The organism is Methanothermobacter crinale (genome assembly GCF_055397825.1).
In genome coordinates, this window is sequence record NZ_AP042450.1 from 516,374 (window position 1) to 745,269 (window position 228,896).

251 protein-coding genes, 14 tRNA genes, 4 pseudogenes and 1 CRISPR repeat array (2 of these 270 running past the window's edge) are annotated in these 228,896 nt (G+C 40.5%); of the genes and pseudogenes, 142 read left to right on the plus strand and 127 right to left on the minus strand.

Annotated elements, in window-relative coordinates:
• Both gatB and ACZ5XX_RS03090 read right to left on the minus strand, forming a co-directional pair.
• Positions 1-500, minus strand: the beginning of a protein-coding gene (gene gatB / locus ACZ5XX_RS03085; protein WP_464585518.1) for an Asp-tRNA(Asn)/Glu-tRNA(Gln) amidotransferase subunit GatB. 850 nt of this gene lie to the left of the window's left edge; only the first 500 of its 1,350 coding nucleotides appear in the window; it begins with the start codon at positions 498-500; its stop codon lies beyond the left edge, outside the window.
• Positions 501-544: 44 nt separating this feature from the next.
• Entirely contained in the window at positions 545-1,549 is a 1,005-nt protein-coding gene (locus tag ACZ5XX_RS03090; protein ID WP_464585521.1) for a radical SAM protein, read from the minus strand.
• Positions 1,550-1,620: 71 nt separating this feature from the next.
• Here ACZ5XX_RS03090 and ACZ5XX_RS03095 point away from each other — a divergent pair, with 71 nt between their 5' ends.
• The 10 genes from ACZ5XX_RS03095 to ACZ5XX_RS03140 all read left to right on the plus strand — a co-directional run bounded on the left by ACZ5XX_RS03095 (position 1,621) and on the right by ACZ5XX_RS03140 (position 4,085).
• Positions 1,621-1,998, plus strand: coding sequence for a zinc ribbon domain-containing protein (locus ACZ5XX_RS03095; RefSeq protein ID WP_464585523.1), 378 nt, complete (start codon positions 1,621-1,623; stop codon positions 1,996-1,998).
• 162 nt (positions 1,999-2,160) lie between these two features.
• Positions 2,161-2,233, plus strand: a tRNA-Asn gene (locus ACZ5XX_RS03100).
• Positions 2,234-2,237: 4 nt separating this feature from the next.
• A tRNA-Ile gene (locus ACZ5XX_RS03105) sits at positions 2,238-2,311 on the plus strand.
• Between the two features lie 6 nt (positions 2,312-2,317).
• Positions 2,318-2,392, plus strand: a tRNA-Glu gene (locus tag ACZ5XX_RS03110).
• 39 nt (positions 2,393-2,431) lie between these two features.
• Positions 2,432-2,515, plus strand: a tRNA-Leu gene (locus ACZ5XX_RS03115).
• A gap of 22 nt (positions 2,516-2,537) precedes the next feature.
• Positions 2,538-2,613, plus strand: a tRNA-His gene (locus ACZ5XX_RS03120).
• Between the two features lie 46 nt (positions 2,614-2,659).
• Positions 2,660-3,070: a Holliday junction resolvase Hjc gene (gene hjc, locus ACZ5XX_RS03125; RefSeq protein ID WP_464585525.1), complete on the plus strand. Its 411-nt coding sequence runs from the start codon at positions 2,660-2,662 to the stop codon at positions 3,068-3,070.
• A gap of 124 nt (positions 3,071-3,194) precedes the next feature.
• Positions 3,195-3,268, plus strand: a tRNA-Cys gene (locus ACZ5XX_RS03130).
• A 23-nt stretch (positions 3,269-3,291) separates the two neighbouring features.
• Positions 3,292-3,433 (plus strand) — tRNA-Trp (locus ACZ5XX_RS03135).
• Positions 3,434-3,467: 34 nt separating this feature from the next.
• Entirely contained in the window at positions 3,468-4,085 is a 618-nt protein-coding gene (locus ACZ5XX_RS03140) for an MBL fold metallo-hydrolase (RefSeq protein WP_464586181.1), read from the plus strand.
• On the opposite strand, the gene ACZ5XX_RS03145 is transcribed toward ACZ5XX_RS03140, so the two are convergent.
• Together ACZ5XX_RS03145 and ACZ5XX_RS03150 are read right to left on the minus strand one after the other, a co-directional pair.
• Complete coding sequence (locus ACZ5XX_RS03145) at positions 4,082-4,732, minus strand: potassium channel family protein (protein WP_464585527.1); 651 nt, start codon at positions 4,730-4,732, stop codon at positions 4,082-4,084. The two genes, ACZ5XX_RS03140 and ACZ5XX_RS03145, sit on opposite strands and share 4 nt — an antisense overlap.
• 306 nt (positions 4,733-5,038) lie before the next feature.
• The gene (locus tag ACZ5XX_RS03150) at positions 5,039-5,257 is read right to left on the minus strand and encodes a TRAM domain-containing protein (protein WP_112093459.1); all 219 of its coding nucleotides are present in this window, start codon (positions 5,255-5,257) and stop codon (positions 5,039-5,041) included.
• A gap of 152 nt (positions 5,258-5,409) precedes the next feature.
• Between ACZ5XX_RS03150 and ACZ5XX_RS03155 the strand changes: the two genes are divergently transcribed.
• Genes ACZ5XX_RS03155 through fhcD form a run of 3 tightly spaced genes read left to right on the plus strand, consistent with a single transcriptional unit; the run spans position 5,410 to position 7,856 of the window.
• Positions 5,410-5,892, plus strand: coding sequence for a metallophosphoesterase (locus ACZ5XX_RS03155; protein ID WP_464585533.1), 483 nt, complete (start codon positions 5,410-5,412; stop codon positions 5,890-5,892).
• A 4-nt stretch (positions 5,893-5,896) separates the two neighbouring features.
• Positions 5,897-6,913, plus strand: a complete 1,017-nt coding sequence (locus ACZ5XX_RS03160) for a UPF0104 family protein (RefSeq protein ID WP_464585536.1) — start codon at positions 5,897-5,899, stop codon at positions 6,911-6,913.
• 49 nt (positions 6,914-6,962) lie between these two features.
• Positions 6,963-7,856 (plus strand): formylmethanofuran--tetrahydromethanopterin N-formyltransferase, encoded by an 894-nt coding sequence (fhcD, locus tag ACZ5XX_RS03165; RefSeq protein ID WP_464585538.1) that lies wholly within the window; start codon positions 6,963-6,965, stop codon positions 7,854-7,856.
• Here fhcD and ACZ5XX_RS03170 read toward each other — a convergent pair.
• Positions 7,853-9,802, minus strand: a complete 1,950-nt coding sequence (locus ACZ5XX_RS03170; protein WP_464585540.1) for a 3H domain-containing protein — start codon at positions 9,800-9,802, stop codon at positions 7,853-7,855. The genes fhcD and ACZ5XX_RS03170 overlap by 4 nt on opposite strands.
• 86 nt (positions 9,803-9,888) lie before the next feature.
• Here ACZ5XX_RS03170 and ACZ5XX_RS03175 point away from each other — a divergent pair, with 86 nt between their 5' ends.
• The gene (locus ACZ5XX_RS03175) at positions 9,889-11,403 is read left to right on the plus strand and encodes an NAD(P)H-hydrate dehydratase (protein WP_464585542.1); all 1,515 of its coding nucleotides are present in this window, start codon (positions 9,889-9,891) and stop codon (positions 11,401-11,403) included.
• On the opposite strand, the gene ACZ5XX_RS03180 is transcribed toward ACZ5XX_RS03175, so the two are convergent.
• Positions 11,372-12,550, minus strand: a complete 1,179-nt coding sequence (locus tag ACZ5XX_RS03180) for an argininosuccinate synthase (protein ID WP_464585544.1) — start codon at positions 12,548-12,550, stop codon at positions 11,372-11,374. The genes ACZ5XX_RS03175 and ACZ5XX_RS03180 overlap by 32 nt on opposite strands.
• Positions 12,551-12,641: 91 nt before the next feature.
• Between ACZ5XX_RS03180 and ACZ5XX_RS03185 the strand changes: the two genes are divergently transcribed.
• The 3 genes from ACZ5XX_RS03185 (at position 12,642) to ACZ5XX_RS03195 (ending at position 14,465) form a co-directional block, all read left to right on the plus strand.
• Complete coding sequence (locus tag ACZ5XX_RS03185) at positions 12,642-13,364, plus strand: succinylglutamate desuccinylase/aspartoacylase family protein (protein ID WP_464585546.1); 723 nt, start codon at positions 12,642-12,644, stop codon at positions 13,362-13,364.
• A gap of 8 nt (positions 13,365-13,372) precedes the next feature.
• On the plus strand, positions 13,373-14,047 hold the full coding sequence (locus tag ACZ5XX_RS03190) for a metal-dependent hydrolase (protein ID WP_464586183.1): 675 nt from the start codon (positions 13,373-13,375) through the stop codon (positions 14,045-14,047).
• Positions 14,048-14,150: 103 nt separating this feature from the next.
• Positions 14,151-14,465, plus strand: coding sequence for a hypothetical protein (locus ACZ5XX_RS03195; RefSeq protein ID WP_464585548.1), 315 nt, complete (start codon positions 14,151-14,153; stop codon positions 14,463-14,465).
• A 293-nt stretch (positions 14,466-14,758) separates the two neighbouring features.
• On the opposite strand, the gene ACZ5XX_RS03200 is transcribed toward ACZ5XX_RS03195, so the two are convergent.
• Complete coding sequence (locus ACZ5XX_RS03200) at positions 14,759-14,980, minus strand: hypothetical protein (protein WP_464585550.1); 222 nt, start codon at positions 14,978-14,980, stop codon at positions 14,759-14,761.
• Positions 14,981-15,228: 248 nt separating this feature from the next.
• Between ACZ5XX_RS03200 and ACZ5XX_RS03205 the strand changes: the two genes are divergently transcribed.
• From ACZ5XX_RS03205 to ACZ5XX_RS03285, 17 genes are read left to right on the plus strand one after another with little or no spacing between them, the layout of a single operon-like run.
• Positions 15,229-15,540: a Na+/H+ antiporter subunit E gene (locus ACZ5XX_RS03205; RefSeq protein ID WP_464585552.1), complete on the plus strand. Its 312-nt coding sequence runs from the start codon at positions 15,229-15,231 to the stop codon at positions 15,538-15,540.
• 11 nt (positions 15,541-15,551) lie between these two features.
• The gene (locus ACZ5XX_RS03210) at positions 15,552-15,809 is read left to right on the plus strand and encodes a monovalent cation/H+ antiporter complex subunit F (RefSeq protein WP_464585554.1); all 258 of its coding nucleotides are present in this window, start codon (positions 15,552-15,554) and stop codon (positions 15,807-15,809) included.
• A 5-nt stretch (positions 15,810-15,814) separates the two neighbouring features.
• Entirely contained in the window at positions 15,815-16,087 is a 273-nt protein-coding gene (locus ACZ5XX_RS03215; RefSeq protein ID WP_464585556.1) for a monovalent cation/H(+) antiporter subunit G, read from the plus strand.
• The gene (locus ACZ5XX_RS03220) at positions 16,080-16,313 is read left to right on the plus strand and encodes a DUF4040 domain-containing protein (protein WP_464585558.1); all 234 of its coding nucleotides are present in this window, start codon (positions 16,080-16,082) and stop codon (positions 16,311-16,313) included. The genes ACZ5XX_RS03215 and ACZ5XX_RS03220 overlap by 8 nt, the downstream gene beginning before the upstream one ends.
• Positions 16,310-16,666, plus strand: a complete 357-nt coding sequence (locus tag ACZ5XX_RS03225; protein ID WP_464585560.1) for a cation:proton antiporter subunit C — start codon at positions 16,310-16,312, stop codon at positions 16,664-16,666. Before ACZ5XX_RS03220 ends, ACZ5XX_RS03225 begins: the two co-directional genes overlap by 4 nt.
• A gap of 22 nt (positions 16,667-16,688) precedes the next feature.
• Positions 16,689-18,182: an energy conserving hydrogenase EhbF gene (ehbF, locus tag ACZ5XX_RS03230; protein WP_464585562.1), complete on the plus strand. Its 1,494-nt coding sequence runs from the start codon at positions 16,689-16,691 to the stop codon at positions 18,180-18,182.
• Between the two features lie 16 nt (positions 18,183-18,198).
• Positions 18,199-18,537, plus strand: a complete 339-nt coding sequence (locus ACZ5XX_RS03235) for an energy-converting hydrogenase B subunit G, EhbG (protein ID WP_464585564.1) — start codon at positions 18,199-18,201, stop codon at positions 18,535-18,537.
• On the plus strand, positions 18,530-18,808 hold the full coding sequence (locus ACZ5XX_RS03240) for an EhbH (protein ID WP_464585565.1): 279 nt from the start codon (positions 18,530-18,532) through the stop codon (positions 18,806-18,808). The genes ACZ5XX_RS03235 and ACZ5XX_RS03240 overlap by 8 nt, the downstream gene beginning before the upstream one ends.
• 3 nt (positions 18,809-18,811) lie before the next feature.
• Positions 18,812-19,261: an MnhB domain-containing protein gene (locus ACZ5XX_RS03245; RefSeq protein WP_464585568.1), complete on the plus strand. Its 450-nt coding sequence runs from the start codon at positions 18,812-18,814 to the stop codon at positions 19,259-19,261.
• Between the two features lie 13 nt (positions 19,262-19,274).
• Positions 19,275-19,511, plus strand: coding sequence for an energy-converting hydrogenase B subunit J (locus tag ACZ5XX_RS03250; RefSeq protein WP_464585570.1), 237 nt, complete (start codon positions 19,275-19,277; stop codon positions 19,509-19,511).
• A gap of 17 nt (positions 19,512-19,528) precedes the next feature.
• On the plus strand, positions 19,529-20,878 hold the full coding sequence (locus ACZ5XX_RS03255; RefSeq protein ID WP_464585572.1) for a 4Fe-4S binding protein: 1,350 nt from the start codon (positions 19,529-19,531) through the stop codon (positions 20,876-20,878).
• Between the two features lie 15 nt (positions 20,879-20,893).
• Positions 20,894-21,388, plus strand: a complete 495-nt coding sequence (locus tag ACZ5XX_RS03260) for a 4Fe-4S binding protein (protein ID WP_464585574.1) — start codon at positions 20,894-20,896, stop codon at positions 21,386-21,388.
• Positions 21,389-21,400: 12 nt separating this feature from the next.
• Positions 21,401-21,847: an NADH-quinone oxidoreductase subunit B family protein gene (locus ACZ5XX_RS03265; RefSeq protein WP_464585576.1), complete on the plus strand. Its 447-nt coding sequence runs from the start codon at positions 21,401-21,403 to the stop codon at positions 21,845-21,847.
• 51 nt (positions 21,848-21,898) lie between these two features.
• Positions 21,899-22,981: a hydrogenase large subunit gene (locus tag ACZ5XX_RS03270; protein WP_464586185.1), complete on the plus strand. Its 1,083-nt coding sequence runs from the start codon at positions 21,899-21,901 to the stop codon at positions 22,979-22,981.
• Positions 22,982-22,986: 5 nt separating this feature from the next.
• A complete protein-coding gene (locus ACZ5XX_RS03275; protein ID WP_464585578.1) occupies positions 22,987-23,967 on the plus strand; it encodes a respiratory chain complex I subunit 1 family protein in 981 nt (326 codons plus the stop codon).
• A 16-nt stretch (positions 23,968-23,983) separates the two neighbouring features.
• Positions 23,984-24,226, plus strand: a complete 243-nt coding sequence (locus ACZ5XX_RS03280; RefSeq protein ID WP_464585580.1) for an energy-converting hydrogenase B subunit P — start codon at positions 23,984-23,986, stop codon at positions 24,224-24,226.
• Positions 24,227-24,232: 6 nt separating this feature from the next.
• Positions 24,233-24,889 carry a DUF5612 domain-containing protein gene (locus ACZ5XX_RS03285; protein ID WP_464585582.1) on the plus strand — a complete coding sequence of 219 codons (657 nt, stop codon included), beginning with the start codon at positions 24,233-24,235 and terminating at the stop codon, positions 24,887-24,889.
• Between the two features lie 301 nt (positions 24,890-25,190).
• On the opposite strand, the gene ACZ5XX_RS03290 is transcribed toward ACZ5XX_RS03285, so the two are convergent.
• Both ACZ5XX_RS03290 and ACZ5XX_RS03295 read right to left on the minus strand, forming a co-directional pair.
• Positions 25,191-25,784, minus strand: coding sequence for a CRISPR-associated protein Cas4 (locus tag ACZ5XX_RS03290; RefSeq protein ID WP_464585584.1), 594 nt, complete (start codon positions 25,782-25,784; stop codon positions 25,191-25,193).
• Between the two features lie 320 nt (positions 25,785-26,104).
• Entirely contained in the window at positions 26,105-27,121 is a 1,017-nt protein-coding gene (locus ACZ5XX_RS03295) for a DNA polymerase subunit beta (RefSeq protein ID WP_464585586.1), read from the minus strand.
• A 66-nt stretch (positions 27,122-27,187) separates the two neighbouring features.
• On the opposite strand from ACZ5XX_RS03295, the gene ACZ5XX_RS03300 reads away from it, so the two are divergent.
• From ACZ5XX_RS03300 to ACZ5XX_RS03360, 13 genes are all read left to right on the plus strand, one after another.
• Complete coding sequence (locus tag ACZ5XX_RS03300) at positions 27,188-27,559, plus strand: PPC domain-containing DNA-binding protein (protein WP_464585588.1); 372 nt, start codon at positions 27,188-27,190, stop codon at positions 27,557-27,559.
• Positions 27,559-28,140: a DUF366 family protein gene (locus ACZ5XX_RS03305; RefSeq protein WP_464585590.1), complete on the plus strand. Its 582-nt coding sequence runs from the start codon at positions 27,559-27,561 to the stop codon at positions 28,138-28,140. The genes ACZ5XX_RS03300 and ACZ5XX_RS03305 overlap by 1 nt, the downstream gene beginning before the upstream one ends.
• Positions 28,124-28,606, plus strand: coding sequence for a 6-carboxytetrahydropterin synthase (locus tag ACZ5XX_RS03310; protein ID WP_464585593.1), 483 nt, complete (start codon positions 28,124-28,126; stop codon positions 28,604-28,606). Before ACZ5XX_RS03305 ends, ACZ5XX_RS03310 begins: the two co-directional genes overlap by 17 nt.
• Positions 28,607-28,611: 5 nt before the next feature.
• Positions 28,612-29,304: a 7-carboxy-7-deazaguanine synthase QueE gene (locus ACZ5XX_RS03315; protein WP_464585595.1), complete on the plus strand. Its 693-nt coding sequence runs from the start codon at positions 28,612-28,614 to the stop codon at positions 29,302-29,304.
• Positions 29,305-29,316: 12 nt separating this feature from the next.
• Positions 29,317-29,880: a CBS domain-containing protein gene (locus ACZ5XX_RS03320; protein WP_464585597.1), complete on the plus strand. Its 564-nt coding sequence runs from the start codon at positions 29,317-29,319 to the stop codon at positions 29,878-29,880.
• A 7-nt stretch (positions 29,881-29,887) separates the two neighbouring features.
• Positions 29,888-30,694, plus strand: coding sequence for a CBS domain-containing protein (locus tag ACZ5XX_RS03325; protein ID WP_464586187.1), 807 nt, complete (start codon positions 29,888-29,890; stop codon positions 30,692-30,694).
• 102 nt (positions 30,695-30,796) lie between these two features.
• Positions 30,797-31,738, plus strand: coding sequence for a CBS domain-containing protein (locus ACZ5XX_RS03330; protein WP_464585600.1), 942 nt, complete (start codon positions 30,797-30,799; stop codon positions 31,736-31,738).
• Positions 31,739-31,763: 25 nt separating this feature from the next.
• Positions 31,764-32,603, plus strand: coding sequence for a CBS domain-containing protein (locus ACZ5XX_RS03335; RefSeq protein ID WP_464585602.1), 840 nt, complete (start codon positions 31,764-31,766; stop codon positions 32,601-32,603).
• A gap of 15 nt (positions 32,604-32,618) precedes the next feature.
• The gene (locus ACZ5XX_RS03340) at positions 32,619-33,440 is read left to right on the plus strand and encodes a CBS domain-containing protein (RefSeq protein WP_464585604.1); all 822 of its coding nucleotides are present in this window, start codon (positions 32,619-32,621) and stop codon (positions 33,438-33,440) included.
• A 51-nt stretch (positions 33,441-33,491) separates the two neighbouring features.
• On the plus strand, positions 33,492-34,700 hold the full coding sequence (locus tag ACZ5XX_RS03345; RefSeq protein WP_464585606.1) for an RNA ligase: 1,209 nt from the start codon (positions 33,492-33,494) through the stop codon (positions 34,698-34,700).
• A 9-nt stretch (positions 34,701-34,709) separates the two neighbouring features.
• Positions 34,710-35,540 carry a prephenate dehydratase gene (gene pheA, locus ACZ5XX_RS03350; RefSeq protein WP_464586189.1) on the plus strand — a complete coding sequence of 277 codons (831 nt, stop codon included), beginning with the start codon at positions 34,710-34,712 and terminating at the stop codon, positions 35,538-35,540.
• 35 nt (positions 35,541-35,575) lie between these two features.
• Entirely contained in the window at positions 35,576-36,166 is a 591-nt protein-coding gene (locus ACZ5XX_RS03355; RefSeq protein WP_464585608.1) for a hypothetical protein, read from the plus strand.
• Positions 36,167-36,196: 30 nt separating this feature from the next.
• Positions 36,197-36,721 (plus strand): PsbP-related protein, encoded by a 525-nt coding sequence (locus ACZ5XX_RS03360; protein WP_464585610.1) that lies wholly within the window; start codon positions 36,197-36,199, stop codon positions 36,719-36,721.
• A gap of 6 nt (positions 36,722-36,727) precedes the next feature.
• On the opposite strand, the gene ACZ5XX_RS03365 is transcribed toward ACZ5XX_RS03360, so the two are convergent.
• Positions 36,728-37,846, minus strand: coding sequence for a radical SAM protein (locus ACZ5XX_RS03365; RefSeq protein WP_464585613.1), 1,119 nt, complete (start codon positions 37,844-37,846; stop codon positions 36,728-36,730).
• Between the two features lie 298 nt (positions 37,847-38,144).
• Here ACZ5XX_RS03365 and ACZ5XX_RS03370 point away from each other — a divergent pair, with 298 nt between their 5' ends.
• The 3 genes from ACZ5XX_RS03370 (at position 38,145) to ACZ5XX_RS03380 (ending at position 40,299) form a co-directional block, all read left to right on the plus strand.
• Positions 38,145-38,642: a KH domain-containing protein gene (locus ACZ5XX_RS03370; protein ID WP_464585616.1), complete on the plus strand. Its 498-nt coding sequence runs from the start codon at positions 38,145-38,147 to the stop codon at positions 38,640-38,642.
• 10 nt (positions 38,643-38,652) lie between these two features.
• Positions 38,653-39,789, plus strand: a complete 1,137-nt coding sequence (gene coaBC / locus ACZ5XX_RS03375) for a bifunctional phosphopantothenoylcysteine decarboxylase/phosphopantothenate--cysteine ligase CoaBC (RefSeq protein ID WP_464585618.1) — start codon at positions 38,653-38,655, stop codon at positions 39,787-39,789.
• 117 nt (positions 39,790-39,906) lie between these two features.
• Positions 39,907-40,299, plus strand: coding sequence for a helix-turn-helix domain-containing protein (locus ACZ5XX_RS03380; RefSeq protein ID WP_464585620.1), 393 nt, complete (start codon positions 39,907-39,909; stop codon positions 40,297-40,299).
• On the opposite strand, the gene ACZ5XX_RS03385 is transcribed toward ACZ5XX_RS03380, so the two are convergent.
• Together ACZ5XX_RS03385 and ACZ5XX_RS03390 are read right to left on the minus strand one after the other, a co-directional pair.
• The gene (locus tag ACZ5XX_RS03385) at positions 40,296-40,961 is read right to left on the minus strand and encodes a fibrillarin-like rRNA/tRNA 2'-O-methyltransferase (RefSeq protein ID WP_464585623.1); all 666 of its coding nucleotides are present in this window, start codon (positions 40,959-40,961) and stop codon (positions 40,296-40,298) included. The genes ACZ5XX_RS03380 and ACZ5XX_RS03385 overlap by 4 nt on opposite strands.
• A 23-nt stretch (positions 40,962-40,984) precedes the next feature.
• Positions 40,985-42,073 carry an NOP5/NOP56 family protein gene (locus ACZ5XX_RS03390; protein ID WP_464585626.1) on the minus strand — a complete coding sequence of 363 codons (1,089 nt, stop codon included), beginning with the start codon at positions 42,071-42,073 and terminating at the stop codon, positions 40,985-40,987.
• A 54-nt stretch (positions 42,074-42,127) separates the two neighbouring features.
• On the opposite strand from ACZ5XX_RS03390, the gene ACZ5XX_RS03395 reads away from it, so the two are divergent.
• From ACZ5XX_RS03395 to ACZ5XX_RS03405, 3 genes are read left to right on the plus strand one after another with little or no spacing between them, the layout of a single operon-like run.
• Entirely contained in the window at positions 42,128-43,030 is a 903-nt protein-coding gene (locus ACZ5XX_RS03395) for a dihydroorotate dehydrogenase (RefSeq protein ID WP_464585628.1), read from the plus strand.
• A gap of 18 nt (positions 43,031-43,048) precedes the next feature.
• Positions 43,049-43,837, plus strand: a complete 789-nt coding sequence (locus ACZ5XX_RS03400; RefSeq protein WP_464585630.1) for a dihydroorotate dehydrogenase electron transfer subunit — start codon at positions 43,049-43,051, stop codon at positions 43,835-43,837.
• Positions 43,838-43,851: 14 nt separating this feature from the next.
• Positions 43,852-44,871 carry an AI-2E family transporter gene (locus ACZ5XX_RS03405; protein WP_464585634.1) on the plus strand — a complete coding sequence of 340 codons (1,020 nt, stop codon included), beginning with the start codon at positions 43,852-43,854 and terminating at the stop codon, positions 44,869-44,871.
• A gap of 10 nt (positions 44,872-44,881) precedes the next feature.
• Here the strand turns inward: ACZ5XX_RS03405 and ACZ5XX_RS03410 are convergent, their stop codons facing one another.
• The gene (locus tag ACZ5XX_RS03410; protein WP_464585637.1) at positions 44,882-45,721 is read right to left on the minus strand and encodes an MBL fold metallo-hydrolase; all 840 of its coding nucleotides are present in this window, start codon (positions 45,719-45,721) and stop codon (positions 44,882-44,884) included.
• Positions 45,722-45,835: 114 nt separating this feature from the next.
• Between ACZ5XX_RS03410 and ACZ5XX_RS03415 the strand changes: the two genes are divergently transcribed.
• On the plus strand, positions 45,836-47,602 hold the full coding sequence (locus ACZ5XX_RS03415; RefSeq protein WP_464585640.1) for a DNA polymerase domain-containing protein: 1,767 nt from the start codon (positions 45,836-45,838) through the stop codon (positions 47,600-47,602).
• Here ACZ5XX_RS03415 and comE read toward each other — a convergent pair.
• The 8 genes from comE to ACZ5XX_RS03455 all read right to left on the minus strand — a co-directional run bounded on the left by comE (position 47,574) and on the right by ACZ5XX_RS03455 (position 54,986).
• A complete protein-coding gene (comE, locus tag ACZ5XX_RS03420) occupies positions 47,574-48,128 on the minus strand; it encodes a sulfopyruvate decarboxylase subunit beta (protein ID WP_464585642.1) in 555 nt (184 codons plus the stop codon). The two genes, ACZ5XX_RS03415 and comE, sit on opposite strands and share 29 nt — an antisense overlap.
• Before the next feature lie 6 nt (positions 48,129-48,134).
• Positions 48,135-48,635, minus strand: coding sequence for a sulfopyruvate decarboxylase subunit alpha (comD, locus tag ACZ5XX_RS03425; protein WP_464585644.1), 501 nt, complete (start codon positions 48,633-48,635; stop codon positions 48,135-48,137).
• Entirely contained in the window at positions 48,632-49,654 is a 1,023-nt protein-coding gene (comC, locus tag ACZ5XX_RS03430) for an L-sulfolactate dehydrogenase (RefSeq protein ID WP_464585647.1), read from the minus strand. Before comC ends, comD begins: the two co-directional genes overlap by 4 nt.
• A gap of 25 nt (positions 49,655-49,679) precedes the next feature.
• Positions 49,680-50,705, minus strand: coding sequence for a phosphoribosylformylglycinamidine cyclo-ligase (purM, locus tag ACZ5XX_RS03435; RefSeq protein WP_464585649.1), 1,026 nt, complete (start codon positions 50,703-50,705; stop codon positions 49,680-49,682).
• A 5-nt stretch (positions 50,706-50,710) separates the two neighbouring features.
• Complete coding sequence (locus ACZ5XX_RS03440) at positions 50,711-52,627, minus strand: beta-CASP ribonuclease aCPSF1 (protein ID WP_464585651.1); 1,917 nt, start codon at positions 52,625-52,627, stop codon at positions 50,711-50,713.
• A 278-nt stretch (positions 52,628-52,905) separates the two neighbouring features.
• Positions 52,906-53,535, minus strand: a complete 630-nt coding sequence (gene psmB, locus ACZ5XX_RS03445; protein WP_464585655.1) for an archaeal proteasome endopeptidase complex subunit beta — start codon at positions 53,533-53,535, stop codon at positions 52,906-52,908.
• A gap of 178 nt (positions 53,536-53,713) precedes the next feature.
• Positions 53,714-53,863 carry a hypothetical protein gene (locus ACZ5XX_RS03450; protein WP_464585657.1) on the minus strand — a complete coding sequence of 50 codons (150 nt, stop codon included), beginning with the start codon at positions 53,861-53,863 and terminating at the stop codon, positions 53,714-53,716.
• 31 nt (positions 53,864-53,894) lie between these two features.
• Positions 53,895-54,986 carry a formate--phosphoribosylaminoimidazolecarboxamide ligase gene (locus ACZ5XX_RS03455; RefSeq protein WP_464585659.1) on the minus strand — a complete coding sequence of 364 codons (1,092 nt, stop codon included), beginning with the start codon at positions 54,984-54,986 and terminating at the stop codon, positions 53,895-53,897.
• A gap of 115 nt (positions 54,987-55,101) precedes the next feature.
• Here ACZ5XX_RS03455 and ACZ5XX_RS03460 point away from each other — a divergent pair, with 115 nt between their 5' ends.
• Complete coding sequence (locus ACZ5XX_RS03460) at positions 55,102-55,827, plus strand: class I SAM-dependent methyltransferase (RefSeq protein WP_464585661.1); 726 nt, start codon at positions 55,102-55,104, stop codon at positions 55,825-55,827.
• A gap of 13 nt (positions 55,828-55,840) precedes the next feature.
• Positions 55,841-56,395 (plus strand): DUF429 domain-containing protein, encoded by a 555-nt coding sequence (locus ACZ5XX_RS03465; RefSeq protein ID WP_464585665.1) that lies wholly within the window; start codon positions 55,841-55,843, stop codon positions 56,393-56,395.
• Here the strand turns inward: ACZ5XX_RS03465 and cofG are convergent.
• From cofG to ACZ5XX_RS03495, 6 genes are all read right to left on the minus strand, one after another.
• Positions 56,390-57,469, minus strand: a complete 1,080-nt coding sequence (gene cofG, locus ACZ5XX_RS03470; protein WP_464585667.1) for a 7,8-didemethyl-8-hydroxy-5-deazariboflavin synthase subunit CofG — start codon at positions 57,467-57,469, stop codon at positions 56,390-56,392. The two genes, ACZ5XX_RS03465 and cofG, sit on opposite strands and share 6 nt — an antisense overlap.
• Positions 57,470-57,910 (minus strand): DUF2120 family protein, encoded by a 441-nt coding sequence (locus tag ACZ5XX_RS03475; protein ID WP_464585669.1) that lies wholly within the window; start codon positions 57,908-57,910, stop codon positions 57,470-57,472.
• Complete coding sequence (gene mptA, locus ACZ5XX_RS03480; RefSeq protein ID WP_464586192.1) at positions 57,894-58,865, minus strand: GTP cyclohydrolase MptA; 972 nt, start codon at positions 58,863-58,865, stop codon at positions 57,894-57,896. The genes ACZ5XX_RS03475 and mptA overlap by 17 nt, the downstream gene beginning before the upstream one ends.
• 63 nt (positions 58,866-58,928) lie before the next feature.
• A complete protein-coding gene (locus ACZ5XX_RS03485) occupies positions 58,929-59,603 on the minus strand; it encodes a SepCysE family protein (protein ID WP_464585672.1) in 675 nt (224 codons plus the stop codon).
• 15 nt (positions 59,604-59,618) lie between these two features.
• Positions 59,619-60,557, minus strand: coding sequence for a histone deacetylase family protein (locus ACZ5XX_RS03490; RefSeq protein WP_464585674.1), 939 nt, complete (start codon positions 60,555-60,557; stop codon positions 59,619-59,621).
• A 73-nt stretch (positions 60,558-60,630) separates the two neighbouring features.
• A complete protein-coding gene (locus ACZ5XX_RS03495) occupies positions 60,631-61,095 on the minus strand; it encodes an Lrp/AsnC family transcriptional regulator (protein WP_464585676.1) in 465 nt (154 codons plus the stop codon).
• A 583-nt stretch (positions 61,096-61,678) separates the two neighbouring features.
• On the opposite strand from ACZ5XX_RS03495, the gene ACZ5XX_RS03500 reads away from it, so the two are divergent.
• On the plus strand, positions 61,679-61,969 hold the full coding sequence (locus ACZ5XX_RS03500) for a hypothetical protein (RefSeq protein ID WP_464585679.1): 291 nt from the start codon (positions 61,679-61,681) through the stop codon (positions 61,967-61,969).
• Here ACZ5XX_RS03500 and ACZ5XX_RS03505 read toward each other — a convergent pair.
• Positions 61,920-62,624 (minus strand): DUF4013 domain-containing protein, encoded by a 705-nt coding sequence (locus tag ACZ5XX_RS03505; RefSeq protein WP_464585681.1) that lies wholly within the window; start codon positions 62,622-62,624, stop codon positions 61,920-61,922. The two genes, ACZ5XX_RS03500 and ACZ5XX_RS03505, sit on opposite strands and share 50 nt — an antisense overlap.
• Positions 62,625-62,833: 209 nt before the next feature.
• Between ACZ5XX_RS03505 and ACZ5XX_RS03510 the strand changes: the two genes are divergently transcribed.
• Entirely contained in the window at positions 62,834-63,520 is a 687-nt protein-coding gene (locus ACZ5XX_RS03510; protein WP_464585683.1) for a hypothetical protein, read from the plus strand.
• Here the strand turns inward: ACZ5XX_RS03510 and ACZ5XX_RS03515 are convergent.
• The gene (locus tag ACZ5XX_RS03515; RefSeq protein WP_464585685.1) at positions 63,511-64,653 is read right to left on the minus strand and encodes a tRNA (guanine(10)-N(2))-dimethyltransferase; all 1,143 of its coding nucleotides are present in this window, start codon (positions 64,651-64,653) and stop codon (positions 63,511-63,513) included. The two genes, ACZ5XX_RS03510 and ACZ5XX_RS03515, sit on opposite strands and share 10 nt — an antisense overlap.
• 68 nt (positions 64,654-64,721) lie before the next feature.
• On the opposite strand from ACZ5XX_RS03515, the gene ACZ5XX_RS03520 reads away from it, so the two are divergent.
• Positions 64,722-65,726, plus strand: coding sequence for a CPBP family glutamic-type intramembrane protease (locus ACZ5XX_RS03520; protein ID WP_464585688.1), 1,005 nt, complete (start codon positions 64,722-64,724; stop codon positions 65,724-65,726).
• A gap of 11 nt (positions 65,727-65,737) precedes the next feature.
• On the plus strand, positions 65,738-66,817 hold the full coding sequence (locus ACZ5XX_RS03525; RefSeq protein WP_464585690.1) for a DegT/DnrJ/EryC1/StrS family aminotransferase: 1,080 nt from the start codon (positions 65,738-65,740) through the stop codon (positions 66,815-66,817).
• On the opposite strand, the gene ACZ5XX_RS03530 is transcribed toward ACZ5XX_RS03525, so the two are convergent.
• The gene (locus ACZ5XX_RS03530; RefSeq protein WP_464585692.1) at positions 66,814-67,113 is read right to left on the minus strand and encodes an MTH1187 family thiamine-binding protein; all 300 of its coding nucleotides are present in this window, start codon (positions 67,111-67,113) and stop codon (positions 66,814-66,816) included. The two genes, ACZ5XX_RS03525 and ACZ5XX_RS03530, sit on opposite strands and share 4 nt — an antisense overlap.
• A 54-nt stretch (positions 67,114-67,167) precedes the next feature.
• Here ACZ5XX_RS03530 and ACZ5XX_RS03535 point away from each other — a divergent pair, with 54 nt between their 5' ends.
• Positions 67,168-68,010 (plus strand): TIGR00269 family protein, encoded by an 843-nt coding sequence (locus tag ACZ5XX_RS03535; protein WP_464585695.1) that lies wholly within the window; start codon positions 67,168-67,170, stop codon positions 68,008-68,010.
• Here the strand turns inward: ACZ5XX_RS03535 and ACZ5XX_RS03540 are convergent.
• From ACZ5XX_RS03540 to comB, 4 genes are read right to left on the minus strand one after another with little or no spacing between them, the layout of a single operon-like run.
• Complete coding sequence (locus ACZ5XX_RS03540) at positions 67,994-69,589, minus strand: GTPBP1 family GTP-binding protein (protein ID WP_464585697.1); 1,596 nt, start codon at positions 69,587-69,589, stop codon at positions 67,994-67,996. The genes ACZ5XX_RS03535 and ACZ5XX_RS03540 overlap by 17 nt on opposite strands.
• A 6-nt stretch (positions 69,590-69,595) precedes the next feature.
• Positions 69,596-69,808, minus strand: a complete 213-nt coding sequence (locus tag ACZ5XX_RS03545) for a DUF1922 domain-containing protein (protein WP_464585699.1) — start codon at positions 69,806-69,808, stop codon at positions 69,596-69,598.
• Between the two features lie 3 nt (positions 69,809-69,811).
• Positions 69,812-70,969, minus strand: a complete 1,158-nt coding sequence (locus ACZ5XX_RS03550) for a TraB/GumN family protein (protein WP_464585701.1) — start codon at positions 70,967-70,969, stop codon at positions 69,812-69,814.
• A 15-nt stretch (positions 70,970-70,984) separates the two neighbouring features.
• Positions 70,985-71,653 carry a 2-phosphosulfolactate phosphatase gene (comB, locus tag ACZ5XX_RS03555; RefSeq protein ID WP_464585703.1) on the minus strand — a complete coding sequence of 223 codons (669 nt, stop codon included), beginning with the start codon at positions 71,651-71,653 and terminating at the stop codon, positions 70,985-70,987.
• Positions 71,654-71,725: 72 nt separating this feature from the next.
• Here comB and ACZ5XX_RS03560 point away from each other — a divergent pair, with 72 nt between their 5' ends.
• The gene (locus ACZ5XX_RS03560) at positions 71,726-72,262 is read left to right on the plus strand and encodes a hypothetical protein (protein ID WP_464585705.1); all 537 of its coding nucleotides are present in this window, start codon (positions 71,726-71,728) and stop codon (positions 72,260-72,262) included.
• The gene (locus ACZ5XX_RS03565; protein ID WP_464585707.1) at positions 72,247-73,158 is read left to right on the plus strand and encodes a methanogenesis marker 7 protein; all 912 of its coding nucleotides are present in this window, start codon (positions 72,247-72,249) and stop codon (positions 73,156-73,158) included. Before ACZ5XX_RS03560 ends, ACZ5XX_RS03565 begins: the two co-directional genes overlap by 16 nt.
• A gap of 76 nt (positions 73,159-73,234) precedes the next feature.
• On the opposite strand, the gene ACZ5XX_RS03570 is transcribed toward ACZ5XX_RS03565, so the two are convergent.
• Positions 73,235-73,384, minus strand: coding sequence for a hypothetical protein (locus ACZ5XX_RS03570; protein ID WP_464585709.1), 150 nt, complete (start codon positions 73,382-73,384; stop codon positions 73,235-73,237).
• Positions 73,385-73,625: 241 nt separating this feature from the next.
• Here ACZ5XX_RS03570 and ACZ5XX_RS03575 point away from each other — a divergent pair, with 241 nt between their 5' ends.
• Genes ACZ5XX_RS03575 through ACZ5XX_RS03610 form a run of 8 tightly spaced genes read left to right on the plus strand, consistent with a single transcriptional unit; the run spans position 73,626 to position 79,308 of the window.
• Positions 73,626-74,207, plus strand: a complete 582-nt coding sequence (locus ACZ5XX_RS03575; protein ID WP_464585712.1) for a metallophosphoesterase — start codon at positions 73,626-73,628, stop codon at positions 74,205-74,207.
• A 35-nt stretch (positions 74,208-74,242) separates the two neighbouring features.
• Positions 74,243-74,809, plus strand: coding sequence for a DUF134 domain-containing protein (locus tag ACZ5XX_RS03580; protein WP_464585716.1), 567 nt, complete (start codon positions 74,243-74,245; stop codon positions 74,807-74,809).
• Between the two features lie 17 nt (positions 74,810-74,826).
• Positions 74,827-75,141 (plus strand): NifB/NifX family molybdenum-iron cluster-binding protein, encoded by a 315-nt coding sequence (locus tag ACZ5XX_RS03585; protein WP_464585718.1) that lies wholly within the window; start codon positions 74,827-74,829, stop codon positions 75,139-75,141.
• Between the two features lie 31 nt (positions 75,142-75,172).
• Complete coding sequence (locus tag ACZ5XX_RS03590; protein ID WP_464585720.1) at positions 75,173-75,973, plus strand: Mrp/NBP35 family ATP-binding protein; 801 nt, start codon at positions 75,173-75,175, stop codon at positions 75,971-75,973.
• Positions 75,970-76,119: a NifB/NifX family molybdenum-iron cluster-binding protein gene (locus ACZ5XX_RS03595; protein ID WP_464585722.1), complete on the plus strand. Its 150-nt coding sequence runs from the start codon at positions 75,970-75,972 to the stop codon at positions 76,117-76,119. Before ACZ5XX_RS03590 ends, ACZ5XX_RS03595 begins: the two co-directional genes overlap by 4 nt.
• A gap of 14 nt (positions 76,120-76,133) precedes the next feature.
• Positions 76,134-76,337: a NifB/NifX family molybdenum-iron cluster-binding protein gene (locus tag ACZ5XX_RS03600; protein ID WP_464586194.1), complete on the plus strand. Its 204-nt coding sequence runs from the start codon at positions 76,134-76,136 to the stop codon at positions 76,335-76,337.
• Positions 76,338-76,339: 2 nt separating this feature from the next.
• Complete coding sequence (locus ACZ5XX_RS03605; protein ID WP_464585725.1) at positions 76,340-77,224, plus strand: nucleotide-binding protein; 885 nt, start codon at positions 76,340-76,342, stop codon at positions 77,222-77,224.
• 2 nt (positions 77,225-77,226) lie between these two features.
• Positions 77,227-79,308 (plus strand): cation diffusion facilitator family transporter, encoded by a 2,082-nt coding sequence (locus ACZ5XX_RS03610; protein ID WP_464585727.1) that lies wholly within the window; start codon positions 77,227-77,229, stop codon positions 79,306-79,308.
• On the opposite strand, the gene ACZ5XX_RS03615 is transcribed toward ACZ5XX_RS03610, so the two are convergent.
• Together ACZ5XX_RS03615 and mmp10 are read right to left on the minus strand one after the other, a co-directional pair.
• Entirely contained in the window at positions 79,301-80,593 is a 1,293-nt protein-coding gene (locus ACZ5XX_RS03615; RefSeq protein WP_464585729.1) for a methyl-coenzyme M reductase glutamine C-methyltransferase, read from the minus strand. The genes ACZ5XX_RS03610 and ACZ5XX_RS03615 overlap by 8 nt on opposite strands.
• The gene (gene mmp10 / locus ACZ5XX_RS03620; RefSeq protein WP_464585731.1) at positions 80,590-81,837 is read right to left on the minus strand and encodes a methyl coenzyme M reductase-arginine methyltransferase Mmp10; all 1,248 of its coding nucleotides are present in this window, start codon (positions 81,835-81,837) and stop codon (positions 80,590-80,592) included. The genes ACZ5XX_RS03615 and mmp10 overlap by 4 nt, the downstream gene beginning before the upstream one ends.
• A 263-nt stretch (positions 81,838-82,100) precedes the next feature.
• Here mmp10 and mcrB point away from each other — a divergent pair, with 263 nt between their 5' ends.
• From mcrB to ACZ5XX_RS03710, 18 genes are all read left to right on the plus strand, one after another.
• The gene (gene mcrB / locus ACZ5XX_RS03625) at positions 82,101-83,432 is read left to right on the plus strand and encodes a coenzyme-B sulfoethylthiotransferase subunit beta (RefSeq protein ID WP_464585733.1); all 1,332 of its coding nucleotides are present in this window, start codon (positions 82,101-82,103) and stop codon (positions 83,430-83,432) included.
• Between the two features lie 34 nt (positions 83,433-83,466).
• Positions 83,467-83,916 (plus strand): methyl-coenzyme M reductase operon protein D, encoded by a 450-nt coding sequence (mcrD, locus tag ACZ5XX_RS03630; protein ID WP_464585736.1) that lies wholly within the window; start codon positions 83,467-83,469, stop codon positions 83,914-83,916.
• A complete protein-coding gene (gene mcrC / locus ACZ5XX_RS03635) occupies positions 83,917-84,513 on the plus strand; it encodes a methyl-coenzyme M reductase I operon protein C (protein WP_464585739.1) in 597 nt (198 codons plus the stop codon).
• 1 nt (position 84,514) lies between these two features.
• Positions 84,515-85,273, plus strand: coding sequence for a coenzyme-B sulfoethylthiotransferase subunit gamma (gene mcrG / locus ACZ5XX_RS03640; RefSeq protein ID WP_464585741.1), 759 nt, complete (start codon positions 84,515-84,517; stop codon positions 85,271-85,273).
• Positions 85,274-85,290: 17 nt separating this feature from the next.
• On the plus strand, positions 85,291-86,988 hold the full coding sequence (gene mcrA / locus ACZ5XX_RS03645) for a coenzyme-B sulfoethylthiotransferase subunit alpha (protein ID WP_464585744.1): 1,698 nt from the start codon (positions 85,291-85,293) through the stop codon (positions 86,986-86,988).
• A gap of 101 nt (positions 86,989-87,089) precedes the next feature.
• Positions 87,090-87,971, plus strand: a complete 882-nt coding sequence (gene mtrE / locus ACZ5XX_RS03650; RefSeq protein ID WP_464585746.1) for a tetrahydromethanopterin S-methyltransferase subunit E — start codon at positions 87,090-87,092, stop codon at positions 87,969-87,971.
• A 3-nt stretch (positions 87,972-87,974) separates the two neighbouring features.
• Complete coding sequence (gene mtrD / locus ACZ5XX_RS03655; protein WP_464585748.1) at positions 87,975-88,670, plus strand: tetrahydromethanopterin S-methyltransferase subunit D; 696 nt, start codon at positions 87,975-87,977, stop codon at positions 88,668-88,670.
• The gene (gene mtrC / locus ACZ5XX_RS03660) at positions 88,671-89,480 is read left to right on the plus strand and encodes a tetrahydromethanopterin S-methyltransferase subunit MtrC (RefSeq protein ID WP_464585750.1); all 810 of its coding nucleotides are present in this window, start codon (positions 88,671-88,673) and stop codon (positions 89,478-89,480) included. It begins immediately after the preceding gene.
• A 20-nt stretch (positions 89,481-89,500) separates the two neighbouring features.
• On the plus strand, positions 89,501-89,806 hold the full coding sequence (locus tag ACZ5XX_RS03665; protein WP_464586197.1) for a tetrahydromethanopterin S-methyltransferase subunit B: 306 nt from the start codon (positions 89,501-89,503) through the stop codon (positions 89,804-89,806).
• A gap of 12 nt (positions 89,807-89,818) precedes the next feature.
• A complete protein-coding gene (mtrA, locus tag ACZ5XX_RS03670) occupies positions 89,819-90,538 on the plus strand; it encodes a tetrahydromethanopterin S-methyltransferase subunit A (RefSeq protein ID WP_464585752.1) in 720 nt (239 codons plus the stop codon).
• A 16-nt stretch (positions 90,539-90,554) separates the two neighbouring features.
• Positions 90,555-90,761, plus strand: coding sequence for a tetrahydromethanopterin S-methyltransferase subunit F (gene mtrF / locus ACZ5XX_RS03675; protein WP_464586199.1), 207 nt, complete (start codon positions 90,555-90,557; stop codon positions 90,759-90,761).
• Between the two features lie 38 nt (positions 90,762-90,799).
• Positions 90,800-91,012, plus strand: coding sequence for a tetrahydromethanopterin S-methyltransferase subunit MtrG (gene mtrG / locus ACZ5XX_RS03680; protein ID WP_464586201.1), 213 nt, complete (start codon positions 90,800-90,802; stop codon positions 91,010-91,012).
• A gap of 24 nt (positions 91,013-91,036) precedes the next feature.
• Positions 91,037-91,972 carry a tetrahydromethanopterin S-methyltransferase subunit H gene (mtrH, locus tag ACZ5XX_RS03685; protein ID WP_464585754.1) on the plus strand — a complete coding sequence of 312 codons (936 nt, stop codon included), beginning with the start codon at positions 91,037-91,039 and terminating at the stop codon, positions 91,970-91,972.
• Between the two features lie 113 nt (positions 91,973-92,085).
• The gene (locus ACZ5XX_RS03690) at positions 92,086-93,027 is read left to right on the plus strand and encodes a calcium/sodium antiporter (RefSeq protein ID WP_464586203.1); all 942 of its coding nucleotides are present in this window, start codon (positions 92,086-92,088) and stop codon (positions 93,025-93,027) included.
• A 1-nt stretch (position 93,028) separates the two neighbouring features.
• A complete protein-coding gene (locus ACZ5XX_RS03695) occupies positions 93,029-93,460 on the plus strand; it encodes a universal stress protein (protein WP_464585756.1) in 432 nt (143 codons plus the stop codon).
• 106 nt (positions 93,461-93,566) lie between these two features.
• Positions 93,567-95,051, plus strand: coding sequence for a methanogenesis marker 14 protein (locus tag ACZ5XX_RS03700; protein WP_464585758.1), 1,485 nt, complete (start codon positions 93,567-93,569; stop codon positions 95,049-95,051).
• On the plus strand, positions 95,039-95,683 hold the full coding sequence (locus ACZ5XX_RS03705; protein ID WP_464585760.1) for an NTP transferase domain-containing protein: 645 nt from the start codon (positions 95,039-95,041) through the stop codon (positions 95,681-95,683). The genes ACZ5XX_RS03700 and ACZ5XX_RS03705 overlap by 13 nt, the downstream gene beginning before the upstream one ends.
• Positions 95,631-95,903 (plus strand): PRC-barrel domain-containing protein, encoded by a 273-nt coding sequence (locus ACZ5XX_RS03710; RefSeq protein WP_464585762.1) that lies wholly within the window; start codon positions 95,631-95,633, stop codon positions 95,901-95,903. Before ACZ5XX_RS03705 ends, ACZ5XX_RS03710 begins: the two co-directional genes overlap by 53 nt.
• Positions 95,904-95,911: 8 nt before the next feature.
• Here the strand turns inward: ACZ5XX_RS03710 and ACZ5XX_RS03715 are convergent, their stop codons facing one another.
• From ACZ5XX_RS03715 to hmd, 9 genes are all read right to left on the minus strand, one after another.
• Positions 95,912-97,144: a SufB/SufD family protein gene (locus tag ACZ5XX_RS03715; RefSeq protein WP_464585764.1), complete on the minus strand. Its 1,233-nt coding sequence runs from the start codon at positions 97,142-97,144 to the stop codon at positions 95,912-95,914.
• Positions 97,126-97,881, minus strand: a complete 756-nt coding sequence (gene sufC / locus ACZ5XX_RS03720) for a Fe-S cluster assembly ATPase SufC (protein WP_464585767.1) — start codon at positions 97,879-97,881, stop codon at positions 97,126-97,128. The genes ACZ5XX_RS03715 and sufC overlap by 19 nt, the downstream gene beginning before the upstream one ends.
• Positions 97,882-97,919: 38 nt before the next feature.
• On the minus strand, positions 97,920-98,408 hold the full coding sequence (locus ACZ5XX_RS03725) for a FeGP cofactor biosynthesis protein HcgF family protein (protein ID WP_464585769.1): 489 nt from the start codon (positions 98,406-98,408) through the stop codon (positions 97,920-97,922).
• Complete coding sequence (locus ACZ5XX_RS03730) at positions 98,405-99,049, minus strand: hypothetical protein (protein ID WP_464585772.1); 645 nt, start codon at positions 99,047-99,049, stop codon at positions 98,405-98,407. The genes ACZ5XX_RS03725 and ACZ5XX_RS03730 overlap by 4 nt, the downstream gene beginning before the upstream one ends.
• Positions 99,037-99,741, minus strand: coding sequence for a Nif3-like dinuclear metal center hexameric protein (locus ACZ5XX_RS03735; RefSeq protein ID WP_464585774.1), 705 nt, complete (start codon positions 99,739-99,741; stop codon positions 99,037-99,039). Before ACZ5XX_RS03735 ends, ACZ5XX_RS03730 begins: the two co-directional genes overlap by 13 nt.
• Positions 99,738-100,493 carry an SAM-dependent methyltransferase HcgC family protein gene (locus ACZ5XX_RS03740; protein WP_464585777.1) on the minus strand — a complete coding sequence of 252 codons (756 nt, stop codon included), beginning with the start codon at positions 100,491-100,493 and terminating at the stop codon, positions 99,738-99,740. The genes ACZ5XX_RS03735 and ACZ5XX_RS03740 overlap by 4 nt, the downstream gene beginning before the upstream one ends.
• On the minus strand, positions 100,490-100,954 hold the full coding sequence (locus tag ACZ5XX_RS03745; protein WP_464585779.1) for a DUF3236 domain-containing protein: 465 nt from the start codon (positions 100,952-100,954) through the stop codon (positions 100,490-100,492). The genes ACZ5XX_RS03740 and ACZ5XX_RS03745 overlap by 4 nt, the downstream gene beginning before the upstream one ends.
• Positions 100,955-100,960: 6 nt before the next feature.
• The gene (gene hmdB / locus ACZ5XX_RS03750) at positions 100,961-101,989 is read right to left on the minus strand and encodes a 5,10-methenyltetrahydromethanopterin hydrogenase cofactor biosynthesis protein HmdB (protein ID WP_464585781.1); all 1,029 of its coding nucleotides are present in this window, start codon (positions 101,987-101,989) and stop codon (positions 100,961-100,963) included.
• A gap of 98 nt (positions 101,990-102,087) precedes the next feature.
• Positions 102,088-103,122, minus strand: coding sequence for a 5,10-methenyltetrahydromethanopterin hydrogenase (hmd, locus tag ACZ5XX_RS03755; protein ID WP_464585783.1), 1,035 nt, complete (start codon positions 103,120-103,122; stop codon positions 102,088-102,090).
• Between the two features lie 345 nt (positions 103,123-103,467).
• Between hmd and ACZ5XX_RS03760 the strand changes: the two genes are divergently transcribed.
• The 7 genes and pseudogenes from ACZ5XX_RS03760 to ACZ5XX_RS03790 all read left to right on the plus strand — a co-directional run.
• Positions 103,468-103,722 (plus strand): hydrogenase iron-sulfur subunit, encoded by a 255-nt coding sequence (locus ACZ5XX_RS03760; protein ID WP_464586205.1) that lies wholly within the window; start codon positions 103,468-103,470, stop codon positions 103,720-103,722.
• Positions 103,723-103,800: 78 nt separating this feature from the next.
• Positions 103,801-105,318, plus strand: a complete 1,518-nt coding sequence (gene hmdC, locus ACZ5XX_RS03765) for a 5,10-methenyltetrahydromethanopterin hydrogenase cofactor biosynthesis protein HmdC (protein WP_464585785.1) — start codon at positions 103,801-103,803, stop codon at positions 105,316-105,318.
• Positions 105,319-105,458: 140 nt separating this feature from the next.
• Complete coding sequence (locus ACZ5XX_RS03770; RefSeq protein WP_464585788.1) at positions 105,459-105,887, plus strand: hydrogenase iron-sulfur subunit; 429 nt, start codon at positions 105,459-105,461, stop codon at positions 105,885-105,887.
• 23 nt (positions 105,888-105,910) lie between these two features.
• Positions 105,911-106,840 carry a F420-non-reducing hydrogenase subunit MvhG gene (gene mvhG, locus ACZ5XX_RS03775; protein WP_464585791.1) on the plus strand — a complete coding sequence of 310 codons (930 nt, stop codon included), beginning with the start codon at positions 105,911-105,913 and terminating at the stop codon, positions 106,838-106,840.
• The gene (mvhA, locus tag ACZ5XX_RS03780; protein ID WP_464585793.1) at positions 106,841-108,259 is read left to right on the plus strand and encodes a F420-non-reducing hydrogenase subunit MvhA; all 1,419 of its coding nucleotides are present in this window, start codon (positions 106,841-106,843) and stop codon (positions 108,257-108,259) included.
• A 32-nt stretch (positions 108,260-108,291) separates the two neighbouring features.
• On the plus strand, positions 108,292-109,533 hold the full coding sequence (locus ACZ5XX_RS03785) for a 4Fe-4S binding protein (protein WP_464585796.1): 1,242 nt from the start codon (positions 108,292-108,294) through the stop codon (positions 109,531-109,533).
• A 341-nt stretch (positions 109,534-109,874) separates the two neighbouring features.
• Positions 109,875-110,622, plus strand: a pseudogene (locus ACZ5XX_RS03790) (hypothetical protein); the annotation flags it as partial.
• Here ACZ5XX_RS03790 and ACZ5XX_RS03795 read toward each other — a convergent pair.
• On the minus strand, positions 110,589-111,866 hold the full coding sequence (locus ACZ5XX_RS03795) for a dihydroorotase (RefSeq protein ID WP_464585799.1): 1,278 nt from the start codon (positions 111,864-111,866) through the stop codon (positions 110,589-110,591). The pseudogene ACZ5XX_RS03790 and the gene ACZ5XX_RS03795 sit on opposite strands and share 34 nt — an antisense overlap.
• A 40-nt stretch (positions 111,867-111,906) precedes the next feature.
• On the opposite strand from ACZ5XX_RS03795, the gene ACZ5XX_RS03800 reads away from it, so the two are divergent.
• Both ACZ5XX_RS03800 and ACZ5XX_RS03805 read left to right on the plus strand, forming a co-directional pair.
• Positions 111,907-113,007, plus strand: a complete 1,101-nt coding sequence (locus tag ACZ5XX_RS03800; protein ID WP_464585801.1) for a nucleotidyltransferase family protein — start codon at positions 111,907-111,909, stop codon at positions 113,005-113,007.
• Positions 112,998-113,711, plus strand: coding sequence for an FKBP-type peptidyl-prolyl cis-trans isomerase (locus ACZ5XX_RS03805; RefSeq protein ID WP_464585803.1), 714 nt, complete (start codon positions 112,998-113,000; stop codon positions 113,709-113,711). The genes ACZ5XX_RS03800 and ACZ5XX_RS03805 overlap by 10 nt, the downstream gene beginning before the upstream one ends.
• On the opposite strand, the gene ACZ5XX_RS03810 is transcribed toward ACZ5XX_RS03805, so the two are convergent.
• The 5 genes from ACZ5XX_RS03810 to ACZ5XX_RS03830 form a co-directional block, all read right to left on the minus strand.
• Positions 113,708-116,239, minus strand: a complete 2,532-nt coding sequence (locus ACZ5XX_RS03810) for an alpha-mannosidase (protein ID WP_464585805.1) — start codon at positions 116,237-116,239, stop codon at positions 113,708-113,710. The two genes, ACZ5XX_RS03805 and ACZ5XX_RS03810, sit on opposite strands and share 4 nt — an antisense overlap.
• A complete protein-coding gene (locus tag ACZ5XX_RS03815; RefSeq protein WP_464585808.1) occupies positions 116,236-117,021 on the minus strand; it encodes an HAD-IIB family hydrolase in 786 nt (261 codons plus the stop codon). Before ACZ5XX_RS03815 ends, ACZ5XX_RS03810 begins: the two co-directional genes overlap by 4 nt.
• 7 nt (positions 117,022-117,028) lie before the next feature.
• Positions 117,029-118,162, minus strand: coding sequence for a mannosyl-3-phosphoglycerate synthase (gene mpgS / locus ACZ5XX_RS03820; RefSeq protein ID WP_464585810.1), 1,134 nt, complete (start codon positions 118,160-118,162; stop codon positions 117,029-117,031).
• Positions 118,163-118,310: 148 nt separating this feature from the next.
• On the minus strand, positions 118,311-119,846 hold the full coding sequence (gene serS / locus ACZ5XX_RS03825) for a serine--tRNA ligase (protein WP_464585812.1): 1,536 nt from the start codon (positions 119,844-119,846) through the stop codon (positions 118,311-118,313).
• On the minus strand, positions 119,843-120,064 hold the full coding sequence (locus ACZ5XX_RS03830; protein ID WP_464585814.1) for a KEOPS complex subunit Pcc1: 222 nt from the start codon (positions 120,062-120,064) through the stop codon (positions 119,843-119,845). The genes serS and ACZ5XX_RS03830 overlap by 4 nt, the downstream gene beginning before the upstream one ends.
• 162 nt (positions 120,065-120,226) lie before the next feature.
• Between ACZ5XX_RS03830 and rplJ the strand changes: the two genes are divergently transcribed.
• Genes rplJ through ACZ5XX_RS03850 form a run of 4 tightly spaced genes read left to right on the plus strand, consistent with a single transcriptional unit; the run spans position 120,227 to position 124,686 of the window.
• Positions 120,227-120,709 carry a 50S ribosomal protein L16 gene (gene rplJ / locus ACZ5XX_RS03835; protein WP_464585816.1) on the plus strand — a complete coding sequence of 161 codons (483 nt, stop codon included), beginning with the start codon at positions 120,227-120,229 and terminating at the stop codon, positions 120,707-120,709.
• Between the two features lie 27 nt (positions 120,710-120,736).
• Complete coding sequence (ppsA, locus tag ACZ5XX_RS03840) at positions 120,737-123,019, plus strand: phosphoenolpyruvate synthase (RefSeq protein WP_464585818.1); 2,283 nt, start codon at positions 120,737-120,739, stop codon at positions 123,017-123,019.
• A 33-nt stretch (positions 123,020-123,052) separates the two neighbouring features.
• Entirely contained in the window at positions 123,053-124,195 is a 1,143-nt protein-coding gene (gene mfnA / locus ACZ5XX_RS03845) for a tyrosine decarboxylase MfnA (protein ID WP_464586207.1), read from the plus strand.
• Complete coding sequence (locus ACZ5XX_RS03850) at positions 124,192-124,686, plus strand: fumarate hydratase C-terminal domain-containing protein (RefSeq protein ID WP_464585820.1); 495 nt, start codon at positions 124,192-124,194, stop codon at positions 124,684-124,686. Before mfnA ends, ACZ5XX_RS03850 begins: the two co-directional genes overlap by 4 nt.
• Here the strand turns inward: ACZ5XX_RS03850 and upp are convergent.
• The 4 genes from upp to ACZ5XX_RS03870 are packed head-to-tail and all read right to left on the minus strand — an operon-like array spanning position 124,679 to position 127,471.
• Positions 124,679-125,314 carry a uracil phosphoribosyltransferase gene (upp, locus tag ACZ5XX_RS03855; RefSeq protein ID WP_464585823.1) on the minus strand — a complete coding sequence of 212 codons (636 nt, stop codon included), beginning with the start codon at positions 125,312-125,314 and terminating at the stop codon, positions 124,679-124,681. The two genes, ACZ5XX_RS03850 and upp, sit on opposite strands and share 8 nt — an antisense overlap.
• Positions 125,311-125,835, minus strand: coding sequence for a tRNA (cytidine(56)-2'-O)-methyltransferase (locus tag ACZ5XX_RS03860; protein WP_464585825.1), 525 nt, complete (start codon positions 125,833-125,835; stop codon positions 125,311-125,313). Before ACZ5XX_RS03860 ends, upp begins: the two co-directional genes overlap by 4 nt.
• Before the next feature lie 5 nt (positions 125,836-125,840).
• Complete coding sequence (gene cobS, locus ACZ5XX_RS03865; protein ID WP_464585827.1) at positions 125,841-126,575, minus strand: adenosylcobinamide-GDP ribazoletransferase; 735 nt, start codon at positions 126,573-126,575, stop codon at positions 125,841-125,843.
• A 5-nt stretch (positions 126,576-126,580) separates the two neighbouring features.
• Positions 126,581-127,471 (minus strand): phosphatidylglycerophosphatase A, encoded by an 891-nt coding sequence (locus ACZ5XX_RS03870; protein WP_464585829.1) that lies wholly within the window; start codon positions 127,469-127,471, stop codon positions 126,581-126,583.
• Positions 127,472-127,529: 58 nt separating this feature from the next.
• Between ACZ5XX_RS03870 and ACZ5XX_RS03875 the strand changes: the two genes are divergently transcribed.
• Genes ACZ5XX_RS03875 through queC form a run of 3 tightly spaced genes read left to right on the plus strand, consistent with a single transcriptional unit; the run spans position 127,530 to position 129,745 of the window.
• Positions 127,530-127,859 (plus strand): MJ1244 family protein, encoded by a 330-nt coding sequence (locus ACZ5XX_RS03875; RefSeq protein ID WP_464585832.1) that lies wholly within the window; start codon positions 127,530-127,532, stop codon positions 127,857-127,859.
• A 10-nt stretch (positions 127,860-127,869) separates the two neighbouring features.
• Entirely contained in the window at positions 127,870-129,084 is a 1,215-nt protein-coding gene (gene larC / locus ACZ5XX_RS03880; protein WP_464585835.1) for a nickel pincer cofactor biosynthesis protein LarC, read from the plus strand.
• Positions 129,071-129,745, plus strand: coding sequence for a 7-cyano-7-deazaguanine synthase QueC (queC, locus tag ACZ5XX_RS03885; protein WP_464585839.1), 675 nt, complete (start codon positions 129,071-129,073; stop codon positions 129,743-129,745). The genes larC and queC overlap by 14 nt, the downstream gene beginning before the upstream one ends.
• Here queC and oadA read toward each other — a convergent pair whose 3' ends face one another.
• On the minus strand, positions 129,746-131,458 hold the full coding sequence (gene oadA, locus ACZ5XX_RS03890; RefSeq protein WP_464585841.1) for a sodium-extruding oxaloacetate decarboxylase subunit alpha: 1,713 nt from the start codon (positions 131,456-131,458) through the stop codon (positions 129,746-129,748).
• Positions 131,459-131,669: 211 nt separating this feature from the next.
• Here oadA and ACZ5XX_RS03895 point away from each other — a divergent pair, with 211 nt between their 5' ends.
• Entirely contained in the window at positions 131,670-131,855 is a 186-nt protein-coding gene (locus tag ACZ5XX_RS03895) for an ATP-binding protein (protein ID WP_464585843.1), read from the plus strand.
• A 55-nt stretch (positions 131,856-131,910) separates the two neighbouring features.
• A complete protein-coding gene (locus ACZ5XX_RS03900) occupies positions 131,911-132,327 on the plus strand; it encodes a V4R domain-containing protein (RefSeq protein ID WP_464585846.1) in 417 nt (138 codons plus the stop codon).
• On the opposite strand, the gene ACZ5XX_RS03905 is transcribed toward ACZ5XX_RS03900, so the two are convergent.
• The 6 genes from ACZ5XX_RS03905 to ACZ5XX_RS03930 all read right to left on the minus strand — a co-directional run bounded on the left by ACZ5XX_RS03905 (position 132,328) and on the right by ACZ5XX_RS03930 (position 136,716).
• Positions 132,328-133,425, minus strand: a complete 1,098-nt coding sequence (locus ACZ5XX_RS03905; protein ID WP_464585848.1) for an inositol-3-phosphate synthase — start codon at positions 133,423-133,425, stop codon at positions 132,328-132,330.
• 109 nt (positions 133,426-133,534) lie between these two features.
• Entirely contained in the window at positions 133,535-133,819 is a 285-nt protein-coding gene (locus ACZ5XX_RS03910; RefSeq protein WP_464585850.1) for a DUF2769 domain-containing protein, read from the minus strand.
• A 19-nt stretch (positions 133,820-133,838) separates the two neighbouring features.
• Complete coding sequence (locus ACZ5XX_RS03915) at positions 133,839-134,690, minus strand: hypothetical protein (protein ID WP_464585852.1); 852 nt, start codon at positions 134,688-134,690, stop codon at positions 133,839-133,841.
• Between the two features lie 27 nt (positions 134,691-134,717).
• Complete coding sequence (locus ACZ5XX_RS03920) at positions 134,718-135,494, minus strand: MBL fold metallo-hydrolase (protein ID WP_464585854.1); 777 nt, start codon at positions 135,492-135,494, stop codon at positions 134,718-134,720.
• Positions 135,491-136,075 carry a nucleoside/nucleotide kinase family protein gene (locus ACZ5XX_RS03925; protein WP_464586210.1) on the minus strand — a complete coding sequence of 195 codons (585 nt, stop codon included), beginning with the start codon at positions 136,073-136,075 and terminating at the stop codon, positions 135,491-135,493. Before ACZ5XX_RS03925 ends, ACZ5XX_RS03920 begins: the two co-directional genes overlap by 4 nt.
• The gene (locus ACZ5XX_RS03930) at positions 136,069-136,716 is read right to left on the minus strand and encodes a diacylglycerol/polyprenol kinase family protein (RefSeq protein ID WP_464585856.1); all 648 of its coding nucleotides are present in this window, start codon (positions 136,714-136,716) and stop codon (positions 136,069-136,071) included. The genes ACZ5XX_RS03925 and ACZ5XX_RS03930 overlap by 7 nt, the downstream gene beginning before the upstream one ends.
• Positions 136,717-136,773: 57 nt before the next feature.
• On the opposite strand from ACZ5XX_RS03930, the gene ACZ5XX_RS03935 reads away from it, so the two are divergent.
• On the plus strand, positions 136,774-137,619 hold the full coding sequence (locus ACZ5XX_RS03935; RefSeq protein WP_464585858.1) for a UbiA family prenyltransferase: 846 nt from the start codon (positions 136,774-136,776) through the stop codon (positions 137,617-137,619).
• A gap of 151 nt (positions 137,620-137,770) precedes the next feature.
• Here ACZ5XX_RS03935 and ACZ5XX_RS03940 read toward each other — a convergent pair whose 3' ends face one another.
• The 7 genes from ACZ5XX_RS03940 to kaiC all read right to left on the minus strand — a co-directional run bounded on the left by ACZ5XX_RS03940 (position 137,771) and on the right by kaiC (position 143,178).
• Positions 137,771-138,088 carry a pyridoxamine 5'-phosphate oxidase family protein gene (locus ACZ5XX_RS03940; RefSeq protein ID WP_464585862.1) on the minus strand — a complete coding sequence of 106 codons (318 nt, stop codon included), beginning with the start codon at positions 138,086-138,088 and terminating at the stop codon, positions 137,771-137,773.
• The gene (locus tag ACZ5XX_RS03945) at positions 138,063-138,206 is read right to left on the minus strand and encodes a pyridoxamine 5'-phosphate oxidase family protein (protein ID WP_464585864.1); all 144 of its coding nucleotides are present in this window, start codon (positions 138,204-138,206) and stop codon (positions 138,063-138,065) included. Before ACZ5XX_RS03945 ends, ACZ5XX_RS03940 begins: the two co-directional genes overlap by 26 nt.
• 18 nt (positions 138,207-138,224) lie before the next feature.
• On the minus strand, positions 138,225-138,878 hold the full coding sequence (locus ACZ5XX_RS03950) for a rhodanese-like domain-containing protein (protein WP_464585866.1): 654 nt from the start codon (positions 138,876-138,878) through the stop codon (positions 138,225-138,227).
• A 117-nt stretch (positions 138,879-138,995) separates the two neighbouring features.
• A complete protein-coding gene (locus ACZ5XX_RS03955) occupies positions 138,996-139,571 on the minus strand; it encodes an MBL fold metallo-hydrolase (RefSeq protein ID WP_464585868.1) in 576 nt (191 codons plus the stop codon).
• A 2-nt stretch (positions 139,572-139,573) separates the two neighbouring features.
• A complete protein-coding gene (locus tag ACZ5XX_RS03960) occupies positions 139,574-141,517 on the minus strand; it encodes an MEDS domain-containing protein (protein WP_464585870.1) in 1,944 nt (647 codons plus the stop codon).
• Between the two features lie 2 nt (positions 141,518-141,519).
• A complete protein-coding gene (locus ACZ5XX_RS03965; protein WP_464586213.1) occupies positions 141,520-141,780 on the minus strand; it encodes a circadian clock KaiB family protein in 261 nt (86 codons plus the stop codon).
• Between the two features lie 15 nt (positions 141,781-141,795).
• Positions 141,796-143,178, minus strand: a complete 1,383-nt coding sequence (gene kaiC, locus ACZ5XX_RS03970; protein WP_464585872.1) for a circadian clock protein KaiC — start codon at positions 143,176-143,178, stop codon at positions 141,796-141,798.
• Positions 143,179-143,358: 180 nt separating this feature from the next.
• On the opposite strand from kaiC, the gene ACZ5XX_RS03975 reads away from it, so the two are divergent.
• A tRNA-Ala gene (locus tag ACZ5XX_RS03975) sits at positions 143,359-143,432 on the plus strand.
• A gap of 328 nt (positions 143,433-143,760) precedes the next feature.
• Here the strand turns inward: ACZ5XX_RS03975 and ACZ5XX_RS03980 are convergent.
• On the minus strand, positions 143,761-143,889 hold the full coding sequence (locus tag ACZ5XX_RS03980; protein ID WP_464585874.1) for a hypothetical protein: 129 nt from the start codon (positions 143,887-143,889) through the stop codon (positions 143,761-143,763).
• An 88-nt stretch (positions 143,890-143,977) separates the two neighbouring features.
• A complete protein-coding gene (locus ACZ5XX_RS03985; protein WP_464585876.1) occupies positions 143,978-144,217 on the minus strand; it encodes a hypothetical protein in 240 nt (79 codons plus the stop codon).
• 704 nt (positions 144,218-144,921) lie between these two features.
• On the opposite strand from ACZ5XX_RS03985, the gene ACZ5XX_RS03990 reads away from it, so the two are divergent.
• The 3 genes from ACZ5XX_RS03990 (at position 144,922) to ACZ5XX_RS04000 (ending at position 145,932) form a co-directional block, all read left to right on the plus strand.
• Positions 144,922-145,308 carry a hypothetical protein gene (locus ACZ5XX_RS03990; RefSeq protein ID WP_464585878.1) on the plus strand — a complete coding sequence of 129 codons (387 nt, stop codon included), beginning with the start codon at positions 144,922-144,924 and terminating at the stop codon, positions 145,306-145,308.
• Between the two features lie 95 nt (positions 145,309-145,403).
• Positions 145,404-145,829: a hypothetical protein gene (locus tag ACZ5XX_RS03995; protein ID WP_464585880.1), complete on the plus strand. Its 426-nt coding sequence runs from the start codon at positions 145,404-145,406 to the stop codon at positions 145,827-145,829.
• Complete coding sequence (locus tag ACZ5XX_RS04000; RefSeq protein ID WP_464585883.1) at positions 145,795-145,932, plus strand: hypothetical protein; 138 nt, start codon at positions 145,795-145,797, stop codon at positions 145,930-145,932. Before ACZ5XX_RS03995 ends, ACZ5XX_RS04000 begins: the two co-directional genes overlap by 35 nt.
• A gap of 45 nt (positions 145,933-145,977) precedes the next feature.
• Here ACZ5XX_RS04000 and ACZ5XX_RS04005 read toward each other — a convergent pair whose 3' ends face one another.
• From ACZ5XX_RS04005 to ACZ5XX_RS04050, 10 genes are all read right to left on the minus strand, one after another.
• Complete coding sequence (locus ACZ5XX_RS04005; protein WP_464585885.1) at positions 145,978-146,442, minus strand: hypothetical protein; 465 nt, start codon at positions 146,440-146,442, stop codon at positions 145,978-145,980.
• Positions 146,443-146,757: 315 nt separating this feature from the next.
• Positions 146,758-147,009 carry a TcaA 3rd/4th domain-containing protein gene (locus tag ACZ5XX_RS04010; RefSeq protein WP_464585887.1) on the minus strand — a complete coding sequence of 84 codons (252 nt, stop codon included), beginning with the start codon at positions 147,007-147,009 and terminating at the stop codon, positions 146,758-146,760.
• Positions 147,010-147,102: 93 nt separating this feature from the next.
• Complete coding sequence (locus ACZ5XX_RS04015; RefSeq protein ID WP_464585889.1) at positions 147,103-147,240, minus strand: zinc-ribbon domain-containing protein; 138 nt, start codon at positions 147,238-147,240, stop codon at positions 147,103-147,105.
• A 302-nt stretch (positions 147,241-147,542) separates the two neighbouring features.
• On the minus strand, positions 147,543-147,854 hold the full coding sequence (locus ACZ5XX_RS04020; protein ID WP_464585891.1) for a HEAT repeat domain-containing protein: 312 nt from the start codon (positions 147,852-147,854) through the stop codon (positions 147,543-147,545).
• 241 nt (positions 147,855-148,095) lie between these two features.
• A complete protein-coding gene (locus ACZ5XX_RS04025) occupies positions 148,096-148,398 on the minus strand; it encodes a hypothetical protein (RefSeq protein WP_464585893.1) in 303 nt (100 codons plus the stop codon).
• Between the two features lie 212 nt (positions 148,399-148,610).
• Positions 148,611-149,795 (minus strand): hypothetical protein, encoded by a 1,185-nt coding sequence (locus ACZ5XX_RS04030; RefSeq protein ID WP_464585895.1) that lies wholly within the window; start codon positions 149,793-149,795, stop codon positions 148,611-148,613.
• 155 nt (positions 149,796-149,950) lie between these two features.
• Positions 149,951-150,280 (minus strand): hypothetical protein, encoded by a 330-nt coding sequence (locus tag ACZ5XX_RS04035; RefSeq protein ID WP_464585897.1) that lies wholly within the window; start codon positions 150,278-150,280, stop codon positions 149,951-149,953.
• Between the two features lie 46 nt (positions 150,281-150,326).
• Positions 150,327-150,578: a hypothetical protein gene (locus tag ACZ5XX_RS04040; RefSeq protein ID WP_464585899.1), complete on the minus strand. Its 252-nt coding sequence runs from the start codon at positions 150,576-150,578 to the stop codon at positions 150,327-150,329.
• Positions 150,559-151,263 carry a metal-dependent hydrolase gene (locus ACZ5XX_RS04045; protein ID WP_464585902.1) on the minus strand — a complete coding sequence of 235 codons (705 nt, stop codon included), beginning with the start codon at positions 151,261-151,263 and terminating at the stop codon, positions 150,559-150,561. The genes ACZ5XX_RS04040 and ACZ5XX_RS04045 overlap by 20 nt, the downstream gene beginning before the upstream one ends.
• 127 nt (positions 151,264-151,390) lie before the next feature.
• Entirely contained in the window at positions 151,391-151,972 is a 582-nt protein-coding gene (locus ACZ5XX_RS04050) for a hypothetical protein (RefSeq protein ID WP_464585904.1), read from the minus strand.
• 1,026 nt (positions 151,973-152,998) lie between these two features.
• Here ACZ5XX_RS04050 and ACZ5XX_RS04055 point away from each other — a divergent pair.
• Complete coding sequence (locus ACZ5XX_RS04055; RefSeq protein ID WP_464585906.1) at positions 152,999-153,628, plus strand: hypothetical protein; 630 nt, start codon at positions 152,999-153,001, stop codon at positions 153,626-153,628.
• A 2-nt stretch (positions 153,629-153,630) separates the two neighbouring features.
• On the opposite strand, the gene ACZ5XX_RS04060 is transcribed toward ACZ5XX_RS04055, so the two are convergent.
• Together ACZ5XX_RS04060 and ACZ5XX_RS04065 are read right to left on the minus strand one after the other, a co-directional pair.
• Entirely contained in the window at positions 153,631-155,823 is a 2,193-nt protein-coding gene (locus tag ACZ5XX_RS04060) for an Eco57I restriction-modification methylase domain-containing protein (protein WP_464585908.1), read from the minus strand.
• Entirely contained in the window at positions 155,774-157,216 is a 1,443-nt protein-coding gene (locus tag ACZ5XX_RS04065; RefSeq protein ID WP_464585910.1) for a type I restriction endonuclease, read from the minus strand. The genes ACZ5XX_RS04060 and ACZ5XX_RS04065 overlap by 50 nt, the downstream gene beginning before the upstream one ends.
• Before the next feature lie 217 nt (positions 157,217-157,433).
• Between ACZ5XX_RS04065 and ACZ5XX_RS04070 the strand changes: the two genes are divergently transcribed.
• A complete protein-coding gene (locus ACZ5XX_RS04070; protein WP_464585912.1) occupies positions 157,434-157,943 on the plus strand; it encodes an NERD domain-containing protein in 510 nt (169 codons plus the stop codon).
• Between the two features lie 30 nt (positions 157,944-157,973).
• A complete protein-coding gene (locus tag ACZ5XX_RS04075) occupies positions 157,974-158,303 on the plus strand; it encodes a hypothetical protein (RefSeq protein ID WP_464585914.1) in 330 nt (109 codons plus the stop codon).
• Between the two features lie 607 nt (positions 158,304-158,910).
• On the opposite strand, the gene ACZ5XX_RS04080 is transcribed toward ACZ5XX_RS04075, so the two are convergent.
• Positions 158,911-159,354: a hypothetical protein gene (locus ACZ5XX_RS04080; RefSeq protein WP_464585916.1), complete on the minus strand. Its 444-nt coding sequence runs from the start codon at positions 159,352-159,354 to the stop codon at positions 158,911-158,913.
• A 330-nt stretch (positions 159,355-159,684) separates the two neighbouring features.
• Positions 159,685-160,158, minus strand: a complete 474-nt coding sequence (locus tag ACZ5XX_RS04085) for a hypothetical protein (RefSeq protein ID WP_464585918.1) — start codon at positions 160,156-160,158, stop codon at positions 159,685-159,687.
• Between the two features lie 119 nt (positions 160,159-160,277).
• On the opposite strand from ACZ5XX_RS04085, the gene ACZ5XX_RS04090 reads away from it, so the two are divergent.
• The 3 genes from ACZ5XX_RS04090 (at position 160,278) to ACZ5XX_RS04100 (ending at position 162,867) form a co-directional block, all read left to right on the plus strand.
• Entirely contained in the window at positions 160,278-160,400 is a 123-nt protein-coding gene (locus ACZ5XX_RS04090; RefSeq protein ID WP_464585920.1) for a hypothetical protein, read from the plus strand.
• A 687-nt stretch (positions 160,401-161,087) separates the two neighbouring features.
• On the plus strand, positions 161,088-162,026 hold the full coding sequence (locus ACZ5XX_RS04095) for an ATP-binding cassette domain-containing protein (RefSeq protein WP_464585922.1): 939 nt from the start codon (positions 161,088-161,090) through the stop codon (positions 162,024-162,026).
• 76 nt (positions 162,027-162,102) lie between these two features.
• Positions 162,103-162,867 carry an ABC transporter permease gene (locus tag ACZ5XX_RS04100; protein ID WP_464585924.1) on the plus strand — a complete coding sequence of 255 codons (765 nt, stop codon included), beginning with the start codon at positions 162,103-162,105 and terminating at the stop codon, positions 162,865-162,867.
• Between the two features lie 131 nt (positions 162,868-162,998).
• Here the strand turns inward: ACZ5XX_RS04100 and ACZ5XX_RS04105 are convergent, their stop codons facing one another.
• On the minus strand, positions 162,999-163,991 hold the full coding sequence (locus tag ACZ5XX_RS04105; RefSeq protein ID WP_464585926.1) for a nicotinate phosphoribosyltransferase: 993 nt from the start codon (positions 163,989-163,991) through the stop codon (positions 162,999-163,001).
• Between the two features lie 339 nt (positions 163,992-164,330).
• On the opposite strand from ACZ5XX_RS04105, the gene cas6 reads away from it, so the two are divergent.
• The 9 genes and pseudogenes from cas6 to ACZ5XX_RS04150 all read left to right on the plus strand — a co-directional run bounded on the left by cas6 (position 164,331) and on the right by ACZ5XX_RS04150 (position 182,420).
• The gene (cas6, locus tag ACZ5XX_RS04110; RefSeq protein WP_464585929.1) at positions 164,331-165,032 is read left to right on the plus strand and encodes a CRISPR-associated endoribonuclease Cas6; all 702 of its coding nucleotides are present in this window, start codon (positions 164,331-164,333) and stop codon (positions 165,030-165,032) included.
• Positions 165,029-166,705, plus strand: coding sequence for a hypothetical protein (locus ACZ5XX_RS04115; protein ID WP_464585933.1), 1,677 nt, complete (start codon positions 165,029-165,031; stop codon positions 166,703-166,705). Before cas6 ends, ACZ5XX_RS04115 begins: the two co-directional genes overlap by 4 nt.
• A 1-nt stretch (position 166,706) precedes the next feature.
• Positions 166,707-167,621, plus strand: a complete 915-nt coding sequence (gene cas7i / locus ACZ5XX_RS04120) for a type I-B CRISPR-associated protein Cas7/Cst2/DevR (RefSeq protein ID WP_464585936.1) — start codon at positions 166,707-166,709, stop codon at positions 167,619-167,621.
• Positions 167,622-167,630: 9 nt separating this feature from the next.
• Positions 167,631-168,326, plus strand: a complete 696-nt coding sequence (cas5, locus tag ACZ5XX_RS04125; protein ID WP_464585939.1) for a CRISPR-associated protein Cas5 — start codon at positions 167,631-167,633, stop codon at positions 168,324-168,326.
• A 9-nt stretch (positions 168,327-168,335) separates the two neighbouring features.
• Entirely contained in the window at positions 168,336-170,738 is a 2,403-nt protein-coding gene (gene cas3 / locus ACZ5XX_RS04130; protein ID WP_464585942.1) for a CRISPR-associated helicase Cas3', read from the plus strand.
• A 29-nt stretch (positions 170,739-170,767) separates the two neighbouring features.
• Entirely contained in the window at positions 170,768-171,238 is a 471-nt protein-coding gene (gene cas4 / locus ACZ5XX_RS04135; protein ID WP_464586216.1) for a CRISPR-associated protein Cas4, read from the plus strand.
• 3 nt (positions 171,239-171,241) lie between these two features.
• Positions 171,242-172,215 (plus strand): annotated as a pseudogene (gene cas1b / locus ACZ5XX_RS04140) (type I-B CRISPR-associated endonuclease Cas1b).
• Positions 172,216-172,515: 300 nt separating this feature from the next.
• Positions 172,516-172,779, plus strand: a complete 264-nt coding sequence (gene cas2 / locus ACZ5XX_RS04145) for a CRISPR-associated endonuclease Cas2 (RefSeq protein ID WP_464585945.1) — start codon at positions 172,516-172,518, stop codon at positions 172,777-172,779.
• Positions 172,780-172,948: 169 nt separating this feature from the next.
• A CRISPR array of direct repeats spans positions 172,949-179,822; the repeat unit is 30 nt; unit sequence GATTTAAAACAGACTAAATAGTATGGAAAT.
• A 987-nt stretch (positions 179,823-180,809) separates the two neighbouring features.
• Positions 180,810-182,420, plus strand: coding sequence for a pseudomurein-binding repeat-containing protein (locus ACZ5XX_RS04150; RefSeq protein WP_464585948.1), 1,611 nt, complete (start codon positions 180,810-180,812; stop codon positions 182,418-182,420).
• Between the two features lie 35 nt (positions 182,421-182,455).
• Here ACZ5XX_RS04150 and ACZ5XX_RS04155 read toward each other — a convergent pair whose 3' ends face one another.
• From ACZ5XX_RS04155 to ACZ5XX_RS04170, 4 genes are all read right to left on the minus strand, one after another.
• Complete coding sequence (locus ACZ5XX_RS04155) at positions 182,456-182,731, minus strand: acylphosphatase (protein ID WP_464585950.1); 276 nt, start codon at positions 182,729-182,731, stop codon at positions 182,456-182,458.
• 131 nt (positions 182,732-182,862) lie between these two features.
• A complete protein-coding gene (locus tag ACZ5XX_RS04160; protein ID WP_464585953.1) occupies positions 182,863-182,994 on the minus strand; it encodes a hypothetical protein in 132 nt (43 codons plus the stop codon).
• A 233-nt stretch (positions 182,995-183,227) separates the two neighbouring features.
• Positions 183,228-183,455: a hypothetical protein gene (locus tag ACZ5XX_RS04165; RefSeq protein ID WP_464585955.1), complete on the minus strand. Its 228-nt coding sequence runs from the start codon at positions 183,453-183,455 to the stop codon at positions 183,228-183,230.
• A gap of 3 nt (positions 183,456-183,458) precedes the next feature.
• Positions 183,459-183,602: a hypothetical protein gene (locus ACZ5XX_RS04170; protein ID WP_464585957.1), complete on the minus strand. Its 144-nt coding sequence runs from the start codon at positions 183,600-183,602 to the stop codon at positions 183,459-183,461.
• A gap of 497 nt (positions 183,603-184,099) precedes the next feature.
• Between ACZ5XX_RS04170 and trmY the strand changes: the two genes are divergently transcribed.
• Positions 184,100-184,795 (plus strand): tRNA (pseudouridine(54)-N(1))-methyltransferase TrmY, encoded by a 696-nt coding sequence (gene trmY / locus ACZ5XX_RS04175; protein WP_464585959.1) that lies wholly within the window; start codon positions 184,100-184,102, stop codon positions 184,793-184,795.
• A 301-nt stretch (positions 184,796-185,096) separates the two neighbouring features.
• Here the strand turns inward: trmY and ACZ5XX_RS04180 are convergent, their stop codons facing one another.
• On the minus strand, positions 185,097-185,699 hold the full coding sequence (locus ACZ5XX_RS04180) for a translin family protein (RefSeq protein ID WP_464585961.1): 603 nt from the start codon (positions 185,697-185,699) through the stop codon (positions 185,097-185,099).
• Between the two features lie 684 nt (positions 185,700-186,383).
• Positions 186,384-187,391: a pseudomurein-binding repeat-containing protein gene (locus ACZ5XX_RS04185; RefSeq protein ID WP_464585963.1), complete on the minus strand. Its 1,008-nt coding sequence runs from the start codon at positions 187,389-187,391 to the stop codon at positions 186,384-186,386.
• Between the two features lie 597 nt (positions 187,392-187,988).
• Here ACZ5XX_RS04185 and ACZ5XX_RS04190 point away from each other — a divergent pair.
• Positions 187,989-188,468 (plus strand): hypothetical protein, encoded by a 480-nt coding sequence (locus tag ACZ5XX_RS04190; RefSeq protein WP_464585966.1) that lies wholly within the window; start codon positions 187,989-187,991, stop codon positions 188,466-188,468.
• 61 nt (positions 188,469-188,529) lie between these two features.
• Positions 188,530-188,905 (plus strand): annotated as a pseudogene (locus ACZ5XX_RS04195) (hypothetical protein).
• A 199-nt stretch (positions 188,906-189,104) separates the two neighbouring features.
• Here the strand turns inward: ACZ5XX_RS04195 and ACZ5XX_RS04200 are convergent.
• The 4 genes and pseudogenes from ACZ5XX_RS04200 to ACZ5XX_RS04215 all read right to left on the minus strand — a co-directional run bounded on the left by ACZ5XX_RS04200 (position 189,105) and on the right by ACZ5XX_RS04215 (position 190,120).
• The gene (locus tag ACZ5XX_RS04200) at positions 189,105-189,299 is read right to left on the minus strand and encodes a hypothetical protein (RefSeq protein ID WP_464585968.1); all 195 of its coding nucleotides are present in this window, start codon (positions 189,297-189,299) and stop codon (positions 189,105-189,107) included.
• Positions 189,300-189,356: 57 nt separating this feature from the next.
• Positions 189,357-189,479, minus strand: a pseudogene (locus tag ACZ5XX_RS04205) (DUF2207 family protein); the annotation flags it as partial.
• Positions 189,436-189,720: a DUF2207 family protein gene (locus ACZ5XX_RS04210; protein WP_464586218.1), complete on the minus strand. Its 285-nt coding sequence runs from the start codon at positions 189,718-189,720 to the stop codon at positions 189,436-189,438. The gene ACZ5XX_RS04210 and the pseudogene ACZ5XX_RS04205, both read right to left, overlap by 44 nt.
• 34 nt (positions 189,721-189,754) lie before the next feature.
• Positions 189,755-190,120, minus strand: coding sequence for a DUF2207 family protein (locus tag ACZ5XX_RS04215; RefSeq protein WP_464585970.1), 366 nt, complete (start codon positions 190,118-190,120; stop codon positions 189,755-189,757).
• On the opposite strand from ACZ5XX_RS04215, the gene ACZ5XX_RS04220 reads away from it, so the two are divergent.
• From ACZ5XX_RS04220 to pscS, 9 genes are all read left to right on the plus strand, one after another.
• Complete coding sequence (locus ACZ5XX_RS04220; RefSeq protein WP_464585972.1) at positions 190,098-190,631, plus strand: NAD(P)H-dependent oxidoreductase; 534 nt, start codon at positions 190,098-190,100, stop codon at positions 190,629-190,631. The two genes, ACZ5XX_RS04215 and ACZ5XX_RS04220, sit on opposite strands and share 23 nt — an antisense overlap.
• 387 nt (positions 190,632-191,018) lie before the next feature.
• Positions 191,019-191,528 (plus strand): hypothetical protein, encoded by a 510-nt coding sequence (locus ACZ5XX_RS04225; protein WP_464585974.1) that lies wholly within the window; start codon positions 191,019-191,021, stop codon positions 191,526-191,528.
• Positions 191,529-193,132: 1,604 nt separating this feature from the next.
• Entirely contained in the window at positions 193,133-196,903 is a 3,771-nt protein-coding gene (locus ACZ5XX_RS04230; protein WP_464585976.1) for a DUF11 domain-containing protein, read from the plus strand.
• A gap of 94 nt (positions 196,904-196,997) precedes the next feature.
• On the plus strand, positions 196,998-198,044 hold the full coding sequence (gene hypD / locus ACZ5XX_RS04235) for a hydrogenase formation protein HypD (RefSeq protein ID WP_464586220.1): 1,047 nt from the start codon (positions 196,998-197,000) through the stop codon (positions 198,042-198,044).
• A gap of 10 nt (positions 198,045-198,054) precedes the next feature.
• The gene (locus ACZ5XX_RS04240; RefSeq protein WP_464585978.1) at positions 198,055-198,738 is read left to right on the plus strand and encodes a phosphoglycolate phosphatase; all 684 of its coding nucleotides are present in this window, start codon (positions 198,055-198,057) and stop codon (positions 198,736-198,738) included.
• Positions 198,731-200,035, plus strand: coding sequence for a TldD/PmbA family protein (locus ACZ5XX_RS04245; RefSeq protein WP_464585981.1), 1,305 nt, complete (start codon positions 198,731-198,733; stop codon positions 200,033-200,035). The genes ACZ5XX_RS04240 and ACZ5XX_RS04245 overlap by 8 nt, the downstream gene beginning before the upstream one ends.
• Positions 200,036-200,066: 31 nt before the next feature.
• Entirely contained in the window at positions 200,067-201,059 is a 993-nt protein-coding gene (locus tag ACZ5XX_RS04250; protein WP_464585983.1) for a radical SAM protein, read from the plus strand.
• A 16-nt stretch (positions 201,060-201,075) separates the two neighbouring features.
• Entirely contained in the window at positions 201,076-201,588 is a 513-nt protein-coding gene (locus ACZ5XX_RS04255) for an NTPase (protein ID WP_464585985.1), read from the plus strand.
• On the plus strand, positions 201,588-202,724 hold the full coding sequence (pscS, locus tag ACZ5XX_RS04260; protein ID WP_464585987.1) for an O-phospho-L-seryl-tRNA:Cys-tRNA synthase: 1,137 nt from the start codon (positions 201,588-201,590) through the stop codon (positions 202,722-202,724). Before ACZ5XX_RS04255 ends, pscS begins: the two co-directional genes overlap by 1 nt.
• Here pscS and ACZ5XX_RS04265 read toward each other — a convergent pair.
• The 21 genes from ACZ5XX_RS04265 to tpiA all read right to left on the minus strand — a co-directional run bounded on the left by ACZ5XX_RS04265 (position 202,721) and on the right by tpiA (position 219,640).
• Positions 202,721-203,128, minus strand: a complete 408-nt coding sequence (locus tag ACZ5XX_RS04265) for a GyrI-like domain-containing protein (RefSeq protein WP_464585989.1) — start codon at positions 203,126-203,128, stop codon at positions 202,721-202,723. The genes pscS and ACZ5XX_RS04265 overlap by 4 nt on opposite strands.
• A gap of 36 nt (positions 203,129-203,164) precedes the next feature.
• Positions 203,165-203,249: transfer RNA gene (locus tag ACZ5XX_RS04270), tRNA-Ser, on the minus strand.
• 39 nt (positions 203,250-203,288) lie between these two features.
• Positions 203,289-203,597, minus strand: coding sequence for a 30S ribosomal protein S10 (rpsJ, locus tag ACZ5XX_RS04275; protein WP_112093549.1), 309 nt, complete (start codon positions 203,595-203,597; stop codon positions 203,289-203,291).
• A 33-nt stretch (positions 203,598-203,630) separates the two neighbouring features.
• Positions 203,631-204,872: a translation elongation factor EF-1 subunit alpha gene (gene tuf, locus ACZ5XX_RS04280; RefSeq protein WP_464585992.1), complete on the minus strand. Its 1,242-nt coding sequence runs from the start codon at positions 204,870-204,872 to the stop codon at positions 203,631-203,633.
• A gap of 107 nt (positions 204,873-204,979) precedes the next feature.
• A complete protein-coding gene (locus tag ACZ5XX_RS04285; protein ID WP_464585994.1) occupies positions 204,980-207,172 on the minus strand; it encodes an elongation factor EF-2 in 2,193 nt (730 codons plus the stop codon).
• A gap of 10 nt (positions 207,173-207,182) precedes the next feature.
• Positions 207,183-207,743: a 30S ribosomal protein S7 gene (gene rpsG, locus ACZ5XX_RS04290; RefSeq protein WP_464585996.1), complete on the minus strand. Its 561-nt coding sequence runs from the start codon at positions 207,741-207,743 to the stop codon at positions 207,183-207,185.
• Between the two features lie 5 nt (positions 207,744-207,748).
• Positions 207,749-208,174, minus strand: coding sequence for a 30S ribosomal protein S12 (locus ACZ5XX_RS04295; protein ID WP_464585998.1), 426 nt, complete (start codon positions 208,172-208,174; stop codon positions 207,749-207,751).
• A 16-nt stretch (positions 208,175-208,190) separates the two neighbouring features.
• On the minus strand, positions 208,191-208,622 hold the full coding sequence (locus tag ACZ5XX_RS04300; RefSeq protein ID WP_464586001.1) for a NusA-like transcription termination signal-binding factor: 432 nt from the start codon (positions 208,620-208,622) through the stop codon (positions 208,191-208,193).
• A gap of 5 nt (positions 208,623-208,627) precedes the next feature.
• Positions 208,628-208,924 (minus strand): 50S ribosomal protein L30e, encoded by a 297-nt coding sequence (locus ACZ5XX_RS04305; RefSeq protein ID WP_464586003.1) that lies wholly within the window; start codon positions 208,922-208,924, stop codon positions 208,628-208,630.
• Positions 208,925-210,085: a DNA-directed RNA polymerase subunit A'' gene (gene rpoA2 / locus ACZ5XX_RS04310; RefSeq protein WP_464586005.1), complete on the minus strand. Its 1,161-nt coding sequence runs from the start codon at positions 210,083-210,085 to the stop codon at positions 208,925-208,927.
• 20 nt (positions 210,086-210,105) lie between these two features.
• A complete protein-coding gene (locus ACZ5XX_RS04315; protein ID WP_464586007.1) occupies positions 210,106-213,246 on the minus strand; it encodes a DNA-directed RNA polymerase subunit A' in 3,141 nt (1,046 codons plus the stop codon).
• Between the two features lie 26 nt (positions 213,247-213,272).
• Entirely contained in the window at positions 213,273-215,078 is a 1,806-nt protein-coding gene (gene rpoB / locus ACZ5XX_RS04320; RefSeq protein WP_464586010.1) for a DNA-directed RNA polymerase subunit B, read from the minus strand.
• An 18-nt stretch (positions 215,079-215,096) separates the two neighbouring features.
• On the minus strand, positions 215,097-216,641 hold the full coding sequence (locus ACZ5XX_RS04325) for a DNA-directed RNA polymerase subunit B'' (protein WP_464586012.1): 1,545 nt from the start codon (positions 216,639-216,641) through the stop codon (positions 215,097-215,099).
• Positions 216,642-216,667: 26 nt separating this feature from the next.
• Positions 216,668-216,901, minus strand: a complete 234-nt coding sequence (locus ACZ5XX_RS04330) for a DNA-directed RNA polymerase subunit H (RefSeq protein WP_464586014.1) — start codon at positions 216,899-216,901, stop codon at positions 216,668-216,670.
• Positions 216,902-216,944: 43 nt separating this feature from the next.
• Positions 216,945-217,018 (minus strand) — tRNA-Lys (locus ACZ5XX_RS04335).
• 8 nt (positions 217,019-217,026) lie between these two features.
• Positions 217,027-217,098, minus strand: a tRNA-Asp gene (locus tag ACZ5XX_RS04340).
• Positions 217,099-217,320: 222 nt separating this feature from the next.
• Positions 217,321-217,394: transfer RNA gene (locus ACZ5XX_RS04345), tRNA-Tyr, on the minus strand.
• Between the two features lie 17 nt (positions 217,395-217,411).
• A tRNA-Pro gene (locus tag ACZ5XX_RS04350) sits at positions 217,412-217,486 on the minus strand.
• 15 nt (positions 217,487-217,501) lie between these two features.
• Positions 217,502-217,575 (minus strand) — tRNA-Thr (locus ACZ5XX_RS04355).
• Positions 217,576-217,726: 151 nt separating this feature from the next.
• The gene (locus tag ACZ5XX_RS04360; protein ID WP_464586016.1) at positions 217,727-218,941 is read right to left on the minus strand and encodes a phosphoglycerate kinase; all 1,215 of its coding nucleotides are present in this window, start codon (positions 218,939-218,941) and stop codon (positions 217,727-217,729) included.
• A 24-nt stretch (positions 218,942-218,965) separates the two neighbouring features.
• Positions 218,966-219,640 (minus strand): triose-phosphate isomerase, encoded by a 675-nt coding sequence (gene tpiA, locus ACZ5XX_RS04365; RefSeq protein WP_464586018.1) that lies wholly within the window; start codon positions 219,638-219,640, stop codon positions 218,966-218,968.
• A gap of 236 nt (positions 219,641-219,876) precedes the next feature.
• Here tpiA and twy1 point away from each other — a divergent pair, with 236 nt between their 5' ends.
• From twy1 to ACZ5XX_RS04380, 3 genes are read left to right on the plus strand one after another with little or no spacing between them, the layout of a single operon-like run.
• A complete protein-coding gene (twy1, locus tag ACZ5XX_RS04370; protein ID WP_464586222.1) occupies positions 219,877-220,794 on the plus strand; it encodes a 4-demethylwyosine synthase TYW1 in 918 nt (305 codons plus the stop codon).
• A 12-nt stretch (positions 220,795-220,806) separates the two neighbouring features.
• Positions 220,807-221,637, plus strand: a complete 831-nt coding sequence (locus ACZ5XX_RS04375) for a DUF1002 domain-containing protein (protein WP_464586020.1) — start codon at positions 220,807-220,809, stop codon at positions 221,635-221,637.
• A gap of 21 nt (positions 221,638-221,658) precedes the next feature.
• Positions 221,659-222,744 carry a hypothetical protein gene (locus tag ACZ5XX_RS04380; protein ID WP_464586023.1) on the plus strand — a complete coding sequence of 362 codons (1,086 nt, stop codon included), beginning with the start codon at positions 221,659-221,661 and terminating at the stop codon, positions 222,742-222,744.
• Position 222,745: 1 nt separating this feature from the next.
• On the opposite strand, the gene sucC is transcribed toward ACZ5XX_RS04380, so the two are convergent.
• The 9 genes in view from sucC to ACZ5XX_RS04425 are tightly spaced (at most 54 nt apart) and all read right to left on the minus strand, a layout consistent with a single transcriptional unit that may run on beyond the window.
• A complete protein-coding gene (gene sucC / locus ACZ5XX_RS04385) occupies positions 222,746-223,849 on the minus strand; it encodes an ADP-forming succinate--CoA ligase subunit beta (protein WP_464586025.1) in 1,104 nt (367 codons plus the stop codon).
• Positions 223,846-224,409: a 2-oxoacid:ferredoxin oxidoreductase subunit gamma gene (locus ACZ5XX_RS04390; RefSeq protein WP_464586027.1), complete on the minus strand. Its 564-nt coding sequence runs from the start codon at positions 224,407-224,409 to the stop codon at positions 223,846-223,848. Before ACZ5XX_RS04390 ends, sucC begins: the two co-directional genes overlap by 4 nt.
• A 5-nt stretch (positions 224,410-224,414) precedes the next feature.
• Positions 224,415-225,272, minus strand: coding sequence for a 2-oxoacid:ferredoxin oxidoreductase subunit beta (locus ACZ5XX_RS04395; RefSeq protein ID WP_464586224.1), 858 nt, complete (start codon positions 225,270-225,272; stop codon positions 224,415-224,417).
• Between the two features lie 9 nt (positions 225,273-225,281).
• Positions 225,282-226,409: a 2-oxoacid:acceptor oxidoreductase subunit alpha gene (locus ACZ5XX_RS04400; RefSeq protein WP_464586029.1), complete on the minus strand. Its 1,128-nt coding sequence runs from the start codon at positions 226,407-226,409 to the stop codon at positions 225,282-225,284.
• Positions 226,402-226,605, minus strand: coding sequence for a 4Fe-4S dicluster domain-containing protein (locus ACZ5XX_RS04405; RefSeq protein WP_464586031.1), 204 nt, complete (start codon positions 226,603-226,605; stop codon positions 226,402-226,404). The genes ACZ5XX_RS04400 and ACZ5XX_RS04405 overlap by 8 nt, the downstream gene beginning before the upstream one ends.
• A gap of 54 nt (positions 226,606-226,659) precedes the next feature.
• Positions 226,660-227,022, minus strand: coding sequence for a dihydroneopterin aldolase family protein (locus ACZ5XX_RS04410; RefSeq protein ID WP_464586226.1), 363 nt, complete (start codon positions 227,020-227,022; stop codon positions 226,660-226,662).
• Positions 227,019-227,756 (minus strand): class E sortase, encoded by a 738-nt coding sequence (locus ACZ5XX_RS04415; protein WP_464586033.1) that lies wholly within the window; start codon positions 227,754-227,756, stop codon positions 227,019-227,021. The genes ACZ5XX_RS04410 and ACZ5XX_RS04415 overlap by 4 nt, the downstream gene beginning before the upstream one ends.
• 36 nt (positions 227,757-227,792) lie before the next feature.
• Positions 227,793-228,752, minus strand: a complete 960-nt coding sequence (locus ACZ5XX_RS04420; protein WP_464586035.1) for a hypothetical protein — start codon at positions 228,750-228,752, stop codon at positions 227,793-227,795.
• A gap of 19 nt (positions 228,753-228,771) precedes the next feature.
• Positions 228,772-228,896, minus strand: partial view of a DUF515 domain-containing protein gene (locus tag ACZ5XX_RS04425; RefSeq protein WP_464586038.1) — the final stretch only. Its footprint extends 1,177 nt past the window's final position; 125 of the gene's 1,302 nt are visible here — the last part of the coding sequence; its start codon lies beyond the right edge, outside the window — the gene reads right to left on this strand; its stop codon occupies positions 228,772-228,774.

Consider the following 228,896-nt stretch of genomic DNA (forward strand, 5'->3'; position numbering starts at 1 on the left):
GCACATTTACTGTACTCTAGTACTCTTATTAGTTCCCTGAGGAAGTTTCTGGCTTCTTCTGGGGATTTTATGTCTGGTTCTGTTACTATTTCGATGAGTGGTATTCCTGAACGGTTGAAGTCCACTACTCCCAGGTCTGGTTTGTATTGTCCTGGGTCTTCTTCGAGATGCACTTCTCTTATCCTGACATTGTTTAATTCGCCATTGTAGCCTATGGGGACTGAAGTGCGCTGATATCCTGATGGGAGGTCTGGGTAATCATAGTGTTTACGTAGAAAATATGTTGTCTCTGGGTTTATTTTACAGTCTAGCATGAGGGCGATTTTAAGCGCCCCTTCAATAGCCTTTTCATTTGGTGGATATGGTTTAGCCCCTGGCTGATTTAAGCATATTGGGCAAATGTTTTCATTCGCTGATACTTCCTGGTAGTTTGTCGGACAATCACAGAAGAGCTTAGATTCTGTTTCGAGTTGAACGTGAATTTCGAGACCGCATTTCATCTTAATGGTTGTTCCCTCCCTTTTATCGGTGTGGGATCATTGAATTAGTGTGGTTGTTTATGATTTTTTAGGCACATATCAATATATCTTTTTATAAAAGGTTCTAGTTTTTCTTTTGATTCTCCTTTAAGGAGCTTTTGCGTGTCTGTGAATGTGCCTTTAAGTTTTCTTCCACTCCATTTAACTTCTTCTTCAACCCTTTTACCGTATCTTGTCCCGAACATTTTAAATAATGGGAATTTGGTAAGTCCATTGGCCCCTGCGAGTATTAATGGCCCTATGTTGGCTAGGTTGTCGATCCAGGTGCCTGTGATGATTTTAAGTTTGGGGAATTTTATTCTTGTGGCTGCAACTACACCAGCATAATATAATGATGGTGGTTGTGGTGCCTCCTCGAATATTGTGCCTTTGTGTGGGTTGAGTGAATAGAATATTATTCGATCCAATTTTAGGTCATCTATGAGCTTGAAAAGGTGCTCTAAATCTCTGATGGTCTCTCCAATGCCAAGTATTATTGTGATGGCCTTTTTAAATCCTATTTCTTCTGCTACTTCTAGCATTTCCACTATTTGGTTGATGGGTTTGCTTGGGCATAACTTTTCTTGTAATCTGGGGTTGGCTGTTTCTATAGCCCCTGTTATGCCTTCAACTTCGTCTCCATATTCTTCTAGGTCTTTTGTTATGCCTATGTTGAGCCAAACTGGGGATCCTGTTATATCTTTTATTGATTTGGCGATGTATTTTATTTCATTGGTGGTGAATGATTTGTAGCCTCCTGAAAGGAATTCGATGTTCCATCCTATGCGTTTGCATATTTCTGCTTCTGCGAGTATCGCATTAACATTTCTTCTTGCTTTCTTGGGATCTTTTATAAGGGGCTTTTGTGTGCTCATATAACAGAACGCACAGTCCCCCCTTTCACACCACCAAGAAAGGAATATAGCCCTTTCAAGGGTTATAGTATTGCCATGTTCCATTAGAGTGATCTTGTTGGCTTTTTCGAGCAAATTGAGTATTCTTTGATCTTTTAGGTACTTGATAACATTCATGTTAGACTTTCACCTCAAAAAAATATATTTTATTAGATTATAATTAATTATGTAGAGGAATCTTACCGAGGATGGTTCTTATGATCTATTGTCCATATTGTGGTGAAAAAAACAGAGATGAGGCTAGTTTTTGTAAAAAGTGTGGGAACAGGTTGCCAGAAATCAGAAAGAAGCCTAGCACTCATCATTTAACACGAGAACCTATCGGTCTTGTGGAGGAGAAAATTGAAACTTCCTTTGAATGGGACGTGGCTATAATAGCAGCCCTCATATTATTGATATCTTATGGGATTTTAAGGATAATAATATCCCCAATAGCCCTTTGGTTGGCAGCAGCATTCTCAATACTATACTTATTATCAGCCGCCAGGAAAAAAGTATCGATCCCTTTACTAATTATCATGACCTTGATCATAGCCGTTAATATAAAAACATTCTTAGGTTTATAGGGAACACCATTCTAACCTTGCCCTGTGAAGGTTACCGCCCCCTCCATGCTTTTACCAAAAATTTTATATATTATGATTATAAAATTAATCCTACGCCAGAATACTACTCTCGTTAGGTGAGGATATTTTTTAGTGGCCCGATAGATTAAAAGATTCTAATTTGCCGCCGTAGCTCAGTAGGTAGAGCGTTCGGCTGTTAACCGAATGGTCACAGGTTCGAGTCCTGTCGGCGGCGTCACGGGCCCATAGCTTAGCCAGGTAGAGCGCCCGGCTCATAACCGGGCGGTCATGGGTTCGAATCCCATTGGGCCCATCAGTTGCTCCGGTAGTGTAGTCCGGCCAATCATTTCGGCCTTTCGAGCCGAAGACTCGGGTTCAAATCCCGGCCGGAGCATCCAAAAAATCCACTATCCTTTTTCCTATTTTAGGGATTGCGGGGGTGCCCGAGCTGGCCAAAGGGGACAGGCTTAGGACCTGTTGGCGTAGGCCTACCAGGGTTCGAATCCCTGCCCCCGCACTGTCAAAAAAAGGTTAGTAGAGCCGGGGTGGGGTAGTTGGTTATCCTTCGGGACTGTGGATCCCGCGACTCGGGTTCAAATCTCGGCCCCGGCCCCATTCTTATCATATCATCCATACTTGTTGTGGTTTTTTGGGGTTTTAAATGGTGAGAAAAGGCTATAAAGAGGAAATAGACCTTGTTAAGATATTATGGGATAACAATTTCGCCGCTATAAGAGCACCAGCCTCTGGGGGGGCGACTAAAAAACCATTACCTGATGTGATAGCAGGTAATGGGAATAGATACTTGGCGATTGAAGTTAAAACAACATCCAAGGACAAAATTTATATCGATTCTGAGAAAGTCAAAGGTTTGCACAAATTCTCAAGAATATTCGGCGCCGAACCATACATTGGAGTCAAATTCAAATATAAAAAATGGTTTTTCTTGCCATTAGATGATCTCGAAATAACACCACAAAAAAATTACAAGATAGACCTCAAACTTGCACTCAGGAAGGGATTAGACATCTACGAGGTTATTGGTAAGGAAAAACAAGTCAAATTCAAATAGTATGCCCTAAGATTTTATTTGATTACGAGAACTCCTTCAGGGGTATGGGCGAAAAATATTTATAAGATTACAAGTGATAGTATGAATTGTCCCTAAGGTTGAAAGCAGCCACTTGGGGATCTTAGCCAAGGTAGCCTAGTCTGGTGAGGCGGTGGACTGCAGATCCACTATACGTGAGTTCAAATCTCACCCTTGGCTTCCAAAAATTTTATTATATTGTGGGGGTCATGGTGTAACCAGGCTATCATCTAGGACTCCAGTTGTCTTTGAAGAAAGCGCGCTCCTGACACTTTAGATGATGAACAACTGGAGTGCTGAGGCAAGAGAAATCCTAGGATCTGGGTTCAAATCCCAGTGACCCCATCATAATCCTATTCCTTTTTTAGGGTTGATAACTTTGATCCAGAGGATAAATGATGATATTATTTTTATAGAGGGTTCTGTCCATGATTGTAACAGTTACATCATTGATGATATCATAATCGACACAGGAACAGGAATCAATGATCATCTATTATCAGCTTTAAAAAAGGTTGATATTAGCCCAGCTGATATAAGACTCGTTATAAATACGCATTGCCATTTCGACCATACGGGAGGTAACAGACTATTCCCAAACGCGAATATAGCTATACATAGAATGGATGCGCCCCCACTCGAAAAGGGTGATAATATAGCCACAGCAGCATACCTATTCGGGGCCACAATAAAACCAATGAAAGTGGATTTAAAACTTGAGGAAGGGGATAATATAGGGGATTTTGAGGTTATACATACACCAGGTCATACCATGGGCAGCATATGCCTCTATAATGGGGAAACCCTACTCTCGGGTGACACCATTTTCGCATATGGCGGCTTCGGAAGGGTTGATATTGGCGGGAACATCCAGGAGATGAGAAAATCTTTCAAAAAACTCATAGGATTAGATGTTAGATATCTTCTCCCAGGACACGGACCCTGGGTGGAAGATGGGAACAGACACCTAGAATTAGCATATGACCTACTATTTTAGCCTGCGAATAGATTAGTAACCTTCTGGACCGCTTCCATCTTCACAAGGACAGATATCTTAGTATTCTCTTCTAGTATCATATCTGGTTGGGGTATTTTTATTTCACTGTTAGTATGAATTGCGATTATTATATACTCCTCTGTGGGTGAAATATCCCCTATCTTTTTACCTACCACTTCATGATTTTTCACGGTCATGTCAAGGATCTCAGCATCCCCATGGCCGAGAACTATAAGATCAGCCACCTTGGGCCTTGTTATGAGTTTTTCAAGGTATCCTGCTGCGGTCCTCTCAGGGCTTATAACATGTTGGATGCCCACCTTGTGGAATGCGTCCTCATGATCTGGGTTACTAACCCTTGCAATGATCTTGGGGACATGGTATTCCCGTGCGAGTATGCAACTTAGAAGGTTGGCTTCATCATTTCCCGTGGCCGCGACAAAAACATCAGCATCCTTTATGTTGGCCTCTTCGAGTGTTTTTGTATCTGTACCATTGCCGCAGATTACTAGGGCGTCGAGTTCAACAGCAGCATCGGCACATAACGATTCATCACTTTCTATGAGCGTTACATCATGTCCATCTGATATTAGGAGACTTGCGAGGGTTAGTCCTACTCTTCCGCCACCCATTATAACAACATACATATCCACACCTGCAAAATTAAATTTTCATTTCAAAGGTCTAAGTTCATTATTAATAAACTTTTATCTTTTAAAGGCTTTGGATTAGGGACGAGTATGGGCATGATCTCTAGTCTGCCGATGCACATATTATAATATCTATCTTGGGGCGGATATTGACCTACTGAGGCCCACATTACTCTCTGCAGAGGCGACATCAAAAAGAATTTGGGTGGTTCATACCTATTGAGATGTCAATATGGAGGTTATACTCTTAACTATAATAAATCTTCAAAAAAATAAAATTTAAGGGGAGAGGGTAAGATTAAATTATTCTTCTACTAGTTCTGCGAATGCAAATTTTCTCCTGGTTGCGCTGATCCTTATTTTAACTTCGTCACCGACCTTTGCACCAGGGACGAATATAACGAAACCTTCGACGCGGGCGATTCCATCTCCATCCCGGCCTAGGTCCTCTATTTTAACTTTGTACTCTTCACCAACATTGACAGGTGCAGAGTAACTCTCTTTCCTATAATCTCCGAACAATTCATCACATCCTATAATATAGTGGGGTTTATTTGCAAAAATCCCAATCCTTAAAAAAATTAGGATAATTGCTCAAAAACCCTACTTTATAAAAGATTCTGTTTCATAGTATATAAAGTTATGGTTACTAACATTTATTATGGTGATATGATATGATCGGTATAATGGCTGATTCACATGATAACCTCCCAGTTATAAGAGAAGCCGTAGATCTTCTAAACCATGAAAGAGTTGATATGGTGTTACATGCAGGGGACCTCATATCACCCTTCACAGCTAAGGACTTCAATGAACTTAAAATGCCATTCGAAGCCATATTCGGGAACAATGACGGTGAAAAGGATGGTCTAAGAGCTGCATATTCAAATATATGCGACTTAAAGGATTTTAAGGTCTTGGAAGTTGATGGTGTGAGTATAGCGATGATCCACGGCCACCAGGAAGAATTAGTGGACTGTCTTGCAGGATGTGGGAAATATGATGTGGTGGTGAAGGGTCACAGCCACCAAAATAGCGTAGAGGAGAAAGGATCACTAGTAATAGATCCTGGAGAATTATGCGGTTACGTCTCCGGGAAAAAAACGTTCATACTCTTAGATTTGGATGATCTGAGCCATGAATTAGTCGAGTTATGATACAATGAAACATAAGGGTCTGCTATTACTCTTGGCAGGATTTGTTATCATAGCCCTAATGATATACCTTATAGGACCTGCAGATATCGCCAGGGATCTTGAAGAGGCAGACCCATTTTATCTCCTATTAGCTGTGATTATACAATTTGTAACATTTGGCCTTTTCACCCTTAGATGGTCCATAACCACGAGGGCAGTTGGTATTAAGGTGGGGAAGAGGCACCTTCTTCCAATGTTACTTGTTGGCATGGCTATAAATAATTTAACGCCTAGTGCAAGGGGTGGTGGAGAACCAGTAAGAGCTTATATCCTGGGAAAATATTCCCGCACGTCCATGGAATCCGCACTTGCCACAGTAATAGCTGATAGGGGACTTGACACTTTCCCATTCATACTTTTGGCGATCATTACAATAGTATCAATGATATTATACTTTGACCTTCCCTTCATATGGGTGATATCACTTATAGTGGCCGTAATCCTCATAATCGTAATATTTATATTGGCGTTATATGTTTCAGTTGATGATGGAGCTGGTGAAAAGTTCGCAAATTGGATACTCAATACTTTAAAGTTTTTTTATAAAAGGGGTTATGAAAAGTGGAGTTTGAGGATAAAAAATGCTATCATGGAATTCCAAGATTCCATGCGTGTCATGTTAAAAGAGAAGCGAGTGTTCATCTATGGTATACCATTATCATTTTTACTCTGGCTCTTGGAAATTTTAAGGGTTTATTTCATATTCTATGCATTCGGTGCTAATATTACAATCATAGTAATAGCAGAAGTCTTCATCGTTGCAACGCTAATTGGGATGATACCATTACTTCCAGGCGGTTTAGGGGCCATCGAGGGTGCAATGATAATATTATATTCTACGGCTGGTATTTCACCATCCATAAGCGCGGCTGTAACTGTAGTTGAGCGTTTAATTTCATTTTGGATGACATCCATCCTTGGCGTCGCATGCTTACCCTACTTCGGGGCACCAGTTGTGAAAAAGTTATCAGAAAAATTATAAAAGGGAAAATACTATTATCTGTCTATAACAATGGAATTGGTGATATATTATGGAAATAAATGGAGTTGAAATAGAGGACACATTCGCAGAAGCCTTTGATATTAAAGTTTCAAGGGTCCTTGTCACAGCAGCAACCAAGAAACTTGCGAAGATAGCTGCTGTAGAAGCAACAGGCTATGGAACATCTGTTATAGGATGTTCAGCCGAGGCGGGTGTAGACTCATATGTACCGGCCAGGGAGTCACCTGATGGGAGACCAGGATACACTATAATGATATGCAATCCCACAAAGAAGGGCTTAGACCATGAGCTGCTCGAGAGAATAGGGATGGGTATACTCACCGCGCCAACCACCGCAGTATTCGATGCACTTGAGGACCCTGATGAAAAGTTGAATGTTGGATTCAAATTAAAATTTTTTGGAGATGGTTATGAGAAGGATCTTGAAATAGCAGGTAGGAAGGTCCATTCAATCCCTATAATGTCCGGTGATTTCCTAATCGAAAGCGACCTTGGGATAAAAGACGGTGTTGCTGGTGGAAATTTTTTCATATTAGGTGATAGCCAAGGATCGGCGCTTTTAGCAGCCCAGGCAGCAGTTGATGCGATAGGAGCTGTTGAGGGTGTTATAACACCATTCCCTGGGGGGGTAGTTGCCTCAGGGTCTAAGGTCGGTGCTAACAAGTATAAGTTCCTTGACGCGTCCACAAACGAGAAAATGTGCGTCACGCTGAAAGATGAAGTCGAGGACAGTCAAATACCAGTGGATGTAAACGGAGTCTATGAGATAGTCATTGACGGTGTCAACGAAGAAGCCGTGAAAGAGGCTACTAGGAGGGGTATAGAGGCAGCATGTAAAGTGCCAGGTGTCAAGAAGATCAGCGCAGGTAACTATGGTGGAAAACTTGGAGCTTACCAGATAAAACTCCATGAACTATTCTAGTCTATACAAAATTTTTCAACCATTTCTTTTTCTATAATATCCCATATTTCATCCTCTGAAAGATTCACACCTAAGAGCAAACCCTTCCTTTTTAATTCAGTTTCTATTTTCTTGATGTTCTCCACATCTGGGGCTGCCACAGTATGTGAGTGTATGTTACGGGATATTTTATAAAGTGCTGTGAGGGATCTTCTAGCATCTGGATTTTCAAGCTCTTCTTCACATCGTCTAAGATCCTCAAAATTTTTAATGTTAAGCTTTCTTGTTACAATTTGTCTTACACCTGGCAGATAATGGGATGAGTCAAGTATCCTACCACCATTTTCTACTATTGTCCTTTTATCATCAAGAACCCTAACATCATGTTTTACAAGGACCTGAACAACCCTACCAGATCTTTGGATCAGATCCTTTATCTCTTTTTGGGTGAAGTTAACACCTAAGAGGAACCCGCACTTTTTGAGCTCATCCTCTACTCTTTCAAGGCTTTTCGTGTCAGGCCCTGAGACACGATGACTGTGCACACCCCCACCCGAGAGCGTGTAGAGTCTGTCAAGGGCATCATATCTTGAAGGATTCTTCTCTAAAGCCTCGATGAATCTTTTTATATCATCTATGTTATCAACGTGTATTTCTCGTTTTAATGGTTCCTTGAAGCCTGGCAGATAATATTCTATGTCCTCGATGGTGCAACCATTCCCTATTATGATCTCTGCTTCTTTTTCTATATCTTCAATGCCATGGTTTTCTACTATTGTCATCTCTGGTTTTATTATGACCTCTACGAGGCGGCCATGCTTACGTGCTACTTCTTTTATTTCATCCTCTGAAAGATTCACACCTAGCAGTAGCCCTTCCTCCTCCAATTCTTTGACCACTTTGTCTAGGGTCTTTTTATCTGGTCCTGAGATCCAATGGGAGTGTATGCCACTCACTGACTCATAGACTTTTTCAAGGGAGCTTCGGCGATGAGCATCCTCCTCAAGACTCTTTAAAAACTTTTCTAATTGTCCTCTTTCCGAAACTTCGACTTTCCGTATGAGCGGTTGTTTAAATTCTGGGAGATGATATTCTATGTCCTCGATGGTGCAACCATTCCCTATTATGATCTCTGTTTCTCTTTCTATGTCCTTGACTTCATGCTTTACCGTTATCTTCACCATTGTGGGTTCCATAGCTGCAAAATAAATATCTTCTCCTCCACTTACCTCTGGGGATATGACACGGTTAGCCCCAGCCCTGTATAATCTTTTTATGTTCTCCTTTTTACTGGCTCTTGAAACTATCCATACATCAGGGTTAAGTTCTCTTGAAGTGAGAGTGATGAAAAGGTTATCCACATCATCGCCAGTTGTTATGATGATACCCCTCGCCCTCGTAATCCCTGCATTCTTTAATAGTTCCTCATCTGTAGCATCCCCAGGGATTGCAAGGATATTAGGATCCTCCCACAATTCCCTTTCAACGAGTGTTCTATTCTTTTCGATTATGATAACCTTTTGCTTCCTTTTTTTCAATTCTTTAAATGTGGCTGATCCGACCCTGCCAAAGCCACATAATATAAAATGATTTTTCATGGTCTTCATTATCCTAAGGATCTTTGCACCAGAAATTGCTTCTTCTAATGTCATGGCAACCACCGCTACACCGATACTAAAAACATATGCTATAAGGCCCACACCACCGAGTGCGAGGGTCACGCTGAAAAGTTTTTGGCCAATTGTATGGGGTACAATGTCTCCATAGCCTACAGTCGCGAGGGTGACTATGGTAAAATAGATGGCATCATATAAGTTGAGGCCCATAATCCAAATAGAACCGATAACACCATATATGAGTAATATGATAAGTGCTAATAGTGCATAATAGAATATGGATGGTGGCACAGTTTGTATGTATTCGACAGCCGATTCCCATCGTGAAATCGTATGTTTTTGTGGGGGCATGGGACAAAACCTCAAATGAAAAATTTAATCCTCTTTAAGACTAATATTACCATTAGATAATATATCCCTTTTGGGTGCTGATAAATATGAGGCCTATTGACATGATGGTTGCGGATTTAAATGCAGAATATCTTGGGATTCCTAGGCTCTCATTAATGGAGAATGCTGGGAAGATGGTTGCCCAGGAAATAAATAGGCTAGTAGATAGTGGACGCGTAACAATCTTTGCAGGTACTGGGGGTAATGGGGGGGACGGTTTCGTGGCTGCACGTCACCTTCTAAACATAGGCTTTAAGGTGGAGGTTATATTGTTAGCTCACCCTTCAAGGATAAGATCAAAAGAGGCTAAAAAGAACTGGGAAGTCCTAGAAAAGATGGAAGTCTCCCCAGTACCTTTGGAACTTAAAATAATCAAGGATTCATCCCAACTTAAACCACTAAATACGGATGTGGTAGTTGATGCTATCCTAGGCACAGGAATAAAGGGGAGGCTAAGAGAGCCTATAAGATCAGCTATAAGACTCATAAACGGATCAGACGCGCTTAAAGTCGCGGTTGACATTCCGAGTGGTGTTGAACCAGAAACTGGGGAGGTGGTGGATGTTGCGGTTGAAGCAGATTATACAGTGACATTCCATAGGATGAAAGATGGTTTAAGAACGGCGGATCCCACCTTTACAGGGGAGATAATAGTATCTGATATAGGGATACCCCTCATGTGTGAAATATTCACAGGACCGGGGGATCTTCTAAGATTATCCAAAAGGAAAAGCTCAAGTCATAAAGGAGAAAATGGGAGAATACTGATAATAGGAGGAAGCGCTAAATATTCAGGAGCCCCTGCACTTGCAGGTTTAGCCGCCCTCAAATCCGGCGCAGATCTTGTGGCAATAGCATGTCCCGAACCCGCAACAGTCCCAATCAAGTCCTATTCACCAGACCTCATAGTTAAAGGATTCCCAGGAGACCACATCAACATCAAAATGCTGAAAGGGATGCTCAAAATGGCTGGAAGAGTTGATTGCGTCCTAATCGGCTGCGGGAGCGGTCTAAAACCTGAAACAGAGGACGCGTTCAACATACTTGTCCAAGAGATTATGAATATGGAAAAACCCATTGTCATAGATGCTGACGGATTAAAACTAATAAAAAAGGACACAATCAAAGATTACCCCAATATTATTTTAACACCACACGAGGGAGAATTCAGAGAATTTTTTTCACTGAAGTCTCCAATCGTCATCAAAGATTTTAAAGAAAAGGTCACAGCCTACCATTCAATATCAAATAACATAAGGGGCCTTGTATTATTAAAAGGACCAGTTGACATGATATTCCAAGGCGAAAAAGTGCGATTAAACACTACAGGAACACCTGGGATGACTGTGGGAGGTACCGGCGATTGTCTTGCAGGCATCACAGCATCATTATGGGCCCAAGGATTATCACCAATGGATGCAGCTGCACTTGCAGCTTTCATAAATGGTAGAGCAGGGGAGCTGGCCGAAGAAGAGTATGGTTATGGTTTCACGGCCTCTGAAATGATCGATTTCATCCCAAAGGCCATGTCTACCCCCTCCACAACTTCTGGTAAAAACTAGCCTGTAACCCATAATTTTTAACCATACCCTTCATTTCCCGCTGATCAAAGCTTTTATCCTCAAATGAGACAATCTTTTCACTATACAAGCTGTAAGGCGATTCCCTTCCAATGATTCTCATATTACCCTTATGTAACTTCACATTAACTGTTCCAGTGACGCGACGTTGCATATGGTCAATAGCCTTGTCAAGATCTTCCCTGAGGGGTTCATGCCATAAACCATTATATATAAGCTCGGAATAAACGCCACTTATCATGTCAGCAAATTTAAGCTCATTCCTAGTTAATGTTAGTTGTTCGAGGGCCTTGTGGGCTTCTATTAAGAGCAAGGCGGCTGGCGTCTCATAAACTTCACGACTTTTCATCCCAATAATACGATCCTCTATTATATCCACCCGGCCAATCCCATGTCTTCCTGCGATAACATTAGCCTCTTTTATAAGTTCGACAGGTTTTATTTTCTCCCCGTTAATCTCATAGGGGATCCCGTCTTTGAATCTTATCTGGATCGTCTCAGGATCATTTGGGGCTTCATTTGGCGGTCTTGTCCAACTAAAAGCGTCCTCTGGGGGTTCTCTCATAGGATCTTCTAGGATGTCACCTTCGATGGCCCTCCCCCATAAGTTCTCATCTATACTATACTGCTTCTTTGGGGGTAATGGTATTCCGCATGAGCTTGCATACTCTATTTCCTCAGATCTTGTAAGGTTAAGATCCCTTATAGGCGCTATAACATCACAGTCACTCATTGACCTTATAATAGTCTCGAATCTGAACTGGTCATTCCCTTTACCAGTGCAACCATGGGCTATTGCGGATGCTCCTTCTTTCTTGGCAACTTCAACTATCTTCGCTGCTATGAGGGGCCTTGCAAGGGCCGTGCTTAACGGGTAGCCTTCATATGATGCGTTGGCCTTTATGGCCCTAAAGATGTAATCCTCGGCGAATTCTTGCCTGGCATCTATCGTGTAATGTTTATAGTTGCCGAGTTCTTTGGAAACTTGGGCTGGTCTTCTGATTTCTTCACGTGGTTGTCCCACATCCACACATGCCGTGATAACTTCCATGTTATATTTTTCTTCGAGTAACTTGATACATACTGATGTGTCAAGGCCTCCACTAAATGCAAGGACAACTTTATTCATTAGATCACCCTAGAATTATTTTATAAGGTGAGTCTGTCATTAGTATGCTATTAATTTATTGGGCCTAACAAATTTATATTGAGGGTGGATGATGTTAGACCCCCTAGACGTTAAAATTATCTATAGGGGCTCGGGCGGCCATTTAGAAAAAAATGTTGTCATAGGCAATTATCTCAAGCTTAATCCATCCTTTAGAAGATTATTTGAGTATTCTAGGATGGGAACCCCCCTCGTGGCCTTGGGGGAGGGGAAGCCCAGTGTCATGATAACTGCGGGTGTTCATGGTAATGAGATTCCACCGCAGCTTGCAAGTCTTGAACTTATTAAATCTCTTGCTCCCTTAGATATTAAAGGAACAGTTTATATCATACCATTTGTAGCGCCATGGTCAACTATGAACAATACGCGCTGGTTTAAGGGTGTTGATCTTAACCGTTCTTCGCATGCTCCAGGTTCTGTGACAAATACAATATTCAAGGTTGCGGTTGATTTAAATGTGGATGCTCTTGGGGATTTCCATTCAACCGCTCCAAGGAGTAACCCTGGGAGAGAGAGCATTTTTTGTTCCAAGAAACCTTGTAAGAGAAGTTATCTGATAGCAAATTATATAAGTAGATTAGGCTCATCAGATGTTATAGTTTATGAGAATGCGGCTTCACATTATAAAGGGGCTCTTGAAGATGAATGTAATCTTGGTGGTGTGGGCGCGGTTACTTGTGAGGTCGTGTCAAAGAATGGTCTATTGGCCCCTGGAAGCCTTGAAAGGTCGCTTCTTCAAATGAGAGCTTTCCTCAAATATTTTAATGTGATCTAGTGGTTGTTATGTCCTCTTATAAAAGGCATGTAATATTTGCTCTAGTTTTCAGTTTACCATTTTTTTTCCAGAACATATTTGCCCTTGCACTTAGCGTTTTAGGTTCTTCAATTCCAGATTTTGATCATCCAATCAAGGGCAGAAGGGTTTCGCTCATATTCCTCATTGGATTTTTAACGTTGATAATTTTTTATTTGCTTGGCCTGCCATATATCATTGGGGTTCTTTTGATGGTTTTGGCGATGATATTCTATTTTTCAAGGCATAGAGGTTTTAGCCATTCAATACTTGGCATTTTCATCCTGTCAATTCTTTTAACAATCCTCGTTATAAGTTCTTATTTCTTTTTCAGGGCTTTTGGCGCTGATGAAAGGGAATCTCTCGCCCTAATATTGGTCTTTTCAGGGTTAATGTTCATTAATAGGAAAATTTTAATCCCATTCACGTTTTTAGGCGTTCTGGGCGTGTTGTTTACACCATTTCTTGGTTTGAACCTTTATAATACCATGGGTCCATTTTTGATGGGTTTTATAAGTCATGTGATTTTGGATTTATACACGCCCACTGGGGTTAAATTTCTGAGACCATTCTCAACCAGAACATTCAAAAAGGGCCTTGGAGGTTTCATGATAATAATATGGATCATAGGTGCTTCATATAGCATCCTACACATTCTTTCCTAACCAGGAAATAACAAAATGATATATTTTTTCTAATTGACTATAATAGTACCTAACACTGGCTCTGATGTGAGATTGCTTTCCATAATAAATGATAAGGGTGAATGTGGACTCTGAGGCCATGGTCACCATCCCAACATTGGATGGTGTCATCTGTGAAGGCGCCTTACCCTATACATCATCAATTAAAAAGTCACGATATGGGATAATTAAGAGCGTTATTGTAAAATCAGGGATTAAATCAAAGATTCTGGAATCAGATATTGTTGTGCTTAGCTGCGGGAATGGCATACCCCCAGATATTAAAAGGCTTTGGGTTTGCCAGCTGAGGACAACTTATGGGTTGACATCGTCCTCAAGCTTGGGGCTTCTTAGATGGGCTGAACAGCTTAATGAACTTCCTATGCTCTGGTATACCTAATGAAGGTTATATTCTCTTCCCCTTACTTTGATATTCTGTCCCTATTGGTTCCATAAACCATGGGAAAACATCCTTATAAAATGATGGTAAAGTTTGCAGATACAGAGGATGGAACAGCCTTTGCAAATTGTTGAAAAAATTAGGGAGAGGGTCATCTGTGTTTGGATGAAGCATTTGAGGATACTATGAAGATCATGGAATCCGCTGTGGGGGTTTCAGGCCCATATATTAATGGAATGTACAATGGGGGACATTTTGGAGGTTACTTTTCCACTTTAAGGCTAATGAAACCTTCATGGTTGCTTAAGGATTTTGTGGGTTGTTGATTTTTCATTAGCGTCTTGTTTAAATGGAATGTCTACGATATTCTCTGTGGCGGCCCTTGCATTTAGAGTATCAAAAGGGAAAAGATAGTCTGTTGATACAATCACCTTGATTGGTGGATTTACACTTTCTTTGATGATTTTTATTATAATTTTCCATGGGATACTGGGGAATATTTTCATGTTATCCATGATTTTTTAAACATCCTATAAGGATTGTGGAAAAAGTCTATAAATTTTCCAATAGATGATGGAGAGTGTGATATCAGTTATGTGGGTGATACGATGCATAGAATTTTTCAGATTATATATAGTGGAGTTCATAGGATGTTGGGGGGAAAATTCATCCCTTAAAAATTCTTTTGTTAGATGATATATAGAAAAATTTATATTATCATAAATAATCATGTTAATTATCGGATTAATTGGGAGTAAAGACAATGTCCATAGCAAGAATCGGTTATGGAATCGCCTACTTCATCATATTAATATACAACATCCTCAAATCAGCCCTAAACGTGGCTAAGATGGTCTTAACAGGGAACATAGAACCTATAGTAGTTGAAATTGAAACAATATTAGAGCGTCCAATATCACAGACCATACTCGCAAATAGCATAACCCTGACACCCGGAACACTCTCAATAGACCTCGACTCAGAAAAAAGACTATTAAAAGTTGCCACGATAATACCCAAAGAAAAAGAAGAAATAATACCATTCGAACCCTACATCAAAAAGATGCTCGAATAGGGGGAACCAAAATGGATCTACTGTTAATATCAGAGTATATCTTTCTCGCATCCCTCGCAATATTCATCATCGCAGCAGTCAGAATCGCCACAAGGAAAACAATAGCAATGGGCCTTGTAGGAATTTCAGCATTAAGTATTGCAGTGGCAACAATACTCATCCTCATAAATAAAATCCATGGTATAGGATTTTGCCGAGACATCGCCTATGCACTGGTACTACTCGGACCAGTAGGTACAATAGCATTTGCAAAGGTTCTGAAGGGGTGAATAGATTGGATCCTATCATAATAATAAGATCAGCCATTCTATTAATCTCGTCAATACTATTACTGATAAGTGCGATTGGGATTCTAAGATTTAAGGACGATATACCTAGGGTCTTATATGCGAGGATACACATCCTCGGCGTGGCCGATATCGCATGCATTATCGCACTTTTAACATTATATGAGCCGCTTCTCGCAGTCACATACTTCATATTAGCACCATTTGCAGCCCATGCAATCGCAAACGCATACTATTATGGGGAGGAGAACCATGATTGAATACTTGATAATGATCATAATAATATTGGGTGCTATACTGGCACTAGTCCAAAGAGACCTTCTAAAGGCGGCTATATTAACAGGTGTCCCAGGAGCGTCCATGGCATTCCTTTACCAGTTTTTACTAGCCCCTGATGTTGCCTTGACACAAGCGATCGTAGGATCGGCGATAATACCAGTATTCTTTGCACTCGCAGTCTATAAGACTAGGAGGATGGAGGAATGATACCAGTACAATTAGCATCATTCTTCACAGCAGCAGCGCTGATCCTAATCGGGATTATAGGCGTCTTTTTCATTGACAACCTCATAAAGAAGGTGATAGCCCTCTCATTTATAAGTGACGGTGTTAACCTTTTCCTGGTGACGCTAGGCTACAAGCCTGGTGGCATAGTATATATTTACATGCCTGGGATGTCAAGTTCATGGTTTGCACAGAACGCATCTTATCCCCTGCCATTTGCCCTTGTACTTACAAGTATAGTTATCGGTGCAAGCACCCTCGCAGTCATGTTAGCCATAATAATCATACTATATCATAGACATGGTAGCCTTTCATCAAAGATACTTGAAGACTAAAAAGATAGGAGAGGATTAACATATGAAATCCCTTATTGCCCTGATGGTGATACTGCCAATCTTGTGCGGTCTACTCTTGAATTTACTCCATAAAAAGGATAGAACGATCAAAATATTGGCTTTGACCGTTGCAATAATATTACCGATAATCCCATTGATTGCAAGTTATGGAGCCTACTATTTTGGGGGATACCCACCAATCGCAGAGAATCCTACCATAGCAGAGTATCTGCCAGCATATATTACTGGATCGTATTTGGTCAAATTCCACCCTGCAATAACATACATATTCAACAGCGCCCAGAGAATATTCATTTTTATACTGGGTATTGTAGCGTTCCTCGCGATCTTCACATCACTAAACGAGGTTAAAAAACCATCTGGGGTTTACTCTTTCCTAATGTTCATGGCCACAGCAGCTGTCACAGCTATTGTACTGGCAGACGACATATTCAACTTGTATGTCTTTTTTGAGATAGCTGCTATTTCACAAGCCGGTATCATACTCTCTTCCAATATCAAGGGAAGTTATAAAATGGCTTTAAGGTATCTTTTCCTTGGGGGTGTTGCGGCTCCAATGTTACTCTTGGGCGTGGCCCTGTTATTGGGTGCTATAGGGAATGTTAACATATCAGATATGATATTTGCCATGAGGAATGGGCTCATAGACCAGGGCAATCCAATATTTTTAACAGCAGCGGGTTTAATAATCTTTGGCTGGTTATATGGGTCAGGTTTGCCACCATTCCACACAATAAAGTCAGGATTGTACAGTAAAGCCCTTCCACATGCGGCTTCCCTCATCCAAGCGTTTTCAGTATTCACTCTTGTAGCCTTGGGCATTATTATACTTAGATTATTCTATTATATTCCTGTTGTGAGGTGGGCTATTATCATATTTTCTATTGCAGGCATGGCCCTTGGTATTAGCATGGCTATCATGCAAACAGACTTCAAACGTTTAATAGGTTTCCTTGCAGTTGGAGAATTAGGTTATATTGGGATAGGATTGGGATTGGGGACTACTATGAGCATAACAGCAGGTCTTTTCCAGGCTGTGAACGAGGCGTTGGTGACTGCTTGTCTTTTCCTGGGCTTTGGGACGATACTCTACCAGACAGGAATAAGTGAAATAGATAAACTGGGAGGTCTTTTAAAGTATAGACCTGGCGTTGCCGGGCTAATGATCTTAGCAGGTTTTATAATGGCAGGTATACCACCATTTAATGTTTTCCAGAGCAAATTGATGCTTATAGAATCTGCTATAAGCGCTGGTTTTCCCGAACTTGCCATTATAATGATATTGTTGAGTATAGTTACATTCATGACTTTTATGAAGGCATATTATTCAATTTATTTGAAACCAGAGCCAAGGGGGCTTGAAGTTAAAGCTGAGAGGATACCTTCTTCTACAATATTTTCCATGATAATCTTATTGGTGATCTGCACAATACTCGGTATCCTACCGCAACTTGCAACTTCACAATTTGGGAGCATAATCCATGGACTGCTATAATGTTGAGGGATAGATCATGACATTATATGATGCCATAATAGAGAAGGTAAGGGAGATAGAGAAAAAGACTAGGATGGAGGCGCGGGTAACGAATATATCCGTGTCAGCTGTTTTAACAGCTGAACTCACCATCGTATCCACCATATTACTAGTAATACTGATGATAAGGAAACTAGATGTTTACATAATGGTACTTTTCTTATTATTGGTGGGGTTCATGTTATTTTCAATGACTCCTATTGCGGTCATTCTACGCAGGGAGCAAACTGACTCCTTTTATAAAATGATATTTTATGTCATTTTAACTTTTGGAGTTTTAATAACATTACTCTACTGGGGGAATATAAATGTCTGAAGGGATCAGAAGTCTTATAGCAACATTTTCATTAGCTATTTTCGGAGTCACGCTCTTTAATACCATAATAGGCCTTCATAGGGTTCTTAATCCTGGTATAAGTTACATATATAATTATGTGGGTACAAGGATGGCCCCTAACATGGTTACAATTGTCGTATTCGACTGGAGAGGATATGATACCCTTGAAGAGGCTTTAATATTAGTTACAGCAGTTATTGTAACATTACTCATCTTTGGAAGGGGAAAAGTAGAACTTGGAGGGAAATAGAGCATGAGCACCATACTTAAAATATTCGCATTCCCAGCATCAATACTTATAATATGCCTTGGGATCTCAACAATACTAGGGGGCCATATAACCCCTGGGGGAGGATTCCAGGGTGGTGCGATCATAGCCGCAGGATTCATATTCTGTGCAATAGTCTATGGGTTTGAGAAGACACCTTTCAAATTCACGCACAGGTTCATGGCAGCATTAGAGAGTATAGGCGCCATAGGCTACATACTCTTGGGATTGGCCGGCATTCTATTTTCAGGTTACTTCCTCTACAATATAGGAGTGGACTTGTATAATCTCCTACCAGGCATGAGTAGTGTTTTCAATTACCCGGACGCAGTACATGCAGGTATAATACCATACTTGAACATATTAATAGGATTGAAGGTGTTGGTGGGTTTGAGCGCTGTTGTCATAACCTTCCTAGAATTTAAAGGAGAATAATGGGGGAAACAAATTGTTATATATTGGTCCAAGCCTCTTCGGCTTCCTGATAGGTTTCATCCTCGGAACAAGGATAAAAGAAGATGAAGAAGTGAGATTTCCCATATCATCTTATATTGTAATCCTTATAGCCGCGATTTTAATGGCATGGCAACTAGGCCCATTCCCGTACTACAAGGATTTACCATTGGCAAGTGGTTTCATAGCCGCCTTTATAGGCATAATAGCAGGGAGGATAATAAGAGGCTAAAATGGAGAGTAGTATCAATGTTCATAACAACAGCTAAATGTGAGGGGATAGGTGAATGTGTAAAAGCGTGCCCAACAGACGCCATAAGATTAATCGATGGAAAAGCATTCAGTTGCATCACCTGTGGCACTTGCGCCGAAGAATGTCCGAACAAGGCAATACAACAAAATAAGTATGGCGGATTCGTTGTTGACAGGGCAAAATGCAACCTATGTGGCATATGCGAATACGTATGCCCAGTTAACAGTATAAAAATAGAAGATGATATCGTGAAGGGTATCTGCGCCAGATGCGGTCTCTGTGAGGAAGCTTGTCCAGTTAATGCGCGCATAGATGCATTCGACCTTATAGAAGAACGCCAATTAAAATTCCTCGAGGCCCTGGATTTTGCCGTTAAAATACCCAAAAAACGAAAGCCCCTAAAGAAGGAGGTTGGAAGGACAAACGTGATAACAGACCTTGAAAAATGCATCAAATGTAAAAGGTGCCAATATTATTGTCCCACAGGAGCTATAATTGTAGATTTGGAAGGAGATGGTTTATGCAGTGAATGCAGGGTATGTGAAGATGTTTGTCCGGTTGGGGCTATAAAGGACACAACCATAGACCCTGAAAAGTGCACACTATGCCTCAAATGCATGGAAGAATGCCCAAACAATGCAATCTATACTGATGATTTCACCGTCCAAATAAGGAAACCAGAAAAAGAACTAGAAGGAATCATAGTTTCTTGTCTAAACTGTGGTTTATGTGCAAGTGTATGCGGAACCGGCGCCCTTAAAATGGTGGATGGTAAAATACGCTATGATCCATCATTATGTGAAGAATGCGAAGAAAAACCATGCTTAGATGTTTGCCCAGTAGGCACCCTCAGATCCGGGGCTCATGGAAGGCTGAAAGGATACTGTGTATCTTGTGGAAAATGTATAGAATCTTGTGACATTTATGAAGCACGCAGCTTCCAAAAAGTCAAATGGGATGGTACAGTCTCCGAGGATTGTATATCTTGCGGCACTTGTGCAGAGGTTTGTCCAAAAGATGCAATAACCCTCAAGAGGGGTTCCATCGAAGTAGATTTCGATAAATGCATATTATGCGAAAAATGTGGAATACATTGCCCAACAGATGCCATACCAAAAACCACAATGCGTAAAAAGACAATAAAGGATGGATTCACCCTAATAGATGACAGATTATGTATAAAGTGTGGTCTCTGCATTGAAACATGCCCAGAGGACGCTATAACGAAAACACCAGAGAATAGAATAGTCGTGGATGAAAACAAGTGCATTTACTGTGGAGCATGCAACAACATCTGCCCAGCCAAGGCCATACTATTCGAAAGAGAATTCAGCCTCTCCAAATAAAAGGAGGATAATATTATGAAAAACTTGTTAAGGATACTATTGGAAGGCGCCTACACTAACATCAAAAGAATATTCTTTGCCGCTGATAGAGTCACAGACATGGAACTCAGAAAGAAGATACTCACGGGAAAAGTTGAACCAACACCCAAAGTAGCCGAAATTCCATGTATTGGTTGTGGAGGATGCTCAAATGCCTGTCCCACCAAGGCAATCCAAATGAAGGATCTTGAAGAACCAATCGAGATAGCTGAAGGCCTTATCAAAAGGCAAATACCAGTCCTAGATTCTGAAAAATGCGTCTATTGTTATTATTGTCACGACTTCTGCCCATTATATGCTTTATTTGGAGAACCCGGGACAATACACCCAAATGATGTGGGCATTGTAGAATTTGATGTTAAAGAAGCCATCGAAAAACCCGTCAAAATACCCGATGAGAAACTGAAATTCATAACACAATTCTTATCAGATAAAAGCATCCTAGAACGTGAAAAAACTTCAAGAGAGTGAGTGGGGGATTGAATGGGAATCAAATCATATGCAAGGGCCAGAGCCATCCATGCAATGCTAGTATATACAGGTGGCTGCAATGGCTGCGACATAGAAATCGTGAATGCAGTGTTCTCCCCAAAATATGATGCAGAACAATATAAAATATTCCTAACATGGAATCCTAGGGAAGCAGATGTACTCATAGTAACAGGACCGGTGACCAAACAAAACAAAAAACCATTAAAGGAAATTTACAAGGCAATACCTGAACCAAAACTTGTCATAGCAGCTGGTGCATGCGCCCTCATGGGAGGCGTTTATAAAAACATCCACGGTGACATACCATCAGAAGAAATCGCTGGACCAGTTGAAGAAATAATACCAGTAGATGCCAAGATCCCAGGATGCGCAGTGAGACCAGAGGATGTGCTAGCCGGGGCCGTGTCCGCACTGCCAAAACTCCTAGAAGCCAAATAATCATGGGGGTGACAAAATTTGGATAAAAACGTTATAGAAACTGAGATCACAATGGGAACAGTCCATTCAGCAGCCATAGAACCATACCGTGTCAGACTCTTCGTGGAAGATGAAATAGTTAAAGACGCTGAGATAACAGTAGGCGTCAATCATAGGGGAGTTGAACGTATAATGGAAGGTCTCCCAGTAGAGAAGGCCAATAGTCTCACAGAGAAAATATGTGGGATATGTTCCGGTGTACACTTGTGGAATTCAGTTTTAGTCGCGGAAAAAGGATTGGAAGTTGAAATACCTGAAAGAGCCAGTTATATAAGGATAATAGTAGCTGAACTTGAAAGGATACATAGCCACCTCCTATACTTAGCCCATGGTAACGAGGTCCTAGGACATGAAACATTCTCCATGAGATTATTCTATATAAGGGAGACTGTAATGGAACTTCTAAGGATTATAGGAGGCAACAGAGTCCAATATGGTGTCCCTATCATCGGGGGGATTAGACCAAGGGCAGAATTAGATGAGATGAAAGTCCAGAAAATAAGAGAGGGCATAGATTACATAAGAGGAAAAGTGAAAGAGTTCGCAGATCGTTTCACATCAGACCCCATGATAATGTCACGCATAACTGGTGTGTGTCCTCTCAACAGAAAGGACGCCCTTAGACTAGCGGTAACAGGGCCAACATTAAGAGCTACTGGGGTGGAATTTGACACGCGCAAGGAAATGGAATGCTATGACCCATTCGAATTTGATGTTATCACACAAGATGATGGTGATGTGAAGTCTAATCTCCTCGTCAGGGTCTTCGAAATCTTTGAATCCGTGAAGATAATAAAACAGGCCCTAAAAAACCTCCCAGAGGGGGCTGTCGTGGATAGGAGCTGGGAAATGCAAGACACTGATATAACAAAAAGTTATGTTGAGGCTCCAAGGGGCACATTATACCATTCTTACGCCCTCGAGGATGGTAGGGTTAGAAATGTTGTGATTAGAACGCCTTCAATAGCTAATATAGGTGCCATGCAATATGCGCTTATAGGCCATCACATAACAGACGCTCAACTTGGGATAGTGCAATGCGATCCTTGCTTCACTTGCACAGATCGTGCAATAGAAATAATCAAGAGAAGGTGATCATAATGTATTCTATTCTAGGCGTCATTGGGACAATCATTATCGGATTCATAGTTAGCTTGTGGCTCCCCGGCCTTGAAAGAAAACTGATACATGCACGGGTTCAGCAGAGAATAGGCCCACCTATCTCTAGTCCAGGTATAATGGCCCCCTTGAAGTTCTTTTTTAAGCAGACCATAATGCCATATTCACCATTGCCAAGATTATACAATTCATTACCACTTATCGGATTATTATCTGTGCTTTTTATATTCCTTTTCACAGTCCCTGAAACTTATCAGCTGGGGGCTTTTGCAAGTATAGTTGCAATTGTGGGTTTCTTGAAAATAGAAGAGGTCATATATGTTTTCATGGGCTCCCTTTCAAAGTCTGTCATGTCCCTTAGGATGCCATTCCCAGACCTCGCCAAGGGTGCTAAGCACCCTAATGTGCAGAGAAGCTTCCTAGAGGATATAAGTGCCATGAGAGCATTCAGATTAATAGCATTCGGGTCGTTCCCATTATATATCGCATTATTCGTCCCAGCGGTTATCAGTGGGAGCATATCACTAGGGGATATAGTAGCTTATCAGCAGGTTCATGGTCCAATACTTTTTTCAGCAGCTGGTGTAATTGGGGCTATAGTATTCTTTATAGGATACATGATACTCCTTAATGAGTATCCATTTGTCATTTTAAAGGCGAAGGCAGATGTCATTGAGGGACCATACATGGAGTATGCTGCCAAGTGGCGTGCACTAGTTTATATAATGAGGGGTTTTCTCATGTTCACACTTGCCACGCTATTTTCAGTATTGTTTTTGGGCGTGCCACCAAGCATATTCACTTGGGGCATACTTGTTAATATCCTCGTGGCCGTGTTGTTCCCAATGCTAATGGCTTCTTTCAGCGCCTTTGCTCCAATCTTCACATTTAAACAATTTTATCCTGTGACATTCGGGGCGACAATACTCGGTGTTGTGGCGCTCTTGGCAGCATTCATATAAGGGGGGTTGAGTATAGATGAAGATGGTTATAAGACCTCATCATATTATAAGCCTTGGAGGATACATAGTAGAATGGGATTTCCCATACAGGAATCTCATAGTTGTGAATCCGACTGATGAACACATAAAAATAGAGGTTCCAGTCTTTGATGAGGATTGGATTGAAGAACACAGAAAACTTGGACTTAGGATAACTCCAGTAGAGTATGGGGATAATTACCTCAGCCTATGGAAGAGGGAGAAATCCAAATTAGAATAGGATATTATGGTTGTAACTGCTATTAGTATAAAAACTGTTGAAAGGCCGGGAGTTCTCAGTGAGATAACTGAGATGATAGCCCAGAAGGGTATAAATATAAGCTATGCCTACCTTTACGTGGAAGAGGATAGATTAGGATCCATCTACATGGAATTAGAAGATGTGGGGGATTTAGAGGGGCTTATCAAGGATTTGAAATCCTTTGAAAGCGTATTGGATGTTGATGTTCACAGGCCACTTGAAGATATCTATGGAAAGCGTATAATAATCATTGGGGGCGGGGCGCAAGTTTCACAGGTTGCCATGGGCGCTATAAGTGAAGCTGACAGGCACAATATAAGAGGTGAGAGGATAAGCGTCGACACAATACCACTCGTTGGTGAAAAGGAACTTGCTGAGGCTGTTTTGGCTGTTGGGAGGCTTCCGAGGGTTGGTGCTTTGGTATTGGCCGGTTCTCTTATGGGTGGTGAAATAAGCGAGGCTGTGGAAAAAATTAAAAAAGAGCAGGATATTATTGTTATAAGCCTTAACATGCCTGGTAGTGTCACAGAAAAGGCGGATCTTGTAGTTACTGATCCTATACAGGCGGGTGTTATGGCTGTTATGGCCGTGGCAGATACCGCTATATTCGATATAAAAAAGGTTAGGGGTAGACGGTTTTAGTTCATTTCTATGGCTCTTATAAGTTTACTGGCTTTATTCTTGATCTCAGGGTCTTTTATATCTCTACTTTATTTTAAGGGCGAATTCCAGCACTGGGATGTTTGATGGTTTTATCTTTTCGGCCATTTCAAGGTAGCTTTTCTTCTTTTTCTTCCATTTTAACCTTCTTTTTATCCATCAACTCTGGGAGTACCTTGTATGTGTTTATGATATTTGGATCGTCTATATTCTCACATTTTTTTTAGAAGTTCTTTTTTCATATAAATCGCCATATATTCTTATCTTTTTCCCTATAAAAAAATTATAGGTTATCTGGGCAGATATTATTGTAATTACATTTTTTACATTTTCTTGGGTTTGGTTTTGTTGATGGCGTATCTCCACTGAGCACCCCTTTTATTTCTTCTAGTATGCTGAGCAGATTTTCTCTGAGCGTGTAATCGATGGTAACTGGTCTTCTTTCACCTACAATCATATAATCTACGAAGCCTAAAAGAACTTCACTGTTAAATTCTTTTTCTATTAGTAGGGCATATGCGGCTATTTCAAGGGCGTCGGAATCCCAAACACCCCTAAATGGGGGAAGACCCACTTTAATTTTAACTGGATGATATTTTCCTTTGATGATCTCGATTCTATGAATATTCCCAGAAAGTTCTAGGTCGTCGTCATGGATCCTATAATCATTTAGACTAGGGATTGTTATGAATTCTATGATATCCCCGCCGTTTTTTCCTGTTACATCCATTAGCCTTTTGATTTTAACTGATTCTATCTTAGCCTCCATTTCAAGTAAGTTTTTGATTTCACTTGTAACCGGTAATCTTCCAATCTCTTTTCTCAGGAGGTCTTCTATTTCACTGACTCCCATCTCTTTATTGATCAATGGTAACAAATCCCTCACAAAATCCCTGAAATTGTTATAAGCTTCCCTAAAGAGCCTATTTCTTTGTATATTCTCCAGGTCAGTTTCTCCCATAAAATAGACTTTAAAAGGGCAGAAAAGATATTCTGATATGAAAGAAACCTGTATAGTCATAAAAAACACCACAAAAAATATTATAATATTACTATAATATAGAGTTATCTATCCTGAATACGACCATTTCAATTGTAATAGTGGATGGAAGTTTCACCCCCCCATATAAGTTCCTTAACCTTTGTCGAAAACATGCAAAGCTTCTCCTCCATTTAAGAGTTCCAAGACAAAAAAAACTATATTCGGAGATTTTTCAATTTTATATATTCATTGAAAGCTTCCCTTGTAGTTCCAACAACCACCCTATAACCGTTCTTCACACCAGTATATTTCTCTAATTTACCCTCAGCTATTATAAACTCACCCTCCCTAGCCTGGCCAGCATAGGTATGTGTAAAGGATACAACTTCATCTATATCCACCATTGGACCCTCTAAAATGCGAACATCCTCAACTTTATAAGTGGCTGGGTTATCGAATGCTGCCATAGCATCATAGACCCTAGCCTCAATTTTTATCCTACCCATAGGCTCATATATTGTATCGGCCCATGAGCCCTTTATTTCATCCCAGTTACGAGTCGCGAGAATATCGAATAATGTGCCACTTACAAGCCCTCTATTATTCTTACGTTCTTCATACCAGCAAAATTCCTTGAAACTCAGACTATCATCCTTGATGCGTTTTTTATAAACCTTTAACCAATAATCTTCGCTCAAACTCTTAAATGGTCCTTGATCTTTAAGTTGGGCGAATGTTTCAAGGGCCTTCCTATGATTTTCAAGGCCATAGATGACAAAGTCGATATCTGAATTTTCGGGATCATGTAATGATGGTAGAATAGAACCAGAAACTCCCATGTCATCATATGATATTGATGCTTCTTCATGGAACGCGTCAGCTATTATCAGAACCTTCTCTAACAGATCATCTGAGGGTCCCCCTTCTATTATTTCTTTTAATCGTCTTGTTGGTGTTAGAATCTCTTCTATAAGTTCATGAGGGACTGCTAATATGATTTTCCCAAGATTCTCAGCCTCATATAAGTAGGCCGGATAATTCTCTTTGAGGAACCTGTAGGCCCCCTCTGAATCCACCTTAGAATATCTTCTCCCATCCCTTGACCTTTCACCCTCTGGATCAGGTATGTACCTTAAAAATGCGATTATACGATCCTCGGGGTGTAAATATGAAGTAGTTGCGAAGAAAAGATCATCCACAGTATATATAAAATCCCTTGGCCTTGACCTCATAGGATAAAATAAATGTGAAGACTAATAAATAGTTTACCAAAAGAAAAGAGAAAATGTGCTTTTATCATGATAGTCAAGAGGATAAGACCATCCCAGGACTTGAAAGAGGAACTTTTAAAGATAAAGGATAAAAGTGGCATAATAGTATCAGGTATTGGAAGTCTGGAAAAGGCCACTTTAAGGTTGGCAGATGAAAAAATAGTGAAAGTTAAAGGTCCACTTGAGATAATCTCCATACAAGGTACAATCACAGTAAATGGCATACATGTACACATTGCAGTGGCCAACAAACACGGGAAGATGATGGGGGGACACCTAAAGAGAGGATGCAAAGTCCACACAACCGTAGAAATCGCAATTTTACCATATAATGGGACGCTAAAAAGGTTAAAAGACAAAGAGACCGGTTTTATGGAATTGGACGTGGGAGGGTTTTGATGATACATGAACACCTCAAGGATAGAATATTATATGATGGCACCCAGATAAGACCAAATTGGGCCCTTAATGAACTCAACATTAAAGGTCCAAGTATAATAACTTGGATCGGCCCCATGAACATAAAAGATATCATGGATTATGAGGACACGGGCCTCGAGATAAAGGCTGATAAGATGGCCCATTTTATAGTGGAACATTTTGATGAACAACCAGCAAATCTGAGATTAGCATACCATCGCCAGAGAATGCTTGTAATGATACTACAGGAAGAATTATGGAAACAAGGCATACCCACAAAGAGAGAAGGTGATGACCTCTACATAGGCCATGGTAAACTTACCGTATCGGTAGCCACAGCATCACTTTCAAGTATGAAAATACACCTTGGAATGAACATAACAAGCAAGGGAACCCCAGCGGATGTTGAAACAATAGGAATACTAGATTATAAGGATCTGGGAGAAGATAACATAATAGGGATTGTGAGTGATGTGGCCAAAAAGTACATCCAAGACATCAGTTTAATAGAAGAGGATATCACAAAGACCAGGGTGATAAATGTTGAAGATAATCATTGAAGGAATCCATGCTAATTTGAGATTTTCAGCAGCACATATGATACCCGAGCACGAATCTTGCGGAGTAATTCATGGACATTCTTATATAGTTGATGTGGAAGTGGAAGGCGAGCCAACAGGAAAACATGGGTTCATAGTCGATTTCAAAGATGTTAAGGGTATAATGCGAAAAATCTGCAAGAAGCTAGACCACCGACTACTAGTGCCATTAAAGAGTCCATTAATGGACATCCAGGTGGGTGAGGACAAGGTAGAATTTCAAGTCTCTGGGAAGGAATATAAAATCCCAAGGGAGGACTGCTGCCTATTACCCATACAATCCACTTCCGCGGAGGGACTTGCAGAATATTTCGCCAAAGAACTTTATGGAGAGCTGAGAGAATATAATAAGATGATAAGGAATGTTAAAGTTTGTGTGAATGAGGGAATAGGACAAGGTGCTATTTTCACCTACCCAGGAGTGTAGAGGATATGAGGGCCCCTATAATGGAAGTTTTCTCCAGCATACAAGGTGAGGGGCTCCTAGTCGGTTGCAGGCAAATATTCGTACGATTTGCAGGTTGTAACCTCAACTGCAGATACTGTGACACTCCTGAGAGCAGAAACCCCCAGATAGGGGAACCTACCAGTATACAAGATCTTAAATCTAGGATAAAGGAACTTGAGACCCCTGATCTTCATTCAATCAGTCTGACAGGGGGCGAACCTTTACTCTACGCCGATTTTATAAAAAATCTTTTGCATGAAATGGATTATAAGTCGCTGTTGGAAACTAACGGGTCCCTACCAAGTGAGATTAAAAAAATAGCCCATCTAATAGATTATGCATCTGTTGATATAAAATTGCCAGAGCATGTTGGCACCTGGGAAATTATAAAAAAAGAGATTAAGTCAATAAACATATTAATAAAAAGAGGTGTAAATACATATCTCAAGGTGGTGGTTTTGCCAACCACACTCCCATCCCATGTTGGGAGAATAGCCCATAAACTCCAAAATGAGATTTCAGAACCTTATAGGACGCCTATAGTGATCCAACCAAGTAGTCCATTAGATTATTGGATTGGGAGCGCTCCTCAGCTGTTAAAGATCTCGGAGGAAGTAGGGAGGCACTTTAAGGTACGGTTAATACCCCAGGTTCACAAGATTTTAAATCTAAGATAGGAGGTTTAGGTGATGGATGTTGAAACAAAGATGACAGTCCATGATGCCATGACAACAAACGTGGTAACTGTAGATCCAAGTATCAGCGTCGCTGAAGCAGCATATATCATGACAAAGGAAAGGGTGGGGAGCTTAATCGTGAAGAGCAATGCAGAACCAGAAGGGTTAATAACAGAAAGTGATATAATCCGGAAGGTTGTCTCCAAGGATTTGAGGGCGAGCGAGGTTACCATAGGAGAAATCATGACCAAAAACCTTATCACTATAGAACCTGAAAGGGAATTGAACGAAGCCGCCAGATTAATGGCTAGAAACAATATAAGAAGACTACCAGTGGTAAAGGACGGCTCATTAGTAGGTATATTAACATCCACAGACGTGATGGCTGTTTCACCTGAACTCACTGAAATATTAGTTGAAAGCGCACGTTTTGAGGAGAATACAACAGCATATGCTGAAGAAGAAAGACCCTTACCAGGTATCTGTGAGATTTGCGGGACTTTCGCAGAATATCTTGAAGAATATGATGGTAAGTATGTGTGTGAGGAGTGTAAGGAGGAATTAGAGGGTGAATGATTTGAAAGTGGAAGACTTAATGACTCCTAATCCAGTGGCGGTCCCAGTTGACATGGCAATTACACGTGTGAGATCCATACTCCGCGAGGAGGATTTTAGATGCGTTCCTGTTGTAAACGGAGAGCATCTTGAAGGATTAATCACAAGAGGTGATGTACTCCATATTTCAGCCACAAAATCCAATATTGAAGCAGGGGGGATGATGGAGAAGCCGGATGTCCTACTCCTCCCAGAAATGGACGTATACAAGGCAGCCGACCTCCTAATAAAGGCTAAGGAGATACAAGCCCCTGTAGTGGAATCCACTGATAATATGAAACTAGTAGGGATATTAAGTGTCTATGATATATTGGCAGGTTTTATTGAAAGGAAGATCCCGCCAAAAAAGGAAAAAGTGGGTGAAGTTTTAACAGAAAGGGTTGTAGTATGCGATATAAAGGATCCACTCTCCAAAGTTTGGAATAAGATGGATGAATCAGGTTATTCAGGATTGCCTGTAATGAAAGAGGGTAAATTAATTGGTATAATAACGAGAAAAGATCTTATAAGGTATGGTCATGCCCGTATCGTGAAGGAATCAGGGGATGTTAAGGCCATGCCAGTGGAGAAGATAATGCAAACCCCACCTATAGTGGCTACAAAGGAGATGCCAATTGATGAAGCGGCAACGATAATGGTAACAAGGGATGTGGGGAGACTCCCAGTAGTCAAAGATCCAATATATGTTAAAAGCGACCCTCAAAGGGCTAAAGAGGGTAAACTTGTTGGTATAGTTTCAAGAGAGGATATATTGAAGGCTTATATTTATTCTTAAAGGTGTGGTGATGTCACCCCTAGAGTTTAGGGTTTCTATCGTATCTAACCAATTTTTTAATAAAATTTTCACGATTATTAATAAGCACTGTGAGGTGTGTTAATGAGGAAAAAAGACACCATAAACATAGTAAAATCATTGGACCGCGGTCCGGTGGAATTTGAGAGCAGAAAATTTGAACATGAAGGCGATGTTATGACCATCGCCCAAAAAGAAGTGGTTTCAATACCACCCACCATAAATATTAAGGAAGCCGCTGAGATAATGGTTAAAAACAGGTTCAGAAGGCTTCCAATAACAGACCCAGGCACAAGAAAACTCTTAGGGATAATAACATCAATGGATATCCTCGATTTTCTAGGGGGAGGAGACAAATCCAATATCCTCGAAGAAAAATATGATGATAACTTCCTCGCAGCCATAAACGAACCTATAAGGAAAATAATGACACGTAAAGTTAAATATATAACCCCGAAAGATTCCATAACAGATGCGGTTAAAAAAATGCTCAAATATAATATCGGGGCATTACCAGTTGTCAACCATGAAAAAAAATTAGTAGGGATAGTCTCGGAGAGAGACTTCGTATTCTTAATGGCAGGAGTCCTAAATGATGAGATAGTAGCAGATCACATGACAGAAAATCTCATAACAACGACTCCAGGCACGCCAATCGAAGGAGCCTCCAAGATAATGGTAAGAAACCAATTCAGAAGATTGCCAATAGTCGGAGAAGAGAGGAAGACACCCCACCCAGAAAAGGAAAAACTTGTAGGGATCGTAACATCCACTGACATACTAGAATTCCTAGGATCCAACAGGGTATTCGACACCATAAAAACAAATAGTGCAGAAGAAGCCCTCAACACCCCGGTAAATGAAATAATGGAGAAGAAGGTGGTCACAATAAACTCAACAAGTACACTAGGACAATTATACAAGATAATGGCCGAAAACGATATCGGGGGAGTGCCGGTAGTCGACTACGAGGAACTTCTAGGTATAATAACTGAAAGCGACCTACTAAGAGCCATAGCTCTTTAACTCATTTTTTGATAGGTGGGAGAAGATGAAAGTCGAGGACGTGATGACCGCAACAGTAACGGTAATGCCAGACACCCAACAGGTTTCCTATGCCAGGAACTTAATGCTAAAACATGGGATAAGCCACATAGTCGTGGTGGACAGCGAGAGAAAACCAGTTGGGATAGTAACAGAAAAGGATATAACTCGCAAATTGAGGGTGGCTGGGCCAACATGGCGTAGAAGACCAATAGACAAGATATCCATAAAGAGAGTGATGAGTAAAGACATTATAAGTGTACCGGCCGCCGCAGATATAAGAGAGGCTGTGGACATCATGCTAAGGAATAATATAAGCTCCCTACCTGTGGTAGAGGATGGGAAACTTGTTGGTATAATAACAAAAACAGACCTTCTCAGAGTTTATACTGAAAAATGTAAGGGCAGATGGAGAGTCTCTGATCTCATGACAAAGAATGTTATCACGGTCACAGAGAATCATACGATAGCCCATGTAATAAGTTTAATGGAAGAAAATAGGATAGGGAGAATCGTTGTAATTAAAGACAAAGAGCCGGTGGGGATCATAACATCAGAGAACATATCATTCGCCCAACTTGAAGACCCAAAGACCGGGGTGCCTCTCGAGAAGATCTATTTCATAGGGAGAGCATCAAAAGAGAAAAAGAAGGTCAGGATGGTTTCTATGTTAACAGCAGGAGACATCATGACAAAAGATCTTATAAAACTAGAAGAGGATGCCGATGCCGCTGAAGCCGCTAACATAATGTTAAAGGAGAAAATTAGCGGAATCCCCATAGTAGACGGAAAAAATCAACTCAAGGGTATAATAACAAAAACAGACATCATAAAAGGCATACAATAATCATAGGGGGATTATATGAAGATAAAATATCTCATGAATCAGAACGTCACCTGTATTGATAAAGATCAAAACATTTGTGATGCTTTACGGGTAATGAAAAAGAATAATATCTCACGCCTCGTGGTCATAAACACCAACAATGAGCATATAAAAGAGGTTGTTGGGATAATAACTGAAAAGGATATAGCCAAAAAACTTGGATCTTCAAGATATGGGAACTTGGCACCATCACACTTCCATGTATCAACTGTTATGAGCCCAAATCTTATAACAGCAGATATCAACATGGACGTGAGCACGGCAGCCGATATAATGCTAGAAAATCGTATAGGAAGCCTACCAGTCATAGATGATGATAGATTAGTCGGGATACTCACCAAGACAGACATACTAGAAATGTGCAAAGGCAAACCCTATGAAAAATGGCTAGTGGAAGACGTGATGAGTTCAGAGCTCATAACCATAGAACCAACAGAGAGGATGATACATGCCAGGAGACTAATGATAGATGCGGACATAGGAAGACTACCAGTCATTGAAGATGGAGAACTCGTAGGGATCATCACATCAAAGGATATAGCACGTTCAATGATAGCCTTCAGGAAAGTAGTCCCTGACAAATACAAGAGTGCAAGGATAAGAAACCTACTCGTAGAAGATCTCATGACACAAAACGTTAAAACAGTGAAAGCAACAGATAACATATCAAAAACAGCATCAAAGATGATAGAAACAGGATACGGTGGTTTCCCAGTATTAGATGATGAGGGGACACTCACAGGTATAATAACCAAAAGCGACATATTAGATCTTATAATTGAAATGGAGGGGGGTTAACTAATAATTTTACCCACCATAAAATGTCCTAAATGCGGATCAGACCTTGAGGTGGACTGGAGAAGGAACAACTCCCTCAAAAATTTCTTTTTCACTTGCGAAAGATGCGATTTCAAAGGGAGACTATACGCCGAAAACTTCCTAGAAAAGAAGATGGCAAAAGCCCTGGGAATAAGCCATGAAAGATTAGAAAGGGCCATTAGAAGGCGTGGGGTTAAATTTTACAAGTCAATAAAACCTGTTTTATTATTCAAAAAGGATCTCATGCACATAGAATCTGGCACAGCAGTCTATATCACAGACGATAAACTAGAAATTATAAGGGGCTTCCCCAAGATCCGAAGAACCCTAATATTATCCCCAACCATAGAAAAACACTTCAAGGACAAGGTAGTGGTCGAAGAAAAAATGAACGGCTACAACGTAAGAATAGCATCAGTCGACTCGAAGATAGTAGCCCTTACAAGGGGCGGATACCTATGTCCCTTCACCACACAGAAAGTCCAGGAATTCATGGACTTAGACAAGTTCTTCAAAGACAACCCCAACCTTGTAATCTGTGGAGAGATGCTAGGCACAGCCAACCCATACGTCTCACACTATTATCCAGAGATAGGGGAACTAGGATTCAGAATATTTGATGTCAGGGAGAAAACCACGAACAGACCATTACCTATTAAAGAGAAGAGAGAATTACTTAAAGATTATGATCTTCCAATGGTCCGTCTGCTGGGCACTTTCCCAGTGGAGAAGGCCGCGGAGAAGATAAAAGAGATCGTGAAAAAACTGGGGGAGGAAGGCAGAGAAGGTGTTGTAATAAAAGACCCTGAGATGGAGTTACCACCCATAAAATATACAGCATCCCAAGCCCATGCAAATGAAATAAAATATGCTTTCAATTATCCATTCGATTTCGGGAGGGCGTTCTTCTTCAGTAGAGTGATAAGGGAAGGGTTCCAAGCATATGAAATGAAAGAATCCGAGGATGAACTGCGTGAAAGAGCCCACAGACTCGGCGAAGCCATAATCTACCCTATGGTAAAAACGATAAAGGAGATAGCTGAGGGTGGGATAGCGCATGAGGACACCACCATTAGCGTGTCAAATAGGAAAGAGGCCATGAAATTCATAAAACATCTCCATGCGTTAGGTGTATCAGCAACCATCATAGAATATAGGGATGGTGAAGCTGTTATAAGACGTTTCCACCAAGCAACTACTGATAGGACAAAAAATTTCCTAGAAGGTGGCCTATACTAGAGGTGTTTCATCTTGGATGTTATCGGATACCTTGGACCAGAGGGGACCTTTACAGAAGAAGCAGCCCACAGATTATCAAAGAAGCTAATACCATTTGATTCCATTATAGATGTTTTAGATGCTGTGAAGGATGGGAAGGTGGATAAGGGTGTTGTACCTATCGAAAATTCGATTGAAGGTCCTGTAGGCGTTACATTGGATCTTTTAGCCCATGAATACGATCTTTGCATAGAGAGGGAGATAATATTAAAGGTCGATCATTATCTGCTCGCTAATAGGGGGGTCAAATTAAGGGAACTTACAGATGTTTATTCACACCCTCAATCACTCGCCCAATGCCACAAATTCATAGAGAAAATGAATCTTAAGACACATTCAACATCCAGTACCGCGGCAGCTGCGAAGATCATAAAAGGTAAAAGGAGATCTTGCGCCATAGGCACCCTAAGGGCGGCCAGATTATATGATTTGGAGATTTTAGCTGAGGCTATCCAGGATTACAGTCATAATATGACACGTTTCCTTGCTATAGCCTTACATGACCATGAATTCACAGGTTTTGATAAGACCTCGATATTGTTCACACTTGCAGAAGATAGACCAGGGGGCTTATATGAGATCCTGGGATTATTTGCGGAGGCTGATGTAAACTTGACCAAGATAGAATCTAGACCTTCAAAGATGGGTCTTGGAAGATACATATTTTTCATAGATTTTGAGGGTCATAGAAAAGAGAAGAATATAAGTATAATATTAGAGGAGATTAGAGATAGGACACCATTCATGAAGATCTTAGGTTCATATCCAATGGATGAGTGGTATAAGAAAGAGGATAAATAGTTATTTAAACATGGGAAGATAAAATATTAAGGGAGATGAAGATGATCAAAAAGGGAAGAGAACTCCTCCGTCGTCTAAAGGATTTGGAAAAGGATCGGCAGGAGGGCAGAATATCCGAGAGCAAGTATAGGATGCTGAAAAGAGAGTACCAGAGGGAGCTGGAGGCCATAGAAGTCGCTGAGAGGATAAAGAGGATGCAAGGCCGTTCCACTTCCGAGAAACCTTTAGATCATTGGATTGAAAAGGCCAAAGAAGAGGAGGAAACCCGTGAAAAAGAGGAGCTTGTTAAAAAATATGTTAAAAAACCAGCCACTGTGGAGAAAAAACCACAAGCACCATTCAAGGTGCTTGGATTAATATTATTGGCATTAGCATTCTTTATAGGTAGCGGTTTTGGCCTTTACTTGTTAAATTTAAGCCAAGACCAGACAGGTAATGTTCTTGTTAATGAGAGTGCCTTCCCGACATTCACAACCAACAATACCAGTACAACTACCAATTACGTGCCCGAGACAACTTCCCATTATAATACCACAAGATATTATGAGCCGACAACACCAACCACGCCAACAACACCGACCACGCCAACAACACCATCAGAGCCAGCGACAAATACTTCAGGGTAAAATTAGGTTTAGAAGGGGGGAGTTTGTATCATGAAAAAGGGTATAGTTATTATTTTTATTCTCATGGCCATGGTGACTGTTGCAGGTTGCACTTCCCAATCAAATGAAGAGAAGAATAAAAGGTTCACAGGGGATAATATAACATTTGAGTATCCTGCAGATTGGGTTATAGCGAATTCGCAGGCAAATGATACTATAGTCGCTGTGGCGGATCCAGAGTCTGTAAATCCGCAGACGGGGTATGCGCAGACCCTAGTGGTGATACAGAAAAGGGAAGGTGACCTTTATCAAATGTATAATGGAAACTATGCAATCCTATTTAATAATTCAAGTTATCAGCGAATCTCAGAGGGTAACATAACCTTAGGATCCTTTCAGGCCCTTGAAAACACTTACCTTGTAACAGAAGGTGATGTGAAGAAGAAACAGATGGCGATATGGATACAAAGAGGAGAAGAAGTGTATGTGATACTCTGCAGCGCCCTAGTCAGTGAATTCGACAAGGAAAAAGCAAATTTTGATATTATAATCAACAGTTTCAAGTTCGTGGGATAGGGGGGATTATCTGAGTAGGTGGGTGTTCCCCAACCGCACCCTCTCTAATCCCACCCTCTTGGCCGCTTCTAAACATTCATTTGCTTCTTCCCAAGTCAATAGTGGGAGGTCTGTCATCATATGTTGAGGAGAGAAGGCGAGGAGAGTGTAGGGTATCTGTGGGTTAAGTTTCACTAAAAAATTAGCTATATTCTTCACTTCTGCTTCCCCTATATAACCTGGTATTAGGAGGGTGCTTGCGACAAGTAACGGTGGAATGGTTCTCTTATCAAAGTATTCCCTGTAAATGTATTTAAAATTTTTAAAGGTTTGTCTATTACTTGCGCCTGTTAATATTCTGTGAAGTTTTTCATCCCATGCTTTAAGGTCAAACTTTATTATACCACCTGATGATAAGCTTGTTTTTACCATATCATCCAAGTACTTAGGGTGAATATTACCATTAGTTTCCCAACAAATCCTCAAAATTTCACCTTTTTTTTCTTTCAAGGCCTCTTTGGCCGCTGATAATGCGAATGACATCTGTGGCGATGGATCACCACCAAAAAAGCATATGCAAGCGCTTTTGTCATCTAGGCTCTCGGTTATTTCATCAACTGTGAATAAAGGTTTTCCTCTAATGGCCATTCCATGATATGAACGGTTTTGACAATATAAACAATCAAATGAACAAGCTCCGAAAAATATGGCAAGATTCTTGTAACCATATTCTGGCCCTGGTGAATAGGCATATTGTGGATAACCAGCTCCTACACCCCCTGGACAAACCCAATCCGCCACGCAATTGGTGGGTAAAGGATCAAAATAGAATATACCTACAGCTTCTCGACCTGTTACTTTAGAATGTATCCTCTTATTTTGCACCTGGCGCAAGCGGCAGAAACCATATTCTCCCTCTTTTATTCTGCAAAGGTTACCACACTCATAACAAGTAACGCCCCTGGGATCTTGTGGGGGTAAAACTGGTGGTATCCTGCGACTTTCACTATGAGCCTTTCTTATAAGGTCTTGGATTATCCTTTCAGGTTCCTTTTTCAGGCAGCTCCCACAGGTATGGTCTAGGACTTGAGCTGCAGTTCCACCACATACTTTACAACGCACCTGTCTTCTTAAGGGCTTATCCATCTATATTCACCCTCTGGGCTTGGATGAATGTGGGGCAATTGGAGGAAGGTGAAAATTTCTCAATTCATTGAGTTTATTGATAATAATTTCTGTTAGTGTATGATTATTAAAGTTTTAGAGGCTATAAATTTATATTATAATAATTAAAATCTATGATTAAGGGTCACAATAGGAATATGTTCACAGTAGTCGAAGGGAGGCTTTTTGTTTTTGCACTTTATGGTAAAGTGCTAATTGTTCCTTATTGTGGCCTATAATCTTTATTAGTTCATCGTATAATAGGATAGGAGGGTCAATAATGGGATTGCCGATATGTGATGTTTGTTTAAAGAGTGGAATTTTATGTCAGGGTTGTGAAGCTAAACTTAAAAGTGGTGAGGTGACTGAATTAGAATTGGAGATCTCGAAGGTCCTTTATAGGTTAGCTGAGGGTAAGTTAGGGTTTAAGAGGGCGATAGATATGGGTGATGTTGTTATCATCATCACTGATAGGGATCAGGTGGGCAAACTTATAGGTAAGGGCGGTAAGATCGTGAGGACAATCTCAAGGGCTATAGGTAAACGTGTGAGGGTTGTTGGTGAGGATTCTGATCTTAAGTCAGTTGCCGAGGATGTTCTTGCACCCGCGAGGATTTCTGGTATAAATATTGTGTATGGTAAGGATGGTAAGGAAAAATTCAAGATAAGGGTTATCAAGGAGGATGCTAGGAGAATACCCGCCAGCCTTGATGTTCTCAATAAGATCATAAAGCGATTGACTGGTGAAGAGACAACCATAGTAGTTGATGAATATTAGCGGGGTTCCTATGGATATTATATTATGTGTAACTGGTAGCATCGCAGCTGTAGAAGCTGTTAAGCTTGCACGCGAGCTTAGAAGGCAAGGCGCGAATATAAAGTGTTTTATGAGTGATGGTGCTTGTAATATTATTCATCCTTATGCTATGGAGTTTGCAACGGGAGATGATGTCATATTAGAGCTCACGGGCGAGATAGAGCATGTTAAATATGCCAACGTCGATCTAATCCTCGTTGCCCCGGCCACGGCTAATGTTATAAGCAAGTTTGCATGTAAGATAGCTGATAATCCAATAAACGCGCTTTTAATCGCGGCTTTAGGTTATGGAACCCCTATTGTAATGGTTCCTTCAATGGACTTGTCAATGTATCGGGCGATAAAATATAACATGGAAAAGCTTACCCAGGAGGGCGTGATTTTCGTACCCCCAAGGATGGAGGAGGGAAAGGCTAAATTCCCCCATCTTGATGATATAGTGCTCACTGTTTTAAGGGAGACGTCCACTAAAAATTTAAGGGGTAAGAAGGTCCTTGTAAGTGCTGGTGGAACCTATGAGGCCCTGGATCCCGTGAGGGGCATCTGTAATCTAAGTTCTGGTAAAATGGGGTTGGAATTGGCCAAGGAAGCTTTTATACAAGGGGCTGATGTCACACTTCTTGGAGCTAATTTATCCTTAAGGGTGCCATCATGTATAGGTATGGTTAATGTTATATCAGCTGCTGAAATGTTTGATAAAGTTCAGGAATTGATTGAAGATTTTGATGTTTTTATTTCAGCTGCTGCCGTGGCAGATTTCAAACCAGAGTATAGTGAAACTAAGATACCATCTTCCAAGGAGAAGATTTTGAAATTGGAGCCTAACCCTAAGATAATTGATAGTGTGAAAACTCTAAATCCTAACATTTATCTTGTCGGTTTCAAGGCTGAATATGATGTTAGTGAAGATGAGCTTATAGAATCAGCCAGGGAGCAGATGGAAAGGTCTGGTGCGGATCTGGTTGTTGCTAATGATCTTGCAGTTGAAGGTTTCGGTTCAAATAAAATTAGACCAATATTAGTTTATGATAGGGTGGAAAAACTGCCCCGTATGGGTAAAAGGGAACTTTCCAGGATAATAATACAAGTTGTATCCCAAAATTTATAATAATTTTAAAAAAGTTTATATTATATTTCTTAAAAGTTTTCTTCATATGTTAATAACAAATTATTTATATATCATACCATATAATATTATCTGCGAAAATATTATGAGGTTGGTAAGATGGCATTAAAAAACCTTATATTAGGTTATAGGAAAATCACGGGAAAAAGTATTGACGAACTTGCAAGAGAATTAGAAGTACCAAAGACCGTTGTAGAGGGCCTTGAGAATGGTGAAATCAAACACCCAACCCCTAAGTTGCTTTCAAAGATCAAAAGGCTTACAAGAGGATTAGACAAGAAAGAAATCGAAGCCATTGGAAGAGGTTACAGGATAAAAGACTTCCTAGGCAACTATTTCAAATACTTCCTCAAGGGATTGTCTAAAGAAAAGGGAATAAAAGCCTCCAAGATCGAAGAAATGTCCCAAACTGAACTATACAAACTAATAGGGAAACTAGACGAGGACTTCATCAAGATAACAGATAAAGGTAGGATAGCAAGCCACTCCTAGTCGCCAAATTCAACAAGCAAGGCTAAATGATCTTTCTCATAAGGTTCTAACCTAATATTATCTTTGACCTTAAAACCAGAAATTTTTATCTTCTCTTCTTCTTCTTTGAAGATTATAGAAGGTTTTCTTGTAACGTCTATGCTTCTTGCTTTTATCATCAACAGACCCTGACCTTCTTTTTTAAGGAATAATTTCATGTTTTCTGTGAAAAGTTGACTTTGTCTTGGCTGTGCCACGTCACAGTAGAGGAAATCCACCTTTTCTATAAGATGTAGATAATCCCTTGGACGGGTAGCATCCTCGAGTAGGGGGATCATATTTTTCCGATTTTCACATACCTTTACTAGTTCTCTCATCATCCGCGGAGAAAATTCTATACAATATATGATACCATCTGGGATCATGTCAGAAAAATGCGATGCTGTAGTCCCAGCTGATGCTCCTAAGTATAATATCCTCGAATTTTTTTTGATTTTAAGGTTCTTAAGGCCGTTAAGTATGGCGGCGGCTAGCTTGGACCTGTAGGGATCCCATACACGGTATTCGCGTCCGCCCCATTTGAATAATTTTTCACCATAAACTTGCATACTCTTTGCGAGATTAACTGTTAAGAGAAAATTTTCATGGAGATAAACGCCTTCTATCCCTTTGATTTTCTTCATTGGCGGCACTCTCCAAAGCGGGATTATCTTTTCTTTTTCTTTGGGGTTTCTCTTTTTATCATGTCTACTCTTTTATACAAATCTTCTTTTATATTAGGGTCATGTTCTCCTGTGAATAAATCTTTTTTCGCTGCAATAGAAATCTTTGAGGCTAATGTGCGCGCAATTTTGCCGCGGATTCGCCGATTTGATCCCCTGACAAGGGGGTGTTGATATATTAATCCGTGTTTTGGGGGTTTTGAACCTCTTCTAAGGTGTCTGAATAGGGCTTTTTCAGCCCCCATCACTTGTATGGTTGAGGCGGGTGAAAATGCTAATTTTTTCAAACTTCCTGCATGTGCTATTAGTTTTGCGCCGAGTGTCGTGCCAGCAACATCTTGCAGGTTGGGTGCTAAGTACCCCATTTTTGACTCTATATATTTTTCTATGGATCTTCTCAACAGTTGTAATGATCTAACGGCCTTTGCAAACTCCATTATGATTTCTATGTCATCTTCTTCGAGTTCCGCTCCTATACTCTGTCTTGGCATATTTTTCGATTTTATTATATCTTCTCTTTTTGGATGTTCTACTATGAGTTTAACATAATGTTCATGGTCTTTTACAGAGTCTAGTTCTGGGAAGTATATGGAATACCATTCTCTTATCCTTTCGACAAACCTTCCTAGAGAATCATCAAGGTCATCTAAGGCGTTAACGGCTTGTATAATCAATTTGTCCTGTTCTTTGAGGGATTCTTCCAATTTTTTGAGGGTTATCCCTTTGTGTATCTCATATATGAACTCTCTAAATTCACCATCCTCGATGAATCCAATCTCTTTAAGGATTTCCCTCAGGTTTTCTCTAAGATATTCACCCCCAATATTTGGAGATTCTAAAATGACCCCTTTAAATTTCCCATATTTCCATTTATACGCAGATTCTATGGAAATCTTCCCATAATCTTTGAGGAGTCTTTTTATGATCTTCTCCTCCTCGCTAAGTAATCCTTTCTCATATTCTAGTAACTTTGAAATTATAGATTTTCTGGGGAAAAGTTCATAATCTACAATATCTAAATTTTCATTAAATGCTATGAAACCGGCAACACATGGTACAAGATAACACTTCATATAAGTAGGTTTGTATTCAGACAATTATAATCTTTTTAGTGGGGGAGATCAAAATTGTTGAAGGTTAATCTCTGCGGGGTTAAAATGAGAAATCCTACAATGCTTGCCGCGGGCGTTCTCGGGATAACAGCATCATCATTGAATCGTGTTTATCATTATGGAGCAGGGGCTGTTGTCACCAAATCTTTTTCTCTTGAACCGAATATGGGCTACAAGAACCCGACTATAGTAGAAGTCCCATATGGGTTGATAAATGCTATGGGCTTATCCAATCCTGGTGTTGAATCATTCAAAAAGGAACTATATAAAATAGAGGATAAAATACCAGTAGTAGCATCCATATATGGTTCTTCTCCTAGGGAATTTGTGAAAGTTGCACTAGATGTCCACGACCTAGTAGATATGATTGAATTGAACATTTCATGCCCACATGCAATGAAAGGTTATGGAGCAACAATAGGACAAGACCCACAACTAACATTCAAAGTGGTTGAAGCCGTTAAAGAAGCCTGTGAAGTGCCCGTGGCCGTTAAGTTAACACCTAATGTCACGGATATCAAGGAAATAGCATTAAAAGCCGAAGAAGCAGGGTGCGATGCCATAACCCTTATAAACTCCCTTGGACCCGCCATGAAAATAGATTTGAAAACAGGCAAACCAATCCTCTCCAATAAATTCGGGGGACTTTCAGGGCCTGCGATAAAGCCAATAGCCATCAGATGCGTATATGAAGTATATGATGTTGTGGATGTTCCTCTGATCGGTGTTGGTGGGATAACAGATTACAAGGATGTTGTGGAGTTCCTATATGCAGGGGCCAGGGCAACCCAGATAGGCAGCGCCATATTCTACCGAGGCCTAGAAGTATTCAAGAAAATCTGTGATGACCTTAAAGCTTTCATGAAAAGGGAAGGATTCAAAAATATTAATGAGATGGTTGGATTAGCCCATGAATAATATGGAGGATACATAAAATTGCATGTTCCAAAAATCTTGAAAATCAAAAGGATCATCAGAGAATCCTCAGATGTCAAAACCTTAATATTCCCATGGGATGGGAGATTCCCAGTACCTGGACAATTTATGATGATCTGGGATTTCAAGGATGAAAAACCAATGTCAGTTTCCTTAATCGACAGCGAAAACAAGGAAATTGGAATTTCAATAATGAAGGTTGGACCATTCACTTCAAGGATCCACAAACTCAAAGAAGGGGACTGGCTCGGATTAAGAGGACCATATGGGCGGGGATTCACCATAGAAGGTTATAGGATATTGGCCATAGGTGGCGGTGTTGGCATGGCTCCAATAGCGGCCTTGGTAGAGGATGCCCGGGCAAGGGATTTTGAAGTCGACACTATAGTCGCTGCCAGGACCTACGATGAGTTACTATTTTTAGATCGTCTCAAGAAAACTGGTGCTAGGATATTCACATGTACTGATGATGGAAGCTGCGGATTCAAGGGATTGGCCATCGACCGTCTAGAAACTCTCAGCGGATCATATGACATGGCCATGGTTTGCGGCCCCGAGGCGATGATGAAAGGCATATTCATAGAATTAGAAAAGAGGGGTATACCGGGCCAATTTTCCCTTGAAAGGTATATGAAATGTGCTGTGGGACTCTGTGGACATTGTTGTCTTGATAATACTGGTTGGAGAGTCTGTGTAGAGGGGCCAGTCTTCTGGAGTCATGAGCTTAGAATGGTGAAAGAGTTTGGAGAATACAAGAGGGATGCGACAGGCGCGATAAAACCATTATAAAGGTGAGAGGGGCATTGATATATAAAATAAAAGGTACTATAACATCATCATTTTTCGTCATATTCCTCCTTTTAATATTATCAGCTATAGTACTCTATCCTATCTGGACTATGGTATTCCTTGGGGCTGTATTTGCCTATGGTATACGTCCAATAGCAGATAGACTCACCAGATATATACCTTATAGGTCGATTTCCATAGCCATTATAATGACAGTGACAATCTTGCCATTGATAGGTGTCTTAGCTATGATCATTAACATTTTATTCCATTCAGCGCCCACATTACTTTCAACGGCCCAGAAAATAAATTTAGGGGTCATGGACAATGTATTAAGATCATATGTGCCCTCTGAGTTCCTACCATCAGTGGATATACTACTTAATGTTTTAAAGGATCTTCTCAATAATCTCTTAAATATGATAATGGACTATTTTTTGGATCTTATCAAGAGCGTGCCCATGATAGCACTGCAATTATTCATATTATTTGCATCAGCATTCTATTTTGCAAGGGATGGTGACCAGGCAGTATCCTATGTGTCTTCACTTGTACCAGAGGAGAGAAGAGATTTTATAAGGCACTTGATCATTGAAACAGAGAAGGTTATAAAGAGCATATTCTATGGCCATTTTCTAACAGCATTCATAATAGGTTTAATGGCGGTAGTAGGATTCCAACTCCTCGGATACGCATATGCGATATTCCTAGGTTTGCTCGCGGGATTCTTTCAACTGATCCCAGTGATAGGACCATGGCCCACATATACCATACTTGCCATATATGATTTTATCTCTGGTAATATACTTCGTGGTGTTATAGTCTTAATATTCGGTGCCTTTTTGAGTAGTATTGATGTTTATCTACGCCCGAAATTGTCAGGTAAATATGCTGATATACACCCATTGCTTTTCATAGTGGGGTTCTTGGGGGGGCCTTTAATTTGGGGATTGGCGGGTTTTATAATAGGACCTTTGATTTTGGGGGTGGCATATGCGGCTTTAAATGTTTACAGGGAAGAAAGGACAGCATAGGTAAAGGGGGTTATTCTAGGTTGAATGGTAGGCTGATTCTTTCACCATTTTCTAGTTTATGTAATTCTCTTCTGTAAGCTTCAAGTGGTGTTTCTTCTACTCCAAGGTATTTTGCGAAGGTTAGTGGCTCTTTCTCTAATCCTTCGAAGAATCTTGGATACCTCTTATCCCTTGTTATATGATGATCTAGTACTATCTTTGTGTTTGTCTCTAGGATTATCCTATTAATATTCTTAGTTCCGGTTTTCCAGGAATCTTTCATGTATCCTATGTATGTTGGGGGGCCGCTTGTGATTATAAGATCTGGCATCTTCTCTATTATCCATTCTACGCTTTCTTTATTTAATAGTTGGGTGTCGCTGGCATGGATCATCCTCTCTTTATGATCTATCATGGTCATTATGACAAATCCCAGTTTGGTACCTTTTTCTCCATGAGGAAATGCTGGTGAAAATTCCATCTTAAAGTCTCTGGTTATTGTTTTCCCATCAGCATACTCATATTCTCTTTTATCCCTTAGGAACTTTGATGCTCTATCTTGTTGGCTTTTGTTAATATTCTTGGTAGGATCTTTTAGAAACAAGCGTTTCCCATCATAGTTCGCCCCGGGGATATAATGGTCGTAATGATAATGGGATATGATTATTGTAGTTGCCTTGTCCAAGAATTCTAGGATCTTACCTTTAGTGTATTCCAATTTTTCTAATTCGATTCTTGCTGGTGGTAATGAATATCTTCTAGGGCCTAAGGCAGCGCCGGGATCTATTAATATTTTGCTTTCACCAGCTTCAACATATACTGAGAGACTCCTAACACCTAAACTCTCAGATGCAATAGGAAATATCTTCATATTGACTTCCTCCCAAGCAGAATTAGGGTTAGGCTTCTGTACTTTTTTCCTGGGATCTTGACCTTGATGTGGGGGGGTAACAATAAAATAATCCTCACACCATAATATAATACTATGGTAAAGGAGGAGATGATACTCCTTGACATTGATTATGTTACAGTCGAGGATGTGCCGGTTATAAGATTATTTGGTAAAGGTGAGGATAAGAGGCCTAGGATAGCCTTGGACAGATCTTTCAGGCCATATATTTATGCAGTACCCTCAAACACTGGTTCATGTTTGGAGGAGTTAGAGAGGGCTGGTTTCAAGGAATTGGAGGTTGTGAAGCGGAAGGATCTTGGAAGGCCGGTAGATGTGATCAAGATTATTTTAGATCATCCTAGGGAAGTTCCAAAAATCAGGGAGAAGATAAGGAATCTTGAGCATGTCCGGGAGATCCGAGAACATGACATACCATTCTATAGAAGGTATCTAATCGATAATGGATTGTTCCCAATGTCAAGGATAGAATTGGAGGGTCATAGGATCGAATCATCCCCTATTGTGAAGTCTTCAGATGTTGAAATCATTGAATTGGATGAGCCCCCAAGGACCATTGGATCTAGGTTCCCAGAACTTGAAATTTTAGCCTTCGATATTGAAGTTTATAACCCTCGTGGGATGCCTAACCCTGAAGAGGATGAGATAATAATGATAAGCCTCTATAATGGCAGAGAAGAGAGGATAATATCAAGAGAGGGAGGGCACCTCAACTTTGTTGAACTGGTGGAAGACGAGAAGAGTATCATAGAAAGATTTGCCGAGATAATAAAGGATTCTAAACCTGAATTACTTGTAGGATATAACTCTGACAATTTCGACTTCCCATATATAAGAAAGAGGGCCGATCTTCTAGGCGTTAAACTCGACATAGGATGGGATGGATCAACCATAAAATCCCTGAGAAGGGGTTTTGCAACTGCCACAACAATAAAAGGGACAATACATGTCGATCTTTACCCGGTGATGCGACGCTACATAAACCTCGACACTTACACCCTCGAAAGAGTATACTTCGAATTATTCGGCGAAAAAAAGGTTGAACTACCAGGCGACCAATTATGGGAATACTGGGATAATGAAACCTTAAGAGACCAACTCTTCAAATATTCGCTTGAAGATGTCATGGCAACATATAAGATCGCTGAAAAAATACTCCCATTAAACATGGAGATCACAAGGATTGTGGGACAGCCACTATTCGACATAAGTAGGATGGCCACTGGACAACAAGTTGAATGGTTCCTTATAAGGGAAGCATTCGAATATGGTGAATTAGTACCTAACAAGCCATCACCTTCCGAGTTGCAGAGAAGAAGAACCCAGAAGGTCGTTGGAGGTTATGTGAAGGAACCGGAGAAAGGCCTCCATGAAAACATTGTGCAATTTGACTTCAGGAGTTTATACCCTAGTATCATAATATCTAAGAATATTTCACCTGACACTCTCACGGAGGATCCGGAGGAGGATTGTTATGTGGCCCCTGAGACTGGTTACAAGTTCAGGAAAAAACCTAGAGGTTTTGTACCTTCAATTATAGGGCGAATATTAGATGAAAGGATGAAGATAAAGAATCGGATGAAGGCGGCTGAGGATCCGATGGAAAAGAGGATACTTGACGTGCAACAAGAGGCTCTTAAGAGGCTTGCTAATACAATGTATGGGGTTTATGGTTATACGCGTTTCAGATGGTATTGTTTGGAGTGTGCTGAGGCTATAACGGCATGGGGTCGGAATTATATTAAGAAGACGATAAAAGAGGCTGAAAAGTTCGGATTTCACACGGTATATGCTGACACTGATGGGTTCTATGCTACTTACCAGAAGAAACGATCTTCATGAACCTTGATATTATCTCCTCTGGGTTCAGGTCTATGATTGGGACATCTGCATTTCCAGGTTCCACTTTCACATGGACTATGATTGGCCCTTCATCTTCTAGTATTGGCCTCATGTTAATTTCATGAGGTTTTTCGAATTTGAATATTTTTTTGAATCCTATGCCCTTGGCGAGTTCGCCTAGATCTACTTTGAGGGCGTAGGTGCATTGAGAACCTGTGGTTGCATAGCAGCCATTGTCTAATATTATGAGTATGAGATTTTTAGGGGATTGGCTGTAGATTGTGACGAGGCTTCCAAGGTTCATGAGGAGTGAACCGTCACCCTCAAATACTATTACTTTACGTTTTTGTGTTAGTGCGAGTCCCAATCCGATTGATGAGGCCATGCCCATTGATCCTAGCATGTAGAAGTGTCTTGGGGAATCTTTAATACTGTAAAGTTCTCTTGACGGGAACCCAAGATTACATATTATTAATTCATCATCTAACTGTTTTATGATGGTTTTTATGGCTTCTATACGTTCCATTCGGGTTCACCAAAAACTAACTTCTAGTAGTATGGCTGTTGGATGTTTTTTTGCTTTTGCAACTTTCCAAGCGGATTTTATATCATTGTATGCTTCTTCTGGCGTGGATGGGACATGGTATGGTATGTTAAGAGCTTCTAGGATAAGTGGTGTTGCTTCACCCATTGGGATCTGGGCGGTTATGAATTCTCCATGGGTGCCCCTGTGGCTTATTATCATGAGTATTGGGATCCTATACAACTTGTAGAGGGATGCTATGACATTTATAGAATTTCCAAGACCTGAATTTTGCATTAGGATAGCTGTGTTCTCTCCGGCCATGTATGCGCCCGCTGCTATGCCGAAACCTTCCTCTTCTCTTGTGGCTGGTATGTGTTTGATTTCTTCGTCGTGTTCTATCATTTCAAGGACCTTTGCAAGGTTTATGCAGGGCACGCTTACTATGAAGTTTATGTTGTTGTCTTTAAGGGCTTTGTATATTGCCTGGCTACTCTCCAATTTTTTCATCCCTCCAAGTTCAGGTCAAGGTTTAATTTTTCTTCTAGTTCTTTTAATTGTTTTAGGAGTTCAGGGTCTATGTATATGCCCTCTTCCAGATTCTTTTCCATGTTCATTTTTTCCATGTCACCGGGTATGAGAACCTTACCTGTGGATTTGACTTCTTCCACAAACTTATCAACTTGTTCTTTGAAGTCTTTGATGTTAACGAACTTTGACGGGTTAATGGCTATTAGAAGATCGCCCTTTGTACATTTATCATAAGGGTTCACGGTGCCTTTCACTTCTTTGCCGGTGGCGGCTTTTACAAGGGGCCCTGCTAATATTTCGATCATGAATGATAATGCGTAGCCTTTGTGCCCTCCGAATGGTAATATTGAGCCTTCCAGGGCCTTTTCCGGATCTGTTGTGGGTTTTCCATTGGAGTCTAATGCTATGCCCTCTGGCAGGTTTTCTCCTTTACGGGCGGCTTCTAGTAATTTTCCGCGCGCGGAGGCCGATGTTGCCATGTCAACCGAAACATAGTATTTGTTGGATGGTATGCCAATTGCTAGTGGGTTTGTCCCGAGTATTGGTTCTTTTCCCCCCAATGGTGCTACTGCTGGTTCCGTGTTTGCTATTACTATACCTATCATGTCTTTTTTGATTGCCATGTCGGAGTAGTATCCTGCAATACCGAAATGGTTGGAGTCATGGACCCCCACCAATCCTATTCCAGTCTTTTTTGCTTTTTGGATGGCTATTTCCATCCCCTTATAGGTTACAAAGTGTCCGAGCAAGTGATTGCCATTTATTAAGGCTGTTGATACTGTTTCTTCTTCGATTTCTATGTTGCCTTTTGTTTTTATGGTTCCGTGTTCTATGCCCTTTATGTACTGGGGGAATCTCCCGATTCCATGTGAGCTGAAACCTTTAAGGTCCGCGTTTACTGTTACATCGGCAACTATCCTAGCATGTTCCTCTGGCACGTTTAGAGCCTTTAGGATTGAAATTATAATACTTTTTTCATCTTCGCTGGTTATCCTCATGAGAAAGACACCTTCCACAATTTTTTTAGAGTATGATATCCTCTTTTGTGTAAGTTTTGATTTTAACGGCACCGGTGGGGTCTCCCTCAACAGCTCCTATCTCTTTTGCATTATATGTCTTCTTGATTATCTTTATGGTTTCTTTTACATCTTCTTTGTCCACGACTATTATAAAGCCTATGCCCATGTTGAAGACCTTGTACATTTCATCTATGGGCACTCCATTTTCATGGATTGTTTTGAATATGGGTTGTGGCTCTGGCAGATTATCTAATTTGTAGGTTACTTTTCTGTTAAGGCGTCGTATGTTCGTGTAACCGCCTCCTGTTATATGTGCGAGTCCATGGATGTCGAGTTCGGATCTGAGAAGTTCTAGTATAGGTTTGACATAGATTCTTGTAGGTTTTAGGAGTTCTTCCCCCACTTTATCCTTTGAACCGGGCAGGGGGTCATTGATGTCTAGTTTCAGTTTTTCGAGGAATATTTTCCTTGCGAGGGTTAATCCGTTGCTGTGTATCCCACTACTTTCGACTCCTATTATTTTGTCACCTGCTTTTATCTTTTCTCCTGTTATTATATTCTTGGGGTCTGTTATGCCCATGCCCATGGCTGCGAGGTCGAAATTGTTCACTATTTCGGGTAGTGTTGCTGTCTCCCCTCCTATTATGGCGGTTTCTGATAGTTCAGCCCCTTTTGCTAATCCTTCACCTATCTCTGATGCGATTTGGGGGTCTGGTTTTTCCATTGCAAGATAGTCTAAGATTGCGATGGGCTTGGCGCCTACACATAGGATGTCGTTTACTACCATTGCTATACAGTCTATTCCAATGGTGTCATATTTTCCTAGTTTCTCAGCTACTAGTATTTTGCTGCCCACACCATCTGTACTCATGGCTATTGCCATGTCACCTACTCGTATTATAGAGGCGAAGTGGCCTTTTCTTGTGAGCACATCAGCATATTTCAAGGTTTTTTCAAACTTTGAGACTAGTTTTGATATGGTTAATGCTTCAAGGTCTATATCTACTCCAGAATCGGCGTATGTTACCAATCTGATCACCCATTTTCTTGTATGAGGACAGTTTCTAGGTTTAGTGGGGTTTTTGTTTCTATCTTGTAGTTTCTGTAGATGCTTGATGCGAGATCCAAGGTTTTGTAATTGTCACCATGGCATACTATTATCTTCTCTGGTCTGGGACTCACCCTTTTCACATATTCCATGAGCTGTCTACGATCTGAGTGCCCGCTGAAACCCTCTATGGTCTTTATATCCATTTTTACTTTGTATACTCTGGTTTTACCTTCTTCTTTAAGTGGTATTTCCTTCCACCCCTTCTGGAGTCTTCTGCCAAGTGAACCTTCTGCCTGGTAACCTACAAAGACCAGAGAATTCTTTTCATTTTCACATAACCATTTGAAGTATTCTAGGGAGTTTCCACCGGTTAGCATCCCTGAGGTTGATAGGATAATTGATGGTTCTCCTTCAATAATATCCATCCTCTCATCCACCCCATTAACTTTATGGAATATGTCTGATATGAATGGGTTGTGGCCCATATGGAATATTTGGTCTCTCAGGTCTTTGCTGAGGTATTCTGGGCGGGCTGTGTGGATGGCTGTGGCCTCCCATATCATCCCATCAATGTATACTGGGACTTCGTGGATGATCCCGGTTCTTATATATTCTTCTAGTACTACCATGAGCTCTTGGGCTCTTCCTACTGCGAATACTGGTATTAGTATTTTACCCCCTCTTCTGAGGGTGGTGTATATTGTTTTTATCAGTTCCTTTTCTGCATGGTTTCTTGATGGTTGCACATCTTCCTTTCCACCGTAGGTGCTTTCCATAACTAATGTTTCTAAGCGGGGGAATCTTGTAACTGCAGGTTCTAGTAAGCGGCTTTGTTCATATTTGAAATCTCCAGTGTATACCATGTTGTGTTGGCCGTCACCGATGTGGAGGTGGGCCATGGCTGATCCTAGTATGTGGCCGGCGTTGTGTAATGTTAGTCTTATGTCTGGTGCTATGTCTGTTACTTCCCCATAATCGAGTGTTATTGTATGTTTTATGCATTTTTTCACGTGTTTGACATTGAAGGGTAATGGTTGTTCTTCTCTGTAGGCGATGTCTATGTGGTCTAGTTGTAATAGTGTCATCAGGTCTCTTGTGGGTGTTGTGCAGTATACTGGTCCGTCATAGCCATAGTGGTAGAGGTATGGTACGAAGCCTGAGTGGTCTAGGTGGGCGTGTGTTATTATTACAGCGTCTAGGTTGTCTGGTGCGAATTCTGGGACGTTTAAGAATGGGTATAATGTTTTTTCATCTGTTCCTGCCACGTTCACTCCACAGTCTAGTAGTATTCTGCTGTTGGGTGTTTGGAGGTAGAGGCAGGATCTTCCAACTTCTCTGAACCCGCCCATGGCTGTTAGTCTCGCCCAGTCATTCTCGTATTTTGTCTCCTGGTGTATACGATTCCCTAGTTGGTGCAGTATCTTCTTGCGTTCTTTACTGTTCCTTCTGAGGGTTCTCCGTATTCTCTGTATTATCTCTGATGATATTGGTGGTGTTCTCAATATTTTAGGGGCCCATCCTATATTTTTCACTATTTCTCTTGATGTTGAACCGTATTTGCCTATTACGAGTCCTGGTTTTTTGGCTTCTATTATGACCTCGCATGTTATATCATCAAAGGAGATGTTGGTTATCTCCGCTTCCTTTGGGACTATCTCATGGATTTTTTCTATGGCCTTTTCCGGTTCCATGAGTACTGAACGGTCTGAGCGTATTATAATACGTTTGCGAAGATCTTTAGCCAGTTCCCTGATTAGGTCACCGTTTTCGCTTATAATCTCCGGGTTTTTTGTATAGATTACAAGTTCTGGTCCTTCAAATTCTACCTTGGCTACGTGGACTCTTGATGGTAATCTTTGCATTATAGTCTTCTTGATTTCTTCAAGGACCCTTGAAACCATATGATCACTTCTTGAAAAATAGAATATTAGGGGGTTGTATGAAGGTTAAAAAATAATTAACAAGTGTGGGTGATGGCTTTCCTGCTTCAATAGGAGGACTTGTTCCTTGATCATTTTATTATAGGTGATGGGGGTGGATTGTTCTCTTTCCATAAGTGTTCGGGGCTGTTGCAGCCCCACATCTTGGATATAGTCTTGTATTTTCATAGTATATAAAACCTTTTCCCTGTTGTATCTTCCCATGTAATGGTGGGGGGATTTAACAGCAGATTTTAAAATTAATTAAGTTCTTTGATTCTCTTTTCAACTTCTTCTTCACTTAACATTTTGAAACCTTCTTCCGTGACCGTGGCTACTCTTATACCATTCCCTGAGAAGGTGTCTCTTTCTATTGCAGATTTTAGGGCTTTTATTGCGACGTCGATTGCTTCTTCTACATATAGGTCTTCAGTGTATCTGTCTTCGAGCACACCATAGGCTATAGGTGAACCTGAGCCTGTTGATATGAATTTGTCTAGTATCATTCCCCCTGTAGGGTCTAGGGAGTATATTTTTGCTCCTGTGTCATCCACTCCCCCTAATAAGGCTTGTACTATGAGTGGATAGAAGCGGTTTGAATGGAGTATGTTTGATGCTAGGGCCGCGACAGCCTCTATACTTATCCTCTCAGAATTTCTCATCTTATATAATGCTGCTTCAGCCTTTAAATATTTCATTAGAGTCTGTGCATCCGCCACGGACCCTGCGACTGTTGCTGCTATATGTTCATCAACTTTGAATATCTTATCAGCGACTTTGTGCGCTATCAAATTCCCAATGGTAGCTCTTCTCTCTGTTGCAAAAACAACCCCATCTTTGCATGTTATACCCACAGTTGTAGTACCTTTTAATCTTCTTTCGTCTTCCATAGATACACCTCGGAGATAAAAATAGTAATATGAAAACTAGCTTCTAACTTTACTTTTACCCTTTATCTTATATAAAGTTTAGTATATAAGTTCTCCTTCAACTCTCACTACAGAAAAAAATATAATATGGAAGTTATCGGGGGTGATCTTCTCCCCCCATATCTGGAGGACAGCCCCCTCAACTATGAATTGCCATTGCTCTGTGGACGGGGACTCCATAGAGGAGTTTGCCCGTGGGGGTTATCCCTTTGTTGCTGGGGTTCACACTTTCTGTCCTCGTAGACTTGGAGCTTAACTTCCTTGATGATAGTCTGCTTCTATTGTACATCCCCCCGAGGGGGGGATAAATGTTTTTCCTGTTAGGTTATTATCTTTTCTAGGACGCCCTCCTTTTTCGCATTTTTTATTTCATGGGCGGCTCTCCTTCCCATGCTCATACCCTCACCATAGAGAAGGCAACTGTAAGTTGATCCGTCCATGAATGTGTTTGTACCACCATCTAAGCGTGCGCTCATCTCAAATGTTACAATCTCTAGGTTGTCTGTGCACATTGTCTGTAGACAGAACGGTCCATTCAATCCTGGAGGTACAAGTTCTTTGGCGGCCTCAGCCATCTTATCCCCTATATCAAAGGCTTGTGGCAAGAGTGATTCCCTCATAGCTACTGGATGATTACCTGTGATAACATAGGAAGGTTGTAAGTTTATATCTAATTGGTCCTTGGCGGGTATTCTTACCAGGCCGTCAATATTTGATTCATAACGGCTGTCCATTCCAAGGATTTCAACCTCATCCTTTAAGGCTGAATAGAAGTAATGTATGCAGAAGTTTGTACCGGCAACATATTCTTCTATGTGAGCGTCTGATATCTCATCCTCGGTTATCCATTCACGTTCTATCATTAAGTCTATCTTTTCATGGAACTCTTCAGGGGTGGAAGCTACAAAGTATCCTCTGCCCCCACGAGCTCCAGGGAATTTCACCATAACAGTACGGTCTATCTTCTCAGGATCATCATATTTGTAGGGTATCCTTATACCGGCTTTTTTCATGAGGCGCCTTTCAAGTTCTCTTTCAGATTCCCACCTTAGGATGTTTCTGTTCCCATACATTGGCACATAAAAATCGTTTTCTATCCTGTCAAGTCCGGCATAGGCTACAAATGAACCATGGGGGATGATTATACTATTCATCTCCCTTAATTTTTCTTGAACGTCCTCATCGGCAATCTCCTTGAACTCATCAACTATTATGAATTCATCAGCCACCCTAAAACGCTGATATGGAACTTCACGCCCCTTTTCACATACTACAGTAGTTTTAAAGCCTTCCATCTTGGCACCATGGAGTATGTGGAGTGATGTGTGGCTACCAAGGGTTGCTATACTCAGATCTTCCTTATCATATCCTTCAAATATCTCTAATATTTCATCCCTGTCTATTTTACCCATTAAAATCCCCCTTCAAAAATTCTTATATTGACTGTTAAAATTTCATCTTAATTATCATTTTTGTCTTTAAACTAAGACATTAATATTAAAAGGGGAATAAACACTGAGCAGGAAAATGAAATGGAAACAGATAGGAGACATCATAATATTAAACAAGAACGTGGAAAATCCTGAAAAGTTCCTCAAAATGAAAGGCATAAAGGCAGTGATCAAAATTGGGAGAATCCATGGTAGAACAAGAAAACCGGAGGTTGAGATTCTTGCGGGGACAGAGACAGAAACAATACACAAGGAAAACAAGTGCCTTTTCAAGTTGGACGTGGCCAGTATCATGTGGTCAAAGGGCAACACTTATGAGAGGATGAGAATACCAAGACTCATAGAAGATGGTGAGACCATAGTTGACATGTTCGCTGGCATAGGCTACTTTTCAATACCGATAGCAGTCCATGCAGACCCTAAAAAAGTATATGCAATTGAAATAAACCCAAGAGCATACCACTACCTGAAAGAGAACATAAAATTGAACAAAGTCCAGGACAAGATCAGGCCCATACTAGGAGATTCAAGGATCATAGCACCTAAACTATCCGCTGACAGGGTCTTGATGGGATATGTCGTTGACACACACCATTACCTTGACCCTGCACTCAAATGCCTAAAAGAGGGTGGAACACTACACTACCATGAAACAGCACCTGAAAAGATAAGATTCAAGAGACCAATAAAACGTATAGAAAAGGCTGCAAAACCCCGCAAAGTTGAGATATTAAATAAGAGGATTATAAAAAAATATTCTCCAGGCGTTTGGCATGTTGTAATAGATGCCAAAGTAGACTAAAGGTTGTAATAGTTTGATTGCTGGTGTCGATCTCGCGGCAAAAGAAAAAAATAAAACCGGCATTGCCATAATATCCGATAGGGAGATTGAAGCCTTTGAGGTATTATCTGATAATAGAATAATAGATGTGACTGTGAATGTTGATCTTGTCGTGTTTGATGCTCCTCTTTCACTCCCAAAGGGGAGATGTTGCCTTGAGAGGGGATGTAAATGCAGTAGATTTGGACATTTCAGAAAGGCCGATTTGGAGATCAGAAAATATGGACGGGTCCTCCCCTTAACGTTCCCTTATATGAAAATGTTAACATATAGGGGAATGCGTTTGAAAGAAACGTTAGAATCATTAAATCTTGATTTAGTTATAATAGAAACTCATCCAGGCACTGCACGAAAATTAATAAACTTGTACGGGATATCTTCCATTTTCGGGATAGAATGGGATGATTTAAGTCCTCATGAATTTGATGCTACCATAGCTGCTGTTACAGGCTATTTTTACCTTAAAGGAGAATATATGATTCTTGGGGACCAATCTGAGGGTGCTATTGTCCTCCCGAAGCCATTATAGTGTATTTAGGTGAATTTTCACTCTTTCAAGGACTTTTTCACTAAGGTATTCCTCTGATATGAACTTTGGATAGACTGGGAGTCTCTCTTTCAGTATAAACCCTGCATTTTTTGTTATCCTTTTAAGTTCTTCTATCTCGGGCCATGGGGCCTCTGGGTTAACATAGTCCTTACTTAGGGGTGAAACACCACCCCAGTCATCTGCACCTGCAAGAAGGAACATTTCGCTGGTTTCCCGGTTGAGGTTTGGGGGTACTTGTATGCTCACATCAGGGAATAGTATCTTTGAGGCGGCCACTGTCTTTATCATTTCAAGTAGTGTGGGTTCTGGGTGGTTTTCCATGGGGATTCCGGGTTTTGACCTGAAATTTTGGATTATGATCTCCTGGATGTGCCCGTATTTGTCCTGTATCCTCCTTAATTCTAGGAGGGACTCTGCTCTTTCTTCTATTGTTTCACCTATACCTATGAGGAGTCCAGTTGTGAATGGTATTTTGAGTTTACCGGCGTCTTTGATGGTTCTGATCCTGAGTTTGGGGTCTTTTCCTGGGCTCTCTTTATGGGCTATTGTTTTCATGAGTCGTGGACTTGATGTTTCGAGCATGAGGCCCATGGATGCGTTAACTTCCTTGAGAATTTTAAGATCTTTAAACTTTAGTATGCCCATGTTGGTGTGGGGTAGAAGTAGTGTATTTTTGAGGGTTTCTTGGCAGAGATGGTGGATATATTCTACTATGGTATCATAGCCTAGTTTTTCGAGCTGATTCTTCACGGGTTCTAGTTGATCTGCGGCTTCTCCGAATGTGAATAGGGCTTCTCTGCAACCATATGATTCTGCCTTTTTTAATCGTCTCATGATGTCATCTGGTGCTAATATTGGCGTTTCTGTTTTGTCTCTGCGGAATGTGCAGTAGCCACATCGGTTTCTGCAAAGTCTTGTTACTGGTATGAAAACGTTCCTGGAATATGTTATGGTTTTTTCCCTTTGTTTTTCTAGGGCTTTTTTCATTAGATCCAATATGTGGATGCCTTCACATTTTAGGTAGTTTTTGAGGTCATCCTTTGAGGGTTTCATCTATTCACCAATGTCAGAGACGACGATTTCAACAAAACAAGGGCCTATGTCGCTTTTATCTTTGTATAATACTATGAAGAAGCCTGTTTTTCTCGTGATTCCTAGGCGGTATTCTACTGTGAAGTTCATGCTTTCGAGGGATTCTTTTAGGCGTTGTACTCCGGCTATGTCTGGGTCTGCTCCGACTTCAACATTTTTTCTTATATGTTCATCCATTATGCCTATGAGGTCTGCTCCGGCATCTGATAGTAGGTCTATTTCTTCTGCTTCGAGGTGTTCCATGAGTTCGTCGAGGATCTTTTTCATGTTATCTGCTTTTATCCTTTTTTTGGAGTGTCCTCTTACTATTAGTATGTTGGGGGAGTCTAGGGCTGGTCTGGAGCCTTCATAGGCGTCTAGGTATGTCATTATGTCGCCCGCGAGTCTATGCAGTTTTATCAAGTTGACCACCCATTTTGTTGTTTAGTTCTTCTATTTCATATTTTAGTTCTCCCATGGTGGCAACTTTTTCTGCGAAGGCGTTATGGCGGTGTATGCTTTCCTCGTTGATTTGTCTTACTGTTACGAGTGTGTCATCGGGTAGGTGCGGGAATTCCTTAACTATGCGGTGTATCATGTTCCTGACGCAGTCTTCTACGAACATGGGGTTCCTGTGGGCTTCTATTACTACAGCGTTTTCATCCGGCCTTTTTAATAATTCATAGACTGGTGAGCTCATGGATTCTTCTATTATCTTTATAAGGTCTTCGCCCCTGATTGTGTGGTCTTCTGGGACTTCTATCATGATCATGCCTTTTCCTCTTTGATTGTGTGAGGCTATGGGGACTGTTTCAAGGACTTTTTCTGTTGTTTCTTTGTCGAGGAATTTTATTAGTTCTTGTCTTGCTGCTTCTTTTATTGTTTCTTGTGCGCAGGGGCAGACTGTCATGCCCACTACTTCGGCGCCTATCATTTTCCTTATTATGACTTCGTCCCGGTCTCTGTATCCGACGGCATCGGCCATTATCTTCGTCATTTCCTGGCTTCTTTTATGGGTGATTGGTGATCTTTTCCTGAACATGAAGTCGCTTTCCATGCTTACTTCGGCTCTTCTGGCGTATTTGTGTTTTTTGAGTAGTGAGTTAACTATTTCTGCGCATAATGATTCTAGTTCGAGAACGTTCCTTTCAACCACTTCTTCTAGTACTTCGCTGATAGCCTCTGGGTTTCTTGACATGTGGATTCCCCTTTGTTTGCTTGGGAGGTCTACGAAGGCGTCGAAGGTTGGTAGTAGTATTATTGGTCTTTTGTTTTCTCTTTCGATTTTGAGAAGTTTTTTAACCCCTGTGACTCCGACTCTTGTAAGGTGCACGGGGATTGTTGGTATTTTTTCTTGTGTATCTGGGAAGCAGATCATGCCCAAATTTTACACCTCGATTTTTAGAATATAGTAGGAAGAATCATTATATATAGATGTTGGTTATTTTGAGAGTATTTTGATGAGTTTGTCATCTGTTATGTCCTTTGGGTTTTCATCTAGGATGATTTTTGCATTGTAGAGTTCTTTGGCTCTTTCTGCGATGAGTTTTGATGTTGGATTGGTTTCTGCTAATACTATGACTTTTTTTATGCTCATTTTTTTAATTTTACGCTCTATATCATCTTTTGTGTGTTCTATCCTCTTTTTTATATTCTTTAGTGTTTTTTCCGGGATTTTTGGGTTTATTTTTTTCATGTCTTCGATTGATAGTGGGGCGCCGGTAACGATGATGTGTGGGGCTTTGATTCCCCTTTTAATCAATGATTTTTTCGTGTCACTTTTTGTGGTTATTATAAGCGTGTCTACTGATAATTTTCTTATTTTATCTTTCAGGTCCTCCATTTCCAATACTTTGAAGTCTGAGAGTATTCTGTCGATTTTCTCCCGGGCCTTGAGGAGGTGTTGGCAGAATCCAAGCGCCTCCTCCTTTGAAAGCTTATGATATGGTAAGCTTTTATAAATGTAATCTTCACCTCTTATCAGCTCTTTCATGGCGTTTTCGAAGTGTTTGACGTTGATTATACCCTCTTCTGGTTCTCTTATCATGGTATTTTTTTGTTTAGTGCATGCTTTTTTTATGAGTTCTTCTGCTTGTTTTATCCTCATCTTTTCCATGATGTGATCCTCTCATCATATTTTAAAGTATTCTGGAAATTTACTCCTTATCCTCTCAAATATGCCCTTAACAAAATCAGAGGCTCTTATTTCATCTTCTATTGGATTTTCAAGCCCCATTAGTGATTTAACAAATTTTAAATTTGAATTTGCAAGGGCTTTTAGGTTATATCCTCCTTCAAGGACTGCAACTACCCTTTCATTGCTCATGTATGATCCCATCCAAGTATAAAATTCTTCGTCAATCATCATATTAGCAAGGGGGTCATCCTTGTGAGCGTCAAAACCGGCTTCTAAAAAGACCATGCTTGGCTTGAATTCATCCTTCACAGGCTCCAATATCCTCGATAGTATCCATATGTAATCACTGGTATTTGAACCTGGTGGCATGGGAATATTCATAGTGTAACCCATACCATCACCAGCACCCATCTCATCTATGAATCCCGTGCCAGGGTATAATGTCCTAGGGTCCTGGTGTATGGAAATATACATTACATTGGGGTCATCATAGAATATGTCTGCTGTTCCATTGCCATAATGCACGTCAAAGTCTATTATAAGGAAATGATCTAATCCTTTTTCCCTAAGATGTTCGATGGCTATTGCCATATTGTTAAATATGCAGAAGCCCATAGCCCTATCCCTAGTGGCGTGATGTCCTGGCGGCCTTGCGACTGAATAAGCCCAGCCACCATCCTCCGAGACTATCTCTGATGCTGTGATAGCGCCTCCAGCAGCTAGAAGCGCGACATTGTAACTTTCGCTTGTCATATAAGTGTCATAGTCAAGATAACCTCCACCTCTTTCTGCGAATCCTTTCACATAATCTAGATGAGATTGAGTATGAACTTTTAGGATATCGGTGGGACTCGCCATTTTAGGTTCCACTATTTTAGGGTCTAGAACGCTGAGTGATTCCATGATAGCATCTGTTCTTTTTTTATTTTCCACATGTAACTCCATATTATGAAGATCATAGGAGGGAGAATAGATTATTGTCATAAACCACACCATCTATGGTCAATTATAGCATCTGGGAGGATGTCATATCCTCTTTCACAATATTTAAAACTGTTTGGGTATATGTCCTTTGAACATCGTTCTCCCTTAGAAGGCCTTTTATAAACTTGTCAAGTTCGCTGGTGTCCCTGAATTTCCCTATTAATATGGCGTCGAATTCTCCTGTAACATCATAGATTGCTAGGACGTTTTTGTGATATGCTGTTCTTTCCTCCCAGTTTCTCAGAACACCACCTTTTACTTTAACACCTATGATAGCCGTTAATTTGTAGCCAAGTTTTGAATGGTCTATCACAGGGACGAATCTTTTTATCACCCCATTTTTCATGAGTTTATCCACCCTATTGTGGACTGTGCCTACTGATACTCCGAGCTTCCTTGAAATCTCCCTATAGGACATCCGCCCATCCTTGTTAAGGAGATGAAGTATCTTCTTGTCTATATCATCTATTTTAACAATATCCTCCATATCATCACCCTCTATTCCATCCTTTGGGGGATGGGAAAATATTTTATCAGAGAATAGGAAATAAGATCATGAAGAACGACCCGGTAATTGATGAAGATTGAAACTTTAAGTCCAATCAATGAATATCCCCTCATAGCCCAACTCTAGAAGCTCATTAACTGGTGTTGTAGTTTAGGACCTTGAAAGTGTATCTAATAACGAGAAATAATGGGATTAACTAGGACCACTATTACTAGTAAGGTTGCTGATAGGAGTCCTCCCTCTGATGGGGCGGATGAGTTTACGGGTAGAAATACACTTGATTTCCTCTGATTCTATGCCGGGTACTTAGCGTCGCCTATAATCTTGCGGATATTCACAAATGATACACCTCCTAGAATATCCAAAAATTAAATTTGTCAGTTTTATTATATATAGTTACTCAATATTTTTTAAAATTTCAAAAAAAATTTGAAAGAAATAAGACATTAATCTTCAAGCTTTTTTTGGCGGTCAATCAAGGAAAAAACTGCGACTTTCATCACACAATTTCACAATAGCTAATGGGGAGTTTGAGCCTCTTGGCAGGTTAGCTTTTGTTAAATTGGCCAATCCTGACATGTACCCTGGCCATCCGCATTCCAGGTTACTTGCTGAGTATGCGAGGTCTCATGGGTCTAAATGCGCTCTTATAGTACATTATGGTGGATCCTCTAATTATCGCAGTTACATGGAAGGAGACATCCTAATACTACAACTAGCCTATGTAGAGAAAAAACCATACACCACAAGGGATAAAACCAGTGCAAATTGCCCCCAAAAGAAGAAAAAAAGAGGGGTAGATTTTATTGATAAGCGTATCGGAGGCCAAGAGCTCTGTAATAAAATAGGTTGAGATAAGGTTGCACCAAGAGGGCTGATAGTATATAACTGACGGCTGAGCCAACCAATGGGGCTATTAAACCCATTAGACCTGATATCAAGCCTATGACTAAGCTTGCTATGAAACCGATTATCCCACCAACGATTATAATTGCAATATACCAAATGATATAGTTCGCCCATCCGATGTCTGCTATGACCTCTAATATTTCACTGATTCGGAATGCTGCTCCAAGTTGGCTGTCATTGAATGCCATATGAGCTATTGCGATTGTTAATAATAACCCGAATATGATGGCAAGGATGAACCCTACTATCATAATACTCCCACCAGCTTGTAATGGCAATAGTACATTTGTTAGAGTTAGACCATATGATCCAGTGAAGAAAATACTGGCAAATATGATTATCAATGGTATTATCATATAGGCTATAGTGACAACAAAGACTTTAACTCCATCAATGAACATTTCACCCCATTCATCGAACTCTGGAAGCTCATCGAAACCGGCTATTGTGGTTTTAAGGGTCCTGAAGGCGTATCCGATAGCAAGAAACACTGGGATCAATAGGAAGCTTAATAGAAGCAGTACTCCAAGTGTTAAAAGTTTTTTCCAATCCGATATCGGGTACTTAACTGAATCACTTATAATTTCGCCAATATCCACATTTCACACCTCCCAAGAAAAAACCATTTTTATAATATTCAATTTAATATTATATATAGGTTACTTGTATTCTCCTATTTTCTGAGTTAAAGGTTATAACTCATCAAGTGAAAGATGAGATAAAGGATATTTTTTTGCAAAAATTTATATAGAATAACATCTTGGAAGGTATAGTTTAGAGGATACTTTAGAGTTTATAGGGTGGCCTAATGAAGAAAGCTGCGATTTTCATCATTTTAGTCATAATCTTCGTGGGATATGTGCATTTCACGACAGCTAATGGGGAGTTTGAGCCTCTTGGCAGGTTAGCTTTTGTTAAATTGGCCAATCCTGACATGTACCCTGGCCATCCGCATTCCAGGTTACTTGCTGAGTATGCGAGGTCTCATGGGTCTAAATGCGCTCTTGTAGTACATTATGGTGGATCCTCTAATTATCGCAGTTACATGGAAGGAGACATCCTAATACTACAACTAGCCTATGTAGAGAAAAAACCATACACCACAAGGATAAACTGGAGTGAAGTGTGGGATGAAGGAATCAATGGCGTGCCAGCCGATAAATGGACTTATAGAACTGATGGGATAGAATTTCAAACGTTAGATGAGGCATTGGCCTATATCATGAAACGTGCGAAGGAGAATGGCCAGGAGGGTCCTATACCACTTGTCTATCATGGCACGGTAAGGGATGGTGATATCATAATAAACCAGGGTTGTGGCTTCCCATTATATTATCATATAATACGGAGCCAATACGGGCCATTGGAAGCGTATTATTATGTAGTTAAGGGTTTCTTTTATCCATACATTTATAATCCTTATCGTAGTTTCGAAATTAAAAATGCGGAAGCCTTACAATATTATTATACTCATAGCATGTTGGATTATGAATAGACTTCTTTGATTGATTCTTTTAATCTTATTATTGGAGCGTTGGTTTTTATGCCAGTGGCTTTGCAGTGGCTTCGAGTTGCCTTAAAACCTTTTTCTTGTAGTGTTTTTATGATTTTTTTGAGGGGTGGGGCGCTTATTCTCATTTTGCTGCAGACTTTATGGGTATCATAAAATGTTGGGGGCATCCCACTCTCGCCTTTTAAAAGTTTTAATAATTTTAGGATATTTCTTTTCTTGTTCAATTTTTTCTCTGGTAGCGATCTTATCATACCCTTGATGAAATTTTCATCCTCTAGTTCACCTATCCAGAGGGGGCCGCTAAAATCTAATTTTTCACTACATTGGGGGCATTCTCTTGGCAGGATGGGGAGTAGGCCATGTTCTAGGCTCCGGAATAGACAATTGTGGCAATGGTAGATGAATCCAATATTATCTTTGAGTGATTTATCTGTTTTGGACGCTCCTTTGCCGATTTCCAAGTAGAGGCGCATATAATGTTGGCTACTATAAGCTAATCTTGCCTTGATGTATTTTTTATACTTTGCAAGGGTTAGGCTTATGAAACCTGTTAGTATCCGCAGACCATTTTCATGGCAGTACTCTGTCTTTAAGGGCACTGCGTTATATTTTCTTATACAAGGTTTCTTGTATGTGCCGCAGAGACTAGAAGTGTCTGTTGCCGTGACACATAATAATGAACCATCTTTAAGGGAATAACCAGCTGATTCTATAAAAGGGGATGGTGTGCCAAAGGGGTCTATGTCGACAACATCAAACACACCCCTATTTTTCCGGAGTAGGATGTTGGCATCTTCCATTGTTATGTCAACGGGGGCTTTGTTGAGTTCACTGTTCCTTTTTATGAATTCCACTGCAATTGGATTTATGTCATTGGCTAAGACCCTCTCAGTCCCTTCTATTTCAAGTCGGTATCTTATACCCCTTATACCACTACCAGCAAAGAGATCGGCTATTTTTATCTTGGATTTTTTCTCTTTTTGGAATTGTTGAATTGCCAGGACTGAAATGTCCCTGTTAAGCTCCATACTAGGATTATAGAATACAGGGGCCTTTGAGGAAACCTTATCGAAACTGGGGATTTTGATTGTTACTCTGCCTTCATTCACTCTCATGTTACTATATAAGAAAATCTTTATACTTTTAAGAATAGGGTATTTAACAAAGAACATAGGGGTGTATCATGGTTCCAGGTAAGGATTTGAGGGTAATTTGTCCATGGTGTGGAACCTTAAATCGGGGAAGTGCCAGATTTTGCATTTCCTGCGGCAAAAGATTAGGGGACCAGGCCTATGATAGGCCCAGATTTTTATTTAATGCTAGGAAGGGTAATAATAGTCTATGGAGGTATATTCTAACTATAATATTAACCCTTGGAGGTTCCAGCATCCTCGTGGGGATAATATTAGGCATATTCCTTGGAATTTTTCTCTTTTTATCCAATATGACATTGGATGTTTATAGTATATTGTTTAATCCGTTTTGGCTGCTTGTAATCGCGGGTATGGTGTTCTGTGTAGCTTATATATTCCTTTATTTATCTGTGAGGTTCCTACATAATAGAAGCTTCAAATCCCTTATAAATACTGGTCGAGAAATTGATTGGAGGAGGATGGTTAGAGGCGCTATTGTATGGTTTTTGATAATGTCAGTCATAGATATCATATATTTCATGCTAAGCCCTGAATCTTTTAAATTTTCATTCGAACCCCAAAGTTTCCTATTATTATCCGTGATAGCCCTTATTGTATTCCCAATACAAGCATCCTTTGAAGAGGTTTTTTTCAGAGGATATCTCTTACAAGCTCTTGGACTTTTATCAAAAAGCCCATTCTTGGTCTTGATTGCGAACTCATTAATATTTGCTGGACTTCATTGGTGGAATGGGAGCACCCCAATGATGAGCTTATCTATTGTGCTGGGTGCATTTATAATAGGTTTAATGTTAGGTCTTATCACCCTTGCAGATGATGGTGTAGAATTGGCCATAGGCATCCACATCATCAATAACCTTTATGTGAGTGTAATTCATAATTCACCTGACAGTGGACTCGGCAACCTACCATCCTTGGTGGTGACACCACCAAACCCCTACCTTTCGCCTATCATACTTCTAGTGGCCGCCCTAGTTGTAATATTCATATTATTTAGGGATAGGAGAGAAGATGTCCTTAAAGTACTCAAGTGAGGTTTTGGATTATGATACCAATTGCAAGTCCAATAATAGAAGATGATGAAATCCAAGAAGTGGTAAAAGTATTACGTTCGGGTTTCCTCGCCCAAGGCCCCAAAGTCGAAGAATTTGAAAAAGCATTCGCTGATTACACTAATAGCAGATATGCGGTGGCCACAAGCTCTGGCACAACCGCTTTACATGTTGCATTATTAGCGGCTGGCGTGGGTAAAGGTGATGAAGTTATAACCACGCCTTTTAGTTTCGCCGCCACGGCGAATGCGGCCCTCTATGTCGGGGCTCGGCCAGTTTTTGTTGACATAGATCCCCAGACCTATAACATAAACCCTGAAAAGATAGAGGATGCCATAACCAGGGATACGAAGGCTATAGTAGTTGTTCACCTTTATGGGCAGCCAGCTGAAATGGACCATATAAATGATATAGGTGAGGATAATGAACTCATAGTTATTGAGGACGCGGCACAAGCACATGGGGCATTATATCATGGTAGAAAGGTGGGTTCATTAGCTGATATCGCATGCTTCAGCTTTTATCCTACGAAGAATATTACCACGGGGGAGGGTGGGATGATAACAACTGATGATGAGGATATAGCCCACCTGGCTAGGATGATAAGATCTCACGGTGAAGGTGCACGTTATGAGCATGTGCTCCTAGGATACAATTTTAGGATGACTGATATAGCCGCCGCCATTGGGATAGTCCAACTTAAAAAACTTGAAAAATTCAATAATAGAAGGATAAAAAATGCAGAATACTTAACAGAGAACCTTGAAGTCCTTGATTATATTAAGACGCCCTATGTCATGGATGATGCGAAGCACGTTTTCCACCAGTACACTGTAAGGGTTAAAAACAGGGAAAAGTGGATGGAATATCTCAGAGGGGAAGGTATAGGATTTGGAGTGTACTATCCGAGGCCGATTTATCGTCAACCATTATATAAGGATCTTGGTTTTGGGGCTAGTTGTCCGGAGGCTGAGAAGGCCTCTAGGGAGGTCTTGTCATTACCGGTACATCCCAATCTAACCATGGACGACCTTGATAGGATAATTGATGCGGTTGAGAATTTCCCAGTTTAGAGTTTGCTCTTTACAGAGGCTATCTTATCTTTTAGAGTTTTTTCAACATCTCTCCTATCATCTATTTTAACTGTGGTATACACTCTATCACAGTCTAATCTGAACACGGCTTCATGAGCCGCTTTTATAGCATCTAGGATATCCTCAAAGTTCTCAGCTTCTATCTGCGTCCCCATACCGGATATTTCATATTTAATATTCTTCTTCTCTATTGCTTTTATCGCGGCAGCTATATAGTCACTTAAACTCGTATCCCCAGTTCCTATGGGGATTATACTCAATTCTGCTGTTATCAATTACAACCCCCTCTTGTAAAAATGATATGGTGGGACATTATAATATTTATTATTATGGGAGAAGTAGATTTTAGCCAGAAATTGGAAGAGAGAATCAGGGAACTTATAAGGGATTATAAGCTCATAGAAGAGGGTGAATTAGTAGCTGTGGCTCTTTCGGGTGGAAAGGATAGTTTGCTTGTGTTACATGTTTTAGCGGATCTCAGGGATGATCTTGGTTTTGATATTGTTGCTATAACAGTTGACGAAGGTATAAAAGATTATAGAGAGAAGGCTTTAGAAGCCGCACGTTACAATACAAAACTTTTAGGCGTTGAATTGGTTGAAAAATCTTTTATTGAAGAATTTGATTTTTCATTGGATGATGTTTATGGGATTTTTAAGAGTCCATGCATACCCTGTGGGGTCTTTAGAAGACATATACTGAATAGAGCTGCCCGTAGCCTAGGGGCTGATAAGATAGCCACTGGACATAATATGGATGATGAGATACAGTCATTTATGATGAGCTTGGTTAGGGGTGATACGCGCAAATTTTCCAAGTTCGGCCCTAAATTGGAGATGATCCATTCTAAGCTCATACCGAGAATAAAACCCTTATGGAATACGAGTGAAGAAGAAACCAGAACTTGGGCTATTCTCAATAATATTAGGGTTCATTTGGAGGATTGTCCCTATTCTAGTTTATCACTTAGGTCGAGGATTAAGAGATTTCTTAATGGTGTAGAGTCGAAGAGGCCTGGAACTAAGGATTTGATGATGAGATCCTTCATTAAGACTTTTAAAATGGAACAGGAAGAAGTTGAACTTTTTGAATGTGAAGTTTGTGGGGAGCCGGCTTCTATGAGGACTTGTAAAGCTTGTGAATTGTTATCTGTGATTAGGGGTTCTCTATGATCTTTGTTATGGAGCCTATACCTTTACTTCTTCCTTCTCTGAATATTAGTTTTTGTCCTTCTTTTACATGGTGTGGCTTGTATTTGAATCGCATTCTGACTTTTCCTTTATCCCCGGCTGACATGAATTCCTGATCGAGGGGTTCTAATATTGTTGTCTCTGCAATGGTTTCTATATGTGTAACGCTCTCATAACCTGCTTTTATTGTTGTGGGGTGTACTAGGATTGCTACTTCTGCTTCGAATTCTCTCACGGCTTTGGGATTGTATTTTGGGTGGGCTAGTATCATGCCTCTTTCGATTTCTTGTGGTGATGCTCCTGCTATTGATATTCCGACGATGTGGCCTGGTTCCGCGCATCCGATCTGGTAATGGTGCATTTCAATGGATTTGACTTTTACTTGTTTGAATTCTCCTGTATGGAATGGTCCGAGGAGTAATTTTTCGCCTTTTTTCACCCGACCTTGTCTTATGGTGCCGCTGACCACGGTTCCCACGCCTTTTACGGAATAAACTTTATCTATGTACATCATGAATGGTTTTTTGTCCTCTGAGGGGTTTTCTGGGATTTTTAAGTTTAGGAATAGTTCATCTAGTAATTTTAGTCCTTTTCCTGTTACTGAGGATGTTTCTATTATTGGTACGATATGTTGGTTCATCTTCTCTGATACTAGTAGTGCATCTGACTTGTTTTTGACCTTGAATGGTATTCTGCCCACGAGTTTGAGCAATTCTGATATTTTTTCATGGACTTTCTGGACTTTGTCTTCTCCTACTATGTCTGTTTTTGTTATGGCTACTATTACGGGTAATTCCATTGCTAGGATGATTCCTAGGTGTTCTCTTGTAATATGGGTAGGTCCTTGGTCTGCCGCGACCGTTAAAAGGCCATAATCTAGTTTCTGGCCTACTATGCCCCTTATTGTTGTTCTAAGCCATGGCTCGTGGCCTACTGTGTCGACAAAGGATATTATCCTCTCACATTTTTCCATGAGCTCGGATTTTTCTTTTTTGTCAAGTGGATTGTCTAAGCGGATTGGTTTACCGTCTAGGAAACCGTATATCGCGAATGAAAGGTCTGCTGACAATCCTCTTTCTATTTCATGTTTCTGGACATCTAAGAATATGCGGGTTTTTCCGGTTCCATCATCGAGTATTCCAGTTGTCAGGCTCCCTAAGAGCGTGCTTTTACCATGGTCGACATGCCCTGCGACTCCTATGACAACATGCTCTTTTTTGAATGAATTTTTCCATCCTATGGTAACTTCGGCTACTTTACCATTGTCTAGTGAGTATTCGTTCACCTCTTCTATACATGCCCCTATCTCTCGACTTAAAACATTTAGAACGTGAATTGATTCTTGGAGTTCTTTCTTGGGGAGGCCTGTTAAGCTCCCATCATCTTCAACACCAAGTAGGTAGATTGCTTTGCCCTTTCCCTTTTCCATCCTATATTTCATCTGGGATATTAGTTGTTTTCTCCTATCCTCGTTAAGATGATATGAACTTTTGAGGGCTTTTTTAAATTCTATGTTCCTTCTTTCACCCTTTTTGGTGAAGGATTTCAAGTCCTTGATCATTTTCGATCATTCTATTTTCTTTTTTAAAAATCCGCCGGGTCCATATTTTTCTTCTTGCAATTTTCTGACCATATAAGCTGCATCTTGAAAACTTTCAACTTTTCCAAGTATCCGGCGACTTTTAACCTTTACAGTCTTCCCACATACGCACTTACGGGTTTTAACACCTTCACGTGCATATAATGCTCTTCCACAATCGCATCTAAATACTAAGTACATTTTTTAACCGGCTCCTATTATTTTACCGATCATTGGGAGTATGATCTGTGGTATTGTGAGGAATGTTCCTATGCTGCAGCCAAGATTTGCACCTGCAACAACAAGCATGACCCTGAAAAGATTGTTTTCCCAAAGGTCGCGGAGACTATCACACTTATTCAAATTTTCAAGGTCTCCGAAGCTGACATTTCGCAGCTTAGCCTCCATTAACCCTGCGAACCACCCTGCGGCTAGGAGCGGATGCAGTACCGTCATCGGCGCTACAAGGAATGCTACCAGAGCAGATTTGAGCCTTGAACCAGCCACTAACGACCCAATAAACGCGAAGCCCCCTGTCAAGAGCACAAATTTAAGGATGTCGCCTTGTATGTTCACCCCTGAAAGGAATGCTAAAACAAAAGGTACAATTAATAGGAGGGGGATAATTAGTACTAGTTTTCTTAAAGTGGACTTGTGTTGTTTGAAGGATAACAGTTCCGTGAGTGGAGGTATCTTCTCTGGATTTTGGAGGTAGTGTTTTATGCCTTTTTTGTGACCTGCCCCCACAACCGCAATCACTTTATCCTCTGGGATCTCGAGTAATTTCCGGGCCATGTAGGCGTCCCTTTCATCTACTAGTACGTGGTATGCTTGTGGTGAGATGTCTTTGAAATATTCCATAACCTCATCTAGGGTGTCTTCACTCTTTAAGCTTTCAACATCTTCTATTTCATCCTTTTTAAAGAATGATGCGAGTATATTAAATAAGAGCCTTAATTTTTCACGTAAACTCATGGAATCGATTATTCTTTGCATGGTTATCCTTATGTCCCTGTCTATGAGGGCTATCTTCGCACCCACTTCTTCCGCGGCTTCTATGGCCGCTAACATCTCAGATCCAGGTTTCACACCCAGCTCATCACCTATCTTATTCTGCAGGTATGTTAAAAGTCCGCTTATAATGAAGAGGCTGATGTTCTCTCCTCTGATCAAATCTTTAACTGAAAGTTGGTCATCTTCTTTTAGTCCTAATTTTTCCCTCATGAGTTTTTGGTATCTTCCAACATCTAATTCGACAGCCACAACGTCTGGTTTTTCAGAATGTATAATCTCTTTCACTTCTTCCATGCTATTTTTTGACACGTGGGCTGTCCCTATTATCTTCAGCTGTTCTATTTCCATGGAATATCACTAATATTATATTTGTAGTTTTTTTATTAATTTTCCATCATATATGGGGACATTACTTGAAATGTTTCTTTGGATGGAAAATTTCACATCCTCAAAGAATCCAAGTTTTTTCAACTTCAAGGCAGAACTTGAGTTTAATATCATATTATCAACTATTTTTTTATCACGGGCTGCGATCAGGGCGGCCTTCGCAAATTCATCAAGTCGAAAGTCTCTCAGATAGTATATTATTTCTCCTGCTGTGAGGAAATCTTCGATGGCGAATCTGCCATTCACGCCAGCCATGATTATTTCTATCTCATTATTTGCAAGTTCAACAGCTGCACGTGCCACTGCCTTTGCATTTATAATGGAGCCTATCAAGGCCCTGGATCTTAAATTTTTAAGTATCCGGGTACCATTACTTGTTGTGAGGATCAATGTTTTGCCTTTATAGTTTTGTATTTGGAGCGGTGAATTTCCTATGAAGCCTTCGATTGTTTCACCACCACGTTCACCTGCGAGCAATCCACCGGTTTCCTTTGAAATTTTAAGAGCTTCCTCCACGCTCCCTGCGGGTATTATTCTCTTGAAGTTATCTAGGGCCACTGTTATTGTTGTACTGGCCCTTAGCAGATCCACCATGATACCAAGATCCTGTGTGGTTGACCTTTGATGGGTTAAAATGACCCGCACCCTACTCACCCTTAAATAATTTATATCTTTAACTAGATTAAAAGGATGTAATATTGACTCTGGTGACGTTACATGAAGATTGTTACCACGCCTATGTGTAAAGGTATACTTGATATTATGGGGGTGGATGAGTATATTGTAGCCAGGGATCCTGACACTGAGGATCCTGACCTTGCTATAGTACTCTCAGAGACTAGAACGCGTTCAATGGCTCTCAGATTAAAATTGAACACATTCCCGCAGATCAAGGAGAGTATACATATCGTCTCAGAAACCTTGAAAGCATATGGTCTAGAATATGGATCTTTCTCTGAGATAAATTTTAGGGTATGCTCGCCATGGTGGGATGACCCTCGCCCATTACAAGAGAGGAACAAAAAGATAAAAATAAAAGTTTATTCAAATTTTCTTAGAGATATCATTGAACATATGGGTTATAGTATAGTTGAGGATAATCCAGATTATATAGTCTATCCTGATTACATGGAAATAAAAGAAAAAGGGGAGAAGGTAAAGGTTCCATCGCATTATAATCTGCCATTGGACCCTGTTAAAAGGGCCTTGTTAAGATATAAAATATTGGAGAAGAGATTATGTATGAAACATTAACTTATGTTGGTGGTGTGCACCGCCACGAGGAAATGGAGGAACTTATCGAAGACCTTGGAGGTTTCGTCCTCCAAGAGAATATGCTACAGATGGACCTTATATTAACACTTGCTGTTCCAATAGAGGATGTTGAAAAGGTTAAAGAGAAGGCCAGGGAACTGCTAGGGGAGGTTAAAGTAGCTCCAATGGCTGGTACGGAGATTGCTGTCGTGTCACCTACACTCGCAAGGCATCATCTGCCACATGCAGCTTGCGATATCGCAGAGTATCTTAGAAGATATGGGGCTAAAGATAACATGATAGGATTGGCTAGGGGCGCTGGCAAGGGGATATCGAGGATATCAGAGGAGGAGAAACAGCTTATAAACGAACACGACCTCGCGGTTTTCGCCCTTGGAAGTTTCAAGCATTGTATAAAAGAGAAAACGCACCTTTTTGAGGGTATAAATGTGCCGGTGGTTGTTACAGGCGCCCCCAAGCTCAAAGTGGAGGAGCTTCCAGGTGCAACAGCATACATTAGCGGTTTTGGCAGGATACCACGACGCCTTAAAAGAGGCGAGAACATAAGGGCCTTGAAGAAGCTGGTTAGGGTTGTTGAAGAAATCCTGGATAACAGAAGGAGGGAGATGGCTGAGGATCCACCACTTGTCCCCCCGATAGTTGTTAAAAGCGAGATCGAACATCAGGTGCATGCCATAAAAAGTGTTTATTCCCCGACACCAGTTACAAGTCAACTTGATGGTGTCCGCGTTAAATTAAACTATGAACGCTACCATAAAGATATAGAAAATGTTAAAGTATATGATTATAAACTGAAGGATATTGCAGAGATAAAACCTTCGGTGATGTATGATTATATTCTCGTGAAACTTCTACCAGAAACCTCACTACTCTAGTGATATAAGTGAAAAGGATCATAGGAATCCTATTCTTTATACTAATATTAACCTTAGTTTATACTTTGTTGAATTTTTATGTTTTAGCGTCTATAGGCGCTGAGAATATATGGTTAACACTTTTTGTTTCCGCGGCTTTACCTATAGCTATAATAGGTGAACAGAAATTCCCATCTTTTTTTAGCAGGATGTTGTATGTTTTTTCCATGACATGGCTTGGGATCATCCTATTAATGTTTTGGACAACCTTGATTGTTGACTTTTTTAAGATCTTTGTATATATCCTCCCAAATATGGAGGGGGCGGCTTATCTAGTAGCTCTTTTTATAGGCCTTTTTTCGATTTTTAACAGTGCAAGGATTAAAATAAAGTACGTGGACATACCTTTAGAGGTTCCGTGTGAGGTTACACTGGTACAACTTTCGGATCTTCATATTGGGTCTATAAGGGGTGAAGGTTTCCTAGAAATGATAAAAGATAAGGTGAACAAACTAGAAGCGGATGCGGTTCTTATAACCGGAGATTTTGCTGATGGGAGCTCACCTATCGACAATTTTGTATTAAAACCTCTTGAAAAGATAAATGCACCTATATTTTTTGTTTCAGGAAACCATGATGTATATGCTGATAGAAAAAAGGTCTATCATCTATTAGAATCTGTGGGCGTGACAATACTAGATAATAGGTGTGTAGAGTTTAGGGGTTTGCAACTTGTAGGTGTGGGATATTATATGCAACGTGGGATCCTAGGAGTTTTATTGGAGCAGGTTGAGTTTAGGGGGGATCTTCCAACTATTCTACTTCATCATCTCCCTACTGAGTGGGATACCGCACAAAAGTGGGGTGTTGACATTCAATTGTCTGGTCACACGCATGGTGGACAGTTTTATCCGTTCAATTTTATTGTTAGGTGGATGTTCCCATACTTTTCAGGCCTTTATGAAAATTCAGGCAGTTACCTTTATGTATCGGCGGGTACGGGTACTTGGGGGCCTCCGATGCGTCTTGGATCATCTAATGAGATTGTGGTCTTTAGATTGAAACCATAATGTTTAAATACTAGTTTTGAATATATATTCAAAATATGCCGAGGCCGAGAAGACACAGAAGAATCCTAACAAAACCACCAATCACATGTTTCAAGCCGGACATAGGATCGGATAAACTAATAGAAGTGACATTAGATGAATTTGAAGCCATAAGACTCAAAGATTACCACAATATAAAGCAAAAAAAAGCTGCAGAGATAATGGGAATATCACAACCCACATTTCATCGTATAATAACATCAGCACGCTCAAAGATCGCGAAAGCCTTGGTCGAAGGCAAAGCAATAATCTTAAAAGGGGGCGATTATATCACAGACAAAAAAAGATACAAATGCCTAGACTGCCAATTTGAATGGATATCACCCAAAAAAGAATACAAAAAATGTCCAGACTGCGGATCAGAAAACATAACCATAATAGGAGAAGATATAATGCCTGGAAGACCTGGCATGCAAAGAGGAATAGGAAAAGGTATGAGAGCCGGCCCACCACGCGCCTGCAAATGCATCGAATGCGGATACGAAATACCCAAAACACCTGGAGTGCCATGCAGAAGCGAAAAATGTCCAAAATGTGGCGGAGTAATGTGCGCCACCGACTAAAGGAGGAACTAAAAAAAATGAAAATATGTATCCCCATATTAGAAGATAATGGGATGGACTCTAAAGTCTCAGAACATTTCGGAAAAAGTCCATTCCTCGCCTTTTATGACACTGAAACATCAAAACTTGAAATAATTAGAGTATCCGGGAAACATGGTGGAGGCCAGCAGACAATGGCGGAAATACTCCTAGATTCAGGCGCTGACATCCTTATATGTTCAAATATAGGACCAAGGGCCATGGATTTACTTAGAGGACGCGTATACGTTTTAACAGGGGCTGCTGGTGATCTAAAAGGAGTGCTCCAATCATTCAAGGAGAAAAGTTTATAATTAAAATTTGTAAAAGGAGAGTGTTTTTCAATTGGATCAGGAGCAAGCTCAAAAACTGGCTATCATGAAACAAGACATAGAAATAGCGAAAGCAATGTCCAATATAGAACATAAGATCGTGGTGATGAGTGGAAAAGGCGGAGTAGGTAAAACCACGGTCACAATCAAGCTTGCCGAAGCATTCAACCAAGAAGATTACAACGTATGCATACTAGACGCGGATCTACATGGTCCTAACGTTCCAAGGATAATGGATATTGAAAAGGCAGATATCACATTAACAGAGGACAAGAAGATAAAGCCCATCACCAAAGCAGGTATTAGCGTCGTGTCAATAGAATTCTTCCTACCATCAAAGGATAGTCCCATAATATGGAGAGGGCCGAAAAAGACAGGCGCAATAAGACAGTTACTCGCAGAGGTTGACTGGGATAATATTGACATTTTACTCGTTGACAACCCCCCAGGGACAGGTGACGAACCCCTCACAATTCTACAGTCAATACCCAATATTGACGGGGCTATTATCGTCACAACACCCCACATTATTTCGCTCCATGACGTGAAAAAGTGTATTAACATGGTTAAAAAATTGAAAATTCCTATCCTAGGGATAATCGAGAACATGTCATATGTCCAGTGCCCCAAGTGCGGAGAAAAGCTCTTCATTTTCGGCGAAAATGGTGGAAAACAGTTAACCAAAGAATTTAACCTCCCACTTTTGGCCAGAATCCCCTTCAATTTAAACATGGGAAAATCCGCCGAAACTCCACCTACACCAGAATCAGAGATATTCAAAAATATAATAAAAAAATGGAGGTTTATAGGATGAGAATAGCTGTACCATCCTCTGGAGATGATATTAAATCAGAAGCCAGTCGTGTTTTTGGCCGCGCAAGATCCTTTATCATAGCTGAATTAAAAGATGGGGAAATAGAATCCTTTAAGAGCGTTGCGAATCCGGCGGAGCTGGTATAAAAGCCGCTCAACTAATCGCAAATGAAAGAGTAGATGTTATAATATCCAATGCTATAGGTCCAAACGCCTTTGAACTTTTGAATAATCTGAACATAAAAGTTTACAAGTCAATTCAAGGATCTGTCGAGGAAAACCTGAAACTTTTCAGTCAAGGGAAACTCCAAGAAATAACATCCCCAGCCACTGCACGCGGGAGAAGAGGTCGCAGGATCCAATAAAGGTGATAAGTATAAGGCCATTAATGGTAGGCATAACCGGCGGAAAAGGGGGTACCGGAAAATCAACCATAGCATGTTCACTTGCACTTTCCCTTGCAAAAAAATTCAAAATATTACTTGTAGACGCGGATGTTGAATGCCCAGATGATCACATAATCCTATCAGTAAAACGGGAGAAAATAGGGGATGTTACGATTACCGTCCCCTCATTTGACCATTCCAAATGTCTTATGTGTGGTGAATGTTCTAGAGCGTGCAGAGAACATGCAATAGTCCATATCCATGATCATTATCCTATTTTTATCGAGGATAGATGTAACGGATGCGGCACCTGCATCTTAGCATGTCCAAATAAATCCATAAAGGCTGATAAAAAGGTTATAGGTTCATTGTACAAGGGCTCATTAAACAGAAGGTATCCTGAAGAGCTTCGAGGAAACTTCACCATCATTTCAGGTGAAATAAAGACGAATATTGCATCTATCGCGGGTGTGGTTGACGCTGCAATTGATGCGGCAATAAGTTCTCATAAACCAGACTTTATTATTATTGACACAGCAGCTGGTGTGCATTGTAATGTAATCCACGCTCTACTTGATACTCACATCGCATTTGCTGTTACAGAGCCAACACCCTTAGGGGCTCATGACCTCAGACTAATCATCAAATTATTGAAAAAGCTTGGCATAGATTCGCATATAATTCTTAACCGTTCAGGGATAGGTGATAATACTACCATATATCAAATATCTGAGAAATCAGAGATACCAATCGTGGCTGAAATACCCTATTCTGAAACTGTTCTCCGCGCTTATTCAAAGGGGGAGCCTTTTAAAGTCCCAGGCATAAATAACATCATAAACGTGGTTGAATCAGCAGGGTGTTAATAGTGAAGGAGATATGTGTTCTCTCAGGGAAAGGTGGCGCGGGAAAGACCAGTATAGTCGCTTCAATCGCTATTTTACTTGCCAATAGGAGTATCGTTGCATGCGATTGTGACGTGGATGCGCCGAACCTCGCACTTCTTCTCGGCAACCCTAATAAAATTTATTGTGAAAGGATAAGCGCCTCAGAAAAGGCCTTTGTTTTATCCAGCCGTTGCAGATCCTGTAAAAAATGTTTAAATACTTGTAGATTCAATGCTATCAGCTGGGATGATGAAATTTCAAAACCAGATATTAAAAGATTTCTCTGTGAAGGGTGTGGGGCATGTGCATACACATGTCCTTCTAATGCTATAGAAATCCACCCAACAGATACGGGTAAAGTATGTCTATCAGAATCAGATCATGGTTTTAGTATCGTGACTGGCCAATTAAAGCTTGGAGAAACTGGATCAGGCAAAATCGTTGATGCTGTGAGGAGAAAAGCCTCGGAAGTTGGTAGGGTGGAAGATGCTGAACTTATACTTTTAGATTCTGCCGCTGGCATAGGATGTCCAGTAATATCATCAATCAAGGCAACAGACCATGTTATCATAATAGCAGAAGCTAATATGGTAGCATTAAACGATTTTAGAAGGACACTTCAACTTGTCAGACACTTTAAAATCCCACATAGTATAATAATCAATAAATGGGACATTAACAAGGATGTTAGTAAAAAGATTGAAAGCTTCGCTCAAGAATCGGACATTCCAGTACTCGGTAAAATACCATATACCATCACTTTTATAGAGGCATTGGCTAATTTAACACCTGCAGTCTTATATGATCCTAGATTAGAAAAAACATTTGAAATTATACTTAATAATCTTCGGGGGGGTCATATGAAATCACTTAAAGAGGGTGAGAAAGTTGCCAGATATTCTACTTATGCAAACATAGCCCTAACATTAATGAAGGGTATTGTCGGACTCTTATCAGGCAGTCTAGCATTAATAGCCGATGCTATCCATTCACTTGTAGATATATTCGCCTCTGTAACTGTTTACATAGGATTGAAACTTTCGCAGAAAAAACCTGACGAATTATTTCCCTATGGTTATTATAGGATTGAAACTTTCGCATCACTGATCATCTCAGTAATAATCATAATAACTGGCTTTGAAATTGGCATGGAATCATTCTCATACATACTACACCCATCAAAGATTATGTTACCATCTCTAGCTTTACTTATAACTTTAATATCGGTTTTTATATCCTATTTTTTCGCTGTTTACAAGGAGAAGATAGGAAGGAAGATAAAATCACAGGCGCTCGTAAATGATGGAAGGCACAGTCTCCTAGATGTGGTATCATCTATGATAGTATTCTTTGGCATACTCTTCGAATACCTTGGCTTGAGAGGATTTCAAGGTTTCGCAGGGATCCTGATAGCGATTTTAATCATCTATTTAGGGTTAAAGTTCGCCAGGTATGACATACTCGTTTTACTTGACGCTTGTATTGACCAGAAATCACTTCAAACCCTGGAAAAAACGGTACTCGGGGTCAAGGGTGTGGAAGGAATCCATGATGTTAGGGTTAGAAGATCGGGGCCTTATTTGTTCGCGGAACTTCATCTCGAACTCGAGAGAGGAACATCCCTTAAAGAAATAGAGAATATAATTTCAGAGATAAACAATAAAGTCAAAGAGAAGATCCCATCAATGGATCATATCATAATACAACCAGAGACCCCACCCAAAGATTATATGTTAATCGCAGCACCATTAAAAGATAATAAAGGCTTAGATTCGACTATCAGCCCACATTTTGGAAAAGCAGACTATTTCATAATAGCATCAGTAAAAGATGATAGGATCCAAGATTCTAAGATAATAGAAAATCCTGCGAGGGAATTGGAAAAGAAGAGGGGTATAAAAGCCGCGGAACTACTAAAAGATGAAGGAATCGATGTACTTATAGTCGATCATCTGTCAGAGGGTCCATCATATGTCCTCTCTCAGCACATACTTGGCACAGCAAAACCAAAAGGGAGCTCACTAGAAGATATTATATTAAATGCTTATAGAAAATTCAGATAAGACCTTTAATCATAGCCGTTACAGTCCTGATATGATCCTCTTGGGATTTAACCTCTTCAACAATAGACTTAAATAGTTTATCTGTCATTGGAACTGGAATACTCCTAAATACATAAGAATCTAGGAGGAACTTGAAGGCTCTTTCTGCCGCTAGACTTTCAAACCTCTTATCATTGGAATCCATGTAAAGTGGATTTTCGTGGAGTGGAAGTTTTTTCACTTCCTCTGCGAGGACAGTTCCTGGTATGGGTTCGGCTATGCTTACAAAGTAATCGTCGAGCATGAGTTCATCTGCAAGTTCAAGGGTAACCTGGAAGTCCTCATCTTCTTCTCCGGGATATCCTACTATAAAGGATCCTGCAACTTTCACTCCATGGTTTCTTGCCATTTCAACGGCCTCGAATATGTCATCAACGCTTATACCTTTTTTCATTTTTTTCAGGATCCTGGGGCTTCCTGATTCAATTCCATAGTATATCCAGCCGTTGGTGTAGCGTGCTATGGCTTCTAGTATGTTATCGGTTACAAGGTCTACTCTTATATCAGGGATTGTTAGGTGCATGGGTCCTGTGATTTCGCTAACTTTTTTTAGGAGTTCTATAAAAGCCTCTTCATTTATGTTTTTAAATTTCCTGCTGCCATAGAGGGTTCCTGTGCCGCCGCTTATGGCTATTCTCTTCGCACCCTTTCCTTTGAACGCTTTAACTTCTTTGATTATGTTTTCTATGCTTCTGTTTCTGATTTTTCTGCCGAAGAAGCAGGGGACTTGACAAAATGTGCAGTTCCCAACACATCCTCGGTGTGTTTCAATATAAACATTAGCCCCTCTTATATTCTCCTTTGATATGTCAGGAGGTATCAGGGGTAACGGGTGTTCAATAGAATCCCCTCGACTAGAAGATGTGACTACTATTTCATCGTCTTCTTTGAATGCTACTCCTGGAATGGATGTTTTTTTCCTTTTTCCGTGGACGTATTCCATTATCCTGTCTATTTTGTCTTCTGCTTCGCCTTTCACTATAAGGTCTACGTCGAGGTATTTGAATATTAGTTGTGGGTCTGTGGTTACTGGGCCTCCAAGGATTTTGAAGGCTTTTATTTGGTTGATTTCCTTTTTGTATTTGATGAGGTGGATTGTTGAATGTAAACTTATAAAGACAATATCTGCTTGGAGGTTATTGAAGCCTTTTTTTAGTGTTACATTGTATCCTAGGTCTTTTAGGATCCCTGCGACTATCATTGAACCGTAATTGTAGAATTCGGGTGTTATTACGGCTATTTTCATCTGCGGACCCCGAAGAAGTTTATGGCTTGTATGAGCTCGTAGAATCCCTCCATTTCTTTTTCGATAACATCATATTTGTTGAGGGTGCCGCTCATTTCACCGTCTACTGTTAATTTGTCGGGGCCTCTTGCTATTATCCTGTCTGTCCCGTCTCTTGTTAGGATCTTTTCGGCTTCTTTGTCATGTACGAATGCTCTTCCTGGTATTATTACTGTCTCTTTGAGTTGTGAGAGGTCTACTTTTTCCAAGTCTTTTCTTGTTATTAGGCAGGCTATGTCTTTTTCTGTCGCGTAAACGTTGACGAGGTCTTGGGCTCCAAGGTTTTTTATTATTTTCTCGATGTATGGGGCGGCTATCTTCCCTGTGAGTATTGTGGCTTCTGCTTTTATCTCTGGGAGTATCTCCAAGTATTTTTTGCTGTTGTCGTCTGCGAGGGCGAATGGTGTATTGTTCTTGGGGTCACAGACTGGTGTGCCGGTTACTCTTAGGTTGAATTCTTTGTCGATTTTTCTTACGAGTTTTTCAAATTCTTCTACTGGATGTGGTTCTGTTCCTTTGAGTATTGGGTCGTTGCCTAGTATGATTCCCTGGTTTTCGTAGTTGGCGAATCTCATCATTATAAGGGCTTTTGCTCCCCATTCTTCTAGTTTGGTGCATGTTTCTAGCAGTTCATTTCCATCATTTACACCGGGTATTATGACTGCTGCTGCGTGGACTTCTGTTGTTTCGCAGAATATCTTTAGGGCTTCTAGGGATGCTCCTGGTTTTTTGTCGCGCATCCATTCCCTTCTAAGTTGTGGATTACATGAAAAGACGGTGAATGTGACTTCTTCCACCCCGTTGTTGATTAGTTTTGTGGCGATTTTTGGATCGTCTATGCCTTTTCCACTCGTATAACCTAGGTGTATTGGTATTCCAAGGCTTTTAAGGCCACTTGTCAGTTCTTCGAGGTGTGGATAGCAGCTCACGTCCCCGCCACCACTTATATTAATTTTTAGGTTCTTGTCTTGGGGTTGTGTCATCATGAGAGTTGTCTGTACATTGCTTAGGACGAAGAATGGTGGTAGGAATTCGCTTTTGCGTTCGGCAACTTCAATTGTACATGTTTCACATCCTATCCGGTTTGGCGGGCAATTCCTACAACCTAGTGGTGGGAAATCTTTAACACCTTTAAAATAGCAGTATTTGCAGTATCCTCTGCAGTCTATTCCTGGTCTGCCACCGACATCAGCTATGATTTGCATGATTATTATCTTATCCCTTTAGTGATAAATAATTTATCTGAGGATGGAAAAACTGTGAAAAATATTGAAAATTTTAATAATTCTATACATAGCCCTATTTTCTTATTTATAAATTTTTCGACTTGAATTAAAAAGAAACCTTAATTAAACATGTTAATAAGAGATATACACCGTATACTATGCAAGGTTTAGATGAACGATCTTGGACATCCTTGGATGTCCAACTTGCATAGTACACAAAACTAATTGTTAGGAGGGAAAAAATGGCGAAGTTTGAGGATAAGGTCGACTTGTACGACGACAGAGGCAACCTCGTCGAAGAGGACGTGCCGATAGAGGCCTTAAGTCCTCTCTGGAACCCAGCTATACGAAGTATCGTACAAGGCATTAAAAGGACAGTAGCAGTCAACCTAGAAGGAATCGAAGGTGCACTGAAAACAGCAAAGGTAGCGGGACCAGGATGCAGAATACCAGGAAGAGAACTGGACCTTGACATCCTAGGGAATGCCGAGGCCATAGCAGAAACCGCAAAGGAGATGATACAAGTCTCCGAAGACGATGACACAAAAGTCGAACTATTACATGGTGGAAAGAGAGCACTCGTACAAGTACCAACCACAAGATTTGAAGCAGCCGCAGAATACTCTGTAGCTCCACTGGTAACTGCCAGCGCGTTCCTACAAGCCATAATAAAAGAACTAGATGTTAGCATGTACGACGCCAACATGGTCAAAGCAGCAATACTTGGAAGATACCCACAATCAGTCGAATACCTTGGAGGTAACATAGCTACAATGCTAGACATCCCACAAAAACTCGAAGGCCCAGGATATGCACTAAGAAACATTCTAGTCAACCACATCGTAGCAGCCACACTCAAGAACACAATGCAAGCAGCAGCTCTATCATCAATCCTAGAACAGACAGCAATGTTCGAAATGGGTGATGCAGTAGGAGCATTTGAAAGATTGCACCTCCTTGGACTTGCATACCAGGGAATGAACGCAGACAACCTCGTATACGACCTAGTTAAAGAAAATGGAAAAGAAGGAACAGTAGGTACCGTGATAGCCTCTGTTGTTGAAAGAGCACTCGAAGATGGTGTGATAAAAGTCGAGAAAGAATTAGACGGCTTCAAAGTATATGGAACAGATGACATACCACTATGGAACGCTTATGCTGCAGCCGGTCAAATGGCCGCTACAATGGTCAACCAGGGCGCAGCAAGAGCAGCACAAGGTGTATCATCAACATTACTATACTACAACGACCTAATCGAATTCGAAACAGGACTACCAAGCGTGGACTTCGGAAGAGTAGAAGGTACAGCAGTAGGATTTTCCTTCTTCAGCCACTCCATCTACGGTGGTGGTGGTCCAGGTATTTTCAACGGAAACCACATCGTCACAAGACACAGTAAGGGATTCGCCATACCATGCGTCGCCGCTGCAATGGCACTAGACTCAGGAACCCAGATGTTCTCCCCAGAAGCAACATCAGGACTAATTAAAGACGTGTTCAGCCAAGTAGACGAGTTCCGAGAACCACTCAAATTCGTAGTGGAGGCTGCCGCCGAAATAAAAGATGAAATCTAGATGATCTCACCCAAGATTGGGGGCAAAGAACCTAATGGACATTGAAATATTCCCACACCGACTCCTCGGGGCCGACACAACAGAAAAACTCCTTAACGACCTTGAAGAAATTGGAAGTATTAAAAGGATGGTCATACAAGGTCAGAGACTCCCCCCAGCAGAGGAGGGACACCCTGACCGTCGAGTAATCAAAATCAGGGGCCAAGAGGTTGAACTACAAGTCAAAACTGGTCGAGTACTCTTAGAAATCGAAGATGAAAGTGCAATCGACGATATAAAGAAAGTTTGTGAAGATAATCTACCATTTGGATTCGAAGTTCACATAGGAAAATTCATAAGAACCCAGAAGACAGTGACCGATGAACTAAAGTATGGGGAACTTCTTGATGAGATCCCAGACGAACTCGTCGGTTTAACAGACCCTAATGCAAGATTATCCGAACGTGCTACAATAATAAAGAAAAAGAAGAAAAGGGAGCAGTAGATGATTGGAAAGTGTACACATGTTGTTGATTGCCGCGAAACAATGGGCATGGGTGAAGGGGGCGGTATAGCCCAGAGAGGAACCTTCGCCCAATGCGGAAGCGAAGTACTAGCTGTTGCAATGTCCCCTGGCAGACGCCATATAACAAAGCCTGTCTGCGAGATAACATTCGCACTCCGTGAAGCTAATGTAATGACTAGCACACTAGTATTAAATGCAGGCGCAGGAGTACCCCAAGATGCTCCAACAGCAGGCGCAGGAAGCTTATTCGGACTCACAGATCAAGAAATTGAACAAATGAAAAGACACAAACTCCTAGTAATACACCTAGGAGGAGTGAAACATCACATCATTTACAAGGCCAGACTAATACTAAGAAATGTAGATCGCCCCTGCATAGTAATATGCGAATATCCCGTTGACTTCGAGGACTTCGCGAAGATAGGGGTTAAAACGAGGGTTGTCATGCCAGAAGAACCCAAAACAAAGGGCACAATAGTTGATATAATCAGTGGGGTTATTAGAGGAGAAACATGCCCCCAAGAAAAGTTGGATGAGATCATTAGAAAGGTTAAGTTAGCATTAGGAGGTGCATGATATGGCACAATTCTATCCCGGCAAAACCAAGATTGCCGAAAACAGAAGAAAATTCATGAACCCTGAAGCCGAATTAGAAAAATTGAGGGAAGTCTCAGATGAGGACGTGGTATGGATCCTGGGACACCGAGCACCCGGAGAAGAATACCCAAGCGTACACCCACCACTAGAAGAATTAGATGAACCAGAAGACCCAATAAGGGAGCTCGTAGAACCATTAGATGGTGCTAAGGCAGGTGACAGGGTCAGATACATCCAATTCACAGACTCAATGTATAATGCACCAGCCCAACCATATGTAAGATCCAGAGCCTACATGTGGAGATTCAGAGGAGCTGATGCAGGTACATTATCAGGACGACAAATCATCGAGACAAGAGAAAGAGACCTTGAAAAACTCTCCAAAGAACTTATCGAAACAGAATTCTTCGACCCCGCAAGAAGCGGTATAAGGGGTAAAACAGTGCACGGACACTCACTACGATTAGACGAAAACGGTATGATGTTCGACATGCTAAGAAGACAAATTTACAACCCAGACACAGGCAAAGTAGAAGCGGTTAAAAATCAGATCGGAGACGAACTCGACGAACCAATAGACTTAGGAGAGCCACTAGACGAGGAAACCTTAAAAGAGAAGACCACAATATACCGTGGAGACAACATAGCATACCGCGATGACGAACCTGTAGTAGAAGTAACCCAAAGAATCCACGTCCTAAGAAGCCAGGCAGGCTTCCTACCAGAAGAAATTAAATAGGAGGGGAGGTGTGAAATATGGCAGAAAAGAAAATAATAAAAAAGGTCGACGAGGCAAGCTTAAAAGAAGAGAGGTTATTCGTAAGATCATTAAAGAACAAATTCGAAGAAGCCCCTAAAGAGAGACAAACCAGCTACTACAAATTCGGCGGTTGGAAACAATCAGAGAGGAAAAGAGAGTTCGTAGAAGCAGGTAAAGAAATCGCCAAAAAACGTGGAATACCTGGATACAACCCAGACATTGGTACGCCTCTAGGACAGAGAGTATTAATGCCTTACCAAGTATCAACCACAGACACTTTCGTGGAAGGTGACGACCTACACTTCGTAAACAACGCCGCGATGCAACAATTCTGGGACGACATCAGAAAAACAGTTATCGTAGGATTAAACCACGCTCACGCAGTCATAGAAAAGAGGCTGGGTAAAGAAGTTACACCAGAAACCATAAACCACTACCTTGAAACAGTCAACCACGCAATGCCAGGTGCGGCAGTCGTCCAGGAACACATGGTAGAAACACACCCAGCACTAACAGCCGACAGTTACGTTAAAGTCTTCACTGGTAACGATGAAATAGCAGATGAAATAGACGACGCATTCCTCATAGACATTAACAAACAATTCCCAGAAGACCAAGCCGAACAACTCAAAGCAGAAATTGGAGATGGAATATGGCAGGCAGTCAGGATACCAACAATCGTCTCCAGGACATGTGACGGTGGTACCACAAGCAGATGGTCAGCAATGCAGATCGGTATGTCAATGATCTCAGCATACAAACAATGTGCAGGTGAAGCCGCAACAGGAGACTTCGCATACGCAGCAAAACACGCAGAAGTCATCCACATGGCAACCTACCTACCAGTAAGACGTGCAAGGGGTGAAAACGAACCTGGAGGATTAGCATTCGGATTCCTCGCAGATATTGTCCAGTCAATGAGGGTCAACTACGATGACCCAGTACGCGTTGCGCTTGACGTCGTCGCAGCAGGTGCAATGTTATACGACCAGATCTGGCTAGGCTCATACATGTCAGGTGGTGTAGGATTCACACAATATGCTACAGCAGCATACACAGACAACATCCTAGACGACTTCACCTACTATGGTAGAGAATACGTCGAAGACAAGTATGGACTTGCAGAAGCGCCTAACACCATGGACACAGTCCTAGACATTGCAAGTGAAGTCACATTCTACAGCCTAGAACAGTATGAAGACTACCCATCATTACTCGAGACACAGTTCGGCGGATCACAAAGGGCAGCTGTCGCAGCAGCAGCAGCCGGTTGTTCAACCGGATTCGCAACAGGAAACTCACAGACCGCACTAAGCGGATGGTACCTATCAATGTACCTACATAAAGAACAGCACGCAAGACTCGGATTTTATGGATACGACCTACAAGACCAGTGTGGTGCAGCCAACGTCTTCGCAATAAGAGGAGACGAAGGACTACCATTAGAGGCAAGAGGAGCCAATTATCCAAACTACGCAATGAACGTCGGACACCAGGGTGAGTACGCAGGTATAGTACAGGCAGTGCACGCTGCACGTGGAGATGCATTCTGCTTCAACCCACTAGTCAAAGTAGCATTCGCAGACCCCAACCTAGTCTTTGACTGGACCAACGTACGCGGAGAATACGCTAAAGGGGCTCTAAGAGAATTCGAACCAGCCGGTGAAAGAGACCTCATCACACCAGCAAAATAATCACACCCAAAAAAACAGGTAGAGGTGTATTACGTGGGGGGAATCCTCCCATGTAATACACCTATTTTTTTATTACTTAAAGGGAAAAGGAGGAACAAAGTATGGATTTTGTTAGTTTAGGTGTTGTGGCTTTGATGAGCGCAGCTGCAACCATAGCAGGGGCTGCGGAAGATTTAGAGTCTGATGTGGGATCCCAGAGTAACCCTAACTCCCAAGTCCAGTTAGCACCTCAAGTAGGACACTTACACCGTATAGTTAACAAGGCAATATCAGGAGAACCAGTAGCCTATGGTTTATGGGCTGGTATCGCCGGCTCAGTAGCATACGTGCTCATAGGCGCCCACATCCCTGTAATCATTGCAATAGCCCTTGGAGCAGTTGTAGCTGCAATGGTCCATGCAACATATGCTGTAACAGCCCATATGGGTAGGATTGCGAGTCAATCTCAATTTAATCAACCATTATTCCTCGACATACTCGTCGAGCACCTTGGCCCAATTGCAGGCCATGGATTTCTCGTGACATTTGGTATTGTAGGATTATCATATCTTATGACATTACCACTTGAAGGACTTGGCCACCCATTCCCCCTACCATTACTTGCAGTGTTATGGGGCATCACAATAGGGGCTATCGGTTCATCAACTGGAGACGTTCATTATGGTGCCGAGAGGGAATACCAGCATTACCCATTCGGTGGTGGCGTGCCAGTAGCAAACCATGGTGACATAACAACCAAGGCAGAGTTAGGAGCCAGGAATTCAATGGATGTCGTCAACTTCTGCGCAAAATATGGGGGACCAGTCACAGGTTTCTGTTTTGGGCTCATAGTATTCTTCAGCTTCTGGACAACAATAGTATTTGGTATACAGGGCGGTATCATCGTCGGCCTTATAATAGTCCTATTATTGATAATCCTCAACAATAGAATAGAAATGTTCGCAAGGAAAAATTATGGACCCTACAAGGAGAAGGAGGAATAAATAATGGACCCATTAACATTAATAGGAGCAATTACAGTTGGAGGAATACTTGTAGGTGGAGGCGTCCACTTCGTGCCCGTGGGAGGAGCCCCAGCTGCCATGGCAACAGCAACTGGTGTGGGTACAGGTACTGCCATGCTAGCGGCTGGTGCAGGTATGACTGGGCTGATAACAGCAGCAGCAATGACAGGCCAAAACCCAGTGTTGATACTAGCCGCTGGTGCGGTTGGTGCAATGTTAATGCTAGGCATAACCATGCTTAGTAGTAACCTAGTTTATGTTTTCGGTGTAGGTACAGTCCCGGTGTCAGCAAAGGTTGACCAAGATCCTATAACACGACTTGAACAGAAGGATTATGTAACCCCGGGTACTGAGGGTCATGGCCTCCCAACAGTCTGCTTTGTGAGTGGTCTTATAGGAGCAGCCTTCGGTGGAATAGGGGGAGGCTTAGTGTATTGGGCGCTACAACAAGCACTACTCCAATCCTATGGGATGATAGGAGCAAGTACGATCGCAGGGATATTCGCTGTTGGCGTGTTCTTCATTAATGCTGTGATTGCATCATACAATATTGGCGGTACCATTGAAGGATTCCACGATCCTAAGTTTAAGAGGATTGGTAGGGGCATAGTAGCTTGTCTCGTCGCCTCCTTAGTAGCTGGAATATTCTCAACATTATTGATTGGAGGTGTATTCTAAATGACAGTAGCAGCCGGAGGCCCTACAGCCGCGGCAATCCCGGAGAGCAGATTGTTAATCCTTGGGATTATAGGCGGCCTTGTAGGCATATACTTATACAGTGTTCCTGTTATCGGAACGTTACTCGCATGTCTTGGTGCAGTTTGTGCCATAGTATGGGGTGCTGATGCCATTAGAAGAGTTGCAAGTTATGGTCTTGGTACAGGTGTGCCATCCATAGGGTACATGTCAGTGGCTATTGGTATAGTAGGCCTTGTTGCAGGTATCGCCACTCCGATGGCGGTAGCCGTTCCTAGTATGACGATACCTATCCTAGGCTTAATACTTGCAATGATACTTGGAGCTATTGTAGGATTCCTAGGCCGGAAGGTCTTGAAGATGAAGATCCCAGTACTTACAAGATGCACTGCTGAGATTTCAGGAGCCGCTGCACTTTCTGTGCTTGGATTCATAATAGCCCTATCTGGCAATTACACCATGAAACCAGTGGTAAGTTCAGTTATTGCCACAGGATTCATCGCTTTACTATTCATATTAAATACCATGGCTATCCAGCATCCATTTAATGCCTGCCTTGGACCGAACGAAAACCAGAGAAGAACCCTTAAACTAGCAGCAGCATGCGGATTCCTTTCAATGACCGTGATAGGATTACTATCACTTAAAACCAATCCAGTATGGTGGCTTATAGTACTCGTCGGGGGCATAGGATGGCTAATAACATTCAGAGCATTTATCGGCGCAACCTTTGAAGATGCAGCTTCTGTTAAGTGGACTGGATTATGGCCTAAAGAGGAAGAATTCGAATAAAAAGGAGGAATATAGAAATGGTGGACATGTTACCCTTGATTAAGGTTGTCCCTGAATTTAATTATAGCCTGGATCCTTCCACTGGCATAATAGGGGCGGCCGTTGGAAGAGAACTTCTAATATTATCCATGGATGAGATAAATGCGCAGATAGCTGCTTTAGAGGCCACAGCAGATGATCTTGTTAATTCATTGGATCCGAGCACGGTACCAGAGGGATCATACCCTGGAAGGGAGGGAGTATACCTCACCGCAGGTAAATTAACAAATATAGTCTATGGTTTCCTCCTTGGCATGATCCTGCTGTGTGCCTGGATACTCTTATAGGAGGTGTTTTTTGTGGTTGAGAAAAAAGCTCCTGCTGAGGGTTGGCCTGTAGTGAATGGTGATTATATTGTAGGTGACCCAGAGAGTCCCGTGGCTGCGGTGACCCTTGCCAGTCATATTGAGGATGTTCCTCATGAGGCTGGTGCTGCTATTGCCGGGCCCTGTAAGACAGAGAACATTGGTATAGAAAAGGTTATCGCTAACATAGTCTCTAACCCAAATATTAGGTTCCTTATACTTTGTGGTTCAGAAGTCCAGGGCCATATTGTCGGTCAGAGTATGGCAGCACTCTATGAGAACGGTGTGGACCCAGAACAGAACAGGAAGATCATAGGAGCTGATGGTGCAATACCATACATTGAGAACATACCCGATGAGGGCATAGAAAGATTCCAGAAACAATTAGAACTTGTTAACATGATAGATGTCGAGGACCCAGGGCAAATCCAGGCAAAGGTCAAGGAATGCATAGAAAAAGATCCTGGAGCATTCGAAGAAGAGGCAATGGTAATAGAAGTGGAAGAAGAAGAGGAGGAAGAGGTTGGCGAGGAAGTTAGGCCCGTGGCAGCGGAAACAGCCCTCATAGAAGCTAGGATGAGGAACATACAAACTCAGGTTAAGATGATAGGTTCCACCAACCGGATGTTCGCAGGGATGTACTCAGGGAAAGTCCAGGGCATAATGATAGGCCTAGCCTTCATGTTAACCCTGGGACTCTTATTAATGATATAGTGGAGGTAATAAAATGGTGATCAAATTATCAAGTAAACCAAATGTCCGAGGCATAAAAAATGTCACAGAGGACATAAAATATAGAACTCAGTTAATCGGTAGAGATGGCCGATTATTCGCGGGCCTAATAGACACTAGGATAAGTGGGATCAGCTATGGTCTTGTCATAGCATTTATCCTAGGATTTGTAATACCTCTACTAATGGCGTACTTAACGAGGTGATCTAATTGGCAGAGGAAGAAACAATAATACCTCGTGTGATGGTATCTGCTGAGGAATTCAACAAGGCTAATGAACGTCTGGACGATGTCGAAGAGAAGGTTGAGTTCGTAGTCGGGGAATATTCCCAGAGACTAGGCCAGCAGATAGGTAGGGATGTTGGGATCCTATATGGCATAGTTATAGGCCTTATAATCCTTTTAGTTACGAGACTTTTATTTGTAGGATTTATAAAATCCCTATTTGGGTTCTAAAAAATAATTATTAGGAGGTATAACATGTTTAGGTTTGATAAAGAACAAGAGGTATTTGACATAGCCGGTGTTAAAGTTGGAGGTCAACCTGGAGAATATCCAACAGTCCTAGCTGGAACAATATTCTATCCAGGACAGGACATTTATGAAGATGAAAAGAAGGACATTTTCAATAAGGAGAAAGCTGAGGCCCTGATAAAACTTCAGGAAGAAATGTCCGACACTACAGGCAACCCTTGTTTCGTGGGTATACAAGCTGAAGATGGCGAGGCAATGGCTAACCATATAGACTTTGTTGTCGAAGTTACAGATGTGCCATTCCTCATAGACTCAACAGTAGCTGATGCGAGAATCTACGGGGCCAAGCATGCTGATGAGATAGGAGTCGCTGACAGGGCCATATACAATTCAATAAACATGTCAGTTGATGATGATGAAATTGCCGGGTTAAAGGATACTGGCGTGTCCTCTGCCGTGGTTTTAGGTTTCAACGCCCAGGACCCCAGTGTTAAGGGCAGAATTGCCATATGGGAAGATGGCGGTGGCATGATCCATAAGGGATTGTTAGATATCGCAGCAGAGTGCGGGATTGACAAGCCACTTATGGATGTTGCGGTAACTCCATTAGGTGCAGGTGCAGGACACGCAGTGAGAACAGCCTTTGCAGTGAAGAGCAAATGGGGGTACCCTGTTGGCAGCGCTATCCACAATGTACCATCTGCTTGGAATTGGGTAAGGGATTTCAGAAAAGAGCATAGAGAAGTTTGGCCAGTCTGTGACGTTGGCTCCAATTTCATACAGCAGATGACGGGCTCAGACTGGATATTCTACGGTCCTATAGAGAATGTTAGGATGGCTTTCGCAGGTTGTGCGATGACTGACATCTTCATAACTGAGGCTGCCATGGACTTGGGCACAGAACCGCAAACAGAGGACCACCCATACTACAAGCTACTCTAAAATTAGGGTAGCGTCCTCCCTATTTTATTTTTAATATATTCCACTTTTTTTGACAAATCGTAACTTTTAAATGGGATTAATCGTAATGATTTTTTGGTGATATTATTTTGATAGTGGAGCTTATCCTATCTGTTGCATTGGTAATATCATTGATTATAGTTATAAAATCTGCCAATGTTTTCGTAGATAACCTTGTCGAAATTGGGAGTGTATTTGGGATATCAGAGACCATACTTGGGGTTACAGCGTCTGCGATCGGAACTTCTCTGCCAGAATTTGGCTCGGCGGTTATAGCATCCCTTTCTGAGAGCACAGAGATTGGAGTGGGTTGTGTTATAGGATCTAACATTTGGAATATCGCAGGTATATTAGGTATTTCGGCTATAGTAGCTGGGAATATTGGCACTGAGGCAGCTGGCCTTAAAAGGGATTTCACAGCCATGCTTTTAACAGCTATTGTATTGATATTATTCATGTTATTGGGTAATATTGGTAGGGTCGCTGCATTGGTTATGATAATATTGTATTCCATTTACTTCTGGCGTCTTATAAAAGCCCAGCGGGATTATAACCTAGAGAAGAAGGGTGGGGGGAGAGGAAAATTAGATCCTAAGATTGTTCTTTTAACAGTTCTTGGATTCGCCGGGCTTGTGGTAGGATGCAGGGCCCTAGTTTATACTGCTGTTGAACTTGCAAGGATAATGGGGGTTCCTGAGATGATAATGGGCTTATTCACACTTGCCATTGGGACAAGTATACCTGAGTTTGTTGTGACACTTTCATCTGCAGTTAAGGGACTCCATCATCTATCAATTGGAACAGTACTTGGAAGTAACACATTTAACATCCTTATAGGTATAGGAGTCCCCGCAATTATAAAAACCATCCCAGTTGATCCACTATCCCTGAAATTAGACGCTCCTGTCATGATAATTGTAACAATACTCCTTGTATTATTGATCAAGCAAGGTGACATGAAACTTAAAAGGAGTGGGGGCATAACATTATTTGCAATATACATATTATATGCGTTTATCAGATTGTATGGTGTCTGATATGTATAAGAAGATTCTTGTTGCTACAATGGGAGAATACATGGATGAATTAATGGAGCATACACTTGACTTACTCCATGGTAGGGAAGCAGAGGTTATATGCTTATATGTTGTTGACACATCGGTACCATTCCTAACGCCAAGGAAGATCAAGGAAATGATGGTAAAAGAATTGCGCCAAAGAGGAAAAAAAATAATAGAAGACATGAAAAGGGGCTTGAACGGCCCACAAAACCCCAACATAAAATTTAAGGGTGTGATAATAGAAGGTGACCCCGCCGAGGAGATAGTTAAATTCGCAGAGGAAGAGAAAGTCGATGTTATTGTATTAGGGACTGGTAAAAGTCTCGTTGACAAACATTTACTTGGAAGTGTGTCCGAGAAGGTTGTACATTATGCTCCTTGCACCATTCACCTTGTAAGAACAGTATAATATATTCTATATCGGGGCTTGAACCCTTAAGTATTTGTTTTTTCCAAAAAATTTATATCTGATGGTATTGAATCCACTAAGTGTTATATTTTTGGGGGTATCCAATTTGTCATTACTGAAAAGATTATTCGGTCCTAAGCCAATAATAGCCAAAAGTAAATACAAGACCATAGAGGAGATAAAGGCATCGCCATTCACAAAAAAGACCGTAGGCTCTGGGTACGCGCTAAACCCGGATGTATATTATATAGTGGCATCGGTAGAATTAGGTAACACCACCACTAAGTGCATATTAACTGCAACCAATCTTAACACAAGTCGAAGCTACCTACTAGATAAAACAGTTAACATGACAAGGGACATAAGACCCCCAAAACCTGGAGAAGAGGTCTTTGGAGAAACAGTATGGGGTGTTGAATTAACAAAGGAATCAGTAGCAGAACTTGTAAGGGACACCATACTAGAATCTGCTAAAAGAGCCAGGATAGACATAGAAAAAGATCTTGATTTTGTGGTAAGATCCACTGGCGTCACAGCAGGATTCGCATCACCAAAAGACGTTGGTCAACTCATAATAGCGCTGGCAGAAGGATGCCTAAAGGCTGGTATACCCCCAAGGAAGATGGCCCCAGCCCTTTCAGTCGATAATCTACCCCCACGTTTAAGAAGATTCTCACTCCTAGATAAAGTAATATTTGATGGTGCTGTGGCAAGTGTAATACCACCCACTGGCAGACAAGTGGTCGCCAATGAAATGGAAGGTGAACTAGTCACAGCTGGGATAAAAATCGGGGCCAAATGGACGAAAATAGATTACAGAAACCCTTGCGTTTCTTTGGATTTTGGCACAACACTCGCAGGGCGTATAGTGAACAGTGCAGAACCCTATGCAAGGACCATAGGAAATTTTTGCGGACTTGCAGGGGCCATACCCGACGCCCTCATAAGGGGGACTGAAATGGTTGACAAGGAAGGTGGAGCAGCCATCGACCTCTATAAGAAATCGATCCTAAAAGGGGCTGACTGGAAAAAGGCGCGTGAAAATGCTGAGATGGTGCATGAAGAGGTGATAGATATAAGGAAAGTCCCGGAGGATCGTAGAAGGTTTGGAACAGTCCCTGTTGACCCTGAAGCGGCCTATGATGCCGGTACAACACTCATAGGCTGTGATGCTGGGAAAAATGGTGACAAACTAGGAGAACTTGCAAAAATTGGACATGAAATATACCAAGAGGATGGTATACACACACTATTCGCAACCTTAGATTATGTGAGCGCACTCATAGCAAAAAGGCTCATAGACGAGGCCTTCGAAGAAGGGGTTATAGAAGATGGTTCCGTTTTAGGAGTGACTGGAAGGGCTGGTATAACAGGTGAAAAACCCAGGTTAATATTAGAATATGTTAATAAGAGGTTTAAGGATGTTGTGTTCGTTTCAGATGCTCTTGCTCTAGGTGCTGCTGTAATGGCCCGTTGCATGAATTCAATAGGCACGCCACACACGCCAATAGGTGGCAGACAAGGAGGACCATGCATACTTGGTATGAGGAGGAAACTACAACGCAAGAAAGAGGAAAAATGGATCGAATAAGGGCTATTGTAATGGCGGGTGGAAGGGGCACACGCCTCAACCTAGAACATGAAAAACCACTCACACCAGCAGGTGGAAAACCCCTTATAGAGTATGTCCTAGAAAACCTTGAAGGATCCGAGAACATCCAAGGTATAACAGTTGCAACGAGCCCATACACCCCACTAACAGAAAAACATGTGAAAAGGTTGGGATATAATATAATCTGCACAAGTGGCAGGGGTTATATAGAAGATCTTGGGGAGATATTATCCTATTTTGAAGGAAAAGGCGATTATATCCTATTCATTATAAATGCGGACTTGCCATTGGTAGGTCCATCCATCATCGATGAAATAATAGAATATTATAAAACTTCTAAAGCCGAGGCCCTTGCCGTCTTTGTGCCCCTTGAAATTTATGAGGATTATGGTCTTATACCATCTAGTTCATGGAGAGGTATGGTGCCGAGCGGGGTAAATATATTAAGGAGTAAAAATAAGATACAAAAACAGGAAATTTTGAGAGTTTCAAGATTGGAACTCGCACTAAACATAAACACTCCTAGGGATCTTATATTCCTTGAAAGGATATTAGGTGATGATATTGGAAGAGAAAACTTTGATAAAAGGGGAAGAGAAGTATTGGAGTGACATTAAGGGTTATCAGGTCGCTACGAATAATGCGAGGATACTCGGCGAACTTGAAGAACTCATAATCAACGATAAAACGGGTAAAATAACAGATATTGTCATAAAAGTGGAAAAAGGGAGGAATGTAACGGTAAAGGGTGCGAAGAAGAAGGGTGATCGCCTATTCGTACCATTTGGTAAGGTGGAGAAGGTTGGGGAGTTCATAATAATAGCAGAATAACCCGCACTCTACATCCCCTTCAAGCTCATGTCAAGCATCCTCTTCGTCTCCTCGGCAAGTTCAGGTGGTAAACCTTTTATATCCATGCTAAGGAAACCCCTAACTATCATGGATGCCGCTTCCTCCTCTGTTAAACCCCTAGATGTTAAATATAATATTTCTTCTTCGGCTATTTTCCCAACAGCAGCCTCGTGGGACATTTCAAGATCTGTTGCGCTGCCCACGAGTTCAGGAACCGCATATATCATAGAATCATCAGATAATACGAGACCATGACATTCTAAGTGTCCTTTAACCTCCGGAACTCTTCCTGCTAGATGACCCCTTGAATATATCTCTGATTTATCCTTTGAAACAGCCCTTGATACTATCTCTGCACTTGAACCTTTACCATCAAGGATGACCCTAGAACCCATATCAAGTATGGATTCTTTCCTACCCCCAAGGATTGACTGGAAAACAACCCTAGAATTTTCACCAGTACAATATGCTGTTGGATATGATTGTATGCTCTTAACTGGACTTGTAAGTATATAATTGTTTATGAAAGTCGCATTATCTCCTACTAGTATACCTGTCCGGGGTCTTACCTCTACTTGTTCGGCCCAATTATGGATCATTGTATATGTGACCTTGGCACCCTTTTTTATATAAAATTCTGTTATTCCAAGGTGTAGTGCTGAGCTCACATCTTCTCCAGTGGCGCAACCAGTTATTATATGGAGTTCTGAATTTTCTTCTGCGATTATGATATTATGGAGTGTTTGCATAACCCTTTCGTCCCCTATGAACATGCAAGCTTGTAGTGGGAATATCTCCCTTGAATTTGGCTTGGATCTTATGAAGTATCCGCCTATGTTCCCCTCGGATTCTCTTAGGGCTGTGTGTGCAGTGTACTTGTCAGTGTCTGGTGCTACGACCTTCCACATATAATCTTTGAGCCAATTGTATTTTTCTAGGGCGAGGTTCAGGCCCATTATTTCAACGGTCTTTGAGGCTTGGCTTGAGTATATTCCTGTCTGGTCTACTTGTATGAATGTGCCTGCTCTTTCTTTTTCTGTGGGGTCGACGCCGACTTTGAGTAGGGTGTTTCTCATCTTCTTTGGCACTTCTGTTGCTTTGTTAATCCTTTCATGTTCTCCTGCCTCTTCCTTTATAAACTTTTCAAGGTCTATGTCATAACCGTATGGTGATTTTTTCTCTTTTGCCTTTTCGGCCTTTTTTATTGTGTCTGGCAACATCTAACACACCCGTTGAATCCTTCTGTCCTTATATCATCTAATATCTCCTTTGGGTTTCCTGTGCAGGCTATTTTACCATCTAGGAGGACGTGGGCTATGTCGGCTCTTACGAAGTTAAGTATGTAGCCAAGATGTGTAATGAGAAGACCTGCCCTTTGCCTTTGTCCTGGCTTTTTATCCTTTTCTAGGAGAGTGTTGATCTCTTCTGCGAGTAGTTCAACGTTTTCGATGTCAACTCCACTATCTGGTTCGTCGAACATTATGAAGTCTGGTTTCTGGGCTAATAATTGTAGTATTTCAGACCTTTTAACTTCTCCACCTGAGAAGCCCATGTTAACATCCCTTTCTAGGAATCTTTCATCGAATTTCAGTTTTTTAGCTGTTTCCATTATTTCGGGGTTTAATTCTTCTTCGACTGTTTGTCCATTTTCTATTTTGAGAAGGTCGATTAGTTTAACGCCACGGATTGGCGGGGGGTTCTGGAAGCTCACACCTATGCCCATCCTGACCCTTTCTGTTGTGGGCAATTCTGTGATGTCTTTTCCTTTGAATATTATCTCACCCTTTTTAACTTTATACTTGGGGAAGCCGAGTATTGTCATGAAAAGTGTGCTCTTCCCGGACCCGTTGGGTCCTAGGAGGACGTGGGTTTCCCCTTTATCTATGTAGAGGTCTATGTCCTCGAGGACTTCTTTTCCCTCTACTTCAACTGCTAAGTCTGTGATTTCAAGGAGCATGGTAAACCACCATAGTACTTTTTTGAACTCTATAATATTTATATATGTGGGAGAGTATCCTCTAGAAGTTTAAGGGTTTTTTTCACTCCGGATTCTTGTCTTTTCATTATCTCGGTGGCTGGGGAGGATCTGAGATCCGCATAGACATCCGATGATCCTATGACTTCAATATTATCACTTACGAGTGCTATCCCACCCCTGCCAATACCTGCAGTTGTTCCTATACCAATGTCTGCTCCTGTAATATCTTTCACTGCTTTAGCCATCTTATTGGCTATTTTTTTATCTGTGGCTTCGTCGTAGACTTTTATATCATCCATTATTTCAGTTGGTGGTGGTGGTTCGAATTTGAGGATTTTTTTGATCCCTGAAATGGTTGGGATGAATAGGCCAGCTATGAGTGATAACTTATAGTCTTTGGGTTGGATGGTCCACTTATATGATAATGGATAGCCTTGGGAGAATGCGTGTATTTCTCTGGCTATTTTCCCATGGGTAAAACATTCGGCGGTAGCTATCCTAATCAATCCACTCCCCTCATGTGGAGAATCTTTAATATATGGGATGTTATGGTTTTCGCTATTTCATCTAATACGTATCCTGTTATGGGTTCCCAATCTCTTATAAGTTTACCAGTCCCTATGAGGGTGTGATCTTTTATTCCCTTCTCTTTTAGAAATTTGGCTATTGGATTATCTTTTTCAACATTGGATATGTCTTCTGCTATTATTTCTTCTTGACCGATTCCAGAAACGCCCATTGTACTGATAGTTGAAGCTTCTATTTTTTTTGCGTGTTTGATGATGGATGCTGTGATTGGGAGTGTGTTGCCACCGGCGATTAAAATACAGATAATGTCTCCGTCTATTATTTGGAGGTTATCCTTTGAAATGTATGCTGGGATTCCCACAACTTTCCTCGTGGAAACTCCGTTGGCTAATCTTTCAAGGAATTTAACCTTATATTCACCTACCCTAGCCCCTTTTAACCTGAATATTAGATCATCGGCTGTTACTCGCTGCCCGTCAACGGCTTTTATCTCCCTTGGCCCTCCCCTGTGGACCTCCATCAAATTTAGGGCTACTCTAAGGCCCAGTCTCCCAAGGCCGACTATTGTAACTTTACCATGGGGTTTTTTCCCCTTTTCCAGTTCCTCTATGGATTCCATTTCATGGTCTCCCATGGTGTTTTCGTGTCGATTATTTTGACTTCAACCCCCATGTGAGATATGAGTTCGCCCAACCTGTATAGGCCTGGGAGTTCTGTTGTATGGTGTCCTACATCTATGAGGGTTAAACCTAGGTTTTTTGCTAGTATGGCACCCTCTTGGGTGAGGTCACCTGAAAGGTAAACTTTAACATTCTTTTCATGGACCTTTTTTATCATCTTGGGATTTAAACCGAAACCTGATACTATTGCTATCTTATCGATCTTGAGTTTTCTTTTAAAATTAACAATCCTAGCCTCTTCTGGTTTGAGTTTTCTGTGAACTTCTTCGATGAAGGTCTCAAGTCTGGTGTCTGTTTTGCAGATCCTTCCTAGGCCACCTGCTATCGTGTCTATAACTTTTAGTTTTAGTTTGTTGGCTAGGGCGTCGCAAGCTCCTCCTTTGATGATGTCCCAGTTTGAGTGTATCACATATGTTGGTATTGGAGGTTTTAGTTGTGGTGGATGGTGTAGTATGAGCAGGTCATGGTCTTTGTAGGGTATTTGGTCTGTAGCAATGTAATCCATTAGTAGTAGGACCTTTTTCACACTAATATTATTGGCCGGTGTCATTAGGCCGATTTTGTCGCCTTTTATGGCGAAGTGTGGTGGTATTTTCTCTTCTATAAGTTTTATGAGCTCTATTAGCTTCATATTTCCTTTATTTGGGATTTTATTCTTCTAAGATTTTCTTTTATTGGCGTGTCGCAGTCTATTCTTCTGAGGGATGATGTGATTATCGCATTTTCCTTGAGGGATTCTATAAATTTTTTACAATTTTTTTCCTTGAATAGGATTCTTTCATAGAATCTTAGCTGTGACGAGGCGTAGAGTACACCATCCATTTCCAGGATCTTGTTGAGGCTTCTTCTAAGCACTTCTATGGTTAGGGTCATTGTCCCTGATGTTTTCGCATTTAAGCCGCTGGTATATAATATGCCATTTAGTGGGGCTTTGACGGCTTGTATTCTTTTTTTACTTTCGTCATGGCTTTTTATTATGGGGTCGCTAGCATCTGAAATTGGACTTTCAACTATGAAAGCGTTAGTTTGTATTTTTAGTTCTTTTGGATTTATGCCTCCGATGCCTGTTGTATCAATTGTAAGATCCCAGGAGCCCCTGATGGCTTTTGGTTTTTTGAATGTTACATTTGAATCAATTAGACATTTAAGGTGGGGGTGCTTGTCGACTACTGTAACATTGTATTCTTTGAATTTATTGGCTATCATGGCACCTGTAAAATAGGCGCCTATTATGAGGATGTTTTCTGGTTTGATTTTTTTATGGGTCAGCCAATCTAGTAGGGCGTATGTTTTGATTTTGCCTATGGTTTCTATGATATCTTGGATGGTATGTTTTGAGAAGTAACTTTTTACTGTGTTTGTTATACCAGTTTCTGTTTTCATAATCCTAGCCTTTGGAGGGCTGTTTTCAGTTCTTCTTCTACTGCTTTTTCTAGGCTTTTTCCATGGATGATGTGTGGTGATGATATGGCTGCTGAGAGTATTCTGCCTTTATGGTCCATTATTATTAGCATTGAACCAGAGCCTGGAGCGCCTAGTCGACCCCTTGCTATTATGAGGTCTGCGTCTGTTGTGTCCACTGCCATGAGGGCCTTGGTTATGGTTGGCATTCTTGTCAAGTCGGCGGCGTTGGTGTGGATTTTTAATCCTTTGGCCTTGGGGAGTCCGAATTCTTTGAGGATCTTGTTTATACTTTTTAGTTTTTTTTCGTCCCAGTTGGGTATGATTATGTTTTCTGCTGAGAGGATATATTCTCTTATCTTTTCGACTTCTATGTGTTTGTCTCCTTTTCTTTTCCCTTTTGCTGATTCGTTGTATGCTTTTTTTATGTGTTCTTCTAGCATCTTTTATCACCATGGGATTGGGGAGGCCAATTTTTCATGTTTTATCTCGGCTTTTAGGCCCATGCTTTTTATGGTTTTAAGTATTCTTTTCAGGTTCCCGATATGTGGTGATCCGACGCCTTTGACTTCTATGGGATAATTGTCGGGTATTATTGTTGCTATGTTGTCTGCACCTGCTATTAGGGAAAATTTCACATTTTCGGGGCCTATGGTCGGTGCTGGGACTGTTATCCTCAAGTGGGGGTATAATATTCTTGTTACTGCTATGGTCTTCATCTGATCATCTAATGGACATGCTGGATGTTTTTCCATTGGAGTCCCCTTGTATGGATTGAATCCCATTATTGGTATTTCTCCAAGGCTTTTGAATCTTTTGAGGAATCTTAGATGTTTTATTCTGTCTTTGTATGTTTCTCCGATTCCTATTAATAATCCTGATGAGAGCTCTAGGCCTTCTTCTGATATGAGTTCGCATACTTTTATGCGTTGTTCTAGTGTTTCTCCTGGTTTGAGGTGATGGAAGAGTCTCCTGTTTATTGTTTCTAGGTTGCAGCATATGGTGTCGGTTCCATGCTTTGCCAGTTCTTGTATGTTTTCTCTTTTAAGGTCTGAGCCCACGTTTATCAGCAATTCTAGACTAGTATTTTCTTTAACTATTTTGGCTGCTCTGATAGCATGTTTTCCATTGTATCCGTGGGCGCCTGAACAACTAACTCGGGGGATTCCAGCTTTTTCTATCTCTCTGGCTGCTCTTAATATCTCATCATTTTTTTTGGAGAATCCTTTGTAGTATCCTTGGGGTGATGTGCCAGCGGCGAATCCGCAATATTTACACTTAGGGGTTATTTTACACTTATTTGTTAAATGGATAGTTGATGTGAGTTTTATTGAGCCTCTATTCTCATTTCTAATTTGGCTTGCAACATCCATTAGCCTATTAAAGTCTCCTTTATCCTCTATTTTGAACAATTTGATTATTTCATCGTCTTTTAGTCTTTGCATGTTTTCTGCTTTTTTCAGGATCCCTTCTATCAATTTAACACCCAAAAACTGGAAAACTAGTATAGTAAAATATTATGAGTATAGGTGATTTAAATATTTTCTGGGGGGGAAAATAATAAGAAGGGAGGGGGTTATTTTTTCCTTTTTTCAAGGACTTCGAATGTTGATGGGAGTATTTCTGCCAGGGCCCCGAAGTTCATGGAGTCTGCTGTCCCGAGGAGTGTGCCAGGGTCTAAACGATCCTCCATTTTGTCTATTCCAGCCTTCTCCATTAGATTGGTTAGTTGTTCAAGGGCTTCTTTGGCCATCATCTGTGCGAATCCGGCTGGTGCGCCAAGGTTTTTGGTGACGGCGTCTCTGTAGGTGAGTATGCCCGCATATGTTACTGCTGTGAGCGCAGAGCACATGTCACATACTGGGCCTAGAAGTTCTGCTGGTAGTTTGTAGGCTTTGCTTCTTGCTTTTTCGCCTAATTCTAGGAGGGTGTTTATGGATTCTTCGGATGCGTATCCTTCTGCTATGTAGACTTGTCCTTTCATTTCGGGTACTGCGCCTGGATGGTATGATGATATGTTGAGGGTTTCTGGTGATGTGGCGAGGTCTCCATGTCTTTCTGCGAATATTTCATAGAATTTTGTTGTGGGTATTGTGCAGGCGTGTGTTACGATCGCACCTTTTTTTAGGTTGTCTATGAATTTTTCTATGATGTTTGGTTGGATGTCACCCTTTGGCAGCCAAGTCATAACCCAATCAGCATCGGTTACAGCTTCCTTGTCATCTGTTGTAACTTTTAGTCCTAGTTCTTCGGGGTGTACGAAGTGTATGGCACCCTCTGGTGGCTTTGGAAGGTCCTTGGCCACCTTATTCACTTTTTCCCTAATCTTTGGCATTATTTTTTCAGGGTCTTCTTTATGGGCTTCTATAACTTCTTCAGGGTCAAAGTCGTCTATTACTGTGAACTGTTTGTCGAATACTGGATCTGATACTATGATATCATCTATTCCTGCTAATTCTTTCAGTTCCGCAGCCATTGTTATTGTTGAGTGAGTCATGGCTATCTCTGGTTTGTCAACTTCTTCTGCCACTTCGCATGCCCTTGCAAAGTTTGTTATGCCGGTTGCTGCATGCGTCCTATAACAACCTGCTCCCAATATTGCAACTTTCATAGTAGTCACCTCAAACTTGTATTACTATTTTTTTAGATAGTACTAATAACTTCCTCTTTTATTATAAATAAATTTTTCGATCATAATTATGTCCAGCATATATTCCAGCTTTTATTATGTAATGTAAGAAAACTATTAATTTAGCAATTTATCATAAAAAAATAAAAATAATGAAATTTACAATAACGTGTGGGGGGGTAAATGATGGAAATGCAAGTCCACAAGGTTGGACTTTTTCGACTAGCGAACCAACCCGAAATCATGCAAATATGGTAGAGAAGCCATATAGATTAACAAAGCACAAGCTAAAACATCCACAATTAAAAACTTCGAAAAGCTTCCCTCATTTTCAAAGCCTTCCGTGAAGGCGCTGATGGCGTATTTGTAGGCGGATGCCATTTAGGAAATTCTCATTACGAGTCTGGAAATTATAAGTGTAAACGTAGAGCAGAATTAACAGAGGACATATTAAAAGAATTAGGAATTGAAAAGAGAAGATCCAGGTTTGAATGGATATCAGCCGTGAGAGGTGAAAAATTCCAAATGCAAATTTACAAATATTTTAAGGGAGTTAGGTCCACTCAAAAAATTTATAGGTAATCCCTCTATTTTTTTTTCGAAGATCTTTTATACTCTTAGATTCATATCATCATCCAATATAATATTATTGGTGATGTGATGGAGGACCTTATCAAAGAAGCGATCCATAATCTAGATGCGGCTTGGGAACTTGCAAAGATAGATAAAGATCCCATAACTGTGGTCGACGCCATCTCGGAACTTTCAAGGGAAGAGGCAATTAGACTAGGATATAATTTTAAACGATTCCCCATCGGATGTGATTTAACTGAGGTCTTGGTGGGTACTTGCGCTTCAGACCTTGAAGAAATAGACTTCCTGGGCAATTGCATATTATCTGATATGATAGGGGCATCTATACATGCTTGTGCTTATGCATTCGCAGACATGGCAGAATCTTATGGCATTAAAGGCGTGGAACTAATGCGCAAAGTCAGAGAGATAACAGAGGTACCTATTGACTTGGACCATTTTGGAGAATATGGGCCAATGAGATTCCCAAAGGAAATAACACATTGCATGGGCCAATGTTACATGGAAGGACCCCCATTCAAGGGTTGTCCCCGCAATAGGATACACTCCAGGCTATTAGACAAGGAAAAGGAGGCGCTCCCTGAAAGGGATGAGTGGGTTAGACTTTCAACATCAGTTGCAATCAATTTAACTTCTGCACAGGGTGCGGAAGCCCACGCAGCCCCGATAAAAGAAGCGAAAAGTGTTGCGAAACTTGCAAGGGAACACGGGAAAGGTTTGGAAGCAATAATGTTCATCGGAGACGGCTATGATGATCTTATCACAGCCTTTGAAACAGCCCTTGAAATCGGCGTGGACGTGTTTGTACTTGAAGGTGGCCCATTCAATCTTGCAAGCGACCCTCTTGGGGCGTTCGCACGGGCAGTTGCTATGGCAAGGATTCTCGCACCTGGTAAGATCGTGGCAACCAACGGAGCCTACGAAGATGAATGCAGAGTAGGCCTTAGAGCAGGGTTAAATGCTATAATAACAGGTTTCCCACGGAACCATCACGGTTACATGTGCGGCTATTCACCAGGCACTGCCCGAAGAGGAAACTTCGGACTCCCAAGGATAATCAAGATAATAAAAGATGAAGTCCCATGGGGGCTTACAAGGGCCCCCATACAAAAAGGGGAGTTGGAGGCTCTTGCAATGGCTGTTAAAGCCGCTGGCGAAGACAATGTTTATCCTACAAGGATAGGTTATACTTTCGTGGGTGACGCCCACTGGGCATGCCTACCACACACGCCCCTATATAGGAGAGTTAAAATCCAGAAAACCGTGAATGATATTAAAAGGATGGCCATGGAGGGCCTTTTAGGGGATAAGGTCGCGATATTAGGTGCAAGGTTCTTGTCATGGGTTATAGGTAAGGAACTGGAAGATTGTGTTGATGAGATCATAATAAGTGACACTGACCAATGGGTGGAAAGTGTGACACTTGATAATCTCAGATCTCACTTAAAGGTTGACTTAGATGGTGTAAATGGTGATGATAAAAAAGCATATGAGTATGCGGATACTACAATAATATCATCAACAATACCCACGGTCGTTAATAGGATCTCCAGGGACTTTAGGGATACTATAAGTTTCATCTAGTGTATTAAAAATACAGAAATTATTAATCCAGTATATAAAGTTTTCGAAATTGATTCATAAGTAATCTTTATACCTATTCTTTTTCAACCAATATACCAAGTACAATTTGTACAATAAAATAAGAGCAAGGAGGAGACTCTATGGCTGAGGAGGATATAAAGATCGTTATGTTCTGTTGCAACTGGTGTTCCTATGGTGGGGCTGACACAGCAGGAACTGCAAGAATGCAATATCCACCAAACGTCCGCGTAATCAGAGTTATGTGCTCTGGGAGAGTTGAACCACAATTCATACTCAAAGCGTTCAGAGAAGGCGCTGACGGTGTCGTAGTAGCCGGTTGTCACTTCGGAGACTGCCATTATGACGCAGGAAACTACAAGATGGCCAGGAGAATGGAACTAGTCTACAAACTCGTGGAAGAACTTGGAATAGGCAAAGAAAGGGTATACCATGACTACATATCGGCCTCAGAAGGTGAAAAATTCGCCGAAACAGTAAAGATGATGGTCGACAGGATAAGGGCCCTTGGACCATCACCCGTAAAAGAACAACTAGCAGCTGAAGCCTAAATTTTGGAGGAGGGAGAATTAGAATGGCTGAAAAGGCACAGATAGGGACAATGTGGCTTGGAGGATGCTCCGGATGCCACTTGTCAATAGTGGACTTCCATGAACAAATATTAGATTTATTAGAATTGGCAGAAATTAAATTCAGTCCAGTCCTAATGGACATAAAATATGATGAAATCCCAGAAAAACTCGACGTCGTAATAATAGAAGGAGGGATAGTGAACGACGAAAACAGGGAATTCGCAGAACTATTAAGGGAAAGAGCCGACTTTGTCATATCATATGGTACATGTGCCGCCTACGGAGGCATACCAGGCCTCAGAAATCTCTGGCCAAAAGAGGAAGTCATCGAAGAAGCATACATCAACTCAATAACTACGCCCAACCCAGACAAGGTAATACCATCAGAGGATGTGCCACACCTTGAAGACAGGGTAAGACCGCTTTCAGATGTAATAGATGTAGACCTTGTCGTCCCAGGATGCCCACCAAAATCAGATGTTGTAGCAGAAGCCGTCATAGCACTACTCAAAGGGGAAGAAGTTGAACTACCAAACACGAACTTATGTGAGGTATGTCCAAGAGAAAAACCACCAGAAGGACTCGCAATGGACTTCATAAAGAGACAATTTGAGGTTGGGAAACCAGAAGAAGACCTCTGTTTAATAGCACAGGGTATAGTATGCATGGGCCCAGCAACAGTATCAGTCTGCGGTGCTCAATGCCCAAGCAACGGAGTGCACTGTAGGGGATGCTACGGGCCGACAACACGTGTAATAGACCAGGGAGCTAAGATGATAAGTGCCATAGCATCAGACTTCGGAGTTGAAAGGGATAAGAAAGTAGACCCAGAAGAGGTTGCGGAACAATTAGATGACATACTCGGAACATTCTATACTTACACGCTCCCAGCCGCCCTTATACCAATGAAAATCCAAAAGGAGGGGAAATAAATGGTTAAAGTTACAATGGAGCCTGTAACACGTATTGAAGGTCACGCCAAGATTACAGTGCACCTTGATGAGGCAGGTAATGTTGAAGATACAAGATTACATGTCATGGAATTCCGTGGATTCGAAAAATTCCTGCAAGGAAGACCCATAGAAGAAGCTCCACGTATAGTGCCAAGAATATGTGGTATATGTGACGTGCAACACCACCTCGCCAGTGCCAAGGCTGTTGACGCATGTTTTGGATTCGAACCAGAGGACATACCAGAAGCGGCATACAAGATGAGAGAGATAATGAACTGGGGCTCATACATACACTCCCATGCATTACACTTCTACTTCCTCGCAGCCCCTGACTTCATAGCAGGAAAGGACAGGGCAACAAGAAACGTTTTCCAGATAGTGAAGGATTCACCAGACATCGCACTCAAGGCAATAGAATTACGTAAGAATGCCCTAGACCTTGTAACAGCCACTGGTGCAAGGCCTATACACCCAACAACATTCACACCAGGCGGTATAACATCAGAACTCGATGATGAAACACAAAAGGACCTATTAGAGAAGGCTAAAAGGTGTGTTGAACTTGCGGAGGAGACACTAGAACTTGCAATACCAATATTCGAGGAGAACATAGACCTTGTAAACTCACTAGGCGTCATCGAAACATACCACACAGGTCTAGTGAAGGATGGTGTGTGGGACGTTTACGATGGCATTGTAAGAATCAAAGACAAGGAGGGCAACCTCTTCAGGGAATTCAAACCAGCAGACTATGCAGATACGATGGCAGAACACGTCAAACCATACTCATGGCTTAAATTCCCATACATAAAGGACCTAGGCTACCCAGATGGTGTATACAGGGTTGCTCCACTTTCAAGATTAAATGTTGCGGATAAGATGCCAGATGCCGCTCCAAAAGCCCAAGAATACTTCAAAGATTTCAGGGACAAGTTTGGATATGCACAACAGACTCTATTATTCCACTGGGCAAGACTCATAGAATTGCTAGCATGTGCAGAATGTGCAGTTGACGCCCTAGAGGGTGATCTGTCAGGAGAAAAAATACCAGGAGAACTTGAAAGACAAGAGGGTGATGGTGTAGGTATAGTGGAAGCACCAAGGGGAACATTAACACACCATTACACATGCGACGAGAACGGACTAATAACAAGGGCTAATATTATCGTCGCCACAATCCAGAACAACCCAGCCATGGAAATGGGCATACAGAAGGTTGCAGAAGACTATATAAAACCCGGCGTCGAGTTAGATGATAAAATCTTCAACCTAATGGAGATGGTTATCAGAGCATACGACCCATGCCTATCATGTGCAACCCATACAATTGACAGTCAAATGAGGCTCGCCACCCTAGAAATCTATGACAGCGAAGGCAACCTAGTGAAAAAATTCTAAAGCCCCCCCAACAAGATTAGAAGGTGGTAGGGATGATAATAGTAAATAAAGAGGACTGTATACGTTGCGGGGCATGTGAAGGAACGTGCCCCAGTGAAGCCATTGAAGTCACACCAGAGGATGTAATCTACTGTGACCTTTGTGATGGCGAGCCTAAATGTGTTGAAGTCTGTCCAAACCAAGCATTAAGTGTTGGGGATATCACAATCGAAGATGACGGAGAAGTTACACAGGCCAGAATAGTTTATAACCCTGATAAGTGCCAACAGTGCGGGGACTGTGTTGAGATCTGCCCCCCACAGATACTTAAACTAGAGGAGGGCAAGGTCCAGAAGGTCCCATTAAAGGGTTTCTGTGTCATGTGCCAGAAGTGTGTAGATATCTGCCCAGTTGGTGTTATCGGAATCGAGGGCGTTAAAGAGCCCGAGAAAGTTGAACTAGAGATAACAGAGCCCATATTCATCACGGATTGTGTGGGTTGTGGAACTTGTGTCGATGAATGTCCAGTGGAAGCAATAACCCTCGAAGAGATAGGGGGTACGATTGAAATCGACGAAGATCTCTGTATCAAATGTGGCGTATGCTCCCAGACATGCCCATGGAATGCAGTTTACATCTCCGCTAGAAAACCTGAAAAGAGGACTAGGGAAATCAAAAAATTTGAAGTGGACGAGGAAACATGCATAGGCTGCAACACTTGCGTCGAAGCTTGTCCAGGCGACTTCATAGAGACGAAAGCATCCAGTTTAACCGTTAAATTACCAGAGATTTGCACAGCCTGCGGATTATGCAAAGAATTATGTCCAGTGGATGCCATAACATTGGATGTTGAATTTGGACCAGCTAAACCCACAACAGAGGAAGGCGTCGTATGGGATGAAGAAAAATGCAGGTTAGACGGTGCCTGTGCTAAGAAGTGCCCCAATGAGGCTATAAGGGTCGTTACAGAGAATGGTTTCCAAATCCCTGGTAAGATAAAAGTGGATGAGGAGCCATCATATAACATGTGCACGCGATGCGGAGCCTGTACAGTGGTCTGTCCTAATGGCGCGTTAATCCTCGATGAGATAGAAAAAGAGATTAACGGCGAGACAGTTAAAAGGAATAGGATAGTCTATAATCCGACTAAGTGCGAGCAATGTGGTACTTGTATAGAGGCATGTCCATATGACATGCTCAAACTTACAGAAGAAAAGGTGCCGCTTAAGGGATTCTGCATACTCTGTGACCAGTGCATCGATGTCTGTCCAAATGATGCATTATCCTTGAAGTAGTCTCCCCCCTTTCTTTTCTTTTGTTCTTTTTTGTACTCATTTTATTTTTGGATATCAATAGTGGGTTGGTATTGAGACTATTCTTTAAAAATATTTAGAAAATTTCATCTGCCTAATTTTAGATTTTAAACCCTTTAGGTTTTATAAACGGGATAATATCCACTCCCAAATAGTACTTATACAATTCAAATCAAAAGATTCAAAGTATGAAAAGGTCTTAGAAATGTGAACAAAACTTTGAACTTGCTTGATGATAGTCATTTATTGCAATTCTTGTAAGAGACTTTTGACTCTCGTATCTCAACTCAAAAGCTTGTCATCCAAACTTCGAAGGGTTTTCTGATGATCCTGCAAAAATTTCACTGGAAATTATTGGTGATGTGGCCACACTTTATGATCAGATCTGGTTGGACTCATATATGCCACGGCGACATATACAGGATATGATTTTGTCTTATGATAGTATGTGGAGGATAAGTACTGACCTTGTGAGTTCAAGGCCTACAATAGATGATTAGACATGGCCACGGGAGTGACTCTTTACAGTCTTGAACAATATGAGTATCCCACATTCCTTGAGGATCATTTTGGGGGGGTTGCAGAGGGCTGCTGTTGTAGCTGCTTCTGGCTGTTCCACAGCATTTGTCAGTGGAAATTCGAATGGGGGGTATAAATGGATGTTGGGTCAGATACTTCATAAAGAGGTTCACAGTAGATTTCGATTTTATGGTTATGATCTGCAGGATCAATGTGTGTGGGGGGCTTCAAATTCCTTTTCAATCAGAAGTGATGAAGGACTTATACATGAACTCCGCGGGCCTAATTATCCAAATTACGTTATGAATGTAGGTCATCAACTTGAAGCTGGTATAGGCGCAGGTTCCGCACGCTGCGAGGGGAGATGCTTTTTGCGTTAATCCTTTGATAAAGGTGGCCTTTGTAGATGAAGATCTAGTCCTTGCAGGGGGCGCCGATGAAAAAAATAGCACGCGGGTTCTGGGAGAATTTACGCAGGCTGGGGGATTGTTTCGGCTAAGTAATTGCATCTTCCCATATTATTTTAGGGTTATATGGGAACTTTTTACATAAGACCCTTTGTTATCATATATTTCGTTGTCTTTCATTATCACTTTTCCGCGGAGTATTGTCATCACAGGTTCTCCTATATATTCTGTGCCTTCAAATGGTGTGTAGTGGGCTTTACTGTAAAATTCATCAGCTTTTATCTTCCCGGTTTTTTTTGGGTCTATGATGACGAAATCTGCGTCCATTCCGGTTTTTATTTGACCTTTATTTTCGAGTCTGAATATCTTGGCTGGTTTTTCTGCGAGCATCTCTTGGATCTTGGCTAATTTGAGGCGTTTTTTCGCGTTTAATGTGAGGAGTAATTTTAATGTTACTTCTAGGTTGGGGATCCCTGGTGGGGCTTTCCAGATGTTTTCCTTTTTTTCTTTGAGTGTGTGTGGTGCATGATCGCTGGCTATTATGTCGATCATTTTAAGGTCCTTGACGGTTATGGCCTCTTTTGGGGGTCTGAGTGGTGGGTTGGTTTTTGCGATGGCTCCGGCATTTTTCAAGTCTTTTTTTTGGAGTAGTAGGTGGTGTGGTGTTATTTCACATGTTACGGGGGCTTTAATGGATTTTATAAGTTGGAGGGTCTTTTTTGAGCTTACATGGCATATGTGTATTGGATGATCGTAATGGTGGGAAAATGCTAATGCATTTGCTGTGGCGACTTCTTCTGCTATACTGGGTCTGGCTAGAGAATAGGATTCTGGGTTGGTTTCATTTTTTAATCGCCTTGTACAATATTTTATTATTTGCGGGTCTTCGCAATGGAATGTTAGGGGTATCTTGGATCCTTTCAGGATTTGCAATATTCTTGATATTTTATGGTTTTCTGTCTTTTCTGTGAATATTTTGAATGATGCGGGTTTTAGTGGTGTTATTTTTTTTATTTCTTTTAATTTTTGTATGCTTGCGTGCAATCCGAAGTCTATTATACTCTTTTTTGAGGCTATCTTGATCTTTTTTTTAAATTCTCTTGCTGTGTTTGTTTCCGGTTTTGTATTGGGCATGTCCAGTATCGTTGTGAAGCCTCCATGGGCGGCTGCCATGGAGCCTGTCCTGAAATTTTCTTTATACTCGTAGCCTGGTTCGCGAAGGTGTACATGTGCATCTATAAGCCCTGGTAATATGGTCTTACCTTTTATGTTTATCGTTTTATCAGCTTTTAGGGGTGATTTACTTATCTTGGCTATTTCACCATCTTTGACGCCAATATTCACTATATTCTGGTTTATCCTGCAATTTTCGAGTGCTAAGTCTAACATCAATAAAAGATATCCTTCATAAATTATTATATTTTATCTTATGAAAGTCGACTATTCGTTCATAGAGAGGATTATTAGGGAAGATTCTCAGCTCATGGTAGATGATGCTAAACGAACTCCGTTGTATGGAAACCCATCATCTGACAAGCCTATTATAGCTGATTTTACAGAATATTCTCCTTTACATAAAGGTCATAGGCATTGCATGTTCGAAGCCAAAAAAAAGGTACCTGGTGGTCTGTTTGTGGCGGTTATCCCAGGGCCTTTGGAGCGTAGTGGGAGAGGCTTACCATATATAATGACGAGACAAGCCCGTGCAAAGGCTGCTATAATGGTGGGGGCTGACGTTGCAGTGGAAGGACCACCAATGGGTGTTATGGGCTCTGGACAGTATTCTCTCTGCCTTGCGAGGATGTTTAAAGCCCTTGACGCTGATTACATCCCAAGGGGTTATAAGCCAATGGAAGGTTTCCGGGAGATCCTAGATAGGATAAACAAGGGGCATAGGGTGGTTCCACGCCCTTATAGGATAGTTGACCTTGAAACTGGTGAAACAATATTAGAGGGTAAACTTGAGGAGGATAATTATGTTATACTATCACTTTCAAGGGCCCTTGGGAAGATAGGATTCGATTTTAGGGATAAGTTTATCTTCGTAGAACGCTTAGAAGGTGTAAGCGGCACCTTGATCAGGGAAGCCGCGTCAAAGGACCGGCTCAGTGAAGTGGAGGATATGCTACCCCCTGAGACGCTTAGAGTTCTCAGGGATGAAATCAGCCAGGGCAGAGCACCATTACATGAGACTCGCCTCAAAGATAAGATAATAGAAAATGCAAACATCCTAGAACATGATGAACTTTTAAACCTCAACCTTTTTGATGAAAAGACGGCCAATGCTATCATAGAAAATAGGCCGTTCAACAGTATAAAGGAGATTCTAGCTTGTATCCCACGGGGTTTTAGTAGACATTATAAGAATCGTATATTATCTGTGTTAGAGGCAAAAGTTCATAAGGGTCTGATCTCTAAATATATAGAAAATTATCCTTCCACCATCAGAATATTAGATTATATGGATGAGGAAGTTTTAAAGGAGTTTAAGGATAGAATACCACATAGGAGGCTAGAGGTATGGCAGTGAAAAAGGGAGATTTTATAAGATTAGAATTCACGGGACGAATCAAAGAGACCGGCGAGGTCTTCGACACTACCATAGAAGATGTTGCCAAGGAATCAGGTCTTAAAATCAAAAAAGTTTTTGGGCCGGTTCCTGTGATCGTTGGGGGAGGCCATCTCATTAAAGGATTGGATGATGCCATTCTTGGAATGGATGAAGGGGAAGAAAAACATGTTGAACTTCAACCAGAAGAAGCCTTTGGTAAAAGGGATCCCAACCTCGTAAAGCTCATACCGATGATCGAATTTAGAAGACAGGGTATTAAGCCAAGGGTTGGCATGAGCATAACCATGGAGGGTCATGAAGGCAGAATCCAGAGTATAGATGGTGGCCGTGTCCGCGTAGATTTCAATCATGAACTTGCAGGCAAAACCATTGAATATGATATTAGGGTTAAAGAAATAATCAAGGATGAGGTGGAGAAGGTTAAGAGCATGATACAATTATATTACCCCTTGGATAAGATTAACCTTGATAAGGTCCAAATTGAAATCGAGGATGGTATAGTTAAGATTTACATGGATGAGCTGAGCCGCTTTGATAACAGACCATACATGGATGTCACCCTTTCAAGGTTTAGGATCGCCAGGGACATCTGGGAGAACATGAACATTAAAAAGGTAGAGTTTGTTGATGTGTTCACAAAAAAAGGAGATGGGGAGGATTAGAATTCAAGTTTTAATGTGACGATCTCAAAGGGGTTCATGTGAAGTTTAATGGATTCATTATCTACGAGGATCTCTTTTTTGAATTCCTCATCTTTTTCTTCTAGCATGTTAACAACCTCAACACTTTTGGGTTTTTTGAAAAATCTTAAGCATGCCCTTGTATTTTTCCCGGTGGCTTCATAGAATCTTATTATCAAGGAATCTTCTTCTTCTGATCTTTTAAGTGCTGTGAGTATGATATTGTCTGGTCTGATCTCTAGGAATGATTCGCTGCTCTTATATGCTTTGTTGTCTAATTGTAAGCCCATTAGTTCGTAGTTGAATTCGTATCCCATCTTGTAGACTTTTGATTTCCTCCAGTCACCCCTATAGGGGTATATTGAATATCTGAATGTGTAGTCTTTGAATTCCATGGCGTCTGGTACTGGTATTATGGGTCCTGCTTTACCATCGGTTGATAGTAGGTCTACTGATCTTAATAGTGTGAGATAGATGTTTCCGTCTCTTATTTCATGTTCTGGGTTGCCGAGGTTTAGGAGTGCGATGCCTTTTCCGTTTTCTTCATAGGCTATCCATCGGAGTGATGGGGACACCCCTGAGGGCTTTTCCTTCCAATCATCTGCTGCGAAATAGTATTGGTCTGTTTTCCTTTTGATGGCCCCGAATTGTATTTCGGAGTTGTAGGTGGGGCTGCTGAAGGGTGTTTCGAACTTTACACGTATTCTTGTCCTGGGGTGCCTATTTTGCAACTTTATTTCGAAATCTATCCGTGGAATGTCCCTGTAGATTATCACTTTTTTGGTGCAGGTTAGGGATTTGTGCCGCCAGATTCTGGGTTTCCATTTTTTTGTTAAACGGTAGGGCCATCTGAGTGAATAATAGTCAACTTTGACTTCTAGTACTTTTCTAAGATTTGAACCTCCTATGCGGATGTCTTTGACTCTGAAGGCCCCATATTTTATGCCCTTGCTCGATTCCATTTTCAGGGCTTCTTTCAATCCTTCTTTGTGATTGTACAGGTCTCCTATTTCCTCTTCTAGTATTATTTCGTTGCCTTTGAGGATCTCTTCTCCGTCCATTTTAATTTTGATCAGCCCGTTTTTTGGTGAATATGATAATTCGAAGAATCTGTTCTTGATGGTATTATCAAGGACTTCTATGCCATTTTTTGTTTTCTTTCCATTTTCGAGGATATTATATGTTCTGTAACCGAGTGGGGGTGTATCTGCTATGAAACCTATCTTGGCGGATTTTATCGACCCATCAGCGTGTCTAGTCTCTTTTATTATTTCAATATCTATTTCTTCCCCTTCACTTTCTAGACTGCTTATATTTTTTATCCTGCCTTCTTCAAATTTTAAGTCGACTTCAACCCAATTTTTGGAATTCCAATGGAGGGGGTTATAGACTATTATATCTTTTTCTTGGCTTCCTCGGACTGTGATGGCTTCTAAAACCTTGGGTGTGAGTGTTGTGAGTTGTTGTTTGAGGAATTTTATATTCTGTTTAACTTCTTCGTATACTTCATCTACTCCGGTGCCTGGGGCCACATCATGGAATGCTAAAAAGAGCAGTTTTTTCCAGCATTCATAAAGTTCTTCTGGGTAATGATCGTCTATGAGAGATTTTATGCTTGAGAATCTTTCGAAGGTGTTTAACCAGTTTTCATATTTTCTTAGGCTTTTTTTTATCCAGATTCTTGTTGATGCAACATCTGGGAATACTTCCGAGTATTTTCCACTGTACATTTCACCTTTTCTGATTGGGAGTTTATTGGCGGATTTTTCCAGGTTTTTAAAGAATTCTTTGGATGTTGATATTATTATCTTGGAGTTTTTGTGTGTTTTGTTCCATTTTTTGACAACTTTTTCTGTGTTGGGTTGTGGCATTGTAACTCCGCTTCCTGATGGTAGTAGTATGTAGTTGGTGGCTGCGAGTTCTTTGAGGATGTTGAAGTTTTCTTCGAGTTTTTTAAAATTTAGACCTGCCCTGTAGCCTAGTGGCATGAAGTGTGTTAGTATTCTTGTACCGTCGAGTCCTTCCCAGAGGAATTCTGATGGTTTGTTCTCTGGCGAGCCCCTTCTAAAGGCTAGGTATTTGTAGCCGCATTTTCGGTATATTTGTGGGAGTTGAGCGTTTAGTCCGAAGCTGTCGGCTTGCCACATGACCTCAACGTTTAGGTTGAATTTTTCTTTGAGGTATTTTTTGCCTATGAGTATTTCTCGTATGAGTGTTTCTTCTTGGGGTAGCATGGTGTCTGCCATTAGATATTCACCGTCTGCTACTTCGATCCTTTCTTCTTTGATGTACTTTTTTATTTTATTGAATAATTCTGGGTATCTTCTCTCGATTTCTTCGAGGAGGTATGTCTGTTCTATTAGAAATTTGTATTCTTTGGATTTTTCCATGAGTTTTATCACGGCTTTAAGGATCATGTCGATATTTATATAGAAGTAGTCTTCCTTTGTGAAGACCCATATTGCATCATAGTGTGTATGTGGGACGAGGTGTATGATGCGTTTTCTCATTTTATTTCACCTTGGAAGATGAATTTCTTTATAGTTTCTGCCCATCCTTTGGATCCTGCGCCTTTTGCATGGTAGAGGTTTTTCACATCTAATTTGGCCCATTTGCCATTATATCCTCTTACTAGTGCTGGGATGTCCACGGCTTTTAGGAGTGGTTCGTCAGTGTATGAGTCTCCTATGCCTATTGTTTTGACTTTTTCATGTTCTTCATTGTAGAATCTTGTGAGGATTTTTATGGCTTTACCTTTATTGGTTCCTTTGCCAAAGACGTGTATGAATCTGCCCCCTATTTCGACGTTGAATTTTCTTTTCAATTTCTTTAATCCTTCCTTGTCGTATTCTATGATGGTTTCGCTGAATTCTCTGTCTTTGGCGAGTTTGGCGTCGTGGATGCTTAGTCCTGTGATCTCTGCGATTTCTTCAGGGGTCATGTCTTGGTAGCCTATTATCTTATATCCTTTTTTTTGTAGGTTTTGGATTTCTTTGATTATATTTTCAATCTTTGTGCCTAGAATGATAATCTCGTAGTCGTTTATTGGTTGGCCCTTTGTTTTTTTGAAGTATCCTTTGGGGATGTAGATTGCCGATCCATCCTCTACAATGAACGGATGGTATATCCCCATTTTTTCCCTTATTTTTTCTTGTTCTCTCCGAGTTTTAGCCGAACAAAAAATAATGGGTATGTTAGCATCTTTCAATCTTCTAAGGACTTCTTTGGCTTCAATGTAGGAATATTCTTTGTCTAGTAGGGTGTTGTCCAGGTCTGTGAAGATTATATACAAGAAGGATTCACCTCAATTCCATGAAAATGTCAGACTCTCTCTTTACAGAATTTATAAAACCTTTGGCGTTAATGTCCTTGATTGGGGATATTATAGTATTTTTTGGTGGTTTATCATCTTTTAGGATGTTCTTCTCCTTTAATTCTTTTATTATTTTTTCTTGTAGTTTTTTGTTTGATAATCTGCTATGATAAATGGTAGATAATGAGGTGAGTATCATGTCTTTGATGTGCTCTTCGCCTTTGTTTTCATGCATATGCGGACTTAGAGTTTCTATCTGGAATATTTCAACATCTTCCTTAAGATCTAAGTCATCCGCAGATTCTAGCATGTGGATCAACTGGTAGGGTTCGAATGAATAACCAGACGCATATGATAATCTTTCGGCTAGTTCCATAGTCATGGCATGCTCCCCAGCATTTCCAGTCATTATAATACTGGTTTCATATCCGAATAGGCTGCTTAGAAGCAAATTCAAGTACTTGTTCGTAATCCGTGATACACGACCCCACTTTTCAAGATGTAACTTATCACCCACGGCCTTCGGTTTATACTTCCATAGTAGTCTGACCATTGAATAAGGGGTCTGTGACATTGCGATTCCAATGGCAAAATCTAGAACATACTCATAGATTGACGTGGGCATATAATTGTCGGCATCAACAAAACCAACATATTTTCTTTTAAGGCATTTGGTTATTAAAAGGCCGATGATCAACCCTTCCCCTTTACCATCTCTTACCAGTCCATTATCGAGTATGCTCGTATACCCAATATCCTCTAATGCTGATCCTATACTAGGATCTCTCTGATGCGCGAATATTATAGGATCCCCGGTCATGTCATGAAAATCTTCTATAAGCCTCATTTCCTTTTCGCACTTTTCCTTGTTGCTATTCGAAACTACTATTATATGGCAATCAGAGGGTATTGAACGGATCGCGCTGTCAAACAATCTTATATCCTCGTTTTTGATAGGTATTATAATAGAGAAATCTTTGAGGATATGATCAAGACTCTCCTTTGGAAAATTAAGAGCAGATAAAGTTGGACTTTTAGATCCTAATTTGATTATACGCTGTGGATAATATATTTTTATGGGACCTATATTTTCAGCGCTTTTAGGCCTTTCGACAAGCATGGGTAACCTCCTCTTTCTAATTTATTGTCAGAAGGATAGTATAAAGTTTCCCCCAGGTGTGGGGGATTTAACATTTCAAATATTAAAAAAGTGAAATGGTTGGAGGGTTTTTCTAATAGTATGAAGAAATGATGGTAGGGGGGGAGTTTCATGGCCAGGTTATTATTGGGGGTATCTCAACTTTTTCTATCCGTTTTTTTATTATTTTCGGCCAGTTATCGGCTTCGAAGCCTTTTTGGGCTAGGAATCCGAACACCCACCTTGTGAGGCCTATGCCAGTGCATCCTGTCCATATTTTTTCTCCGCGGGCTTCTCTTATTGAGAATCCCTCTATGAAGTGCGTGCCGTGTACGTTAGCTGATATGACAGCCACGCCCTTTTCTTCTCCTGGTAGTGTTATTCTCATTTCGTATTTTGGTATGTCTGGGAATTCTATGCCTCTTTCTTCTACTTTCCGCCCTTCTAGGTAGAATGGGTCGTCTCCGATTTCGGTGTACCATTCTAGTTCAAGTTCATTTGATAGTTTCTGTGATAGTTCAACGGTTTGATCTCTTATTTTTTCTGTTTGTTCTGGTGTTCCAAGCCAGACTAGTTCTATTCTTTGGAATTCGTGGACTCTGTCTAGTCCTTTAGCGCCTCCGGCTTCCCATCGGTAGGTCCATCCGCTGCGATCATAGAATTTTATTGGCAGACTTTTTTTGTCTACTATTTCATGGGATAAGAACTGATAGAATGGTTCGCATTGGGCAGGTGCGATAACATATCCCGGCTCTTTCAGGCCTTTTTTGAGCAGGTCTATGGGTATCTCTTTTTTTATTATGAGTTCTCTTTTGAATTTTTCGAAGGTTTCAGGGTCTCTGCGTGGGGCGTTGCAATAGTACATTCCCTCTGGCAGTCCTTCAAGGTATCTCATTTTTTGCATTATGGGTAGTGGTATGAGTTTTGGGAATAGGCATTCTTGGAATTTTAGTGGTTTGACGATTTTTTGGATTACAAGTTCTTCGAGGGCTCTGTGGAGGGCTGTGATGGGTGGTGTGTAAAACCATTGTCCCCTTCCTGGGAATTTTTTAACCCATCCACGTCTCATAGCCTCTTTTGTTGGGTCGTCGGTGAATAGCGGCTTGTATGGTTTGCTTTTTGCTATTATCTCCCCTGGTTTTGCCTTTGTAACCTTCACTGTTAGGTCTTCTTCAAATTCCAAGAGGTTTTGGACTTGTTTAACTACACGGTCAACAACGTGTCTTCTAAGCTCTTTTTCATCCAATGGCTTGAAACGGATCTTTAAAGTGTTTTTTTCAATTTTTAGCATGTCCACGAAGGGCAGTTTTCTGATCTCATCCAATTTTTCCCCAGGGACGCTCTGGGGTATTGTTATGCTGAAAGTATAATCATCCACGACCATTTTACGGACCCCGATATGATATTTTGGCCCTAGTAATTGTGTTAACGGTTTTTTGAGTCTTAGGAGTCCGTCATGGGCCCTCACCCTCCTACCTGATACTATTGTCAATCGGATTTCTTTGTCCTTGAGCTCCCATTGGGTTATCTTTGAAGCTTCTTTTTCTTCCTTTGAACCCCTTAACAGCAAGTCTTCGTTGGCTTTTTCTATGAATTTTTTTATCTCTTCTGTTGCGGGTGACGCATTTCTATTGAGGATCATCCTTCCTTTGAGTTTAAATTTCATTTGATCACCATATTTTCAATTATCATCTCAGATACCAGTAGGTCGTCGATACTTTGACGTATACTACCTATGGATTCCCCTTTTAACTTGAATATTATGCTATTATCTAGTATTTCACCATCTATGAAACCTCGATTGTCTGGTTCAAGGGCTTTAAATGTTATCCGAGCAATTTCATTGTTTTCATAATTTAATCTGATTTTTACCTTTATTATCATTGGGCACGTCCCTACCTGTGGGGGTGTTATGATATTTTCAAATTTTTGTAACTTAAGAATATTATTTGGGTGATCCATGGGATAAAAGTTTATTAAGGGAGGTGGAGAAATTCATTTTAATAAGGTAGATTTTTATCATATAAAATATGAGGGAGGATTATTATGGTCCGTGCATATACTAGACGTGAATATATTAGGAAGATTCCGGGAGTGAAGATAGTCCAGTATGATATGGGCAATTTGTCAGGTTCTTTTCCTTTATCCTTAAGTTTGGCTGTTAAAGCTCCTGCCCAGATCACACATAATGCTCTTGAAGCGGCGAGGATAGCCTCGAATAGGTACATGCAAAGGAAAGCTGGTAGGATGGGCTACCATTTGAAGATTAGAGTCTATCCACACCATATCATAAGGGAGAATCCGATGGCCACGGGTGCTGGGGCCGACCGTGTGCAGGATGGTATGAGAAAGGCCTTCGGCAAACCAGTAAGCTCTGTTGCATTAGTCAAGAAAAACCAGAGAATAATGACAATTGAGACTAATAAGAGAAACTTCAAAGATGCTAAAGAGGCTCTTAGAAGAGCTGCGATGAAGTTCCCAGTACCCTGCAAGATAATAATCGACCGAGGAGAAGAACTTATCAAATAAATACCATCTATCCCTTTTTGTGATAATATGAAGTTCGTGGCTTTTTTTGAAGAACTCACCAAGGATGATGTGCTTATCGCTGGAGGTAAGGGGGCTAACCTTGGTGAACTAACCCAAGCCGGCATACCAGTTCCCCCAGGTTTTGTTGTGACATCTAAGACTTATGATAAGTTCATGAAGGACACTGGCTTGTTCCCAGAGGTTATGGGCTTGCTTGAGGACTTGGACGTTAATGATACAAGGGAACTTCAGAGAGTCTCCGAGGAAATAAAAGATATTATAGTATCTACTGAAGTGCCCGAGGACATACAAACTATTATAATAGAATCCTATAATGTTCTATGCCAGCGCATAGGCCGAGAGGATGTATATGTTGCTGTGCGTTCATCCGCAACGGCAGAGGACTTGCCAGAGGCGTCATTCGCCGGCCAACAAGAAACTTTCCTCAACATAAAAGGGGCGGAGGATGTGCTGAAGCATGTTCAGAAGTGTTGGGCTTCACTATTCGAGGCGAGAGCGATATTCTATAGGGAGCAGAACAACTTCGACCATGCAAAGGTTTCAATTGCAGTGGTTGTCCAGGAGATGGTGAATGCGGAAAAGGCTGGTGTAATGTTCACAGCACACCCTTCCACAGGCGAAGACATCTTATTAATAGAGGCGTCATGGGGTCTGGGAGAGGCTGTAGTCTCAGGGGCGGTTACCCCAGACACATATTCAGTTGATAAAGCTACAGGGGAGCTTTTAGATTTCAAAGTGGGTGAAAAGAATGTGATGTTCAAGAGAGAAGATGGTAGAACAGTTAAAATCCCAGTACCAGATGATATGAGGGAAAAGAGGGTTTTATCAGATGAGGAAATAGCGAAACTTGCAGACCTTGGAAGGAAAATCCACGAACATTATAAATTCCCCCAGGACACAGAGTGGGCCATAGAAGAAGGAAAAGTATACATGTTACAATCAAGGCCAGTTACAACATTGAAAGAAATGGAAGTCCCTGAAGAAAGAGAAATAGAAGAAGAGAAAAAGATCATATTAAAGGGCCTGGGTGCTAGTCCAGGCCTAGCTTCTGGTAAAGTTAAGATAATAAAGGATATAGATGAACTTGACAAGATACAGGCAGGGGACATACTCGTAACCGTGATGACCACACCAGATATGGTGCCTGCGATGAGAAGAGCCAGCGGCATCCTAACAGACGAAGGAGGCGTCACATGTCATGCTTCAATAGTATCAAGGGAACTTGGCATACCTTGCATAGTAGGAACCGGTGACGCAACCCGTAAACTCAAAGACAACCAGGTTATAACCATGGACGGTGCCAAGGGCATAGTATACGAAGGAGAAATCGCAGCACCCAAGGAAGAGGAGGAAAAGCTAATAAGGGAAATCCCACCAGAGGCTCCATTACTCACTGTCACAGAGGTTAAGGTTAATGTAAGCATGCCAGAAGCCGCTAAGAAAGCAGCGGCCACTGGAGCCGATGGAGTGGGGCTCCTAAGGACTGAGCACATGATGTTAACACCTGGAGTCCACCCAAAGAAGTTCATAAAGGATGGGAGAGAAGAAGAACTAGTTAAAATATTAGTTGAGAATATTATGAAGGTTGCGGATGCATTCTACCCCAAACCTATATGGTATAGAACATTGGACGCTCCCACAGATGAGTTCAAAACATTAGAAGGCGGGGAAGACGAACCATACGAACACAATCCAATGCTAGGCTGGAGGGGTATTAGAAGGGAGCTTGACGAGCCCGAAATCCTAAAAGCCGAGTTCAAAGCCATTAAAAGGCTGCGAGAGAAAGGATACACTAACATTGGTATAATGATACCACTTGTACAACACCCAGACGAGCTAAGGAAGGCCAAAGAGATTGCAGAGGAAGTCGGTCTCAAACCACACCGGGATGTTGAATTTGGTATAATGGTTGAGACGCCAGCAGCTGCATTAATAATTGAAGATTTCATAGATATTGGGGTGGACTTTGTAAGTTTCGGTACAAACGACCTGACGCAATACACCCTTGCAATTGATAGGAACAATGAACTGGTCGCCGACCTTTACACAGAAGGGCACCCAGCGGTCATGAAACTCATAGAAAGGGTTATAAGGAAGTGTAAGGAGGCTGGTGTTAAGACAAGCATATGCGGCCAGGCAGGGAGCATACCCTGGATAGTTGAAAGACTAGTCGAACTTGGAATCGATAGTGTATCCGCTAATACAGACGCGGTTGAGGAAGTTCGCAGGACAGTTGCAAGGATAGAGCAAAAGATCATGTTAAAAGCGGCGAGAAAACTAATAGGATAAAACTTTCCTATTTTTTCCCTTTGGGTCATGGAAATGGACTTCAGAGGCCTCAGTAAAGATAAAGTTTTAGAAGTTTTAAGAAGGGTTAAAGAGGAAGACCTAACATATGATTCAGGTAGGATACTTGGGTCAATGTGTACTAGCCCCCATCCTATTGCAAAGGAAGTCTTCTGCGAATTCATAGAGTCTAATCTTGGAGATCCTGGCCTTTTTAAGGGTACAAGGGCCCTTGAAAGGGATGTGATAAGGATGATTGGGGAGTTCCTCGGCGACCCTAATGTAGTGGGGCATGTAGTAACTGGGGGCACTGAGGCTAATTTGATGGCGATGCGCGCAGCCCGCAATATTACCGGCCTTGCGAAGCCAGAGGTAATAGTTCCTAGGTCGGCTCATTTCTCCTTTAAAAAGGCTGCCGAGATCTTAAGGTTAAATTTGAAGGAGGCCATGCTCGGCCCTGATTATAGGGTTGATGTTGATTCTGTTGGGGAGCTCATTTCATCTAATACTGTTGCTATTGTAGGGGTTGCTGGGACAACTGAACTTGGACTTGTAGATCCAATACCAGAACTTTCAAGATTATGTGAAGATGAGGGTATATACTTGCATGTTGACGCGGCCCTTGGGGGATTCATAATACCCTTTTTGAAGGAAGCTGGATATGATCTTCCTGATTTCGATTTTAGGTTGGGGGGTGTTACCTCTGTTACTATAGACCCGCATAAGATGGGTTTAGCCCCCATACCAAGTGGTTGTATAGTTTTCAGGGGGCAGGAGTATCTTGATTCTATGAGTATTGAAACGCCATATCTTACAGAGAAACAGCAATCAACTATAGTGGGGACGCGTAGCGGGGCTTCAGCAGCTGCGACATGGGCTGTAATGAAGTATATGGGGCGTGAGGGGTATATGAGGGTTGTTAAGGATTCTATGAATACAACCCACTTTTTAGCCCGTGAACTTAAAAGATGTGGGTTTGAGCTTGTGACAGAACCTCAATTAAATATTGTGGCCTTTAATTCACCTGAAATGCCCCCAGAGGCCCTCGCCTATGAACTTGGATTAAAGGGATGGTCTGTGTCCATTTCATCATATCCTCCAGCTGTGAGGATAGTTTTAATGCCACATATCAAGAAGGAGCATATAGAAGTTTTCATGGAGGATCTTACAAGCATATGAAGGAAATAAGAGCACCATCCACAGCTGCTAACTTGGAATCCTTGGAAGTTGGTGATAGGATCTTATTAAGTGGTAAAATTTATACTGGTAGAGATGCTGTTTTACCTAGGCTTGTGGAGGCTGTGAAATCTGGCAGGTCACCAGTAGATTTGAAGGGCGCGGCTATAATGCACACAGCTGTAAGTGATGCTGGTATTGCCCCAACAAGCAGTAACAAGGAGGATATCGAGGAGAGTATCCCATCTTTGGCATCTGCAGGTGTTCTTATACACATTGGGAAGGGGGCTCTCAAAGATGAGACTATACATGCATTAGATGAGGTTGGTGCGATATTTGTGGTCATGCCTCCTGTGGCGGCGCTGCTTACAAGCAGGGTAAGGTCGAAGAAACTAGTCGCATATAAAGAGGAGGGTATAGAGGCCTTCTATGAGTTGGAAGTTGAGGGATTCCCTGGTATAGTTGCGATTGCCCATGGAAAGTCCATCATTTGAGGCTTATGGTCTTTGATGGTTTCCCGAATGCAAGATCCCCGGCATCGCCAAGGCCTGGTATAATGTAACCTGAATTGTCAAGTTTTTCTTCGATGGAACAAGTGTAAACTTCTATATTGAACCTTTTTATCCTTTCAAGTCCTGTTTTTGCCGATATTACATTGAATATTACAAGTCTTTTAATGTTGAGGGTTTCTAGTCTTTCTAGTATCTGTTTCATGGTGTTTCCTGTTGCCAACATTGGATCTGCTATTATCACTGTCTTGTCTTGGACTCCTGGTATTTTGAAGTAGTCAATGTGAACTTTGAATGGGCTTGTGTCTTCTCTCCATGCCCCGATTATCCCATGTTGGGCTTCTGGGAATACTTTCATTATACCATAACTGAATGGTAGTGATGCTCGCAAAACACTTATAACTATGATCTCATCTATGATTTTTAGGGTTTCGGCGACACCTAGTGGGGTTTGGACTCTAGCCTTTTTATAGGATAATGTATTGGCAAATTCGTATGCCATGTAACGTCCAATTTCGGTTAGACCGTGCCTGAAGTGTGCTGGATCAATCCCTTTACGGCGTATTCTACCAAGTTTTTCTTGGATGATAAGGTTATCAATTAATTTTATCATTTTCCACCCCCCATGATCTTTTTACCATTCTTTGAGGGTATTATTTCTATTTTAGGGTTTTTGAATCTTTTTTTTAGTTCTTCTCCTTCGAAGAACATGTGGAGGAACACTGCCAGTGCGGAAACTTCTGAATGTGGCTGGTTCGTGACTGCCACGTTAAAATCGGCTATTTTGAATATTTCCCCTGGTACTCTGGGCCCCCCAACGATTACTATTTTGTCTTTATTGCTTTCTTTGATTTTTTTTATAATGTCTTGTATGGGTATTCCATACATTGTAAGGTGTATTATTTTCCCTTTCCATTCTTTTAGGATTTTCTTCCAATCTTTTTGATAAGAGATTTTGAATGGTCCCCCCCATCTTTCCGTAACGTCATTTACATTCTCTATGAGTTTTTTGTCGTGTTCTCCGCTTATGATCACCTCTGAGGCGCCGAATGCCCTGGCAGCTAAGCACACGTGTGTTGTGATCCTCGCATCCCTGGCCTTCCTGTGGCCCAATCTTAAAACTTTTATCGTCATCCTATTCACCTACTAGCGAATACTAGTATGATTAGTGTTAGCATTCTGTTGAATTCGTTGGATGCGCCGAGAACGTCTCCTGTTGCATATTCAAAGTTTTTTCTCGCAATTGTCCCAATGAATAAGCCCCCGATTATACTTGTGAGTATTCCTATTATACCTTGATAGTTGAGTAGTAGAAAGCCGAGGATAAATGATAGGATGGATGATACTATGAACCTTTTTTTGTCCATTTCTATTATGAAGTGACGTCCTATCCCTTCGTCTAGTGGCTTTGATATGATGCATGAACTTACAAGGCCCATTTTAGCACCCACTTCCCCTAATATTATCATTTGTGGGAGTTGGTTTGTGGGTATTGAATAAATGCATGTGAATGTTGTGACGGCAACTATAAAGAATAAGCCTAATCCCCCAGTTCCTATGCGTTCGTCTCTCATTATCCTGATTTTATCTTCTGGGCCTCCGTGGGCCATTAGGGCGTCGCCCATGTCTATGAGGCCGTCGAGGTGATGGAAGCCATTAAACCAGATTAGGAATCCATAGACTAGACTAGCCATTATAATTGATTGCAATCCTATCAGTTGTAGGAGGGTTGCGAGGAGTCCTCCTGTGAGTCCTATGATGGCTCCCATGACTGGGAAGAGCCATGTGTATTTTGCAATTTGTGGTATGCTAGTGTGTGTTTTTACTGGTAGTATTGTTAGGAATGATAGTAGGCCTATTATTTCACGTAGCATGTTTATCATTCTTCGAAGATTTTTGACATTGAACCTGCGATGAGACCCGCGATAACATCATCTACCATGGGCCCTAATCTACCTATTATACCCGGTTTTTCTTCATCGTAACGTTTAAAGTTGAATATTGCCTTTGTACCAGCGATTTGGTTGGCGACGGCCATCCCTAGGACTTCATCGGCGTAGAGGTGGGCTGGATCATCATCTATGTCCACATCTTTTATTCTATGATATTGGAAGTCTTCCTCGGCTCTTATAGCGGCTAATATTAGGCTTATAACGTTAATGTCGGATAATGATTTGATCAGTTGCCTTTTGACCTTTTCTTTTAATTTTTTGTTTATTTCAACTCCTACGCAGAGTTTGACTCCTGCCTCTATGAGCTCGTCCAATCTTATGCCTTTTTCTTTTAACTGATCTAGGATAGTTATGTTATTGTCTTTTAGCATTGTAAGGAGGCTTTCTTCTATGCAATTTTTTAATTTCCTCCTGGTGCAGTTTCCTGGTTGGCCTTCTCTGTTTATTATGAGGATGGTATTGGTTTTGTAGAACTTGTTTAGGGGTCCTAGTATCCTATCCTTGACTTCTATCACTATTTTGAGATATGATAGTAGCTCTTCTAGGCTTTTTTTATCATCTATGAATATTATGAGGTCTAGTAGTGAGTCTCCAATCCCCATGGTACAGGTTATATCCTTAAAATCCTTTAGGAAGAGTTTGAAATTGCCCGCGGATATCCCCTTTATTTTATCCTTACCAGGATATGTCACCTTTTTTGTCTCATGGAAGCCACTCTTTGTCTCACATACTCCTAGTAGCCTCAGTCCATGGATGTTTTCTATGGTTAGCTTGTTTTTGTTGTATTGTATGCTGGTTTCACCTTTTATAATTTGCATCGGGGATCACCAAATGTTTTATTTAATCATCTTCACATATCTAAACTTTGGTGATATTATGAAGGTGCATCTTAGGGTGTTTATTGAAGTTGAAAATCTTGGCAAGGTTATAAATATACTCGCAGAGGAGGGTGTCACAGGATTCTATATAGTGGAATATAAAGGTATTTCACCTAGTGAGTGGAGTGGGTTCATTGTTAGGGAGGATCCAGAATCTGCCATATCACTTATAAGGAACCATGCAAGGGATGCTATACTTATCTGTTCTGTTGTCGATGAGGAACAGGTAGAGGGTATAATAGAAAGATTCAAGGATGAGCTTTCTGATAAACGTTACACCCTCTTGGAAGTTCCTGTAAAGCGCATAATCGTGAATTCACCACCATAACTGATCCCATATGGTAGTGATTATAGACCCCCAATTAGCCGGCGTGGCAGGTAACATGATCATAGGGGCTCTCATAGACTTGGGAGCCAACCCAGAGGAGACTATGGAGGTTATGGAGGCCGCAGCATCTTATTTTGGGGGTGTTGATGTTAAGGTTTCTGATGTTAAAAAGGCGGGTATAAAAGCCACTTATGTTGAGGTGAAAAAAGCCTCCATGCCATATCTTAGATATCCTGAATTCTTGGAAAAAATTGAGGCCATTAACCACCCGCTCATAGATGATGGGATAATATCCTTTTCTAGGAGAGTGTTCCATACTATAGCAGAAGCTGAGGCAAAAATCCATGGAGAATCCTTAGATGATATACACTTCCATGAAGTGGGAGCGTCAGATGCTGTTGCGGACGTTTTCGGAGCGGCATTCGCATACTTCAGCCTAGGACTTGACAAGGAGAAGGTTTATTCGCTCCCAGTAGCCTTGGGGGGAGGTTCAACCATATCATCTCATGGCAGGATCCCCATACCAGCGCCAGCAACTCTCGAAATTCTCAAAGGAGCCCCTATCCATGGAGGACCTGCTAAAGTGGAACTTGCAACACCTACAGGAGCCGCTTTACTCGTTAACATGGTGGATGAATTCAAGAATTTCCTCCCACCTATCAGGGTGGTGGAGATAGGCTATGGCGCGGGTAAAATGGATCAAGAATTCCCCAATATACTCAGGATCATGAAAGGCGAAAGGAGCCTGGAAGAGGATAAAATAGTATTATTCGAGACAAACTTGGATCATCTAAGCGGTGAAGTAATAGGAAACCTTTTTGATGATCTTATAGGGGAAGGAGCCCTTGATGTGACAATCACACCCATATTAATGAAAAAGAACAGACCAGGCCACCTTTTAAGGGTCATATCCAAACCAGAAGATCAGGAAAATATACTGAGGAGGATATTCAAAGAGACAGGGACACTTGGTATCAGAATATTCCCACAAGTACATAGAACAATCCTCAAAAGGGAGAAAATACCATTTAAAGTTAACATCAAAGGGGAATGGACAGTGAACTTCAAAGTAGCCTTCCTAGACTCTGAGATAATAAGCGCACGCATAGAATATGATGATGCGAAAAGAATATCATCAAAGATTGGACTCCCACTCCGTGAAGTCATGGAAATAGCAGAAGAACAATTCAAAAGAGAAATGGTGAACAAGATTGAAGGCTATTAGCATACTCTCAGGGGGTCTTGATTCGACCGTGGCCACAATAAAATTAGCAGAAAAATATGACATACACGCTTTAACTTTCGATTATGGTCAGAGAAGCTCAAAAATGGAGATAAAGGCCTCCAAGAGGATATGTAGATCTTATGGTTTTAGGCATCATATGATTAAACTGCCATGGCTCAAAAAACTCGGGGGCTCAGCCCTCACAGACAAAAAAAAGAGGATACCAAAACCCGCCATGGATGAATTAGATGGTAGTGTTGCTGATGAAACTGCCAAGGCTGTTTGGGTTCCGGCTCGCAACCTTGTATTCACTTCTATTGGAGCAGCATATGCAGATGCACTAGATGCTGGAGCCATCATAGTAGGCTGGGATAGGGAGGAGGCGAGAACATTCCCTGACAATTCCAAGAGATTCTTAGAGGCATTCAACAGAGTCCTTGAATCAGGTGTCTTCGCGGATGTTAAGGTGGAAGCGCCCTTAATAGATTATACTAAAAAGGAGATAATAGAGGAAGGTCATAGGCTTAATGTGCCCTTTGAGGTTACATATTCTTGTTATGAGGGCGGTAGATTACATTGTGGCCTCTGCGAGTCTTGTATGAGGAGGAAAAGAGCCTTTAAACTTGCAGGGATAGAAGATCCTACAAGATATAGGCTTTGATTATTTTATCACCATGAGGACATCCCCTACTTCTACTTTCTCCCCCTCCTGGGTGTATATTTTCTCCACAACACCAGAATGTGGTGCTTGTATGTCGTTTTCCATTTTCATGGCCTCTATCACTGCTACAACGTCTCCTTCTTCCACGATGTCACCCTCTTTAACTTTTAGTTTCACGATCATTCCTTGCATGGTGGATTCTACTGCACCTTCTATGGGTTCTTCTGGTTTTTCAGGTTTTTCTTCGATGGTCAGATAACCCGTGGGTATCACTTTGACCTCAAATTCGTCCCCGTCTACTTCTACAAGGTACTGGGTTGGAACAGCCTCGGCAGGTCCGGCGATGGCCTCTTTTGGCGGTTCTAACGGTTCTTCTTCTATTTCTCCTCGGAGGAATTTTGGTGCTATGGTTGGGTAGAGTGCGAATGTTAGGATATCCTCCTCCTTCCGGATTATCCCAAGTTTTTCACCTTCTCTCTTGTATTTTTCGAATTGGGGTTCTAGTAGGTCGGCTGGTCTGCAATCTATGGGTTCTTGATCCCCTATTACTTTAGCGGCTACTTTTGGGTTTAAGGGTGCTGGTGGTCTCCCATAGAATCCTTTGAAATAATCTTTGACTTCGTTTGATACCATCTTGTATCTTTCACCTGAGAGCACGTTCATAACAGCTTGTATTCCAACAATTTGACTCGTGGGTGTTACCAGGGGTGGGTATCCCATGTCCTTTCTCACCTTTGGCATTTCTTTCAAGACGTCGTCGTAGCGGTCGAGAGCGTCTTGTTCTTTGAGTTGGGCTACGAGATTTGATAGCATACCCCCTGGTATTTGGTATATGAGGACGTCTGTATCTATACGTTCTGCTATTGGGTCTAGGATAGACTTGTATTTTTCCCGGATTTCCTCGAAGTATTTTTTTATTTGGGTCAGTTTTTTGAGGTTGAGGCCTGTGTCATATGGTGTGTCTTTGAGGGCGGCTACTAAGCTTTCGGTTGGGGGTTGTGAAGCACCCCATGATAAGGGTGATATTGCAGTGTCTAGTATGTCAACACCGGCTTGACACGCGGCATAGTAACTCATGGGGGTCATCCCACTCGTACAATGACAATGAAGGTTCACTAGTAAGCTGGTCTCCTCTTTAAGTGCCTTGACAAGCTCATAAGCGTCATGTGGTGATATTAGACCGGCCATGTCTTTTATAGCGACTGAGTCGCATTCCAAGGCCTCTAGTTCCTTGGCGAATTCCACATACTTTTCAAGTGTATGGTATGGGCTTATCGTATAACATATTGTCCCTTGTACGTGGGCTCCCTGGTCCTTAGCCACTTTAATGGCATATTCCATATTTCTTATATCGTTTAGGGCGTCAAATATCCTGAAGATGTCAACACCATTCTCGTAGGCTTTTTCAACAAACTTTTTAACTATATCATCGGGATAGTGTTTATAGCCTACAAGGTTCTGTCCCCTTAAGAGCATTTGTATAGGGGTCTTTTTGATTTTTTCCTTTAATTTTCTTAGGCGTTCCCATGGATCCTCATTAAGGTACCTTATACAAGTATCGAAGGTTGCACCACCCCATGCCTCTAATGAAAAAAAGCCCACTTTATCCATTTCTTCGGCTATGGGTAACATGTCTCGTGTCCGCATACGGGTTGCAAGGAGTGATTGATGCGCATCTCTGAATGCTGTTTCAACGATTTTTATCCTTTTCATTGCTGACCCTCACGGCGATTCATCACCTCTATATACAATAGTAAGAACTGACTTAAATACTTCAACAAAAAAAGAGAGGGCTGGTCATAACACAATAAGATAATATTATTACCATGGTTCTATAGTGGGAATGATAGCTCCCCCCTACACTAGTTTTATATTATAGTAAAAGCTTAAGGGATTATATTCACAAGGCAGAGGAGAATCAAAGATGGCAAAGATAATTATAGATTATGACAAATGTGATGCATGTGGAGAATGCGCCGATCTATGCCCAATGGAAATACTAATAATAGTTGATGATAGGTTAGAGGTTCAAGATCCAGAAGACTGCAATGAATGTGAGGTGTGCATGGATGTATGCCCAAACGATGCCATAAGAGTAGAACCAGAATAGAGATTCCCCCCCACACGGGGGGATATGTTGAGATATTGTTGATGGGGTATTAATTATGGAACTTGGGAGGATTGAAAGGCCCAACATTGGAAGGTTCATCGATGTTGAATTCTTCCGCATAATCCGCTTCCTGCCAATGGAAATGTTGGGTGAACGAGTGGATGGCTTAATATATACTGGTGCGAAGGACGCGGCCACTGACATGGAAGCAGATTCAATAGATGAAATAGTCACCCTTTTCAGGGAAAAGGGAGTGGGTAAATTAACGATCCTAAGCACGGACCCTTTGGAGGCTAGATTGGACGAATGCGCTACCTGTTCGGGGCTTCCTAGTGTTGGGAGGCCGCTGTGCCACTTTGAGGGTGGCTTATTAGCGGGTTTCCTTGAGTCGGTCCTTGGAGATAATATAGATTTGAAGGAAGTGAAGTGTTGGGGTCTTGGAGATAAAACTTGTTTATTTGAGGAGATTTAATCATCTCTCAATTTCCCCAGTGATGAACTTATCGACCAGCTTGGCTGCTTCATTATCAGGATATTGTATTGGTGGGTGTTTCATTGTATAGGCTGATATGGATGTTAGGGGGCCTGCAATTCCCCTTTTGAGGGCTAGTTTACAACATCTTATAGCATCTATAACGCAACCTGCAGAATTTGGCGAATCTTCAACACTGAGGCGGAGTTCGAGGTTCATGGGAACGTCGCCAAAGATTCTTCCTTCCATTCTAAGGTAACAGACTTTGTTGTCTTTCTGCCATGGTACATAGTCACTTGGGCCTATGTGTATATTCTCTGGGTCTAGTCTTTCATCGCCTAGGATGGATTGTACGGCTTCTGTCTTTGATTTTTTCTTTGAATGGAGCCGGTCCCGGTTTAGCATGTTTAGGAAGTCGGTGTTTCCACCGGTGTTTAGTTGGTATGTTCTGTCTAACTTAACACCCCTCTTCTTGAATAGTTGTGTCAGGGTCCTATGTGTTATCGTAGCCCCTATCTGGGCTTTTATATCATCTCCGATTACGGGTAGGCCTGCTTTTTCGAATCTGGACGCCCAGTTGGGGTCGCTTGCGATGAATACTGGCATGTTATTTATGAAGGCTGTTCCGGCTTCGAGTGCGCATTTGGCATAATAACGTGTGGCTTTTTCCGAACCAACTGGCAAATAATTTAGAAGCATTTCGGCGTCGTTGTCCTCAAGGACTTCTACAACGTCTACTGGTTCCTCGTCCGCAACCGAGAAAGTGTATTTTTCATCATATTCATTCATGTGGGGTGCTACGCCATCGAGTACGGGTCCCATGGAAACTTCAACGTCCATCCTGGGTATGTTTTCACAGAATATTTTCGTGCAATTTGGGGGGGCGAATATTGCCTCGCTCAAGTCTTTCCCCACTTTTCTTTTGTCAACGTCAAATGCCGCGACAACCTCTATATCCTCTGGTTTGTAACCGCCTATGTCCCAATGCATTAATCCTATAGCGTCCTTTTCATCCTTTTCTGTGTAATAGTATATTCCTTGGATTAAGGAACTTGCACAATTTCCCACGCCTATGATAGCGATTTTTATTTTACCCAATTAGAACACCCTTCCCAATTTCCAGTTTATCTTGTAAGGAGAAGGTTAGAATGATCAACTACTATAATCATACTTATCCAGATTATTAAATCTTTCGCTTTTTGAGAGATTATGGTTTGGTTCTCTGATCCATCTCAGAGCCTCTAGTACAGTAAAAGTTTCTTGAGAGCCCGATCCCTAGGGTGGATGCTACTAGACATGTGGGGCATAGGCATCCTTTCTCATCTTTTATGCATTCTGATTCTCCTAGGATGCAGAATAGCCTTTCATCACATTTCCTATAGGATGGACAGGAGGGGCATGCACAATCATCTGACAATCTTTTAACTTCTTCTTGCATTTCTATTCTGTCCATTGACATTATCCTTGTATATTCTTTTTGGAACTGGTCCATGGTACCCTTCACCTTGGGTTCATATTGTTACTCTGATGAATAGGAAGATTAACCAGAATATTATTAGGGTTCTGCTGGTCCAGGTTGGCATTTTACCTTGGATGATTTCTTTGTTGAATTTCCAGGTTAGGATTATCGTCACCAGTAATATAATGTTTTGGATGTTCGCGAGTATATTAGAGGGGTTTTGGATGTAGTGGAACCCCCACATTATTGTTGTTAATATGATACCCGCCCAGTTGACCCTTATAAGGTTTCTGTTCTTTGTGAAGTTTAGGGATATGAAGGTGCCCATTGCCAGGATAATCCCTAGGAATTGTAGGAAGGATTCAATTAATGGCACATTGAAGATGCTTGCTTTTAGTATTGGTAGGAGTATGATTGCCTTGAGGGCTTCGTCAGCTGGGAATGCTTCTATATCACCGACTGCGAGAACGTATTTGCCCTTATTTTGTTCGTTGAATACCATTATATAATATTTTCCAGCTGGGATGGTTTCATTGAATTCGGGCCCTTTAAGGTAATAGTCACCCCCGAATTCTTCAAAGTAGGGTTTCCACTCTCCTGGGCCCAGTTCCTTTATTGTTTTCCCTTTATCGTCTAGTATCTTAGCATATACTAGTTGGTTCTCCCCTGGATTGTCTGGTATTAGAATGTTAACGTATAATCTGAATTCCTTGGGGGATTCTATCATATAATAGACTGGTTTGCCTTGTAGTTGACCATAGAATGCTTGGGAGATTTCCGGTTTTTTTATGATGATTGGATTGTCTATTGGGGCGGTTGATGGTGCGAGTCGTGGTTGGTGAGCGGCCACAACACCTAAAAGGCAGATAACAGTTAATATGAGGAATATGATCTTGGTTTTCATGGGGATAATTTTTTATTTTTTATATTATTAAATGATTTCTATCTGGGTCCCTGTGTGTAGGGGTTTTATATTGTCTAGGTTTTCCTTGAGTATATTGTATGCCCTTTTTGATGTGCAATGTCCGGTGTAGATTTCCTCTATGCTTTTGAATGGGTCTATTAGGTTCGGGGCCTCCTCGGCTTTTATGTGGAAGCCCCCTATAAGGGCTTTTATGGGTTTATTGTATTTTCTTTTCACGGTCTCTGTTATGTTAAGGATGCCGCGATGGGAGCATCCAGTTAAAACGAGCAGACCATCCTCTTTTTCTATGACTAGGATTATCTCATCCTTGAAATCGTCAAGGACTATCTTGTCCTTTGAAATTTTATAAAGTTTATTGTTGCCCTTTGGGGTGGGGAAAAACTTTTGGATGTTAGTTAGTATGGTGCAATCTCTGGTTATTTTAGTGTCTTTTTTTAGGGTTTTTATCTGCGGGTTATCTGCCAAGCTCTCATCTAAGCCAATATAACGCCAGGACCCGTTGTCATTTGCATAGCGTTTGTAAAAGGCACCATCTCCCACATAAATCTCTGCTTTTTTATTCTCTTTGAGGAAGTATGGGAGGCCGCCGCCATGGTCATAGTGTCCGTGGGATATGAGGGCATATTCTACTTTGGATATGTTTATGTCGAGTTCTTGGGCATTTTCAATGAAGGAATTGGATTGGCCCATGTCAAATAGTAGGTTGGGTTTGTCTATGTGGAGGGATAATCCATGTTCGGCCTTTAGTGTGCCGGTGTCTTCTATGAGGCAGGTTATCATCATGTTTTCTCGCCTTTGTCAAGTTGATCTAGGATCTTGTCGATTTTCTTTTGAACATCTGTTATGTTGTCCTCGGTATTTATGATATGCCAGTTTTTGGCTAGTCTTAGGGCTTTTTCGCGGACATGTTTAAGATCTTCGAGGTTTTCGAACATTTCGTGTTCGTTTCTTTCCTGGAGGCGTCTTAATGATTCTTTGGGTGAAACGTCGAGGAAAAACATGTATTTTGTGGTGGGGAATATCAGGGAGAAGATGTGGTATAGTATCCAGGCTATTTTTGGGGGTAGGTATGCTACTCCCATAAGATATCTTACAAATATTAGGGTGTCGGCTTCCTTTGATCGATAGTAGAGGTGGAGTGATCTTATAACATCTAAGGCGTAGTATATGCTTGCCTTTAGGTGATTTATTTTACCTTTTTTGAGCAGCGCTTTTTTAGCCCTTCGACCGTATGGGTTGTCATTTTCTGGGTGCGACCTGTATATGACCTTTTCTCCCATGTTTTCATATCTTTTTTTTATGAGTTTTGCATGGGTGTCTTTTCCAGCGCCGTCTAATCCGTCGATGACTATGAATCTCATAATGCACACCCTAATAGGTAGATTGTCACTGCGCCGATGCATGCTGTTATGTTATCAAGTCCCTTTGGTGTGGCGCCTTCTATGATGGTTGCTGTGGCTGCTATGGCAGCTATTATGAGCCAGTTTATTGGCTGCTTGTAGTAGATGAAGATTATGGGTAACGTGACTAGTAGGGTGATGAACATTGCGAGGGATCCTTCAACACTTTTAGGGTCTCCTAGGATGTTGTATTTTCTTTTCCCGTAGTTTTCGCCTATTAGTGATGCTAGACCGTCACCATAGGACATTGCAGCGATACCAATTGCGATTATCCAGGGATGGTTAAAGAATAGTAGGGCGAGCAGAGTCCATGAGATGGAATAGTATACGAGTCCCAGGCCGTGGCCATAAGAAGAAGCTTTATGTTCTAGTTTGAGTGGTGAATATGGGCTTATAAGAAATGTTAGGGGTATGAAGGGTGCTGCTGCGAGGAATACCATAACCCACCATGTCTTAAATACTGGTAATATAAAGATGATATTACCAACCATTATATGTACAAATTTGCGACTAAAATTTGGGTTTTGAAACTTTCCCCCTATAAATAGTACGATCATAACGTAGCTATATACTAGTAGTAGTCCGAGGATGTCATTGTCTGTCATATAATAGTGTGAAGCTTATTAGAGTATATTTGAGTTTTGGTTTAAGGGTGAGAGATGATGAAGGCTTATATAGAAATATTAAGACCAGTTAATGCCATAATGGCGGTAGTTTCAATTGTTTTAATAGCTCTCATAGCTTGGAAATTCAATCTGGATGTTTTAGTGGCGGCTATAATCGTTTTCATGGCCACAGGAGCCGGTAACACAATCAATGATTATTTTGATTATGAAATAGATGCTGTAAACAGGCCTGAGAGACCCATACCATCTGGACGTGTTAGTAGAGAGGCTGCGGGCGCCTATTCACTTGTACTTTTTGTTTTAGCATCGGTGCTCGGATTTTTTCTCGGTTCACTCCCAGGGATTATAGTGGTTGGAAGCTCCCTTCTCATGACATACTATGCTCATACTCTTAAAAGGAAATGTCTCATAGGCAACCTTGTAATATCATTCCTCACAGGTCTAAGTTTCGTATTCGGAGGCGTGATAGTGGGTGAAATTGTCAAAGCAGCTTATATAGGTTTTTATGCTTTTCTCATGACCATGGCAAGGGAAATAATCAAGGACATGGAAGATATAGAAGGAGACAAGATGGAGGGAGCCACCACACTCCCAATCAGGTATGGGCATAGAATCTCAAGTATAATAGCCGCAATTTTCATGTTCACAGCCAGTCTAACAAGCCCCATACTCTATATTATAAACGTTTTCGGCATCCTTTACATTCCAGCTTTGGTGCTGGCGATAATAGTATTCATAAGGGCTGCCTTCAAAATTTTAGCAGATCCACGAAAGGAAACCGCTGGGAAGGTTTCAAAGCAGATAAAAATTGGGATGGGCATAACCTTCATAGCCTTCGCATTGGGAAGCAAAACATTAACAAAGATGATATTGGGATTATAGCCACAAAAAAAGATTAATATATGTGAAAATAATAAGGGGGAATAAGGGTTTTAAGGAGTTGACTTTTACACCCCCCTACAATTTTCCACTCCTTAAACCCCCCCACACCAATATTATTTTCCACTTTTTATACCGGTTATATCAACGACATCTACAAGTTTCCAGACATAGGATCTCTCCATTTTAACAAGACATGCCAAGGGATCCTCTGGTGAATGACCCAAAGCCTTAAGCACATTCCTAGAAAGGTTTTTTCCCTGATCATATCTGCGAACATCTCCCTTACTCTCTTCTGTTCATCATCTGTAATCTGGACTATCTGTCCTTGGAGGGTTACAAACTTGTAACTTGAAAGGTCTGGTTCGAATTCTTCTATTTCAACTGCAACATATGGGTTGTTTTTTAAAAGTTCTATTTTCCTCCCGTATTTAGTTGACAGAAAGTTAGAGGTGTTCCCCGTCGAACACATAAAGGAATGGTGCTATATATGGATATTCTCCACTAAAGGCTATTCTACTGAGGAATTTCTCCCCTATAAACTCGTCATATTCTTCCTTTGTCATTAAAGGTATTTTAACAATCCCCATAACCTAAACCTCCTATTTTTATCCTTGTATGATGGGATAACCTTTCCTTATCCAGGCGATTATCCCTCCAAGGACAGTTTTCACATCATATCCATTCATTTTAAGCAGGCTTGCTGCGATAGTCGACTTATAACCTGAATCGCAATAAACAACCACATTATCAGGCATGTTTTCCAAGTTTTTTGGGATGTCACCAAGCCAACAATGCCTGGAACCTTTTATATAAAATTTTTCACGATCGGCGTGTTTCCTAACATCAAGAAGGGTGAAATCTCCACCATCTAGTTGGGATTTTAGCTGGTCTACAGTCCATGCTTCAAGACTTTCACGTTCCATCCCATTAATGTACCAGTTTGGGAAGCCACCCTGCAGATAACCATACTTGTTATCATATCCTAGTCTTATAAGTGATCTTCTCACAAGATCATTGGATCCGTCTTCATCTACTATGATTATTGGATTATCATAGTCTAGGAAGTATCCTGCGAATGCAGCGAAACCACCACTCCAAATATTCAAGCTACCTGGGATGTGACCTCCGCAGAAGCTTGTTGGATTCCTAACATCGACAATTTGAGCCCCCTCCTTGATCATATCATTGAATTCATTAACGTTTAGGGGTTTTAGGTGTGGGTTTTCTAGTGGCGCCCCCTTTAGGTTGTTTTTTTCCATCCTTTTGAAGTATGGTGGGGTGTAGAGTTTTTCGCTCTTTTTATGTTCTATGAAGCTTTCCTTGTCTAATTTGAGGAGGGGATTTGTTATCTTTTCATATCCTATGGTTGTGATGTCTTAGTCGTTTATCTGGGCGCCGCAGATGGAACCTGCACCATGCGCGGGGCAGACTATAACATGATCCCCTAATGGTAAGATTTTTTCGTGTATGCTCTCATAGAGCAGACTTGCGGTTTCAGGTATTTTTTCTTCCCCGAAAAAGTCAACCCTTCCAACCTCCCCCGCGAATAGCACATCACCGACGAATACCATCATGGGATTCTCTGTGTTTTTATCCTTCACGAGGATGGATATGCTCTCATATGTATGGCCTGGAGTTTCAAGAACTTCAAGTTCTAGTGATCCTAGTTTGAATGTGTCTCCGTCGACTATTTTGGTCCCGTATTTGAAGTCTAGTTTGCTCCCGTGGAGTATCTTGGCGTCAACATATTTTGTAAGTTCTAGGGATCCTATGGTATAGTCTTCGTTTCTATGGGTTTCGAATATGTAACGGATGCTGATGTCATTTTTTCTTGCAAGTTCTAGGTAGATGTCAACGTCTCTTCTGGGGTCTATGATGGCGGCCTCCCCCTGAGATCCTAAAAAATAGGAATTGTGGGATATGCCTTCAGATTTTATTATCTCAAATATCATATCTAACCCTTCATGGTATGGGGGAATTTGAGTTCGATTTTAACCCCCTTTTCTCCTTTTATTTTTATTTCACCGTCAAGTTGCCTTGTTAGGGCGTGGATTAGTCTCATCCCCATACTTTCACATTCTTCTGGCCTGAATCCTCTTGGGAATCCGACGCCGTCATCTTCCATGATAAGTTTTATAGAATCTCTGCTTTTATATGCTTTTACTGTGATTGTCCCTTCCTTGTCTGGGAATGCATGCTTCATAGAGTTTGTCAGGGCCTCGTTTATTATAAGTGCGCAGGGTATGGCCTGGTTTATTGTGAGTTTTATATCCTGGATTTGATAGTTGAATTTTATCTTTGGGAGTTTGTATGTTGCCTTTAATTCTGATATGATATCTTTTATGTATTCTTTGAGGTTTATGGAGGCTAGGTCTTCTGATTGGTAGATTTTTTCATGGACTCTTGCAATGGCTCTTATCCTGTTTGTTGTTTCTTTGAGCAGTTCCCTGTTTTCTGCTTTTTGGGCTTGGAGGTTTATTAGGCTTATTATGATTTGGAGGTTGTTCTTGACTCGATGGTGTATTTCTCTTAGTAGGGCTTCTTTTTCCATTAGAGCCTTTTTTAGGGATTTTTCATATTCTTTGATTTTCGTAATGTCGCGTATGGATATTAGGGTGCATTCTTCGTCTTCCCAGTAAGTTTTGGAGGTTTTTAATTCGGCGATTTTCAGGTTGCCGTTGGCGTCTATGGTTTGGATTTCTTCTGTGATATGGGGTTTTGAGGGTATTCCTATGGTTTCTCCTATGATCTCGCTTTTCTCCCATCCGAAGTACTTTAGGGCTTGTTGATTTGCATAGTATACTTTCCCTGCCTTGTTGATGATGAATATGCTCTCTGGGCTGTTCTCGACGACGTTGATGAAATTTTTCGTTAATTTACTTAGTTTTTCTTCAAATTTTTTGCTCTCAGTTATATCCAGTATTATAGAGGCTATACCCCTTTTACCAATGGGGATTTCAACAGGAAACTTACGTATATGATAATATCTACCCCTGATCTTTCTTTCAAGGGCTATTTCCTCCCCCTTTAATGGTATTTCACCCAATTCTTCTAATATGGTCGCGGTTTCTTCATCAAACACCTCATGAACGGTTTTACCGATTATATCGGATTCTTTTTTCCCAGCGAACCTGCAAAATCTATTATTCACAAGAAAATACTTTAAATTAGAGTCTTTAACAGATACCATGGCCGGAACATTATCAATAAAACTCTTAAATAACCCTGTGAACATTTCAATGGATTCTATAAACTCTTTTTCACGTTTTATGTTCCTAAGCCAGTTTTCAATCTCTGCAATGGCAGGATCCTCCTCAAGGAGAATCCTAGGGGGTATATAATAAAAGTTCCTGTAAATTTCACCCTTCCATAATAGGATGGGATGGGTCATGATAACACCTTTGAGTATTTCTGGTTCGAAAGCCGATTTTTTATATTGGCATATAGCCAGGCATTTAGCCTTTGGAAAAAACCTGTTAAGTTTGGCCTCATATTCTATCAGTTTTTCACTCCCGGGTTTGCCCTTCAAGATCCAGGTCATCTCTCCAGTGGCGCGGAGGGCGGAATATCCCTCGTCCAAGGCCTTTTCTGTTTCCTCTTCTAGGAGTTTTATCATGGCATCAGGGTCAAAGGTTCCGCCTCTGGTGTATGCTTCATCCTCAGATAATATTTTGAATTGTCCTTTAAGCTTCTCAGGGTCGAATCCTCTCTCTATGAGAAGTTCTTTTATGGTTTCGCTCTTATGCCTATCAGTTATATAAACGCACTTCTCATCACGTTTAAACCCCTCTACTAGGAATGGTATGATGGTGGATTCCCATTCTTTTTCATCTTCATAGATTAGGCAGATGTGATCATGGACTTTCATGCCCTTTATTAGTGATTTAGCATTATTCAAAGTTAACACCCTATAAATTTTAAGAGGGATTCCTCATCTGAGAGATCGCCTATGATCCTCCTCCTTGGCTCGGGTTTTACCCTTTCAAGGGTTGGTATGGCGATAATATGATTCTCACGGGCCAAATCCGGATCCTCGGTAATATCCACGATTTCAACACTGATATCTACTTTCTTTTTGAGTTTGTTTAGGGTTTTGATAGCAGCCTTTGAATAGGAATTTTGACGCGTAACATATAATCTTAAAATTACCTCATCCGGAATTTAGATCCTCCCCCTCTATAATATTTTTATGCCTTTACTGGTCAGTTTGAATTCAGTGGGTTTTGTGGAGTGTTTCAGGCCACGACTTTTAAGCACCCTTAAAATCTTAACATAATGTCCCCGCTTTTCTACTTGGTCAAGTATCACCCAAGTATCTATAAGAGAGGATAAGTGTATTTCTGTGGTTGTCAAGGGCTCACGACCACTTGTAAGGTATGTTAAGATGGAGGTTATCTTCCGATTTTTCAAGAAATCTGTGAATCTTATGAAAAGGTCTTTCACGGCAAAACCTGCCTCTGTAAGTGCGGATATGGGGTCTATTATAACATGGTCTGGTTTGAATTCACGCACAAGATCCTGCATACTTGTCAAGTGGGCTTCTAAGCCAAGGGTGGTGGGTCTTTCAGCATGGATCAGGAGATTGTCACCATTAAATTTGTCAAGATCTATCCCAACAGATTTCATGTTACGGATTATCTGATCCGCGGGCTCCTCATTAGCAAAGAAAAGACACCTTTCACCCCTCTTACAGGCTTCATAAGCGAATTTAGCCACGAAACTTGTTTTACCCGTGCCTGTGGTCCCTGAGATGAGCACAGTTGACCCTTTATAAAATCCGCCTCCAAGTATATTGTCAAACTCGGGGATCCCGCTTGAAACAATCTTACGACTTACAGTATAATCAAGTCTGAGGGAGGTTATGGGGAATAATGACAAACCTTTCGAGTTTATGAGCATCGGGTACTCGTTCAAACCATGCTCTGAACCCCTATACTTTTTTATTGTCATATACCTTGTTCCAATATGATTTTTGTAGCGATGTTTAAGGTGGATAACACAATCTGATACATATTCCTCGAGGCCATGTGTAGCCCCACCATAGGGGTTTTCACCTGATGTGAAGACACTTGTAAGTCTTTTATCATTTAACCAATCTATAATCCTGCAGAGTTCGCCTCTTATGATCGTTTTTCTTTCAAATTGTGAAAGTAGATTATCTACCTTGTCAAGCACTATCCTTTTGGCATCTACACGATCTATCGCATCATCAAGGCGCATTAAAAGAGCCTCTAAATTATAATCACCACTTTCAAGATGATGAATAGATGAAAAATCCTCTATAAATATCCTCCTTCTCCTGATCAGATCCTCAAGAAAATCTGATCCAAAATTTTCAATCAAAACAGCAGGTTTCTCCTCAAAAGTTGCCATAACACCTGGCTCATCATAAAAACTGGCGCCATTCAAAAGGAATTGCATCGCAAAGAACGTTTTACCCGTACCAGGACCACCATAAACCAGAGTATTACGGCCACGAGGAAGACCACCACCAGTGATAATATCAACACCCCAAATACCGGTAGGAGCCTTATCAACAGGCCTAAAAGACCCTCTCATAACATTCACCCCCCAAGTGAAAGATCAACCAAAAAAATTTATCAACAACTATTCATAATAAATTTTCCTATAGAACACCATAAGTGGAAAAAATTGGCTAATCACATTCAAAAGATAGAACCCCCCCACGAGATTCTGGGGGGATCATAGGAGCCTGAAAATTGAAATTCTACTATGGTGGGGCTCGTGGCTCAGTCTGGTAGAGCACCGCCCTCGCGAGGCGGAGGCCCCGGGTTCAAATCCCGGCGAGTCCACTCACCAAACCATAATCGAAAAAAACCTAATCCAATATCCCACTATTTCAGCCACTTAACCCGGCTAAACGAGTTAAAAAATGCTAAAGTAAAACAGACTATGCATTCTTTCGCAAGGAGCATGACACCATCCCCTTAGAAGATCTTCTGAAAAAAAACATTGATATGGGGGCATTCAACTAACCTAAATGGGAGGTCTCAAAGTCTAGAATGGAAAGAATCCAATTCCTCCAAACATCCAGAACAATTATTACAATAGTTTCTAATCACGCCTTCAAGCCATAAATTCTTTTTTAGTTTAATTTTGAGAAGGTGCCTGTCTCTGTCGCTATTCAGCTTCTATCGATGCTATTATACTTTCAGCAGCATCCGCTACCATCTCATTGGTTATTATCATGAAAGCGCTGCCATTTTTCTCGAATGAGTAAAATCGCACCGGACCCATAACATACACCATACAGGGAACTCCACCGATGGTCTTTGTTTCAACGGGCTCTGCTTTGAAGGTACCGGTGATTATTGCATTTGTATTTTCGAGTGTTGTGTTAGGGTCGATGAATTATACTTACACTTTGATTATCAGGGCTTTTTAAGGTCACTGATTCACCATGACTGCCATAATCTTCTATTCCTGTCACATTCCATTCTTTTGGGTATTTAAAGCTCATGTACTCGTCTCTATATTTTTCTTTTCCACTTGTAATGCACCCTGACACGGATATTACGAGCTCAAAGACTGCTAGACATGCTATGAGCAATTTTAGTTTCTCCATTTTGAATTTCACCCCCTATGATTTTTTCTTCCCCCCCGGTGGAGATTGTAGGGGAGGGGGTGTATAATATCTTCCATTCCTGCAGCCGCATCTCAATCCCCCCATTTTTTGGAAATGATAGCTCTCCTCGTTTTTACAGGGATTAGAATTTAGAAGGTGGGGGTTTACTTTTTCTCGTTTCCTGCAGGAGCTTCTCCTTGCTTTTTTCTTGGTGTTGTGAAAAAGGCGGCTTCTCATGGCTTTGCAAGAATTTTGACCTTTTATGGTGGAGTTTTTTCCTCTTCTGAATTTCCATGGAGAAGATTATCCTATTGTTGCAGGAACTTGGTTTTTTCCCGTTTTAGGGTGTTTTTTGTGGGTTCGGTTTTCTTCGGATTATATTCGTATTATATTTTATCGTTATAAAAAAAGTCGTTGGTTTGACCATATCCGGAGCTTTTCTTTTCTCCCTTTGCATTGTTGAGACCTACTCTTTTTTGTTGTTGTTTTGACCAGTATCGTTTTGTTTTTTCTCGTTTGAGGTGTTCTTCTTTTGTTTTTCACTGTGCTTTTTTTGTTCGTTATATCCATAACGAGGTTTCACACAATAATGTTAGTTCGGGTTTTGTTAAGAGAACCTTATGGCTTCTCCATAGTTTCTTGTCTTACTTCCCATCTCACGATAATTTATTTGTAAAATGTAGGGTCATATACAAAAATAAGGGGGGTGTGGTTTAATGGATAAGATGGCAAAAGTTCTTCTTTTGGTATGCTTCATCCTAGTCGGGGCTCTTGCATTCACCACTGGAATGCTCATCAACATCTACAAGGAAATCCCCGGCAAAATACAGTACAACACACCAAACAATACTAGTATACAAAACCAGACGAGCATACAAAATCAACCCCCAAACAAGAATACCCCAAACTCAGAGCAGAGTAGTGGAAAGCCCTCACTGCCGCCAGGAGCACATCCAGGTCATCATATAATCGGACCAGTCTACTATACATATGACGATGAAATCACTCATGATTGGGTTGCATGGTACTATGACACGGACGTCGGACAATACTTTTCAGAATATGAACATTGGGATCCAAATGCAGGATACTATCATGACTAGGATTCTCCTTGTGTAGAATGGAAGGACCTTTGGCAAAATGTGAGCTAAAAAAGAGTCAGAAAAGAATATTTGAGATTATATAAGGTGTGTGGCCTATGATTGAAAAAAAGGAGCTTCTGAAGATAGTGGTTATTATATTGGTAGTTGCTGCGGGGATAACGGGCTACATCACCTACAAGAATTACAGAATGTCGCAGATGGACAAATACATGATACAAGCGAGTCAATTAACACCTGAATACAATATGACGCTACGCGAGGCAACCGCGTACGCTACAGCGGGCAACTATGATATGGCGATCGTTAAAATAGACAAGCTAATAAAGATGACAGATGAGATCGTATCTCTCCAATGGAAAGCCCACCAATACGCTGACGGCCCTTACAAGGCCATAATAGAATTAATTCTGGAGCGTAACCACCTGTATCGCCAGAGCCTGGAATTGTGGAAGGAGCAGCTGGAATGTTTGAAGATGGGGGGATTACGTGACGGCGCAAGAGCTGGAGAACCAGATCAATGAGAGACTGATTGAGATGGGCAAGATCGACGCCAGGAAGGAGGCTATCAAATCTAAGAATCCGGAGATCCGGGAGCACATAGAGAAGACGTGGGTTCCAACCTAAAAAGGGGATTTGGGAGAGGTTATGATAGCTGAAGACCAGCTAATCTTACGGGAGCTTGCGAACGGGCGTTTCAAAATAGTTGAAAGAAGGGATGGGTACAAGATACGGTTTGATCGGCTTGGCTGGGAGAAAAATCTCACTGTATACTACAACCAGCACTATGACGGGGTAGGTTGGTATTTCTATGCGAGTGGCAAGAATTTCGCCAGCTCCACCACTCAGGTGAAGGAGCCCGACCCGCGGATCTTGGAGAACAAGCTCGTCGATCTCCTTGTCAACCTCCTCTATCCTCTCCGAACTTTTTCTCATACTTTTTTTTAGGATTTGCATTAGCCTTAATATTTTCTCTCTATCCTTTTCTTTGTTCCTTGTTGATCTTGGGATCTTTATATCCTCTAAAGTTGTCTTTAGGATCTTCTTCTGGCCTTTATAACTCTTCTTTTTACCTTTTGGAAGTGTGTCCAGCAAAGCCCCTCTAATAGGCCTGCATTGACCTGATGTTTGTATCATCGTAAAATTATTGCAAGATTTTCCAAAAATTTCTGGATAAGGGATAGAATCACCATGAACCTTGCAGGAAGCGGCTTTTTAAGGTTTTTTGCAGGAAAGGCGACTCGCTAACTTGCCGGCAGGGATCGGAGAATATTTTTTCACCTGGTTTCTGTGGTGATAATTAACATTATCACAAAAATGGGAGAATATCCCTAGCTTCATGCTAAACTTGGAGTCTATTCCATGATAGGGGCTTTTTTTAGGGCATAAAAAAGAATATAGTGAATGATATTCAGCAGACTAACTTTCATAGTTTAGCGCCTATATAAATCCTTATGGCATTAGATCTGCTATCGTTGCAGCGCCTGTACTATTAAATGACCATCTAAAATGGGAGCTGGTAAGTTCTTCTATGGTAATGTTTAGAGTGCTTTCTTCTTTGCCTGGGGCTTTTGCTCTTATAATTATCTCCATTGGGCCTTGGACAGGTATTTCGTAAGTGAAACTGCCACTTGTATTGAGAGTTATGGGTTCTCCATTTATTGTAACATTTGCATTCGGCTCTGAAGAACCATTTATTTTCAATATTCCGCTTTCCATAACTACTGTTTGGTTGACATATGTTTAAGGCAGTAGCACTTTCATTAATTTCAAGTAATGCTCCAATTATCCCTAAAATTAATAAAAGGCCCAAGTACCGATTAGGACTCTTTTTTTGTTCCCCCCTCCCTTGGTATCTGATTTCAATTTTTTACCGCAATTTTTACAAAATTTCGCGGCTTCGGGATTTTCAGCTCCACATTTTGGACAGAACATGCTTCTCACATCCTTAATCCTTTATAACAATTGTTTTAGCAACTCTATCTCCCAATGCTTTTTAATCCTACAATGTATGGTATAGTGTACGGAACCCCATCAATCAATCTTAAAATGTCCCCTCACAACTTTCACTGCAGTTCGTCACGCTATGGTCGCTTCCCCTCACCACTCTTATTGAAGCAACCTTTCCCCAATAGCCTACCCTCTATTCAATGAACCCCTCCAAAGAGGTGAAATATGTTATAAAACACCGGTATGGATATTAAAATCCAAATCACACCCCCCAACCAATTCAATATTTATCCAACGCCTCTGCTGCGTATTTTATCCAACGCTGTTGCTGCTGCCCGGCGGACCCTCTCGTTGTCATTCTTCAGGGCTTTGATGAAGGGATCTATGGCTGGTTTCCTTATCTCAGCCAACGCTTTTGCTGCTTCCTGGCGGACTTTAGGGTTCATACTTGTTAATTTCCGTTTCAACATCGAGATCTTCCATTTATCAGAAATATCCATTTCTTGTGTTTCGCCGAGTTTGGCTCCGCATTCCCGGCAGAATTTCGCATCCAAATGGTTTAGTGTTCCGCATTTCGGACATGTTTTTTCATTTGTCACGAAACTCACCCTTACACTAAAAAAACATATGGGATCCTACATAAACGCACTCACCGAGTCTACAAGTGTGGCCACGAGATAGTTGGAGAAGAGTTAACAGATCTGAAGGGTATGGATCCAAAGGCCGTAGAGATGTGGAGGCAAGATGTAAGGGAACGTGGTGGGACAGTAGAATACTAAAGATTATAATCCCCCCTTTTTTTAGGGGGCTAAATCCCAGGCATAGAAAAAAAGGTGAAATTTAGATTGTGAGTCTTCCTTGTAGTTGTTCGGATACTATTGTGCTGAATGAGAACATTAGGCCTTGTGCTTTTTCTGTGTCTAGGATGAAGTGTTTTCCTGAATCTTCGAGTGCATGTAACGGATAAAATGCTCCCATGATATCATATGTTACAAGGTATGGTTGTGCTCTGAATTTGTAGGCGAGTGTTTTGAATTTCCAAATGTGTTTTTTTAATATTTTGAATTTTTCTTGTAGGTAGTAGTAGGTATAGTAGGTAGACTGCTTCGCCGTCCCCGGCAATTGCAATATATGATTCAGCATCTCGGATAAGTTTCATCTTAAAGTCATATTCCTTCAGTTCATTTTTAATTTTTGTTATGTTTGTTACTATTTTGAAATTTTCAACACCTGTCATCCTTCTCCCCCCTTAAAAAATATATTAGCCGCGCCCCGGAGCGTAAGCGGAGGGGCGCGGACTATTCATAGGGTGGGCGGTGTGGGGGTGACCTAATTTTTTTGTATTCTATAACGAACTATGTGTAGACTATCTGGAATTGGTCATTTATTGTGGCCCTGGTGATTCTTTTAATGGCTTGTCTTTGTCGGCCCTTCACGTTTTGGACCGTCGTGTTTTTACTGTTTTCATGTGCTATGCTTTTCAGTTTCTGTGTGTATTGTATTGTTTTGCTGGTTCTTTCAGCATTGTATGTGTATTGTGTGATTTTGATGGTGGCGTTGCGGTGTAGGTTTCCTAGTGTGATTGTTCTGGTTCCACCTGCTCCAAGGTAGAAGTTGTATGTTCGTTTTATTGTTTGTGATCCGTCGGTGATGGTTACGTAGATTACGTGGCGTTGCCTTACACCTGTTGGATTTGTTATGATTAGCTGTATTTTGTTGGTGTCTGTTACTCTGAGTGCGGTTGTGGGGCTGGCCTGGAATATGGATAATAATGATAAATCACAGTTTGTGAGCGTTGTGATGTTGTATGTGCCCGCAGCAGCAGTTGGTTTGACTTTTAATGTGAGTATGAGCGTTGCGTTTTCACCGAGTGGATCATCGTTTTCGTTGTCGTTATTGTCATATGTTAGTGTTCCTATTGTCCATATTCCGGTTTGTGGGTTGAATGTTCCCTTGGTGGCTGTGTATGATTGGTATTCTATATTGCTGGGCAGGTTTATTTGCATTTGTGTATTGGTTGCATTTTCAACTCCCATGTTCACAACAGTAACTGTATAGTTGAAGATTTGTCCGGGTGATAGGCTGCTGGGTACTCTTGCTGTGCTTTTCAGGTCTGTGAATGGTACTTCTATGTCGATTCTTTGGTAGTTGTTTGTTCTGTCGTCGTCATTGTTTGCGCGGATGTAGAAATGTCCTGTGAGTGTTCCTGTCCCGTTTACGAGGCAGTTCAATGTTAATGTTGCCATTCCGTAGTAGCCGTCTCCAATATACCATGTTCCGTTTTCGTATGTTCCGTAGTCTACTGTTGCTTGTTCTATTTTGAGTCGTGGTGTGATGTATGTTTGTACTGTCATGTTGTCTACACTGTAGCTTTCATTGCTTGGCGTGGTGTCTACCGTAATTTCTATTTTGACATGGTCGCCCACTTTTGCGGTCGTCTGGTTCGCATTTACTTCGTAGAAGTAGGCATCTGCTGCCGATGCCGATCCTGCCATGACAAATAGCAGGACAAAACCCAATAATATGGGCATATATCTCATTTTCTTCACCTCTCAAGACTCTTACGATAATATATTCTGTAAAATTAGTATTATATGATTTTGGGCCCAAAAACGGCTCAGATTCTGAAAAAGACAACAAATTATCTCCCATATTTCGGATAAAAATTAAAAAATAGAATGTGTAAATAAAAGTTTCAAATATCAAACTTGGCAAGTACTAGGCCACTGAGTGTCATGAAAACAGAAAGTATTGCATACGTCATTGGAATTCCAGTAGGTTGCATTGGCACAGACTCTGCAACCACGTCCCCACCAGATTGATCAAGGCTTGTTTTTTCTACTTCCCCATCATCTTCGAAACTTTCATCAGATTCTCCATTATCTGCATCGTCTTCAAGGCCTTCATCAAGGTCTATTAACTCTATATCCTCGTCGTTTTCTTGTGCCGATACTGTGCCCACACCAATGGTCGCGCCAAGTACACACAACAATAGCAATGTGACCAGCACATTTTTTACTCTCAAAGCTTTCACCTCCAATTCTGTAGTAATATATTATCATAAAATAGTATTATATAGTTTTGGGCCTAAAATGAAGAAGATTTCCGTTCTTGGATTCGTATGCTTTTATGTATATTGTGATGGCTCTACGTGATATTTCACTTTTTGATCTGGATTCTAAGTAGCTTATGATTTCAAGTTTGCAGGCCGTTCTTGCGTCAATATACACCTTTTGGGTGTAAATTTTATTTCTGTTGTATATCGTGTCAAGCTTTTTAAGCATCTCATATATTCTATTTAATTCAGGCCTCCTCTTCACCATCATCATTCACCCGTGACGAATTTGAAGATTGGGGCGCGTTATACACAGGATAATAGACCGGATATGAACGATACACTGTACAGTAGTCTCCTTGACTATCATCCACATCAATGAATACACTACCATTTGGGAAAGGATGAATCCACATGTCCTTTTCAGGATCGTTGATAGTTATGCGGAAATCCGGAGCTGTTGAGTTCGTTGAATTGTGCCCTGTCCTGTTGCCCGTCCAATTTTCAATCGCGGATGTGAATGGACCATGGGGCCAGAGTATTAGGAGTGTTAGTATTGCAAGTAATGAAACTGCTGCAAGTATTCTTTTTTCTCGTGCTTTGTTATCTGGGCTTTTCCATCGTATGCCGTAACGCTTCTTTTGGATTGGCCAAAATAATTTACATCCTATTGGTGTTAAGCAGTCTAATAGTATGTGTGATGATACCCCTGCGGTTAGGCCTGCTCCAGTGGTTACATCAATGAACAGGTAGGGTAGGACGCAGGGCATCAACATGAATAGGTTGTGTAGCTGTCTTTTATGTTCGTTGAAAATGGTCTTTTCTGTGCAGTCGATTAAAAGACTTGAAAGTATTGTTATAATGAAAAAACGTATTGTAAAATTCACGTCGAGTAAATTACCTATTATTGCACCCACTACAACCGCAAAAATTGCGTGCGTGTACCATTTCAATCAGATCACATCACTGACATGTTGCTGCATAAAACCAGAATATGTACCATAATGTTCCTACTGCTATCATGAGAATGAGATGTAGAGAAAATAGATATGTTATCCCGTCCATGTTCCTCTCTCTTTTTTAGCTTTTTATCCATATCAATGTTCGTGCTATTATAGTCCCAAACCATACTGATGTGAGAATAATATACGCTGCTATGCCTGATAGGCTCATCGCCATTTTCAGGTATGTGAGGAAAGCGAGTGTTCCTGCAAGGATTATCATTGGGATTGTGATGTCTATGATTTCGTCTTCTGGGTCAGTGAGTATCACCATCTTTTTTAATAGCCTGGTGTGGTATTTTTCTGCTTTTCCTCGTATACTGCAGAATAGTTGTATATTGTCCATGATGTCAAGGAAGATTCGCATTGTACTCTTGGACATTTCTTGTAGGTCGTTGAAAACTATTAGCACTTTAGTGTTTTTTGTTTTCTTTTTTATTTCTTGTATGATTTCGTTTGTTGTGTATTTTTTGTATATTGTGTTTCTTGCTGTTTTTGTCAGTTTTGAAAGTATTTCCGATGCCACTTCCTTCGCCGGGTTTATATGTTCCAGGAATATTTTTTTGTGGCCTGTTTCCAGGTCCAGGTAATCTTCTATGTTTTTGTATCGAACCGCAACATGCTCACCATCCTGTATATGCAGAAGTATTTTCTCTTTCAATTTTGTGCCACCTCCGCACAAGGATTAAAATAATACTATTTTTTAATTTTATATTAAAACATTTTTTTGGGCCCAAAAATTAGAATTAGTATTATGGAGTATTACTTCTAGGTGGTTATAATTGGTTATATATCGAAAAATTTCGATTATAACTGACCATAACCGACCTTCCTAAACCCTACCAGATCGACCTTTATAATGAAAAAGCTTCGGTAATTCACCAAAATATCATGTTAACCCCGAAAATGAAAAAACACTAAAATAGGACAAACCACGTCCATTTTTAGATGGTTATAATTTTCAGGTCTCACCAATATATATAATATTTTTTCACCACTAGTGTTTTCTTTCTTATTTCATATCCATCTCACTCTATGTGTACTAACACTATTTTTTGGTTGGGGGGTGGGGGATGTATCTTTCCCAAAGAATCTTATGTAACAAAATCATGAAAATATAATGTTACATAAGATAATTCTTATATCCTAAAAAACCCCGCGCCCAGAAGGCGCGGCTAATCATAGGGTAGTTTGTGTGTATCAAAGGAAAAGAAGCCGTTGCTCTTGGCAACTCCCCAAACTGTGCCTTTTTGTAGGTAGGGCAGGCCCTTCGTTGCTCCTGCAACATTAACCTTTTAGAAATAGTATTTCATCTTAGGAAAGTTTGCATGGGGGCAAACTTTAAAAAGCTGGATTTTTCTTATGTAACATGTCTACGTGTACATGTTGTTACATAAGACGGGTATATGATATAAAAGAAGCCAACCGTCGATAGTCAACTTATTCCCCCCTTTGAACCCGTTTTTTCTTTTTTAGGAATAAAGGGGAGACTAGAGTTGTGAACAATGCTACTTCTCCTTCCAGGGCATGTTATGAGCTCCGTTGTGAAAAAACAGAGAGGCCTGCAGTTATCCTTTGCAACAAAATTTAAATATTGAAGCTCATATATTCTTCTTTTGTAGGATGAGGGGACTAATGGCCTTGCAATCCTCCTCCATAAATTTCTAGGTTGGATGGAGGGTAAATATTGGAAGTAGGGTACTCTAAATTCAAGTTAGAATCGCTTAAATTTTTCTTGGAAAAAATGAAGAAAAGGGAAAAGGATAAAGGGAATATAAAAGACTTTCTTTTTTATGCTGAGGCTTTTATTCAACAATGGGCAACACTATGTGGACTAAAATTAGGAAAAGATGAAGAAAAGGCTAAAGGAAAGTTTAAAGGCACTGTTCTTTATGCTGAGATTGTTAAAGAAACGAAGGACTTTGACATTCATAAAAAAGAAATAAGAAAAATTATGGATAGAGTCTTTGATCAATTAGAAAGTAGAAAAGAATTTGAGGGAATACCTGAAAAATTGAAGAAGATTAGAAACAAAATAGTACATGAGTACATTGAAAAAATTGGAATAGAATTGTCTGAGAGAATCATAGTGGAAGATAGTGTATCTATAGAATCGAAATATCATGGTAAAACTGTGTCTTCTATGTCTTATGAACCACCTAGAGATTCAAAAAAAGACACATTCAACAATAAAAGCACCGTTAAATTTTCAATAGAAAACATAGATGTAGCAACATGTGAAAAAGGGCTAGAACTTGCAGAAGAATTTGTCGAAAAATGCGAAGAGGAAGTAGAAAAAATACTAATAGAAAAATAAATCTAATCGTCAAAACCCTCTTCCACTATCCTCCTCTCTTTTTCACTGAGACCATATAATTTATATACAAGCTCGTCGATCTCCTTGTCAACCTCCTCTATCCTCTCCCTTATCCTTGAGAGCCTCTTGTAATCCTCTCCGAACTTTTTCTCATACTCTTCTTTTAGGATTTGCATTAGCCCTAATATATTCTCTCTATCCTTTTCCTTGTTCCTTGTTGATCTTGGAATCTTTATATCCTCTAAAGTTGTCTCTAGGATCTTCTTCTGACCTCTATAACTCTTCTTTTTACCTTCCACTTGACTTGTTATTGCCAAGTGGAAAAATTCTTTTATTCTGGGATCGTCGAAGTATATTTGGATGATATCCTCGGTCTGGCTGTCACTGTAACTTGCAGAGACTATTATGGAATCTTTTCGGCCCTTAACTCTATAGTATCGTGGAATCCCCATCTTTTCATCATCTATCAATTTTTCGGTTTTGATGAGGTTTATTGAATAATCGGCTGCATTTTTGGACTTAAGATACTGAGATAAGCTGGTATTAAATCTATTCTGGCCAGTATTCTCTACGAGTCTTTTAAAGGAGCTCAGGGTAAACTGTTCTTTTTCCTTTAGCTTTAGGATTTTGTCTACATTTTCTTCTATCTGTTTGGCAAGGTCTTTATTTTTATTTGTGATTGGGGGGATGGGAAATCTTTTTATGAACTCACCTTTTATTTCTCCTTGGATCCCCCCACCCATATAGAACTTATAGAATGCAAATTCAAAAAGCGATGAATTAAATATGCCTAAAAGAAACCGCAAATTCTCTCCAGTTATAAAATGACTAGTAGCTTCAGAATAAAATCTAGGTGGTACAATGCTGAATCTTGGTTTTTGAGTTACTCTCTGCCATACGATCTTTTCTTTTTCAAATTCAGGATAATATTTACATTCTCGGAGTTCCCACCAATAATCGCCTTGGTCAGACCGCTTTTCAAGTTGTTCCCTATATCTTCTTAAGTGACGTATTAAGGACGAAAATGATTCCTCGATAAATGTTTCTGGATCCTTACGTCCTCGATTCGAGTCCGTCCATCCTTTAGGGATAGTTATCATCCAAAGTCCTCTCCAGTTGTAGGAATGGCGTTTTATGTCTTTGCCCCTTAAAACTGGTTTTATAATCTTTTTTGTTCTTTCTTTCTCTGCCTTTGTCCTGCAGTCCTCGAGTATCTTGTTTTTTGTCTTTGTGTTGATCATAAATGCTTCATTGTAACCTGTTTTTATACCAAAGTGTATTTTCACGTTCCATTCTTTTAGTGGTTTTCCAACTTCTTCTATTTTCTTTTTTATCTGGTGGATTTCTGGTTTTTCAAATGTCCATGTTTTCTTGTCTAGATATTTTTGGGGTAGGTTGAATTTTTCGTTGATTTTTATTTTGTTGTCTTTTGGCTTCTCCTTTTCTATCACGATAACAGATGGGTCCACTGTAGCATCCTTAAACACCCTTTCGCCTGTGTAGTCTCTATATTCCCTGATCTTATAATTCTCAAGTATCCATTTTCTTAGTGGTTGGCCGTATATTGCTCGTGTGTACTTGTTTGAAGTTATATAGGAGAATAGGCCGCCTTTTTTTAGGAGTTTCAGGCTTCTTTCCATGAAGTAGATGTAGAGGTCGGCCCGGCCATGATAGCATGTGTATTGATCTTTCAAATAGCTTTTCATGTCTTTTATCTTTTCTTGTCTTACATATGGTGGGTTTCCAACTATAACATCGAATCCACCGTTCTCTTTTAATTTCCCATCTCTCGTATAGAATATTTCTGGGAATTCTAGTTCAAAGTTGAATGGCTTGTACTCCTTGGGGTTTTTGAAGTAGTCTTTGAGGTTCTCGTTTATTTCGTCCTCGATTTTTTCTCTGAGCCTTTGATATTCCTCTTCTAGTTCTGATTTGATCTTGGGGTTTTCTTCTTTTTTGATCTGCTCTCTTAGGAGTATCATCTTTTTTATTTCATTTTTGTGTTCTAGTAGTTCTTCTTTGCCTTCAACTCCTGTTACGATGGAGTTTCCGACTTTTATGTTTTCTTCTAGGATTAGTGGGAGTTTTTCTCCACGCCTTAGTGTTTTTAGCATTAGATTTATTGAGGCTATCTCAGCGGCCGATTCATCCAAGTCGACACCGTAAAGGTTCTTTTTCAGTATTTTTCCACTCATAATTTTTTAGCGGTTCTTCTAATCTTATTAGCGTGTTTTCTCCGGTTATTTTCAATTGATTGCTAGTATTCTCCTTTTTTATCCTACTTTTTGCTTTTTCGACTTCTCTCTCATATTTTTTATAATAATCTTGGAAGTGGTCGTAGGCCTTAATTAGGAATGTCCCTGATCCGCATGCAAGATCCAACACCTTAATATCCTCGATCTCCTGGAATCTTTTAGCTGCATTAGAGTATTCCCCTGTTTCGAAGAGTCTTTTCACTTCATCCCATATTTTTTCTAGTTTGGTTCCGAGTGTGTTTTTGATTATATGGTCTACTACATCTGTTGGTGTGTAGTAGATTCCCATTTTTTTTCTTGCTTCGTCTGCAGATTCAATTTTTATTTTTCCGTCTTTTTCTATTAGTTTTGTTCCGAGGTATGCTTCGTATGTGTTTCCGAGGATGTCTGATTCGAATTTCCTGAAACTCTGCTGATAAAGCTCATCGATTATCTTGGCCAAGACCTCATCATCTATCTTTTTTAAGATCTCGTCCAGTTTCTTGTCTTTTTCGAATATTTTTGTGTTGTGTATTTTGTCAAAGCCATCAAAGAAGTTTATAAGGGCTCCGCTGAGATCAGCATAATCAGTCTGCTTGTAAAAGTCGCATGCCTTCTTTAATTGGTCTGGTTTGTCAAGGACCCAATTGTCTTCAGCATATCTGATAACAACCATCCTATCAATTATCCTTTGAGAATAAAACTTTATGTCGTCGAAGTTCATATCAGGGAATCCTTTGTGGATTTCATTTGCTAATAAGATCCTCCAATGCCTCATCAGGGCCAGGAAGTTTTTGTCGATGTCTGGCCGCTCAACCCTCTCAGATAGTTTTTCAATTTCTCCTGTTTTAACACTATCTTTAGATAATAGGACTAAGTCGTTGATTCTTTCAAGGTATTCTTTTGGGGATTCGATGTTGAGGATTATTTCGCCTGTATAGGCATTGAAGAGTCTGAATTTTTCAAAATTTGTTAGTATAGCCCATTTAACTCCAACTTCCCTCCCAGCATAATTCAAAGCCTGTCTCTCTTCCTCGGTCCAATCAATAGTAACATCACCATACAATGTCGTCTGCTTTTCCCCACGATCCTCTATAATCCCGAATCTTTTAGCTTCTATGAAGATAACTGGTTTGCCTTCTATTTTTAATGCTATGTCTGCGAATCCAACCCCTCTGACATGTGTTTCACTATCGTATTCTTTTGAGTTTCTGACGTTCCATCCGAGGGCCCCAAAGAAGGGATCTATGAAGTCCTTCCTCACATTAGCCTCATTATAAGCCCTTTTGTTTTTCAGGTTCTCATATTTCTCATTTAAGTTTTCCAGGGCTTCTTTCAGCCGTTTGATTTCCACTGACACCACCATAGAGAGGGGTTTATCCTTTCATGCTCTTTTAGGTTTAATTAGTTTATTTTATTTTTCGTTTCTTGAACTTTTCTTTTTTTCTGATAACAGAGATTATCCACAGAAAAATGGTAGGTGTTAAATTTCCAGTGGCGGGTATGATTTTTGTTCTTATAAATTTAAATGTGACTTTATGATTATCATTTTTTGTAGGGGTGTGGTCTACATGCCCTATCTAATATGTGATAGTTGCGGCATTCTTTATCCTATATCTGAAGAAGATGAAAAAGCATATATTTGTGGGTGTGGTGGTAATCTCCGCTATTATAGGAGTCTCCTTGAATATTCTGAGAGTGTCAGGGGGCCAAATTACGCGAGAAAAGTTATAACGCTGCAAAGGACCTACACTGAAAACAAAGCTCATGATTATAGCTTGATGGAAATAATAGGAGTTTCCATGGGCATTGTAGGTTTTATTTGGTTGATAAGCGGGTTTTTATTGGCCATTCTTAGCATTTTTGCAGGGATCATATTATTCATGCATGGCAGAAGCAAAGGGTATAGTTGGAAGAAAGGATTAGAAGGAGAAAAGACAGTAAATAAATTCTTAGAAGAATTACCTCAGGATTATTTCATCTTCTATGATGTGAAATTGCCTGGGAGCAAAGGGAATATTGATAATGTGGTAATTGGACCAAACGGGATATTCGTAGTCGAAACTAAAAATTACACCTGAAAATATCTCATAAAAGGGGACAGTTGGTACATGAGAAAAGGCAGCCCACCAACACAAAGACTGATAAAGATACATGGAAGCCCTGGTAAACAGGTTAAATTCAACGCGAAAAACCTAAGAGACTTTTTAACAGGAGAGATAAGCACCTACGGACCCTCCAAACCATGGGTCCATGCCATTGTCGTTCTCGTAGGCCAAAAACCAAAAACAGTAAAAACAGAATACTACACAATTCTACAACCCCACCAAGTGATAGACTTCATTATAAAAAAGAAAGGGAGACTCACAAGGGATTTCGAGGAAGAATCCATAGAATCAGTCGCCTATTACAGCAAACAAATCTCATTCTATGCCCCCTAAAAACCTCCTCTAATCTAATTATTTTTTTTAACAAGATCCTTTGATCTCCCCCTTTTTTATTTGTCTTTGGAGTGCCCCGGCGAATGAAAGCCGCGGACTCTAACGAACCTGCATTGACCCGATGTTTGTATCATCGTAAAAAAGAGGATAAAGGGGGTGAAGGGTGAGTAGCCCGTTGTTTGTAGCATTGGAAGAATTGGGGAAGTCGCTGTAAATAGTCTTTTTTTTATCTTGTAAGCGTTTTATGTGGAGGTTTGTATAAGAGAAGGAGCAGACCATGTATGGTTCCCTTTTTTTAGCCTGGAAAAAAAACAGTTTCTGGTCTCCCCTATGATCTCATTTCATATCGGAGCATGTTAAAAATGTTTGCAGGAAATCCCACCACGACACCTTAAAATCATAAAAAATGTTAGATACTTTTGCAAAAAACGAGAAAAATTATAAAAGACCATGAAAAAAGAAGTGATGGGTTCATCATTCGCTGAAAGAAGCCGTTTAATGGCTTGTAAAAAATGAAAATTTTATGTAAGCCACTATCATGAGAAAAACTACTTCCAAAAAAAAGGGAGATGAAAAATACGGCTGCAGGAATAGGAGTCCCCCAATTTTATTTTTTCACCTTTAATGATTTTATAATATCCTCGGCGATCCCTTCACTCCCAACCGTGCATGTCACTAGGAAAGTCATCCCATCCTTCTGGAAAATGTAGAAACTCATGTCAATCTCGCTCTCATAATATGTGAGACAATGCACGTCTCCGATGGTCTCATTCTCTGGTCCATATAGATTTGGAGTAGTGATATTGGCTTCAACATCTTCTATGCTAGCATCCTTGAGGGCATTAACACCTATTATATCATTAGATTGTCTGAGGATTACGTGTTCACTTGTCCCCTCATCCAGTGTCTTTGATATGTTCCAGTCTTCGGGGTATTCAAAGCTCATGTATTTACCGTCGTAAGTCTTTTTGCCCCCGATACACCCTGATGTTGAAATAGCGAGGATGCATATTATGCAAATGGCAAACCAGACAAGTTTATTTGATGGCATAATAACACCCCCTTATGTGATGGTTTTGGCATAAACTATATTTAAGTTTTTCCTTGTTCTCTTTTCTGGTCGTTTCAAGGGATCTATAGGCGCCTGTTCTCGTTTATTAATCATTGGGGTGAGAAAGGGTGGCTTCTCATGGCTTTGCAGGAATTTTTTGACCTTTTATGGTGGAGTTTTTTCCTCTTCTGAATTTCCGCGGGGAAAGATTATCCTATCGTTGCAGGAACATTTTGGTTTTTTGGGGTGGGGATGTGTGCGAATTTCCTGGAGTTTTGGCTTTTTGAGGGGTTCAGAAAAAATTAAGGAAAGGGAGGCGTTCCCCCCATTTTATTGTTTTATCTTTAATGATTTTATGATATCCTCGGCAACGTTTGCAGCATTGAAATTGCAGGTTACTAGAACGGCTTTCCCATCTTTCTCGAAACAATAATGTCTTATCATTACTAAATCATATATTTTACATTTTACACCGTCAACCGTCTTCTCTTCCTTACTACACACTACTCCCTTCTCAATAGACTCTTGATAACACTCATTATATAGTTCTTCCTGCCTACTTATTAGTTCTTCAAGGGTAAGGTCAGTGTACACATTAACATTTATCAGATTACTCTCATCTTCAGACATAAGCTGTACAAACTGGCCTCCGTCAGGTTCTTCCAGTTTATCAGTCTCTGTGATTTTCCAGTCTCCAGGGTATTCGAAGGACATATATGGGCCATCGAATGTCTTCTTTTTTGGGGTTGCGGTTAGGGTGGTGTATGCTACTGCTATGATAATATGCCTAAAATCTTTTTCCATGACATAATAGTCCACCCTCCAATATCCTTATTTGATATTATTGCCCTCCCAGATAATAGAGTTTATTAAGATATACCGTTCATATACAACTTTTGAATTCCATGCAAAGGTGTGGGCCAATGGATAAGATGGCAAAAGTTCTCCTTTTGGCGTGCTTTATCCTAGTTGGGGCCTTGGCATTCACCACTGGAATGATCATCAACATCCAGAAGGAGACCCCCCAACCCAATACAAACCAATAAAACAAGCATAGCCAACAACAACGCGGGTGCGGACAAGACAGCGAAGGAATGGAATGTTTCATACTGTCCATACTGTGGCGTTCCGATCAATCGCGTGGAGGAAATACCCTATTTGATAAATGCGAATGGTATAATGCACGTACACATCTACAGGGTCTATGGGTGTGGCCATAGAGTTTATATGGTAGAAAAGACTTGGCGATTTTACAATATGGAACCAAGAGGCTAGGAATATTATCGAAACTATGTAAAAGAAATGGGAGGTGAAGTGGATGAAATAATAGAAGAGGAAAAAGAGATCATATCGCCGGTGAAAAAGCTTATCAGTATGCTGATGGTCCATACAAAGAGGTGATAGGGCTAATTTTAGAGAGAAATCAATTGACATTGCAACTTTTGGAGTCATGGAGAAGCAGGCTAGAATACATAAAAGAAGGCGATTATGCTAGCGCATGGGAACTTAAAGACCAGGAAAAAGATATAATTGCAGATATATATAAAATTGGGGCTGGGTGTTATTTGGAGTCTTATCAACGGGTTTAAGGGCTTTCTCATAACATTCAGCTTTGGTGAAAGGTCAAACAAAAAAAGGTTATTACTGAGTATTCATAATAGACCTTTATAGAAGTTATATTTTGGTGAAGTCATACAAGGGGGAAAGTTGGTTCGGATTTTGGAGGGGGGCTCATGGGTTACATCATTGAAACAGAAAAAATAACTAAGAAGTATGATGATTTCACAGCTGTCGATAATGTAGACCTTGAAATACCAGAGGAGGACATATATGCGATCCTGGGGCCTAACGGAGCCGGTAAAACAACACTAATATCGATGCTATGCACCATAATCAAGCCGACAAGCGGCACGGCAAAGGTGAACGGATACGATATAATAAAAGAACCAGAGAAGGTAAGAGCATCCATAGGCATAGTATTCCAATCTAGAGCATTAGATGACATGTTAACAGGAAGAGAGCACCTCGAAATGCACGCAGCGTTATACGGAGTCCCCAAAAATATAAGGAAAAAGCGTATAGAGGAAGTGCTTGAACTTATAGCATTGGGGGAAAAAGCCGATGAATACGTGAAAACATACTCAGGGGGCATGAAACGTCGACTAGAAATAGGAAGAGGCCTCATACACCACCCGAAGGTCTTATTCTTGGATGAGCCGACACTGGGCCTAGATCCTCAGACGCGGGAAAGCATCTGGAAATACATAAAACAACTCAACCGAGAAGAAAAAGTAACAGTATTACTCACAACACATTACATGGAAGAAGCAGACAAATTATGCGACCACGTAGCCATAATGAACAAGGGCCAGATAATAAAAGCAGACACCCCACAAAACCTTAAAAGAGAACTCAAAGCAGACACGATAAAAGTGAAAACAGAAAACCCAAAAGAATTTGCAGAAAAAATCCAAGAACTACCCGGAGTAAAGGAAGCATACAACACCGGGGACATGATAAAACTCATGGTAGAAAGGGGTGAAAACCTAATACCTGCGATAGTGAACTTCGCAACACAACACAACTTCCAGATAAAGTCAGTAGAACTAGAACATCCAACACTTGAAGACGTATTCATAAAATACACAGGAACTGGGATAACAGAAACATAGTCTTCCCATTATCCTCTATATTTTGGCTAAATCAATCGCCACAAGGACCGGGATAACAGAAACATAGTTGATCAATATGGGTGAGATAGAAGGAATATACACCATATGGTTGCGGGAGATGAAAAGATTCCTACGCTACAGATCAAGGATAGTCACATCCATCGTAACACCACTACTCTGGCTAATAATATTCGGAACAGGACTCGGAGCATCAATAAGATTCGGGGGAATCCCAGGAGGTTACAGAGCCTTCATATACCCTGGGATAATAGGCCAGACCATACTATTCACAAGCATATTCTCAGGAGTGTCAGTGATAATAGATAGACAGTATGGTTTCCTCAAGGAGATACTCGTGGCGCCGATTTCAAGACCATCAATAGTCCTGGGGAAGGCCTTGGGTATAAGCACAGCCTCGATGATACAAACAGCCATCCTACTACTATTATCATTCCTTGTGGGGGTTATAATGACACCAGCTTGTTTCCTTGTTGCTATGATACTCTCACTTATAATCTCGATGGGTTTTGGCGGATTAGGACTCTTGATAGCAGCTTTCACAGACAGTATGGAAGGTTTCAACCTTATAATGAGCTTCATAGTGTTGCCAATATTTCTCCTTAGCGGGGCCTTATTCCCAATAACTGGCCTGCCAAGCTGGTTACAGGGCGCGGTTTATATGAATCCTTTGACTTATGGTGTGGACGCTCTAAGATATACGATATTACACAAGTCAGTATTCCCCCTTGGGATTAGCATGATCCTCCTCACAATCTTTGCCATTGTAATGGTCTTTGCAGCATCCTTCATATTCAACGTGAAAGAACAAAGCTTAATGTGAAAGATCAAATACCGCTACATTAGGAACCTTTAATCCCACCCTTTACAAGGGCCCCCGTTCACTTCATAGAAGTTTTCACTTTTTTTAGTGGGATCCGCCCTATTTATTGACGAATTTAGGACCCCCCCATCTTATTTAATTCTCTTTAATCTCTTATTTTCAGTTATTCCAGGTATTCGACCTCTCTTGGCAACTGGTATACCAGCCACTTCTTTTATGTCCATTGTCATTTCAATTGGAGAAGCGGCAGAAATATACCATCCAACTCCGAATGCGTCAGCCCCGGCTTCACCAAGTATTCTTATTTTTTCCGGGTTTAATCCGCCTGAGACGAAGATCTTAACATGTGAGAATCCTTCAAGGTCTAATCTTTTTCTAACTTCATGTACTAGCTCGGGTGTCACCCCACCCCTCTCTTTTGGGGTGTCAAGACGGACACCATCCAATTTCTTGTTTAATATCCTTGCAATATTTAACGATTCTTCTGCTTCATCTTTGAAAGTGTCTACGAGGATTATTCTAGGCTCGTCTTTGGGCATGATTCTATCATAGGCTTTGGCTATCTTCCCTGTGCTACCGGCTATTAGTATCGCGGCATGGGGCACAGTACCCAAGGGCTTGGTCTTGAGAATTTCCGCGGCCAAAACGCAACTTACACCATCTGCCCCGCCTATTTTCGCAGCTCTTTCCATGACCGGCGCCACGGACGGGTGCACATGCCTCGAACCAAAACATACAACTGGTTTGTCCCCCGCGGCCTTTTTACATTTGTGGGCTGCTGTGGCCCAACCAGAGGAACTTGCCAGAATCCCTAGTATTGCTGTTTCATGTAATCCGAATTCTGAATATTTTCCTTCGATTCTCATGACCACTTCTTTTTTTGAGAATTTTTCACCTTCCTTTAAGGAATATATTTTGCATTCAGAATCTTCTAATAGGTTTAGGACTTCGGTTAATCCGCAGAATATCCCTTTTTCTCCAGCGAATATTTCTGCCTTGACTGGTGTATCCTTTAATTTCAGGTTTTCCAGTATTTTCATGGTTTTTAGGAAGTATATGTCGGTTATTTTACCCTTTTTTATTTCATCATGTTGCGCCGAAAAAAACCGTCTATCACCTTTCATATTCTACACTTTGGATACTAGGATATTAATATTGATGGCAATCATGGGAGTCTTTTTCCTTTAATGTGTTTAATACTACCTCTTTTTGGAGGGGATCCTATTCTCTTTGGGTTTTCCATTTTTTTAGAATTTTTTTGTTTTTTATAGGGTTGATGTTATTTTTATAATAATAACATTTTATGTGAATGATATAGTAAATTTTATATATGATTAATATTCACAAATAATAAAAGGACTTATCAATGCAAAATCTCTGGTAAAGAATTGATGATTTCCAAATAGTCAAGTTATTGTAAACCTAAATTAGCGATTTGGAAAAGAGGTAATAGAATGCGACTATTGCTTAAATTTAAGCCGATGGAAGGAGATTTTGGATATTATGAAATAAATAATTATACAATTCAAGGTTTTATCTATTCTTTACTCAAAAATAGTGAATATGGCCATTATCACAATACTAAGGGATTTAAATATTTCTGCTTTTCGAACATTTTTCCCATTTCAGATTTTACAACTGATGAAGCAAAAAGTTTGATCATCTCGTCTCCAAATCCAAAAATCATAAAAGAAATTGAAAAACAATTAAAAGATTCAAAATATTACCTTGGTAAACATCCCATAGAGATAGATTCAGTGAAAGTGTTTAAGCCAAGATTAAAAAGGAGTTTTATAACCAGCACGCCTATTGTTCTTTTCAAAAATAATAGAAAGAACATTTATTATTCACTCAAAAAGTCACATGATTTTCAGTTTTTTTTAGATAGGCTAAAAGAAAATGCTCTTAAGAAATATAATGCATTCTATAATGAAAAATATTATTTTGATGGGAATATTTTTGACAAATTTGAATTTAATCGTGAAGTGGCTGTGAGAGTAAAAAAAGGGGGGAAGATGTTTATAATTATCGGAACGCTCTGGAAGAATCTCGAAAAATTTAACATGGAAAATAAAAAGTTCTATAGGTTCATATTAGATTGTGGGCTCGGAGAAAAAAATTCACTAGGCTTTGGAATGTTAAACACAAAGGAAGTGATGAAATGATAAGTTTAAATTTTGAAAAAAGAGACTTTTTATATGACAATGGCCTTGTTAATATTTTCTCGGAAATGGAAAGACACAAAGCGTTTAAAAATTTAGAAGATAACAAGTTGAAATATAAAGATTCTGAAATAACTCTATATAATCTAAATTTGAATTTCACAGTTACAGAAAAAGATCTAGAAGAAATATATTTCATTTTGAGAAGCCTCTATTATGCAAGGGTATTTGAAGAAACAAAAAACTATAAACCATATTATGATCCTGAAAAGGACAAGGTGATCATAGGACCTAAATTAAATGTTAAACCATTTCTTCAACGATCAGAAAGGACAAAGGATTTACTTCCAAAAGTTGATGTTTCAAAAAGCAAGTTGGAGGAACTTAAAAAAGAAGAAGAGACCTTAAAATTGCAGTCTGACAAAAAAGTAAGTGGTAAGTTGCAATATGGAAAGCAGTCAAAAGTTAATGTTTATCTAAAACCTCAGAAGCTTGGGGAAAATATCTCTGGAAGAATAGAAAAACTTCTCAAAGGAGAAAAATGTATTCTTTGTGGATTTAACTATTCGAGATACATTGATAATTCTAATAAGAAAAAAACTTTTTCAATATTATCCACAAACCTCATCTTTGATTTTGGGACTGGGGATAGTCTCCCATCGTTTAGGGATCATAGAAACAGAAAGGATATGCCAATTTGTTTCATGTGCGATCTTATATATAAATATGGGATGATGGACAATTATTTCCTTAACAATAATCTCTTTATAATTTCAGCCCCTTCACTCCAACTTTTGTATAAAATAAAAAGTGTTCTTCAAATAAACTCTGAGTATAACGAGATTAAAAGGAATGTCAAAACCAATTTCATAGAAGACAAGGACTTTTTCGCAATTGATATTTATTCAAATTTACTTTTACTTCTTTATAAAATGAAATCAAAAATTTTAGAAAGAGACGAACTTAAACTCTTAAACATATTCTATTTCACTGTAAATTCAGATGGTGTTGATGATTTGAAAAATTATAACAGAATGTCATATATAATCAGGTTTTTTGATGAAGTAAAAAAATTGAATACAAAAGATGGATATCCTTTTTTATATTCTCTAATTAATTATGCATCATATAAGGGCATGAAAAATTCTAAGACCAAAAATTTACCACGTGAGGAATTATCCAAAAACATATTATATAGTTTGCCTATTGATCCCGTTTTAATGGATCTTTCTTATCATAATCTTTCAATTGACAATCCTTCAAGTCTTAATTCGCAATTTCTTTTCGAATTTCTCGAAAAATATTTGGAGGTAACTGGAATGAATGAATTAAAAGAAATCCATGAAATATGCATGTTGGTAGGTGACCGAATAGGATATTTCGCAGGGCAAACAGACAATAAATCCATACTATACTCTATAAGGGAAATAGGAAACATGGAAGGCCTAACAGAATTTTTCAAGGACTTGGAATATGAGATACTAAAGGAAAAAGCAGGCGCAATTTGGAGTTCAAAACCTGAAGGGAAAGATGAAACATATTTTTCCCTGATAAAAAAAATTCTCCAAAGGTCGCAAGATAAGAAGAATATAACTCTGATACGCAATTATCTATCAATATATGCAATACAAAAGTATTTGTCAACAAAATACGCCAAAACTAAAGGAGGTGCTTAAAATGAGAAAATTTGCAAATATAGGATACATTACAAAGGTAAACATAGACAATTTGAATAGTAGTGAAAATCCTGGAAATTTAATAGTCTTAAAGAAAGTGCAAGATTACCAAGGAAATTATTACCCTTATGTTTCTGGGCAGGCTCTGCGATATTATCTCAAAGAAACCATGAACCAACTAGGGATGGATCTAACGAAAATTGATAAAAATGGTGAATATATAATAGAAAGTGATTCAAAGGATCCTCAAAAAAGATACCAAGAGATCATTAAAAAACATCCAGATCTTGATATTTTTGGATTCATGGAGGCAGAGAAAGGTAAAGGTAAAATGGCCCTTAGAAGATGGTCTCCAGTTAAAGTTTCGCCACTTATTAGTATTTTCCCATGGAATGGCAATAGCGACATGTTAACAAGGAAAAAAGAGGGGCAAGAAGGCGGAGATCTTGTTAAAGTAGAAGTGAATGCATTTAATTTCATGAGAGGAACTATAGTTATTGACGCTGATTCAATTGGCTCCATAGTAGATGAGTTAAATTATGATATGAAACCAGTTATTGATAATGAAGAAAAAGCAATGAGAATAAGCTACTTTTTAGATTCCCTCAAAAGTATCGACGGAGGCTCAAAAAGGGCAAGATTGTTGGATGATCTCACCCCTAAATTTGTAATCGTCACAAAACAAAAGGCAGGAACCCCTATATTCTTAAATGCGCTCGACATGGATTTTGAAAATAACATAAAAATAGATCTTTTAAATGAAGTCCTCGCAGAATTCAGTGATATCATCGAAGATTATTGTGTTGGTATAAGATCTGGAATATTCGCAAATGAAGATGAAATAAAAGACACATTCAGTGACAAGATAACAAGTGTAAACAAAGCTTTAGATAATGTCAAAGAATGGCTATGTTAGGTGTAATAAATGGAGGCTGTGAAATTCACAGTAGAAGGCTTAATAAATTCGTTCAGGATACCTCAAACATCAATATATCAACTAACTTACTTGGCACCTACTAGAACACAAATAATAGGAATGATCACCAATATAATGGGCAAGAATGAGCAGGATTACTATGAACTTCTCAAAAAAGTGAAAGTGGGGATAATCCCACTTTACATCAATTCAATTTTTAATGATGCATGGACATTTAAAAAATGGAAGTCTGCAGGTTCTGGAAGAGATATACTAGAGAGAGAAAAAATTTATAGAGGCAAATATCTCATTTACCTAACCGCAGAAAAACCTCTCCTTGGGAAAATCTACAATTCTTTAAGAAAGCCTTGCAGAGTACCCAGTTTAGGAATGGATGATGAACTTGTGATCCTCAAAAATGTAAAGAGAACCGTTTTAGAGGTAGATAATAGTAAAATTGTACACAGTATTTTCAGATTTGATGAAGGTATGAAATTTGATTCCAAAGTACTCAAACTTGAAAAGAATATCCAGATATTTCCTCCACGTATCGTCACAATTAACAGAGATTTCAAAAGCAGTTTACCAAGAAAACCAACAGATTTTATTCAAATTGTAGAATTTCTAGGATTAGAAATTGAAACCAATGTCACGAAGAAAATTTACCATGATAATGAAAATGGATTCAACATAGAATTCATATAATGAGATGCCATGCTCTCATTAAGAGATTTTGTCAAAAATTACAAGGATAAATTTAAGGAAATTTACAGAAAAGATCCTAGGTTCTTTGAATCCAATTTAATAGCAAAAACGGGCATGGTTGATTACACCTTAGAAGCACACACAAAGAATGCTTTAAAGGAACTTAAAACATTCATAGCAGAGAACAATGAAATTTTTAAAAGATTTTCAACAAAACATGATATCAAAAAGCAAACACTCTATGATATATTGTTTTTTTCTGTTTTCTTTCATGATATAGGTAAAGGTACTTTTGAATTTTATGAAGATAAGATCCTTGGGAAAGGAAAATCATATCATCCTCTCTATTCCATCTATTTTACACAAGGATTATCGATTCCAAGAGTTGATGATGTTGATTATGTAACACTCGCAGTTTTAACTCATCACACCCTGTTGCATAAGGATATATATGGAACTGAAAAATTTCAATATATAAGTGCTCCAACTTTTTTCAAAGAAACATTCAAATTTGCAGAAAAATATGACGAGTACTATAGGGATTTTTTTGGATTTCGATCTCCATATAAATTCAAATTTGAATTACCTTCTAAAGATCCATATAATCTTCTGAGAGAGGATTTCTCATGGGGATTTTCTGGAGAGGGAATAATCGACTCCCTTAATACTATCCTTAATAGTGGCGATAAATCTTCCAAAAAGAAAATAAAAGAAGTCTATGGATTTGTAACAGGTAACCTTATAAGGGCTGATTGGCTCTCCAGCGGACTAAATAATCCAAATTTTCCAAAAATAACAAAAAAAGATTTCATAAAAAAACTTAAACAGAGAGCAAGAAAAAAAGGCATTTCCTTCAAAGGTATGAAAAAATTTCAAAGGGTAGCATCTAAAAAACAAGGAAATGTTGTTATTAAGATACCTACAGGGGAGGGTAAAACTGAGGCAGCACTTCTATGGGCACTAAATAACATTAAAAACAAGCATACAAAGGTAATATATACCATGCCAACGCAAGTCACAAGTAATTCCATGTACAAACGCTTTAAGGACTATTTTGGCAAGGATTATGTTGGTATACTTCATGGTGCTTCTTCACTAATCCTCGCGGAAGAATATGGTGATGATGAAGAGAAGTTATGGAGAGAAAAAATTTTAAATAAAACATTTTCAAAGCCCATAACTGTTTCGACTTTGGATTCATTTATATTAAGTTTTTTCAACATAAATAAATGGCCCCTGGCCCAATTAAATTTAGAAAATTCCTTACTAATAGTCGATGAAATACATTCCTATGATTTTAAAATGATGGGGGCTCTTAGGAGGATATTGTTAGAATTAAAAGCAAAAGACTGTAAATTTGCCTTGATGAGCGCTACATTCCCTGCATTGTTAGAAAAACAACTCTTGGAAGGTATAGATTATTCAAAGATCACGCAAAAAGATCTATTTGAACCAAAACCTGTTAAATTGGAAATAAGGGCAGATAGTATCTCAGATAAAATAAAACAAATCATCGATTTTTATCAAGAAAGGAAAAAAGTACTTGTTGTAACGAATACCATTGAAAAATCAAAAGAAATCTACAATAAGCTTAAGAAAACAAACCATTTTAAAACTAGTGATCATCCAGATAAACATTCAAATTTGATACTATATCATTCACAATTTGTGAAAAAGGACAGAAAGTTGAAAGAAAGCGAAATAGAAGAAAAAGATGGATGGAAAAGCAAGGGACTTGTATTAGTCGCGACACAAGTTGTGGAAATATCACTTGACATAAACTTTGATGTAATGTTCACAGAATTGGCACCTATTGATGCACTTGTACAAAGAATAGGGAGAATTAACAGAAGAAAGGACAAGATACAAGGGAGTATCTTCATATCTACAGATATAGAAACTATCTCAGATAGTGGTAGATGGTCATACCCATATAGAAAGGAAATAATTGAGTTTTCCGAAAAAATTCTAGAACCTGGAAGCCCATCACTTGGTGACTTATCCTCTTACGTGAACAGATTATATACAAGTCTGTTAAATACAGATCAGATACTATTTGAATTCCAGAATAAATTTGAAAATGGCTTCAAAAAATACAATAAGATAATTGAGAGAGGACCTTACACCATAAGATTCAGAACAGAAAATCTTGAAGAAATTTCAGAACTTTTACAATTGCGTGACACAGACGAACGTTTCGGAACGATAGATGTTATCCCAAAAAAATTCATTGAAAAGGAAGATAGCCCAGAAAGATTCGAGAATACAGTTGGTATATACAAATGGTTATTTTTCAAATTGCTAAAGAAAGGTGAAATACATAAAAACAATTTTTACATTTTAGACGGGTTTGATTATAACTATGAAATCGGATTAAAACCTCTTAAAAAGGATGACTGGCAATTCCTTTAGTGATTATTATGGAAAGAATAACTGGAGTCATGGTTCAATATTATATTTCTTGCCAAAGAGAGCTATGGTTTTTTGCAAAGCAAATAAACATGAACTATGACAATGAGGATATATTAATCGGACGTATAATCCATGAAAAAAGTTATTCAAGAGAAAGAAAAAATGTGAAATTTGGAGATGTTTCCTTTGATTTCATAAAAGATAAAAATTTGACTGTTTTTGAAATAAAAAAATCGAGTAGACTCACAGAGCCAGTAAAATATCAACTATATTATTATCTCTGGTATATAAAAAAATTCACAGGAAAAGAACTTAATGGAATCATAGTCTATCCAAAAGAGAAAAAACGTGAAAAAATAAAATTAACACCCAAAATTGAAGATGAAATCGAGAAAATACTCGTAAAGATTAAAAAGGTAATTAAAATGAAAATCCCACCATCTATAAAAGTAAAACCTTACTGTAAACGTTGCAGTTATTATGAATTCTGCATGGTGTAAGAAATGAGAGATCCCATTTATATAACATCTAATGGTATATTATCAAGAAAGGGCAACACACTATATTATATAAATAAGAATATAAAAAAAGCCTTGCCTATAAATCGTATAAATGAAATAAACTGTTATGGTAGAGTTACTCTTAAGTCGGGGGCTTCTTCTCTATTAATGAAAGAAGGGATTCCAGTCAATTTTTTCAACAAATATGGCTATTATGAGGGTTCATTATATCCACGCATCCAACTTAATTCAGGCTTGGTAGTTGTAAAACAAGCAGAACATTACATTAACAAAGAAAAAAGAACATATATAGCGAAAGAAATAGTTAAGGGTATAAAATACAACATCTTGAAATCACTAAAATATTACAAGAGTCGGGGAAAAAGGTCGGAAGATATATCGAAGACATTGAAAATGAATCACTCGAAAATAAAAATGTTCCACAATTGAGAAGTAGTGAAGGACACATGTGGAATTCATATTATCAAAGCTTCAATAAAATCCTTAAGACTTTCAAAATGGAAAAAAGAGAAATTAGGCCACCCACAACTGAATTAAACGCATTAATATCATTTGGAAATTCCCTATTATATGTAAGTACCCTCTCAGAAATTTATCACACATATTTACACCCGTCAATAAGCTTTTTACATGAACCCCACGAAAGAAGATTTTCACTTGCACTTGACATTGCTGACATTTATAAACCAATAATCACGGGGAGAATAATCTTCAAATTAGTTAACACTAGAACAATCACAAAAAAAGACTTTAACTATGATATCGGTGTATTCCTAAATGATCGAGGTAAACACATCTTTTTAAAAGAATACCAAAAAAGAATGGAAACCACAATCAAACACCCAAAACTTAATAGGAGAGTTTCCTATAAATATTTATTGCGCCTAGAATGCTACAAATTGATAAAACATCTCCTGGGAGACAAAAAATATGAAAGCTTTAAATCATGGTGGTAAAAATTAGATTGGAACATTTAATAACTAAAACTTCACTATTTTACAACATTATAATTTTAACAACTCGAGTTAGAATTTCAACCGGTATTCTAAGGGTATTTTTATAAATACTCTTATTGAATGATGAGATTCCAGGATGTGTGTTATATTTAAGATTTTCCATATAAACAATCAGATCAAGAAGCACATTGTGAGATCCCTGCCAACATTCTAACGATACCGGCAAATCCATAGAAGTTGAACATCAAGAAACTCATTGTGAAATTTCAATCCTGATTTTCTTGGAAAAGGTGTATTAACATGTATCTTTTAGTTGTATACGATGTTGATGCGCGTAGAGTTAATAAAGTCAATAAATTTCTTAAAATGTTCTTACATTGGAGACAAAATTCTGTTTTTGAAGGAGAAGTAAGCAGATCACAATTTAATGTTATAAAAAATGAACTAAAAAAATTAATAAATGAAAAAACAGATTCCGTGCTAATTTACAAATTTCCAAACAAAAAATACATTAGTCTCCATATAATTGGACAGGACAAAAATCCAATAGATTTAATATTGTAGATACTAAAAAGTAATATCCATTTTCTATAAATAATTTTAACAACAAAATACAAATCATACCTAAGTCAACATTTATAAAATAAAAACATTATTATATTTAGACTTAAACAAAATCAAAAAAGGAGCATTCTAAAAGCAAATAAAAGCAATATAACCAAAAAACAGGTCGGATTTAAAACAGACTAAATAGTATGGAAATACTTCTTTTCGAAGGTTTTCCCATCGAAAATCAGATGATTTAAAACAGACTAAATAGTATGGAAATGAAGACCTTGTACAAGCAAGGCAGAACAAACAAGAACCGATTTAAAACAGACTAAATAGTATGGAAATCTTCTCGAAGATGTAAGCACATTTGTCCAGTGTGTCATGATTTAAAACAGACTAAATAGTATGGAAATGCATACACCCCTAGGGGTAAGAAGGGCGTAGACGCCGATTTAAAACAGACTAAATAGTATGGAAATCCCTGTTCGCTTCACCTACCCCTTCTTTGACAATGAGATTTAAAACAGACTAAATAGTATGGAAATTGAAATCATCAGATACTTCTGATTCTATTGATTATGGGATTTAAAACAGACTAAATAGTATGGAAATGGAGCTGAAAAAGGATGGTATCAACGTTATGGATCTTGATTTAAAACAGACTAAATAGTATGGAAATAAAGGACGGTTGCCCCCGGCGCAACCGATGAAGAACTGATTTAAAACAGACTAAATAGTATGGAAATTCCAACACCTCACCCCCAAAGAAATAAAAGAGGGGGACGATTTAAAACAGACTAAATAGTATGGAAATTGCAATCACACACGCCAGACTACTACGTGGGTGACAGTGATTTAAAACAGACTAAATAGTATGGAAATGCAGAAATATCCGTCCGCTATGATTCAGAAGGTTGCGATTTAAAACAGACTAAATAGTATGGAAATGAATCTTGGGAGGTGAAAAAATGAAAACAGAAAGATTGATTTAAAACAGACTAAATAGTATGGAAATGTGGCCGTTTTGAGACTTTTACGACTGGTATGCTTGATTTAAAACAGACTAAATAGTATGGAAATAACACTACGAAGAAATTTTTGAAAATCCTGTGAAAGAGATTTAAAACAGACTAAATAGTATGGAAATAAACCCGGGGAAGGTATATATATACTTTTCCAAAATCGATTTAAAACAGACTAAATAGTATGGAAATAAAGCCTGAAATCCCGCAAGGCATCATGTGCATCGAAGATTTAAAACAGACTAAATAGTATGGAAATAGATTGGCCATTCTGTATGTAAGAAGTGTGTAAGGCGATTTAAAACAGACTAAATAGTATGGAAATCAAGACATCCCGGGGCCATAAGATGGCTCCGGGCCAGGATTTAAAACAGACTAAATAGTATGGAAATAATTCTCAGAGCCACCATCCATTTTTTGGAAAAGTGGATTTAAAACAGACTAAATAGTATGGAAATTCAGAGAATATGCCAAGATGATCCAGAGGTAGAAGACGATTTAAAACAGACTAAATAGTATGGAAATTAAGGGCTGACCCATATAATATAATGTGACAAAAAAGATTTAAAACAGACTAAATAGTATGGAAATATGATCTCCACATAATAATTTCCTTATCCCTTCAATCGATTTAAAACAGACTAAATAGTATGGAAATTAATGCATTCCAGACTTCTCCAAACGCCGCCTTCAATGATTTAAAACAGACTAAATAGTATGGAAATTGTGGCAGTTGTTCAATGATCTCAATAGGTGTTTCAGGATTTAAAACAGACTAAATAGTATGGAAATGAATATGGTTTGGTTGATCTTGTAGGGGGTTTTGTGGTGATTTAAAACAGACTAAATAGTATGGAAATCTATCTTATCCTTCTAAAATAAGATGATGTGGTAGTGTGATTTAAAACAGACTAAATAGTATGGAAATATGATCCAACTGATAACACCACCTAAGGCCCCACCAATGATTTAAAACAGACTAAATAGTATGGAAATTTAGCCTACTCAGGGATTCCTCCATAGCTCTCCGAACGATTTAAAACAGACTAAATAGTATGGAAATTCAGAGGCGATGGTATCATCAAAACAAGGGGATGGAGATTTAAAACAGACTAAATAGTATGGAAATAAAGGAAGTCTGGATAAGACTGCTGAATCGGCACAAGGATTTAAAACAGACTAAATAGTATGGAAATAAAGCTTCATATAACCTATAACATCCTCTAAGGGCAGGATTTAAAACAGACTAAATAGTATGGAAATCATTAATAGGGTTCTCTAACATCATGTTTTAAGTTATGATTTAAAACAGACTAAATAGTATGGAAATAGAAACTCGTAGACTCTTGTATATCCCTAATAAGGGAGATTTAAAACAGACTAAATAGTATGGAAATCGACAATAAGATCACAATATCTGACAACGGCGTTGAAATCGATTTAAAACAGACTAAATAGTATGGAAATTCAATATAGGCGCGAATATCCTTCTCCAGATAGTACTGATTTAAAACAGACTAAATAGTATGGAAATGTTCCAATTTTTGGTTGGCCCGAGACAGAAGACATTGATTTAAAACAGACTAAATAGTATGGAAATTGACCCAAAACAACGCGTCTGGGACGTCGCATATCAGATTTAAAACAGACTAAATAGTATGGAAATACGGTGTCATGCAACATACCAGAAGGCTCCATTTCCTGATTTAAAACAGACTAAATAGTATGGAAATGTGCTAATTATCATAGCATGGTTTTCCACTTAAAGGGGATTTAAAACAGACTAAATAGTATGGAAATTATGAGTGGTTGCTACAAGGATATTGTGGAAGTGAAAGATTTAAAACAGACTAAATAGTATGGAAATATCATGAAGCGTCGACTGGAGGTAGCAGCGCTGAAGATGATTTAAAACAGACTAAATAGTATGGAAATCCTGCTCTCCCACCCTACTGCGTAGCTCATTGCTTCTGGATTTAAAACAGACTAAATAGTATGGAAATCAGGATATGTCTACAACTACCTAAGAGCTAAAAAGGATTTAAAACAGACTAAATAGTATGGAAATAAGATGAAACTGAGCTGATCGACGCGAAGACCGGGCCAGATTTAAAACAGACTAAATAGTATGGAAATAAGTCATAAGTTCTCGACCATTGTCTTGTATGGGTTTGATTTAAAACAGACTAAATAGTATGGAAATTGACCCAAAACAACGCGTCTGGGACGTCGCATATCAAAGATTTAAAACAGACTAAATAGTATGGAAATGCTATCTTCGCGCTGGTGACTGCCCCGTCCATGATGTGATTTAAAACAGACTAAATAGTATGGAAATAATATCCTACCAAAAAGGTCGTTATTGGTGATAATGATTTAAAACAGACTAAATAGTATGGAAATTCAACGCCCTCGATAAGCTCCAAAAAGAAGGAAAAGTGATTTAAAACAGACTAAATAGTATGGAAATGGCATATAAGGTTCGAGAGGTGTAGACGATAATGCTAGATTTAAAACAGACTAAATAGTATGGAAATCGTTTCCATGCTTTCGTGTACCTCCCGATCGTTACCTGATTTAAAACAGACTAAATAGTATGGAAATGAGTTTTGAACCGTAGGGTGCTTAGTTTTTCTATTAGTGATTTAAAACAGACTAAATAGTATGGAAATTGCCAAGACGTCCCTTGAGGCTCTGGAGACACCAGGGATTTAAAACAGACTAAATAGTATGGAAATCGCTCTTGCGGATGAATATCGCGTGGATGCATGGTACGATTTAAAACAGACTAAATAGTATGGAAATACTCAATACCATTCGCCCGTTTCATCTATAATCAACTGATTTAAAACAGACTAAATAGTATGGAAATGCTTTCTTCCTCCTCAAGTTTCCTCTGAAGATAATGATTTAAAACAGACTAAATAGTATGGAAATATGGATGTGAGGAATTCTTCCAATCCGGTGGCGGAGGGATTTAAAACAGACTAAATAGTATGGAAATTCAACGCTGCTGACAACAGAAAATACAAGCTCATCATGATTTAAAACAGACTAAATAGTATGGAAATTAGGTCAACTACGCCGACTGGGTCAAGGTTACCTGAGGATTTAAAACAGACTAAATAGTATGGAAATCCACGCCCCACAAAAAAATATGGGAGTGATCGGCATGGGATTTAAAACAGACTAAATAGTATGGAAATACTTCAGAAACCTTATAAGTGATTTTCTTAGGTTTGTGATTTAAAACAGACTAAATAGTATGGAAATTTTGGGAGTACGAGGAAAAGTTAGGGTGGTAGTATGGATTTAAAACAGACTAAATAGTATGGAAATATTCCGGAGAAGCGGGCGGTTATGTCCGCCTTCGACGGGATTTAAAACAGACTAAATAGTATGGAAATGCTGTGGATTCCAAGGCTTGCATGAAGTCATCTAAAGGATTTAAAACAGACTAAATAGTATGGAAATTTAGAAGTGATACTTCACTATCATCGAAGTAGCTTAGGATTTAAAACAGACTAAATAGTATGGAAATAGGTCAGCTCGGACTAGAATGTCGAGATCGTTGTAATGATTTAAAACAGACTAAATAGTATGGAAATTCACATCTTGTGTTCACCCCACTCAAAGTTTTGAAACGATTTAAAACAGACTAAATAGTATGGAAATGAAACAGCATATGAATACGTTGCCTTAGAGGAAATATGATTTAAAACAGACTAAATAGTATGGAAATCCATCTCAACAGGATGCGAATTATAGGGGATACAGAGAGATTTAAAACAGACTAAATAGTATGGAAATTCGGGCACTAAGGCCGGGGCCAGGGCAAAATGATCCTCCTGATTTAAAACAGACTAAATAGTATGGAAATCCACGCCCCATAAAAAGATAAGGAGGTGGTGAATGTGATTTAAAACAGACTAAATAGTATGGAAATACAGCCTCGAGTTCATACTATCATTCTGCGATGTCATGATTTAAAACAGACTAAATAGTATGGAAATTCGGGAGAACGGAGGAAATGGAGGATGAGATAGAAATGATTTAAAACAGACTAAATAGTATGGAAATATGGATGTAATAAATGTGATCCTTGGGAAGGTAGGAGCGATTTAAAACAGACTAAATAGTATGGAAATTCGTACCGTCTAGGTCCTTGTAGAGCGTTACCTTCGCGTGATTTAAAACAGACTAAATAGTATGGAAATAAGATCGACGCGAAAATAACGCCCTTCTTGACAAGGTAGATTTAAAACAGACTAAATAGTATGGAAATATTCGCTCCTTGAATGGCAGGGTGACTGGGAACCTGAGATTTAAAACAGACTAAATAGTATGGAAATTTTCATGTTTTATCACCCCTATCTTGCTTTTTTTCGGATTTAAAACAGACTAAATAGTATGGAAATATCGTTGTAGAACTGTTAGGGGTGCTACAACGACTATGATTTAAAACAGACTAAATAGTATGGAAATCTGGCTTGGTTCCACGATACACAGCAAATATCACCGATTGATTTAAAACAGACTAAATAGTATGGAAATCGAGCATTTGGCAGATTATCATGGGTTTCATACAATTGATTTAAAACAGACTAAATAGTATGGAAATAATGGGCTAAGGCGTTAGAAACTGGCAGATGAGTTAGGGATTTAAAACAGACTAAATAGTATGGAAATTTTGTAACCGCCGGGCCTTGATTTCCAACCGTTTCCAGTGATTTAAAACAGACTAAATAGTATGGAAATTATAAGGGTTATCCTTGAATTCACCGGCTCTAGACAAGGATTTAAAACAGACTAAATAGTATGGAAATATGGGGTCGTAGTATCCGATTCGGTCTCCGGAGGCGGGATTTAAAACAGACTAAATAGTATGGAAATTATAGTGGCTGGAGAGGCGTCCACGTTAGCAGACGTGATTTAAAACAGACTAAATAGTATGGAAATGTTATTTCCTCGAAGAATTTGCTCCTATTCACCCGTGATTTAAAACAGACTAAATAGTATGGAAATTCTCAATGGGCTCTTCAAAGATCTCCTCCAGCCTTTTGATTTAAAACAGACTAAATAGTATGGAAATTACGCTCTCAGGCTCTGACGTTGGCGTCGGGAACAACGATTTAAAACAGACTAAATAGTATGGAAATAAGTAGTCCAGCATGAAATGCGGAGCGAGAAGAAGGTGATTTAAAACAGACTAAATAGTATGGAAATACGGCGCCAGCCGCACGCACTCCTGCCCTCGAAAGTTCGATTTAAAACAGACTAAATAGTATGGAAATACGGCGCCAGCCGCACGCACTCCTGCCCTCGAAAGTTCTAGATTTAAAACAGACTAAATAGTATGGAAATCAAGGTACTCTCAAATTGGCCTCGATGGCGGATCTGGGATTTAAAACAGACTAAATAGTATGGAAATTTTCGTGGCTTGGGGCTTGGCAGATTTTTGTGGAAATGATTTAAAACAGACTAAATAGTATGGAAATATCGCTTCTCTCACATCATCCTCCGAAGGATCTTTCCGATTTAAAACAGACTAAATAGTATGGAAATACTACTGCCAGCATAAACGATCGAATATGGATTTCATGATTTAAAACAGACTAAATAGTATGGAAATAACCTCGTTCAGCAACCCGATACGGCCCAGTATGGCCGATTTAAAACAGACTAAATAGTATGGAAATTCGACATAATCTCGGATAATAGAATCTCGTTTCAGTGATTTAAAACAGACTAAATAGTATGGAAATCCGTTTCAAGGATTTCAAGCGAGTAGAAGGGGTTAGCGATTTAAAACAGACTAAATAGTATGGAAATATCCTTCTTTTGCACCTATAGCATCTACAACAACCTGGATTTAAAACAGACTAAATAGTATGGAAATTGGCATCTTCTATAGTGTCCCCGCCAATGTAGAACTGATTTAAAACAGACTAAATAGTATGGAAATGCTGATAAGGTGTCGATATGTGAAACAACCCCAGATTTGATTTAAAACAGACTAAATAGTATAGAAATATATCAGAAATAATATGGTTTTTATATTTAGGATTTTAAAGTTTAACCTTTATTTTGCCTTTATCAATTGGCGTCGTTTATCCCCTAAATAATGTTAATTGTTGGAATCTTTATATTATCGCCTATTGTGAAGCGTCTAAGGCCTTTCTCATTTTACTTCTATTTATTTTATTACAATTTAGTGCTCTTTGTACTTATTTTTGTGGGGTTTTAGTTTCTTTGACAATCGTCTAATTATAGATAAATGGCATTATTAGGGATTGCCGACACAAAACATTAAATACAAGCAACTAGAAAAAGAAAAAATCAAGCCTATTAAAATCGGACCAGAATGGGGTTGAAATACCGTATCATATCTCCACGAACCTTTTGAAAGGAGATATATTAAAATCAGACCAAAATGGGGTTGAAATACGAATGGTGCGATCGAGTTGAAGACTTTATTGGATTAAAATCAGATTAAAATCAGACCAAAATGGGGTTGAAATTGGCTCGGCGCACGTAAGTGAGTATGTCCCATTTCTCATTAAAATCAGACCAAAATGGGGTTGAAATGAAAAATGGTTAAAGAGGCATATGAATGTTATGGGCGGCTTTTTTTGGGATCATGTCATGATTAAAGCTTGTCATGTAATATTATCGGGCTTTTGTTTTTCTGAAATTTTTTTAATGGAGTGTTTTTCGTGCTTATGGAATTTCTATGTCTATTTGGATATTTTGGGAAGAATGAAGAAGTCCTTTATATTGGATATATAATCTATTGGGGTGTGTTTTTTCGGTTTGGATGTTATGGGTAGAGTTTCTTTAATGGCTAGAATGAAGAGTTTTCTCGTGGCCTATTTTTATTTGAAAAGTTTTGAAATGGTCTTTTTCAAGGATTTAAACCGTAATATTTATATATTAGCTTTGATTCTAGTTTTGGTTGTCACATGGATTTAATGTGACATTGGAGGCGGTAAAATTTCGACCAAAATAAAAGGGGTATGCATGCTCTTTGCATGCATACTCTTACTAAATATTGGGTTCGTTCATGCAGAGGAAAACGTCACAGAAAAAATGAACGCCCCTGAAGCCTTAAATCAAACAATAGATGCTGTGAATTCATCTTACACTACCAAGGATAATTTTTCAGTGACTAATTTTGAAACGGATAACAAATGTGAGGGTTCCAGTGGATTGCAGGCAGCGGCTGGATCATCCACCGTAAATAATACAGAGATTGAGGATGCAGCAGTTCGATTAGACAAATTCATCAAAGCCAATAACAGATTACCAGGTTATGTTACAGTCAGTGGAGAACAGTTAAACCTTGCGGAATTTCTCCGACTCATGACAGCATACCTTACAGGTAAAACTCTTGAGCCTACCAGCGTGAAATTACCAAGCAAGTCAACAGGGACGAGCCTTAAAGGTTCAATAACTCGAACAGATTACATTAAATTAGCAGGGAGAGTTTATAATTTCATTGAATCAAATTCAAGGGCACCGAACTTCGCAAGATTCAATAATCAACAGATAAAATTCGAATCTCTAGTATGGTTATTTGCAAGGGCCATAACTTTCAAAGTAGCTAACGGCAGACTACCCAATTACGTGAACTTGGAAAACCTTAACAATATCATGCCCTTCAGTGATAATCCGATCACTTCTAGTGACAATTCAAAGACGGGCCGAATAGGGGAAGGCGGTGACAATTCTAACGGGACTGTTAACAATTCAGGTATTAGCGTTTCCGACGTTCTGTCAGCAGCCAAAAAGTTAAAAGATTTTATTCAGACTAACAAGAGATTACCAAGTTACGTTACAGTATCCAATCAGAGTTTAACTGTTGCACAGTTCTTTGAATTGATGTTGAATGTGATAGTCCAAGTAGACTCTGATCGGGCGGGCCTATTAACCCCCAAGGAGGTCAAGGAGGCTTTGGATCCTTCAGGTTCCGCCACGGGACAAATCACGAAATCAAAGTACATACAAATGACAAATAAGATCCTAGATTTCATCAAGGTCTATGGAAGGGCTCCGAATTATGCCACAACAAGTATTGGCAGAGTATCCTACCCCAACCTTGTCTATGCCATGAGTCGGATACTTACCTTCTACAGTGACAACAATAGACTGCCCAATTACGTTACTATAAAAGATGTCAATGGACTCAGCCAGTATCTTGGGGTTACTGCGAATTGTCAGGTGAACGATCCTAGTATTCAAAGATTGGCGGCTCAGTTGACAGCCGGTAAAAGTGATTGGGATAAGGCTAAAGCCGTTTTCGAGTGGGTCAGGGATAATATAAGTTACAGTTTCTATTATAATACGAGGTATGGTGCTGTTGGAACCCTACGATACAGGACTGGTAATTGTTGTGACCATGCGCATCTTGTCGTGGCACTTGCCAGGGCCGCCGGCCTTCCAGCACGCTACATGCATGGAATCTGCACATTCTCCACTGGAACCTACGGACATGTCTGGGCACAAATTTATGTCAATGGAGTATGGTATAACGCGGATGCAACAAGCAGCAGGAACAGCCTCGGCATAATAAAAAGTTGGAACACAGCAACAGCAAAAATACTGGGAACATACGCAAGCCTACCATTCTAGGCTCTTTACACGCCCCTCACATCCTTTTTATTTTTTTAGTAGTGTATTTGGAAGTTTTTGAATTCTCCTTTGTATTTTTCCCATTTTAGTTCTATGTTGGTGACTTTTGCCCCGGGTGGCCCTATTTTGCAGAATTCTATTACTTTTTCCACGTTATCCTTTTCGCCTTCGAGGACGGCTTCTACTCTGCCATCTGGCAGGTTGCGCACCCAACCTTTTACATTATGGTCCATTGCAACATCTTGGGTTCTATACCTGAAAAACACGCCTTGCACCCTGCCACTGATGAATATATGAGCTCTAACTTTCATATCCTTAGGCCCCCCCACTATAATACTTACAGTCTTCAATCTGGGTAAATTTTATAATAATTATTTTCTATAATATATTTTGTAGTGGACACATATAGGGGGGTGTGTCTTGGAGATAGGATTGTATATAGTTAGTCCATCGTGGGTAGGCCGAAGTATTCATCTTTGTAGCGTTCTTCTGGGTGGCTGAAACATGTGTCTCTTCTGGGTGTTGTTTTGAGGGGGTGTTCCATAGCTTGAGCGGAATTCTGCATCTTCTTCATTTTTCTTACCGCATTTTTGGACAGCAAACCATTTTTTTAGATTCCTATTGTGTGTGGGGGGGTTGCATTTTTTCAGATTGCAAAGTTTGCATATTTCTTTTTGGGATGATAATGTTCTGGTTATGATCCAGTTGAGTGTTAATATTGGAATATAAATTTCGATAAGGAGGCTATCATTTATTTTTTCCGTGCCGAGAAGGAGCATGAACGCTCCCAGGACAAAAAAATAACATTCATGGACAAATTTGGAAGGTCCAGGCGTCTTTTGAATAGTTTATTTTTTTATCAGGCCGAGTAGGGCTCCCTGTAAATCTGGCTTGGACAAACCACATTAAATCCTCATGCCTCTTTTTTATTGGTTCATCGCATAGGCTTTCAATTCTTTCATCCGAACCTAGATTGTCATCGATAAGCCCATAGGAAGCTGCTCCTGTATTCATTGTAGCGATGTTCCATTTCATCAGCTATACGTTTAGGGGATTTGGTTCTCCATTTTCCCTTCCAGTGCTTCCATTGTGAACAAAAAGTGCATTGATGATCACACGTGAAGCTTCTATAAGAGCATAATTTGCATTACCAGCCATCATCTTGAAATGATATTTTTTCATATGCACGAAATGATATCCTGGAAAGGGTAGTTGGTCCAGATTTTTGATCAGTGGCCTTGGAGGGGTTGTGTATTATTTTCCCATTGTATTTGAATGATAAACCTTTAACCTTTGAAAACCGGCCGATCTTGTTCTATTGCATGTACGAGTTCATTGAGTGTTTCTTCACCTTCTCCGCGGATGATAAAATCAATTTCAGGGCATGATTTGAGGGGTCTCATGGGCCGTGGCTGTGAAATGTTGCCCGCCGACAACAGTTGTTATCTCTGGGTCGATTTTCTTTGCTGTTTTCAACTGTTCTGAGGACTAGATAGGCGTTGCAGGTTGCTAGGGGTGCCTGGGATGACCATGTCTGGTTGGAATGATTCTATGTGTTTTTCCAGTCAACTTTTTCACTTTGACAATCCAAAACTTTTATGTTTTCATTTTTGGCTTTGATGTAGGCTGCTAGTTCTAATATACCCAGTGGGGGGGTGGTATTCGCCCATTAGAAACCATTGATCCTTTGGAGGTTCTATGAAGAGAATTTTCATGAAAAATCCCAACAACTTATTATGTGTGGAATATGCTTACTAACATTAACTTATAATATTATAATATATCATATGAGAGGTTTTCTTGTTATAGGCAATAAAGCTACTACTGGTCCATTTAGCTTGAAGAATATTCCAGGCGCTGGACGGATGGATATTTTGTGTCGTTGCATCTCCCAGGCCATTTTCTTGTCCCATTCTATAAGAGAGTCCATGGAGGTTTATCTTTTATTGCTTGGCAATCCTAACCCTCCTAGGGTTGTGAAGATTAGGAGTGATGAACTTAGGGGAATGTCACCTGATGAAAGGAGTGTCGCGGGACTTATAAGGAAAGCTTTAAAGTTCAAAGCAAGGGAAAAGTGGACCGAAACGAACTCAGGAGTCTTTATTTCAAAAAAGGATCTTATAGGATTATTAGAGGAGCTTTCTAGTTTTTATAGGATATATTATATGAGGGAAGATGGGAAAGATTTAAGAAAATTAGCAGGTAAGATGAAAAACCCACTCTTTGTATTAGGTGATCATCTTGGGGTTAAAAAAGAAGATGAAAAGGTGATACTTCAATTTGCAGAGGACATCGTCAGCATCTCCAAACTTTCTTTAATGGCCGAACAATGTATAACAATTGCAAACTATGAGCTTGACAGGGCCGCACAGTAGCTGTTGAATCCACGAATTAACACTGGGGGGATTTAAAAAGTTCTATAAGGGGTCACCCCAAGAAATCCTGGAATATTATGAGTAGATTTGACTTTTTTATTGGAAGACCCCCCAAGACTCCTTCACTTAGTGAGGGAGATAAAAAAATATTACAAGTTTTAAGCGATACAGGGGGCTGGGAGTGCCATGAAATACTTGTAGAATCCCAAATGGGGGGGATATTGGTTTGTCAAAGTAGGATCTCCCCCAGCAAATTTTGAGGATAATCCATGGGAGGGTTGACAATTGAAAGATGGAGGGATTATTCACTTCTTAAAAAAATTTTGGGGTTATAAGATCTTTTAGCTCTTATAAAATCTTCGAGGGTCCTCTCCAATATGTACCTGGCATTGTCTTGCTTGTGCCTTACATTTACCAAACCTTTAGGGTATTCGAAGAGTGATAGTTCATCATATAATTCTTTGATTGATTTACAAATTTCTTCAGCCCTTTTTAAATCGCCTTTGACTAACATTTCCAGGAAGTATCTTCGAAGTTCTCCTATTAGGTCGCCTAGACCGAGTAAGTATTGTGCTTCAGGCACGCCAATCTCATCGGGTGATGGGAATTTTTTTCCTTCCAGATAATTATAAAATAGTAGAGCTTCTACATATTCCTGGTGAGCATTTTTAACATATCCAGTATAATATAAGTCAGGGTGATCTTTGAGCATGTCTTTTAATTTCGCGACCAGTTTTCTAGTTTTGTCCAGTTTTTCAGCTGCTAGACTTGAATCATCTTGATGTAGAGCTTTTATGCATTCATTGCATAATCTTATTATTTTCCTTGTTATTTTTAAAGCTTCTTCCCTTAAGGAATCCTTTTCGTCGAGCACATTCTTTATTTTATCAATTATTTTTTTCATGGGATTTGCACCTCTAATGTTCAATTTAAGGTGGATGCAGATGCCTCTACATTGCTTAACTTATCTGAGGTTTGCACCTCTAATGTTTAATTAAGGTCGATTTTTGTGCGTGGAATAGTAGCCCGGTAAGAGTATCTTCTAAGACTTTCCATTATCTTTAAAAAACCCTGTCTCGACACGAGAGTGATCTTTGTTAGCTAATGGACAGGATCTGGGCGTACTCCTCATATTCTTGGAAGGATCATACCCGTATATTGTGTCAGTTAGATGGTTTATAGTCTATCATAAAATAATTTAGCTTTCACAGGACCCGGGGGGATCCTAGACTATGATGATATTTCACCACAGGTTGTTATCCATGCTTCTTTCCCAAAAAATTGGAAAATGAGATGACCATCACTTTAAGAGGATCTAATAGGGATGCTTTTGAGAAAAATCTGATGATCTAGCCCAAGCCAAGGTCTATAGATTATAGAGGATCCCCTAATACACTTTGTGCATTGAAGGTGTAATATAAGTTTTGCATCCCCCCTTGAGCTTGAATGAAATCTTTAGCATTTGAGAAAGGCTTTCTACCTATGAATTCCAAAATAAATTAGACGAAGATCTTAAAAATGAGATGTGGTAAAAAAGCTAATTAAATAGTAGGAGGGGGTTTGGCTTGTCACCCTCCTCCATTATGGTTTAAGTGCTTAGACATTGGGTATATATTGTTGTTGCTATATGTTGTAGGTCTCTTGACTCATCTACTATTATTCCATTTGATGTAAGGTATATGTAGGGGTATGCTATTCCTGTGAAAGTTGCTGGTGAAAAATTGTCGTCGTGTGCGCGCGGTAACCATGCCAATCCTTCTAGTTTTGTTTTTGGAGACCAGTTCACGTATATGAATGGCCTGCCCGCCCTTATTTTCTTGAAATAGGCAGTACCATACCCGTAGATTGTACTGGCGCAATTATATTGGATTTTAACGAGGCAATAATCTCCCTTAACTGTTTGGAATATATGGTATTCTGCGTCTGAGTCTATTAATTTACCGATTACTTCAACGCCCATAGCCGTGAGTAACGCCTCTAATTGATCTAACCTCTTATTGTCTTTGGAATTTCCGTCTATTATGTCACTTGCTAAATATACTGGCCTCACTATTTTATTTGCCGCCCCTTCCCCTATGGGACGGTCTTCCATTTTCACATTGGTTATTGTGACATAATTTGGCAATCTTCCTTTCTTGTTGTAGAAGTTTATTATTCGGGCGTAGGCGTATATTAGGCTTTGGTAGTTCACTTTTCCGATTGTTGTTGTGGCGTAATTCGGTGATCTTCCATTGGCCTTCATGAATTTTTTGATGTTTTGTGCTGTTTGTAGGTATGCTGTTTTTGTGAGCTTTCCTGTCGCTGTAGTGCTGGGGGGGTTCGGTGCTGGTTTATAATTGTTAGTGTTCACGCTTTTTTTCTGATTACTGTTCAAGTTTATTGTAGTGGTTGTTGCAGCATACAAGTAATCATCCAATGTCATGCTTTTGTTGTTTACTGTGACCTGGGCAGGTATTTGGCCCGTTTTAGGTGTTTGATCAGCTATTTTCTTTGATGCGTCTGAAATTTCATTGTATGATAGCTGGGTCGCTGAAACATTATTTATAAGTGTTAGAACCACTAAAATGGTTCCAATTCCTATTAGTTGTTTTTTCATGCTAAACACCACTAGGAACCTATTAACAAAAAAACTTTTATATAAACCTTTCTGTTTCTTCACGGCTTATACGTGGCATTATTTCAATTTTGGATGACCTAAAGGGAGAATACCCATAAATCTGAGGAATTATACTAAAAATTTAGCATAAGCCCCCAAGGATGGTACTGTAGCATTTCGATGATTCAACCAAGTAACATCATGGTTTCTCCCTTTTAGAGTTGATTTCACAAAAGGTGACTGCCAGCTTCGATAAAAAGGCACGGTTCCTGCCATTATTACTTAAATGGTGGAGTTTTCATCTAGTGGGGTTGAGTACATGACAAAATTTTTTGCTAATCTACATCATGCTCCCCAGAAGCCTAATACTCCCTATACACATTCCCACTTAACAAAAATCTAATGAAACAACAAGACAAACCTTCTATCGAAACCGTTATATATGTGCAACCCACCCTATTATAAGTAAGAGATACACCTTTAAAGTCCGTTTAGTGGAATACCCTACCAGCAGGAGGATCGCGCGGAGAAGAGATATTATTCAAGCTTTTGGCGCCAATCTCCTACAATAAAATTTTTTGGGGGTGTGGTTTTTCCTTGGAGACCTCGACAAAAGTGCTCTTAGTTGCATGTTTTGTTCTAGTTGCAATTTTAGGGTTCATGATAGGGGTCCTAGTAAAATTAGAGGAATCCCAATTAAAGCCTCTGGTTTCAATTAATGGGGGGGACGGGTCTTCGAGTCCCCAGGTATCGACAGTTGAAGGTGCTGAATGGCATGAAATAGCGACATTCACAGGTTCAGGTGATGATTACCAATGCTTTACAATTGAAGGGAGCAAATTCAAGGTTGTGATGTCAGCAGTGCCAATGATAACATACCAGCCCAATACTATACAACTAGATATTATAAAAGATGGTGAAGTCATAGCCACAAGATCCCTTGAATGGGGAGCCACAGAATATCCAGACCGAAAAAGGGAGATAATAGAAATTCCATACGGGCCTGGAACATACTGCATCAGAGTGTATACCGTTGACATTGAAAATTGGCAAGTCACAATCTGGGACTACTACTAAAACCCTTTGGGAGCATAACCCTCCCAGGGTTGTGAAAGTTCAGAGTGATGAGCTTATGGGGATGTCGCTTGATGAGAGGAGTGTTGCGGGGCTTATAAAAAGGGCTTTAAAGTTTGAACCGGGAGAAGAGTGGGTTGAAACAAATCCAGGGGTTCACGGCGAAAAAGGGTCTCAGGGAATTGTTGGGAGAACTTTCTAGCTCCTATCAAATATATTATATGAGAGAAGATGGGAAAGACTTGAGGAAAGTAACGGATAAAATGGAGAATCCATTATTTGTTTTGGGAAATCATCTCGGAGTTAAAAAAGAAGATGAAAAGGTGATACTTCAATTTGCAGAGGATATTGTCAGCGTATCAAGGTTTTCTTTAATGGCGGAACAACGTATAACAATTGCAAACTATGAGCTTGACAGAGTATCAACAAAGGCGCCTTGAATTTTTGAGAGGGGGGCATGATTTTCTACAAAAGAACTTGGAGCTGTTCTTTCCTTGCCTTTCCTTCAAAGGTGCATGGCATGATCTTGCACAGAAAACTTGGAGAAATTAGTGTCCCCCTCATAGTATCAAGGTTTGATTGCAAAAAAATTTTATGGATATCATTGCGTTTGGGGGGGTCACTCTCTACCCTATTTTTTTAGAAGGCGTCTCCACCCCCGCCCATCTCTCCACCTCCAACATCACCTATGTCTGAACCCGTATCCGATTCTGCAATGTCAGCTGTGATCATGCCGGTGGATAGGGCCCCGCTTAACAATCCATATCCTCCATAGTCATGGAATATGTACATGTCATTCGTTTCTAGCTCTTCTTTTGGTACTTGGATTTTCATGGCTTTTATAACATTATCTGCTATTCCTAGGGCTGTTGCATAAACTAGGTATTTGTTCCAGATCTTAACGGATTCTGGGGGATGTTCTTTTATTAGGCTGAAATCTTCGAGGTATCTTTTGAAGTTATTCCATTTTTCAATATATTCTCTGCCCTGAGGGTGTCCAGTGCCATGGTATATCTTCCTGTAGTAATGATGATATTATAGAGGCTGCTTCGAGGAGTATTGCAGCGAAGAATGTAAATCTTGCTGCTGATAATGGATTCCGTATTGTGGAATAGGCTACTATTATCCCTATTATAACCCCTATTACGCCGAAGATTCTCATGTACTTGGCGCCTTTGTCTATGAAAATATTTTTTTTCTTGGTTAGGAATTTAATGGATTTTTCCCATCTGCTATAAGTGTCTTTGAAATGGATGGCTTCATTTTTATCTGATAGTTTCTTTGAGAGTTCATCTAGGTATTATATCATTTTTTTGGAATCTTCTCATAGTCTTATCACATCCATTTCGAAGTTTTCTAGGCCCTCTAGGTTTTCGTTGATTTTTAAAAATATTTTTTTTATCTTTCCCTTCTTTTCTGGTTTCTATTTTGAAGTAGTTCCGGTCTATTAGGTCCATTATAGTGGCTTTAAACCCGTCCATGTCGGGTTCTCCCACATCTTTGAAGACTTTGGGTTTGAATATAGCATTTACCAGTGCTGGGGGGGGGTCATCTGAGGGTATTTCATGCTCATACTCTGCTTTATAGTCTATTTTTGGCTCTCTTCCATATCTTAGGTATATGGTTAATGGTATGAAAAGGGCTAGAATCAGCACGGATCCGAGTAGTGAATATAAAATGTTTTTTAGTAAAGAGGTTTTGCGAGCGTTCACAGAAGGTCTTCGCGAGGCTGGACATACTTATGAAGTCGGCGACCTTTACAAGATGGGATTTAAATCAAAGATGGATTCTGAGCAACATTATCGTGAAGTTGGCCTTGATCCTGATGCGCCACTACCTAAAGACGTTATCAGGGAACAAGAAAAGGTTGACAGGGCGGATGTTTTGGCTTTTATTTATCCGGTTTGGTGGAGTGACTGTCCTGCGAAGCTTAAAGGCTGGTTTGACAGGGTTTGGACGTATGGATACGCCTACTACTATAACAAAAATGGAGAACGACAGACTAGAATTGCTGTTAAAAAAGCGGTTGTAATTTGTTCGGCAGGCCATACATTGGACTATCTTGAAGAGGTTGGTATTGCTGAAAGTATGCGTCGTATCATGTTATACGATAGGTTGATCGGTGTGGGCGTGAAAGAAGCAAAGATGGAATTCTTGGGGGTATGATGCCAGGAAATGATTCTTTTAAAGATGAAAATTTGAAGAAGGCTTACAATCTTGGCAAGAGTCTCTGAAGCACTGTGATATTTTTTTCTCTTTTTTGAAAGTGATGTGCGTATTGATGGTTCAAATTTTTTCGTTATACGATAGTATAACGAACAAAAAAAAGGTATAAACGCTACCCTCACCTTTTCCTAGGTGAATGCCCTCGGCTGTTTCTTAGTAAACTGGTTTTTCCGAACATTGAGAAGTCATTGGATATAAGCACAACTTTTGTAATACTAATTGTTAGTTAGATAATAAATTTTGTGATTATAATCACGAAAGATTGTATTAATTTGTGCATCCAAATTCTAAATTAGAAAATTATAATCTTTGGGGGGGTGATAAAAAATGCAAATCCCCATAATCAAGCTCATGAGTTTAGCGCTAATCCCATTATTCTTAACTCCTGTTTATAGTGCGTCAGCAACGCAAGATGTCACAGTCACCGTCTCAGAAAGCGTTCAAATAGTAGTATTCTGGAATGGGACAGAAAGTAATCCATTCACTCTTAATGTTTATGCAGTACCAGGAAGAGAATATTATTGGCCCGGAGGACCAGAAGGACTCCAGGTTAAAAGTCTTTCAAACATCCCTATAAATTTATATGTGAAAGCAGAGAGCGATCTTCAAGGGCCTGGAGGAATTATACCCATAGAAAACCTTAAATATGCCAATTATGGATCCGGATTACCAAAAACACCTTTCAAGAAAGACTATGCTCTCGTGAAAAAAGATTGGAAGGTCGAAAACCTAGAAGAATCAATTATACCAGTGGACATCTACTTTAATGTACCCATTGGCACGGCACCTGGCACCTACTCAGTGAAAATATATCATATAGCGGTAAAATCACAATGAACTCCCCCCAAACCATTAGAAAGGAGCATCCCAAAGACCCTATAAAAAGCATAAAGGCAAGTTCACCTCCCATCGGGATTCCAAAACTACCCTTTGAAAATTGTCCGCTCCATCACTTGGAACAAGAAAAACCGTGGTCTTCATCACTCATTGGATGACTTTCTCAAAATTTGTGGTTTAAACCTTGCATATTCCCTAAACTTTTATAAGCAATCTGTCGCTCGTGATAATTCAACACTGGATGAATTATATTTTTTTAATTTTCATCATTTCATGAGCCCCACCATATAGGCCGTTTTTTCAATTGAAATTCCTATGTCCCCCTGTGAGGTTATCGATTAACCGTTTAAGGTGGACTGATCTCCTCCTTTTGGGTATGTTCCAGATTGGATATATTCTTATCTCCTGGGCGACCCTCAACATCTCCCGAACCGATTTTAAATGGAATCTGTAGCTAAGGTTCTTCTCATAAATGAACAATAAATTTCCCGATAATAAAAGGTGGAATTCATCATCTTTGAATGGGAGCTTGAGCAATTCCGCGGGGATATAATAATCAGGGTTCTTACTATAACGAAAAAATGTAAACAGTGCTCACACAACCCGAAGCTGAAAGATGAACCTCATCACCCATCATCCTTATAAACAAAAGTTCCCAAGCTTCAAAAGCATCCTGCAAACTTCTTCCAAACCCTCTGAAATTTCCCCAGATTCTCCAATATAAGCCAATATTTTCCCATATTATCCACAGAAAAGCCTTATTTCGACCAGCATAAAAATTATCCCCGGCCCTATTCGCGCGCCTAAGGATGTTCCAATACCAACACTACAGATAATACATACTCTCACCAAGATTTTAAGCAAACCCCCTCTAAAACCCCATAGTGGGGGCATGGCTACTAGGAGAAGCACCCATGGTAATATAAACTGGCTCTCCGAATAGTTAAATCAACCCAGAGTACTAGGAGCGTATCCACCCAAAAAACTGTTATTCCAGTTGTAATACCTACAAGAAATCCAAAATATGGCCTATTTATTTAACTTGACAGCAGTCTCCAAAACTTATATTATTAGCCATGCTTAAAGCCAAGATTTAACCCCCCAAAACAAAACTAGATGAATTAGCATGGTTTACCATGTGCATGGGACGACAACTTTTCACCATTAAACTTTACAAGGATAACATACTCCCCTTGTACATTGTATCCCATGATCACATAGTCGACGAATCAAGAAACCTGGAACATATAGCAAGTACAATATATAAACACAGCCTATAATGCCTTATAGGATAAAAAGCCAAATTTTCACACCACCCAACACGCTTCTTATTTTTTATCTAAAAAACTTTTCTTCTGGATCTCTATCATCTTAGGTGAAGGCCTTCGATTGTATAATCACTGATTCCATATAAATCCGAAATATCCCACTAGTTCCCCAATCAAAAAAGATTCGAAAGTATCCACGGTTCCACATTAAACACATCTAAAAGCGCCAAATCAAAAAAATATCACCTTTAAATTTTTTTCCATGCCTTCTATAATTTTTAAAAAAGATTTAAATAAAATTGATACAAATATAATATTCATAAATGTAAAAGGGGGGTGAAAATAATTAGAAAACTAGCAATCACAATCTCACTACTACTAATTTTCTTAGCCATTGGAACAGTAAATGCAACAAACAATCAAACAGGATCCAATACATTCATCAGCGGAACAGTAACCTACTGTAACAGCACAGAACCATTCCAGGGAGCCACAATAGACGTGAAAACACCCCAAGGGTCGACTATAACATCAAATATCACAGACCCAAACGGAAAATATAACATCTCATTCTACTCAACAGAAAACACCCTAATAGTTTCGGCAATAGCACCCGGCCATATAATACCAACACAAACCATAAACCTAGATGAAACACGCTCAGCCGAAGTAAACTTCCAACTTGGAACACTCACACTAACAAAAGGATCATGGGACACAATAGGCCTAGACCACAATAACGTAAACCAGGGCCCAAACCAATACCTTGTACAGATAAGAGTCACCAATAACGCCCTGACAACAGCCACTAACGTAACAGCCAACTTCACATGGACAACAACAAACCCATACATAAACCTTGCACCAAACGAAAACGCGACAAAAAACCTTGGTGACATACCAGCAGGTGCAACAGTAGACGCATTATACCTAATCGAAATAACAAGAACAAGCACAGCATATGATACATCAAGAAATTACACAGTAACAGTCGCCGGGACAAACACAGGAACATCAGACACAATCACAGGCAGCTTATACGTACAAAAACTCGTATCACAAAACCGTAATGATGTACTCTCCATAACCGCAAATAATACCACACCACTAGTAGGGGATACAATAACAGTTACAGTAGTATCACAGACAGCATCAGCAACTTATAACATAGTTAATCTACCACTTATCAATTACAATCCAACTATACTCCAACCATTAAATGTAACAATAAGTTATGGCACTAGCACAAGTAATAATGTGCGCCTTGACAATCCAGGAGCAACCAACTTCAATTCAGTATGGTACTTCAAAGTTATAGGAACAGGCACAACACAGTTATTCGGTCTTATAACAGACCAAAGCGGTACAAGCTACCACTACAACGGCGACTATGGAGAAAATATAACAATAAACGTGCCACCCGAAGCAGATCTTGGCATAACGAAGGCTGTTAACAATACGGCTCCAAGATTCGGTGAAACTGTCAAGTTTACTTTGAACGTTACGAACATCGGACCAGACACTGCTGCGGACGTTGTGGTGACTGACTTGTTGCCAGTGGGGCTTACTTACTTGAGCTCTGATCCAGCAGGCGTTTATAACCCTGCTACAAGGACAATTACCTGGAACCTTGGAACATTAGCAGTTGGCGCTTTAACCACGCTTGAGATCATTGCGCAGGTTGAAACAACCAATGCTGCGCTGGTTAACACTGCTGCTGTTACTGGTAATGTGTATGATCCGTATACTGCGAACAACACTGCAAGTGTTGTTGTGGGCGTGGCTCCTGAAGCAGATCTTGGCATAACGAAGGCTGTTAACAATACGGCTCCAAGATTCGGTGAAACTGTCAAGTTTACTTTGAACGTTACGAACATCGGACCAGACACTGCTGCGGACGTTGTGGTGACTGACTTGTTGCCAGTGGGGCTTACTTACTTGAGCTCTGATCCAGCAGGCGTTTATAACCCTGCTACAAGGACAATTACCTGGAACCTTGGAACATTAGCAGTTGGCGCTTTAACCACGCTTGAGATCATTGCGCAGGTTGAAACAACCAATGCTGCGCTGGTTAACACTGCTGCTGTTACTGGTAATGTGTATGATCCGTATACTGCGAACAACACTGCAAGTGTTGTTGTGGGCGTGGCTCCTGAAGCAGATCTTGGCATAACGAAGGCTGTTAACAATACGGCTCCAAGATTCGGTGAAACTGTCAAGTTTACTTTGAACGTTACGAACATCGGACCAGACACTGCTGCGGACGTTGTGGTGACTGACTTGTTGCCAGTGGGGCTTACTTACTTGAGCTCTGATCCAGCAGGCGTTTATAACCCTGCTACAAGGACAATTACCTGGAACCTTGGAACATTAGCAGTTGGCGCTTTAACCACGCTTGAGATCATTGCGCAGGTTGAAACAACCAATGCTGCGCTGGTTAACACTGCTGCTGTTACTGGTAATGTGTATGATCCGTATACTGCGAACAACACTGCAAGTGTTGTTGTGGGCGTGGCTCCTGAAGCAGATCTTGGCATAACGAAGGCTGTTAACAATACGGCTCCAAGATTCGGTGAAACTGTCAAGTTTACTTTGAACGTTACGAACATCGGACCAGACACTGCTGCGGACGTTGTGGTGACTGACTTGTTGCCAGTGGGGCTTACTTACTTGAGCTCTGATCCAGCAGGCGTTTATAACCCTGCTACAAGGACAATTACCTGGAACCTTGGAACATTAGCAGTTGGCGCTTTAACCACGCTTGAGATCATTGCGCAGGTTGAAACAACCAATGCTGCGCTGGTTAACACTGCTGCTGTTACTGGTAATGTGTATGATCCGTATACTGCGAACAACACTGCAAGTGTTGTTGTGGGCGTGGCTCCTGAAGCAGATCTTGGCATAACGAAGGCTGTTAACAATACGGCTCCAAGATTCGGTGAAACTGTCAAGTTTACTTTGAACGTTACGAACATCGGACCAGACACTGCTGCGGACGTTGTGGTGACTGACTTGTTGCCAGTGGGGCTTACTTACTTGAGCTCTGATCCAGCAGGCGTTTATAACCCTGCTACAAGGACAATTACCTGGAACCTTGGAACATTAGCAGTTGGCGCTTTAACCACGCTTGAGATCATTGCGCAGGTTGAAACAACCAATGCTGCGCTGGTTAACACTGCTGCTGTTACTGGTAATGTGTATGATCCGTATACTGCGAACAACACTGCAAGTGTTGTTGTGGGCGTGGCTCCTGAAGCAGATCTTGGCATAACGAAGGCTGTTAACAATACGGCTCCAAGATTCGGTGAAACTGTCAAGTTTACTTTGAACGTTACGAACATCGGACCAGACACTGCTGCGGACGTTGTGGTGACTGACTTGTTGCCAGTGGGGCTTACTTACTTGAGCTCTGATCCAGCAGGCGTTTATAACCCTGCTACAAGGACAATTACCTGGAACCTTGGAACATTAGCAGTTGGCGCTTTAACCACGCTTGAGATCATTGCGCAGGTTGAAACAACCAATGCTGCGCTGGTTAACACTGCTGCTGTTACTGGTAATGTGTATGATCCGTATACTGCGAACAACACTGCAAGTGTTGTTGTGGGCGTGGCTCCTGAAGCAGATCTTGCAATCACTAAGATGGCTAACCAGACAATTGTAAAATACTTGGACACTGTTAGGTTCACGGTAACCGTGGAGAACCTTGGACCGGACACGGCAGTAAATACTAGGGTAATTGACTTATTACCAATGGGTCTGCAGTATGTGAGCAGCACGGCCACTCAAGGATCATACGATCCGGTGACTGGTATTTGGACGATTGGGGATCTTACAGGTGGGGCCGTGGCAACTCTTGAAATCATAGCAAGGGTTATGGTATCTGATGTGAGCATAACGAATGTAGCTACTGTGACAAGTGGCATATACGATCCAAATTTAGACAACAACAGGGATTCTGTGACGATAGAAGTGTCTAAAGAGCCAACACCAAAGCCACCAAAGCCTGGTGAAGTTCCAATGCAGCCAACAGGAACGCCATTATCCTTAATGGTATTAGGGGTGCTGTCAATTATCGCTGGATTTGCGGTTTCAAGAAAGATATAATCGAATTTTCCCCATTTCTCTTTTTTTGTCCATCAACTATATATGCTCTTTATATGAGATAATGATTTTAAGCAGAGATTATCCTGGTGATGTTATGAAGGATCTTTCAAGGAGGATAATATCAAAGATTAATAAGATTTCACGGCCGGTTAAGATAATGCATGTCTGCGGATCTCATGAACATACGATAATGCAACATGGTATAAGATCCCTTTTACCAGAGGAGGTTGAGGTTGTCGCTGGGCCTGGATGCCCAGTATGTTGCGTTCCTGCGAGGGAGATTGATGAATGTGTGGAACTTGCAAGGCAAGGCGTTACCATTACGACTTTTGGGGATATGCTCCGTGTCCCTGGATCTTATGGTTCTCTTGCTGATGCAAAGGCTGAAGGTGCTGATGTCAGAATAGTCTATGGTGTGAACAATGCTGTTGAGATTGCGAAGAACCTTGACCGCGAGGTTGTTTTCATGGCGGCTGGTTTTGAGACAACAGCGCCCACAACAGCTTCCGCGATTTTGTCGGATCCGCCAGAAAATTTTTCGGTCCTTTCATGTCATCGTCTCATACCTCCTGCTTTGAAATTTCTCATAGAATCTGGGGAAGTGAATTTGGATGGTCTTATAGAACCTGGACATGTTTCCACTATAATAGGTACGAGGCCTTATATCCCATTTTCTAGGGATTATGGGATACCCCAGGTTATTGCGGGTTTCAACCCTATTGATGTTCTCTTAGCCGTTTATATGATACTTCGTCAGATAGAGAATGGAAATGCCAAGGTTGAAAATGAGTATAGAAGGGTTGTAAGGGAGGAGGGTAACCTTAAAGCCCAGGAGGTTATGAGAGAGGTTTTCTATGTTACGAGTAGAGAGTGGAGGGGGTTTCCAGAAGTCCCGGATTCTGTATATGAGATAAAGGAGGAATTCTCAAATTTTAATGCTAGGGAAAGGTTTGATATTGAATTGGGGGATGTGATTGAATGTCCCACTGGTTGTATTTGCGGTGCTGTATTAAGGGGTGTTGCGAGGCCTGAGGATTGTTCACTTTTCAGGAGCGAGTGTACGCCAACTAATCCTGTTGGTGCATGTATGGTTTCAAGGGAGGGAACATGTAATATCGCATATCGTTATAGTTCATTTTGAGGATTGGATTATGAGGGCGATTGCTGTAGACATTGATGGTACTATAACTGACCCGACAAGGAAGTTGAGCATACCTGCCCTTAAAGCATTGAGGAAAGCTGAATCTTTTGGTGTGCCTGTTATACTCGTCACTGGGAATATCTTATGTTTCACTAGGGCAGCTTCTGTACTTATAGGAACTTCAGGGGGTCTTGTGGCGGAAAATGGTGGTGTAATATATTCTAAGGAGAAAGTTAAGGTACTGGGTGATATTAGAAAGGCTGAAAAAGCTTACGAGCACCTTAAAAGTTTGTATCCTGTGGAGAAGGTTCAATTTTCAGAGTTCAGAGTCTCTGAGATAGCTATATGGCGCACAATACCCGAAGATATTATAAAGGAAGCTTTGAGGGATTTTGATGTTGAAGTTTATGATACGAAATTTGCAATTCATTTAACAGATCCACGTGTCAATAAAGGTTCATCCCTTAAAATAGTCGCGGAAGACATGGGAATCGAGACAGAGGATATAATAGCAATAGGAGACAGTGAAAACGACATCGACTTCCTCAAAGTGGCCGGGTTAAGGGTAGCGGTTGCAAACGCAGATCCCCAACTCAAAAAAATGGCAGATTACGTGACAACCAAAAAATATGGTGATGGAGTGGCAGAAGCTCTTGAAAAACTCATATTCCAACGGGGGGGACAAATTGTATAATATAGCAGAAAAAACATTCAAAGAAGCTCTTAAGCATGCGCAGAACGTTGAAATATATATACAAAGAGAGAAAACATTAGAAGTTGACATCCAAAGGGATAAGATAGACCTTGCAAAGGAACAACACTTAACAGGCCTCGGCTTAAGGGTCATAGAAGATAAAAGGATGGGCTTCTCTTACACCACGGACATGAACCGGATAGAAGAGGCCATAGAGGCGGCTGTCTTTAATATGAAAGCGAATGAGGCAGATGAAAATTTCAAATTTTCCAAACCATCACATTATCCTCATGTGAAGAAAATTTATGATAAAAGCTTTCATGATCTCGAAGTTGCTGATGTTCATGAATTTGCGGAAAGAATGATAAATACGGTTTTTGATGAAGGTTGTGAGCCTACCAGCGGAGGCTTCACTGCAAGCCACCTTCAAACGCTCCTGTTAAATTCTAATGGGGTTGAAACGGAATATAAGAGCACGGGATTCTCTGCCCACATATCAGTTAATGCCAAGGAAAACAATTTTAAATCCACAGCCTATGAATCCGATGCATCATGCCTAATGAGCCTAGAACCGGAAAAAATATCACGGACGGCTTGTAAGATAGCGAAAAATTCCATCGGAGGCGAAAGAATCGGAACAGATGACATGAGCATACTATTGGATTATCATGCCATAAATGGCATTCTTGCAACATTCACATCAGCAATAAACGCCGATAACGTCCAAAGAGGAAGATCCTACCTCATGGACAAAATCGGAGAAGAAGTAGCGAACCCGGGAATCAACATATATGATGATGGGAGAATAACAGGAGGCCTCTATTCAGCCCCCATAGATGACGAAGGAACACCATCCCAACGCACACCTATAATAGAAAAGGGCATACTAAAAAATTTCATATATGATCTTTATACAGCTTCCAAGGGAAAAGTTGAAAGTACGGGTAATGGTATAAGATCATCATTCTCAAGCATACCAACAGTTTCAACAACCAACATCATCCTAGACTTCCAAGATAAAATAAAAATTGAAGATATCAGAAGGGGTATGCTCGTAACTGATGTCCTTGGTGCTCACACAGCCAACCCGATCTCAGGGGACTTCTCACTAGAAGCCAACAACCCATTCTTCATAGAAAATGGAGAAATAAAATATCCAATAAAAAAAGCCATGATCTCAGGTAATCTGTTCAACATCCTGAAACAAATAAAAATGATAGATTCAAGGATAAGGCAAATAGGAACCTTCATAACACCAAGGATACTCATAGAAACCATAAGGGTCATCGGAGGATAAAATACAAAAAGGCAGACCATCTTAATATTATATGATGCTAGAAGATTATCATCTTATAAAAGAAGATAAAAGACTTGCACGATTTAAGATAGCAGCATCCATAGAAGCTGAAGACGTGCCAACAGCCAGACTATGGGACGAACACGAAAGAATCCGGAGAAAATTCAAAGAATATTATGAAAAACAATCCACAAGATCCTGCGAAACATCATTCCTAGATTTGAAGATAAAAATAGCCGAGAACATATTCAAATCGTGCCATTTTTGTGAAAGACGCTGCTATGTTAACCGTAGAAAAGAACCAGGATACTGTGGAGTGCTAGAAGCCAGGATAGCATCGGAATTTTTGCATTTTGGAGAGGAGACACCCCTCGTCCCAAGCCATACAATATTCTTCTCAGGTTGCACATTCCACTGCGTATTCTGCCAAAACTGGGACATATCCCAAAACCCGCAAGGGGGCGTCCACATAAAACCTGAAAAACTTGCAAAGATAATAGATAGAAGAAGGCAGAGAGGATCATTCAACGTCAATTTTGTGGGGGGCGACCCCACACCCAACCTCAATTACATCCTAAAAGTCATTTCACAATGCAAAGAAAACATCCCCATAATATGGAACAGCAACTTCTACATGTCAAAAGAAGCCATGAACCTACTAGACGGCATCATAGACCTATACTTGACAGATTTCAAATTTGGGAACAACAAATGCGCCAAGACACTAGCAGACGCGGACAACTATTGGGAAATAGCCACAAGGAATCACCTGCTAGCCAAAGAATCAGCCGATATGATAATAAGACACCTCATACTCCCAGGGCACATAGAATGTTGCACAATACCCATATTATCATGGATAGCTGACAAACTAGGCAAAGACACCCCAGTCAATATAATGGGACAATACAGACCAGTATACCATGCCATGGAATACCCTATGATAGACAGATACCCCACGAGAGAAGAAATCCACCATGCGAAAGAATATGCAAGGGAACTGGGCCTCACCAACTTACTATAAAAAAGGGGATGAAAAATTGAATATAATAATAACAGGAAAACCAGGAACTGGTAAAACAACACTAATCAAGAGGATAAAAAATCACCTAGAAGAGAAAGGGGCTCGGATAGGTGGAATATTCACACCAGAGATAAGAGAAGGCAAAAAAAGGACAGGATTCGAAATAATAGATATAATGACCGGTGAGAGGGGAATACTAGCAAAAAAGGGAGCTCCAGGGCCAAGGGTAGGATCCTATGGTGTTAACCTTGAAACGATCAAAAGAGTGGGCATACCCGGGATTGAAAATGCCACCAGATCAGCAGATTATATTATAATAGACGAAGTCGCGCCAATGGAACTTAAAGACCCAAACTTCCTAGCTAAAGTTGAAGATGCGCTCTCAAGCGACAAAACAGTGATAGCAGCCTTCCACAGGAAACTAATCCAGAATGTGAAGAACAGGAAAGACGTGCAAATATTTAAAATCAACCCCAAAAACCGTGAAATAATATATGAAAAGATAAAAAGTATAATAGAGGGAAAATAATGGAATGCGACGATTATAGACTTACAAGGACGCTTGAAAGGGAAAACCTTAACTTAAATCCACTTCAGAGGGGTGGTGTCCTCACAGCAGATGCCCGTGAAGCACTTTACGAATTCTCAGACGGTTACAGTATATGCGATTATTGCGAAGGACGACTAGATCAGATAAAAAAACCAGACATCAACAGATTCCTTGATGACTTGGCAGATTTTATAAACGTCGATGTTGTAAGAACAGTCCACGGGGCAAGAGAGGGAAAATTTGCAGTGATGCATGCTCTCTGCGACAAAGGGGACACAATAATAGTAGATGGTAACGCACATTATACCACGCATTTAGCAGCAGAAAGGAACCACCTTAAAATCATCGAAGCACCCAACAATGGATATCCAACGTTTGAGATAAAATCAGAAACCTACAGACAAGTATTAGAAGATGCCATCGACAAGACCGAGATCAAACTAGCAGTTTTAACACACGTTGACGGAGACTATGGAAACCTCACAAACGCGAAAGCCATAGCATCCACTTGTAAAAGATTAGGCATCCCACTACTTTTAAATTGCGCATACACCATGGGCCGAATGCCAATAGACGCCAAGGATATAGGGGCTGACTTCATTGTTGGAAGCGGGCATAAGAGCATGGCAGCCTCCGGGCCGATAGGAGTGCTTGGCATGACCAGTGAATGGGAGGACACCATACTTAAAAGATCCGATCGCCACGAAAAAAAAGAAATCGAAATGCTAGGATGTACGAGCAGGGGCGCTCCAATCGCAACACTCATGGCATCATTCCCCCATGTGAAAGCAAGAGTCCAACGATGGAATGAAGAACTTAAAAAAACAAGACACTTTGTAAAAGAAATGGAAAAACTAGGTGAAATAATACAATTAGGGGTTAAACCAAAAGAACATGACCTAGTAAGATTTGAAACACCCATATTTGATAATATAGCACGTTCACACCCGAGAAGGGGCTTCTTCTTATATGAGGAGCTTAAAAAGAGGAGGATAGTTGGTATAAAGAGGGGTCAGACACGATGGTTCAAATGCAGCGTATACTCCATGACCATGGAACAAATAGAATACATAATCGATGCCTTCAGGGACATCATAAAAAAATACAAATCCTAGATTATGGGGAACTGAATCTCCACACTATCCCCATGATAAACTTCCCTGGGCGAACCTATAACATCTACATTATTCTCCTCAACAAAATCTATAAGGGATTCATAGGCAGCCCTCCTACCAGAACCTTTATAACTGGTATATAAAACCTTATGCCCTGGGATCCTCACAATATTCACACGATCATCACCCGCAATCTCCTCCTCCAAAGGGAATCCCACATCATATCTTCCCTCATCCTCAAAGGGGCTAGTATAAAATATCACAAAACCAGAACCTCCAATTTTAACCTTATTCGCCCTGAGCCATTCCTCAAGTTCCCTGAGTATCCTGATGGTCTTCCTAAAACACCCAGTATAACTTATAACGGCTATAAGTTCATCAGGTACCATTTTAGTTTTTATCATAAGAGCACCCATAGAATACAAACTTAGGTTTTTTGACGCCGGGACTGGGATTTGAACCCAGGAGGAGCGAAGCTCCACGGGATCTCAAGTCCCGCGCCTTACCTGGCTAGGCTATCCCGGCACATGAAAAAAAGGAGATCACATAATATGTAAGGGGCTTTCAACCCTTGAGTTCTATTTCTATACTAACATTATCTGGTACGTTCACCTTCATAACCTGGCGCATGGCCCTTTCATCAGCTTCTATCCCCACGAGTCTCTTATGGATCCTCATCTCCCATTTTTCCCAAGTAGCGGTTCCTTCACCATCTGGTGATTTGCGGGTTGGTACTATAAGTCTTTTGGTGGGGAGGGGTATGGGACCTGATATGTCAACTCCAGTTCTCTCTGCTATCTTTTTTATCTGTTCACAAACGTATTCTAATTTTTTCGGGTCTGTTCCTGTGAGTTTGATCCGTGCCTTCTGCATTTACATCCTCCAAAAAAATATAATATGGGGGGTTTATTTTGCTGGTACCAAGTCTATGCACATTCCAGCTGCGACCGTCTGTCCCATGTCCCTTATGGCGAATCTGCCCATGTGTGGGATGTCTTTGATCTTTTCTATTACGAGTGGTTTGGTTGGTTGTATCTTGACCACGGCGGCGTCTCCGGTTTTGAGATAGTCTGGGTTTTCTTCTTGCACTTCACCAGTTGCCGGGTTTATCTTCTGGACGAGTTCTGTGAAGGTGCATGCAACCTGGGCTGTGTGGCAGTGGAATACTGGTGTGTATCCTACTGTTATGACTCCAGGGTGTTGTAATACAACTACCTGGGCCGTGAATTGTTTAGCGACAGTTGGTGGCGTGTCAGGGTGTCCTGCGACGTCACCCCTCCGTATATCATTTTTTCCAACACCTCTCACATTGAATCCTATGTTGTCACCGGGTTCGGCTTGTTCTATGCGTTCATGGTGCATTTCGATGGATTTAACTTCCCCGCCCACGCCAGGCGGCTCAAAGATGACATTGTCACCTGTTTTTAAGACTCCTGTTTCAACCCTACCAACTGGCACTGTTCCCACTCCTGTGATGGAATATACATCCTGGATAGGTATCCTTAATGGTAGGTCTACTGGCTTTTCTGGTGGTTTTAACTGGTCTAATGCCTCGACTAGTGTTGGACCCTTGTACCATGGTGTTTTATCACTCTTCTCGGTTATGTTGTCACCTACGAATGCTGAGACCGCCACGAATGGGACTTCCTGGGGCTTGTAACCGACCGTCTTAATGAGTTCGCTCACTTCATTTTTAACTTCCTCGTATCTGTCTTCGCTGTAATCTACAAGGTCCATCTTGTTTATTGCAACGACTAACTGGTCTATGCCAAGTGTTCTTGCGAGGAATACGTGTTCTTTTGTCTGTGGCATCACACCATCGTCCGCTGCCACGACCAGCACTGCAGCATCTGCTTGTGATGCTCCTGTGATCATGTTTTTAACGAAGTCTCGGTGTCCTGGACAATCGACGATGGTGAATTCATATTTTTTTGTTTCGAATTTTGTATGTGCGAGGTCTATTGTCAGTCCTCTTTCTCTTTCCTCTGCTAACCTGTCCATAACATATCTGAATTTGTCTTCTCCTTCAGCTAGTTGCTGTTCGCTGATGACTCCTGCTTGTAGGAGAAGGTGACCTACAAGTGTGGATTTTCCATGGTCTACGTGTCCAATAAATGCCAGGTTTATGTGTTCTTTCTCTTTAGCCATAATACTACCTCCAATATTCTGTGATGATCTGAAGTTTGACATTATCCCCCTATGATTGGGGTTAAATCTCCTATATTTATTATCTTATTATATAATGTTTATGTAGTTTAGCTGAGGTAATGGTCAGCACCATATGGTTCGGGTGACAGTCCTTTCCTAGTTCTTATTTCTCTTATGATCGTTTTTTGGAGTTCATCTGGTAATTTTTCAAATCCTGCATTTTCAGTGGACCAGAGGCATCTTCCCTCTGTGGCTGATCTAATGTCACCTGCGAAGCCGAACATTTCAGCAACTGGGACCTTGGCCTCTACTGTTACCATGTCACCCTCTTGGCTCATATCTAGGATTTGACCGCGTCTGTTCTGGATCTCCCGCGTAGCATTACCCATGTATTCCTGGGGGACGTTTATGAAAACCTTCTGTATTGGTTCGAGGATCTTGGGCTCGGCCATCATCATAGCCGCGTATATAGCTCTTCTAACTGCGGGGAGCACCTGTGCGGGTCCCCTGTGCACAGCGTCCTCGTGGATCTTAGCATCCATGAGTTTGACTTTGACGCCCATCACTTTTTCCTTTGCCAGTGGACCGTCATCTATCGCACTTTCGAACCCGTCTAATATGAGTTCTTTTATCTCATCAAGGTATTGTATACCCCTTGTCATATTTATGAAGAGGTTCCTCTCATATACATCCCATACTCTTCTAGCCTCTTCTTTGCTTAGACCGGCTTCTATGAATTTCTTCGCCATTTCTTTTCCTTTTATTCTACCCTCTTTGATCATGCCTTCTTGTATGGCCTTGAATACTGACTCTTCCAATGGTTCTATGGTTATATAGAATCTGTTATGTTTGTTGGGTGATTTGCCCTCAACTGGTCCTGCGTTGTCAATGACGGTCTCTCTGTAGACTACGATTGGCTCTGAGGTTTCTATTTCAACACCTTTTTCGTTTATCCTATAGGCGATTATCTCAAGGTGTAATTCACCCATACCAGAGACGAGGTGTTCACCTGTTTCCTCGTTTATCTCAACTTTTACTGTGGGGTCTTCCTTAGCTATCTGCCTCAGGACCTCTATAAGTTTTGGAAGATCCTTTGTGTTCTTCGCTTCAACCGCTACCGTGACAACAGGCTCTGAAATGTGTTCTAGGCTCTCGAATGCTTCTATCTTCCTCTCTGGGTCGCATACTGTTTCACCTGCGACCACATTCTTGGCGCCGGTTATCGCGACAATGTTACCAGCCGGGACCAGATCAGTGTTTATCCTCTCTGGGCCCATGTAGACTCCAACTTGTTGAACCCTAGAGGTTGTATGGGATCCTACTAGGAATATTTCATCGCCTTTTTTGATGGTCCCCCCGAATATACGGCCGGTCGCCACTTCACCAGCGTGTTTATCTATCCTGACATCTGTTATCATGACTGCTAGTGGCCCTTTGGGGTCTGTTTTGAGCATTGATTGGCCTTCTTCACTTTCTAGGTCTCCCTGCCATATGATGGGTACTCTGTAGGCTTGGGATTCTGATGGGCTTGGTAAGTGTTCCACAACCATTCCAAGGAGTACCTTGTGTAAGGGGACTTTTTGGGCTAGTTCTTTTTGCCTGTCTTCTTTACAGTATTGGTATATCTCCTTGAATGTTATGCCTGTCTCTTGCATTATGGGGACGTTTATGGCCCAATTGTAGTAGGCTGATCCGAAGGCCACGCTCCCGTCTTCTACTTTTACTTGCCATTTTTCTTTGAGTTCTTTGGGTGCCATGCTCTTGATTAGTTTGTTGACTTGGCTTATTATCTTTATGAATCTTTCTTGGAGTTCTTCTGGTTTGAGTTTGAGTTCATTTATTAGACGATCCACTTTATTTATGAATAGCACTGGTTTCACGTGTTCTTTGAGGGCTTGTCTTAGTACTGTTTCTGTTTGGGGCATCACTCCCTCGACTGCGCAGACCACGACCACCGCACCGTCAACGGCTCGCATTGCACGTGTAACGTCCCCTCCAAAGTCTACGTGTCCTGGAGTATCTATGAGGTTTATGAGGTATTCCTTGCCATTGTATGGGTGGACCATGGATACGTTAGCTGCGTCGATGGTTATCCCCCTTGCCTGTTCTTGTTCGTCAAAATCTAGGAACAATTGCTCGCCTGCCAATTCTGCTGATATCATCCCGGCACCAGCTAGTAGGTTGTCTGATAGTGTTGTTTTTCCATGGTCTATGTGGGCGACTATGCCTATGTTGCGGATGTAATCTGGTTTGTTCATTAATTCCTTGATTTTGCTAATCATCTTAGCGCGTCTGCTCAATAAAATCACCTTAATGTGCTGATCTGGCTATTCTCTCTTTTTCTTCTTTCTTTTGGATTGCGAAGCTTCTTGTGTCATATTCTGATGCTAATATGATCTCCTGGGCTAGGCATTCCTCTATTGATTTTTTGGTTTTGAAGGCTGCTTGCATGGCACCCTTTGTGAGGAAGTTCAAGGATAAGTCGAGTCTCCTTTGTGGGGATACGTCAACGGCGACTTGGTAAGCTATACCCCCATATTTTATCCTTGTTGTCTCTTCACGTGGGGATGTGTTCTCTATAGCCTTAACTAGGACTTCAATTGGGTTCTTCTTGGTTCGCTGGTTTATTATCTTGAATGCTCTTTTAACGATCTTGTATGCTTTATTCTTTTTTCCAGTGTTCTTCTCGGTTCTCATAACCTTGTTTATCAATCTTTCAATTATTGAAACCTTTGATTTTGCGAATTGTCTTTTCACGTGTCTCCCCATTGTATGTGGGACAAGCACTTCTTCTAGGGAAATGTATTTAGCCAATCCCCTGTCCTCGACTTTCACCTCTTTTGTCTCCCATTTATCAAAGACTAAACTCATAAGTATTACCTCACTGGTTTCTCTATCTTACCCCTAACCATCTCCTGGAGTGATACGTTATTGACTTTGGTGACCTTCCAGCGGACGCCTGGAATGTCACCCATCGCCCTCCCGGCCGGGCCTCCTATACCCTCCACGATTACTTCATCGTGTTCGTCGATGAACCCGATAGCACCATCTCCGGGGGCGAATGCGGTTATCTGTTTACCGTTCTTGATCAGTTGAACCCTTACACATTTTCTTATAGCTGAGTTTGGCTGTTTCGCCTCTATACCAACCTTTTCTATTACTATCCCCCTTGCTTGTGGTGCTCCCTCAAGGGGGTCTGCTTTAACATCTAAGCGTAATGCTCTTCTCTTATATTGTGGGTCTTTCCATCTAAACCTTTGTCTGTCCTTTTTGAGTTTTTTTGCTGCGAAAAGTCCTGGCAAGTGTGATTCCCTCCCATTATTTGATTATAATGTTACTTATGTTGTGCTGTCTCCTTGCTAATATCCTGGCCCTTTCAATATTCTGGCCCCTTCTACCTATCACTGCCCTTCTATCCTTTGGATTTACTTCTATAGTGGCTATTTTCTCACCGTTTTCCCTTTGGAGTATTCTTATGCTCCTTAATTTAATGGGGGCGAAGAGGTTGGCTATGAATTCAACTGGATCGTCTGAGTGTTCAATCACTTCAACGCCCTTGTCAACAGCCTTCTGGACCTTGGTCACATTGCTGCCTCTTCTCCCAATTGCGAGGCCCATGTCCCCTTTTTTAACAAGGAATGTTATCTTCCCATTTTTATCATCCACTATACAATCTTTTACCATTGCACCTGTCATGCTTTCAAAGAGTGCAATGTATCTTATCTCGTTTGTAGTGAATTTTATATTCACGGAATCTACCCCACTATTTCTAGTATTGTTGAGTCACCTGGATCTTGTATGAGGAGAGTAGTGACAGTGAATGGTTTACCACATACTGAGCCTAATTCAACGCTACTTCCCTTGTAAACATAGACGGGAATATTGGAAAGTTTAGCATAATATTCTACGTCCTCTTTTATATCCTCTGGGGCGTTTTCAGCTATTATTACTATTTTGCCTTTACCTAGTTTCAAGTTTTGGATGGATTTTTTCGAGCCTAATATAACATTACCCGTGTCCACGGCTACTCTTATTCCTCTATCTATGTCCATTTACTTCCTCCTATCCTTTTGTTTCATTATAACGCTCACTGAACCCGTACCTAATGGTATGGGTTGTCCTATGATGATATTTTCTATGATACCGTTGAGATTATCTACTTCCCCCCTTATACTGGCTCTTAGAAGGTGTTTCCCAGTTTCTTCGAATGAGGCCCTTGCAAGGACGCTTGCTTTCTCCCCGCTGACACCATGCCTTCCAATGGATTTCACCGTACCATCTGCTGTCATCATATCAGCTACTAACATGATGTGTCTTATGTCCACTGTCAGTCCCTGTTCCTCCATTGTCTTCTTTGCCTCATGTATTATAGCGTTCCTCGCCGCTTCTATCCCTAGAACCTTCTCTATCTCATGTATGTCATTTGTCATCGTCCTGACTTTGTCAACACCATCTATTTTGAGAACAGCTCCAAGGTTCGAACCTTCAGTGTGTATTACCCATTCATCTTCTTCTTTTCTGACAACCACTTTACCTATGTTTTTAACCCCACTTATTTGGTGGTTGCGTACTTTATCAGCTAAAAGTCTAAGATCCCTTATAGTACGTTTTGAAGGTTCAAGTTCAAATATTAGTATATGATTATTTATTTCTACTCTCTTAAAAGCTTTTTTCACACGTTCTATTATATCATCATAATTAAGCCGCTTTTCCTTGATTTTTTCCTTGTCTAATTCAACTACAATGTTCATCTCAGCGTAATTGACGTTGAAATTTTTCAAAATATCATTTAGGGTGCTTTTACCGATCTTGTTAGCGATTTTTCTCACAAATTCTTCATCATCCCTTTTATCCTCTTCAAAGTATATGTCCATTGTAGGTGTTGAAATCTTTTTACGAGCATCAACAATCTCTATAAGCCTGGGAAGGCCAAGTGTAACGTTAAGTTCAGCCACCCCAGCATAGTGAAAAGTACGCATTGTCATCTGGGTACCTGGCTCGCCCACAGACTGTGCCGCAACAGTACCTACAGCCTCTCCCTTCTCCACCTTAGCTCTCTCATATGCTCGATGGGCCTTCTCTATCAATTCGCTGAGTTCATCATCATCTAACTGTTTATCCTCCACTACCCTAGCCATTTCTAATATGAGTTTCTCTGGGAATTCCAAACCCTTCTTTTCCACGAATTTTTTAACCTTTTCCAATGTTTCCACAAAATCACCCACAGTGGGATTTATTTACCCGCCCTAATCTCATCCACTAGTTTTTCGAGGTCTACTATTTCACCATAATCGCTTTTAGCAGGGTCGACACCATCCTCTCCATAAAGTCTTTGGACTACAATTCCTCTATTGTCTATTACCATACCGTCATCTGTCACTGTCAAGTCCTGGAGGGCGTTTACAAGTCTTCTTTGCATGTAACCGCTCTGGGCTGTTCTAATAGCAGTGTCCACAAGGCCTTCTCTTCCACCCATTGCATGGAAGAAGAACTCCAAGGGGTCTAAGCCCTCCTTGTAACTTGAATGTACGAAGCCCCTCGCCTTGGCACCTAGTTCGCCTTTTTTGAAATGTGGTAAAGTTCTTTTGTTGTATCCTCTTGTGATCCTGCTCCCACGTACTGACTGTTGCCCTACACATGCAGTTATCTGTGTCAAGTTGAGCATGGATCCCCTTGCACCTGTGAGGGCCATTATAACCGCATGGTTTTCTTCCATGTCAAGGTATTCCTCTGCTATTTCTCCTGACTTGTCCCTGGCTTCTCCCAAGACTTGCATTATCTTCATTTCAAGGGTTTCTTCGAGTGTTCTTCCAGGTAATGGTTCGAGTTCGCCGTTTTCATAAGCTTCGATTAGTCTATCAACTCTTTTTTCAGCATTTTTTAAGTGGGCTTCTATTCTTTCTTTTGCCTCTTCTGGGATTTCTTCATCTCTAATACTTGTTGTGAATCCTACTTTCATGATGGCGGCTATAGCCAGTCTTGTGGCCGAGTCTAAGAATTCGCGGGCTTTGTCAGTACCGTATTCCTTCACGATATGGTCTAATATTTTGCCTGAGAATGCTCCATATGCCTTTTCGTCTATTACTCCTGATTTCAGTTGCCCATTTTCTATTATGACATATGCGTCGTATTTGCAATCTTCTTTTTGACATTCGTCGCATTTTCTGCAGATTTCTGCCTTGTATGTCATGTTAAGGTCGTCTGGCAGTACCATGCTGAATATTTCTTTTCCAGTCCATTTTCTCCCCTTTCTGTCGGGTAGTGGTATTCCAGCCCTTTTTAAAAGTTGGAATGCGTCTCCTTCTTCGAATTTTGTGCCTTTTCTTGTTAATAGGTATGCTCCTGAAATGTGGTCATGTATGCCCCCTATGATAGGTCCGCCGAACCTTGGTGAAAGTATGTGTTCTTGTACGCGCATTAGAGTTTTAGCTTCTGCACGGGCTTCTTCTGTTTGCAGGACATGTAGGTTCATCTCGTCCCCGTCAAAGTCGGCGTTATATGGTGGGCAGACACAAAGGTTTAAACGAAATGTTTTGTATGGTAGGACACGGACCTCATGTGCCATCATTGACATTCTATGCAATGATGGTTGCCTATTAAATAATACTATGTCACCATCTTTGAGGTGTCTTTCGACGATATAACCTGGTTCTATCTTCTCAAGTATCGCCTCTTTCGTCTCCTCATAGATTCTTATTTTGCGATTGTCTGGTTTTATAACATAATTTGCGCCTGGATGTTTATCAGATCCATTTTTAATATATTCCTTGACTTCGTCTAGGTTCCATTCTGTCACGTATACTGGCACTGTAACTTCCTTGGCTATTATCTCAGGGACGCCAACCTCATTTATGCTAATATTTGGGTCGGGGGATATTACTGTACGTGCGGAGAAGTTAACTCTCTTTCCTGAAAGGTTGCCTCTAAATCGTCCTTCTTTACCCTTTAATCTCTGTGCTAATGTCTTGAGAGGTCTTCCTGATCTGTGCCTTGCTGGCGGCACACCTGATGCTTCATTATCAAAGTATGTTGTCACATGGTATTGTAGGAGTTCCCATAGGTCTTCGACGATGAGTTGGGGTGCCCCAGCTTCCATGTTCTCTTTAAGGCGTTGATTGATTCTTAATATGTCAACGAGTTTGTGTGTGAGGTCGTCCTCTGAACGTTCACCAGTCTCTAGGGTGATTGAAGGCCTTACAGTTACCGGGGGGACGGGTAATACTGTTAGAACCATCCATTCTGGCCTTGCAACCTTGGGGTTCACCCCAAGCAGTAAGGAATCTTCATCAGGTATTCTTTCTAGCCTTTCCCTAACTTCACTTGGAGTTAACTTATAATCAATCACATCAAAGAGTTTTCTCAAGCCCCTGATCTCCTCCAAAACTTCCATGGGCTTCATGATCTCCTTTAACTCCCCCTTAACATCTAGGATTTTCTCTGGATCCTCTTCAACTTCTCTGATTACTTTAAGGAATTTTCCAAGCTCTCGCTCGATTTCTGGTTCGTCTTCCAAGGTTTTGTCAAGTTCTTTTAATATTTCTGTCTTTTCTTTGAAGTTCTCCCATTCAATCGCTTGGCTATTTGATGCTTCCTCTGCATTTTCTAGAAATTCTATGATCTCGTTGAATGTTGATTTTTTACCGATTTTTTCAAAGATTCTTCTGAAATTTTTAACTTCTTCTAGGGATTCTCTGATCTTCTCTAAACTCTCATCAAGTTCTTTGGTTAACCTCTTAATCTCTCTTGGTGTTAATCTGTATTTTCTTTCTAGTAATTCTATTAGTTCGAATGATGTTAGCGTGTAGCCTTCATCTAGCATTTCAATTATATCTTCTAGGAGTTCTATGATTTCATCGACCGTTAATTTGTAATCTTCTTCAACGATGGATACTGGTTTGTCTATTTTGATGTTTCCCTGGTCTTCGTCGCAGTGTGGGCATCTTTCACGTTTTGCAACATCATAAACTTCTTTTATAATATCTGTGAGGTTTTCCTCTTTTTCCATGGCATCATGGAATAAGAGTGTATATTCTTTTATCTCGTTTTCGTCGAGTAGTATTCTTCCACATTTTCTGCATGTGGATCCGAGGATCTTATATATGGTATCTGCGAATCCAACATGTATTACCGGTCTTACGAAGTTTATATGGCCGAAGTGACCTGGACATTCACCTCCCCTGGCGCCGCATGTTTTACATCTCAGACCAGGGTCTATGACACCAAGTCGTGGGTCCATCAGACCATTTTCGATTGGATACCCATCTTCATCGTATGTGTCGGGTGTTATGATCTGAGCTACTGACATTTTCCTTATCTTATCTGGTGAAAGCAGTCCAAAGTTTATTTTGGAGATCTTTTTAAGAATGCCTTTCAAGTTTGGTCTCTCCCCTTTTCCTCTTTTTATGCTTTATCTTCTAGGATGAGTTTCGGGAATATGCAGAGGCTTTTAAGCTCATCTAATAATAATTTGAATGCATAGGATATCTCGACTGGGAAGGATTCCGAGTCTTCACAGATTGGACAATATGTTTTACCTCTTATACGATCATATATGGCTAACATACCACACTCAGAGCAGACAAGAGCCTCATACTTGTCCGATTCATCCAGCAACCTCTCCTTGAGTGTTAAAGCCGCGCCATGGGCTATTAGACAGTCCCTTTCCATTTCACCGAATCTTAGACCGCCTTCCCTGGCCCGGCCTTCTGTTGGTTGTCTTGTAAGTACTTGTACAGGGCCTCTTGATCGTGCATAGACTTTATCGGTTGTCATATGATGGAGTTTCTGATAGTATGCCACTCCTATGAATATCTCTGCTTGGAGTTTTTCACCTGTAACACCATCATATAATGTTTCAAGCCCAGCAGTTTCGAACCCATTGGCTTTGAGGGCCTCCTTTATATCCTCTTCTTTTTCACCAGTGAATGGTGTCCCATCAACTCTCTCAGCATCCATGCAAGCGGCTTTACCGGCCATCATCTCTAGTACTTGTCCAACTGACATCCTGGAGGGTATTGCATGGGGGTTTATGATAAGATCGGGTATTATCCCATCCTCTGTGAATGGCATGTCCTCCTCTGGTACTATGAGTCCTACAACACCCTTCTGCCCGTGTCTTGAAGCGAACTTATCACCTAACTCTGGTTGTCGCTGATCCCTTAAACGTATCTTAACCAGCCTATTACCTTCAACGGTTTCTGTGAGGAGAACAGCATCAACCACACCCTCTTCACCATGCCTTATGGTGACTGAAGTCTCTCTCCTCCTCTCGGCAACTGTACCGAACTCATCTATCTCTTCAAGGAAACGTGGAGGTGATGTTTTACCGATTAAAACGTCACCAGAAAAAACCTTTGATTCAGGGTTTACTATTCCATCATCGTCAAGATGCCTATAATCTCTCTCTGAACGGTAACCCCTCACACCCTTCTCAGGTATTTCGAAACGATCCTCCTGGCCTCCAGGGTATCTTCTCTCAGAAGCCTCATAAGATCTGAAGAATGTTGATCTTGCAAGTCCCCTTTCAAGGGAGGCTTTATTTAGGATGAGAGCATCCTCCATATTGTAGCCTTCATATGACATCACTGCAACTACAAAGTTTTGCCCCGATGGCCTGCTGTCATATCCTATAACATCTATTATCCTGGTCTTCACTATGGGCTCCTGTGGATAGTGTAGTAGATGGGCTCTTGTATCTGTTCTAAGATTATAATTGGATGCATAGAAGCCTAGTGCTTGTTTTGTCATGCCTGCTTCCATTGTATTCCTTGGTGATGAATTATGGTTTGCAAAGGGTATGATACCAGCGCATATGCCAAGCATTGTTGAAGGATCTATTTCAAGGTGTGTGTGCTCTTCTGTCACTTCATCCGCTGACATTGCAATATAAGCGTTTTCTTCCTCTTCAGCGTCCAAGTATTCTATCACACCCTTTTTTACAAGATCATCCCATCCAATTTCGCCCTTTCTTAAAAGTTCTAAGTGTTCTTCTGTGAGAAGTGGTTTACCATCCTTTACTATTATGAGGGGTCTTCTAGCCCTCCCAGGGTCTGTGAAAATGTAAATTTCATTATTCTCAGGATAATATGTGATATTCATTTCATGGGAGATTTCTCCTTGCCTCCTCTTTTCCCTCATCTCCTCAACGAACTCTTCAGGTTCGTCACAAGTGCCTATAAGTTCTCCGTTAACATAAATCTTGGTCATTTACTGAACCCCCCCATTTTAGTTTATGATCCCCATTTTTTTGATCACATCTTTTATCTCATCCGGGTCCGCACCCTCTGAGATTCTGACCATTAATGCAAGGTTTTTAACCAGGCCACAGTTGGGGCCTTCAGGGGTTTCATTTGGGCATATCTTCCCGAATTGTGTTGGGTGAAGGTCCCTGGCCTCAAAGTGTGGTTGGCTCCGGCTTAATGGGGATACAACCCTTCGAAGGTGTGATAGTGTGCCCATGTAACTTGTACGGTCAAGCAGTTGGCTTATACCTGCTCTGCCACCAACCCAGTTTCCCGTGGCGATCGCATGTTTTATGTTCTCTGTGAGGACGTCTGAGCGGACTGCCTGCTTCACTGAAGGTTCTTTGCCCCTTGCGAGGCTTCTTTCTAACTGGTAGGTCATGTCCCTTGTTAAACTTGTGAACGCTACCCTGAAAAGGTCCTCCATAAGATCTCCTGAGACCCTTAATCTCTTGTTGGTATAATGGTCCTTGTCGTGGGGTTCTCTTTCACCAAATATGACCTCTAATAACATTTCGGTCATCTCAGCAAGGTAGATTGCTTTATCAATTCTCTTTTCGGGTTCAGTGCCGATATGGGGTAGTAGGTAGCGGTCTATCACATCTTCTGCCCTTCTTATCCTGTAATCTTCTGTCATCCCCTTGGCGACTCTGTTACCAATATATTTGATGGCGCTTAATACCAGGTATTCTCTACGTTCTTCCTCTTCCATCTCCTCTAACTTCTCATAGTCTATTTTGAGTTTATCAGAGGAGACTTCTATATCATCAATGGCTACCATCTGATAATTCAAATCATCAGAGATGCTTGTTATGATTTCCTCGTCTGTGGCTAATCCGAGGGCCCTTAACAGTATTACGAGTGGTATTTCCCCTGGCACATAGGGGAATGAGATGCGGAGGTATACTCCCTTTCTCCTGGGCTTTTTATATTCAACTGATATCCGTGCCCTGAATCCACTTTTTATCGATGTTACAACGGCTCTGGCCCTGTTCTCCTCGATTTCACCTATTCTTTCTAGGATGATCTTGTTTGGGGCTATCTCTTCTGTGGTTACGAGCGATCTCTCTGATCCGTTGACTATGAAGTATCCTCCAGGGTCTCGTGGATCTTCTCCCTTTTCTATGAGTTCGCTTTCTTTGAGCCCGTGGAGATGACATATTTCTGATTTTAACATCACTGGTAATTCTCCAATGTAGACTTTTTCGAAATCCGGCTCTGGAGCCCCTTCTTTTAAAAGTCGCATTTCAAGGATCATATGCGCGGAGTAGGTTAAGTTTCTAAGTCTAGCTTCCATTGGGAATATTTTAGTGGTGGATCCATCAGCTTCTTTGATGAATGGTTTCTCTATCTTAAGGGCTCCTGTCTCCACTCTATATTTTCCCTCTTCGAATTCGATGGGTTCGCTACTATCTATTATCTCTTGTATTCTGTTATTTACAAAGTCGTTGTAGGATTCAAGGTGGTGGTCTACCAGATTGTATTTGTCAAAAAACGCATCTACCAATTCCCATGCACTTTCTTTCATGGACTTCCTCCAAAAAAATAATATAATCAATCTTGAACTATCCTATATGTTACAAATTTACCCGCGGTTGGACTTTCCCTTATTATTTTCAGTATATCCCCCTCTTTCGCCCCTATAGCCTTCACTACAGGGTCGTCAGTCCTTATCCTAGGTAGTTGTTCGGCGTGGATTTTCATCTCCTCGAGGACTTTCTCGGCTTCCTCTTCAGATAGAATAACATGTTCCGGTACCAGCTGGTGTTTTAATATATCCTTCTTCACAATTTATCCTCCAGGTGAAAAATATAACCTAAAATCAGGGGAACGGGCCCGACGGGAATTGAACCCGCGACCACTTGGTTAAAAGCCAAGCGCTCTTCCAGACTGAGCTACGGGCCCATGGTAGACGCCCTGGCCGGGAATTGAACCCGAGTCGCGGGCTCGACAGGCCCGCATGATAGCCCCTACACCACCAGGGCAATCTTTTAAAATGAGATTATCCCAATTTATCCATCTCACTCCTTTAAATATTTTACCCTCCATCTATTATCATTTGATGAGAGCCTACACAGACTACCTAGTTTGATAATATCTGCTCCCCTAGAAACGTTGAATGTTATATATTTTCCATCACATTTTATAAATATTTTCCTATATTATATTCTGGTTATAAAATTTTGTGGGGGGGAGGTGGGGGAAAATCCCGCCTGCCGGACTTGAACCGGCAACCCTCGGATCTACAGTCCGATGCTCTGCCAAATTGAGCTAAGGCGGGTCTCTATTAATTGGATATGGGACCACCCGGATTTGAACCGGGGTCTCAGGCTCCCAAAGCCCAAAGGATCGACCAGGCTACCCTATGGTCCCATCAAGATCATATGAAGCCCCGGACGGGAATTGAACCCGCGACCACGAGATTACAAGTCTCGCGCTCCACCAGACTGAGCTACCGAGGCATTCATCATATTAGGTCATTAATATTTAAATATTTTACGGTGGAATACCTACATAGTCTAGATATCATAATGCCCTAGACCCGACTTCCCAATAGTTTCCTAATATTTATATGTATGGTCTGGATATTATATATTAGGATTATGGAATTCTTTAGATGGGGTTGCAGAGCACCTTAACTGCTGGTAATTCTTCACCAGCCAATAAACTTATGGCAGCACCACCCCCACTACTTATATGATCTATACCATCTTGAAAGCCCATTTGAACCGCTGCAGCGGCTAAATGGCCGCCGCCAATTATGGAAAACCCAGCAGATGATGAAATAGCATTAAGTAAATCTTCAGTGCCTATACTAAATTCTGGGTTCTCGAAAACTCCTGCAGGGCCATTTGCAACTATCATTTTGGCACTTCTTATCTTCTCTGCATAGATTTTCATGGTTTCTAGGCCAATATCATAGATTGGGAGATCTGGGATATCATCTATGGGGACATCCAGTCTTTTATCATCTTTGCATACTGCCACATCAACTGGTATAAGTATTTTATCCTTGAATTTTTTCATGAGCTTCTTAGCCACTTTTATAAGGTTTTTGTAGCCTCTTTTTTTTATCAGTTTCTCGTTACATTCACCTATATCTATTTTAGCCGCTTTTAAAAACACGTTAGCCACAAGCCCTGTGGTTAGTATATGATCGGCACTACCTTTTTTTAGAACGTTTTGCATGACCTTTATGGAGTCATCGACTTTAACACCCCCAAGAATGTAAACACAAGGCCTTTTAACATTTTCAAGCGCACCATATAAAATCTTTAATTCTCTTTCCATAACTCTCCCGGCGGCAGATGGTAATTTCACGGCAAAACCTACAAGTGAGGGCTGGGATCTGTGGGCCGCGGCAAAAGCATCATTAATATAATAATCGATAAGGGGGGATAGTTTTCTGACAAGGTGAGTTTTTGCTTGGATTTTAGGCTCCCTTTTCAAGATTTCTTCTGAATAAAAACGGACATTCTCTAGGAGTATTATATCACCCTTTTTCATCTTGGAGATTTCCTCTCGGGCAGCACATCCAAAGATATCCTCCACATATTTTACGGGACGCCCCAGGATATCCGATAGAATTTCAGCATGTTTTTCCAGGGTTGTGAAATCTTTTTTACCTGGCCTGCTTTGGTGGGCTAATATAACCACCTTCGCATCCATTCCTGCAAGCTCATCTATGGTCTCTGAGTGGAGTCTAAGACGCGTATCATCGAGTATTCTTCCTGTGTGCGGATCTACAGGCGAGTTTATATCAATTCTTAAAAGCACGGTTTTATCATTTAATTCAAGATCGTCTATGGTCTTGAAATTTAATGACATTCAATGTTCACCCCCCACACTAGTTTATATTTTACTTACCAGGTCTAAGAGAGCTTCATGGGGGTTATCAGCTAATATGACGCCGGAAGCTAAGAGCACCCCTTCTGATCCAAGATCCAGGGCTGCCTTAAAATCTTCACCTGTAGATATCCCAGCCCCACAGAGCACTTTAACATTGGGGTTTATGTTTTTAACGGCATCCACGGTCCCGGTGACCACTTCAGGTTCTGCCTTGGATACTGGGATGCCAGATCCTATAAGTTCCGGGGGTTCCACTGCCACGAAATCAGGGCCCATTGCAGCTGCAGCCGCGCTCGTATCTACATTATTTGTACAGACTATGCTAACGAGGCCGGCCTCTTTAACTCTTCCGATAACCCTTTGAACATCTGCAAGTTTCATCCTCTTCTCTGAATGATTTATAAGGGTTCCTGTGGCCCCGGCCTCCTCTGCACATTCTAGGAGAATGCTGCCGGTGTGTCCACCAGCATCTATGGGGTCGATATGTTGCGCTGCCACTGGTATTTTAACCGTTTGAGCCACCCTAAAAAGGTCCATATGCTGTGGCGCGACCACAATATTAACACCAGTTTCATCAGCCACTTGTTCACAAGTGCGGGCTAAATTCACAGCATTTTCACCAGTAGATTCAATATAGGTTTTAAAATTCAATATTACAATGGGAGTATCATACTTCAATGATAAGCCTCCAAAAAAGTTCTTTTTTCCATGTCTAGGATTTTTTAGTGTATAATCATCTTTTTATAAAACTACTATAATAAACCTACTATTATTATGCTCCTATAGATATTAATATTGTTTGAAAGATCATATTATTAAGCTTGACACACTTGTATGTTAAGGTTAGAGGGCACACACCATAATGAGATCCGATATGTGCGAGCAATGGGAACTATTAGGTGGGTGGAGTGTACATTTCAAAATCTGAGAAATTCAAAAGATTAGAGAAGATGGGGTACAGATTCGTTGGTAAACATGCGCACACAGCAGTGAAAACTTGCCTGTGGACAAAAAAGAGCATACTAGATGAGGGAACATGTTACAAACAAAAATTCTATGGTATCAAAAGCCACAGGTGCTTGCAAATGTCCCCTAGCATATTCTTTTGCCAACAAAGGTGTCTTTTCTGCTGGAGGGACCTTAAACACACTAGAACAGAATGGGACGGAGACTATGACGAACCAGCGGATATAATAGATGAGTGTATCAATGCTCAGAGAAGCTTGCTCTGCGGATTTTTCGGCAACGAAAAAGCTAACAAGAAAAAACTCCTTGAAGCACAAGAACCCAATAATGCGGCCATATCATTAGCAGGGGAACCACTATTATATCCGATGATAAATGAAATGATCAAGGAATTCCATAAAAGAAAATTCACAACATTTCTAGTTACTAATGGCATCAATTACAAAGCACTTGAAAACCTTTCAGAAGAACCCACCCAACTCTACATTTCACTAGACGCACCATCCGAGGAAATCCACAAAAAAATTTGCCGACCACAAACAGAAAATGCATGGGAGCACTTGAACAGATCTTTAGAATTACTTCCAAGTTTCAACTGTCGAAGAGTTTTAAGGATAACAGCAGTCCATGGTAAAAACATGACAAACCCAAGGGACTACGCCTCTCTCATCAAAAAGGCCCAACCAGACTTCGTGGAAGTGAAAGCCTACATGTACCTCGGATATTCACGTCAAAGATTAGAAATAGAGAACATGCCATTATTCTCTGAAGTTTATGAATTCGCAGATAAAATAGCTGAATTAACCGGGATGGATATAATTAACAAATCAAAGGAGAGCCGAGTGGTACTCTTAGGCCAAAGTTGATGGGGTATTCTGATGAAATATATCTTGTTGGCCTTGCTATTATTCATATCATTTGCTTATGGGGCTTCGGGGCTTTCAATTACAATAGGAGAGGCCACATATAACAATCCAAAGTATAAAGAGGCTATGATGAACTATTTCCAATCAAAAACAGATAAAGGTATAAAAGATGCGAGTATAGAGGTTGTCAGGGCCCAGGATGTTAATAAGATATCCGAAGATGTCACAGGCGAAATATATAATCCTGATCAAATATTTTCATGTGCAATGGTTGATCTAGAGAATGATAATCTTACAATAATCGTTGATCAGGATAAAATAAAGAAGGCAACACCCCAAATGTATGCAAACAGTTTAAAGTCCGCTGGTATAGAGAAAGGTTATATAGTGGTTTCCTCACCATTACAATCATCCGGAGAAACAGCCCTCATAGGCGTATTCAAATGCTATGAGACCCTTGTCGGGGCTGAGATACCAGACGAGGTTAAAAAGGCATCCCTTGAAGAAATGTACCTCCAAACCAGACTAGTTAATGAAACCGGTGAAAATGGTGATAACATAGCCCAGCTAATCAGTGAAGTTAAAAATAGAACAGAATCTGACGATACCCAGAAGATAAAGGAGACGGTCATCAGCACCGCAGATGAACTAGATATTGACCTTACAAGCGCACAAGTGGAGGATATATCACAAGTAATTACAGATTTGCAGAAAGTGAATAGATTAACCACCAACTTCAAAGAGAGGCTGGAAAATAAGACCCAGGGCGCCGGATTAGAAGATCAGTTATATGCATGGTTGAAAAACCGCTATGATTATATAATAAGTTTGCTCACCACCTAAAAGGGAGGTTCTGGGAGTTTCATGTTAATAGCAAAGAACAATCTCCAGTTCATCATAGAAATTGCCATAATAATCCATGTCGGTATAATAATTTTATTCAATCTAGTGGGAGTTTCACTGAGCTTGGTTCTCTTTCTGGGCACTCTTGTCACAATATTATTTGCTTTATTATTCTCTGCTGACACCCTCCTATTAATTCTGCCTTTATTAACACATCAAGAATTCACACACCCCTTCGGCCCATTCGCGGTCCTATCATGGGTTACTGTACTGGCAGCATCTAATTTGTTGTCAGAGGCTGGTATACGTTCAACTTCTATCAAAACATTAAATTACATCCTATTTTTTGTCATAGCGATCGCAGGGGGTTTGATGCACCGTTCATTCCTCCTTTTATGGTTCCTTGGAGGCGCCCTAGGATATTATATAATGTCTAAAAGTTTCAAAAGAACTGCGAGGATAACAAGGAAATCCATCATAAGATTCGTATCAGCCCTTATAGGTGGATTCGCGCTCATGGAATTCTTATCAAGGATATTTGACATGCCAGTTTTAAGTCCGCTTCTTAGGATCACTAGATTAGAGGAGTATACCATCCCCAGTTTGAAGTTAGTCCTTACAAAGACAACATTTTGGGGTCATGTGGTTGGCTCCTGCTATTGGAAGTCAGAGTGTCTAGGCGGAGCTGATGGTTATATAACACTCCCAGTGACGCTAATACACCAGTTAGGCTTACCTTATCATATCTTTTATGGCGTGCTTATCTATAAGAAGGATTATATAGATTATATGCTGCCAGGTATATTTGCGGTGGCCTTCGATGCTGGGTATTTTGGTCTCTTGTTCCTATTATCATGGGTGCTCATAGTGACTATCACAGGACTTCACATTCTTAGAGTGTACAGGGAGAAAAGATTGAATGGTAGCAGAAGATATCTTGGAAGGGAAGCTTTACTTATCGGCTCTCTTTCAGCTTTTCTGACACAGAGTATCATAGGTCTTTTCTTGTTTAATCGTTCATTTAATTCGTCAGCACTTCTTACTTATATTATATTATCAGCCCTCGTAATGGCACATTCTATAAAAGTTAAAAGGAGGATCTCATAAACTATACTCTCTTTGCAACCTCAACTGCCTTTGCAGCAGCCTTTTCAAGTGATGTTTCAAATGGTATCCCAGCCTCTTTGAGGATTCTCTGTCCTTCCTCTTCGTTCGTACCTGTAAGCCTTATTACGAGGGGTATGTCCCGTTCAGCATCCCTTAAAGCCTCGACAACACCCTTTGCCACGTCATCCGCCCTTGTTATGCCACCGAGCACGTTTAGGAATACAACATCAACCTTGGGATATGATATTACACGGTTAATCGCCTTTCTTATGATTTCTGGAGAAGCACCACCCCCTATATCTAGGAAGGTAGCGGGTTCTCCACCTTGTAATTTTATGAGGTCCATTGCTGTTAATGTGAGCCCTGCACCATTACCTATAACTGCTATGTTACCATCCAATTTAACAAAGGCGAATTCACTAGCCTCATATTCCTCCTGTTTCTTGAATTCAGGGTGCCTGAAGATCGAATCATCATCGATTTCGAGTTTAGCATCAACAGCAACCAAATTATCCCCGGAGAGGACAAGTGGGTTTATCTCAGCGAGGAGCGCATCATACTTTCTGAAAAGATTATAGAGTCTCCAGATTATGCCACCTACACCGCTTATGAGTTTACCTTCCATGCCCATTTTTCTGGCGATTTCCCTCGCCTCATAGGGTAAGAATTCCCCTAGAGGATCCACATAATATTTAACGATCTTTTCCGGATGTTTCCGGGCAAGTTCTTCTATTTCAACGCCGCCTTCACTACTTGCCATTATAAGGGGTTTTTTCATTGTCCTGTCAACTATAACACTAATGTAAAATTCTTCTTCAATGGGGATCTTCTCCTCTACAAGAACCCTTTCTATCTTCTCCCCCTTAATCAAGGAGGATAAAAGTTCTTCACCGACTTTGTAAGCATTTTCTGGGTTGTCAGCGAATCTTATCCCACCAGCCTTGCCCCTGCCCCCTGCGAGGATCTGTGACTTTATAGCTACTGGCTTCCCCAATCTTTTAGCTATTTTCTCAACATCCCTAGGCGTATTGGCCACACCCCCATCTGGTGTGGGTATGCCCTCCTTCTTGAAAATTTCCTTGGCGTTATATTCATATAACTTCATCTAGGATCCCCCACCTCTAGTATTCTTTTCCCGGCTTCGAATGCTTCGAGATTTTTCTTCTCGGTTCCGGACGGCACACTATCCTCTATAGCCCTTTTAGCTGCATGGTCACTGATCACCCTAGTGGCCCTTGTGAAGGCTCCTATCATCACCATGTTAGCGACTATTGGGATGCCTATCTTCTCCTTAGCTGTTCTAGTAGCCGGGGCCTTGTAATATTTTATCTTTTTTTTCTTGATGAAATCTTTTATCTCTTCTTCCTTTATCATATCAGGGTCAACTATGAGTGTGGCCCCATTTTTCAAATCATCTAAATAGGTTATGAGGGCTTCATGTGACATTGCCACAAATATGTCAGGTTCTCGCACCTTTGGATAATCTATTTCCTTGTCACTTATAACTACCTCAGATCTCGACGCGCCACCTCTCGCCTCGGGGCCGTATGATTGTGTTTGCACGGCATGGAGTTTATCATATAAACTCGCGGCTTTCCCTATCACTATCCCTGCCAACACTACACCTTGACCCCCGAAACCTGCGATCCTAATCTCTCTTCTCACTTCAATCATCCCTTATAAGCCGATTTTATTGATCTGAACCTTTCACCACACTTCTCCTCGATGAGATCATAGATTACAGTGGTTAACTCTTCCTTCTCTTCTCTTACAAAATCTCCCACGATTATTTTACCTTCCAGTTCCTTTGGCTCCATCCTCAGGGCCTTCCTCCTATTTATGCTATTCTCTTTCATCCACTTTAGCATCTCAACAGGGGTTCTCATACGATTTTTACGGCCGAAATATGTTGGACACTGTGATAACACTTCTATAAAAGAGAATCCTTTATTTTCAAGGCCTCTTCTAATAGAATTTGCGAGTTGTAAAGGGTGGGCTGTAGTCCACCTGGCAACATAACTGGCCCCTGCGGCCTTCACAAGCTCTGCCAAGTCAAAGGGTGTTTCAATGGCCCCATAGGGTGCTGTGCTACCATAACTTCCACGTGGGGAGGTTGGACTTATTTGGCCACCGGTCATGCCATAAATGTTATTGTTTATACAGATTACTGTGAGATCGATGTTTCTCCTGGCGCCATGGATTAGATGGTTACCACCGATCGCCGCCGCATCCCCGTCGCCTGTGAAGACTACAACGTCAAGTTCCGGGTTTCCGAGTTTGAGTCCTGTGGCGAATGCTATTGGCCTTCCATGTGTTGTGTGGAGGGAGTCGCATTTCACATAACCTGGGATCCTTGAAGAGCAACCGATACCAGATACTAGGACTATATTTTCGAAGTCGATGTTTGCAAGTTCCATGCCTTTAAAGAATGTGTTCATCACAATGCCGTTACCACATCCTGCACAGAAAATGTGTGGGAGCCTATCCTTTCTTAGATATTTTAGAAATGGATTTTCAAGGGTCATCAGAGGATCCTCCTAGATCATGGATTCTATCTTAGCCTTTATTTCGTCCGGGTTATGTATTTCTCCACCCAGTTTTGGGAGGAGTTCGACCATTGCAACACCATTAGCCGCTCTTTGAACTTCATAGAAGATCTGTCCAAGGTTCATTTCCACAACGAGTAATTTATCAGCTGACTCGGCAACTTCCCTCACTTCATCCTCTGGGAAGGGCCATGGAGTGTCTATCTTCATATAACCTACCCTTTGGCCTTCTTTTCTCAAATCCTTCACAGCTGTCGCAACAGAACGACTAGGAGCCCCATATGATATTGCTATAAGATCCGCATCCTCGATATGGGAGTTTTTCACCCTAACTATATCCTTCCGGTGGTTTAGTATCTTGTCACATAATCTTTTCACGAGCTTTTCATGGCCCTCTGGGTTTGAAGCGTCTGGGTATCCTCTTTCATCATGCGTGAGTCCAGTTACAGGGATCTTGTAACCTTCACCAAATGGTGGCATCTCCGTTGTCTCACCATCACCCGCCTTAAATGGTATGAACTCTTCAGGGTCTCCTTTCGGCCGTTTTCTCCTTGTAATCCTCACCTTTTCTGGGATTCTTATCTTTTCTCGCATGTGACCTACTATCTCATCAGCCATAACCATTACAGGTATCCTATACTTTTCCGAGAGGTTAAACGCCTCTATGGTGAAATCGAAGCATTCCTGGACTGATGATGGTGCCAGTGCTATGATCTCATAGTCTCCATGGGAGCCCCACCTGGCTTGCATCATGTCACTCTGAGAGGCCATTGTAGGCTGGCCTGTTGAGGGCGAACCTCTTTGCACATCTATAACTACTAGGGGTGTTTCTGTCATGGCAGCATAGCCTATATGCTCTTGCATGAGCGAAAATCCAGGGCCTGAGGTGGCTGTCATCCCCTTCAAGCCGCTCCAAGCAGCTCCTATCACAGCTCCTAGCGCCCCTATCTCATCCTCCATTTGTATGAAGATCCCACCCTCCCTGGGTAAGAGTAGGGCCATTTCCTCTGCTATCTCAGTTGATGGTGTTATGGGGTAACCTGCGAAGAATCTGCAACCGGCTTTTATAGCCCCCCTTGCACATGCCTGGTTTCCCTGTATAAAGTATTCTTCAACCATTTTCATCCACCGCTATGGCTTGATCTGGACAGAATAACATACAGATCTTGCATTTTTTACATTTATCCTCATTTTCGGGTACTGGGACGTAAACCCCCCTCTTATTTAATGTATCAGATTCTTCATAAACTTTCTCTGGACAAAACTCTATGCATATATTACATCCTTTGCAGAGTTCAGGATCTATGCGTATCATAGGACACCTTCCCGATCTTACTAGTTAAACATTTGATTTGGAATTTAATAATCTTTATCCTTCTTTCACATCCTCCACATAGATAAGAGGATAGTTAAGTTCATCAATATATTCCATTCTTATAATAGCCTTAACATCCCTAACCCGGGAGATTATTTTAACATTTAACATTTTACCTTCGAGCGAAACATAGCCAAACCCCCCATCTTCATCTTCAAGGTTTATTTCAACTTCAACATCCTCTATACTAGGTTGAAGTTTTATAGAATCCTCAATAGCTACTTTGAGCGACTTTAGAGTCTCTTTATTGACGGGTGTGCCGGTGAATTGATGAAAAAGGGCGCCCATACTTATAGCACCCTCAAAGATGGCTCTCTCCCTATCAGAAAGACACTTAAAATACTCTTCTAGACTCATATGAGACATCCCCAAAATCCCAATATATTATTTAATTCCTCAAGTTTCTCTGATATAAATTCTGGCGGTGTTGGGAAAAGATAACCAAAAAATAGAAAGAGGGTCAAAGCTAACGTGGCAATGAAAATAAACTTCTTATCTTCCACCACGGGATAAATTCTGGTGATCAAGATGCCCCCCACAAAAAAAGCTCCGATAATTAGGAGTGCATAATACTTCTTAGGATTCTCCACCTTCAAATTCTTTTGAAATGGATGAACCTTTACAAGATCGCATTCAACTATCAACCTTTCACTCATGGAACCAATGGGATGACAAGTAATAAGGAATAACTTATCTCCCTGATATATCGATATTTGATATGAGGCAGGGACCGTGAAAGACCTGTTCACAACATACTCCGCCTTCCCAATCCCGGGCCAATTAAGATAAACCTTATCACCCCTTTTTAGTTTATCTAAGTTAAGGAATGGAGACCCATACATGGTTCTATGACCAAAAAGTATCACAGTACCATTCCCAGGCTTAAATGACTTGGGTTCATGATAAACACCATAGAAAACTGATTTATTGTTTATATCCTTGGTTAAATTAATACTGGGGATTTCAACGATGGGAGCATTAGGCTCTTCTTGTTTTATGGTGATCTCGGAAGCATAAAAACTCACTTCAATAAGGGCATAAAGCGATAATATAAACATGCCAATTATTACTAGAACTGTTGATATTCTCATGATCTCCACCAAAAAAATGTAAAAAAGGGGGAAATGTTAATGTAACCTTGTATATGCTATGGCTGCTACTGTAACCAGAGCACCTATTATAAATGGACCCCATGGAATCCCAGTCTCTCTACTAGGAACTGTAGTAGTCTTGTTACCACCAAGATACTCGCCGGCAGCAGCGCTAAAATTGGACTTGAGAGGCGTGCCATAATAGCTGTAACCCTCCTCTCCTCCAGCAGGCCATTGATAGGTGTATTCAAAGTTTGAATAACTTCGCCCAGGTATTGCAACATCCCATGCTGCAACATAGGCACCTTGAACTGACTCATAGTCAATGAAAGTTGCCTTTGGATCACTGTAGGTGAGCTTTGAATTTGATGGTACAATAGGCGCCCGGACTATACCATAAACAGGCTCATAATCAATATTCTTTAGGCTGAAACCAAATGTCCCAGTCCAATTCAAGATCTTAAGATCAGTGTTTAATGTTTCAAGCTCATTAGGCAAGAACCATGAAGTATAAAGGCCTGGTTCACTTACCAAGGGCCAATAATAAGTTGGATCCTCATTTGCTGGGGTGATATAACTGAGTTCATCGCCGAAATCGCCTACTGCATGTAATTTGAACGAGACAGTCTTTGTTTCGCCCGGGTCTATTTCCCATCCATAGTCTCCGCCAAGTTCGGGGAACCTTGATTTGGCCATTTTCACCGCGGGTGGATCAGTCCAATCAATAACCCATTTTATCGTCTCATTTTCTGGAAAGAGGTGATCGTGGTATGCCTGCCCTATCTTGAAGTAGTAGGGTCTGTCGGCCTTGTTTTTCACTGTCACTGTTATGATCACCCAAAAGCTATCCATTTGTAAACTGGCTTTGGTATGGTTAACCCATGTTTCGCCGCCGGTTCTGTTTTCTTGTGCGAAGCCAGTTTTGGGCGTGGCGAATATCGAAAATAAAAAAATTGCCAATAATCCTATCAAGATCACATATTTTAGCCTATTCAACTATTTAACCCCCTTTATTTTATCCATAAATTCTACGTAATTCGCGGATCATCCATTCAGGCGCGTTCTGTGTCGGAACAGTTAATATTATACTGTTCATGTTCTGTATTAAAAATGGTACATCGTCCCTCGGCACCTCCAATA

Bases quoted from the DNA above. Each gene is read 5' to 3' on its own strand.
- ACZ5XX_RS03090 (WP_464585521.1), bottom strand. From the start codon at position 1,549: ATGAATGTTATCAAGTACCTAAAAGATCAAAGAATACTCAATTTGCTC.
- ACZ5XX_RS03095 (WP_464585523.1), top strand. From the start codon at position 1,621: ATGGTTCTTATGATCTATTGTCCATATTGTGGTGAAAAAAACAGAGAT.
- hjc (WP_464585525.1), top strand. From the start codon at position 2,660: ATGGTGAGAAAAGGCTATAAAGAGGAAATAGACCTTGTTAAGATATTA.
- ACZ5XX_RS03145 (WP_464585527.1), bottom strand. From the start codon at position 4,732: ATGTATGTTGTTATAATGGGTGGCGGAAGAGTAGGACTAACCCTCGCA.
- ACZ5XX_RS03155 (WP_464585533.1), top strand. From the start codon at position 5,410: ATGATCGGTATAATGGCTGATTCACATGATAACCTCCCAGTTATAAGA.
- ACZ5XX_RS03160 (WP_464585536.1), top strand. From the start codon at position 5,897: ATGAAACATAAGGGTCTGCTATTACTCTTGGCAGGATTTGTTATCATA.
- fhcD (WP_464585538.1), top strand. From the start codon at position 6,963: ATGGAAATAAATGGAGTTGAAATAGAGGACACATTCGCAGAAGCCTTT.
- ACZ5XX_RS03170 (WP_464585540.1), bottom strand. From the start codon at position 9,802: ATGCCCCCACAAAAACATACGATTTCACGATGGGAATCGGCTGTCGAA.
- ACZ5XX_RS03175 (WP_464585542.1), top strand. From the start codon at position 9,889: ATGAGGCCTATTGACATGATGGTTGCGGATTTAAATGCAGAATATCTT.
- ACZ5XX_RS03180 (WP_464585544.1), bottom strand. From the start codon at position 12,550: ATGAATAAAGTTGTCCTTGCATTTAGTGGAGGCCTTGACACATCAGTA.
- ACZ5XX_RS03185 (WP_464585546.1), top strand. From the start codon at position 12,642: ATGTTAGACCCCCTAGACGTTAAAATTATCTATAGGGGCTCGGGCGGC.
- ACZ5XX_RS03190 (WP_464586183.1), top strand. From the start codon at position 13,373: ATGTCCTCTTATAAAAGGCATGTAATATTTGCTCTAGTTTTCAGTTTA.
- ACZ5XX_RS03200 (WP_464585550.1), bottom strand. From the start codon at position 14,980: ATGGATAACATGAAAATATTCCCCAGTATCCCATGGAAAATTATAATA.
- ACZ5XX_RS03205 (WP_464585552.1), top strand. From the start codon at position 15,229: ATGTCCATAGCAAGAATCGGTTATGGAATCGCCTACTTCATCATATTA.
- ACZ5XX_RS03210 (WP_464585554.1), top strand. From the start codon at position 15,552: ATGGATCTACTGTTAATATCAGAGTATATCTTTCTCGCATCCCTCGCA.
- ACZ5XX_RS03220 (WP_464585558.1), top strand. From the start codon at position 16,080: ATGATTGAATACTTGATAATGATCATAATAATATTGGGTGCTATACTG.
- ACZ5XX_RS03225 (WP_464585560.1), top strand. From the start codon at position 16,310: ATGATACCAGTACAATTAGCATCATTCTTCACAGCAGCAGCGCTGATC.
- ehbF (WP_464585562.1), top strand. From the start codon at position 16,689: ATGAAATCCCTTATTGCCCTGATGGTGATACTGCCAATCTTGTGCGGT.
- ACZ5XX_RS03235 (WP_464585564.1), top strand. From the start codon at position 18,199: ATGACATTATATGATGCCATAATAGAGAAGGTAAGGGAGATAGAGAAA.
- ACZ5XX_RS03240 (WP_464585565.1), top strand. From the start codon at position 18,530: ATGTCTGAAGGGATCAGAAGTCTTATAGCAACATTTTCATTAGCTATT.
- ACZ5XX_RS03245 (WP_464585568.1), top strand. From the start codon at position 18,812: ATGAGCACCATACTTAAAATATTCGCATTCCCAGCATCAATACTTATA.
- ACZ5XX_RS03255 (WP_464585572.1), top strand. From the start codon at position 19,529: ATGTTCATAACAACAGCTAAATGTGAGGGGATAGGTGAATGTGTAAAA.
- ACZ5XX_RS03260 (WP_464585574.1), top strand. From the start codon at position 20,894: ATGAAAAACTTGTTAAGGATACTATTGGAAGGCGCCTACACTAACATC.
- ACZ5XX_RS03265 (WP_464585576.1), top strand. From the start codon at position 21,401: ATGGGAATCAAATCATATGCAAGGGCCAGAGCCATCCATGCAATGCTA.
- ACZ5XX_RS03270 (WP_464586185.1), top strand. From the start codon at position 21,899: ATGGGAACAGTCCATTCAGCAGCCATAGAACCATACCGTGTCAGACTC.
- ACZ5XX_RS03275 (WP_464585578.1), top strand. From the start codon at position 22,987: ATGTATTCTATTCTAGGCGTCATTGGGACAATCATTATCGGATTCATA.
- ACZ5XX_RS03280 (WP_464585580.1), top strand. From the start codon at position 23,984: ATGAAGATGGTTATAAGACCTCATCATATTATAAGCCTTGGAGGATAC.
- ACZ5XX_RS03285 (WP_464585582.1), top strand. From the start codon at position 24,233: ATGGTTGTAACTGCTATTAGTATAAAAACTGTTGAAAGGCCGGGAGTT.
- ACZ5XX_RS03295 (WP_464585586.1), bottom strand. From the start codon at position 27,121: ATGAGGTCAAGGCCAAGGGATTTTATATATACTGTGGATGATCTTTTC.
- ACZ5XX_RS03300 (WP_464585588.1), top strand. From the start codon at position 27,188: ATGATAGTCAAGAGGATAAGACCATCCCAGGACTTGAAAGAGGAACTT.
- ACZ5XX_RS03305 (WP_464585590.1), top strand. From the start codon at position 27,559: ATGATACATGAACACCTCAAGGATAGAATATTATATGATGGCACCCAG.
- ACZ5XX_RS03315 (WP_464585595.1), top strand. From the start codon at position 28,612: ATGAGGGCCCCTATAATGGAAGTTTTCTCCAGCATACAAGGTGAGGGG.
- ACZ5XX_RS03320 (WP_464585597.1), top strand. From the start codon at position 29,317: ATGGATGTTGAAACAAAGATGACAGTCCATGATGCCATGACAACAAAC.
- ACZ5XX_RS03330 (WP_464585600.1), top strand. From the start codon at position 30,797: ATGAGGAAAAAAGACACCATAAACATAGTAAAATCATTGGACCGCGGT.
- ACZ5XX_RS03335 (WP_464585602.1), top strand. From the start codon at position 31,764: ATGAAAGTCGAGGACGTGATGACCGCAACAGTAACGGTAATGCCAGAC.
- ACZ5XX_RS03340 (WP_464585604.1), top strand. From the start codon at position 32,619: ATGAAGATAAAATATCTCATGAATCAGAACGTCACCTGTATTGATAAA.
- ACZ5XX_RS03355 (WP_464585608.1), top strand. From the start codon at position 35,576: ATGAAGATGATCAAAAAGGGAAGAGAACTCCTCCGTCGTCTAAAGGAT.
- ACZ5XX_RS03360 (WP_464585610.1), top strand. From the start codon at position 36,197: ATGAAAAAGGGTATAGTTATTATTTTTATTCTCATGGCCATGGTGACT.
- ACZ5XX_RS03365 (WP_464585613.1), bottom strand. From the start codon at position 37,846: ATGGATAAGCCCTTAAGAAGACAGGTGCGTTGTAAAGTATGTGGTGGA.
- ACZ5XX_RS03370 (WP_464585616.1), top strand. From the start codon at position 38,145: ATGGGATTGCCGATATGTGATGTTTGTTTAAAGAGTGGAATTTTATGT.
- coaBC (WP_464585618.1), top strand. From the start codon at position 38,653: ATGGATATTATATTATGTGTAACTGGTAGCATCGCAGCTGTAGAAGCT.
- ACZ5XX_RS03380 (WP_464585620.1), top strand. From the start codon at position 39,907: ATGGCATTAAAAAACCTTATATTAGGTTATAGGAAAATCACGGGAAAA.
- ACZ5XX_RS03385 (WP_464585623.1), bottom strand. From the start codon at position 40,961: ATGAAGAAAATCAAAGGGATAGAAGGCGTTTATCTCCATGAAAATTTT.
- ACZ5XX_RS03390 (WP_464585626.1), bottom strand. From the start codon at position 42,073: ATGAAGTGTTATCTTGTACCATGTGTTGCCGGTTTCATAGCATTTAAT.
- ACZ5XX_RS03410 (WP_464585637.1), bottom strand. From the start codon at position 45,721: ATGAAGATATTTCCTATTGCATCTGAGAGTTTAGGTGTTAGGAGTCTC.
- ACZ5XX_RS03415 (WP_464585640.1), top strand. From the start codon at position 45,836: ATGGTAAAGGAGGAGATGATACTCCTTGACATTGATTATGTTACAGTC.
- comE (WP_464585642.1), bottom strand. From the start codon at position 48,128: ATGGAACGTATAGAAGCCATAAAAACCATCATAAAACAGTTAGATGAT.
- comD (WP_464585644.1), bottom strand. From the start codon at position 48,635: ATGAAAAAATTGGAGAGTAGCCAGGCAATATACAAAGCCCTTAAAGAC.
- comC (WP_464585647.1), bottom strand. From the start codon at position 49,654: ATGAGGATAACCAGCGAAGATGAAAAAAGTATTATAATTTCAATCCTA.
- ACZ5XX_RS03440 (WP_464585651.1), bottom strand. From the start codon at position 52,627: ATGGTTTCAAGGGTCCTTGAAGAAATCAAGAAGACTATAATGCAAAGA.
- psmB (WP_464585655.1), bottom strand. From the start codon at position 53,535: ATGGAAGACGAAAGAAGATTAAAAGGTACTACAACTGTGGGTATAACA.
- ACZ5XX_RS03450 (WP_464585657.1), bottom strand. From the start codon at position 53,863: ATGTACAATAGAAGCAGACTATCATCAAGGAAGTTAAGCTCCAAGTCT.
- ACZ5XX_RS03455 (WP_464585659.1), bottom strand. From the start codon at position 54,986: ATGGGTAAAATAGACAGGGATGAAATATTAGAGATATTTGAAGGATAT.
- ACZ5XX_RS03460 (WP_464585661.1), top strand. From the start codon at position 55,102: ATGAAATGGAAACAGATAGGAGACATCATAATATTAAACAAGAACGTG.
- cofG (WP_464585667.1), bottom strand. From the start codon at position 57,469: ATGAAACCCTCAAAGGATGACCTCAAAAACTACCTAAAATGTGAAGGC.
- mptA (WP_464586192.1), bottom strand. From the start codon at position 58,865: ATGATCTGCTTCCCAGATACACAAGAAAAAATACCAACAATCCCCGTG.
- ACZ5XX_RS03485 (WP_464585672.1), bottom strand. From the start codon at position 59,603: ATGGAAAAGATGAGGATAAAACAAGCAGAAGAACTCATAAAAAAAGCA.
- ACZ5XX_RS03495 (WP_464585676.1), bottom strand. From the start codon at position 61,095: ATGGAGGATATTGTTAAAATAGATGATATAGACAAGAAGATACTTCAT.
- ACZ5XX_RS03510 (WP_464585683.1), top strand. From the start codon at position 62,834: ATGAAGAAAGCTGCGATTTTCATCATTTTAGTCATAATCTTCGTGGGA.
- ACZ5XX_RS03515 (WP_464585685.1), bottom strand. From the start codon at position 64,653: ATGAGAGTGAATGAAGGCAGAGTAACAATCAAAATCCCCAGTTTCGAT.
- ACZ5XX_RS03520 (WP_464585688.1), top strand. From the start codon at position 64,722: ATGGTTCCAGGTAAGGATTTGAGGGTAATTTGTCCATGGTGTGGAACC.
- ACZ5XX_RS03525 (WP_464585690.1), top strand. From the start codon at position 65,738: ATGATACCAATTGCAAGTCCAATAATAGAAGATGATGAAATCCAAGAA.
- ACZ5XX_RS03535 (WP_464585695.1), top strand. From the start codon at position 67,168: ATGGGAGAAGTAGATTTTAGCCAGAAATTGGAAGAGAGAATCAGGGAA.
- ACZ5XX_RS03540 (WP_464585697.1), bottom strand. From the start codon at position 69,589: ATGATCAAGGACTTGAAATCCTTCACCAAAAAGGGTGAAAGAAGGAAC.
- ACZ5XX_RS03545 (WP_464585699.1), bottom strand. From the start codon at position 69,808: ATGTACTTAGTATTTAGATGCGATTGTGGAAGAGCATTATATGCACGT.
- ACZ5XX_RS03550 (WP_464585701.1), bottom strand. From the start codon at position 70,969: ATGGAAATAGAACAGCTGAAGATAATAGGGACAGCCCACGTGTCAAAA.
- ACZ5XX_RS03560 (WP_464585705.1), top strand. From the start codon at position 71,726: ATGAAGATTGTTACCACGCCTATGTGTAAAGGTATACTTGATATTATG.
- ACZ5XX_RS03565 (WP_464585707.1), top strand. From the start codon at position 72,247: ATGTATGAAACATTAACTTATGTTGGTGGTGTGCACCGCCACGAGGAA.
- ACZ5XX_RS03570 (WP_464585709.1), bottom strand. From the start codon at position 73,384: ATGATCCCAAGCCATGTCATGGAAAAAACATACAACATCCTGCTAAAA.
- ACZ5XX_RS03575 (WP_464585712.1), top strand. From the start codon at position 73,626: ATGATAAAAGATAAGGTGAACAAACTAGAAGCGGATGCGGTTCTTATA.
- ACZ5XX_RS03580 (WP_464585716.1), top strand. From the start codon at position 74,243: ATGCCGAGGCCGAGAAGACACAGAAGAATCCTAACAAAACCACCAATC.
- ACZ5XX_RS03585 (WP_464585718.1), top strand. From the start codon at position 74,827: ATGAAAATATGTATCCCCATATTAGAAGATAATGGGATGGACTCTAAA.
- ACZ5XX_RS03595 (WP_464585722.1), top strand. From the start codon at position 75,970: ATGAGAATAGCTGTACCATCCTCTGGAGATGATATTAAATCAGAAGCC.
- ACZ5XX_RS03615 (WP_464585729.1), bottom strand. From the start codon at position 80,593: ATGAAAATAGCCGTAATAACACCCGAATTCTACAATTACGGTTCAATG.
- mmp10 (WP_464585731.1), bottom strand. From the start codon at position 81,837: ATGCAAATCATAGCTGATGTCGGTGGCAGACCAGGAATAGACTGCAGA.
- mcrB (WP_464585733.1), top strand. From the start codon at position 82,101: ATGGCGAAGTTTGAGGATAAGGTCGACTTGTACGACGACAGAGGCAAC.
- mcrD (WP_464585736.1), top strand. From the start codon at position 83,467: ATGGACATTGAAATATTCCCACACCGACTCCTCGGGGCCGACACAACA.
- mcrC (WP_464585739.1), top strand. From the start codon at position 83,917: ATGATTGGAAAGTGTACACATGTTGTTGATTGCCGCGAAACAATGGGC.
- mcrG (WP_464585741.1), top strand. From the start codon at position 84,515: ATGGCACAATTCTATCCCGGCAAAACCAAGATTGCCGAAAACAGAAGA.
- mcrA (WP_464585744.1), top strand. From the start codon at position 85,291: ATGGCAGAAAAGAAAATAATAAAAAAGGTCGACGAGGCAAGCTTAAAA.
- mtrE (WP_464585746.1), top strand. From the start codon at position 87,090: ATGGATTTTGTTAGTTTAGGTGTTGTGGCTTTGATGAGCGCAGCTGCA.
- mtrD (WP_464585748.1), top strand. From the start codon at position 87,975: ATGGACCCATTAACATTAATAGGAGCAATTACAGTTGGAGGAATACTT.
- mtrC (WP_464585750.1), top strand. From the start codon at position 88,671: ATGACAGTAGCAGCCGGAGGCCCTACAGCCGCGGCAATCCCGGAGAGC.
- mtrG (WP_464586201.1), top strand. From the start codon at position 90,800: ATGGTATCTGCTGAGGAATTCAACAAGGCTAATGAACGTCTGGACGAT.
- mtrH (WP_464585754.1), top strand. From the start codon at position 91,037: ATGTTTAGGTTTGATAAAGAACAAGAGGTATTTGACATAGCCGGTGTT.
- ACZ5XX_RS03695 (WP_464585756.1), top strand. From the start codon at position 93,029: ATGTATAAGAAGATTCTTGTTGCTACAATGGGAGAATACATGGATGAA.
- ACZ5XX_RS03705 (WP_464585760.1), top strand. From the start codon at position 95,039: ATGGATCGAATAAGGGCTATTGTAATGGCGGGTGGAAGGGGCACACGC.
- ACZ5XX_RS03710 (WP_464585762.1), top strand. From the start codon at position 95,631: ATGATATTGGAAGAGAAAACTTTGATAAAAGGGGAAGAGAAGTATTGG.
- ACZ5XX_RS03715 (WP_464585764.1), bottom strand. From the start codon at position 97,144: ATGTTGCCAGACACAATAAAAAAGGCCGAAAAGGCAAAAGAGAAAAAA.
- sufC (WP_464585767.1), bottom strand. From the start codon at position 97,881: ATGCTCCTTGAAATCACAGACTTAGCAGTTGAAGTAGAGGGAAAAGAA.
- ACZ5XX_RS03730 (WP_464585772.1), bottom strand. From the start codon at position 99,049: ATGGAATCCATAGAGGAACTGGAAAAGGGGAAAAAACCCCATGGTAAA.
- ACZ5XX_RS03735 (WP_464585774.1), bottom strand. From the start codon at position 99,741: ATGAAGCTAATAGAGCTCATAAAACTTATAGAAGAGAAAATACCACCA.
- ACZ5XX_RS03740 (WP_464585777.1), bottom strand. From the start codon at position 100,493: ATGAAAACAGAAACTGGTATAACAAACACAGTAAAAAGTTACTTCTCA.
- ACZ5XX_RS03745 (WP_464585779.1), bottom strand. From the start codon at position 100,954: ATGCTAGAAGAACACATAAAAAAAGCATACAACGAATCAGCAAAAGGG.
- hmd (WP_464585783.1), bottom strand. From the start codon at position 103,122: ATGAAAGTTGCAATATTGGGAGCAGGTTGTTATAGGACGCATGCAGCA.
- hmdC (WP_464585785.1), top strand. From the start codon at position 103,801: ATGGAGGACCTTATCAAAGAAGCGATCCATAATCTAGATGCGGCTTGG.
- ACZ5XX_RS03770 (WP_464585788.1), top strand. From the start codon at position 105,459: ATGGCTGAGGAGGATATAAAGATCGTTATGTTCTGTTGCAACTGGTGT.
- mvhG (WP_464585791.1), top strand. From the start codon at position 105,911: ATGGCTGAAAAGGCACAGATAGGGACAATGTGGCTTGGAGGATGCTCC.
- mvhA (WP_464585793.1), top strand. From the start codon at position 106,841: ATGGTTAAAGTTACAATGGAGCCTGTAACACGTATTGAAGGTCACGCC.
- ACZ5XX_RS03785 (WP_464585796.1), top strand. From the start codon at position 108,292: ATGATAATAGTAAATAAAGAGGACTGTATACGTTGCGGGGCATGTGAA.
- ACZ5XX_RS03795 (WP_464585799.1), bottom strand. From the start codon at position 111,866: ATGTTAGACTTAGCACTCGAAAATTGCAGGATAAACCAGAATATAGTG.
- ACZ5XX_RS03800 (WP_464585801.1), top strand. From the start codon at position 111,907: ATGAAAGTCGACTATTCGTTCATAGAGAGGATTATTAGGGAAGATTCT.
- ACZ5XX_RS03805 (WP_464585803.1), top strand. From the start codon at position 112,998: ATGGCAGTGAAAAAGGGAGATTTTATAAGATTAGAATTCACGGGACGA.
- ACZ5XX_RS03810 (WP_464585805.1), bottom strand. From the start codon at position 116,239: ATGAGAAAACGCATCATACACCTCGTCCCACATACACACTATGATGCA.
- mpgS (WP_464585810.1), bottom strand. From the start codon at position 118,162: ATGCTTGTCGAAAGGCCTAAAAGCGCTGAAAATATAGGTCCCATAAAA.
- serS (WP_464585812.1), bottom strand. From the start codon at position 119,846: ATGAAATTTAAACTCAAAGGAAGGATGATCCTCAATAGAAATGCGTCA.
- ACZ5XX_RS03830 (WP_464585814.1), bottom strand. From the start codon at position 120,064: ATGATAATAAAGGTAAAAATCAGATTAAATTATGAAAACAATGAAATT.
- rplJ (WP_464585816.1), top strand. From the start codon at position 120,227: ATGGTCCGTGCATATACTAGACGTGAATATATTAGGAAGATTCCGGGA.
- ppsA (WP_464585818.1), top strand. From the start codon at position 120,737: ATGAAGTTCGTGGCTTTTTTTGAAGAACTCACCAAGGATGATGTGCTT.
- mfnA (WP_464586207.1), top strand. From the start codon at position 123,053: ATGGACTTCAGAGGCCTCAGTAAAGATAAAGTTTTAGAAGTTTTAAGA.
- ACZ5XX_RS03850 (WP_464585820.1), top strand. From the start codon at position 124,192: ATGAAGGAAATAAGAGCACCATCCACAGCTGCTAACTTGGAATCCTTG.
- upp (WP_464585823.1), bottom strand. From the start codon at position 125,314: ATGATAAAATTAATTGATAACCTTATCATCCAAGAAAAACTTGGTAGA.
- ACZ5XX_RS03860 (WP_464585825.1), bottom strand. From the start codon at position 125,835: ATGACGATAAAAGTTTTAAGATTGGGCCACAGGAAGGCCAGGGATGCG.
- cobS (WP_464585827.1), bottom strand. From the start codon at position 126,575: ATGCTACGTGAAATAATAGGCCTACTATCATTCCTAACAATACTACCA.
- ACZ5XX_RS03870 (WP_464585829.1), bottom strand. From the start codon at position 127,471: ATGCAAATTATAAAAGGTGAAACCAGCATACAATACAACAAAAACAAG.
- ACZ5XX_RS03875 (WP_464585832.1), top strand. From the start codon at position 127,530: ATGAAGGTGCATCTTAGGGTGTTTATTGAAGTTGAAAATCTTGGCAAG.
- larC (WP_464585835.1), top strand. From the start codon at position 127,870: ATGGTAGTGATTATAGACCCCCAATTAGCCGGCGTGGCAGGTAACATG.
- oadA (WP_464585841.1), bottom strand. From the start codon at position 131,458: ATGAAAAGGATAAAAATCGTTGAAACAGCATTCAGAGATGCGCATCAA.
- ACZ5XX_RS03895 (WP_464585843.1), top strand. From the start codon at position 131,670: ATGGCAAAGATAATTATAGATTATGACAAATGTGATGCATGTGGAGAA.
- ACZ5XX_RS03900 (WP_464585846.1), top strand. From the start codon at position 131,911: ATGGAACTTGGGAGGATTGAAAGGCCCAACATTGGAAGGTTCATCGAT.
- ACZ5XX_RS03910 (WP_464585850.1), bottom strand. From the start codon at position 133,819: ATGGACCAGTTCCAAAAAGAATATACAAGGATAATGTCAATGGACAGA.
- ACZ5XX_RS03915 (WP_464585852.1), bottom strand. From the start codon at position 134,690: ATGAAAACCAAGATCATATTCCTCATATTAACTGTTATCTGCCTTTTA.
- ACZ5XX_RS03920 (WP_464585854.1), bottom strand. From the start codon at position 135,494: ATGATGATAACCTGCCTCATAGAAGACACCGGCACACTAAAGGCCGAA.
- ACZ5XX_RS03930 (WP_464585856.1), bottom strand. From the start codon at position 136,716: ATGACAGACAATGACATCCTCGGACTACTACTAGTATATAGCTACGTT.
- ACZ5XX_RS03935 (WP_464585858.1), top strand. From the start codon at position 136,774: ATGAAGGCTTATATAGAAATATTAAGACCAGTTAATGCCATAATGGCG.
- ACZ5XX_RS03940 (WP_464585862.1), bottom strand. From the start codon at position 138,088: ATGTGTTCGACGGGGAACACCTCTAACTTTCTGTCAACTAAATACGGG.
- ACZ5XX_RS03945 (WP_464585864.1), bottom strand. From the start codon at position 138,206: ATGGGGATTGTTAAAATACCTTTAATGACAAAGGAAGAATATGACGAG.
- ACZ5XX_RS03950 (WP_464585866.1), bottom strand. From the start codon at position 138,878: ATGGAAAAAAACAACCTAAAGGGGGCGCCACTAGAAAACCCACACCTA.
- ACZ5XX_RS03955 (WP_464585868.1), bottom strand. From the start codon at position 139,571: ATGATATTTGAGATAATAAAATCTGAAGGCATATCCCACAATTCCTAT.
- kaiC (WP_464585872.1), bottom strand. From the start codon at position 143,178: ATGAGAGGGTCTTTTAGGCCTGTTGATAAGGCTCCTACCGGTATTTGG.
- ACZ5XX_RS03980 (WP_464585874.1), bottom strand. From the start codon at position 143,889: ATGGTGTATGTTATGGGTCCGGTGCGATTTTACTCATTCGAGAAAAAT.
- ACZ5XX_RS03990 (WP_464585878.1), top strand. From the start codon at position 144,922: ATGGATAAGATGGCAAAAGTTCTTCTTTTGGTATGCTTCATCCTAGTC.
- ACZ5XX_RS03995 (WP_464585880.1), top strand. From the start codon at position 145,404: ATGATTGAAAAAAAGGAGCTTCTGAAGATAGTGGTTATTATATTGGTA.
- ACZ5XX_RS04005 (WP_464585885.1), bottom strand. From the start codon at position 146,442: ATGATACAAACATCAGGTCAATGCAGGCCTATTAGAGGGGCTTTGCTG.
- ACZ5XX_RS04015 (WP_464585889.1), bottom strand. From the start codon at position 147,240: ATGTTCTGTCCAAAATGTGGAGCTGAAAATCCCGAAGCCGCGAAATTT.
- ACZ5XX_RS04025 (WP_464585893.1), bottom strand. From the start codon at position 148,398: ATGCTGAATCATATATTGCAATTGCCGGGGACGGCGAAGCAGTCTACC.
- ACZ5XX_RS04030 (WP_464585895.1), bottom strand. From the start codon at position 149,795: ATGAGATATATGCCCATATTATTGGGTTTTGTCCTGCTATTTGTCATG.
- ACZ5XX_RS04040 (WP_464585899.1), bottom strand. From the start codon at position 150,578: ATGGTGAAGAGGAGGCCTGAATTAAATAGAATATATGAGATGCTTAAA.
- ACZ5XX_RS04060 (WP_464585908.1), bottom strand. From the start codon at position 155,823: ATGAGTGGAAAAATACTGAAAAAGAACCTTTACGGTGTCGACTTGGAT.
- ACZ5XX_RS04070 (WP_464585912.1), top strand. From the start codon at position 157,434: ATGCCCTATCTAATATGTGATAGTTGCGGCATTCTTTATCCTATATCT.
- ACZ5XX_RS04075 (WP_464585914.1), top strand. From the start codon at position 157,974: ATGAGAAAAGGCAGCCCACCAACACAAAGACTGATAAAGATACATGGA.
- ACZ5XX_RS04080 (WP_464585916.1), bottom strand. From the start codon at position 159,354: ATGCCATCAAATAAACTTGTCTGGTTTGCCATTTGCATAATATGCATC.
- ACZ5XX_RS04085 (WP_464585918.1), bottom strand. From the start codon at position 160,158: ATGGAAAAAGATTTTAGGCATATTATCATAGCAGTAGCATACACCACC.
- ACZ5XX_RS04090 (WP_464585920.1), top strand. From the start codon at position 160,278: ATGGATAAGATGGCAAAAGTTCTCCTTTTGGCGTGCTTTATCCTAGTT.
- ACZ5XX_RS04095 (WP_464585922.1), top strand. From the start codon at position 161,088: ATGGGTTACATCATTGAAACAGAAAAAATAACTAAGAAGTATGATGAT.
- ACZ5XX_RS04100 (WP_464585924.1), top strand. From the start codon at position 162,103: ATGGGTGAGATAGAAGGAATATACACCATATGGTTGCGGGAGATGAAA.
- ACZ5XX_RS04105 (WP_464585926.1), bottom strand. From the start codon at position 163,991: ATGAAAGGTGATAGACGGTTTTTTTCGGCGCAACATGATGAAATAAAA.
- ACZ5XX_RS04115 (WP_464585933.1), top strand. From the start codon at position 165,029: ATGATAAGTTTAAATTTTGAAAAAAGAGACTTTTTATATGACAATGGC.
- cas7i (WP_464585936.1), top strand. From the start codon at position 166,707: ATGAGAAAATTTGCAAATATAGGATACATTACAAAGGTAAACATAGAC.
- cas5 (WP_464585939.1), top strand. From the start codon at position 167,631: ATGGAGGCTGTGAAATTCACAGTAGAAGGCTTAATAAATTCGTTCAGG.
- cas3 (WP_464585942.1), top strand. From the start codon at position 168,336: ATGCTCTCATTAAGAGATTTTGTCAAAAATTACAAGGATAAATTTAAG.
- cas4 (WP_464586216.1), top strand. From the start codon at position 170,768: ATGGTTCAATATTATATTTCTTGCCAAAGAGAGCTATGGTTTTTTGCA.
- cas2 (WP_464585945.1), top strand. From the start codon at position 172,516: ATGTATCTTTTAGTTGTATACGATGTTGATGCGCGTAGAGTTAATAAA.
- ACZ5XX_RS04150 (WP_464585948.1), top strand. From the start codon at position 180,810: ATGCTCTTTGCATGCATACTCTTACTAAATATTGGGTTCGTTCATGCA.
- ACZ5XX_RS04155 (WP_464585950.1), bottom strand. From the start codon at position 182,731: ATGAAAGTTAGAGCTCATATATTCATCAGTGGCAGGGTGCAAGGCGTG.
- ACZ5XX_RS04160 (WP_464585953.1), bottom strand. From the start codon at position 182,994: ATGAAGAAGATGCAGAATTCCGCTCAAGCTATGGAACACCCCCTCAAA.
- ACZ5XX_RS04165 (WP_464585955.1), bottom strand. From the start codon at position 183,455: ATGAAATGGAACATCGCTACAATGAATACAGGAGCAGCTTCCTATGGG.
- ACZ5XX_RS04170 (WP_464585957.1), bottom strand. From the start codon at position 183,602: ATGAAAAAATATCATTTCAAGATGATGGCTGGTAATGCAAATTATGCT.
- ACZ5XX_RS04180 (WP_464585961.1), bottom strand. From the start codon at position 185,699: ATGAAAAAAATAATTGATAAAATAAAGAATGTGCTCGACGAAAAGGAT.
- ACZ5XX_RS04185 (WP_464585963.1), bottom strand. From the start codon at position 187,391: ATGAAAAAACAACTAATAGGAATTGGAACCATTTTAGTGGTTCTAACA.
- ACZ5XX_RS04200 (WP_464585968.1), bottom strand. From the start codon at position 189,299: ATGAAAATCCAAGTACCAAAAGAAGAGCTAGAAACGAATGACATGTAC.
- ACZ5XX_RS04220 (WP_464585972.1), top strand. From the start codon at position 190,098: ATGAAAAGGGCTAGAATCAGCACGGATCCGAGTAGTGAATATAAAATG.
- ACZ5XX_RS04225 (WP_464585974.1), top strand. From the start codon at position 191,019: ATGCAAATCCCCATAATCAAGCTCATGAGTTTAGCGCTAATCCCATTA.
- hypD (WP_464586220.1), top strand. From the start codon at position 196,998: ATGAAGGATCTTTCAAGGAGGATAATATCAAAGATTAATAAGATTTCA.
- ACZ5XX_RS04240 (WP_464585978.1), top strand. From the start codon at position 198,055: ATGAGGGCGATTGCTGTAGACATTGATGGTACTATAACTGACCCGACA.
- ACZ5XX_RS04250 (WP_464585983.1), top strand. From the start codon at position 200,067: ATGATGCTAGAAGATTATCATCTTATAAAAGAAGATAAAAGACTTGCA.
- pscS (WP_464585987.1), top strand. From the start codon at position 201,588: ATGGAATGCGACGATTATAGACTTACAAGGACGCTTGAAAGGGAAAAC.
- ACZ5XX_RS04265 (WP_464585989.1), bottom strand. From the start codon at position 203,128: ATGATAAAAACTAAAATGGTACCTGATGAACTTATAGCCGTTATAAGT.
- rpsJ (WP_112093549.1), bottom strand. From the start codon at position 203,597: ATGCAGAAGGCACGGATCAAACTCACAGGAACAGACCCGAAAAAATTA.
- tuf (WP_464585992.1), bottom strand. From the start codon at position 204,872: ATGGCTAAAGAGAAAGAACACATAAACCTGGCATTTATTGGACACGTA.
- rpsG (WP_464585996.1), bottom strand. From the start codon at position 207,743: ATGAGTTTAGTCTTTGATAAATGGGAGACAAAAGAGGTGAAAGTCGAG.
- ACZ5XX_RS04305 (WP_464586003.1), bottom strand. From the start codon at position 208,924: ATGGACATAGATAGAGGAATAAGAGTAGCCGTGGACACGGGTAATGTT.
- rpoB (WP_464586010.1), bottom strand. From the start codon at position 215,078: ATGACCAAGATTTATGTTAACGGAGAACTTATAGGCACTTGTGACGAA.
- ACZ5XX_RS04325 (WP_464586012.1), bottom strand. From the start codon at position 216,641: ATGAAAGAAAGTGCATGGGAATTGGTAGATGCGTTTTTTGACAAATAC.
- ACZ5XX_RS04360 (WP_464586016.1), bottom strand. From the start codon at position 218,941: ATGTCATTAAATTTCAAGACCATAGACGATCTTGAATTAAATGATAAA.
- ACZ5XX_RS04375 (WP_464586020.1), top strand. From the start codon at position 220,807: ATGAAATATATCTTGTTGGCCTTGCTATTATTCATATCATTTGCTTAT.
- ACZ5XX_RS04380 (WP_464586023.1), top strand. From the start codon at position 221,659: ATGTTAATAGCAAAGAACAATCTCCAGTTCATCATAGAAATTGCCATA.
- sucC (WP_464586025.1), bottom strand. From the start codon at position 223,849: ATGAAGTTATATGAATATAACGCCAAGGAAATTTTCAAGAAGGAGGGC.
- ACZ5XX_RS04400 (WP_464586029.1), bottom strand. From the start codon at position 226,409: ATGGTTGAAGAATACTTTATACAGGGAAACCAGGCATGTGCAAGGGGG.
- ACZ5XX_RS04405 (WP_464586031.1), bottom strand. From the start codon at position 226,605: ATGATACGCATAGATCCTGAACTCTGCAAAGGATGTAATATATGCATA.
- ACZ5XX_RS04410 (WP_464586226.1), bottom strand. From the start codon at position 227,022: ATGAGTCTAGAAGAGTATTTTAAGTGTCTTTCTGATAGGGAGAGAGCC.
- ACZ5XX_RS04415 (WP_464586033.1), bottom strand. From the start codon at position 227,756: ATGAGAATATCAACAGTTCTAGTAATAATTGGCATGTTTATATTATCG.